The sequence below is a fragment of the Halobacteriovorax sp. genome (assembly GCF_048381875.1).
Lineage (GTDB): Bacteria > Bdellovibrionota > Bacteriovoracia > Bacteriovoracales > Bacteriovoracaceae > Halobacteriovorax_A > Halobacteriovorax_A vibrionivorans.
The window spans coordinates 56,570-287,255 of the sequence record NZ_JBLXBP010000002.1; the positions used below are offsets into that span (position 1 = coordinate 56,570).

230 protein-coding genes and 1 tRNA gene (2 of these 231 cut by a window edge) are annotated in these 230,686 nt (G+C 35.8%); 82 read left to right on the forward strand and 149 right to left on the reverse strand.

Annotation, left to right across the window (positions count from 1 at the left end; genetic code table 11):
* Positions 1 to 252, forward strand: the 3' portion of a protein-coding gene (locus ACN5L8_RS04450) for a hypothetical protein (RefSeq protein ID WP_114706436.1). It extends 39 nt beyond the left edge of the window; only the last 252 of its 291 coding nucleotides appear in the window; its start codon lies beyond the left edge, outside the window; its stop codon occupies positions 250 to 252.
* 54 nt (positions 253 to 306) lie between these two features.
* Here the strand turns inward: ACN5L8_RS04450 and ACN5L8_RS04455 are convergent, their stop codons facing one another.
* Complete coding sequence (locus ACN5L8_RS04455) at positions 307 to 432, reverse strand: hypothetical protein (RefSeq protein ID WP_255509261.1); 126 nt, start codon at positions 430 to 432, stop codon at positions 307 to 309.
* A 70-nt stretch (positions 433 to 502) separates the two neighbouring features.
* Here ACN5L8_RS04455 and ACN5L8_RS04460 point away from each other — a divergent pair, with 70 nt between their 5' ends.
* Both ACN5L8_RS04460 and ACN5L8_RS04465 read left to right on the forward strand, forming a co-directional pair.
* Positions 503 to 1,765, forward strand: coding sequence for a pilus assembly protein N-terminal domain-containing protein (locus ACN5L8_RS04460; protein ID WP_419172412.1), 1,263 nt, complete (start codon positions 503 to 505; stop codon positions 1,763 to 1,765).
* Positions 1,766 to 1,775: 10 nt separating this feature from the next.
* Positions 1,776 to 2,924 (forward strand): CpaF/VirB11 family protein, encoded by a 1,149-nt coding sequence (locus tag ACN5L8_RS04465; RefSeq protein ID WP_419172413.1) that lies wholly within the window; start codon positions 1,776 to 1,778, stop codon positions 2,922 to 2,924.
* Here the strand turns inward: ACN5L8_RS04465 and ACN5L8_RS04470 are convergent.
* The 3 genes from ACN5L8_RS04470 to ACN5L8_RS04480 all read right to left on the reverse strand — a co-directional run bounded on the left by ACN5L8_RS04470 (position 2,857) and on the right by ACN5L8_RS04480 (position 6,540).
* The gene (locus tag ACN5L8_RS04470) at positions 2,857 to 3,906 is read right to left on the reverse strand and encodes an aspartate kinase (RefSeq protein ID WP_419172414.1); all 1,050 of its coding nucleotides are present in this window, start codon (positions 3,904 to 3,906) and stop codon (positions 2,857 to 2,859) included. The genes ACN5L8_RS04465 and ACN5L8_RS04470 overlap by 68 nt on opposite strands.
* 4 nt (positions 3,907 to 3,910) lie before the next feature.
* Positions 3,911 to 5,596: an energy-dependent translational throttle protein EttA gene (gene ettA / locus ACN5L8_RS04475; RefSeq protein ID WP_114706440.1), complete on the reverse strand. Its 1,686-nt coding sequence runs from the start codon at positions 5,594 to 5,596 to the stop codon at positions 3,911 to 3,913.
* 83 nt (positions 5,597 to 5,679) lie between these two features.
* Complete coding sequence (locus tag ACN5L8_RS04480; protein WP_419172415.1) at positions 5,680 to 6,540, reverse strand: hypothetical protein; 861 nt, start codon at positions 6,538 to 6,540, stop codon at positions 5,680 to 5,682.
* Positions 6,541 to 6,594: 54 nt separating this feature from the next.
* Here ACN5L8_RS04480 and ACN5L8_RS04485 point away from each other — a divergent pair, with 54 nt between their 5' ends.
* The 4 genes from ACN5L8_RS04485 (at position 6,595) to ACN5L8_RS04500 (ending at position 9,370) form a co-directional block, all read left to right on the forward strand.
* On the forward strand, positions 6,595 to 6,885 hold the full coding sequence (locus tag ACN5L8_RS04485; protein WP_412474349.1) for a hypothetical protein: 291 nt from the start codon (positions 6,595 to 6,597) through the stop codon (positions 6,883 to 6,885).
* Between the two features lie 2 nt (positions 6,886 to 6,887).
* Entirely contained in the window at positions 6,888 to 8,117 is a 1,230-nt protein-coding gene (locus ACN5L8_RS04490; protein ID WP_114706443.1) for a class I SAM-dependent rRNA methyltransferase, read from the forward strand.
* A gap of 8 nt (positions 8,118 to 8,125) precedes the next feature.
* Positions 8,126 to 8,572, forward strand: a complete 447-nt coding sequence (locus ACN5L8_RS04495) for a DMT family transporter (RefSeq protein ID WP_114706444.1) — start codon at positions 8,126 to 8,128, stop codon at positions 8,570 to 8,572.
* 75 nt (positions 8,573 to 8,647) lie between these two features.
* Complete coding sequence (locus tag ACN5L8_RS04500; protein WP_114706445.1) at positions 8,648 to 9,370, forward strand: lysophospholipid acyltransferase family protein; 723 nt, start codon at positions 8,648 to 8,650, stop codon at positions 9,368 to 9,370.
* On the opposite strand, the gene ACN5L8_RS04505 is transcribed toward ACN5L8_RS04500, so the two are convergent.
* The 6 genes from ACN5L8_RS04505 to ACN5L8_RS04530 all read right to left on the reverse strand — a co-directional run bounded on the left by ACN5L8_RS04505 (position 9,367) and on the right by ACN5L8_RS04530 (position 14,140).
* Positions 9,367 to 9,888, reverse strand: a complete 522-nt coding sequence (locus ACN5L8_RS04505) for a hypothetical protein (RefSeq protein ID WP_120404525.1) — start codon at positions 9,886 to 9,888, stop codon at positions 9,367 to 9,369. The two genes, ACN5L8_RS04500 and ACN5L8_RS04505, sit on opposite strands and share 4 nt — an antisense overlap.
* A 354-nt stretch (positions 9,889 to 10,242) precedes the next feature.
* Positions 10,243 to 10,761, reverse strand: coding sequence for a 4Fe-4S binding protein (locus tag ACN5L8_RS04510; protein ID WP_114706448.1), 519 nt, complete (start codon positions 10,759 to 10,761; stop codon positions 10,243 to 10,245).
* Complete coding sequence (locus tag ACN5L8_RS04515; RefSeq protein WP_114706449.1) at positions 10,758 to 11,915, reverse strand: NADH-quinone oxidoreductase subunit D; 1,158 nt, start codon at positions 11,913 to 11,915, stop codon at positions 10,758 to 10,760. The genes ACN5L8_RS04510 and ACN5L8_RS04515 overlap by 4 nt, the downstream gene beginning before the upstream one ends.
* Positions 11,916 to 11,933: 18 nt before the next feature.
* A complete protein-coding gene (locus ACN5L8_RS04520; RefSeq protein WP_114706450.1) occupies positions 11,934 to 12,572 on the reverse strand; it encodes an NADH-quinone oxidoreductase subunit C in 639 nt (212 codons plus the stop codon).
* Complete coding sequence (locus ACN5L8_RS04525; protein ID WP_114706451.1) at positions 12,565 to 13,047, reverse strand: NADH-quinone oxidoreductase subunit B; 483 nt, start codon at positions 13,045 to 13,047, stop codon at positions 12,565 to 12,567. Before ACN5L8_RS04525 ends, ACN5L8_RS04520 begins: the two co-directional genes overlap by 8 nt.
* 172 nt (positions 13,048 to 13,219) lie before the next feature.
* Positions 13,220 to 14,140, reverse strand: a complete 921-nt coding sequence (locus tag ACN5L8_RS04530; protein ID WP_412474346.1) for a hypothetical protein — start codon at positions 14,138 to 14,140, stop codon at positions 13,220 to 13,222.
* Positions 14,141 to 14,347: 207 nt separating this feature from the next.
* Between ACN5L8_RS04530 and ACN5L8_RS04535 the strand changes: the two genes are divergently transcribed.
* Positions 14,348 to 14,926 carry a superoxide dismutase gene (locus ACN5L8_RS04535; RefSeq protein WP_114706453.1) on the forward strand — a complete coding sequence of 193 codons (579 nt, stop codon included), beginning with the start codon at positions 14,348 to 14,350 and terminating at the stop codon, positions 14,924 to 14,926.
* A 52-nt stretch (positions 14,927 to 14,978) separates the two neighbouring features.
* Here ACN5L8_RS04535 and ACN5L8_RS04540 read toward each other — a convergent pair whose 3' ends face one another.
* Positions 14,979 to 15,215, reverse strand: coding sequence for a hypothetical protein (locus ACN5L8_RS04540; RefSeq protein WP_114706454.1), 237 nt, complete (start codon positions 15,213 to 15,215; stop codon positions 14,979 to 14,981).
* 107 nt (positions 15,216 to 15,322) lie between these two features.
* Between ACN5L8_RS04540 and ACN5L8_RS04545 the strand changes: the two genes are divergently transcribed.
* On the forward strand, positions 15,323 to 15,685 hold the full coding sequence (locus ACN5L8_RS04545) for a hypothetical protein (protein WP_114706455.1): 363 nt from the start codon (positions 15,323 to 15,325) through the stop codon (positions 15,683 to 15,685).
* Position 15,686: 1 nt separating this feature from the next.
* On the opposite strand, the gene ACN5L8_RS04550 is transcribed toward ACN5L8_RS04545, so the two are convergent.
* From ACN5L8_RS04550 to ACN5L8_RS04565, 4 genes are read right to left on the reverse strand one after another with little or no spacing between them, the layout of a single operon-like run.
* Positions 15,687 to 16,226 (reverse strand): hypothetical protein, encoded by a 540-nt coding sequence (locus ACN5L8_RS04550; protein WP_114706456.1) that lies wholly within the window; start codon positions 16,224 to 16,226, stop codon positions 15,687 to 15,689.
* Positions 16,199 to 16,804, reverse strand: coding sequence for a pyridoxamine 5'-phosphate oxidase (gene pdxH, locus ACN5L8_RS04555; protein ID WP_114706457.1), 606 nt, complete (start codon positions 16,802 to 16,804; stop codon positions 16,199 to 16,201). Before pdxH ends, ACN5L8_RS04550 begins: the two co-directional genes overlap by 28 nt.
* Before the next feature lie 4 nt (positions 16,805 to 16,808).
* Positions 16,809 to 18,704 (reverse strand): hypothetical protein, encoded by a 1,896-nt coding sequence (locus tag ACN5L8_RS04560; protein ID WP_419172416.1) that lies wholly within the window; start codon positions 18,702 to 18,704, stop codon positions 16,809 to 16,811.
* A gap of 42 nt (positions 18,705 to 18,746) precedes the next feature.
* Entirely contained in the window at positions 18,747 to 19,652 is a 906-nt protein-coding gene (locus tag ACN5L8_RS04565) for a LysR family transcriptional regulator (protein ID WP_334679175.1), read from the reverse strand.
* A 100-nt stretch (positions 19,653 to 19,752) separates the two neighbouring features.
* On the opposite strand from ACN5L8_RS04565, the gene ACN5L8_RS04570 reads away from it, so the two are divergent.
* From ACN5L8_RS04570 to lipB, 4 genes are all read left to right on the forward strand, one after another.
* Positions 19,753 to 20,310, forward strand: a complete 558-nt coding sequence (locus ACN5L8_RS04570) for a pentapeptide repeat-containing protein (protein ID WP_114706460.1) — start codon at positions 19,753 to 19,755, stop codon at positions 20,308 to 20,310.
* A 183-nt stretch (positions 20,311 to 20,493) separates the two neighbouring features.
* A complete protein-coding gene (locus ACN5L8_RS04575) occupies positions 20,494 to 22,785 on the forward strand; it encodes an efflux RND transporter permease subunit (protein ID WP_419172417.1) in 2,292 nt (763 codons plus the stop codon).
* A gap of 95 nt (positions 22,786 to 22,880) precedes the next feature.
* On the forward strand, positions 22,881 to 23,879 hold the full coding sequence (gene lipA / locus ACN5L8_RS04580) for a lipoyl synthase (RefSeq protein WP_114706462.1): 999 nt from the start codon (positions 22,881 to 22,883) through the stop codon (positions 23,877 to 23,879).
* On the forward strand, positions 23,869 to 24,597 hold the full coding sequence (lipB, locus tag ACN5L8_RS04585) for a lipoyl(octanoyl) transferase LipB (protein WP_419172418.1): 729 nt from the start codon (positions 23,869 to 23,871) through the stop codon (positions 24,595 to 24,597). Before lipA ends, lipB begins: the two co-directional genes overlap by 11 nt.
* Before the next feature lie 25 nt (positions 24,598 to 24,622).
* On the opposite strand, the gene ACN5L8_RS04590 is transcribed toward lipB, so the two are convergent.
* Positions 24,623 to 25,159: a hypothetical protein gene (locus ACN5L8_RS04590; RefSeq protein ID WP_419172419.1), complete on the reverse strand. Its 537-nt coding sequence runs from the start codon at positions 25,157 to 25,159 to the stop codon at positions 24,623 to 24,625.
* A gap of 140 nt (positions 25,160 to 25,299) precedes the next feature.
* Between ACN5L8_RS04590 and ACN5L8_RS04595 the strand changes: the two genes are divergently transcribed.
* From ACN5L8_RS04595 to ACN5L8_RS04625, 7 genes are all read left to right on the forward strand, one after another.
* Complete coding sequence (locus ACN5L8_RS04595) at positions 25,300 to 25,884, forward strand: RNA polymerase sigma factor (RefSeq protein ID WP_162929559.1); 585 nt, start codon at positions 25,300 to 25,302, stop codon at positions 25,882 to 25,884.
* On the forward strand, positions 25,881 to 26,225 hold the full coding sequence (locus ACN5L8_RS04600) for a hypothetical protein (protein ID WP_419172420.1): 345 nt from the start codon (positions 25,881 to 25,883) through the stop codon (positions 26,223 to 26,225). Before ACN5L8_RS04595 ends, ACN5L8_RS04600 begins: the two co-directional genes overlap by 4 nt.
* Before the next feature lie 18 nt (positions 26,226 to 26,243).
* Positions 26,244 to 26,621 carry a DUF2237 family protein gene (locus tag ACN5L8_RS04605; RefSeq protein ID WP_114706467.1) on the forward strand — a complete coding sequence of 126 codons (378 nt, stop codon included), beginning with the start codon at positions 26,244 to 26,246 and terminating at the stop codon, positions 26,619 to 26,621.
* Positions 26,622 to 26,826: 205 nt separating this feature from the next.
* Positions 26,827 to 29,034, forward strand: a complete 2,208-nt coding sequence (locus ACN5L8_RS04610; RefSeq protein ID WP_419172421.1) for a hypothetical protein — start codon at positions 26,827 to 26,829, stop codon at positions 29,032 to 29,034.
* Positions 29,035 to 29,106: 72 nt separating this feature from the next.
* Positions 29,107 to 29,183, forward strand: a tRNA-Arg gene (locus ACN5L8_RS04615).
* A gap of 240 nt (positions 29,184 to 29,423) precedes the next feature.
* Positions 29,424 to 30,617 (forward strand): lytic murein transglycosylase, encoded by a 1,194-nt coding sequence (locus ACN5L8_RS04620; protein WP_419172422.1) that lies wholly within the window; start codon positions 29,424 to 29,426, stop codon positions 30,615 to 30,617.
* A gap of 83 nt (positions 30,618 to 30,700) precedes the next feature.
* On the forward strand, positions 30,701 to 31,468 hold the full coding sequence (locus ACN5L8_RS04625) for an STAS/SEC14 domain-containing protein (RefSeq protein ID WP_114706470.1): 768 nt from the start codon (positions 30,701 to 30,703) through the stop codon (positions 31,466 to 31,468).
* 38 nt (positions 31,469 to 31,506) lie between these two features.
* On the opposite strand, the gene ACN5L8_RS04630 is transcribed toward ACN5L8_RS04625, so the two are convergent.
* Positions 31,507 to 33,723: an NADP-dependent isocitrate dehydrogenase gene (locus tag ACN5L8_RS04630; RefSeq protein ID WP_120404511.1), complete on the reverse strand. Its 2,217-nt coding sequence runs from the start codon at positions 33,721 to 33,723 to the stop codon at positions 31,507 to 31,509.
* Positions 33,724 to 33,910: 187 nt separating this feature from the next.
* On the opposite strand from ACN5L8_RS04630, the gene ACN5L8_RS04635 reads away from it, so the two are divergent.
* Both ACN5L8_RS04635 and ACN5L8_RS04640 read left to right on the forward strand, forming a co-directional pair.
* Positions 33,911 to 34,816: a DUF6607 family protein gene (locus tag ACN5L8_RS04635; protein ID WP_419172423.1), complete on the forward strand. Its 906-nt coding sequence runs from the start codon at positions 33,911 to 33,913 to the stop codon at positions 34,814 to 34,816.
* Between the two features lie 115 nt (positions 34,817 to 34,931).
* Positions 34,932 to 35,777 (forward strand): hypothetical protein, encoded by an 846-nt coding sequence (locus tag ACN5L8_RS04640; RefSeq protein WP_419172424.1) that lies wholly within the window; start codon positions 34,932 to 34,934, stop codon positions 35,775 to 35,777.
* On the opposite strand, the gene ACN5L8_RS04645 is transcribed toward ACN5L8_RS04640, so the two are convergent.
* From ACN5L8_RS04645 to msrB, 4 genes are all read right to left on the reverse strand, one after another.
* Positions 35,765 to 37,003 (reverse strand): hypothetical protein, encoded by a 1,239-nt coding sequence (locus ACN5L8_RS04645; RefSeq protein ID WP_114706474.1) that lies wholly within the window; start codon positions 37,001 to 37,003, stop codon positions 35,765 to 35,767. The two genes, ACN5L8_RS04640 and ACN5L8_RS04645, sit on opposite strands and share 13 nt — an antisense overlap.
* Positions 36,996 to 37,361, reverse strand: a complete 366-nt coding sequence (locus ACN5L8_RS04650; protein WP_419172425.1) for a DUF333 domain-containing protein — start codon at positions 37,359 to 37,361, stop codon at positions 36,996 to 36,998. The genes ACN5L8_RS04645 and ACN5L8_RS04650 overlap by 8 nt, the downstream gene beginning before the upstream one ends.
* A gap of 4 nt (positions 37,362 to 37,365) precedes the next feature.
* Positions 37,366 to 38,886, reverse strand: coding sequence for a hypothetical protein (locus ACN5L8_RS04655; RefSeq protein WP_412474334.1), 1,521 nt, complete (start codon positions 38,884 to 38,886; stop codon positions 37,366 to 37,368).
* A 74-nt stretch (positions 38,887 to 38,960) separates the two neighbouring features.
* Positions 38,961 to 40,022 (reverse strand): peptide-methionine (R)-S-oxide reductase MsrB, encoded by a 1,062-nt coding sequence (msrB, locus tag ACN5L8_RS04660; protein ID WP_419172426.1) that lies wholly within the window; start codon positions 40,020 to 40,022, stop codon positions 38,961 to 38,963.
* A gap of 125 nt (positions 40,023 to 40,147) precedes the next feature.
* On the opposite strand from msrB, the gene ACN5L8_RS04665 reads away from it, so the two are divergent.
* From ACN5L8_RS04665 to ACN5L8_RS04680, 4 genes are all read left to right on the forward strand, one after another.
* Positions 40,148 to 43,261 carry an efflux RND transporter permease subunit gene (locus ACN5L8_RS04665; protein ID WP_419172427.1) on the forward strand — a complete coding sequence of 1,038 codons (3,114 nt, stop codon included), beginning with the start codon at positions 40,148 to 40,150 and terminating at the stop codon, positions 43,259 to 43,261.
* Positions 43,262 to 43,387: 126 nt separating this feature from the next.
* The gene (locus ACN5L8_RS04670; protein WP_419172428.1) at positions 43,388 to 45,664 is read left to right on the forward strand and encodes a BamA/OMP85 family outer membrane protein; all 2,277 of its coding nucleotides are present in this window, start codon (positions 43,388 to 43,390) and stop codon (positions 45,662 to 45,664) included.
* Between the two features lie 9 nt (positions 45,665 to 45,673).
* Positions 45,674 to 47,410, forward strand: a complete 1,737-nt coding sequence (locus ACN5L8_RS04675; RefSeq protein ID WP_419172429.1) for a phosphatase PAP2 family protein — start codon at positions 45,674 to 45,676, stop codon at positions 47,408 to 47,410.
* Between the two features lie 3 nt (positions 47,411 to 47,413).
* Complete coding sequence (locus tag ACN5L8_RS04680; RefSeq protein WP_419172430.1) at positions 47,414 to 49,213, forward strand: hypothetical protein; 1,800 nt, start codon at positions 47,414 to 47,416, stop codon at positions 49,211 to 49,213.
* On the opposite strand, the gene ACN5L8_RS04685 is transcribed toward ACN5L8_RS04680, so the two are convergent.
* Entirely contained in the window at positions 49,210 to 49,791 is a 582-nt protein-coding gene (locus ACN5L8_RS04685) for a DNA-3-methyladenine glycosylase I (RefSeq protein WP_419172431.1), read from the reverse strand. The two genes, ACN5L8_RS04680 and ACN5L8_RS04685, sit on opposite strands and share 4 nt — an antisense overlap.
* Positions 49,792 to 49,867: 76 nt before the next feature.
* Between ACN5L8_RS04685 and ACN5L8_RS04690 the strand changes: the two genes are divergently transcribed.
* A complete protein-coding gene (locus tag ACN5L8_RS04690; protein WP_114706483.1) occupies positions 49,868 to 51,142 on the forward strand; it encodes a dicarboxylate/amino acid:cation symporter in 1,275 nt (424 codons plus the stop codon).
* A 74-nt stretch (positions 51,143 to 51,216) separates the two neighbouring features.
* Here the strand turns inward: ACN5L8_RS04690 and ACN5L8_RS04695 are convergent, their stop codons facing one another.
* Positions 51,217 to 51,756: a YceI family protein gene (locus tag ACN5L8_RS04695; RefSeq protein ID WP_120404500.1), complete on the reverse strand. Its 540-nt coding sequence runs from the start codon at positions 51,754 to 51,756 to the stop codon at positions 51,217 to 51,219.
* Positions 51,757 to 51,868: 112 nt separating this feature from the next.
* Here ACN5L8_RS04695 and ACN5L8_RS04700 point away from each other — a divergent pair, with 112 nt between their 5' ends.
* The 4 genes from ACN5L8_RS04700 to ACN5L8_RS04715 all read left to right on the forward strand — a co-directional run bounded on the left by ACN5L8_RS04700 (position 51,869) and on the right by ACN5L8_RS04715 (position 54,379).
* A complete protein-coding gene (locus tag ACN5L8_RS04700; protein ID WP_419172432.1) occupies positions 51,869 to 52,735 on the forward strand; it encodes a LysR family transcriptional regulator in 867 nt (288 codons plus the stop codon).
* Between the two features lie 99 nt (positions 52,736 to 52,834).
* On the forward strand, positions 52,835 to 53,215 hold the full coding sequence (locus ACN5L8_RS04705; protein ID WP_419172433.1) for an RNA recognition motif domain-containing protein: 381 nt from the start codon (positions 52,835 to 52,837) through the stop codon (positions 53,213 to 53,215).
* Positions 53,216 to 53,223: 8 nt separating this feature from the next.
* Positions 53,224 to 53,586, forward strand: a complete 363-nt coding sequence (locus ACN5L8_RS04710) for a DUF1456 family protein (RefSeq protein WP_114706487.1) — start codon at positions 53,224 to 53,226, stop codon at positions 53,584 to 53,586.
* Positions 53,534 to 54,379 (forward strand): S1 RNA-binding domain-containing protein, encoded by an 846-nt coding sequence (locus ACN5L8_RS04715; RefSeq protein ID WP_419172434.1) that lies wholly within the window; start codon positions 53,534 to 53,536, stop codon positions 54,377 to 54,379. The genes ACN5L8_RS04710 and ACN5L8_RS04715 overlap by 53 nt, the downstream gene beginning before the upstream one ends.
* Before the next feature lie 58 nt (positions 54,380 to 54,437).
* Here the strand turns inward: ACN5L8_RS04715 and ACN5L8_RS04720 are convergent, their stop codons facing one another.
* The 4 genes from ACN5L8_RS04720 to ACN5L8_RS04735 all read right to left on the reverse strand — a co-directional run bounded on the left by ACN5L8_RS04720 (position 54,438) and on the right by ACN5L8_RS04735 (position 56,847).
* Positions 54,438 to 54,632 (reverse strand): cold-shock protein, encoded by a 195-nt coding sequence (locus ACN5L8_RS04720; RefSeq protein ID WP_115360793.1) that lies wholly within the window; start codon positions 54,630 to 54,632, stop codon positions 54,438 to 54,440.
* Between the two features lie 105 nt (positions 54,633 to 54,737).
* Complete coding sequence (locus ACN5L8_RS04725) at positions 54,738 to 55,139, reverse strand: HIT domain-containing protein (RefSeq protein WP_120404497.1); 402 nt, start codon at positions 55,137 to 55,139, stop codon at positions 54,738 to 54,740.
* Positions 55,132 to 56,349, reverse strand: a complete 1,218-nt coding sequence (locus ACN5L8_RS04730) for an NAD(P)/FAD-dependent oxidoreductase (RefSeq protein ID WP_419172435.1) — start codon at positions 56,347 to 56,349, stop codon at positions 55,132 to 55,134. The genes ACN5L8_RS04725 and ACN5L8_RS04730 overlap by 8 nt, the downstream gene beginning before the upstream one ends.
* Positions 56,350 to 56,385: 36 nt before the next feature.
* On the reverse strand, positions 56,386 to 56,847 hold the full coding sequence (locus ACN5L8_RS04735) for a BLUF domain-containing protein (protein WP_120404495.1): 462 nt from the start codon (positions 56,845 to 56,847) through the stop codon (positions 56,386 to 56,388).
* A 219-nt stretch (positions 56,848 to 57,066) separates the two neighbouring features.
* Between ACN5L8_RS04735 and ACN5L8_RS04740 the strand changes: the two genes are divergently transcribed.
* A complete protein-coding gene (locus tag ACN5L8_RS04740; RefSeq protein WP_120404493.1) occupies positions 57,067 to 58,665 on the forward strand; it encodes an ABC-F family ATP-binding cassette domain-containing protein in 1,599 nt (532 codons plus the stop codon).
* 215 nt (positions 58,666 to 58,880) lie between these two features.
* On the forward strand, positions 58,881 to 59,675 hold the full coding sequence (locus ACN5L8_RS04745) for a hypothetical protein (protein ID WP_412474323.1): 795 nt from the start codon (positions 58,881 to 58,883) through the stop codon (positions 59,673 to 59,675).
* A 43-nt stretch (positions 59,676 to 59,718) separates the two neighbouring features.
* On the opposite strand, the gene ACN5L8_RS04750 is transcribed toward ACN5L8_RS04745, so the two are convergent.
* From ACN5L8_RS04750 to ACN5L8_RS04760, 3 genes are read right to left on the reverse strand one after another with little or no spacing between them, the layout of a single operon-like run.
* The gene (locus ACN5L8_RS04750) at positions 59,719 to 62,208 is read right to left on the reverse strand and encodes an ABC transporter permease (protein ID WP_419172436.1); all 2,490 of its coding nucleotides are present in this window, start codon (positions 62,206 to 62,208) and stop codon (positions 59,719 to 59,721) included.
* Positions 62,198 to 62,875: an ABC transporter ATP-binding protein gene (locus tag ACN5L8_RS04755; protein WP_419172437.1), complete on the reverse strand. Its 678-nt coding sequence runs from the start codon at positions 62,873 to 62,875 to the stop codon at positions 62,198 to 62,200. The genes ACN5L8_RS04750 and ACN5L8_RS04755 overlap by 11 nt, the downstream gene beginning before the upstream one ends.
* Entirely contained in the window at positions 62,875 to 63,465 is a 591-nt protein-coding gene (locus ACN5L8_RS04760) for an arylesterase (protein WP_120404490.1), read from the reverse strand. The genes ACN5L8_RS04755 and ACN5L8_RS04760 overlap by 1 nt, the downstream gene beginning before the upstream one ends.
* Before the next feature lie 131 nt (positions 63,466 to 63,596).
* Here ACN5L8_RS04760 and recQ point away from each other — a divergent pair, with 131 nt between their 5' ends.
* Positions 63,597 to 65,480 (forward strand): DNA helicase RecQ, encoded by a 1,884-nt coding sequence (gene recQ, locus ACN5L8_RS04765; RefSeq protein WP_419172438.1) that lies wholly within the window; start codon positions 63,597 to 63,599, stop codon positions 65,478 to 65,480.
* A gap of 179 nt (positions 65,481 to 65,659) precedes the next feature.
* On the opposite strand, the gene ACN5L8_RS04770 is transcribed toward recQ, so the two are convergent.
* The 12 genes from ACN5L8_RS04770 to ACN5L8_RS04825 form a co-directional block, all read right to left on the reverse strand.
* Complete coding sequence (locus ACN5L8_RS04770) at positions 65,660 to 66,175, reverse strand: hypothetical protein (RefSeq protein WP_115360814.1); 516 nt, start codon at positions 66,173 to 66,175, stop codon at positions 65,660 to 65,662.
* A 33-nt stretch (positions 66,176 to 66,208) separates the two neighbouring features.
* Positions 66,209 to 67,318, reverse strand: a complete 1,110-nt coding sequence (locus ACN5L8_RS04775) for a hypothetical protein (protein ID WP_115360816.1) — start codon at positions 67,316 to 67,318, stop codon at positions 66,209 to 66,211.
* Positions 67,319 to 67,439: 121 nt separating this feature from the next.
* Positions 67,440 to 68,222, reverse strand: coding sequence for a hypothetical protein (locus ACN5L8_RS04780; protein ID WP_419172439.1), 783 nt, complete (start codon positions 68,220 to 68,222; stop codon positions 67,440 to 67,442).
* 164 nt (positions 68,223 to 68,386) lie between these two features.
* Complete coding sequence (locus ACN5L8_RS04785) at positions 68,387 to 71,506, reverse strand: efflux RND transporter permease subunit (RefSeq protein WP_419172440.1); 3,120 nt, start codon at positions 71,504 to 71,506, stop codon at positions 68,387 to 68,389.
* Between the two features lie 14 nt (positions 71,507 to 71,520).
* Positions 71,521 to 72,024 (reverse strand): hypothetical protein, encoded by a 504-nt coding sequence (locus ACN5L8_RS04790; RefSeq protein ID WP_419172441.1) that lies wholly within the window; start codon positions 72,022 to 72,024, stop codon positions 71,521 to 71,523.
* Positions 72,021 to 73,250: a TolC family protein gene (locus ACN5L8_RS04795; protein WP_419172442.1), complete on the reverse strand. Its 1,230-nt coding sequence runs from the start codon at positions 73,248 to 73,250 to the stop codon at positions 72,021 to 72,023. Before ACN5L8_RS04795 ends, ACN5L8_RS04790 begins: the two co-directional genes overlap by 4 nt.
* 47 nt (positions 73,251 to 73,297) lie before the next feature.
* A complete protein-coding gene (locus ACN5L8_RS04800; RefSeq protein WP_419172443.1) occupies positions 73,298 to 73,630 on the reverse strand; it encodes a hypothetical protein in 333 nt (110 codons plus the stop codon).
* A gap of 33 nt (positions 73,631 to 73,663) precedes the next feature.
* Positions 73,664 to 73,993 carry a hypothetical protein gene (locus tag ACN5L8_RS04805; RefSeq protein WP_419172444.1) on the reverse strand — a complete coding sequence of 110 codons (330 nt, stop codon included), beginning with the start codon at positions 73,991 to 73,993 and terminating at the stop codon, positions 73,664 to 73,666.
* A 45-nt stretch (positions 73,994 to 74,038) separates the two neighbouring features.
* Positions 74,039 to 74,599: a YceI family protein gene (locus ACN5L8_RS04810; protein ID WP_419172445.1), complete on the reverse strand. Its 561-nt coding sequence runs from the start codon at positions 74,597 to 74,599 to the stop codon at positions 74,039 to 74,041.
* Positions 74,600 to 74,611: 12 nt separating this feature from the next.
* A complete protein-coding gene (locus tag ACN5L8_RS04815; protein ID WP_419172446.1) occupies positions 74,612 to 75,766 on the reverse strand; it encodes an NAD(P)/FAD-dependent oxidoreductase in 1,155 nt (384 codons plus the stop codon).
* Positions 75,756 to 77,771, reverse strand: a complete 2,016-nt coding sequence (locus ACN5L8_RS04820; RefSeq protein WP_419172447.1) for a hypothetical protein — start codon at positions 77,769 to 77,771, stop codon at positions 75,756 to 75,758. The genes ACN5L8_RS04815 and ACN5L8_RS04820 overlap by 11 nt, the downstream gene beginning before the upstream one ends.
* A gap of 6 nt (positions 77,772 to 77,777) precedes the next feature.
* Positions 77,778 to 78,833, reverse strand: a complete 1,056-nt coding sequence (locus ACN5L8_RS04825; RefSeq protein ID WP_419172448.1) for a type III polyketide synthase — start codon at positions 78,831 to 78,833, stop codon at positions 77,778 to 77,780.
* A 128-nt stretch (positions 78,834 to 78,961) separates the two neighbouring features.
* On the opposite strand from ACN5L8_RS04825, the gene ACN5L8_RS04830 reads away from it, so the two are divergent.
* On the forward strand, positions 78,962 to 79,471 hold the full coding sequence (locus tag ACN5L8_RS04830) for a helix-turn-helix transcriptional regulator (RefSeq protein ID WP_115360837.1): 510 nt from the start codon (positions 78,962 to 78,964) through the stop codon (positions 79,469 to 79,471).
* On the opposite strand, the gene ACN5L8_RS04835 is transcribed toward ACN5L8_RS04830, so the two are convergent.
* Entirely contained in the window at positions 79,468 to 80,004 is a 537-nt protein-coding gene (locus ACN5L8_RS04835; protein WP_120404486.1) for a DUF924 family protein, read from the reverse strand. The genes ACN5L8_RS04830 and ACN5L8_RS04835 overlap by 4 nt on opposite strands.
* Positions 80,005 to 80,075: 71 nt before the next feature.
* On the opposite strand from ACN5L8_RS04835, the gene ACN5L8_RS04840 reads away from it, so the two are divergent.
* From ACN5L8_RS04840 to ACN5L8_RS04850, 3 genes are all read left to right on the forward strand, one after another.
* A complete protein-coding gene (locus ACN5L8_RS04840; RefSeq protein WP_334679143.1) occupies positions 80,076 to 80,834 on the forward strand; it encodes a hypothetical protein in 759 nt (252 codons plus the stop codon).
* A gap of 78 nt (positions 80,835 to 80,912) precedes the next feature.
* Positions 80,913 to 81,518: an FKBP-type peptidyl-prolyl cis-trans isomerase gene (locus tag ACN5L8_RS04845; protein ID WP_334679142.1), complete on the forward strand. Its 606-nt coding sequence runs from the start codon at positions 80,913 to 80,915 to the stop codon at positions 81,516 to 81,518.
* A gap of 119 nt (positions 81,519 to 81,637) precedes the next feature.
* Positions 81,638 to 82,786: a lipocalin family protein gene (locus ACN5L8_RS04850; RefSeq protein ID WP_419172449.1), complete on the forward strand. Its 1,149-nt coding sequence runs from the start codon at positions 81,638 to 81,640 to the stop codon at positions 82,784 to 82,786.
* A 44-nt stretch (positions 82,787 to 82,830) separates the two neighbouring features.
* Here ACN5L8_RS04850 and ACN5L8_RS04855 read toward each other — a convergent pair whose 3' ends face one another.
* The 6 genes from ACN5L8_RS04855 to ACN5L8_RS04880 all read right to left on the reverse strand — a co-directional run bounded on the left by ACN5L8_RS04855 (position 82,831) and on the right by ACN5L8_RS04880 (position 88,011).
* On the reverse strand, positions 82,831 to 83,007 hold the full coding sequence (locus ACN5L8_RS04855) for a hypothetical protein (protein ID WP_412474314.1): 177 nt from the start codon (positions 83,005 to 83,007) through the stop codon (positions 82,831 to 82,833).
* 33 nt (positions 83,008 to 83,040) lie between these two features.
* Complete coding sequence (locus ACN5L8_RS04860; protein WP_334679139.1) at positions 83,041 to 83,361, reverse strand: hypothetical protein; 321 nt, start codon at positions 83,359 to 83,361, stop codon at positions 83,041 to 83,043.
* Complete coding sequence (locus ACN5L8_RS04865; protein WP_419172450.1) at positions 83,351 to 83,902, reverse strand: hypothetical protein; 552 nt, start codon at positions 83,900 to 83,902, stop codon at positions 83,351 to 83,353. The genes ACN5L8_RS04860 and ACN5L8_RS04865 overlap by 11 nt, the downstream gene beginning before the upstream one ends.
* Before the next feature lie 15 nt (positions 83,903 to 83,917).
* Complete coding sequence (locus ACN5L8_RS04870) at positions 83,918 to 84,943, reverse strand: fatty acid desaturase family protein (RefSeq protein WP_419172451.1); 1,026 nt, start codon at positions 84,941 to 84,943, stop codon at positions 83,918 to 83,920.
* A gap of 65 nt (positions 84,944 to 85,008) precedes the next feature.
* Positions 85,009 to 86,916, reverse strand: coding sequence for an acetate--CoA ligase (gene acs, locus ACN5L8_RS04875; protein ID WP_419172452.1), 1,908 nt, complete (start codon positions 86,914 to 86,916; stop codon positions 85,009 to 85,011).
* Between the two features lie 63 nt (positions 86,917 to 86,979).
* Positions 86,980 to 88,011, reverse strand: a complete 1,032-nt coding sequence (locus ACN5L8_RS04880) for a serine/threonine protein kinase (RefSeq protein ID WP_412474310.1) — start codon at positions 88,009 to 88,011, stop codon at positions 86,980 to 86,982.
* An 80-nt stretch (positions 88,012 to 88,091) separates the two neighbouring features.
* Between ACN5L8_RS04880 and ACN5L8_RS04885 the strand changes: the two genes are divergently transcribed.
* Positions 88,092 to 88,532, forward strand: a complete 441-nt coding sequence (locus ACN5L8_RS04885) for a DUF4430 domain-containing protein (protein WP_412474309.1) — start codon at positions 88,092 to 88,094, stop codon at positions 88,530 to 88,532.
* Between the two features lie 8 nt (positions 88,533 to 88,540).
* Here the strand turns inward: ACN5L8_RS04885 and ACN5L8_RS04890 are convergent, their stop codons facing one another.
* Both ACN5L8_RS04890 and ACN5L8_RS04895 read right to left on the reverse strand, forming a co-directional pair.
* Positions 88,541 to 90,028, reverse strand: a complete 1,488-nt coding sequence (locus ACN5L8_RS04890; protein WP_419172453.1) for a protein adenylyltransferase SelO — start codon at positions 90,026 to 90,028, stop codon at positions 88,541 to 88,543.
* 9 nt (positions 90,029 to 90,037) lie between these two features.
* Positions 90,038 to 90,259, reverse strand: a complete 222-nt coding sequence (locus ACN5L8_RS04895; RefSeq protein WP_115360872.1) for a SlyX family protein — start codon at positions 90,257 to 90,259, stop codon at positions 90,038 to 90,040.
* A gap of 221 nt (positions 90,260 to 90,480) precedes the next feature.
* Between ACN5L8_RS04895 and ACN5L8_RS04900 the strand changes: the two genes are divergently transcribed.
* The 6 genes from ACN5L8_RS04900 (at position 90,481) to ACN5L8_RS04925 (ending at position 95,949) form a co-directional block, all read left to right on the forward strand.
* Positions 90,481 to 90,909: a TlpA family protein disulfide reductase gene (locus ACN5L8_RS04900; protein ID WP_412474306.1), complete on the forward strand. Its 429-nt coding sequence runs from the start codon at positions 90,481 to 90,483 to the stop codon at positions 90,907 to 90,909.
* Between the two features lie 41 nt (positions 90,910 to 90,950).
* Positions 90,951 to 91,403: a DUF5522 domain-containing protein gene (locus tag ACN5L8_RS04905; RefSeq protein ID WP_115360876.1), complete on the forward strand. Its 453-nt coding sequence runs from the start codon at positions 90,951 to 90,953 to the stop codon at positions 91,401 to 91,403.
* A gap of 97 nt (positions 91,404 to 91,500) precedes the next feature.
* Positions 91,501 to 92,988 carry a DUF4105 domain-containing protein gene (locus ACN5L8_RS04910; RefSeq protein ID WP_419172454.1) on the forward strand — a complete coding sequence of 496 codons (1,488 nt, stop codon included), beginning with the start codon at positions 91,501 to 91,503 and terminating at the stop codon, positions 92,986 to 92,988.
* Between the two features lie 14 nt (positions 92,989 to 93,002).
* Complete coding sequence (locus tag ACN5L8_RS04915) at positions 93,003 to 93,593, forward strand: hypothetical protein (RefSeq protein WP_115360880.1); 591 nt, start codon at positions 93,003 to 93,005, stop codon at positions 93,591 to 93,593.
* Between the two features lie 182 nt (positions 93,594 to 93,775).
* Positions 93,776 to 95,308: a hypothetical protein gene (locus ACN5L8_RS04920; protein ID WP_419172455.1), complete on the forward strand. Its 1,533-nt coding sequence runs from the start codon at positions 93,776 to 93,778 to the stop codon at positions 95,306 to 95,308.
* Between the two features lie 284 nt (positions 95,309 to 95,592).
* Positions 95,593 to 95,949, forward strand: coding sequence for a hypothetical protein (locus ACN5L8_RS04925; RefSeq protein ID WP_115360886.1), 357 nt, complete (start codon positions 95,593 to 95,595; stop codon positions 95,947 to 95,949).
* Here ACN5L8_RS04925 and ACN5L8_RS04930 read toward each other — a convergent pair.
* The 8 genes from ACN5L8_RS04930 to rlmN all read right to left on the reverse strand — a co-directional run bounded on the left by ACN5L8_RS04930 (position 95,933) and on the right by rlmN (position 102,830).
* Positions 95,933 to 96,724, reverse strand: a complete 792-nt coding sequence (locus tag ACN5L8_RS04930; protein ID WP_419172456.1) for a hypothetical protein — start codon at positions 96,722 to 96,724, stop codon at positions 95,933 to 95,935. The two genes, ACN5L8_RS04925 and ACN5L8_RS04930, sit on opposite strands and share 17 nt — an antisense overlap.
* A complete protein-coding gene (locus tag ACN5L8_RS04935) occupies positions 96,721 to 96,945 on the reverse strand; it encodes a hypothetical protein (RefSeq protein ID WP_115360890.1) in 225 nt (74 codons plus the stop codon). The genes ACN5L8_RS04930 and ACN5L8_RS04935 overlap by 4 nt, the downstream gene beginning before the upstream one ends.
* Entirely contained in the window at positions 96,945 to 97,883 is a 939-nt protein-coding gene (locus tag ACN5L8_RS04940) for a hypothetical protein (RefSeq protein WP_419172457.1), read from the reverse strand. Before ACN5L8_RS04940 ends, ACN5L8_RS04935 begins: the two co-directional genes overlap by 1 nt.
* Entirely contained in the window at positions 97,880 to 98,653 is a 774-nt protein-coding gene (locus ACN5L8_RS04945) for a phosphatase PAP2 family protein (RefSeq protein ID WP_419172458.1), read from the reverse strand. The genes ACN5L8_RS04940 and ACN5L8_RS04945 overlap by 4 nt, the downstream gene beginning before the upstream one ends.
* Positions 98,654 to 98,689: 36 nt before the next feature.
* A complete protein-coding gene (locus ACN5L8_RS04950; RefSeq protein ID WP_419172459.1) occupies positions 98,690 to 99,901 on the reverse strand; it encodes a multidrug effflux MFS transporter in 1,212 nt (403 codons plus the stop codon).
* Positions 99,901 to 100,767, reverse strand: a complete 867-nt coding sequence (locus ACN5L8_RS04955) for a pirin family protein (protein ID WP_419172460.1) — start codon at positions 100,765 to 100,767, stop codon at positions 99,901 to 99,903. Before ACN5L8_RS04955 ends, ACN5L8_RS04950 begins: the two co-directional genes overlap by 1 nt.
* Positions 100,768 to 100,775: 8 nt before the next feature.
* Positions 100,776 to 101,708: a glutathione S-transferase family protein gene (locus ACN5L8_RS04960; protein ID WP_419172461.1), complete on the reverse strand. Its 933-nt coding sequence runs from the start codon at positions 101,706 to 101,708 to the stop codon at positions 100,776 to 100,778.
* A gap of 87 nt (positions 101,709 to 101,795) precedes the next feature.
* Positions 101,796 to 102,830 carry a 23S rRNA (adenine(2503)-C(2))-methyltransferase RlmN gene (gene rlmN, locus ACN5L8_RS04965; RefSeq protein ID WP_419172462.1) on the reverse strand — a complete coding sequence of 345 codons (1,035 nt, stop codon included), beginning with the start codon at positions 102,828 to 102,830 and terminating at the stop codon, positions 101,796 to 101,798.
* A 61-nt stretch (positions 102,831 to 102,891) separates the two neighbouring features.
* On the opposite strand from rlmN, the gene ACN5L8_RS04970 reads away from it, so the two are divergent.
* The gene (locus tag ACN5L8_RS04970) at positions 102,892 to 103,461 is read left to right on the forward strand and encodes a peroxiredoxin family protein (protein ID WP_419172463.1); all 570 of its coding nucleotides are present in this window, start codon (positions 102,892 to 102,894) and stop codon (positions 103,459 to 103,461) included.
* Here the strand turns inward: ACN5L8_RS04970 and ACN5L8_RS04975 are convergent.
* Positions 103,454 to 104,908 carry a disulfide bond formation protein B gene (locus tag ACN5L8_RS04975; protein ID WP_419172464.1) on the reverse strand — a complete coding sequence of 485 codons (1,455 nt, stop codon included), beginning with the start codon at positions 104,906 to 104,908 and terminating at the stop codon, positions 103,454 to 103,456. The genes ACN5L8_RS04970 and ACN5L8_RS04975 overlap by 8 nt on opposite strands.
* Positions 104,908 to 105,075, reverse strand: coding sequence for a hypothetical protein (locus tag ACN5L8_RS04980; protein WP_162929554.1), 168 nt, complete (start codon positions 105,073 to 105,075; stop codon positions 104,908 to 104,910). Before ACN5L8_RS04980 ends, ACN5L8_RS04975 begins: the two co-directional genes overlap by 1 nt.
* 118 nt (positions 105,076 to 105,193) lie before the next feature.
* On the opposite strand from ACN5L8_RS04980, the gene ACN5L8_RS04985 reads away from it, so the two are divergent.
* Positions 105,194 to 105,601, forward strand: coding sequence for a hypothetical protein (locus ACN5L8_RS04985; RefSeq protein WP_120404467.1), 408 nt, complete (start codon positions 105,194 to 105,196; stop codon positions 105,599 to 105,601).
* Between the two features lie 55 nt (positions 105,602 to 105,656).
* Here ACN5L8_RS04985 and ACN5L8_RS04990 read toward each other — a convergent pair whose 3' ends face one another.
* From ACN5L8_RS04990 to proB, 14 genes are all read right to left on the reverse strand, one after another.
* A complete protein-coding gene (locus tag ACN5L8_RS04990; protein ID WP_120404466.1) occupies positions 105,657 to 105,875 on the reverse strand; it encodes a cold-shock protein in 219 nt (72 codons plus the stop codon).
* 95 nt (positions 105,876 to 105,970) lie between these two features.
* On the reverse strand, positions 105,971 to 106,420 hold the full coding sequence (locus ACN5L8_RS04995; protein ID WP_120404465.1) for a hypothetical protein: 450 nt from the start codon (positions 106,418 to 106,420) through the stop codon (positions 105,971 to 105,973).
* Between the two features lie 80 nt (positions 106,421 to 106,500).
* On the reverse strand, positions 106,501 to 107,304 hold the full coding sequence (locus ACN5L8_RS05000) for a metal ABC transporter permease (RefSeq protein WP_120404464.1): 804 nt from the start codon (positions 107,302 to 107,304) through the stop codon (positions 106,501 to 106,503).
* A gap of 2 nt (positions 107,305 to 107,306) precedes the next feature.
* Positions 107,307 to 108,194, reverse strand: a complete 888-nt coding sequence (locus ACN5L8_RS05005) for a metal ABC transporter substrate-binding protein (RefSeq protein ID WP_419172465.1) — start codon at positions 108,192 to 108,194, stop codon at positions 107,307 to 107,309.
* Between the two features lie 10 nt (positions 108,195 to 108,204).
* Positions 108,205 to 109,293: a hypothetical protein gene (locus tag ACN5L8_RS05010; protein ID WP_419172466.1), complete on the reverse strand. Its 1,089-nt coding sequence runs from the start codon at positions 109,291 to 109,293 to the stop codon at positions 108,205 to 108,207.
* Between the two features lie 54 nt (positions 109,294 to 109,347).
* Positions 109,348 to 109,641 carry a hypothetical protein gene (locus ACN5L8_RS05015; RefSeq protein WP_115360916.1) on the reverse strand — a complete coding sequence of 98 codons (294 nt, stop codon included), beginning with the start codon at positions 109,639 to 109,641 and terminating at the stop codon, positions 109,348 to 109,350.
* A gap of 62 nt (positions 109,642 to 109,703) precedes the next feature.
* A complete protein-coding gene (locus ACN5L8_RS05020) occupies positions 109,704 to 111,128 on the reverse strand; it encodes a lytic transglycosylase domain-containing protein (RefSeq protein ID WP_115360918.1) in 1,425 nt (474 codons plus the stop codon).
* A gap of 77 nt (positions 111,129 to 111,205) precedes the next feature.
* Positions 111,206 to 112,165 carry a LysR family transcriptional regulator gene (locus ACN5L8_RS05025; protein WP_158536829.1) on the reverse strand — a complete coding sequence of 320 codons (960 nt, stop codon included), beginning with the start codon at positions 112,163 to 112,165 and terminating at the stop codon, positions 111,206 to 111,208.
* Between the two features lie 222 nt (positions 112,166 to 112,387).
* Positions 112,388 to 113,269 (reverse strand): mechanosensitive ion channel family protein, encoded by an 882-nt coding sequence (locus ACN5L8_RS05030; RefSeq protein WP_334679123.1) that lies wholly within the window; start codon positions 113,267 to 113,269, stop codon positions 112,388 to 112,390.
* Positions 113,241 to 114,731, reverse strand: a complete 1,491-nt coding sequence (locus tag ACN5L8_RS05035; RefSeq protein WP_115360924.1) for a sodium/proline symporter — start codon at positions 114,729 to 114,731, stop codon at positions 113,241 to 113,243. The genes ACN5L8_RS05030 and ACN5L8_RS05035 overlap by 29 nt, the downstream gene beginning before the upstream one ends.
* A 138-nt stretch (positions 114,732 to 114,869) precedes the next feature.
* Positions 114,870 to 115,064, reverse strand: coding sequence for a hypothetical protein (locus tag ACN5L8_RS05040; RefSeq protein WP_115360925.1), 195 nt, complete (start codon positions 115,062 to 115,064; stop codon positions 114,870 to 114,872).
* 74 nt (positions 115,065 to 115,138) lie between these two features.
* Entirely contained in the window at positions 115,139 to 115,945 is an 807-nt protein-coding gene (locus tag ACN5L8_RS05045) for a pyrroline-5-carboxylate reductase family protein (protein ID WP_419172467.1), read from the reverse strand.
* A gap of 9 nt (positions 115,946 to 115,954) precedes the next feature.
* Positions 115,955 to 117,193: a glutamate-5-semialdehyde dehydrogenase gene (locus ACN5L8_RS05050; RefSeq protein WP_419172468.1), complete on the reverse strand. Its 1,239-nt coding sequence runs from the start codon at positions 117,191 to 117,193 to the stop codon at positions 115,955 to 115,957.
* Entirely contained in the window at positions 117,177 to 118,334 is a 1,158-nt protein-coding gene (gene proB / locus ACN5L8_RS05055) for a glutamate 5-kinase (protein WP_115360931.1), read from the reverse strand. Before proB ends, ACN5L8_RS05050 begins: the two co-directional genes overlap by 17 nt.
* 152 nt (positions 118,335 to 118,486) lie before the next feature.
* Between proB and ACN5L8_RS05060 the strand changes: the two genes are divergently transcribed.
* The 3 genes from ACN5L8_RS05060 to ACN5L8_RS05070 all read left to right on the forward strand — a co-directional run bounded on the left by ACN5L8_RS05060 (position 118,487) and on the right by ACN5L8_RS05070 (position 121,447).
* Entirely contained in the window at positions 118,487 to 118,762 is a 276-nt protein-coding gene (locus ACN5L8_RS05060; protein ID WP_162929553.1) for a PqqD family protein, read from the forward strand.
* A gap of 196 nt (positions 118,763 to 118,958) precedes the next feature.
* Positions 118,959 to 120,413, forward strand: coding sequence for a hypothetical protein (locus ACN5L8_RS05065; RefSeq protein WP_419172469.1), 1,455 nt, complete (start codon positions 118,959 to 118,961; stop codon positions 120,411 to 120,413).
* 8 nt (positions 120,414 to 120,421) lie between these two features.
* On the forward strand, positions 120,422 to 121,447 hold the full coding sequence (locus ACN5L8_RS05070; protein WP_334679120.1) for a succinylglutamate desuccinylase/aspartoacylase family protein: 1,026 nt from the start codon (positions 120,422 to 120,424) through the stop codon (positions 121,445 to 121,447).
* Positions 121,448 to 121,475: 28 nt separating this feature from the next.
* Here the strand turns inward: ACN5L8_RS05070 and ACN5L8_RS05075 are convergent, their stop codons facing one another.
* From ACN5L8_RS05075 to ACN5L8_RS05110, 8 genes are all read right to left on the reverse strand, one after another.
* Positions 121,476 to 122,417: a hypothetical protein gene (locus ACN5L8_RS05075; RefSeq protein WP_419172470.1), complete on the reverse strand. Its 942-nt coding sequence runs from the start codon at positions 122,415 to 122,417 to the stop codon at positions 121,476 to 121,478.
* A gap of 12 nt (positions 122,418 to 122,429) precedes the next feature.
* Positions 122,430 to 123,701, reverse strand: coding sequence for a lysine N(6)-hydroxylase/L-ornithine N(5)-oxygenase family protein (locus ACN5L8_RS05080; RefSeq protein ID WP_419172471.1), 1,272 nt, complete (start codon positions 123,699 to 123,701; stop codon positions 122,430 to 122,432).
* A gap of 9 nt (positions 123,702 to 123,710) precedes the next feature.
* Complete coding sequence (locus tag ACN5L8_RS05085; protein WP_419172472.1) at positions 123,711 to 125,432, reverse strand: IucA/IucC family protein; 1,722 nt, start codon at positions 125,430 to 125,432, stop codon at positions 123,711 to 123,713.
* On the reverse strand, positions 125,425 to 127,668 hold the full coding sequence (locus tag ACN5L8_RS05090) for a GNAT family N-acetyltransferase (RefSeq protein ID WP_419172473.1): 2,244 nt from the start codon (positions 127,666 to 127,668) through the stop codon (positions 125,425 to 125,427). Before ACN5L8_RS05090 ends, ACN5L8_RS05085 begins: the two co-directional genes overlap by 8 nt.
* The gene (locus tag ACN5L8_RS05095) at positions 127,661 to 128,872 is read right to left on the reverse strand and encodes a hypothetical protein (RefSeq protein ID WP_419172474.1); all 1,212 of its coding nucleotides are present in this window, start codon (positions 128,870 to 128,872) and stop codon (positions 127,661 to 127,663) included. The genes ACN5L8_RS05090 and ACN5L8_RS05095 overlap by 8 nt, the downstream gene beginning before the upstream one ends.
* The gene (locus tag ACN5L8_RS05100) at positions 128,869 to 130,149 is read right to left on the reverse strand and encodes a PepSY-associated TM helix domain-containing protein (RefSeq protein ID WP_419172475.1); all 1,281 of its coding nucleotides are present in this window, start codon (positions 130,147 to 130,149) and stop codon (positions 128,869 to 128,871) included. Before ACN5L8_RS05100 ends, ACN5L8_RS05095 begins: the two co-directional genes overlap by 4 nt.
* 65 nt (positions 130,150 to 130,214) lie before the next feature.
* A complete protein-coding gene (locus tag ACN5L8_RS05105; RefSeq protein ID WP_419172476.1) occupies positions 130,215 to 130,733 on the reverse strand; it encodes a hypothetical protein in 519 nt (172 codons plus the stop codon).
* A 258-nt stretch (positions 130,734 to 130,991) separates the two neighbouring features.
* The gene (locus ACN5L8_RS05110) at positions 130,992 to 131,441 is read right to left on the reverse strand and encodes an ankyrin repeat domain-containing protein (protein ID WP_334679113.1); all 450 of its coding nucleotides are present in this window, start codon (positions 131,439 to 131,441) and stop codon (positions 130,992 to 130,994) included.
* Between the two features lie 187 nt (positions 131,442 to 131,628).
* On the opposite strand from ACN5L8_RS05110, the gene ACN5L8_RS05115 reads away from it, so the two are divergent.
* Positions 131,629 to 132,513, forward strand: coding sequence for a hypothetical protein (locus ACN5L8_RS05115; protein ID WP_115360953.1), 885 nt, complete (start codon positions 131,629 to 131,631; stop codon positions 132,511 to 132,513).
* Between the two features lie 82 nt (positions 132,514 to 132,595).
* Positions 132,596 to 133,108 (forward strand): DUF2391 family protein, encoded by a 513-nt coding sequence (locus tag ACN5L8_RS05120; RefSeq protein ID WP_419172477.1) that lies wholly within the window; start codon positions 132,596 to 132,598, stop codon positions 133,106 to 133,108.
* Here the strand turns inward: ACN5L8_RS05120 and ACN5L8_RS05125 are convergent, their stop codons facing one another.
* The 12 genes from ACN5L8_RS05125 to ACN5L8_RS05180 all read right to left on the reverse strand — a co-directional run bounded on the left by ACN5L8_RS05125 (position 133,109) and on the right by ACN5L8_RS05180 (position 151,163).
* Positions 133,109 to 133,591, reverse strand: coding sequence for a hypothetical protein (locus tag ACN5L8_RS05125; protein WP_419172478.1), 483 nt, complete (start codon positions 133,589 to 133,591; stop codon positions 133,109 to 133,111).
* Complete coding sequence (locus ACN5L8_RS05130) at positions 133,584 to 136,712, reverse strand: efflux RND transporter permease subunit (RefSeq protein ID WP_419172479.1); 3,129 nt, start codon at positions 136,710 to 136,712, stop codon at positions 133,584 to 133,586. Before ACN5L8_RS05130 ends, ACN5L8_RS05125 begins: the two co-directional genes overlap by 8 nt.
* Positions 136,705 to 138,051 carry an efflux RND transporter periplasmic adaptor subunit gene (locus tag ACN5L8_RS05135; RefSeq protein ID WP_419172480.1) on the reverse strand — a complete coding sequence of 449 codons (1,347 nt, stop codon included), beginning with the start codon at positions 138,049 to 138,051 and terminating at the stop codon, positions 136,705 to 136,707. The genes ACN5L8_RS05130 and ACN5L8_RS05135 overlap by 8 nt, the downstream gene beginning before the upstream one ends.
* Positions 138,044 to 139,243, reverse strand: a complete 1,200-nt coding sequence (locus ACN5L8_RS05140) for a TolC family protein (RefSeq protein ID WP_419172481.1) — start codon at positions 139,241 to 139,243, stop codon at positions 138,044 to 138,046. The genes ACN5L8_RS05135 and ACN5L8_RS05140 overlap by 8 nt, the downstream gene beginning before the upstream one ends.
* Before the next feature lie 8 nt (positions 139,244 to 139,251).
* Positions 139,252 to 139,533 (reverse strand): metal-sensitive transcriptional regulator, encoded by a 282-nt coding sequence (locus ACN5L8_RS05145; RefSeq protein WP_419168693.1) that lies wholly within the window; start codon positions 139,531 to 139,533, stop codon positions 139,252 to 139,254.
* On the reverse strand, positions 139,530 to 141,740 hold the full coding sequence (locus ACN5L8_RS05150) for a heavy metal translocating P-type ATPase (RefSeq protein ID WP_419172482.1): 2,211 nt from the start codon (positions 141,738 to 141,740) through the stop codon (positions 139,530 to 139,532). The genes ACN5L8_RS05145 and ACN5L8_RS05150 overlap by 4 nt, the downstream gene beginning before the upstream one ends.
* Positions 141,741 to 141,749: 9 nt before the next feature.
* Positions 141,750 to 141,974, reverse strand: a complete 225-nt coding sequence (locus ACN5L8_RS05155) for a heavy-metal-associated domain-containing protein (protein WP_115360969.1) — start codon at positions 141,972 to 141,974, stop codon at positions 141,750 to 141,752.
* Between the two features lie 169 nt (positions 141,975 to 142,143).
* On the reverse strand, positions 142,144 to 142,608 hold the full coding sequence (locus ACN5L8_RS05160) for a hypothetical protein (protein ID WP_419172483.1): 465 nt from the start codon (positions 142,606 to 142,608) through the stop codon (positions 142,144 to 142,146).
* A 144-nt stretch (positions 142,609 to 142,752) separates the two neighbouring features.
* Positions 142,753 to 143,217 carry a tail fiber domain-containing protein gene (locus tag ACN5L8_RS05165; protein ID WP_419172484.1) on the reverse strand — a complete coding sequence of 155 codons (465 nt, stop codon included), beginning with the start codon at positions 143,215 to 143,217 and terminating at the stop codon, positions 142,753 to 142,755.
* A 166-nt stretch (positions 143,218 to 143,383) separates the two neighbouring features.
* A complete protein-coding gene (locus tag ACN5L8_RS05170; RefSeq protein WP_419172485.1) occupies positions 143,384 to 144,187 on the reverse strand; it encodes a hypothetical protein in 804 nt (267 codons plus the stop codon).
* A 74-nt stretch (positions 144,188 to 144,261) separates the two neighbouring features.
* Positions 144,262 to 149,562, reverse strand: coding sequence for a tail fiber domain-containing protein (locus tag ACN5L8_RS05175; RefSeq protein ID WP_419172486.1), 5,301 nt, complete (start codon positions 149,560 to 149,562; stop codon positions 144,262 to 144,264).
* 146 nt (positions 149,563 to 149,708) lie between these two features.
* The gene (locus ACN5L8_RS05180) at positions 149,709 to 151,163 is read right to left on the reverse strand and encodes a chitobiase/beta-hexosaminidase C-terminal domain-containing protein (RefSeq protein WP_419172487.1); all 1,455 of its coding nucleotides are present in this window, start codon (positions 151,161 to 151,163) and stop codon (positions 149,709 to 149,711) included.
* Between the two features lie 255 nt (positions 151,164 to 151,418).
* On the opposite strand from ACN5L8_RS05180, the gene ACN5L8_RS05185 reads away from it, so the two are divergent.
* The gene (locus ACN5L8_RS05185) at positions 151,419 to 151,877 is read left to right on the forward strand and encodes a hypothetical protein (RefSeq protein ID WP_419172488.1); all 459 of its coding nucleotides are present in this window, start codon (positions 151,419 to 151,421) and stop codon (positions 151,875 to 151,877) included.
* Between the two features lie 36 nt (positions 151,878 to 151,913).
* Positions 151,914 to 152,102, forward strand: a complete 189-nt coding sequence (locus ACN5L8_RS05190; protein ID WP_419172489.1) for a hypothetical protein — start codon at positions 151,914 to 151,916, stop codon at positions 152,100 to 152,102.
* Here the strand turns inward: ACN5L8_RS05190 and ACN5L8_RS05195 are convergent.
* Positions 152,083 to 154,038: a BCCT family transporter gene (locus ACN5L8_RS05195; RefSeq protein WP_419172818.1), complete on the reverse strand. Its 1,956-nt coding sequence runs from the start codon at positions 154,036 to 154,038 to the stop codon at positions 152,083 to 152,085. The two genes, ACN5L8_RS05190 and ACN5L8_RS05195, sit on opposite strands and share 20 nt — an antisense overlap.
* A gap of 232 nt (positions 154,039 to 154,270) precedes the next feature.
* On the opposite strand from ACN5L8_RS05195, the gene ACN5L8_RS05200 reads away from it, so the two are divergent.
* Together ACN5L8_RS05200 and ACN5L8_RS05205 are read left to right on the forward strand one after the other, a co-directional pair.
* The gene (locus tag ACN5L8_RS05200) at positions 154,271 to 155,374 is read left to right on the forward strand and encodes a hypothetical protein (protein ID WP_419172490.1); all 1,104 of its coding nucleotides are present in this window, start codon (positions 154,271 to 154,273) and stop codon (positions 155,372 to 155,374) included.
* 109 nt (positions 155,375 to 155,483) lie between these two features.
* A complete protein-coding gene (locus ACN5L8_RS05205; RefSeq protein WP_419172491.1) occupies positions 155,484 to 157,052 on the forward strand; it encodes a CocE/NonD family hydrolase in 1,569 nt (522 codons plus the stop codon).
* A gap of 27 nt (positions 157,053 to 157,079) precedes the next feature.
* Here ACN5L8_RS05205 and ACN5L8_RS05210 read toward each other — a convergent pair whose 3' ends face one another.
* Positions 157,080 to 157,529, reverse strand: coding sequence for a CBS domain-containing protein (locus tag ACN5L8_RS05210; protein ID WP_419172492.1), 450 nt, complete (start codon positions 157,527 to 157,529; stop codon positions 157,080 to 157,082).
* Between the two features lie 214 nt (positions 157,530 to 157,743).
* On the opposite strand from ACN5L8_RS05210, the gene ACN5L8_RS05215 reads away from it, so the two are divergent.
* A complete protein-coding gene (locus tag ACN5L8_RS05215) occupies positions 157,744 to 158,802 on the forward strand; it encodes a CNNM domain-containing protein (protein WP_334679102.1) in 1,059 nt (352 codons plus the stop codon).
* 27 nt (positions 158,803 to 158,829) lie between these two features.
* Here ACN5L8_RS05215 and ACN5L8_RS05220 read toward each other — a convergent pair whose 3' ends face one another.
* A complete protein-coding gene (locus ACN5L8_RS05220; RefSeq protein WP_419172493.1) occupies positions 158,830 to 159,696 on the reverse strand; it encodes an MBL fold metallo-hydrolase in 867 nt (288 codons plus the stop codon).
* Between the two features lie 106 nt (positions 159,697 to 159,802).
* Here ACN5L8_RS05220 and ACN5L8_RS05225 point away from each other — a divergent pair, with 106 nt between their 5' ends.
* Positions 159,803 to 160,540, forward strand: a complete 738-nt coding sequence (locus ACN5L8_RS05225; protein ID WP_419172494.1) for a sulfite exporter TauE/SafE family protein — start codon at positions 159,803 to 159,805, stop codon at positions 160,538 to 160,540.
* On the opposite strand, the gene ACN5L8_RS05230 is transcribed toward ACN5L8_RS05225, so the two are convergent.
* From ACN5L8_RS05230 to ACN5L8_RS05250, 5 genes are all read right to left on the reverse strand, one after another.
* Positions 160,493 to 161,029 (reverse strand): SRPBCC family protein, encoded by a 537-nt coding sequence (locus ACN5L8_RS05230; protein ID WP_419172495.1) that lies wholly within the window; start codon positions 161,027 to 161,029, stop codon positions 160,493 to 160,495. The genes ACN5L8_RS05225 and ACN5L8_RS05230 overlap by 48 nt on opposite strands.
* Positions 161,030 to 161,047: 18 nt before the next feature.
* On the reverse strand, positions 161,048 to 161,422 hold the full coding sequence (locus tag ACN5L8_RS05235) for a hypothetical protein (protein ID WP_419172496.1): 375 nt from the start codon (positions 161,420 to 161,422) through the stop codon (positions 161,048 to 161,050).
* The gene (locus tag ACN5L8_RS05240) at positions 161,419 to 161,775 is read right to left on the reverse strand and encodes a hypothetical protein (protein ID WP_419172497.1); all 357 of its coding nucleotides are present in this window, start codon (positions 161,773 to 161,775) and stop codon (positions 161,419 to 161,421) included. The genes ACN5L8_RS05235 and ACN5L8_RS05240 overlap by 4 nt, the downstream gene beginning before the upstream one ends.
* A gap of 25 nt (positions 161,776 to 161,800) precedes the next feature.
* Positions 161,801 to 162,766, reverse strand: coding sequence for a deoxyhypusine synthase family protein (locus ACN5L8_RS05245; RefSeq protein ID WP_115360999.1), 966 nt, complete (start codon positions 162,764 to 162,766; stop codon positions 161,801 to 161,803).
* Positions 162,767 to 162,838: 72 nt separating this feature from the next.
* The gene (locus ACN5L8_RS05250) at positions 162,839 to 164,023 is read right to left on the reverse strand and encodes a hypothetical protein (protein ID WP_419172498.1); all 1,185 of its coding nucleotides are present in this window, start codon (positions 164,021 to 164,023) and stop codon (positions 162,839 to 162,841) included.
* A gap of 150 nt (positions 164,024 to 164,173) precedes the next feature.
* Between ACN5L8_RS05250 and ACN5L8_RS05255 the strand changes: the two genes are divergently transcribed.
* Genes ACN5L8_RS05255 through ACN5L8_RS05265 form a run of 3 tightly spaced genes read left to right on the forward strand, consistent with a single transcriptional unit; the run spans position 164,174 to position 167,135 of the window.
* On the forward strand, positions 164,174 to 165,262 hold the full coding sequence (locus tag ACN5L8_RS05255) for an imelysin family protein (protein ID WP_419172499.1): 1,089 nt from the start codon (positions 164,174 to 164,176) through the stop codon (positions 165,260 to 165,262).
* Entirely contained in the window at positions 165,256 to 166,620 is a 1,365-nt protein-coding gene (locus tag ACN5L8_RS05260) for a di-heme oxidoredictase family protein (protein ID WP_419172500.1), read from the forward strand. Before ACN5L8_RS05255 ends, ACN5L8_RS05260 begins: the two co-directional genes overlap by 7 nt.
* A complete protein-coding gene (locus ACN5L8_RS05265; RefSeq protein ID WP_419172501.1) occupies positions 166,620 to 167,135 on the forward strand; it encodes a hypothetical protein in 516 nt (171 codons plus the stop codon). The genes ACN5L8_RS05260 and ACN5L8_RS05265 overlap by 1 nt, the downstream gene beginning before the upstream one ends.
* Positions 167,136 to 167,147: 12 nt before the next feature.
* Here the strand turns inward: ACN5L8_RS05265 and ACN5L8_RS05270 are convergent, their stop codons facing one another.
* Together ACN5L8_RS05270 and ACN5L8_RS05275 are read right to left on the reverse strand one after the other, a co-directional pair.
* The gene (locus ACN5L8_RS05270; protein ID WP_419172502.1) at positions 167,148 to 168,971 is read right to left on the reverse strand and encodes a sensor histidine kinase; all 1,824 of its coding nucleotides are present in this window, start codon (positions 168,969 to 168,971) and stop codon (positions 167,148 to 167,150) included.
* A gap of 156 nt (positions 168,972 to 169,127) precedes the next feature.
* On the reverse strand, positions 169,128 to 170,822 hold the full coding sequence (locus ACN5L8_RS05275; protein ID WP_419172503.1) for a sensor histidine kinase: 1,695 nt from the start codon (positions 170,820 to 170,822) through the stop codon (positions 169,128 to 169,130).
* Between the two features lie 298 nt (positions 170,823 to 171,120).
* Between ACN5L8_RS05275 and ACN5L8_RS05280 the strand changes: the two genes are divergently transcribed.
* Complete coding sequence (locus ACN5L8_RS05280; protein ID WP_419172504.1) at positions 171,121 to 171,735, forward strand: hypothetical protein; 615 nt, start codon at positions 171,121 to 171,123, stop codon at positions 171,733 to 171,735.
* Here the strand turns inward: ACN5L8_RS05280 and ACN5L8_RS05285 are convergent.
* The 3 genes from ACN5L8_RS05285 to ACN5L8_RS05295 all read right to left on the reverse strand — a co-directional run bounded on the left by ACN5L8_RS05285 (position 171,732) and on the right by ACN5L8_RS05295 (position 174,346).
* On the reverse strand, positions 171,732 to 172,229 hold the full coding sequence (locus tag ACN5L8_RS05285) for an Hsp20/alpha crystallin family protein (protein ID WP_115361015.1): 498 nt from the start codon (positions 172,227 to 172,229) through the stop codon (positions 171,732 to 171,734). The genes ACN5L8_RS05280 and ACN5L8_RS05285 overlap by 4 nt on opposite strands.
* Before the next feature lie 67 nt (positions 172,230 to 172,296).
* Positions 172,297 to 173,661: an NAD-dependent epimerase/dehydratase family protein gene (locus ACN5L8_RS05290; protein WP_419172505.1), complete on the reverse strand. Its 1,365-nt coding sequence runs from the start codon at positions 173,659 to 173,661 to the stop codon at positions 172,297 to 172,299.
* Between the two features lie 79 nt (positions 173,662 to 173,740).
* Positions 173,741 to 174,346, reverse strand: coding sequence for a 50S ribosomal protein L25 (locus ACN5L8_RS05295; protein ID WP_419172506.1), 606 nt, complete (start codon positions 174,344 to 174,346; stop codon positions 173,741 to 173,743).
* 121 nt (positions 174,347 to 174,467) lie between these two features.
* Between ACN5L8_RS05295 and ACN5L8_RS05300 the strand changes: the two genes are divergently transcribed.
* Positions 174,468 to 175,346, forward strand: coding sequence for a LysR family transcriptional regulator (locus ACN5L8_RS05300; protein WP_419172507.1), 879 nt, complete (start codon positions 174,468 to 174,470; stop codon positions 175,344 to 175,346).
* Here ACN5L8_RS05300 and ACN5L8_RS05305 read toward each other — a convergent pair.
* A complete protein-coding gene (locus tag ACN5L8_RS05305) occupies positions 175,343 to 176,641 on the reverse strand; it encodes a sensor histidine kinase (protein ID WP_419172508.1) in 1,299 nt (432 codons plus the stop codon). The genes ACN5L8_RS05300 and ACN5L8_RS05305 overlap by 4 nt on opposite strands.
* A 362-nt stretch (positions 176,642 to 177,003) precedes the next feature.
* Between ACN5L8_RS05305 and ACN5L8_RS05310 the strand changes: the two genes are divergently transcribed.
* The 3 genes from ACN5L8_RS05310 to ACN5L8_RS05320 all read left to right on the forward strand — a co-directional run bounded on the left by ACN5L8_RS05310 (position 177,004) and on the right by ACN5L8_RS05320 (position 179,909).
* A complete protein-coding gene (locus ACN5L8_RS05310; protein ID WP_133296912.1) occupies positions 177,004 to 178,035 on the forward strand; it encodes a hypothetical protein in 1,032 nt (343 codons plus the stop codon).
* Positions 178,036 to 178,379: 344 nt separating this feature from the next.
* A complete protein-coding gene (locus ACN5L8_RS05315; RefSeq protein WP_419172509.1) occupies positions 178,380 to 179,030 on the forward strand; it encodes a sensor histidine kinase in 651 nt (216 codons plus the stop codon).
* Between the two features lie 120 nt (positions 179,031 to 179,150).
* A complete protein-coding gene (locus ACN5L8_RS05320; protein ID WP_419172510.1) occupies positions 179,151 to 179,909 on the forward strand; it encodes a hypothetical protein in 759 nt (252 codons plus the stop codon).
* A gap of 1 nt (position 179,910) precedes the next feature.
* Here the strand turns inward: ACN5L8_RS05320 and ACN5L8_RS05325 are convergent, their stop codons facing one another.
* The gene (locus tag ACN5L8_RS05325; protein ID WP_162929545.1) at positions 179,911 to 180,951 is read right to left on the reverse strand and encodes a hypothetical protein; all 1,041 of its coding nucleotides are present in this window, start codon (positions 180,949 to 180,951) and stop codon (positions 179,911 to 179,913) included.
* A gap of 106 nt (positions 180,952 to 181,057) precedes the next feature.
* On the reverse strand, positions 181,058 to 181,501 hold the full coding sequence (locus ACN5L8_RS05330; protein WP_115361036.1) for an OsmC family protein: 444 nt from the start codon (positions 181,499 to 181,501) through the stop codon (positions 181,058 to 181,060).
* Between the two features lie 234 nt (positions 181,502 to 181,735).
* Between ACN5L8_RS05330 and hemN the strand changes: the two genes are divergently transcribed.
* The gene (gene hemN, locus ACN5L8_RS05335; RefSeq protein WP_419172511.1) at positions 181,736 to 183,070 is read left to right on the forward strand and encodes an oxygen-independent coproporphyrinogen III oxidase; all 1,335 of its coding nucleotides are present in this window, start codon (positions 181,736 to 181,738) and stop codon (positions 183,068 to 183,070) included.
* Here hemN and ACN5L8_RS05340 read toward each other — a convergent pair.
* Positions 183,065 to 183,841, reverse strand: a complete 777-nt coding sequence (locus ACN5L8_RS05340) for a ZIP family metal transporter (RefSeq protein WP_419172512.1) — start codon at positions 183,839 to 183,841, stop codon at positions 183,065 to 183,067. The genes hemN and ACN5L8_RS05340 overlap by 6 nt on opposite strands.
* A 189-nt stretch (positions 183,842 to 184,030) precedes the next feature.
* Here ACN5L8_RS05340 and ACN5L8_RS05345 point away from each other — a divergent pair, with 189 nt between their 5' ends.
* Complete coding sequence (locus tag ACN5L8_RS05345) at positions 184,031 to 184,216, forward strand: hypothetical protein (protein ID WP_115361040.1); 186 nt, start codon at positions 184,031 to 184,033, stop codon at positions 184,214 to 184,216.
* A gap of 85 nt (positions 184,217 to 184,301) precedes the next feature.
* Here ACN5L8_RS05345 and ahpF read toward each other — a convergent pair whose 3' ends face one another.
* The 10 genes from ahpF to rimK form a co-directional block, all read right to left on the reverse strand.
* Positions 184,302 to 185,852 (reverse strand): alkyl hydroperoxide reductase subunit F, encoded by a 1,551-nt coding sequence (ahpF, locus tag ACN5L8_RS05350; RefSeq protein ID WP_419172513.1) that lies wholly within the window; start codon positions 185,850 to 185,852, stop codon positions 184,302 to 184,304.
* A gap of 72 nt (positions 185,853 to 185,924) precedes the next feature.
* The gene (gene ahpC, locus ACN5L8_RS05355) at positions 185,925 to 186,491 is read right to left on the reverse strand and encodes an alkyl hydroperoxide reductase subunit C (protein ID WP_115361044.1); all 567 of its coding nucleotides are present in this window, start codon (positions 186,489 to 186,491) and stop codon (positions 185,925 to 185,927) included.
* A 196-nt stretch (positions 186,492 to 186,687) separates the two neighbouring features.
* The gene (locus ACN5L8_RS05360; protein ID WP_115361046.1) at positions 186,688 to 187,314 is read right to left on the reverse strand and encodes a carbonic anhydrase; all 627 of its coding nucleotides are present in this window, start codon (positions 187,312 to 187,314) and stop codon (positions 186,688 to 186,690) included.
* 70 nt (positions 187,315 to 187,384) lie between these two features.
* Positions 187,385 to 187,954, reverse strand: coding sequence for a manganese efflux pump MntP family protein (locus tag ACN5L8_RS05365; protein WP_419172514.1), 570 nt, complete (start codon positions 187,952 to 187,954; stop codon positions 187,385 to 187,387).
* A gap of 355 nt (positions 187,955 to 188,309) precedes the next feature.
* Positions 188,310 to 189,728, reverse strand: coding sequence for a PQQ-binding-like beta-propeller repeat protein (locus ACN5L8_RS05370; protein WP_419172515.1), 1,419 nt, complete (start codon positions 189,726 to 189,728; stop codon positions 188,310 to 188,312).
* Complete coding sequence (locus ACN5L8_RS05375) at positions 189,682 to 191,973, reverse strand: PEP/pyruvate-binding domain-containing protein (RefSeq protein ID WP_419172516.1); 2,292 nt, start codon at positions 191,971 to 191,973, stop codon at positions 189,682 to 189,684. The genes ACN5L8_RS05370 and ACN5L8_RS05375 overlap by 47 nt, the downstream gene beginning before the upstream one ends.
* Positions 191,974 to 192,065: 92 nt before the next feature.
* Complete coding sequence (gene mtnP, locus ACN5L8_RS05380; protein ID WP_115361054.1) at positions 192,066 to 192,902, reverse strand: S-methyl-5'-thioadenosine phosphorylase; 837 nt, start codon at positions 192,900 to 192,902, stop codon at positions 192,066 to 192,068.
* Positions 192,903 to 192,907: 5 nt separating this feature from the next.
* Positions 192,908 to 193,501, reverse strand: coding sequence for a class I SAM-dependent DNA methyltransferase (locus ACN5L8_RS05385; protein ID WP_419172517.1), 594 nt, complete (start codon positions 193,499 to 193,501; stop codon positions 192,908 to 192,910).
* A gap of 18 nt (positions 193,502 to 193,519) precedes the next feature.
* Positions 193,520 to 194,536, reverse strand: coding sequence for a succinylglutamate desuccinylase/aspartoacylase family protein (locus ACN5L8_RS05390; protein WP_419172518.1), 1,017 nt, complete (start codon positions 194,534 to 194,536; stop codon positions 193,520 to 193,522).
* Positions 194,537 to 195,430, reverse strand: coding sequence for a 30S ribosomal protein S6--L-glutamate ligase (rimK, locus tag ACN5L8_RS05395; RefSeq protein WP_115361060.1), 894 nt, complete (start codon positions 195,428 to 195,430; stop codon positions 194,537 to 194,539). It lies immediately after the preceding gene.
* 525 nt (positions 195,431 to 195,955) lie between these two features.
* Here rimK and ACN5L8_RS05400 point away from each other — a divergent pair.
* A complete protein-coding gene (locus ACN5L8_RS05400; protein ID WP_419172519.1) occupies positions 195,956 to 196,840 on the forward strand; it encodes a hypothetical protein in 885 nt (294 codons plus the stop codon).
* Between the two features lie 9 nt (positions 196,841 to 196,849).
* Here ACN5L8_RS05400 and ACN5L8_RS05405 read toward each other — a convergent pair whose 3' ends face one another.
* The 7 genes from ACN5L8_RS05405 to ACN5L8_RS05435 are packed head-to-tail and all read right to left on the reverse strand — an operon-like array spanning position 196,850 to position 203,639.
* Entirely contained in the window at positions 196,850 to 197,317 is a 468-nt protein-coding gene (locus tag ACN5L8_RS05405) for a chalcone isomerase family protein (RefSeq protein ID WP_419172520.1), read from the reverse strand.
* Positions 197,310 to 198,002, reverse strand: a complete 693-nt coding sequence (locus tag ACN5L8_RS05410; protein ID WP_419172521.1) for a fatty acid desaturase — start codon at positions 198,000 to 198,002, stop codon at positions 197,310 to 197,312. The genes ACN5L8_RS05405 and ACN5L8_RS05410 overlap by 8 nt, the downstream gene beginning before the upstream one ends.
* Positions 198,003 to 198,014: 12 nt before the next feature.
* Positions 198,015 to 199,052, reverse strand: a complete 1,038-nt coding sequence (locus ACN5L8_RS05415; protein WP_115361067.1) for an SAM-dependent methyltransferase — start codon at positions 199,050 to 199,052, stop codon at positions 198,015 to 198,017.
* 9 nt (positions 199,053 to 199,061) lie between these two features.
* On the reverse strand, positions 199,062 to 200,318 hold the full coding sequence (locus ACN5L8_RS05420; protein ID WP_115361069.1) for an SAM-dependent methyltransferase: 1,257 nt from the start codon (positions 200,316 to 200,318) through the stop codon (positions 199,062 to 199,064).
* Positions 200,315 to 201,106, reverse strand: a complete 792-nt coding sequence (locus ACN5L8_RS05425; RefSeq protein ID WP_419172522.1) for a DUF1365 domain-containing protein — start codon at positions 201,104 to 201,106, stop codon at positions 200,315 to 200,317. The genes ACN5L8_RS05420 and ACN5L8_RS05425 overlap by 4 nt, the downstream gene beginning before the upstream one ends.
* The gene (locus ACN5L8_RS05430) at positions 201,103 to 202,341 is read right to left on the reverse strand and encodes an NAD(P)/FAD-dependent oxidoreductase (RefSeq protein WP_412474258.1); all 1,239 of its coding nucleotides are present in this window, start codon (positions 202,339 to 202,341) and stop codon (positions 201,103 to 201,105) included. The genes ACN5L8_RS05425 and ACN5L8_RS05430 overlap by 4 nt, the downstream gene beginning before the upstream one ends.
* Positions 202,341 to 203,639 carry a DUF1295 domain-containing protein gene (locus tag ACN5L8_RS05435; RefSeq protein ID WP_419172523.1) on the reverse strand — a complete coding sequence of 433 codons (1,299 nt, stop codon included), beginning with the start codon at positions 203,637 to 203,639 and terminating at the stop codon, positions 202,341 to 202,343. Before ACN5L8_RS05435 ends, ACN5L8_RS05430 begins: the two co-directional genes overlap by 1 nt.
* A 280-nt stretch (positions 203,640 to 203,919) precedes the next feature.
* Between ACN5L8_RS05435 and ACN5L8_RS05440 the strand changes: the two genes are divergently transcribed.
* Both ACN5L8_RS05440 and ACN5L8_RS05445 read left to right on the forward strand, forming a co-directional pair.
* The gene (locus tag ACN5L8_RS05440; RefSeq protein ID WP_419172524.1) at positions 203,920 to 204,480 is read left to right on the forward strand and encodes a sigma-70 family RNA polymerase sigma factor; all 561 of its coding nucleotides are present in this window, start codon (positions 203,920 to 203,922) and stop codon (positions 204,478 to 204,480) included.
* Entirely contained in the window at positions 204,477 to 205,169 is a 693-nt protein-coding gene (locus tag ACN5L8_RS05445) for a cupin domain-containing protein (RefSeq protein WP_419172525.1), read from the forward strand. Before ACN5L8_RS05440 ends, ACN5L8_RS05445 begins: the two co-directional genes overlap by 4 nt.
* Positions 205,170 to 205,176: 7 nt before the next feature.
* Here the strand turns inward: ACN5L8_RS05445 and ACN5L8_RS05450 are convergent, their stop codons facing one another.
* Positions 205,177 to 206,070 (reverse strand): cation diffusion facilitator family transporter, encoded by an 894-nt coding sequence (locus ACN5L8_RS05450; RefSeq protein ID WP_419172526.1) that lies wholly within the window; start codon positions 206,068 to 206,070, stop codon positions 205,177 to 205,179.
* A gap of 88 nt (positions 206,071 to 206,158) precedes the next feature.
* Between ACN5L8_RS05450 and ACN5L8_RS05455 the strand changes: the two genes are divergently transcribed.
* Both ACN5L8_RS05455 and ACN5L8_RS05460 read left to right on the forward strand, forming a co-directional pair.
* On the forward strand, positions 206,159 to 206,878 hold the full coding sequence (locus tag ACN5L8_RS05455; protein WP_419172527.1) for a DUF3750 domain-containing protein: 720 nt from the start codon (positions 206,159 to 206,161) through the stop codon (positions 206,876 to 206,878).
* A gap of 46 nt (positions 206,879 to 206,924) precedes the next feature.
* Positions 206,925 to 207,272, forward strand: coding sequence for a zinc ribbon domain-containing protein YjdM (locus tag ACN5L8_RS05460; protein ID WP_115361084.1), 348 nt, complete (start codon positions 206,925 to 206,927; stop codon positions 207,270 to 207,272).
* On the opposite strand, the gene egtD is transcribed toward ACN5L8_RS05460, so the two are convergent.
* Positions 207,269 to 208,255, reverse strand: a complete 987-nt coding sequence (gene egtD / locus ACN5L8_RS05465; RefSeq protein ID WP_419172528.1) for an L-histidine N(alpha)-methyltransferase — start codon at positions 208,253 to 208,255, stop codon at positions 207,269 to 207,271. The genes ACN5L8_RS05460 and egtD overlap by 4 nt on opposite strands.
* A complete protein-coding gene (gene egtB / locus ACN5L8_RS05470) occupies positions 208,255 to 209,490 on the reverse strand; it encodes an ergothioneine biosynthesis protein EgtB (RefSeq protein WP_419172529.1) in 1,236 nt (411 codons plus the stop codon). The genes egtD and egtB overlap by 1 nt, the downstream gene beginning before the upstream one ends.
* 146 nt (positions 209,491 to 209,636) lie before the next feature.
* Between egtB and ACN5L8_RS05475 the strand changes: the two genes are divergently transcribed.
* Together ACN5L8_RS05475 and ACN5L8_RS05480 are read left to right on the forward strand one after the other, a co-directional pair.
* The gene (locus ACN5L8_RS05475) at positions 209,637 to 209,846 is read left to right on the forward strand and encodes a hypothetical protein (protein WP_419172530.1); all 210 of its coding nucleotides are present in this window, start codon (positions 209,637 to 209,639) and stop codon (positions 209,844 to 209,846) included.
* A 68-nt stretch (positions 209,847 to 209,914) separates the two neighbouring features.
* A complete protein-coding gene (locus ACN5L8_RS05480; RefSeq protein WP_419172531.1) occupies positions 209,915 to 210,100 on the forward strand; it encodes a hypothetical protein in 186 nt (61 codons plus the stop codon).
* A gap of 19 nt (positions 210,101 to 210,119) precedes the next feature.
* On the opposite strand, the gene yghU is transcribed toward ACN5L8_RS05480, so the two are convergent.
* Entirely contained in the window at positions 210,120 to 210,974 is an 855-nt protein-coding gene (yghU, locus tag ACN5L8_RS05485; protein ID WP_334679063.1) for a glutathione-dependent disulfide-bond oxidoreductase, read from the reverse strand.
* 170 nt (positions 210,975 to 211,144) lie between these two features.
* Between yghU and ACN5L8_RS05490 the strand changes: the two genes are divergently transcribed.
* On the forward strand, positions 211,145 to 211,654 hold the full coding sequence (locus tag ACN5L8_RS05490) for a Tll0287-like domain-containing protein (protein ID WP_115361091.1): 510 nt from the start codon (positions 211,145 to 211,147) through the stop codon (positions 211,652 to 211,654).
* 12 nt (positions 211,655 to 211,666) lie between these two features.
* A complete protein-coding gene (locus ACN5L8_RS05495) occupies positions 211,667 to 212,848 on the forward strand; it encodes an FAD-dependent oxidoreductase (RefSeq protein ID WP_419172532.1) in 1,182 nt (393 codons plus the stop codon).
* 1 nt (position 212,849) lies between these two features.
* Here the strand turns inward: ACN5L8_RS05495 and ACN5L8_RS05500 are convergent, their stop codons facing one another.
* From ACN5L8_RS05500 to ACN5L8_RS05530, 7 genes are all read right to left on the reverse strand, one after another.
* On the reverse strand, positions 212,850 to 213,284 hold the full coding sequence (locus tag ACN5L8_RS05500) for an OsmC family protein (RefSeq protein WP_419172533.1): 435 nt from the start codon (positions 213,282 to 213,284) through the stop codon (positions 212,850 to 212,852).
* A 9-nt stretch (positions 213,285 to 213,293) separates the two neighbouring features.
* Complete coding sequence (locus ACN5L8_RS05505; protein ID WP_412474254.1) at positions 213,294 to 214,361, reverse strand: AI-2E family transporter; 1,068 nt, start codon at positions 214,359 to 214,361, stop codon at positions 213,294 to 213,296.
* A 99-nt stretch (positions 214,362 to 214,460) separates the two neighbouring features.
* A complete protein-coding gene (locus tag ACN5L8_RS05510) occupies positions 214,461 to 214,970 on the reverse strand; it encodes a hypothetical protein (protein WP_115361099.1) in 510 nt (169 codons plus the stop codon).
* An 86-nt stretch (positions 214,971 to 215,056) separates the two neighbouring features.
* Positions 215,057 to 216,256 carry a hypothetical protein gene (locus tag ACN5L8_RS05515; protein ID WP_419172534.1) on the reverse strand — a complete coding sequence of 400 codons (1,200 nt, stop codon included), beginning with the start codon at positions 216,254 to 216,256 and terminating at the stop codon, positions 215,057 to 215,059.
* Positions 216,237 to 217,430: a hypothetical protein gene (locus tag ACN5L8_RS05520; RefSeq protein ID WP_419172535.1), complete on the reverse strand. Its 1,194-nt coding sequence runs from the start codon at positions 217,428 to 217,430 to the stop codon at positions 216,237 to 216,239. The genes ACN5L8_RS05515 and ACN5L8_RS05520 overlap by 20 nt, the downstream gene beginning before the upstream one ends.
* Before the next feature lie 132 nt (positions 217,431 to 217,562).
* Positions 217,563 to 217,826, reverse strand: coding sequence for a hypothetical protein (locus tag ACN5L8_RS05525; RefSeq protein WP_419172536.1), 264 nt, complete (start codon positions 217,824 to 217,826; stop codon positions 217,563 to 217,565).
* Positions 217,827 to 217,967: 141 nt separating this feature from the next.
* Positions 217,968 to 218,960 carry an NAD(P)-binding domain-containing protein gene (locus tag ACN5L8_RS05530; RefSeq protein WP_419172537.1) on the reverse strand — a complete coding sequence of 331 codons (993 nt, stop codon included), beginning with the start codon at positions 218,958 to 218,960 and terminating at the stop codon, positions 217,968 to 217,970.
* A gap of 234 nt (positions 218,961 to 219,194) precedes the next feature.
* Here ACN5L8_RS05530 and ACN5L8_RS05535 point away from each other — a divergent pair, with 234 nt between their 5' ends.
* Complete coding sequence (locus ACN5L8_RS05535; protein ID WP_419172538.1) at positions 219,195 to 220,403, forward strand: hypothetical protein; 1,209 nt, start codon at positions 219,195 to 219,197, stop codon at positions 220,401 to 220,403.
* Between the two features lie 56 nt (positions 220,404 to 220,459).
* Positions 220,460 to 221,335 (forward strand): LysR family transcriptional regulator, encoded by an 876-nt coding sequence (locus ACN5L8_RS05540; RefSeq protein ID WP_419172539.1) that lies wholly within the window; start codon positions 220,460 to 220,462, stop codon positions 221,333 to 221,335.
* Here ACN5L8_RS05540 and ACN5L8_RS05545 read toward each other — a convergent pair.
* Positions 221,322 to 222,647, reverse strand: coding sequence for a hypothetical protein (locus tag ACN5L8_RS05545; RefSeq protein ID WP_419172540.1), 1,326 nt, complete (start codon positions 222,645 to 222,647; stop codon positions 221,322 to 221,324). The two genes, ACN5L8_RS05540 and ACN5L8_RS05545, sit on opposite strands and share 14 nt — an antisense overlap.
* A 46-nt stretch (positions 222,648 to 222,693) precedes the next feature.
* On the opposite strand from ACN5L8_RS05545, the gene ACN5L8_RS05550 reads away from it, so the two are divergent.
* Positions 222,694 to 223,284, forward strand: a complete 591-nt coding sequence (locus ACN5L8_RS05550) for a hypothetical protein (RefSeq protein ID WP_419172541.1) — start codon at positions 222,694 to 222,696, stop codon at positions 223,282 to 223,284.
* On the opposite strand, the gene ACN5L8_RS05555 is transcribed toward ACN5L8_RS05550, so the two are convergent.
* The 4 genes from ACN5L8_RS05555 to ACN5L8_RS05570 all read right to left on the reverse strand — a co-directional run bounded on the left by ACN5L8_RS05555 (position 223,264) and on the right by ACN5L8_RS05570 (position 226,568).
* Positions 223,264 to 224,913 carry an AMP-binding protein gene (locus ACN5L8_RS05555; RefSeq protein ID WP_120404404.1) on the reverse strand — a complete coding sequence of 550 codons (1,650 nt, stop codon included), beginning with the start codon at positions 224,911 to 224,913 and terminating at the stop codon, positions 223,264 to 223,266. The two genes, ACN5L8_RS05550 and ACN5L8_RS05555, sit on opposite strands and share 21 nt — an antisense overlap.
* A gap of 18 nt (positions 224,914 to 224,931) precedes the next feature.
* Positions 224,932 to 225,516 (reverse strand): TetR/AcrR family transcriptional regulator, encoded by a 585-nt coding sequence (locus tag ACN5L8_RS05560; protein ID WP_158536840.1) that lies wholly within the window; start codon positions 225,514 to 225,516, stop codon positions 224,932 to 224,934.
* A gap of 114 nt (positions 225,517 to 225,630) precedes the next feature.
* The gene (locus ACN5L8_RS05565) at positions 225,631 to 226,230 is read right to left on the reverse strand and encodes an HAD family hydrolase (RefSeq protein ID WP_419172542.1); all 600 of its coding nucleotides are present in this window, start codon (positions 226,228 to 226,230) and stop codon (positions 225,631 to 225,633) included.
* Between the two features lie 56 nt (positions 226,231 to 226,286).
* The gene (locus ACN5L8_RS05570; RefSeq protein WP_419172543.1) at positions 226,287 to 226,568 is read right to left on the reverse strand and encodes a hypothetical protein; all 282 of its coding nucleotides are present in this window, start codon (positions 226,566 to 226,568) and stop codon (positions 226,287 to 226,289) included.
* A 76-nt stretch (positions 226,569 to 226,644) separates the two neighbouring features.
* On the opposite strand from ACN5L8_RS05570, the gene ACN5L8_RS05575 reads away from it, so the two are divergent.
* Positions 226,645 to 227,655, forward strand: a complete 1,011-nt coding sequence (locus ACN5L8_RS05575; RefSeq protein WP_419172544.1) for an SAM-dependent methyltransferase — start codon at positions 226,645 to 226,647, stop codon at positions 227,653 to 227,655.
* A 67-nt stretch (positions 227,656 to 227,722) separates the two neighbouring features.
* On the opposite strand, the gene ACN5L8_RS05580 is transcribed toward ACN5L8_RS05575, so the two are convergent.
* The 3 genes from ACN5L8_RS05580 to ACN5L8_RS05590 all read right to left on the reverse strand — a co-directional run bounded on the left by ACN5L8_RS05580 (position 227,723) and on the right by ACN5L8_RS05590 (position 229,300).
* Positions 227,723 to 228,175, reverse strand: a complete 453-nt coding sequence (locus tag ACN5L8_RS05580; RefSeq protein ID WP_120404399.1) for a ferritin-like domain-containing protein — start codon at positions 228,173 to 228,175, stop codon at positions 227,723 to 227,725.
* 95 nt (positions 228,176 to 228,270) lie between these two features.
* The gene (locus ACN5L8_RS05585) at positions 228,271 to 228,471 is read right to left on the reverse strand and encodes a hypothetical protein (protein ID WP_115361129.1); all 201 of its coding nucleotides are present in this window, start codon (positions 228,469 to 228,471) and stop codon (positions 228,271 to 228,273) included.
* A 4-nt stretch (positions 228,472 to 228,475) separates the two neighbouring features.
* Complete coding sequence (locus ACN5L8_RS05590; RefSeq protein ID WP_419168723.1) at positions 228,476 to 229,300, reverse strand: endonuclease; 825 nt, start codon at positions 229,298 to 229,300, stop codon at positions 228,476 to 228,478.
* 239 nt (positions 229,301 to 229,539) lie between these two features.
* Between ACN5L8_RS05590 and ACN5L8_RS05595 the strand changes: the two genes are divergently transcribed.
* Positions 229,540 to 230,514, forward strand: a complete 975-nt coding sequence (locus ACN5L8_RS05595; RefSeq protein WP_419172545.1) for a hypothetical protein — start codon at positions 229,540 to 229,542, stop codon at positions 230,512 to 230,514.
* Here ACN5L8_RS05595 and ACN5L8_RS05600 read toward each other — a convergent pair.
* Positions 230,511 to 230,686 carry the 3' portion of an ArsR/SmtB family transcription factor gene (locus ACN5L8_RS05600; RefSeq protein WP_419172546.1) on the reverse strand. The gene runs 133 nt beyond the window's last position, so the window shows 176 of its 309 coding nt (coding positions 134–309); the start codon falls outside the window, past its right edge; its stop codon occupies positions 230,511 to 230,513. The genes ACN5L8_RS05595 and ACN5L8_RS05600 overlap by 4 nt on opposite strands.

Here is a 230,686-nt window from a genome sequence, read left to right on the forward strand (position 1 = left end):
CTAAACACTAATGCACGAAATGTCGTTGTCTATACTTATGATATTAAGGACGTCATGTTTGAAAAAGTCATGAAACTTGTTTTAGATGAAAATGCTGTAAAGAGTGAAGATATTAAGTTTATTCAAAAGAGTAATCCATGTGAAGACATCTACAAAGATGCTCTTCTTCATATTTGTATTAGTGAGAAAAATGAAGAATTTAAAGTTGTTCGCCAGAACAGAGTCGCTTTAAATAATACTTTTAACAAATAGCAAAAAGGACCCTGAAGAGGGCCCTTTTCTTATATCTAAAAATTAATTTATTTATTAATCTAGATGAATTTTAAACTTAGGAGTTGTTCCCTTGTTTCTGTTTTGCGCTTTTCTTCTAGCACCCATTTTTGTTTTTTTAGCATTACGCTTATTTCTTGTAACACGAGTTCTTGATACCATGATAAATCTCCTCAATATATTTAAAACTAATCTGAAAACAGTTTTCGAGTATAGCTTTATACTAACTTTCATGCCGTTTGTCAAAGTCATTTGCTTAATGTTCTTAGTAAATTTAAACGTTTACGCACAAGTTCACAAGCAAATAACACTCAGTATCGGTCAAGTATCTGAAATTTCATTAAAAGATGCTGAGAACTTCAGTGTTTCCAATAAAGAGATCCTCTCTTCCAAGGTCATAAAAGCCAAACAAAAATTGTATATAAAAGGCAAAATGAAGGGACAGTCACTAGTTACAGTCTGGAAAAGCAATGGAAAAAAAGTCGTCCATACAGTCTATGTATTGTCTAAAAGTGGCCAATTTAAAATCCTTGAGACCTTATCAAATTTAAAAAACTTTGGCATCAGAGGAACAATAAAAGGAGATAAGCTTCTCATCTATAGTGATATTAAAACTATTGATCAATATCGAATAATCAAAGAACTTTTAAAAAGTAATGAGGACATAATCTATAAAGGAGAGCTACAAAATAAAGTGGCCAAGAAGATTATATCTGAAGTTCACCATCGTTTCTTCCAAAACTTTTATGATGATATTCGATGTCAAAAACAAGAACTTGATATTATATGCTTAACAACTGAAGAGATCCTTTCAGATGAAGGTTTTCTCTCACCTATCAAGGATAAATTCAAAGTTAAGTTTAGAACATCTCAACGGTTTAATAACTTGAGAAATCACAAATTAGAGATGCGAATTATCCAAATTGAGCGTCTTGATGGTAAGGAAATTAACTTTGGACTTGATCAAATTGATGTAGGCTTAACTGATCTTCTCGACAATGGAGCAATAGCACTTACTCGTAATCAGAATATAGTGTTAAGAGATACTGAATATAATGTTTCAACACTAGCAACGCAAAAGATTCTTCTGCGTACAAAGCAAAAGTCGACGGTACAGATTGGATCAGAGATCCCATTTACAACGACAACGGCCAACAATGGAAATAATACTCAATGGCGCTTTGCTGGTTTAAAGATCTCAATGACACTTGAGAGAATTAACAATCGATTTAAGATTGAATATCAAACAAAACTAACCAGACCCATGGCCCAAAACAATGGCGACACTTATATAAATGGAAGCGCTCAGAGCTCAAGTTTTCTAATTCAAAAAGATTCACCTATTCAAATGTTTGAAATTGATCTCACAACAGATGATCAAAGCGGCAGATCAATTCCATTATTTGGAAAGATTCCAGTTTTAGGAAAGCTCTTTTCTTCTTCGGCAAAATTTAAAACTTATAAACGAATCATTGCAATTGCAAAGCTTAAGTAAGGATATAAAGATGGAAGATTTAAATCAGTTTTTCTTTAATGAATTTAGAGCTTTATTAATTGATAAGTCAAAGAAATCAAATCTCTTAAGCTTCGATTTAATCGTAGAGGAGGCTCTATCAATTAATAATCTTAGGCTATCTGACTTAGATAATATCGATCAAATAAAGATTTGGTTTGAGCATGTATACAATCAAAGCTATATCGATGATCTTCTTAAAATGTATGATGCAAGAGAGTTCATTATTCACTCTCCGAGCGATATCGAGGTTCACGCAATAACAAATGAAAAGCTTAAAGTAGAATTCCTATCTAACGAAGACTTTCAATTAAGTCTGACTTTCTTAACAAGAAAGTTAAATATTGAATGGAGCTTTAGTTCACCATTTGCATCATTCAAAGTCTCAAGAATAATTACAGAAAAACCAATTGATATGAGAATAAGTTTAACACATCCTTGCCTTTCCCCAGTTAAGCAAGCGAAAGCTTTTATTCGAGTTCATAGTAAAGAAGTTTTTAATTTAGATAATTTCACACAAGACAATCAAGTTAAGTCACATATATATAAATTAGTTAATGAATATAAGAATATCGTAATTGCTGGCTCGACTGGAAGTGGAAAAACGAGTTTTCTAAAGGTTTGCAAAGATATGGCAAACTCAAATGAACATCATGTCATTATTGAGGATGTCGCTGAAATAGATGGAGATATTTCAAATACCACTCACCTCCTTTCGCACTCGAGCTCAGGAAAGAGCTTAAATGATTATTGTACCTATGCTCTTAGGATGTCGCCAAAGAGAATATTCTTAGGAGAAATTCGTTCTGAAGAGATTGTTCCCTTTTTACTAGCGATGAATACGGGACATAAAGGAATGATGACAACAATCCATGCAAATAATGCCAAAGACACTCTACTAAGGCTTAGTACTCTATTTTCTATATTCTCATCGAGTAAGAATGGTATTGAATTTAATCAAGTCTTAAAGTTAATCTGCCAATGCGTGGATAATGTTGTCTTTGTTGAAAACAAAGAAGTCACTGAGATTATAGAAGTCTATGGAAGTGAAGGAGACAATCCTATTTACTCTACTATTTATGAGAAGAAAAAAGATGATCACCAAAAAGGTTTATCAACGCCGCCAAATCTTGCTGTCTAACTTCCAAGCTAAAATAGTCATCATTATTCTCATCAAGTTCATAAGGATGCTCATTTGTAACCAAGGACTGATCATAATCGAGTCCAAAAACAGTTAATAAAGCTTTTGCCCCATCGATCTCTTGAGTTGAGATTGCCTTAAGTTTTGCAACCTCACCTTCACTAATACAACTTCCAGACTCATCAGGAAAAAAGACACTCTTAACAATTAGGGGCAGATTCTTTTCTATCAATGGATTCATTGTACGGTGAAAAAGAATCTTTGCTCCTTTATTTGTTAGAAGTTTAGTCTGACGATAGCTAAGATTTGGTATGAGTGGCGCAGAGTCTAATAACTTTGGATCATGGCCGTAAATCCCTTTTACATCCTTCCAAATCACAAGTTCTCGAACATCATCTAAGGCCCAAGCAAAAATAGCAGCAGAATAATCAGATCCTTCTCGACCTAGCGTAGAAGTTTCCCCGCTAAGTGTTTTTGCAATAAATCCCTGAGTAATGATCAGTTCTTTCTCATTTAATGGGTGGCACTTATCTTTTGTATTTTTAAAGAGAACCTTAGCTTCATTAAAATTACGATTAGTCGTAATATAGTCTCTAGCATCTGCAAGATGATTATGAACTTCCCTCTTTTGAAGATAATCTGAGAGAATCCTCGTTGAGACTCTCTCCCCAATACTATAAACACTATCTAAAACAGACTTAGTCTTTTCATTTTTAAGATAAGACTCAAGTTCACTTTGGAAATCAGATAGATCAGTGGATGTCTCTAATTCATCAATAATAACTTGATGCTTATTAAAAAAAGCTTTAACGAGATCAAGATTAGAAGTTTCAAAGATCTCTTCTAGCTCGTTTGTGGAATTATAAGTTGCAGACAAAACCACCAAGCAATTATTTGGGCACTTTATAATAAGGTCTGCTATTTGTTTTATAGTGGCAGCACATTTTATCGAGCTGCCACCAAATTTATAAATACTACGCAAAAAATTAGTCTCTTGTTAATTTCTTATAAGTGTAACGTTTTGGATTAAGAGCGGCATCACCTAGACGCTTTCTCTTATCTTCTTCGTACTCATCAAAGTTACCTTCAAACCAAACAACTTTTCCTTCTCCTTCAAAAGCAAGAATATGAGTTGCAAGACGATCTAAGAAGAAACGGTCGTGGGAAATAATTACAGCACAACCAGCGTAGTCTACGAGGGCCTTTTCAAGGGCCTGAAGCGTATTTACATCAAGGTCATTTGTAGGCTCATCCAGTAATAGAACGTTTCCACCTTCTTTTAAGACTTTTGCAAGGTGAACTCGATTTCTTTCCCCACCAGAAAGTTCAGAAACTTTCTTCTTTTGGTCTTCACCAGAGAAATTGAATTTTGCAATATAGGCACGAGAATTAACTTCAGTACCTGCAACGTTAATGAACTCTGTCCCATCAGCAACAACATCATAAATTGTTTTTTCTGGATCTAAGTCACGTCCTTGATCAACATAAGCAAGCTTAACTGTTTCACCTACATCAAAAGTTCCTGATGTCGGCTCTTCTTGTCCGGTAATCATCTTAAATAATGTAGTTTTACCAGCACCGTTAGGGCCAATAATACCAACGATCCCACCTGGAGGAAGAGAGAATTCAAGGTTTTCATAAAGAAGCTTATCGCCAAATGCTTTTGAGACACCTTTTGCTTCGATTACTTTATCGCCAAGGCGAGGACCTGCAGGAATGAAAAGGTCATTTGTTTCATTTCTCTTTTCATTAGATAACTTTGCTCTTTCTTCATAGTTTTTAATACGAGCTTTTGACTTAGCTTGACGAGCTTTAGGGTTTGAGCGAATCCACTCAAGTTCTTCCTTCATGGCCTTTTGTCTTTTAGACTCAGACTTCTCTTCTTGAGCAAGACGTTTTGCTTTTGTCTCTAGCCAACCAGTGTAATTTCCTTCAAAAGGAATCCCTTGTCCACGGTCAAGCTCTAGAATCCAGCCAGCGACATTATCTAAGAAATAACGATCGTGTGTTACGGCGATTACTGTTCCTTTATATTGCTGAAGATGTCTTTCAAGCCACCATACTGTTTCAGCATCAAGGTGGTTTGTCGGCTCATCTAAAAGTAAAATATCTGGTTTTTGAAGAAGTAGACGACATAGCGCAACCCTTCTCTTTTCCCCACCTGATAAGTTTCCACACTTTGCTTCTGAAGGAGGGCAATTTAGAGCTTCCATTGCAAGATCAAGCTGGCTATCAAGAGACCATGCATCAACTGCATCAAGTTTATCTTGAATTTTGGCCTGCTTATCAAGAAGATCGTTCATCTCATCGTCACTCATCGGCTCTGCAAACTTTGCAGAGATCTCATCAAACTTAGCGAGAAGGTCAACTGTCTCCTGGCAACCTTGCTGAACAACCTCTCTAACAGTTAACTCAGGATCAAGCTTTGGCTCCTGTTCCAGATAACCAACAGAATAGTTCTTTGCTAAATGTGTCTCACCTAAGTGATCTTCATCTAGGCCGGCCATAATCTTAAGTAACGTTGATTTCCCTGATCCGTTAAGACCAAGTACACCAATTTTGGCACCATAGAAATATGAGAGAGAGATATCTTTTAGAACGTGCTTTTGCTTATAAACTTTTCCAACACGGTTCATTGAATAAATAATTTGCTTATCGTTTTGATAGGCCATCGAGTAACTCCATTTGGTTAAATACTTACACAAATAAAGTACCTACAAAAGTATGGAATATCAATCACTCAGCGCGTTCCAATCTAAAGATTTAAATGACTTATCAAACGAAAGAAGTTTCCCACATAAGGAATGAAAAAGAAGACAACCAGCCAGATAAACTTACATATTTTAATTCTTGATAGTAGTTGTTCGTTTTGTGACTTGTATTCATCCCATAGTCCTATTTCAATTGACTCAAGGTCATCCCCAATATCTAGTCCTTGTGCCTGCTTCATCTCAACGAGGGCCGTTAGACGACGAAATAACTCCTTTGCATAGGACAACTGTATATCTGCTAAGGAATTGATTCTTGAACGACTTATTAACTGATTAAGAGGTGTTCCAACATCATACATAAGCTTGAAAATTAAAAAACTGTGAAGCACATGGCCAATTGGGACAATTTGCTTCTGTGCTAATTTCTTAATTAAATAATGAAAAGTTATAATTCCTATTAGATTGTAAGCAAGGGCACAACTAATAAATAGTGTATCGATTTCAAAATCGAGAATCTTCGTCGAGAAAATATTTAGGAATAAGGTTAAGCAAGCAGCAAGAATAAATTGGAAATAGCTTTCATTCATTACACCAGAGCTCTTCTTCTCGATCTGTAAGTCTGTAGACAATGAGTGCCTAAGCTTTGAAAGTGTTTTACTTGTTGCAGCTCCAAACTCCTTAGCAACTTGTGAAATTTCACAAATTAACTCATCAAAGAACTTATAATGAGAGAGGTGCGTCAAATCCCCCATTAGGTTTAGTTGCGACAAGTCAATTAGCAGATCCTTTCCTCTGCGATATTGACTACGATAACGATATGATAAGTTACTGGTTTTACGAATGAGCTTCTCTGCAGGAAGTAAGAAGACTAAGATTGAGATAGAAAGGAATGATATTATTGCCAAAGTGAACCTCCAATATCTTGACGTAACGCTATGTATCTGAAATAACAATTAATAATGGATAATAAAGAAGAGTTATTTCACATTCGAAATGAAAACAGACAACTTCATGCTGAAAGCGAGAAAGTTTCTCATCCAGACTTCTATCTAAATGATGAGACACTTGAAGAGCTTCAGAAGTTCTGCCAAGACTTTGACCCTTACCGAGACCTAGATCTTGAGACAAAATTTCGTCTACAAGAATTTGGAATAATTGATCTTTCTAACCCATTTGATATCACAAATAAATTACTACTCTTATTAGAGAACAACCTTCAGTATCGTATAAAGTTACAAGAGAACAAATAGTCATGAATAAAAAGACGTCAGCATCCTCTGGAAAATCCAAGGGGAAATCAACAGGGCGCTCACGCATCCGTACACCACGAGTCGAGTTACACCCTGCAAGTATCAAATATCTTTATAAAGGCCATCCTTGGATTACAAAGGATCGCTTCTCAATGAAGTTTCCTCAGGGATCTCCATTTGTAACGGCAAAACTAGAAGAAGGTAAATTTGCCATTTTATTAAATGACCCTACTCACGATAGTGTGCTAGCTCGCTTATGGAGAATTGGAGAAGGCTCACACCTTGGCCCAAAAGATTTCTACTTTGAATTAAGACAAAGAATGCAAGATAGCTTTGAGGCCCGCCGAGGAATAACAGACCGTGAGAACTACTATCTGGCGTTTGGTGAAACTGACTTCTTGCCAGGTCTTTTCATAATCAGACTTAAAGATCGTATTCTTGTTCAATTCTACTCTAACTTTTGGAATCACTTTGAAAAAGATATTCTAAAGATTATCAAAGACTTTTATCCGAATGATAAAGTTTGGGTACAAAAGAGAAACTTGAAACGTAAAAAAGAATTTTACTGTGCAAGTAATAAATCGATTCAAGAAGATGAGTTCACTGTAAATGAGTTTGGAGTTGATTATATAATCCGCCTCAATCAATTTTACGATATTGGTCTCTACACTGATATGGCAGCGATAAGAAATAGAGTAAAGGATGACTTTGAAGATAAGTCAGTTCTAAACTTATATAGCTATACAGGTGCATACACTCTCTTTGCGCTAAAGCAAGGAGCAAAGGATGTTACAAGTGTTGATCTTTCACAAAAATACCTGGACTGGCTTGAGGAGAACTTAGAATTAAATAAGATGGAAGGAAATACTTCTCTTTGTATGCCTACAATCAAGGCATTAGAAAAGTTTAAAGAAGAAGGTCGAAAATTTGATCTTATTATCTGTGACCCTCCTAGTGCTTCAAGTGATGGAAAGAAAGTATCAAAGGCAATTGATGCATATAAGGATATGATTCCTTTATTTGATATGATTTTAAATAAAGGTGGAAAAGCACATATCTTTTTAAATACTCACTCAATTACAAGAAAGAAGTTTGAAACAAAAGTAAAAGAGTATATTGGAAAAAGAAAGATAAGCATCACAGGAGCTTTAAGACTGACAGGCGACTGCCCTTCTCTAAAAGGCTTTATTGAAGGTGATTATCTAAAAGGTTTAACGCTTTTAAAGAAATAGGAAAATAAATGACAACAAATATATATGTACTAGTACCTGTACTAATTGGTTTTATTGGTATCCTTCAAGGAGCACTAAATCGTGTAATGACCCAAGATATAGGCCTTACTTGGATGGCACTTCTTGGAAACTTTGTGACTTTAGTAGTTTGTATAGGATTCTATTTCTTTGCAAAGGCCAACCCAGAATTCTTTCCTGATTTTGTTCGTCTAAAAGAATTTCAATTTAAATGGTGGTATGTCATTCCTGGTATCTTTGGATTTCTCTTTGTAGTCGGGCTTCCAATTGGTATTTATCAAATTGGAGCTGTTAAGACGACAGTTGGACTTATTGCCGCCCAAATGGTGACGAGTGTTATGTGGGATTTATTCATAGAGAATATACCAATGACTGTCCCAAAAGGACTTGGTGTTCTTATGGCGATAGCTTCAGTTCTTCTTATTACGCTATTTTAACATTTTTAAAAGATTGCGTTAAAATAGAATAAATTTAACGTAAGCACCGCTAAAATATTATGCTATAAGAAACTTATGGTTTTAGCTTATTTAAGATTACTCTTAGTTGGTATATTTCTCGTTCTTGGAACCCTTGTGTGGATTCCTATATGCATGCTACGTCCTGCAAATCGCGGAAATACATTCTTTATTGCCCGTTACTATTCATGGCTGACGAGAATATTTCTCAATATTAAAATCGAAACACGCCTACCAGCAGGTTACAAGAGTACTCGCAATGCTGTTTTTATCTCAAATCATCAATCAAACCTAGATATATTCTTTGTAGGCCCGGCCCTTCCAAGACGAACTGTTTCACTTGGAAAGCAGTCTCTTGTTTGGATACCAGTATTTGGTCAAATGTACTGGCTTGCAGGAAATATCCTGATCAATCGAACTAATAAGAGAAAAGCCTGGTCTGTTATGGAAAAGGTTGCTCAGACAATAAAAGAAGATAATTGCAATGTTTGGATCATGCCTGAAGGTACGAGATCAAAAGGCCAAGGACTTCTTCCTTTTAAAAAAGGCCCATTTATTGTTGCAATAAAAGGGCAAATGCCAATTTACCCAGTAGTTTTTTCTAAATATGAGGATTCATTTGATCTTGGAAAGATAGTACCTGGTAAAGTTATTATCGAAGCTTTGGAGCCTATCTCAACACAAGGGTTAACTGTTGACGATATTGATGAGCTAATGAATAAAACTCGTAATCTTATGGCCGCAAAGCTCGATGACTTATCTAAAGAGCTTGCAAATTAAAAGATATTTACGCGAGTCATATAATCAACATCTCTAGCACTTGTTCTTCTTAAAGGGCCCTTTGTTCCAGGTGTAGTTGTTCTTCTTCCATCATTAACAGCAACACTACTTGTTGGACAATCCATTCCTAACCCACAAAGGTCCTTATTATTTAAATATAAAGCTGCCTCAAGAAAACTATACTTCTTACCTTTATACATTAGTCTTAGATCTTCAATCTTTCCTGAGCTATTTGGAAGAACAACAAAGTCCCCCTTCTCTAAAATATCAAGCATGAATTCTTTATATGGTTGGTACTCTTCTGTGATTTTAAAAAGGACGTCATTATATTGTCTACCATTCCTATTTTTAGAATATGCACTGACAGTATCTCCATAAACTCTAATTGAAAGGATCTCTTGGTCACCATAATAAGGTCCTCTTATTTTCAGGTCACCTGTTGTTGCAAAGATTTGATCATAAGAAAATGCGTTTAAAGTGATAAAAAGTGCAATTGTAAGCTTAAGAATAGTTTTCATATTTTTCCCCTTGTGACTTATATTTATGCACTTTGTATGCCAAGTATTTCACGTATTATTGGGGAGATAGAGTGTTTAAAAGATGAGCAGTGTAAACAAAATAACTACTCTACCTTTTGAGTTGGGTTGAGCTAGGTTGGGTTGGGTTGGGTTGGGTTGGGTTGGGTTGGGTTGGGTTGCTAACTTTCACTTCGTGAAAGTGTCGCTTTTTCTTTGCGACTACTTTCCCATTGCTCCTGAAACAACAAAGCCGGGCTTGAACCCGGCTTGTTGAATAAAATTTTCTAGCTAAAGTGTTGGGGAGCTAGCACCGCAAACAATAGACTGGCTTTGGCCAGTCAATTTTGCGGGTGCTTAACCTACAATACGTTCACGCCATTTTCTAATATCTGGCGCTAGGTAGTCGTACTTCATCTCATCAAGAGTATATTGAGAGAATTCATAGTCTGTCGTGTGAGTTAGACACTCTGTTGGACAAACAGTTGTACAAAGACCACAGTAACAGCAAAGTGCTGTATCAATTGTGAATTGCATAAGATCAAGCTTAATAGGAGTACCATTTTTCGCTTTAATCGTTGGTGCATCTTTTTCTCTTCTAGTTGCTGTAATATAAATACAGTCAACTGGACAAGCCGTTGCACACTGGTAACAAGAAATACAGTTTTCAACATCGTTGAAAAGACGAGAGCGAGAGTTTTTAGGAAGCTCTTCTCTTACTTCTGGATACTCAATTGTTACAGGCTTTACACCATATACATATTTAAAAGTAATACCTAGACCTTTTGTTACAGTTCTAACTGCTGTCCAAATATTCTTAAACCATTTTCCTAATGTTAATTGCTCACCTGCTTGGTAAGTTGCTTGTGTACTCATCGGTCAACCTCTCCTAGTACAATATCAATACTTCCGATTGTAGCAACGAAGTCCGCAATCATCTGACCTTTTCCAAGCTCAGGAAGCATTGAAGTGTGTGTAAAACATGAAGACTTAACTTTAACTCTGTAAGGAGTTTTACCACCATCTGAAACGATGTGATAACCGAGCTCTCCACGTGGACACTCTGTTTTTGTATAGATTTCACCTTTAGGTAACTTGATGATCTTTGGAACTTTCCCCATAATTGGACCTTCCTCAATTCCATCAAGTGCTTGGCGTAGAATCTTAATTGATTCAAAGATTTCGAAAACACGTACATAATAACGGTCCCAACAGTCACCAACAGTTCCCATTTCACCTTTACCTGTAACTACATCAAAATCAAATTTCTCGTAGTAACCGTATGGCTTCTTCTTACGAAGATCCCACTCAACACCTGAACCACGAAGAACAGCACCTGTTGCTCCGTATTGGTAGGCCATTTCTGGAGTTACAACACCAACATTTGCAGTTCTGTCACGGAAGATAGCATTCATACCAACAAGATCGTGGTACTTCTTCATATTCTCTTCCATCTTAGTACAAAAAGTATCGATACGACGAAGTTGATCATCAGTGATGTCGTTCCATACACCACCTACCCAAATATAATTATAAAGAAGACGTGCACCAGAAAGCTCTTCAAAGAGTCTTAGGATTTCTTCTCTATCTTGGAATGCATATAAGAAAGGAGTGAAAGCACCAAGGTCGATTGCATAAGTACCAAAGTACATTAAGTGTGATGCAATTCTTTGTAGCTCTGCTACGATAATTCTGATGTATTCAGCTCTTTCTGGAATTTCTGTCCCAAGCATTTTCTCAACACCGTGAACATATCCCCACTCCATTCCCATAGCACCCAAGTAATCCATACGGTCAGTGAAAGGAATAATTCCGCGGTAGTCTAAGTTCTCGCTGTGCTTTTCCATACAACGGTGTAAGTAACCAAGGTATGGAGTTGCTTGAACAACAATTTCTGAGTCTGTTTTAATCTCAACACGTAAAACCCCGTGAGTCGCCGGGTGTTGAGGACCCATGTTAACAGTTAGAAGATCTGTATGAAGAGCCTCTTGCTGTTTAACATCTTGTGTTTTATTTAATGTATCTTCCATTAAAAATATCCTTAAAAATTAATTATTTGCTTCATCCATTTTCTTATTTAGAGCGGCCTCTAAATCAGCAGAAATCTTTCCATCCCATGAACCAGATACTTTCTTTGGTTCAGCAGCATCAACTCTCGCTTTAGCGAAGAATTCATGGTCAGCATTATTGATTTTATGTTCAGGATTAATCTCAAGACCATGCCAAGCTTTTTGAACTTCATAATCTTTACGAAGTGGAAAACCTTCCCAGTCTTCAGGGCATAGGATTCTTCTTAAGTCAGGGTGTCCAACAAATTCAACACCGTTCATGTCATAGACTTCTCTTTCAAGAAAGTTTGCAGACTTCCAAACGTCACATACTGAATCAACCTTAGGAACATCATCCTTGTTAGCTTTTGGAAGCTTAACTTTAATGATGACGTCATCAGAGTTAGTAATAAATGAAGCTAGCATATAATTAACTTCAATTTCACTATCGTAGTCAACGCCTGAAACAACTTGAAGAACATTGAATTGATATTCAGAGCTATCTCTAAGAACAAAACAAACGTCTTTGATTTTAGAAGCATCAACTAAGATTGGCTTATCACCTGCTTCATTTTCAATTAAAGATGCGTTTGCGCCACTAACTTTATCATTAATAAAACTTACTAATTCATTAAGCATGCTTCACCCACTTATCTTTAAGAAGTCTCTCATTTGCTACTTTCTTTTGAAGTGTCATAAGACCCTCAATAAGAGCTTCTGGTCTAGGTGGGCAACCTGGAACGTAAACGTCAACTGGAATGATTTCATCAACACCCTTAAGGACGTGATAACCATGTTGCCAGTAAGGGCCACCTTTGTTGGCACATGAGCCCATTGAAATAACATATTTCGGCTCGGCCATTTGTTCATAAAGAGTTTTAATTCTTGGTGCCATCTTAAGTGTTACTGTCCCTGCAACAATCATTAAGTCCGCACGTCTTGGAGTCGCCATGAAAGCACCACAACCAAAGCGTTCTAAGTCATACTTAGCACCACCAGTTGCCATCATTTCAATAGCACAACAAGCTAGACCAAATGTCATTGGCCATAGAGAATTCTTTCTTCCCCAGTTAAGGAAGTCATCGAGTTTTAATAAAACAACACTATCTTGCATTGTCAGCAATCCTTTTTAGATATGTAAAATTATGAAATTCTTAGCTTATAAATTACCAATGCTTAGGTTTCTAGTCAATTAAAGGCACACAAAAAACGCATGTTTTTTGATAGCGCATAGGGACAATCCCTAAACAGCTATATATCAAACAAATCAATGGACTAAATAAAATTCAATCTAAATATGCTCGACATCGAGCATTAAAGTTGGCACGTGCCTTTGTAACCTTCTCATTAGCACTAGCAATTGAACGAGTTTTTGACTCCGAAAGATAGGTCATTCGTTTAAGGTCATTGTGACAGACCTTTGTCATGATTTCTTGAAACTCTTCTACGATGGCCACCGGATACGGGCTGGACCAGGCAGATGAGATCAAGCTCGACTGTTCAGGTGAAATATGTGTAATCACTTCTTGTTTAATTCCGTGCTCATCAGCAGACTTTTTAAACTTATCATAGTGTTCACCTAGTTTATAAAATTCCTTTATAGCGAGACTTCTTGAGAACTCTTCCCCATCTAAGATATTAAGACATTGTGCAGATATGGACTTTAGTCCGTAAATATCACGTCCCACCTTACATTCAACGATAAATGCATCAACTTCCCCTCCTATACCTTGAATAGTATCTTCAAGAAAAGAGGATAGAGAAAACTCTCCAACATAAGGATTGAACGGCTTCTTATAAATATAGTGTGTAAGCTCGTGAATTAAATCTAAAACAGCGTTCTTTGTATTATGTGACTTATCGATATAAACTTTTGAGCGAGTTTCAAAGCGTACACTTTCTGGAGAATTTGGACTGAACTTTCTTACAAGTGTCGTATCTGTAACAGAGACTTCACCACTTTCAATAACCTCTTCAAGCCTTTTGTGATCCTTAGCAGCTCTTAGCCTGGCCTTATCAATTAAATTCACACCAAGTTTAGAGGTGTTAATTATATTAATTAATTGCTCAATACTCTTTTCTTCAGTTGAAGCAAGTCGTCTCCAATTCCCACTGTACTTCTTAGTACCAGAGTAAATTGTTCCGCCTCTTTCTCCCCAACTTTGTGCAAAAGTATTGCCCATGCTGCAAAGCAAGTAAGTCATCATTATAAATATCGTAGAATTAGACAATATCGACATTAATTTAAGTATCGACATTTGATGGTAATTCTTGAGTTATAATTAGCAGTTTTAACGAAAGTGCAAAATACTTCCTTTAACTTAATGCGTTTTGCACTTAAGAGGCAAAGCCATTAGAATAAGCATGTTCAAAAAAGAAAGAATATTAAGAATCTATGAATCAAGGAGAAAACAATGGAACATAAACTTCCAGAACTACCATGGGCAAAGGATGCTTTAGCACCTCATATTTCAGCTGAAACAATCGAGTATCACTACGGAAAGCATCACAATGCATACGTAACAAAGCTTAACGCAGCGATTCCAGGAACTGAATTTGAAAACATGACTCTTGAAGAGATCATCATGAAGTCAAAGGGTGGATTATTCAATAATGCTGCTCAAGTATGGAACCATACATTTTACTGGAACTGTCTTGCTCCAAACGCAGGTGGAGAAGCAACTGGTGCAGTAGCTGACGCTATTAATGCAAAATGGGGATCATTTGATAAGTTCAAAGAAGAATTCTCTAATTCTGCAGCAACTAACTTTGGTTCAGGTTGGACTTGGCTTGTTAAGAACAAGGCTGGAGAGCTTGAAATCGTTAACACTGACGATGCCCAAACTCCAATGACAGATGGTCACACTGCTCTTATGACAATCGACGTATGGGAACATGCTTACTACGTTGATTACAGAAATGCTCGTCCTTCATATATCGACGCTTTCTGGAAACTAGTTAACTGGGACTTCGTAAACAAGAACCTTGCTTAATTAGCGACAAACAAATCAAAAAAGAAGGGCCTCTATTTTAGAGGCCCTTTTATTATCCAACAAATTTTAAAACTTTTACTTCTAGTCCAAAATTATCCTCTTTTCGAAGAAGCTGAAATCGAGTCTTATCCTTAGTAGGATGAAGGTGCTTTACCTTTCCTAACTCTTCCTGAAGGTGTTTAGCGGACTCAATCGACTGACATTCAATCTTGTACTGATCACCCTTCTTTTGTTCAACAGGCAATAGATAGAACTCATCTTCAAATAAGTTTACATCAATTAAAAACATAAATAATTCCCCTATCTCTCTAAGTACCTATTTTTTCGGAAGGAATTAAAAAATATTAATGATTTTTTTCAGAATGTCGATATGTTTAATAAGTATTGGAGCAAATTATGAAAAGAATTATCGCAGCAAATTTAGTTATTTTAATTGCACTTACAGTTAAGGCAACTCAGGACTTTAAAAATAAAGATGAGTCTGTTTTCAATAAACACATTAATGCTCAAGCAAAGACTGCTGTTGAACTTTCTAATTTAAAAGATCAAGCGGATTTTGCTACGCGAACAGCGGCAACATATAAAGAGAAGTATGAAAAAGTACTTCAAGAAAAAGAAGTCCTATTATCTGAATACAAGGCCTATAAAATAAGAAGTGAAAAGCTTGTTGAAGTTCTCGATGAGAAAGGTCTTATTACACCAGAGATTGCAAAATATACTCAAAGATACGATGGTCGCCTACCGGCCAGTGACGAGTAATCTAAAAGCTAATTACATTATACGTAACAGAAATATCAAATTGGAGAAGAGAGTAAATCTCTTTTCCAATATAATAATTGAAATCCGTCCTCACTCTTAGAGCTTCTGTTATCGGAAAATTAAAACCCATTCCAAAAACCACTGAAGAGAACGTTTGATCTAAGAGACCTGATAACTTTGTACCATTATATACTGAAGAACTTCCTTCAACTGCTGTTGAATGATAGCCAAGGTTGAGATCAACTATATCTTCGAGCGTGAAACGAAACATAAAACCAAATTGTAAGGTTTCTAGGTCGATCTTATAACCCTGATGATCATTCTTTAAAGTTCCTGGCCTAAAGAATCCTTCAAGAGAAATTGTGTCATATCGAATTCCAACATTTGCAGAAGGAATAATTGCAGTAGCGCCATTATAATAATCGCTCTCAGAGATGACTCCAGAAAATGTAGTTCCACCTCCAACATAGAAGTCCAAGGCCTTTACATTAATAGATATGAAAATAGCAATTACTATGGATAAAGTCTTAAAGAATCCCACTTATTACCTTTTTTAACAAATTGAAAACGATCGTTAAGTCTGTGCTCTCCGTAAATGAAAAAAGTTATCTCATTAACTTCAACATAATACCCTCCCCAATTCTCTGGATAAGGAACACTTTCATTATTATAACGTATTAGGTTTTCATGGTATTCAGTTTCTAAATTTTTCCTACTAGGTACAGATTCTGATTGTTTTGAAGTAAGGCTTGCAACTTGGCTTTCCTTAGCTCGTGATTGGAAATAGCTTCTTGAAATATCTCTTTCACACTTACTAATTTTCCCACGTATACGGACTTGCTTACCTAGACGGTGCCAATAAAAAGTCATTGCAACATTATTATTACCATCTATCTCTTTTGCTTTTACAGAATTATAATTAGTAAAAAAGAGAGGCTTTCCTTTGTGAACTTCTTTTAGCAAGAGAGTCCTTGCATTTGGAGCACCGTGTTCATCCACTGTTGATAAGATAAATGCTGGAGCATTTTCTTCTTTATCTTGTGCATCTTGGAACCATTTTTCAAATATTTCAACAGGTGATTCTTTAAAGTCTCCAATAAAGTCTTTGTAATCGCTCAAATTATTACTCCATAATTATTTGAAAATCTCGCTTCGAATCGTGAAAGTCACGGTTGATGTCGAGAATTTCATAGTAAATACTTGGGAATTCATGCTCTCCGTACTGAAAATGAACAGGGGCACTTCTGTTTCCAAGAATATCAAGTTTAAAGTACATCAAGTTTGGTAGGTCATTAATTGGTACCAAACTCTGCACAACTCGATAAAAGTACTTCCTAAAATTATTCTTGTCGATGTTATCGATCACCTTTTCTAATTTTAAATACACATTATCTGGATGAGATTTAAGAACTTTTAAAATTTGCTTGGCCACATGCCTTGTATGGGCCCTTTGCCAGAAGAAAACTCGACTTATAAAGTACTTACCATTTTTTCTCGTTCCAATAATACGATAGCCACGATCTTTCTTTATCTTATTAACTTCATGAATAATATCATCAAGAGTAATGTCGCCAATATAATCAAAGATCTCTTTTCTAAGTATCAAGCGATAGCGTACTTCTGTGGTAATATTCGTCTTAAGTCCTGGTACTTCTCCAAAGTCAATTTTTCTAAAAATAAAAGAAGGAACGAGTGCTCTTAACTTACGATAAGTTTTTTTCCACTCTCCTTTAGTGAAGTAGCGATCTTTTCGAAGATAATTTGTCCCAAAGTCTAATGCTGAGTTTAGGACCTTATTTTTAGGTATAAATGAAAAGAAGGACTCTTCCATCTTATCTTTTCGTCGATGAATTAGAATATTAAATTCTTCGCTATATCGGTAGACTTTATTAGGAAAGAAATAATCTCCTTGGTCTTCTCCATTTAGAATTGAAATATTATTCTTATAATAAGTCATATTGTAGTCGATCTCAGAAATAAATACTCCAAACTTCAACCCACTTCTTTCGTACTTATATTCGTTAAATCCTTGAAATAGTAATTCCACCCCAGCATTAAAAGCGGCCAACTCATTTGCTAAGCTAAAGTCTGAGATTAACTTCTCTTCAATATATTGACGTCCCGTATACTGGCCGAACATTTTATCAAAGTTTAGCTTAAACTTTGGCTTTAAAATTAAATCGAAAGCTTCGCGTGCCTTTGGTTTACTTAAATCAAACACGTAATCTAAAATATATTGTTCACCGATTCCTCGACCATAATTGAACTCAAAGACTTCAAGCTCAAAGCGTTTTGATACAAAATCAGGAGCTTTAACTGCTTTTACTAAAGTTACAAAAAAATCACTCTCAACTTTTGCTCCAGCTCTGGCCTCTGTAGCTGTACGAGTAACTATTTTGAGTCTTACCTTAGACTCATCCATACGGTAAATATTTATAATATAATTACCACTAGTGATAACATTTGCGTTTACTTTAGCCCCAATAATATCGGCATAATCATAACCGTAACTAGCTCCAATATTTAAATTCATGCTCGCAGGCATAGAAACAAAGTCTCCAACATTTAAACGCTCTAATGTACTTTCAGCATCAAATGGAATCTTATGGAATGAATAAGGAAGTGCGAGTATCGCTTTTTTCTGACTTTCAAAATGTCTAATAAAAGTAACTCGATCATCTTTTGAAAATGTAAGGCTTATTGGAGTAATGGCATCGATATAAGAGCCAGGGTTTACAGATCGATTAAATCTCCACTCATCTACTCTTGCAAACTTCCCCTTCAGATACGAAGGAGTCATTTCATAATTATACTTTAAACCGAGTCCGACACCTTTAATTTTATCGTAATTAAAAATATCAACAGAAGTTGAAAGGTTTAAATTTGCAACCTCTCTAATAATAATGTCTTTTAGTTTTCCATCTTTAAGAAAACTATTATCTTCACTATTGGCAAATGAAGACAAATTAAACACTGATAAGAGTGCAATAATAAAGTGAATTGGTCTGATTTTATTCATCGCTAGATGCTAACGATTTTTGAACTAGTCGGCAAATACAATTTAATGAAGATTTATAAGGCCTCTGGCAGTATTATCCTCGTTTTCAACATGTAGAAGATCCTTTAGCTTACGTGCATAAAGAAGATTTTCGTTATGGCGTTTTAATATAGCATATGTTGGAACTGCAATCTCATTATCTGGGCCAAGGCAATATAGATTCTGAAAGATTGTTTCATTACCTATTGCAGCAAGAATGATCTCACCTCTCAATGCCAAGGTTTCAAGATATTCAAGGTGCTCGCTAAAAAAGCTCTCTTTCAAATAAATTCCCTGCTCTTTTAATAATTGCGTAGCATTAAGAATTAAAGACTCATCTGATGATAAGAATCCAACTGGCAATTTTTTAACAACTTGCTCCATAGGCAAATCTCTAAACTTAGCGGCCATGGAAGTACTTATATAGAAGCGAAGCTGATTATTTGCGACCAAGAAGTTCTTATACATGTCATTACTTATCGGATTGTCACTAATAGCAATATCAACAGTATCGTTTTCTAAGAAGTACATTGTCTGTGAAAAATTTTTGGATCTCTTTGTTTTTGTATGGCCAAAGTCTCGATATAATTGAAAGTAATCTCCCAAGAAAGCTGAGACGGCCTGTGATTCTAAATGTGACTCTATAGAAAAAGAAACATCATACCCGCCATCATCTTCAAAAGTTAGGCTATCAATAAGGCGCATACCATTATCAAAGATATTCTTTGCATAGGAATAAACGTCTTCGCCTTTTTGCGTTAGAACAATCTCACGGACCTTACGCTCAAACAATTGAACATCGTAATGCTGCTCAAGCTTCTTCACCTGTTCACTCACTGTAGATGGAGCTAGCCCCATTTTTAATGCGGCCTTCTTTACAGATTTATGCTTTGCAGCTTCATAAAAACAATAGAGATGATTCCAATTCATAGAAGTAACATAAATCGGAAATTCCGAATTTACAAACAATTGACTTAATATAGCTAAATAAAATCGCTACTATCTTAACAGTTTTAAAAGAGGAAGACTTATGACTACGCAAAACACGATGTTTACTGCTATTAAAAAGCAAAATGAAAACCGTATAAACCTTCGAAATATGGAGAATATACGACTGATCAGTGCTTCAAGACTAGAGAATAGTTCATTCGATAACTCAATGCTAGATAAAATCAATATTAGACACTCAGACCTTAATGAAAGTGATCTTCGAAAGTGTAATATGAAGTACGCAAAGCACAATAATTCAAATTATGAAGGTGTTGACTTTACTTGGTCAAACCTAACAAGAAATAAATTCAAAAGAATCAATCTTAAAGACGTTACCCTTGAGTGTACCAACCTTGAAGATAGCTCTTTTGATGAATGTGAACTAGCTGCAACAAGCTTTCGCTGGGCAAACCTAAATGGTGTAACTTTTAAAAGCTGTAACCTAGCAGGTTGTGACTTCTCAAATGTAGACCTTACAAATACAGTCTTCATTAATTGTAACCTTAAAGGTGCCATTTTTAACATCAATACAAGAATGCCATTTCAAAAAGATAATGCAATTAACAAACTTGGCATGGACTTCGTTGGAATCCAATAGCCAATTAAGACGCGCTCCAGAAGATTTTACTCATTCAGTAGTAAATTGCTTAAACATTTCACTGCTTAAGTTTCTGGAGCGTCTACATATTCTATCTCATCCATTTCTTAATAATATTTCCATAGATTATCTTAGAAGAACTTTATATATTTATAGAGTAATTTTAAAAAGGATTAAATCGTAATGAAACGTGCTCACTCCATCGCAGAAAGCGTTGCTAAGTATATTGTTGATCATACTAAAACATGCCTCTTTCTTTCATTCTTATTACTTGCTATTGCCGGAAGTGGAATCGTAAAAATTAAAGCCAATTACTCAGTAAAAGGTTGGCTAATGGATGATGACCAACGCCTTGTTGATCTTAAGGCCCACGAAGGAACATTTGGAAGTTCAGATACAATCGATATCATGCTTTATAAGGAAGATGGTATTTTCGATGAAAAGACGGTTAAGACGATTCAAGATATCACAAGAGATCTATGGCAGATTAAGCATATTGTTCGAGTTGAGAGTTTAACAAATTATAATTCAATTGAATCAGAAGAAGATGACATTTTTATCACTCCATTTTTAGATGAAGAAGTTGAACTATCAGCTGAAAACCTAGCAAAGAAAAAAGAAAGAGCAATTAATGATAATCAACTTATCAATTCATCTCTTTCAAAGTCTGGACGATTCACTTACATAAGGGCGTTTCTTGATACATTTGAAACGACTCCTCCTTATGATCAAGTTGTTGTTGATACCGAAGAATTGTTAGAGAAGTACAAAAAAGAAGATAATAATATCCAGTTTTTTCTCGGTGGGATTTCATTTATTAACGAATCCCTACAAAGAGCATCTGATCGAGATATGGCCGTTGTTTTCCCTATTGTTGTGACGGTTCTTTCGATAATTCTTCTATGGTTTTTTAAAAGCTTTCTTGGCGTTGTTCTCCCCTTCTCACTTGTTGGTCTTGCGATTTTAACAACTTTTGGTATTGAGGGACATTTAGGAATCGAGCTATCAAGTATTATTGCTGCACTTCCGGCCATTCTAATAGCGATTGGTATTGCAGACTCGATCCATATCCTCATTGGCTATCGTCACTTTGCTTTATTTGAAGGAATGAATAATCACGATGCTGCAATTGCATCTTTAAAAAAGAACTTCATTCCAACCCTTCTTACAACATTAACAACTTCAATCGGTTTCTTCTCTCTAACAACGACAGAGATTAAACCAATTTATAATCTTGGTATTCTCTCTGGTATTGGAACATCAGTTGCTTGGTTTTTCACTTACTTCTTCTTAGGAGCACTACTTACTAAAATCTCATTTAAAAGAAAGGAAAATGAGGATGAAACAAAATTTAGTGCCTTTGATGGTATCTTCCAATTTGCAGAAGATCATAAAGTCTCTATAAATATCATCACACCAATTATTGCAATTGCCGCCATTTACCTAGGAATGCAAAATTATATCAATGCTGATCCTATTGAGTACTTTGATAAAGGTACTCCTGTAAAACAGGCCTTTGATAAAACAAGATCTGAATTTGGTGGATCACGTGTCATCGAATTAGTTTTTGACTCAGGTGAACCTGAAGGAGTAAAGAATCCAGTTTTTATGAAGAAAGCTGAAGAGCTAGTTCAATGGATGCTAGAGGATGAGAAGATTATTCGAGTAAGCTCAATTCTTGATATCATCAAGAAAATGAATAAGACGCTCCACTCAGACAATGAAGAATATTATGCAATTCCAGATACAAGAAGGGCCATTGCGGATCAACTCTTCTTATACACTCTAGGACTTCCTCAGGGACTTGATCTAAAGAATCAATTATCTCTTGATAATCAGAAGTTTCGCGTACTCGTTATGTGGGATATCAATGACTCAACTGCTGCCATTGAAAAAACTGATAAGATAATGGAAAAGGCAAAGGAAATTGGAATCGATATTTACGAAGCGGGACAATCCCCTATCTACAATCGAGTTAATGACCTTGTTGTAAACACTCTACTAACATCAATGAGTATTTCACTTCCAATTATTTTCTTAATTATTCTCTTTGTTTTCAAAGATCTCTCACTTGCACTACTTTCATTAATTCCAAATATCTTACCATTAAGTGTTGCTGCTGGAATTATGTACTTAGTTGGTGATGAATTAAATATTGGAAACGTAATCGTCTTTGCTGTTTGTCTCGGTATTGCGGTGGATGACACTATCCACTTTGTCTCAAATTACAAATTAAAGATGATGGCCGGTATGAGCGGGCACGACGCTTTAGCATCGACAATGCACCAAACAGGAAAAGCACTGACCTTAACAACGTTAATGCTTACGATCGCCTTTGGCCTCTTCTACTTAGGAGACTTTGTGCCTAATCAAAAATTTGGCGTTTACTGTTCAATTATTCTAACCTTAGCGCTTATTGCAGACCTAATTGTCCTACCTGCTGCGTTATTAAGTCTAAAGAGTTCAAGAGAATAGACTCTAAGGTATAGAAATTACATATCAACCCATCATATGTCTTAACTTACAGCTTACAAACTGTTATAAGCTAAGACATATTTTGAGGTATTTTAATGACGAATCAAACAGATCAAAACACACAAGAGTACACTGATCAATACGAGGCCCAACGCCAGAAAATTCAACAAAAGAAGGCCCGCTTAAATATCGGAAAAGAGAAAGAGGCCAGAAACCTGGAAAGAAAACCAGAGTGGCTTCGAGTTGGTCTACCAACGGGTGATAACTTTAAAGAAGTAAGAAAAGAATTACGCGAAAAGAAGCTTTTCACAGTATGTGAAGAAGCAAGTTGTCCAAATATGTCGGAATGTTGGTCCGCAAAAACTGCAACAATGATGATTCTAGGAGGAACGTGTACAAGAGCATGTAAGTTCTGTCATGTTGATACAGGAAATCCTAAAGGTGTCGTTGATTTTAATGAAATAGAAAATGCCGCAAAAATGGTTGAGACTATGTCACTAAAATACCTTGTTGTAACAAGCGTTGACCGTGATGATCTTCCAGACTTTGGTGCTGGCCATTTTGCTAATGTCGTTAAACGAATTAATAAAGACTATCCAGATACTCTAGTAGAAGTTCTAATCCCTGATTTTAATGGTGAGTCCCAGCATATGGACACTCTTGCAAAGAGTAATCCATTTGTCATTGCTCAAAATATTGAAACAGTAAAAAGACTTACTCACGATGTACGCGACAGACGTGCGGGATATGAACAAACTCTTAATTGCTTAAAATATTACAAAGAAAACTATCCTCATATAGCAACGAAATCTTCTATCATGCTTGGACTAGGAGAAACTCATGAAGAAATTCTTGAGACGATGCAAGATCTAAAAAATGTAGGATGTGATATCGTTACTCTAGGTCAATACATGCGCCCTACAATGAGACACCTAAAAGTTGAGCGCTACTATAAACCACAAGAGTTTGAACACTATAAGAAAGTCGCCTATGAAATGGGATTTGAATTCGTAGCCTCAGGACCGTTAGTACGTTCAAGCTATAAAGCAGCAGATTATCTTGATCACCTAAGAGCGAAAGGCCATGACATTTAACGAATTGCTTAAAGAATTAAATATCAATGACTTTGACCTTGAGACTCAAGTCCAAACTCATATTTTTCATAAAGATAATTGGGACTATGAAGAAGCTCTTACCTTTCAAGAAAAGGTTAATGAGTTTATTTATGATAACCCTGAACAAATGGTCTATATCATCACTTCCCATCCAGAAGTCTTTACGATGGGACGAGGATTACAACGTAATCAAATCGAGCAACATGGACTTGTTGATTTTGACCAGGCCATTATTAATAAAATTGATGTTCCTGTAGTTAATATAAAAAGAGGTGGCGGGTTAACCTTTCATCATCCAGGTCAAGTGATAGTCTATCCAATCGTCCATATTGGTAGGCAGAAACTAAAGACAATTGAGTTAATTAATAACCTATTCAAAAGTACAGTTAGGGCCATTGAAAATAATGACAAAACAATTTCTAATCTAGACTTTGATAGGCCATTGCTTGGATTATGGCATGGAGAAAAGAAGTTAGCATCAATGGGTGTCCAACTTAAGCGCTTTGTTTCTATGCATGGGATGGCATTAAACGTCTATCCATCACAGAAGATGAATCGTGCACTACAATTAACTTTTCCATGTGGCCTGCCTGGAGATATTTACAATACCCTCGTGAATGTATCAGAAGATGTCATTGATAAAGAAAATTATCGCTCAAATTTTATAAAATGTTTAAAAGAACAATTACTTAATTAGAAAAGGCCTCATTTGAGGCCTTTTCTTATTTTCGATATGATTTAATCTTCTCTCTAAATTTTTTGCGCTCGGCCTTCATTTGGGCCTTAAATTCTTTCTTGAGTTTCTTTATCTCATCTCGTTGAGTTGTATGCCTAAGTTCTTTCATTTTTTTCCTAAACTCAGAGCTTTTCTCTTTCAATTCTTTGCGAATGCTTTTATTTGCATCTTTATTACCAAATTTAATTTTAGACTTTATAGCATTCATCTCTTTTATATGCTTTAAAACCATACTACGGTTCTGTTCCAAAAACTTTTCTCTTAAATCAAAGATTTGATTTTCTAACTTCAATCTTTTATTCATTTGTTCTTTTTGAAATTTATTAAATTCACCTTCAAGCTTAGCAATATCTTCTTTAGAAAGTTTTGCAATATCTTTTGAAAAGTCCTCTACTTTTTCATGACGATCTCGATGACCTCGTCGTCCCTCTCCGTCACGATACTTTCCGCGTCCTCCACCTCTTTCAGCAAGAGCAGAAAAAGTTAATAAAAAAGTTAAGATAAGAATATTAAATTTCTTCACGACTCACTCCTTAGGTTGGTCTTTAACTATTATACTCAAGCGATATCAAAAAGTTTCACACAAGCATAAACTGCTGATATTAAAGGCATTTTTTATCTAGTGAAACTTAATACTCAATTAACAGTATAATATAGATGCGTATGATGAAGACAATATTTGGTGCAAATTCAAAACTTACAAGGGCCTCAGACAAAGAGCTGATGCTTCTTGTTACCAAAGATAATAATCATCATGCTTTTAGAAAACTATATGAGCGCTTAAGTGAGAAGCTTTATCGCTTTATCTATTATATTGTCCTTGATGAGAGTGTTGCCCAAGAAATCACTCATGAAGCTTTCCTGACCCTCTATGATAAGAGGAAGATGTATCGAAGTGATTACCAAGTTTCAACATGGCTTTGGACTATAGGTAGAAACAAAGCATACGACTATAAAAAGAAGAAAAAAGAGATCAGTATAGATGATGAAATATTAATTTCATTACCAAATGATGATATCTCAACACTTCAAAAACTTGCACAAGAAGCAAGCTCTGAAACAATAAAAGAAGCATTAAAGCTTCTTCCAGATTCCCAAAGAGATGCCATCCTCTTATGGATGGATGACTATAACACAAAAGAGATGGCAGAGATTATGGAAAAATCGGAACAGGCCATTAAAAATCTTATAAACCGAGCAAAAATGAAACTTAAGGAAGTACTTGAAGGAAGAATGGAGTCGATATGAAAAAAGACTTATTAAAAGACATTCTAAATGAGAAAACTCAAATTCAGGTTCCAAGAAACTTGGAACAAGATTTCTTACAAAAGTTTGATAATCATATTGAAATGAAAAGAACCAAGAAGAGAATTTTCTTTGGTATTAAGAATATTACTCTCACTATCGCCTCTGTATGTATTTTTACAATAGCTTTTATTAACTATACAGCTCCATCATCTAATAAAACGACTACAGTTTCTGATTATCTAAGCTTTGTTGAAAGTAATTTTAAAAACGACGACATTATTAACGAGAATATTGATGAAATAGATGGACTTGCATATACTAACTTCTATGATGATTACTAAACCATAATAGGAGTTTAAATGACACAAGAAAGAAATGACCACTTAAATGTTTTAGGTACTCCTTTACAAATGTGTGGCTGTACTCCAATGACAGGTTTTTATCGAGACGGTTTTTGTCGAACAGATATGCAAGACAGAGGAATGCATACAGTTTGTTGTGTTGTAACAGAAGAGTTTTTAGAGTTTTCAAAAGCTGACGGTAATGATCTCTCAACCCCTATGCCTCAATTTCAATTCTCAGGATTAAAACCAGGAGACAAGTGGTGTCTTTGTGCTGGCCGCTGGCTAAATGCATATAAGGCAGGGAAAGCTTGTCCTGTTATTCTTGAATCTTGCCATGAGGAAACCCTAGCAGTAATCCCTCTTAGCGCACTTAAAGAATTTTCACTTAGATAAGATAATTGCCTTATTCCTTTAGATAATTTTTTATTAAGATGACTTTAGTCATACTTTGAGAGCAACTTTAAAATTATAAGCTGTATACCTGAATCAAAAGTATACGGACCCTAAAAAAAAGTTAAAATTAAAGTTACTTTTTAAAATATTCGTATATATAGATTCTTAAAAAAATTTTACTTCAGATTATTATGAGGAATAAAAGTTGAGAAAGCATCTTATCATCATCTTGTTTTTTTTATTTTCACAAGCTGGCCAAGCAGCTAAGAACAAAGACAATAGTCAATCTCCAAACAATCAAAATACTTCAAGTAGTAAGAATACTGGAAGTTCGAATAATAATGGCAACAAGGGCAATGGAAATAATGGCAACGGCGTAGGCGGTTCTGAGGGCAATCAAGGAAACGGCAATAGCGGAGATAACGGAAACGCTGGTGGAAGTCATTCTGGTGGCCAAGGGAATTCTGGAAATAGCGGAGACAACGGAAACCACGGTAACGGAAATAATGGCAACGGTAATGGCGGTTCTGAGGGTAACCAAGGAAGCGGCAATAGCGGTGACAATGGAAATGGCGGTGGCCATGATGGCGACAATGGCGACAATGGCGACAATGGCGACAATGGTGACAATGGCGACAATGGTGACAATGGCGACAATGGTGACAACGGCGACAACGGCGACAACGGCGACAACGGCGACAACGGCGACAACGGCGACAACGGCGACAATGGCGACGATGGCCAAAAAGAAGACCAAGATGATGAGTCACAAGATAATACAGATAATGATGAAACACCAAAAGATACAGCAAAGAAGACAGATGAACTTAAGATGGAGTTTGCAGGGATAAAGCCAATTGTATTTGGTAATATTTACTCAACTTCTAGAATTGAAGCTACAGGTGAAGGCTTTGATGCTCCATCAGAAATTCAGTATACAGATAATGCTGGTGGATACCTTGTAACAACAAAGAGAAAATATGATTTAGGTCTTGGAGCTGCTGGTGTTTGGAATTTCCCGTACGCAGGTGAAGAATATCCAGAGCTAGTAAACTCATCTTTTGTTATTGGCCTAACAGCACTACAAAATTCAAGTGTTATCTATAAGAAGTCTTACCCTACTCTTGCACAAGCAAAGGCAAATTCACTTAGTGGGAAACTTCCATTTAAGGCCAGCGAACTTGAAATTTGGAACAATGGGGATAGTGTAAATTATTTGGCAGAAGGAGGAGTTCTCCTTTCATTCACTGCTGTCTACAACTCTATTCCAGTTACGTTAGGTGGTATTTTTAAAGGTACTTATGATTACTATATTGAAAAACTAGAGGATAAAAGAGTCTATGTTGAAATAACGAGAACAGACTTAAAATCTGCGCTACTTTCAACAGGTATTTACTATGCGAATGCTTCTCTTTCAAAAGTTGAGAAAGAGGGTCAAAAGCTATCATATATTTTTGATCTATCAGATGAATATACAGCAAAGGTATATGAAGATGTTCTTAAAGGTAAATTCTTAGAAGCTCAAGAGATGGGAGAAACATATCCAGATCTAAGAGTGACTAAAGTTGAAACAACTGATTTTAAAATGAAAGGAAAAGAATTTAATATTGGATTCAAGACTCCTTTTGTGCAAATTCTTTCTTGGAACTTTAACAAGAGTCTTTTTGTTGGAGTCTCAGACACTGAGATTCATAGTAACGGAGTTATCACTCATCGTGATTATGGAGTATATAAGAGCGGAGTATCTTCAAACTTCGGGCCATTAGAGAGAACTTCACTTAAAGCATTTTATGGTGCGACAGCGAAAGCGACAGTAGAAGGAAAAGACATTAATAATACTAGTGGAACATTTGTATGGTTATATGAATCCAACAATGGAACTTATAAGAAGTTAAGAAGAGCACTGTCGAAAGTTAAAGATTTCACTAACCTAACGGACTTTCTAAATGTTAAAATTGGAAAGAAGAAAGAGAAGCTTAATTACACAAAGCTTGAACTAAGTCTTGAGTATTCTGAAGCATTTACAAAATATTTAATGAATTCGGACTTAAGCTACAATACACTAAAATATGATCTTGTTGGCGATATCAATACTGCATGTACACAAAGACATTACAATTATGATCGCCGCACTGAATGTATTGATAATGAGTCAAGAAAAGCAAGGTCTGCACTATCTTCTATCAAGAAGTATCTAGCTAAAATGAAAGTAAGCTTTAAGAAAGATAATAAAGACTTCGTTAGTAATTATGCAAAAGTTGGAAAGAAGATATTATCAAGTAAGTACGTCTTCCAGGAAATTTTTGAGAGAGGTACTAAATGTGGAATGAAATTAAAACTTCATATGACAGGAGAGAAGTTTATTGCATTTGAAAAAGAATTAAATTATCCGAATACACCTGAATGTAAATAAAGAGAAGGCCAGCTTAGCTGGCCTTTTTTATTCTTTACCTTATCTCACTCTCCTTTTACAATTTAACTACATGCAGCCGTAGTTCAGTTGGATAGAACGTCAGACTTCGGATCTGAATGTCGGGGGTTCGAGTCCTCCCGGCTGCGCCACATCGTGCGGCAAAAGTGCCCCACAGGGCAGTTTTGAAGCACAGATGGATGTCATTTACTGAATACGACCTAGTATTCAGGCAAGACGAGCGAAGCGATGTCGCGGCTTTCGGTTACACTAAATCCCAACTCTAACATCTTCTAACTATAGAGCTTTGTAAGCAACTAACTTCGCGTAATTTCGTAGACTACGTCACAACGCGTCTTCAAATACAATTGCCTAACGTGTAATGTCACTGCATGAAAAAATTAATCGCAATAACACTACTGGCAATCAACACATTTGCCACACCCACTACAACTGAATTCAACAACTGGCTAGAAAGTCTAAAGACAGAATTAAACGAGAAAAATGGCTTTTCGTACTCACTACTAGATGAAGCATTTGACGGAGTAACATTTAATACTGATGTTATAAAATACGACCGCAGACAACCTGAGCATGTCATGAGTATGGGCCGTTATTTAAATATCGTCATTAGTAGTGAACGAGTTGAGAAGGGACAAAAATACCAAAGACAACTTGATGATATCTTCACTCAAATAAGACAAGACTATAACTTTCAAAGCCGCTTCCTTCTTTCATTCTGGGCACTAGAAACAAATTTTTCAAGTATTACTGGAAAGCTTGATATTATACGATCATTAACAACACTAACTTATGATGGAAGAAGATCTGCATTTTTCAAGAAAGAACTTATTAATGCACTAACAATGCTTGATAAAGGAATCTACTCTTACCCTACTGAGCGCATGCAAGGGTCTTGGGCCGGCGCGATGGGATCAACGCAATTTATGCCATCTACAATGTTGGCCTATGCAATTGACTATGATCAAGATGGCTACATTAATATGTGGGAAAATCGTCATGACTTCCTTGGTTCTTCTGCAAACTTCCTATCACAAGTAGGTTGGCGTGGAGATGAGAGTTGGGGCCATGAAATAGAGCTTCCACAAGACTTTGATTACTTTCATAGTGGACTAAAGTATAAAGAAGATCTTCAATATTGGATCGATCGCGATATCACTCTAAAAGGAGGAACTCAACTTCCTCACACAGATGGAAAGACTGCAATTTACCTTCCTCAAGGAGCAAAAGGGCCTGCATTTATTGTATATCCAAACTTCTTCACTATTTTTAAATGGAATAATTCTGAAAAATACGCCCTAGGAATTGGTGTCTTGTCTGACTTAATTAATAATCGTGCGGATTATTTTTCAAAGTTTAATTTAAATGAAAAGTCATTCATGTCATTTGAAATGGCAAAACAAATTCAAGCTAGGTTAAATGAACTTGGCCATGATGCAGGTCCAGTTGATGGAATCCCTGGAAAACAAACAACAGCAGCAATTCAACGCTACCAGGTCTCTATTGGACAAATACCTGACGGCTACCTAACTAAAGAGTTGGCCGAAGAGATTCTCTCAAAATAAACTATTCTTAACTTTAATACACAACCTCCTTCCCGATGAGAAGTTTACTAACTAAGTAATTAACTCATTGGAAAGGAGATTATATGCTTAAAATTATGCAAGGATTGCCTGATAGCATTGTAGGAATTGAAGGTTCAGGAAAGATCACAAAGAATGATTATATTGATGTTCTCGAACCCATTCTAGAAGAGGCCCTTGAAAAGGAAGAAAAAGTTTCATTGCTTTTCTACCTAAATGAAAACTATGAAGGATATACTCCAGGAGCAGTATTTGAAGATACAGCAATGGGAGTAAAGTATTTCAATGTGATGAAAAGATGTGCCGTTGTAACAGATAGCCCACTTATTACAGGTGCTGTTAATCTCTTTGCTCCAATTATTCCCATTGATTTTAAGTCATTCAAAATTTCAGAATTATCAAAGGCAAAAATGTGGCTTGGAGAAACACCTGAAACAGATATTGAATTTCACTTTGATTCAAATGACAATATTTTAACAGTTACTCCTACTGAAGCATTAAACATATCAGATTTTGAGACTTTGCAAACACTATTAAACCAAGTTTATAAAGAGACAGATATTATTTCGGGAGTAATCCTTAACACTCAAAACTTCCCAGGATGGGAGGATTTAAGAAGTATGTTAAGGCATTTTGAATTTTTAAAAGATAATCGATACCACTTTGAAAAAGTTGCGATATGTACTGATAATCGTTTTATTCAAAAAGCATTACCGACAGTTATTAAACATCTTGAAGATATCGATGCTCAAATTTTCAAGTATGGTGCCATCGACGAGGCAAGGAATTGGCTTCGAAATGTGGAGACACTAGATCAGATGCGTGCCGTATAAAAGAAGGCCCTCTTCATTAAGAGGGCCTTTTTATTTTTTTAAAGTGAATCAATCACAGAGTTAAGTGTTTGAGATGGTCTCATTGCTTTAGCAACAAGTTCAAAATTAGGATGATAGTATCCACCCATATCAACGGCAACACCTTGTGCACTATTTAATTCTTCAACGATCTTAGCTTCATTTTCAACTAGGTTTGAAGCAATTGGAGTAAAGATCTCTTTAAGCTCAGCATCGTCATTTTGATCAGCAAGTGCCTTTGCCCAGTACTGAGCTAAATAGTAATGAGAACCACGGTTATCGAGTTCACCAACTTTTCTTGATGGAGACTTATCATTCTTAAGGAATGCACTATTTGCTTCATCAAGAGTTTTAGCAAGAACCTTAGCTTTTGAGTTACCAGTTTTAATTGCAAGATCTTCAAGAGAAACACCAAGTGCTAAGAACTCCCCTAGAGAGTCCCATCTTAGGTGATTTTCAGCTGTGAATTGTTGAACATGCTTTGGAGCTGATCCACCAGCACCAGTTTCAAATAATCCACCACCAGCAAGAAGAGGAACAATTGAAAGCATCTTTGCAGAAGTTCCAAGCTCTAAAATTGGGAAAAGATCTGTTAGGTAATCACGTAATACGTTACCTGTTACAGAAATTGTATCTTCACCCTTAATGATTCTCTCCATTGAGTAACGAATTGCTTTAACTGGATCAAGAATCTTAATTTCAAGCCCATCTGTATCGTGATCTTTTAAGTACTCATTAACTTTCTTGATTAAGTTAGCATCATGGCCACGGTTTTCATCAAGCCAGAATACGGCCGGAGTATTTGTTAGACGAGCACGTGTAACACCAAGTTTAACCCAGTCACGAACTGCAACGTCTTTAGTTTGACACATTCTCCAAATATCACCTTCTTCTACTGTGTGAGTAAAGATAGTGTTCCCTTCAGAGTCAGTAACAACGACTTCTCCTGCTGCAGGGATTTTGAAAGTTTTATCATGTGATCCATATTCTTCAGCTTTCTTTGCCATAAGACCAACGTTAGGAACTGTTCCCATTGTCTTTGGATCAAAGGCACCATTTTCTTTACAGAAAGTAATAACTTCTTGGTACATCTGAGCATAGCTTCTATCTGGGATACAGAATTTAGTATCTTCAGTTTTATTATCTTTATTCCACATTTGTCCTGAAGTTCTAATTGCTGCAGGCATAGATGCATCGATAATAACATCAGATGGTACGTGAAGGTTTGTGATACCTTTATCTGAGTCAACCATAGCTAGACGAGGCCCATTTGCAATAGCTGCGTCTAATGCACCTTCGATCTCTGCTTTCTTTTCAGCTGGAAGGCCAGCAAGTTTTGCATAAACTGAACCTAGTCCGTTTGCCGAATTAACACCAAGTTCTTTAAACTCAGCTGCATATTTTTCGAAAACATCTTTGAAATATACTTCTACACAGTGACCAAACATAATAGGATCACTAACTTTCATCATTGTTGCTTTTAAGTGAACAGAGAAAAGAATGTCTTTCTCTTTTGCATCTTGAATATTCTTTGCAAAGTATTCTCTAAGTGCTTTTGCACTCATTACACCTGCATCAATGATTTCATCTTTAAGAAGTGAAACTTTTTCTTTTAAAACAACCTCTGAACCATCATTTTGCTTAAGTGTGATTTTTACATCAGTAGCATTTGGCATAATTGCTGACTTTTCAGAACCATAAAAGTCATTTGCTTCCATATGTGCAACATGTGACTTTGAATCACTCTTCCACTCACCCATTCTATGTGGATTAGCTTTTGCATATTCCTTTACAGGACCAGCAACACGACGATCAGAATTTCCTTCACGTAAAACAGGGTTAACGGCAGAACCAAGAACTTTTGCATAACGAGCTTGAATATCTTTTTCTTCATCAGTTGAAGGTGAATCTGGGTAATTAGGAACTTTAAAACCGTGATCTTGAAGCTCTTTAATTGCAGCAGATAATTGTGGAATAGATGCTGAGATATTTGGAAGCTTAATAATATTAGCTTCGGCCTTCTTTGCTAACTCACCTAAGTAAGCAAGGTCATCTGATTGCTTTTGCTCATCTGTTAAAAACTCTGGAAAATGAGCTAAGATTCTTCCAGCAAGAGAGATATCACGAGTCGTAACATCGATACCTGCATGCTTTGTAAAAGCTTTTACAATTGGAAGAAGTGACTGCGTAGCAAGAGCTGGCGCTTCATCAGTAATAGTGTAAATAATTTGTGACATTTTACATCCCGTGTTATTTGTTATGAAGTGATTATAAAACGCCTTATCCTATAATAAAACCAGCTACTTCGTCCACGATCTATGCGTCACACCCATAAAACTAGACTTGTTTACCTTATTTTAGTTTGACACTTCAAACATTATTTCTAACAATCAACCTAATGAAAATTACTAAGGGAGATAAATAATGAAAGTATTTTTACTTCTCGCACTTGCACTTCCAGCATTTGCAGGAATTACTATCGATAAAAATAAAGACATCCAAGAAATTAAGAAAATGACAGGCTGTTACGAGATTAAGTTTCAGTCGGCCGAGACTTTTGCTTACAACAGCGACTATGACTTTTATGATCGCTACGCTTCTGGAGCTCTTGAGTGGATCTTTGTTGATTCTGAAGATAAAGACTCAGTTAATATTCAACACATTCTTGTCACTCCACACGCCATTGTAAAGCATTGGCGACAGCAATGGGATTGGGAAGCTTCAAATGCACTAGATTATAGAGGCTTTTCAAACTGGAATAACCGTACAGTAAAGAACCCACAAGGTAATTGGGTACAAAGAGTATATCAAGTGGATGACTCTCCAAGATATGAGTGCTCTGCACCTTGGATTCATACTGATAAGAAATCATTTTGGGAATGTACGGCCAACGCACCTCTACCAAGAAGAGAATTCTCTATTCGTTCAGATTACAATGTACTTAGGAGAACAAATCGTCACGAGCAAACTTCATACGGGCACGTTCATGATCAAGATAATGTAAAAGTTAATATGCTTGAAAATGGAATGGAACTGAAACTTGCTATGGAAAAGAGCTACAATACTTATGTAAAAGTTGATGATAAGAGATGTCAGCCAGCACGTGATTGGTGGAAAGAGCATAAACTATTTTGGCGTGACGTAGTCAAAGTATGGGATGCTACACTTTACTCTCGCCCATCAATTCGTTTTGACTTCAAAAAAACAGGGGCACCAATGTGGTCAAGACTTTTCGCCCTTGATGATAAGTTCTCTACAATGCCTGGTTATAATTCAGAACTTGCGACTCAAGAAATCAAGGACTTAATTGAGTCTCATATCGTAGAATAATTTAATTACAATATTATCGAATAAAAAAGGGCCTGTTTTTCACAGGCCTTTTTATTTACTCTGCCCGTGGTATAATTAGTTTATCTTATTAATCACCGATACTTTACGGGAAAATATGCTTAAAAACGTTTATCTTTTAGTCTTTTTAACTTCATCAATTGCCCATGCTTCTACATACCAAGCTTCAAATGGGATTGAATTTGAAATTGATCAATGTTTAAAAGACTCAGATTGTAAGCAGCAACTTATAAAAGAGTCTCCCGTAAAAATTGCAAAAATTTTGAATGATTCAAAAAATCAGGGACAAACGAAGTTAGTATTAACTTCATTATTAGATGAAGAAAACTTAGCTAAATTTGATTCTCTTTATCGTTTAAGAACAGTAAATGATCAAAACCTTTTAAATAAACGAGACGCTAAGAAAGTCGAAATAAGTCTAAATAGGATGTCAGACACATATAAGTTTAACTATGCGACAGACTATATCCGCAATAACCATGACCAATTTAAAAACAATTCATATATTAATATCTTAATTAATAATGTAATTAGAGATGAAATTAAGAATTCATCACCCCTATCAGATCAGAAAAAAGAAAAATTAAATCAACTTCATAAAGAAGGCCTAATAAACCTTTCTCATTACTCTCAAGATATCGATTTAGAAGATAATAAATCAGATGAATGTTACGACTGTAGTGTACAAACAGCTTCAACAAGTGAGTATATGTCAGTTACAAATCTTGTAAAGGTTGCACAGCAAATGATAAAAGTTACAAGTACATGGTCTTCTGAATGTAATCTCGATGCAAAGAAAATAGAAGATGATGTCTTCTTCTATAATAAAACACGTAGGGCCAAAAGAGACTTACAACGTTACAAGAATACAACTTATATTAATCAAGAAACGTTTGAAGATGGTTGTACTAAAAAGATTGAGGCAAAAACTTATCGTAAGTAACAACGATGTCCTGCTCGTTGCATTTTATTTGCCCAAACATTATCACCGGCACCCCTAACACCATCACAATAGTATATTCCTGACCTTGAGAAATCACTTCTTTCTATTTTCTTAGGTTCGCTTTCTACATAAGTGACAAGTTGATTGCTGAAGTCTTTATAGGCATCAAAAAGAGGGCCTTCTTCTACCCAACCATTATCATTGAATACATTAAAATGAGTCCCCCAACTATTGTGGACTTTATATTGATTACGACATTCACCATTGCTATCACAGATAGTTCTAAATCCGCTTAAAAGATAGGCATGACCACCACACGAACGCTTTCTCTTCTCTTGAGGACACATTGACATATCACTAATATCATCCTCTCCTTCACAATAGCGTTGCCAAGTACAGCTTGATATCGCAGCTGATTGATCATTCTCAAATAACTCAATCATTTTCTTTCTAAATTTATCTTTATCAGAAATATGTTCTTGATGAAACTTTACTCCTGGTATCTTAACCTTCTCTTTTTCATCTCGACATTTTTTAGGTATCAGTACTTCATTTAAGAACTCTTCAAAAGCGTTGATTGAAGCGATTTTAGTAGCTGCCCTCGATAAGTTTTCAATCATATCCGTACTAAATGGATAGTACTTCTTAAAAAACTCTTCATTACAAGGCCTACAAAACCCATCACTCTCAGTTTCTTTTTTTACCTGATAATAAATATCATTCATGGCCTTTAATTGGGGATGCTCTTCGATATCAAAGTCCCCATTTGCTTGGCCATTGTAGTTTTCAATTTGTTGATAAGGTGCACATTCTTCAGTTGAAAATGATAAATCAACTTTTTTACCATTTGTTAATGATCTAGTAACTTGAGGAATATTTCCACCATTTAGTCCTAAGAATTCTTTAGAATTACCATTTTGTAATTGAGTCTTCCCAAGTACATCTAGAACGGAAATTTGTTTATCCTCATCACAAGCTCCACTTTTAATACAAGCTTGATCTAATAAAGAAGTGGTAGCAAATAAGTAACATGAACCAAATCCATCTTGATCACGAATGATTGGCTTACTCTTCACCTCTAGCTGACTTGTCACTCTTTCACTCCCCATAGGAGGAAGTTGTTGATAAGCAGCATGATTATATTCATTCCACTTCATTTCTTCAGTAATTTCAAGCTTTGCAAAGGTTGTTAATGAAAGAATAGAAAAGATAAATATTTTAATCACGTAGCAAACTCCACGCACTAATCATACTTCCATCTGAGAAGCGGCAAAAGCCGATTTGATTACCATTTTCCATTTTTAAAATTTTATATTCAGAATTACCTATTGCTTTACATGCTTTTGAGCCAGGGTGGCCCGCTAGTCCACGAGTTTTCTTTTGCTTTATCCTTCGCTTAAGACAGTCTTTTGATTTCTTACAAGTATCATTCATAAATACGGTATTTTTACCGCTGCCTTCTTTATAGATTTTTACTTCTTTGAATTTATCTTTTTCATAAATTTTCATAATTTGAAAATCTTTTGCAAAGAGATCAAAGGTAAAGAAAATTGTAAATGTAGATAGTATTATCATCTTAAACATCGACCTATCCTTTGGCCTTGAAAAATTGTTTGATACGATAAAAGAACTTCTCTACCCAATTACCCTGTACAGATGAAGGATCACGAGTAGTATCACTTGTTTCTTGTGCAATAACTTCAGCTACTTCTTCTAATGTTTTATCCATTTCATCGCCGTGCTCGATTTCTACAATAACTTCTTCAACCTCAACACTTCCATCATCATTTGATTCGATAACTTCACCATCTTCATTTACTTCTTCAACAGTTGCCCTTTCTTCAAGCTTTGATCTTTGATAGAGGTAAATAGGTGTTGAAGCTGGTATAAATTGTACAAGCTGTCCAATTACAGAACGACGATGAGTGATACTAATATCACCACGTGCATATGCCTTCTCTTCAGCGGCCAGCATTCTCTCATAAAATTTAGGATCATTTTCTTTTGCATACTGCTTGAGAAGCTTATACTTCTTCACAGCAAGTGCATCAACCATTCGAGCAAATGTCACGAGAAGTTCATCTTTAGGAATTGTCGTATTTACTGTTTTTAAATTTGAATAACTCTTTACTAAGTCATTACTGAAACTTTTTACAATATTATTTATCTTTGGAAAGTGTAGTCTTCTTGCTCTAGCATTATAGAAAGCTTGGAATAAGCGTACTGCACGATACTTACCGATATGTTTTGACTTATAAATAAGGCCCATAAAGGTATCAACTATTTCTGGTTGTAATAATAGTGAATATAGCCAATTGACAACTTCAGAGTTTCTTTCCTTCTTTAGTTTTGTAATTAAGGCCATTGGATTTTCGTGAACAATTCGAGTTATATCATCTAACTCTGGACGACTCTCTCCTTTGAAAAATATTGGAAGAGTACTTTTTTCTCTATCACTTGCAACACCAAGATTTGCCATAAGTTTTTTAAGCTCGACTTGGCATTCTTTATTACATAGATCACTATTTTCAAGGTCTCTAATATGCTCACGAACTAAGCGGTATTCATAGTAATCATTACCAATATTAATAATATTTCTTTCTGCTTCCTTATCAACTTCAATCTTAAATAAGTCGGCATTCGGTGAATTATCAAACTTTGATAAAATAAACTCATTGAATTCATCCGAGTACTCTTTTTCTTTCAAATATTTTTTAAGCTTAGTTTTTGTGACATCAGTAGATGAAAGAAAGTCAGATATATCTTTCATACGTTTAAAAGAGATAAAGTTTACTTCAAAATCCCTAAAGAATACTCTCCAGTCTCTTACATTCACTGAATAATGCTTAGTAAATAAGTTATTATCGAGTTTCTCAATCTTCTTCCATACAGAAAGAGACATTGCTGGCTCTTTGTGTTCACTAGTATTACGAAGACGACGATTTAAGGTCTCTAGTTTGTTAATCTTCTCCTTTAATTCAAATTCAGGAGTGTCATAGAACGAGTTTTTCTTTATACCAAGAAACGATTTAAATGCTCCTCCACAAGAAGCATAAATCTGAAAGTGAATAATTGAAGATAGAATTATTAAAGTATTTAGTCTTTTCATAGGCCCTCGTCCTCATATCGGATACTTGGGCCTAATCTTTAGAGTGTTTAGCTAAAGAATATATGTAATTTTAGCTATTTAAACAGTTTTTGATACTCACCATAACCTTCTTTCTCTAAATCTTGTTTAGGAATAAAGCGCAAAGATGCTGAGTTGATACAATAACGCTTCCCTTCAGGGCCTGGGCCATCGTCAAAAACGTGACCGAGGTGGGCATCTCCAGACTTCGATCGTACCTCGATTCGAGTCATAAAGAGTTTATTATCCTCTTTCGTTTTAACTAAGTCTTTATCTATTGGTTTAGTAAAGGCTGGCCATCCTGAACCAGAATCATATTTATCAAGAGAACTAAAAAGTGGCTCACCTGTTGTTATATCAACATAGATTCCTTCTTCTTTATGATCCCAATACTTATTAGCAAATGGACGCTCAGTCCCTTCTTTTTGAGTTACTTCATATTCTAATGAAGATAGCTTTTCCTTTAATTCTTTTTCACTTGGTTTCTTATACACTTTATTATCCTTTTTTGTTTCTTCGCATTTCAAAGGTTTTGAAGAATTGTTTCGAATAAATTGTCCTCGGCCAGATAGCTCTTTATAAGTCTTATATCTAATTGGGTTTTTCTTGTAATAATCTTGATGATACTCTTCAGCTGGATAGAAAGTCGATCCCTTTTCTATTGCCGTAACTATTGGTGAATCATACTTCTTACAAGCTTCAAGATTATTCTTCGAGTTTTGCGCTATATTCTTTTGTTTTTCATTTTCATAGAAAATCACAGTACGATATTGATTTCCCCTATCTGCAAATTGTCCTCCTTCATCAGTTGGATTTATATTATTCCAATAGATATCTAAGATTTGTTCGAGTTGAACTTTGTTATCATCATAAACAATTTGGACAACTTCAACATACTCGCTTTTACCTGATGATACGATTTGGTATGTAGGCTTAACTAAATCTTTAGTATTATCAGGGGCCATGTAACCAGAGGTAACACTTTTCACTCCCTTAATTTTTTCAAATGGAGCTTCCATACACCAGAAACAGCCACCACCGAGAGTAATCTTGGCAGCATTAACATTAATAGCGAAAAGAAGGCCGATAAATAGGTATACAGCTGTAATAATCTTCATTTATACCTCCATGAAACTATTATAACAGGTTCTCGTATAAGTATTCGTAGCTGATAGCCTAATTGTTACATAATATTATTAATGAAAGGTTTGACCTCCTGATTACGGCCACTTAAAATTGTCTTATGAAAAAACTCATTCAATACTTTATCGATAACCTACTTATCTCAAACGTTCTTTTCTTCAGTGTATTTGTTATTGCCATTTTTGCTTGGACAAAAATTCCAAAAGAAGAAATGCCAGAGTTTGAGTCACCTTATGTTCGCGTTTCCACAATTTACCCTGGAGCAAGTGCTGAGGATATTGAATTCTTTATTACAAAACCCATTGAAGAAGAATTAAAAAATGTAGCAGGCCTAGATGAAGTGCGATCAGTTTCCTCAACTGGCTCAAGTTCAATTACAGTTGTTATGCTTGAGAACTACCCTAATCCAAGAGAAGTCTACCTCGACATTCAAGATGCCGTACTTAGGGCCGATCTACCTAGTGAAGCAGAGATTCCAACATTTAGACAATTTAAATCATCTGAAAAAGCCTACATCGATGTTGGGTTTTACCTAGAGGGAAAGAGAGACTTAACAGTTGAAGACCGAGCAAGACTGCAGCAGCTTGTTAGAAACTTTGAAACACAAGTTAAAGCGCTACCTGCAGTATCGTCTGTTACTCGAAGTGGTTACCTTGATCCAGAAAATCATGTCCTTCTTGACCCATATAAAATCAAGCAAAACAGAATCTCAATTCACAACGTTGTAAGAAGTTTAAGAGAAAGTCATATTCGAGCACCGATTGGTGTATTAGAAGATACACAACAATCAAAGGTTACCTCTATTAATGAATTAGTTGATGAATCAGACTTTAAAGACTTGATGGTAACAGGTAATTACGAAGGTGATGGTGTCAGCCTCGATCAAATCGCAAGTTTTAAAAAGTCTTTTGAAAAAACGAATTCAATTTATAAAATCAATGGCCACGAAGGGATAATGCTCAACCTTAAAAAGAGTCATAATGTTGATATTCTAGCGGCCAATAAAGCAACACTTGCCTTTATTGAAAAGTATAAGAAGGGTCAACTTGATGATTTAAGGATTGTGACTCTCGATGATGAATCATATGATGTAAAAAACCGCCTATCAATTGTAGCAAGTAATGGGCTTCTAGGGTTTGGTCTTATTGTTCTCGTTCTCTTCCTATTCCTTGATTTTAAATCGGGGATTTGGGTAAGTATGGGAATTCCTTTTACTCTATGCTTTACCCTAATTTGTATGCTCATCTTTGATTTCACAATCAATAATATGACTCTGGCCGCTATTATTATTGTAATGGGAATCGTTGTTGATGATGCAATTATTGTTGCAGAAAATGTTGGCCGAATTACAGAAGATCATAAAGGCACATTAAAAGAATTAATGGATAAGGTTACAACAGAAGTAACTAAGTTACTAATGCCAATTACTAGTGCCATCGCCACAACATGCGTTGCCTTTGTTCCCCTTCTTTTCTTCGGTGGATGGTTTGGAAAGTTCGTGGCCGTACTTCCATTTATTATTACAATGATGTTAGTGGCTTCACTTATAGAGTCATTCTCTGTTTTACCGGCCCACGTTTATCAAAGAAAACCAAAGAAGAAACATGAAGTAAGTTGGTTTAGAAAATACGAACAAGTCTATGCAAACTTCTTAGAGAAGGCACTAAACTTTAGATTTTTAATAATCTTATTCTTTATATGTTCAACCGTTTTATCAGGATATCTTTTTACGACAAAATTAAAATTTGTCATGTTTCCACGAGAAGAAAGTAAAGAACTTAGCCTAAGTGTATATACAGAGAAAGGTACATCTAAAGCTGAAATCAATGAGTACCTAAAACCTCTAGAAGATATCTTACTTGAAGAATCACAACGACTAAGTATTGTTGGTTTTCGCTCTAACGTAGGTCAATCTCGTCGTGGAGGAGCTGTAAACTATAATCGAGCAAGTATAACTGTTGAGATTTTACCTGCCGATGAAAGAGAATTATCAGCAAATGATATCGTTGATATCTTAAAAGAGAGAACTAAAGACCTTCCAAATATAAAAGAAATTCGCTTCTTTAAATCACGCTGGGGAAGTGGCTCAGGTTCGACAATTGAGGCGCAAATTCAAGATAATGATGACGAAGTTAGAGAGAAAATTGCCAATCTTATTGCCGATCATCAAAAGAATAATAAGAAATTAAAAAATGTTGAAATTGAAAGACCAATAAATACAAAAGAATTCAACTTTAAAATTAACCAAAATGAGATCCTACGCTTTGGCCTTACTCCTAGTGATGTAACCACTTCTCTACGTACATTTGTCCAAGGTACTATTCTTTATACTCTTAAGAGTACTGATGAAGAGGTTGAGGTAAGACTAACTGTCGCAAAGAATTACAAAGTTGATATTGAAAAGCTAAAACAGTTAAGAATTGATAATGGAAAAGGTGGTTACGTACCAATTTCACGCTTTATTACTATTGAAGAAGTTGTAAAACCTTCAAATATAGAAAGAGTTGATTTTAAACGAACGACAATGGTTTATTCTGATATCGAAGAAGGAGCAAATACAACTCCTTTAGAAGTTGCAGAGTACTATGAAAATGAAGTCTTTCCTGAAATTTTAAAGAAGTATCCTTCTGCTATTATTAACTTTGTTGGTGAAATTGAAGAGACCAGAGAGTCAACTGGTGACTTTAAGATGGCAGGATTTCTGGTTATAGCACTTATTTATATGATTTTAACAATTCAATTTAAATCATTGTCTGCACCTCTAATTATTATGACAATTATACCTATTGGGATTTCAGGAGTTATCTATATTCTCATGGCCCACGGCATGGAGATCTTCGGCTTCTTCGCAGTTATTGGGGCCCTTGGAATGGTTGGGGTTGTTGTAAACGACTCGATTGTCCTCATTGATAAACTTATTAGAGAGACAAAGTATACAACGCACAAGACTCAACTTTATAAGCAGATCGCTCAAATCTCTTCCACAAGACTTAGAGCAATTATTTTAACTACATTAACGACTGTTATTGGAGTACTTCCTACGGCCTATGGGTTTGCTGGTTATGATTCAATGTTAGCAGAAATGATGCTTACAATGGGATGGGGTCTGGCCATTTCCACAATCATTACACTCTTTCTAACACCATCAATCTTCTCTCTTTTATCAAGATTTCTTGTGACGAAAGAAGAGCAACAAGAAGAAGCATTCTTATAATATTGCCCCTTGGAAACAAATACTTTCAAGGGGTTACATATTGAATTAACTTGTTCAAATTTTATACATATGGCCATAATTTTCAAAATAGACTTAACAGTTAATAAATAATGTTAGTTTTGTCTTATGACAAAGCTCTCTTTGAAAACAGGTATATTCACTATACTCCTCACCTACTTGTACCTAAGTATGGCACAGGTCTATGCTCAAGATTCCATGGAAATGGACTTAGTAATCAATGACATTACAATCGAAAATGATTTGGGTGAAGATATTGGAAATAATCTCTTGTTCGGAATTGAAGAGCTTGAAAGTAAGACAGGTGAAACTCTTGATATCGTCAAAGTAACAAATGATCTTGAAAATTTAAAAAAGAATAATGATGAAACATATGAAAATGTTGAACTTGAAGTACTGCCAATAGATTCAAGTAGCATTTCAATCAAATTTGAAATGCAAAAGAAAAGAATTATCAAAAGAATTTTAATAAGTATTGAAAGTATAGAAAAAGATAAGAATGACATTGATAATGACTTAAGAAAGGAACTTAAATTAAGACGAGGAGGAATCTTTAAGTCCAAGGATATGATGCTTGATATCTCCTCTATTGAAAACTTCTATAAGAAAAAAGGATATCCTCTTGTTAAAGTTAAAAAGAAACTAGAGCTAAATAGTGAGTCCGAAATTATCATCGACTTTAAAGTTCTCCTAAATACAGCTGAAGTTAAAGTTGATGACATTAAAATTTCTGGTAATAATTATTTCACTGATAAAGAATTAAATAAAATTATCAAATCTAAAGAGTCTTCTTTCTTCTCAAAGAATCTCTTTATTGAAGAAGAATACTTGAATGATATCGAAATCATTAAACGTCATTATATGGAAAGTGGTTTCATCAACATTGAAGTAGAAGCAGATTATAAAGTAAAAAAAGATGAAGCAGATATCAGCTTTAAAATTAATGAAAACAAGCAATTAAAATTAAACAAATTATCAATTGAAGGTAACTCTTTTTTAGAAACTCAAGAAATTCTTAATGTTTTAAACACAAAGTTACCCACGGCCTTTTCAATAAAGAAGCAAAGAGAGGCCATTCAAAGAGTGCGAGAACTATACGGAAATAATGGTTACATTTTCACACAAATAACGATGAATTATGACGATAAGAGTGAGAGCGCAACACTAGTTATCAACGAAGGTAAACCGCAAAAGATTATTAAAATTGAAATAATTGGTAATACAAAAACAGTACCAGAAGTTATTTATAAAAAGTTAAGTTTTAACATCGGAGAAATGGCAAATACAAGTAAGATTAATGAGTCTATATTGAACCTTTATAAAACTGGTTTCTTTAAAGATGTAAAAATTGACTTCTTCCCAATGACAACAAGTGCTGGGAAAGTAGTCATTCAGCTTCAAGAAAATAGCACTCAAACAATCCAATTCTCACTTGGTTCAGCCTATGGTGGAGCAGGTTTTGGAGTTTCTTTAAGTGACAATAATCTCTTTGGTACAGGAACATCACTTGCCCTATCAACAATGATCTCAAAAGAAATAAACCGTGTTGGGCTTGTTTATAATAATGAGAATATTTTTGGATCTGAAATTGATCTTAATATCAGTGGCAATCATGATTTTGAGAGAAGTTACCATTATAAAGAAAAGAAAACAGCTCTTAGAATAATGTTTGAAAAACAAATAAATAAGAACATAAGTCTAGGGCTAGGAACTCGCCTCGAGTTTGTTTCCATTGATAGCTTATCACAACAGTACTCAGATAATATCGACTTATCTGACACAAAAGATGTTGTAAGTGGCCTCATTGGTTCTTTCGCATATCGAATTCAAGATAAAGAAGAAAAAACTAATGGTGTAATATCTGTACATCTTCTACCTTCATTTCATAATCAAGAATTATTCTTTAAAGGTGTCGTTAATGCTCAAGTAACAAGAGATATTTATGAAAATGATGAAGGTGGTAAACATCAAATTTCAGGAAGAGTAACCCTAGGATATGCATCTCAAAGTACTCCTTTTTATGAAAGACTACAAGGTGGAGGAAATGGAACTATTCGTGGGTTTGAGTATGGATCAATAAATAAGGATGGCCAACTCGGATCTAACTCAATGATCTCAGCGAACATTACATATAGTCTTCCAATATATAAGGATATCTTTAGCGGTGTACTCTTTTTAGATGCATTTGCTCCAGGTAGTAGTGACTTCGCATTTGATGACTTTAGAGTAGTTGGTGGTCTTGGGCTACGCGCTCACATGAACGCAGGCCTTGTACAAGAAACATTTGAAGCAGGTGTCACTATCCCACTCATAAGCAGACAAAATGATATAACAAAACCTTTTTATTTTATAATTGGAGATTATGATCCAGCTTACAACTTATAGGAGATTGTAATGAAGAAGAGTCAATTACCTCAGCTAATAATGGCCCTTACCATTATTAGTGGAGTTAGTGTCCAGGCACAAAACTTAAAAGTATGTGACAGATTAAAGAAAGACTTTGATATTAAAGATGTTTCATTTGAAGAGTCACTTGATAAGGCTGAGCGCTATGCTAATTCAGATAAGCATTGTAAAGCGGCTCGAAGCTTTCAATTAGCAATGGTTAAGGATCAATCTAAAGCTCTTGAGCAAGGGCTAGATATCAAATTACTAAATGAGCTTTATGAAGGGAACTTCCTTAATGATTATGTAAACTTCTCATTATCTCTAAAAAAACTAATAAAGGATCATCCACAGTCAGAGCTAATGCATTTTCAAATGGCAAACCTCTATAATCAGAACCTACCTAAAGACATTAAAAATATGCCAATTGGTAATTTTGTAAAAGCAGATGGTAGTGCTAATAATATCGTTAATGAGTCAATTCTTGTTAACCAAGACTTCTTAAACAATTATCCAAATTCAAGATTTTCAAGAGAAGTTGAAGAAAATCTAGCTAATTCAAAAACGGTAGCTCTAAAAAAAGGGTTGGCCGACTTTAAAAATGAAGTTTGGCTTAATAGAAAGTCTGAAGATAAAGATATTTACGAATATCAAGCTGCAATTCTAATGAATCAGATAGTTGAAGCAAATGACGGACGCACAAAATCTCAAGCTCTATTAGAACTATTTGAGCTATTTGCAGACAATCAAAATCTAAAAGATGCAAAAGAGAGAATGTCAAATTTAGCATCATTAATTGAAACAAGTGAAGATGTAAAAAGATCAGAGCTAAGAAAAGTAAGTAAGGAGCTTAAAAAAATAGGAGAAGTCCCTCAAACAACGAGTCTTTTGGATTTAAATATTAAAATACAAGAAGCTAGTGAACTTCAACAATCAATGCTTAGCAATGATGACTTAAAAGAATTAATCAAAAGTAAAAAAGGTAATGATCGTTCAATCTTTATGCCTATTGAATTCTCTGATTCTGAAAAATCAATGATGCTAAAAACACTTGGTGTTGTTGGTGTAATGATGGCCTTTGATAAGCCTTTAATGGATTTTGTACAAGATAATAAGAACGATACAATGACAACAATTACTGATTTTACTAACCTCTTTGGAGAAAAAGCAGGACTGCTTCCTGTAGTTGGTGCTTCAATGGCAATCGGACTTGTTTTTAAGAATGATCAATTTAAAAGAGCTGCCGTTAGAAGTGTCGGAGCCGTTCTAATTGGACAATTAGCAACTCAATTACTTAAGTCTTTGAGCTCACGTGCAAGACCTCGTGAAGGAAAAGGTCCATATCACTTTGATGGTGTAAACTTTGGACGAAATAACACTTCTTTCTCTTCTGGTCACTCTGCTGGAGCATGGTCAGTTATGACTGTATTTGCAACAGAGTTTAAAGACACAAAAATTGTACCGATTGCAGCCTATTCTCTTGCTGCTTTAACGAGTTTTGCAAGAGTCTACAAGAATGCTCACTGGTTCTCTGACGTTACTCTAGGCGCCCTAATTGGATGGGTATCAGGTAAAATTATGTATCGTTTATTTGATAAAAAAGAAGACGGCCCAGTAAGTTTTACGCCAGTAACTGGAGATCTAAACGGTGCTGCTGTAACTTATAAGGTAGATGGGCAAAAAGACCTTAGAGCTTGGCCTATCGATTATTATCAACTAGTTTTTAATAATAAAGAGTCTGAGTAATACTTGAAAACTGCACTGGTTATCATATTCACTTTAATACTATCAATTGGCGTAAGTTCAAGTACTTATGCCATTGATTATAGTGTTTCTGATAATCAGGATGTTTTATTAGATATTAATAAAACTATAAATAAGCGTTGGCGTGACCTAAAAGAATTACAAGAGAACTCTGACTGGGTTGATACTCAGCTTAAACTCCAATATTTTGGAACAATTTATCAAAAAGGCTGGTTTGGGCCAAAAGTTCAACGTCAAATTATGCCATCTTTAGATGGAAAATACATTGTTGTTGATTCTATCTCTGTGGGTGTACCAATTCTTAAGCAAATGGCCTATTTAGGAACAAACTTTTTAATTAGATCTTCTTTACCATTCATTCAAGGTACTCCAACTGAAGAAAGACATTTCTCTAAGGCAACAGCTGTAGATAGTTATGAAGAAGCTATTGAGCTAAAGCATATGGAAGTAATAGACTTACCGACTTCACGTGAGAGATTCAATTCGTTGAGAGTGGGTCAACAAGTAAATACTGTCCTAACATCTGGTTTTGCTTCAAGAGTAAACCTTCTTTGGCTTGATTTTCTAAATGTTGTGATTCCAGAAGTTACGACTTTTGCACCAAAAGCAAAATTGAAAATTTCAAAATCATTAGATGTAACAATTGAGAAAGAACAAAATGACATTGCAATAATAACAATAAAGCACCTCGATGATATGTCTAAAGGTGCAGGACTAGGCTTAAGTTTAATTGTCGATGAGATTATTGATCTTCCAATTTCAATCGGCATTAATGAATCACAGGGCTACTCACCTATTGTCTTTAATCTAAAAAAGAGCAAACAAGAAATAAATCAACTAATCTACCGCCTTGATTTGAGTACACCAGAAGGACTTAAAGCTTACCTGAGTTTTCTTGATCAAGACTTTTCAGAGATTCAAGATCTAGAAGAAAGTGGAAATGATAGTGTCGAACTTTTTATGAAAAAAGAAGGCCAAAGAAATAATTCTGAATTTAACTGGGGTTTAAACTTTGTTCTATGGAAGACAGGTGCCCGCTATATAAGTGAAAACGGAAAATATGAAACTAGGTTTAAAGATGGTGAAAACCTAAAGTACGAAGAAATTATTTATTCAAAGGTCAGTGATCATAAAGGATTCTCAGGCAAGGAGAAAAGAAACTATAACTTAAAGGCCGTTGTACCTACAAATGATAATGCGACAAAGTCTTTTAGCCTAACTATCAATTACTCTTATTCTGATGATGACAGTTCAGGAAGAGAGTTAAACCAAGAGGCAGACTTTTTATATGAGCGCTACCTTGATAATGGGATGAGAATTGATTTCGATAAAAACCAAGACTATGGAAAAGTCCAAATTTATTCATCACTTATCTTTTCAACAAAGGCAATTGAGGAGCTTATAGAAGTCGATGACTTCACCCTTTGGGAGTCCATTGCATTAGCATTTGAATATACAGATTCTCTAATATGGATAAGTGAAGAAGATCGCAACGACTTTAGAAGAGATAATTATGTGTACGAACATTCTGTCCGTAAGAGAAATCATCTTTCAGCTAATCAAAAGAAGAAACTTAAACAACTTGAAAACTTAAAATTAGCACAAAGAGTATATAAGCTATTTGATAAATTACGTTCAAATATCTCGGTAAAAGAAAAGGCCAAGCTTCTTGTTCATGGACTAAAGTCATCAAAGCTAGCACCAGTCGTGCAAAAAGCAATGGTCAATATAATTGGGATTAACGATTTAATGGGACAAGGATATATAAAGGGAAATCTCTACTAATCTTTTAATCGCCTTAACTTCTTTCCATGTAAATAACAATTAGTACTATGATCTTGAACGATGCCACATGCCTGAAGAAATGCATAAACAATAGTACTTCCGACAAAACGAAAACCTCTTCTTTTCAAATCTTTTGATATTTGATCACTTAATTGTGTTTTAGAGGGATATTCTTTTAGATTTTTAAATGAGTTATATATAGTTTTTCCCTCTGTAAAAGACCAGATATACTTATCAAAGCTACCAAACTCTTTTTGAATCTTTATAAAAGCCTTTGCGTTTGAAATAGTTGACTCGATTTTAAGGCGATTTCTAATAATTCCTGGATTATTCATAAGTTTTTCAACTTTAGCAGGAGTAATCTTTGAGACCTTCTTTATATCAAATTGGTGAAAGGCCTTACGATAATTATCACGCTTCTTGAGAACTGTTTCCCAGCTAAGCCCGGCCTGGGCACCCTCTAAAATGAGGAATTCAAATAATACTTGATCATCATGCACAGGTCTTCCCCATTCACGGTCATGGTACTTCACATATTGATCGTTAGATAATTTAAGCCACGGGCATCTTTCTTTCATAGAAAAAATTATATCTCTTTTTTTAATTACGGTTAAGTATTAAAATATAAGCTAGTGCTTTAAAGAAGGAAAATAAATGAAAAAAGTCGTTAAAAATCTTAGCTTCTGGGTCCTTATCGCTGGGATTCTAGGGTATATATTTGGGTCAATTTTTGGTGACCCATCTTGGGCAACAATGAAGACGCCACCAAACTTCTATCAAATAATCGTTATGATTAAGTCAGTATTTATTAGTGCTCTTAAGATGATGATTGCACCAATGATTTTCTTCTCTCTTATTGGAGGGATTATCAATATTGGTGAGATCACAAAGCTTAAATCAATGGGACTAGTAACTATCACTTACTATGTCTCAACGACGATTATCGCAATTATGATTGGCCTTACTGCTGTTTTCTTTATTCATCCATGGAAGAATTCAGGTGTTACCATAAAGACCAAGGATACAATTACTCAACAAAAGCCTGCTCAGTTTATTGAAGAAGGCTCAAACTCGATTCCTGTAGTTATTAAGAAAGTATTTGAGACAGCTCTTGTTAACCCATTTCACGCTCTTGCAAATAATAATATTTTAGGAATTGTAACTGCGGCACTTCTACTTGGGATGTCATTATTAATTGTTCATCATACTTCAAATCCACTATATCAAATCGTAAAGGACCTCAATATTGTCATAAATAAGGTACTTCATTGGATTATAAACCTCAGTCCAATTGGAATCTTTGCCATCGTCTTTGATTTTAAGGTGAAGGTTTCTGGAGATATCTTTAGTGAACTGCTTTCATTTGCCCTACTAGTCTTTGGGGCCACCATGGTTCACGGCCTTTTGGTTTTACCATCAATAGCTTGGTTCTTTGGAAAGCTTAATCCAATTGATCTATTTAAAAAGACGGCCCGCCCCCTTCTTCTTGCCCTGTCAACAGCATCAAGTTCAGCAACTCTTCCTGTTACAATGCAAACTTGTGAAGAAGAGTTAGGAGTTACAAAAGGAGTCAGTGGTTTTGTTTTTCCTCTCGGTGCTACAATGAATATGGATGGTACAGCATTATTTGAAGGTATTGCGGCCATCTTTTTGGCAAATCTCTACGGGATTGAATTATCTGGTGTTGCCATGTTCTCAATATTCTTTATGGCAATGCTCTCATCTGTTGGAGCTCCAGGAATGCCATCAGGTTCAATGTCGGGCATGCAAATGGTATTATTAGCGGCCGGGATTCCTCTTGAAGCAATTGGTATCCTCCTTGTGATTGAAAGGCCTCTAGACACATTTAGAACGGCCGTGAATGTGGAAGGAGATATCATTGGTGCTGTCGTCACTCAAAGATACTTAGATAAAAGAGAAGCAACTTAATAGGTACGTCGATACTTTTGGAATGACCAAAAGTATCGACGTACCTAAAACTATTTGAGAGAGTCTTAACCTAACTACTTAAGAACAACATTAAATGCTAGGCTAACTTTATTATCAATTGCCTTATCACCTAAACTTTTGAAGAAGCTTTTAGATCCGTACTTAATTCCAAAATCTGTTCTATCAAACTCAAGTGTTCCAACAAATTTCTTTCCATTATTAGCAGCAAGGAAAGTTACTTCCTTTGTTTTACCCATAATTGTCATATCCGCTTTTACTGTAAAACCTTTTACTTCTTTAATTTTTAATGTAGCAGTTGGGTATTTCTTTACATTGAAGAAGTCTTCATTTTTAAGGTGACCATTTAATTTATCTAGCCACTCACCTTCAAGATCTGTTGCTGTAAAAGAATTCATATCAACGACAACTGTTCCTGATACAAGCTGACCTTTTTCAACTTTAACATCTCCAGATTTAATTTTAACTGTACCAAAGTGGCGACCTGTTACTTTTGTTCCCTGCCAGTAGATCGTTGACTTAGCAGTGTCGATTGTCGCTGCATTTGTTGTAAAAACCGTTAGCGCAGCAAAAGCAAAAACTAATAACTTCTTCATAATATTTTCCTCCATTTGATTATTGAATTATGAAATTTCTTAAAAATATAATAGCAAAACATAGTGGAAAATAAAGATCATTATTGGCGACAAGTTGTGCTATAATTAGTCCATGATTTGGATAACGATAGAACAGATTAAATGCCTTCAGGCCCTTGATGAGGCCGGAAGTTTCACTAAGGCCGCAACAGCACTAGCAAAGGCGAAGTCTGCGGTAATTTACTCAATTAACAATCTCGAAGAGCAAGTAGGATTCCCTCTTGTGGATCGAACGAGCTACCGGCCTCAAATTACTAATAAGGGTAGAGACTTTCTCAATGAAGCGGCCAAGCTAACAGCTCAATATGATCATCTTATTGAAAAAACCAAGCAAATTTCATCTAATGTAGAGACTCGTGTTTCCATTTCAGTATCAGGAATCTACGAACAAGAAAAGCTTTATCCAATTATCAAAAAGGCCATGTCGCTTTACCCTTCCACAGAAATTATTCTTGAAAAAGAAATACTAAGTGGAGAGAAAATGCTCATGGAAGGTCGAGTTGATTTAGCAATATTTGAAGATCTTTCTCGTACGAAAAATTTTGAGTTCAAGCCTGTTGGTGAAGTTGATATGTACCTAGTTATTGCAAAAGATCATCCTTTTCTTGATTTACCTAAGAAAGAACAGAGTTTCGCTAGTCTTGTGCAATATCCACAAATCATCCAAAGAAGTACCATTCCGGATGAAACAATAAAACTTGGTGTAATGGATGAAGCTCTAAAGTGGCGAGTAACCGATACTCCTTCAAAGAAAGAGATAATTCTTAATGGTTTTGGCTGGGGACGTCTGCCCTCAACGATGATTAAAGATGAGCTTAAGAAAGGTAGCTTGATTCATCTTAAGTCCCTAGAGAAGAAATCACTTGTAAAATTCTGTCTTGGACACAAAAAAGGCCATCAACTAGGAGAAGTGGCCCGATTTATCTGGGATTCTTTCTAGATACCTAAAAGAATTACCTATTTTCAAAGGTTTTCTCCCTTTTTTCAGTGATAAGTGTTAGGTTGGGCCATTATTATTGATTTTAACCACAAGGTCCAAATGGAAACTATTTATATTGGAAATCTCAATTACAAGACTTCTGCACAAAACCTTAAGGGAATTTTTTCTCGCTACGGTAAAGTAAGTGATGTGAATCTTCTTAAAATTCCAGGAACTGAAAAAAGTAAAGGTATTGCTTTTGTAAAAATGCAAAAGAAAGACCAGGCACAAAAGGCCATAGATAGTCTAAATGCCACTCAACTTGATGGTAGAACTGTTAAGGTCTCATTTGCAATTGATAATCACGAAGTAAAAAAGCAGCGTGAAGTGGAAGATAAGAAAAAAGTAGCTAAAGAAATAAGCGAAGAAAAAATTATTATCGCTAAGAAACGTCGCCGTCGTCGTGGCCTACAAGAATTATTTGATAACGTTAGAAAGTAGGCACTGAAATGACGAATAATGATATTTTAAAAAAGCTGCGAATTGCTCTTTCTCTAAAAGATTTTGAAATCATCGAAATCTTAAAACTTGTCGAATTTGAAATGACTAAAACTGAACTTTCAGCTCTATTTCGAAAAGATGATCACCCTAATTATAAGGAATGTGGCGATCAAGTACTAAGAAAGTTTCTAAATGGTTTAATCATTAAAAACCGTGGAACGAGAGAAGAAAGGGCCGAAAAAGCTGCGGCCAATGCAAAGAAGCCTACAGCAAATAAAGCGGCTCCAAAAACAAAGAAACACTCAAAGGTAAAATCAAATGGTTCATATAGGAAAAATAAACCTTCTAAAGGTCCTAAAAAAACTTCATAACGGTTATCGTCTAATTGACCTAGAAGGAACTCAGGAAGTCTTTCTTCCAGAGGACTTCGCACCTTTAAAAATCACGATAGGTGGTGACTTAAAGGTCTTCATCTATCCAGATACTCAGGGAGAGCTAGTGGCCACAACAGAGATGCCATTTGCATGTGTTGGTGAGTATGCTCTATTAAAAGTTGTTGAAGTTCAAGAGTTTGGTGCTTTCTTTGACTTTGGTATTAGTAAAGATCTGCTTGTTCCTGGAAATGAACAAAAAATAAAAGTTCGTCCATATGAGTCTCACCTTGTGCGAGTTTGTAAAGAGGACGGTACAGGAAGAATCTTTGGTACAACAAAACTTGGTCAATATATTCAAGGCTCAGACTTTGATATAAGTGAAGGAGATCAAGTTGATATTCAAATTGCTTCTCAAACTGAGCTTGGTCATCGTGTAATTGTAAATCGTAAATTTATTGGAATGATCTATAAGAATGAAACATTCCAACGAGTTTTAGTTGGTAACACATATCAAGCATTCGTAAAAAAGATCCGTGAAGACGGACTTGTGGATGTGGCCTTGCAAGAACAAGGAATTAAAAACTTAGTTGATTCAAAAGATGTTATTTTAGACTTTTTAAAACGCAATGGCGGCTCAAGTATCTTACATGACAAAAGTTCACCAGAAGATATTAAGAACTTTCTAGGAATGAGTAAGAAAACATTTAAGAAATCGATTGGTATGCTTTATAAAGACAAGCTTATCGAAATAAATGATAATGGAATAAAATTAGTAGAAGATAATAGATAAAGAAAAGCCTCGCAATAGCGAGGCTTTTTTAATAAGTGAATTTGCAATATTATATATATTAATTAGTTACTTTAACATTAATAGCGCATGGACCTTTTGGACCTTCACCTAATTCGTATTCTACTTTGTCACCATCATTAGGTTCTCCACCTTGAACTGATGAAATGTGAAAGAAAAGATCTCCACCATCATCTTTTGTGATGAAACCGAAACCCTTTGTTGAATTGTAGAACTTAACTGTACCTGTACTCATTTTAATAAACCTCTTAAAAAAATTGTTTTTGTTAAGATAATTTTACCCTACAAGTAGCCAAATACCTACGAAAAAAGGAAAAAAAATTTATTTTGCTGTCCATTGTCAGTTTCGTGAAAAAGCCTCTTTAAGTTTCACTTCTAACTCTTTGATTTTAAAAGATTCTTTTTTTGACTTTGTGCCCCAAATAGCTCCGGGCCACGCTCTATCACTAGAGTAACGAGCGATAATATGAACATGTAATTGCGCAACCATATTCCCTAGAGCGCCAATATTTATCTTTTCAGGCCCAAAATTCTTATCAAAAAATAATGAAACTTCGTTAATTTCATCCATCAATTGTATTTGATCCTGACGTGATAATTCATGCACTTCTCTTATGTCTTCAAGACGTGGAATTAAAACGGCCCATGGGTTTTCAGTATCGGGAAGGAGCATGAGCTTACAAAGTTTTAAGTCACAAATCTCTACTAAGTCTTTCTTTAAAGTTGGGTGTAAACTAAACATTGAGTTTTCCTTTTATCGATTTCGCAACTTGAAAAGCTGTCGAAAAACATCCTTGTAAGAGATATCCTCCAGTAGGTGCTTCAAAGTCTAACATCTCACCTATAAAGTAATATCGATCATTAATTTTCATACTTAGGTCTTCGTTTAATGAAGAAAAACAAACTCCACCAGATGTTGAGATGGCCTCATCCATTGGACGAGTTCTTCGAGCAGTAATTAAACAGTCCTTAATAACATGTGCAAGATATTCCTTATCAACTTGTGCCTTCTTGCGATCAAGAACTTCATACAAAAGAGCAAGTGCCACTTTATCTAAACCTAATCCTTTCCTTAATCGATTTGTAAGAGAGTCTTTTCCCCTCTTAGCAACTTTCTCAAGGACTTCTTTAAAAGTGAGATCAGGCTTGAGGTCAATACTAATGACTCCTTCACCTACTTCATCAATTTCATCACGAACAAAGTTAGAGATAGCATAGATAGCGCCACCTTCTAGGCCATATGGAGTTAGCATAATCTCACCTCGAGCAGACTCTCCTCGACTAGTCACAATGACATTCTTTACAAAGCCTCGGTCAACTTTTTCTAAAAAGTGCGATGACCATTCAACTTCAAAGCCACAATTCATGGCCTTTAGCTTACGAGTTTCAACTCCAAGTTTTTCGATATAATCGATCCACTTACCATCACTACCTGTCTTTTTCCAACTTCCGCCTCCAAGAGCGAAAATATAATAATCAGCTCTAACTATTTTTTGGGCATGCTCATGACGAAAGACAAGATCGCCATCATCAAGAATATATTCTAATTCGTGTTTTAAATGGAGATGAAAATTAGGAAGATCTTTTAGTGCCTTCATCCATTGATAGAGAATATCAGCGGCCTTCATTTTCTTTGGAAAAATACGTCCGCTTGAACCAATAAACGTTTCTGTACCAAGCTCTTTTGCCCAATTAACAAGATCCATCGGAGTAAAGTCTTCAATATACTTTTTAAATCGCGCTTCATTAATACCATATCGCTTAACAAAGCTTGATAACTCTTCACCGTGGGTAAGATTTAAGCCGCTATTTCCAGCAACTAAGAACTTCTTTCCAACTCCACCTGTTTTTTCATAGAGGTGAACTTCAATATTATTTTTTAACAGCTCATATGCGCAGAAGAGGCCGGCCGGGCCTCCTCCAACGATGGCAACCTTTACTTGTTTTGACATGTTCAAATTTTAACATGCTAGCAAGTGACAGGAAAGTTATGCAGCTTTTGAGGAAATAGTATCCATATCAATTTTATATCTCAAAGCCTCGATTAATCGATCAATCTTATCTTCAGAGATGGGCTCATGTTTACGAGAATCATTAATTAGGTCATTCCAAGCAACCACATGGTCAATGACATCCAGATCAACATCACTTAATTTAATAAGTGCCATTGGCCAATTCTCAAAACTTCTGTGCTCAATCTCACGATCTGATAAGAGATTAACATTTTGATGTCTAGGATCGAGAATAATCTTATTATAGGTATAGATAACGTCTTCTTTTTTTCCTTCAATCACTTGAAAGAAGAAACCGCCGTTGTACATGAGAACACCGGTGACATCACGGGCATTATTATTTCGAAAGGATGCAGAAGTAATTTTATTCAAGTCGCGATCTGCCTCAAATTCACTAGTCTTCTCACTAATGTAGATAATTTGATATTCATTACTCATTATGAACCACCTTGCTCGTCTATTTCTTCCATTATAGATGTCCAAATAGATTCTTTTGAAGACAAGAATACTTAAATTGCTTCTTAAAAATGAATTGATTCAATGCCATAGACCCCAAAATAATTTTGCTTTAAGAATTCCCTAAATTCGTAGACTAAACGCATTAAATATATTAAGCTAGGCCACATTACGCATCAAAATTAAAATGAAGGACAATTTATGATTTCAACTTCCAATGTTGGTTTAAGCTTTGGTGGAAAGAAGCTATTTGAAGACGTTAATATTAAATTTACTCCAGGTAATTGCTACGGGCTAATTGGTGCCAATGGTGCTGGAAAATCAACGTTTATAAAAATTCTTTCAGGAGAAATTGAACCTAATAATGGTACAGTTAATATCACTCCAGGTGAGCGCCTCTCAATTCTTAAGCAAGATCACTTTGCATATGAAGAAGAACAAGTTCTTCAAGCTGTTCTTATGGGTAACGAAAAGCTTTACTCAATTATGAAAGAAAAAGATGCCATCTACATGAAAGAAGACTTTAGTGATGAAGATGGAATGAAGGCAGCAGAGCTTGAAAGTGAATTTGCCGAAATGAATGGTTACGAAGCAGAATCTGAAGCAGGTATCCTTCTTTCTGGTCTAGGGATCGGAACTGAATACCATTATAAGACGATGAAAGAACTTACTGGTCCAGAAAAAGTAAAGGTCTTACTTGCTCAAGCATTATTTGGATCTCCAGATATTCTTCTTCTGGATGAGCCGACAAACAACCTTGATATCAAGGCCATTCAGTGGCTTGAGAACTTCCTATTAAATTATGAAAAGACTGTGATCGTTGTATCCCACGATCGTCACTTCTTAAATAAAGTCTGTACACACATTGCAGATATCGACTTTGGTAAAATCACAACTTACGCTGGAAACTATGACTTCTGGAGAAAGTCTTCAGAGATTGCAGCAAAGCTTCGTGCCGATCAGAATAAGAAAGCAGAAGAGAAGGCAAAAGAGCTTAAGGCCTTCATTCAACGATTCTCTGCCAATGCTTCTAAGTCTTCTCAGGCGACTTCTCGTCAAAAGCAATTAGAAAGACTAGAGCTAAACGATCTTCCAAAATCAACTCGTAAGTATCCATTTGTTCATTTTGAACCAAAGCGTGAAGCTGGAAAAGAGATCCTACGAGTTAATAATATTTCTAAGACAATTGATGGTGTTAAGCTACTTGATAATATTTCATTTATGCTCAATAAAGATGACAAGATTGTTCTTCTTGGTGAGAACGATGTTGCAAAGTCGACTCTCATGAAAATCCTTATGGGTGAAATGGAGCCGGATTCAGGTGACGTTGAATGGGGTGTGACAATAACGAAGTCATACTTCCCAAAAGATAACTCAAGCTACTTCATGGATGGAAAGAATGATCTTGTGAACTGGCTTAGACAATACTCAGAAGATAAGGACGAGACATTTATTCGCGGCTTCCTTGGTAAGATGCTTTTCTCAGGAGAGGAAGCTCTTAAAAAGACGAATGTTCTTTCAGGGGGAGAAAAAGTTCGTTGTATGATGTCTAAGCTTATGCTCTCAGGGGCAAATGTTCTTCTAGTCGATGGACCAACAGATCACCTAGACCTAGAAAGTATCACATCAGTTAACGAAGGTTTCACTAGATTTAAAGGTAATCTAATCTTTACTTCTCATGACCACGAGTTCATTCAGACGGTTGCAAACCGTATTATCGACCTAGATCATAAAACTGGGAAAATGATCGAAGATAAGTACATCAGCTACGATGACTACCTAAAAACAAAAATTAAATAATTTGAAATACCAAGGCCTCTTAACTGAGGCCTTTTTGCTACTTAGTTCTCACTTATGACTTTGTGCAATGTAAGAAATCCTTCCAAATACCTATAATATCGTAACAATAAATGTAAGAAAGTTAATTTAATCGGCCAAATAAAATTTTTATTTCAAATCTCCTTTTTCCCAAGCTAGAAGAAAGAATATTTTAATAAACTCTAGGGAGATTCTTCATGAGAAAATTAGTTCTTTTTGCTGTTCTAGCAGCACTTACGGCCACAACTTTTGCAGCTGGTAGACGTGATGACCGCGATCGTCGATCACGTGGAAATAGTGGAAAATACGACAATAGCCGTACACGTGGTAATAACCAATCAGATAGAAGTCGTTCAAGAAATACAAGAGATGACAGACGTTATGATAACTCAAGAACTCGTAATGATCGTCGCTATGATGACTCTCGTACGAGAAGAACAGATGATAGAAGATACGACAATTCTCGCACAAGAAGAACTGACGATAGAAGATACGACGATTCTCGCACAAGAAGAACTGACGATAGAAGATACGATGATTCTCGCACAAGAAGAACGACTGATAGAAGATACGATGATTCTCGTACAAGAAGACCAGATCCAACAAGAGCATATCGTCGATATCGCCACACACCATATCGCGATCATGTAAGACACAATCGTCGTTGGTACACGACTCGTGACTACCACAGAACAATTAGACCAATTTACGTATATAACAACCGTTGGCTAAGAGTAAGAGTTTCATATAGTGATGGTTATTGGTATGGATCAGATTACCCATACTTCATTTATAATGGTTACCGTCACCGTTACAGTTCATATGATACATGTAATTACGAGTTAGTTGATAGCTATACTGATCACGTTGAGCAAACATTTTACTCATATACTTGTTCTGTTGGTTATGACATCTGTGCTGACCTTAGAGATGATCTAAATTACTACCAAAACGATTACCGTTATTTCTGTGCCGAAAGATATAACTGGTAAATTTCAATACTTACTCCAAGGCGGCCTTTATACCGGGCCGCCTTTACTTTCTAATAAAGCGATTAAAAGAAGCAAAAGAAATGATAATTGAAAGAACAATTATCAGCATACCAAAGCCAATAATTTCAACTCCACTAAAGATATAGCGCAGATCAAATTGTAATTCAGCAATTGCAAAAGTTACCAGTTGACCAAGGACAATACCCACTAAAACAGAGCTTATGGCCATCAATGCCATCTCTTTCATAACAGACTTTCTGATCTCACTAAATCGAATTCCAATTATATTTAAAAGAGAGATATCCTCTCTTCGTGACTCTAATTGATGTGAGATTAGAGAATAGATCACTAAGAGCCCAACTAAGAAAACAATGAAGCTCATAGTGACTAGAATCTTTGTGATACTCTCCATTATTGTTGCGATCCTCTTTAGAGAACTTTGAATATCGATAAGTGATACGTTTTGAAATTTAGCGGCGAAATTTGATTGTAGCTCATCATTTACAACGCCCTCACCTTTACCAACTGCTGCGATAAAAGTTTTTGGTGCATCCTCAAGAACACCAGGGCCAAAAGAGATAAAGAAGTTTGGAAGAAAGCTTGTCCAACGAATTGATCTAAGAGCAACAACCTTAGCTAGTATTGGCATTCCCAAAACATTGAATTCTAACTCATCACCTAAATCAACTCCAAGTCGATTTGCATATCGATACTCTAGGCCGACTTCTGCAACTTCATCAGTTTCAAAGTCGAACTTCTTAGGCAGGCGTCCTTCTATAATCTCCTCACCGCGTACGAGGTGATCACGATAACTTAGATTCGTGGAGCGGTTACGACTCCTTCTCTCTCTTTGTTCTTCCCTTGTAAGATCTTCTCCTTCACTAGGTTTATAACCTTCACCATTAATTTTAACAAGTCGTCCTCGAACGATTGGAGAGATATTTAAGAGCTCTAATTTATTTTCTTTAATAAAAGACTTTAAATCATCGACTTGTTCGGGTTGGATATCAAAAAGAAAATACACAGGTCTTTCTTCTGCGGGAAGCGAAAGCTCTGCACTTAGAATGTTTTTCACCGATGGGATGAGAGTCATAAGTGAAGTCGATATAAATAGGCACAGAAAAATAAATAAAGTGGAAATCTTATGTCGAGTTACATACTTATAGGCCATACTCGATGAAAGATTAAGATTTAATCTAAGTTTACCAAGCCTATCTAAGATAAAGCTTCCCAACGGAAAGAATATACCGACAATAACAAGGAAGACGGCGATAAATGCACTTCCAACTTTTATACTTTCACTTAAGTAAATGGCCATTACCCAGTAAAAAAGAATAATTGGAATATATAATAAATAATCATAAATATTACGTGAAAGCGTTGTATCGTGATCAAATAGTGCCTTCTGGTCTAGTCTTAAATAAGGAATAATTAAAGCTGGAGCTAAGACAATTGTTGAAGCAACACCAACGGCCATTGTGACGAAGAATGTTGTTAATTCAAATTGCAATTTAATATCAATACCTAGGTTCTTACTAACCATAGTCTGAATAACAGGACTAAAGGCCGAACCAATTGTAATACCAAATAGAGAACCAATAAGACCTAGAAAGAAAAGCTTTAATGTATAGATTTTAAAGATATCTTTCTTACGCATTCCTATGAAACTTAGGATAGCAAGGTCTTTTCTACGTTTTAATAAGAAGCCTCTAAAAAGGTAGATTAGGCCAAGTCCTGCTAGAAAAAGACCACAAAGAGATACTAGGCCAAGAAAGTCTCCCAGATAATCCATCGATCGACCGACTCTTTGGGAATTAGACTGTGGTGATCTCACTCGAATGGATGAGTCCACAATTTTACTTTCTAAATTCTTTTCGACTTCTCTTAAATTCTTATCTGAGAGTTCACCTGCAATTTTAAAATGAACACTTCTCCAAATTGTACTTCCAGGCTTAATAAGCTGGGTTGAATTTAAAACTTCATTTTTAAGATATAATCTCGGGGCAAGCTGCCCCATCGAAAATCCGGCCGCGCCATCCTCTTCTACAATTCCTGCGACAACAAAGGACTTCTCCCCTATTTTGACATTATCACCAACTTCTAAACCTAGTTGCCCAACAAGCTCTGGATAAATAAAAACTTCATTATCTTTTATATCTTTAAAGTGTTTTCCACTTTTTGCAATGATATCTCCATAAAATGGAAAGCCTGCACCAAGTCCTCTAACATTAACTAAACGAGACTTATCACCGTTAAAGAGCATGGAATAAAGAGAGCGATTCTTAGTCATCTCAGTATAATCGAGATTTTCCTTGGCCGTATCAAGACTGTCTTTTGTGATGGCAATTCTTGAACTAATAGAAATATCAGAACCAAGAAGAGTTTTAGACTTTGCACTTAAAGCATTATCAAAAGAAGATTTAAATACTTCAATTGTTGAAAGCCCAACCATTCCAATTGATAAATTTAAAATAAAAATAAGAAAGAATACAGGAGAGCTTCTTAGCTCTCGCATTACCATTTTAATCTTCAAGACTAAGAACTCCATTCTCAAGATGATATATTTTTTCACATCTCTTAGCTAAGTCCTTATCGTGAGTCACAAGAACAAGACTCATCCTTTCACCGCGAACGATATCAAATATAAGATCCATAACTTCACCACCTGTATTCTCATCAAGAGAGCCACTTGGCTCATCTGCCAATAAAACACCAGGATGAGTAACGAGAGCTCGGGCAATAGCAATCCTTTGCTTTTCTCCGCCACTTAGTTGGTTTGGAAAGTGACTTTTTCGATGAGACATTCCGACTTTTTCTAAGAAGTAGTCCACTCGCTCACTTTTATCACTATTACCATTGACCTCTAAAGGTAGCAGAACATTTTCATATGCGTTTAGATGTTCTAATAGGTGAAATTGTTGAAATACAACACCAATATGTTTTGCTCGAAGATCAGTTATCTCTTCACTATTTAAGTTCTTGAGAGAATTAGAACGATAAGAAATATTGCCGGAAGTTGCATCATCAATTCCACACAGTAGTGAAAGCAGAGTTGATTTACCACTTCCTGACTTACCTAGAATGGCAATGGTTTCCCCTTCACTAACATTTAGGTCAACGCCCTTTAGAACGTTTAATACTTCTTCCCCTTGAGAAAAGTCTTTTTTTACTTCATCTAAAGTTAAAACAATTTCAGTCATTAAAGTGCTCCCTTAATAAATGGGGCAACAGTTTTTGCAATGATCTTATGCCCTTCTTCATTTGGATGAATTCCATCATCTAAATTTAGTTTTCTTTGTCCTGCTACGTCTTTTAAGAGAAAAGGAAGTAAGGTTACTCCTTCTTCTTTTTTTAAATCAGGAAACATTTTCTTAAACTCTTTTGTATACTCAGGCCCATAATTTGGTGGGATCTGCATTCCTGCAAGAATCACTTTTACACCTTTTGATTTTGCTAACTTAATGGCCTTTTTAAGATTATCTTTTGTCGAGTGAAGTTTAATTCCTCTTAGACCGTCATTTGCACCAAGAGCTAATAACATCACATCTGGCTTACCTCGTAGTGACCACTTTAGACGGGAAACAGCTGAAGCTGAAGTTGAGCCACTGATACTAGCATTCATAACAGTGATCTCAATCCCTTCTTTCTTTAGAATATCTCTAACGAGATTCGGATAGGCTTTTTCCGGGTCAATTCCATAACCAGCAGTCAGAGAATCTCCTAGAAATAAAACTTTATTTGATGCAAGTGCACTAAAGCTGATTAATAGAACTAATAATAATTTATTCATATAAAACCCCATTTTAAATATTCTATGGCATCACAGCAAAAATAGCGAAGTTCATTTCGCTTTTTTACAAAGATTTAACATTACAGCTTTTAAAGCTTTGCCGACCCTTTATGATCAGTTAAACTATAGTAGTGAGTCAGGGAATTGAAATACTTCAAAATATATTCAAATATGATGCGTTTCGCGGCAAACAGGAGCAAATTATGGAAAGCGTTATCGCTGGAAACAACGCACTGGTCCTAATGCCAACAGGTGGCGGTAAGTCATTATGCTATCAGATTCCTGCCCTGGCCCGCTTTGGGACGGCCATTGTTATCTCTCCTCTCATTGCACTTATGAAAGACCAAGTCGATGCACTTATTGAAAAAGGTGTTGAGGCCGCTTATCTTAATTCATCAATCTCTCATAGTGAACAAGATGATATTGTTGGAAACCTTCTCAATGGAAATATTAAAATTCTCTACGTCTCACCTGAGCGTATGATGAATGAATACTTTCAACGCATCCTAGAGCGAATTGAAATTTCACTCTTTGCCATTGATGAGGCCCACTGTGTTTCCCAGTGGGGCCATGACTTTAGGCCTGAATATATGCAACTTGGAATGATCACTAAGAAATTCCCAGATGTTCCAAGAATGGCCTTAACCGCAACTGCTGGAGAGGCAACTCGCGGAGAAATTATTCGCTGTCTGAACCTTCATGGTGCAGGTATATTTATTAGCTCATTTGATCGTCCTAATATTACTTACGCCGTCAGTAAGAAAACCACAAAAGAAAAAGACTTTTTTAAGCTTGAAGAATTCATTCGTGAAAACCTCGATGGCCAATCTGGTATCGTTTACTGCCTCTCTCGCCGTGGTGTTGAAGAGTGCGCCAATAAACTTGTTAAGGCGGGCTTTAAAGCCTATGCCTATCATGCCGGGATGAGTGCTCCTTACCGAGAAAAAGTACAAGAAAAGTTTATTAACGATAGTAACGTTATCGTTGTAGCAACCATTGCATTTGGAATGGGAATTGATAAAGCAGACGTTCGTTTTGTTGCCCATATGGATATGCCAAAATGTCTTGAATCATACTACCAAGAAACAGGACGAGCTGGTCGTGATGGTCTGCCTTCAAAAGTTCTCATGTTCTATGGACTAAGAGATCTTGTTCTTCTTAAACGAATTGCCACTAAAGGTGTAAGCTCTGCTGCCAGAAGAAGAGTAACGGAAGAAAAACTTGATGCCATTCTAGGCTTTAGTGAAGCAACCACTTGTCGCCGAGAGGTTCTTCTTAATTACTTTAATGATCCATATGTTGGCCCATGTGGAAATTGTGATATTTGCTTAAACGATCAGACGAAACATAAGCGTATCAATGCAACACAACTGGCCAAGGCAGTTTTAACTTGTGTTTATGAAACAGATCAACGCTACAACGTTCATTATATTGTGGATGTTCTTAAAGGTAATATCTCGGGTGTTATTCAAAAGAATGGCCACCACCATATAACAAGCTTTGGTTATGCAAGTAGCGAGGACGAAGGCTTTCTCTATTCACTTTGTCGCCAACTGATTGCTCAAGGGCATCTCAAAATGATTATGGACGGAACGTCGCAAATCAAGCTCACTCAATCGGCCATTGAAGTGATCGAAGATCGCAAAGAAGTCTTTATTCGCGCAGACTTTAAAAAAGGGGCACCAGCTGCAAAAGTAAAAGCAGCAAAGAAAGCAGCTAAGGCAACAAAGAAAAAAACGACGAAAAAGAAAACGACTCGCAAGAAGCCAGTAGCAACTTATAAGCCTAACGATGGAACCGATAAGACACTTTATGAAAACCTAAGAGTCCTGCGCTCCAAGCTTGCCAAGCAAAAGCGGACTCAGGCCTTTAAGATCTTTCCAGATAAGACTCTTATGGAGATGGCCGCGCAACGTCCACAAACCCTCGCCGACCTAGAAGATATCTATGGTGTTGGGCCAAAGAAGCTAAAAAGGTTTGGGAAGATCTTTTTGGAGGTGGTTAATGACATTTAGTTTGCTAATTTTGGCTTCGCCAAAATGTCGCTTTTCTTTTGCGCAAGCTTTCCCATTGCTCCTGAGACGAACCGTCGTGCATAAATGCACTCCTCTCGCTCCTATTTTATAGCTAAAGTGATGGGGAGCTAGCGCCGCAAACAATAGCCCGCCTTTGGGCGGCCAATTTTGCGGAGCGCTTAATAGCGATTCTTAAATCTTACAATTAGAGACGGCTTTATATGGAGATTTCCGCGACGGTAATCAATGAATTTTGCACGCATAAGATTTTTAATGGCGTGAGAAAAGTCTTGATCACCAAGAGCAAACTCCTTGTACTGTGGCTGAGTCCAAAGACTTTTAAGTTCATCATGGAGATCTTTTTCTCTCTTTCTAAACTTTCCAAGATCCCTTAAGTGATAAATAATGAAAAGCTCTTCATCATCTAATTCAAAGCCTAACTCGTCAGTAATAGCACGAAGAACATGAGTTCCTGCAAGATACTTCTTATCTTTACCAAATTCATTTTGAAAATTAGGCATTCCTTTAAAGAATTCATCGAGTTTAAAAACCATATTATTGTACATTGCGTACGTACTCTTAGACGAATCGTTAGAGACGTGGATAAGCTTAGGTAAGAATTCAGCAAATTGCTGATGCTTCTTAAACTCAATTTTTTCTAAGATATTTTCAAATGCTTCTGATAATTCATCCATAGCGTCATTTTTAGCACAAAAGATCTGAAGATTCTATTGTGAAATACCTCGTACTTTATAATCTTTTCTAGGTTTTGAGCGCCAGTTGAATTCTTTTTCACCTGAAGATCGCGAATTATTATAGACATCTTGAGCTGAATAAGAGTTATTAAGCATACATGCATTTAATTGAGCAACACGATCACAGCTTGCTTTAACTTTACTATCGTACTTCTGCTTCACTGTTGTGGCCATATTTGCTCGGCGATAACTATCACCTTCTGCATATTGAGTAATAAGATGCTTTTTGCCTGGAAAGATTTCATCTTTATAAATATCAAAGACTAGAGACTCACATGTTACATCTTTTAACTCTCTTTCAATTTGAGGAAAGTAATTCTTGAGATTGGCAGCTGAAGTCATTCTAAAACCGCCCTCATCATCACGACCTTCAAAATATGAAATATTACTGTAGACGTCTTCAATTCCAGCAGACTCATTTTCACATGCGACTATTTTTTCATCTACTTTTGAAAGTAGTTTTTCAAAGTTTTTCTTAGTGACTTCCTTATTTTCATCTGAGCAGGATACACACCACTCTCTCTCAGCAAAGTCAGAGTTTAAGTATAGTAGTGTTGCTAACATCGCATTTTCTAACCCTGTATTTGCATCTGCAAATGCAGGACTCACAATAAGGTCTAGGATTGTTACCCTCTTTTGTGTATTAACCTTATCCTTAAGCTTATTAAATGCTTGATTAAAGCTTAATTTCTCAAACTCATAGGCCCTACCATTGACAAGGATTTCATTTTTAACAAGTGTTGCAATCGAATATTGAATCTTATGTTCACCGACTTGAATTGTTGCAATACCTTCTTCAATTTTTGCCTCTGGTAATTTCTTTATACCAACTTTCTTGGCCCAACGATAAAACTTATGTTGTTCTTTAACGTCTTTGAAAGAAGTTGCAAATGTCTCAGGATCGAGACGATTATCATTATATGTATCAGTAATATCAAGGAAGCGTTGATAGAAGTTTTCAAGAGCATACTCTTTGATAATGGCCTGAGCATTATATTCTTCTTTTTCAACAATCATTTTTGATTGAGCGGGTATTGAAACTAATGAAATTAGTGTAAATGTCGCAATAAATGATTTCCTCATATAATTCTCCCATTACACTTAACGGAGTAATTATATCAGAAATTAAATATTTATCTTATATTTATAATGATATCAAAGACTTGACCAACTTAATAAGTTAAGTTGGTCAAATTAGTGCCAATTAGAATTGGACAGACATTTTAAAAATAAATGCGCTGGAGCATTTAAAAACACCTTTTAGATCTTTTCCACAATCCATGGCCGACACTTCATAATCCATGGCAAAACTTAAATCCTGAGTATTCATATTAAGGCTTTTGGCCAAAGAGATTCCTTGTTCGTCAAGGACAGGCTTTAAAAAGGCTTCTAAGTCTTTAGAAAGTACAGAAAATGATTTTATCTCACCTTTTTCATCCTTAGTGATAATTGCATTTACATTGGCATCCAGATCATTTTCTTTGCTACTAATATTAATCTTCTTATCGGAAAGAACTTTAATTATGAATGAATTGCTTCCCACATCAGTTGGGATACCTTGAGAAATTTCATTTCGCTTACCATTAACACTAACCATCATGTCGAAGTCACCATCAATGATAGAATTAGTACCCGTGTAAGTCGTCCCATTGACGACATACTCATCAATACCTTTTAAAAGTATTGTTGCTTCGATTCCGTTATCAAATAACTTCTTAGAAGTATCAACGTTATTGATAATATCTTCGTATTTATAACCTTCTTTTAGTGCCATAGTCATAGCAGTCGAACACGAATCGACTTGAGCAAGATCAGCAGTGCTAATTCGGGCCGCTGCAACAACAGAGCCATTAAGTGCCTTTGCAAAATTTCGTGCTTCATACTTACTTGAGAAGCGACAACTTGATAGTCCCTCTATATTAGAAAGGCTGGCCGAAGTTGATAGATTCAAAAGTGCAAGTAATGCAATAATTGAAATTTTCCTCATTTTCTCCCCTATTAAATATTTGAGAATAAATTATCATTTATTGAATAAAATATTCTAAAATTGAAAAATTTAAAGCTAGTGAACTAAGATTAAACACCATATTGTGACAGAATAAAGAAAGCCTTAAAACTTAAGATTTCTCTTAAATTTTAAGGCTTTATAGATTATTGCGGACGCATTTTATGAATAAAGAGTCGATAGAGAGATGGTAAGACAATTAATGTTAAAATTGTTGCCGACAATATTCCCCCAACAACAACTGTTGCAAGAGGGCGCTGAACTTCGCCACCAAGTCCCGTTGAAAAAACCATTGGTAAAAAACCAAAAATATCAGTTAGTGCAGTCATTAGAACAGGCCTTAGTCTAATCATCGTCCCTTCTCGAACGACATCATCTGGAGACTTACCATCTTTTAGAAGACGATTAAAATACGTTACTAAAACCACACCATTTAAAATACTAATACCACAAAGAGCAATAAAGCCGACTCCAGCTGAAATACTAAATGGTAGGCCAAGTAATTTAAGTGAAAGAACTCCACCAATTAAGGCCATTGGTGCGCATAAGAAAATAAGAAACACTTGTGCATAATTTCTAAAAGCACCATAGAGCATAACGAGAATTAGTAAAAGAGCTAGAGGAACAAGAATACTTAAGCGCTTCTTAGCAGAAATGAGATTCCTAAAGCTTCCACCCCATTCAACATAGTAGCCATCGGGAAGGTTAAGCTTCTCAACTTCCTTAGATGCATTCTTTACAAAGTTTTCAATATCACGAGTTTTTGGATTGATAAGAATAGCAAGTCTTCGAACAGAGTTTTCACGATTGACAGAAGAATAGGTTTCAGAAAAATCAATATGGGCAACGTCACTTATTTTTACAGTATACCCATCTGAAATTCCAACCGGTAGATTGGAGATCGTTTCAACATCACGCCTTTCTTCACCAGAGAGTCTTGTGACAATTGGATACTTCTTAACACCATCATAAATGCTACCAACTTGAGCGCCACCAATGGCCGTTGAAATGACATCTAATACTGGTTTACTACTAACACCAAGTTTTGCAAGTTCATCAAGTTTAGGAGTGTATTGAATCATTGGAGACATTCCCTTTGATTCGACTTCTACTTCTCCTGCACCATCGACTTTCTTAATTGCGGCCGCAACCTTATTTGCAACATCAGTTATGACGGCCAGATCTTCACCGTAGACCTTAGCTGAAACTTCAGATCGAGTCCCTTCAAGAATCTCATTAAAACGAAGTTCAACTGGTTGAGAAAACATCATCACTTGGGCCGGAATATTAATGGCCAGGGCCTTGCGAATCTCCTCCATCAAATCCTTCTTCGTTTTAATATCCCCTTTAGGCCACATACTTTTTGGATTTAGCATGACATAAGTGTCTGAGATATTAACCCCCATAGGATCGGTACTTATTTCACCAGCACCAGTACGGCCAAAAGCATTTTTAACCTGAGGGAATTCTTTAATGACATCTTCACTTAAGCGTTGAAGTTTGATTGAATTTTCAATACTAATATTTGCTGGACGAATAAATTGGACAGCAAAGTCTCCTTCATCAAGTTGAGGAATGAATTCAGAACCAAGGGAAGAAAAGAGTAAGACACCAAGAGCGATACTTGCCAATCCAAAACCAAGAACAACTTTTTTAAACCTTAATGCTAGATCTAGAATAGGAGCAAATGATCGCTTTGCCATTGTCATTAGTCTTGGCTCAACATCTTTTGTGTTAGAACTTAAAAATGTTGCAGCTAAGGCCGGAACAAGAGTGAATGAAAGAACAAGAGCACTTGCAAGGGCCATAATAAATGTCATGGCCATTGGACCAAACATCTTCCCTTCAATTCCTGTTAAAGCAAAAAGAGGAATAAAGACCACAATAACAATGAGCTCACCAAAACCTGCCGCTGATCGAATCTCTATCGCACTTTGAATAACAAGGTTTTTAATTTCATCTCTTGTTAAAGATCGACCAAGCTCCTTTGTTTTCTTTTGTATGCGGTGGACGCAATTTTCAATCACAATAACAGCACCATCTACGATGATTCCAAAGTCGAGGGCCCCTAAACTCATAAGGTTTCCTGAGACATTTTGCCAGCGCATTAGAATAAATGTGATTAAAAGAGAAATTGGAATCGTTGCTGCGACAATTATAGCTGCTCTAAAATTTCCAACAAGAAGCATGAGAAAGGCCATGACAAGACCCGCTCCAACAATTAAGTTATGCTCTACTGTACTTAAAGTTGCATTAACCATTTCAGAACGATTATAGACAACTTCTAATTCAACCCAGTCTGGTAAATTCTTTTTAATTTCATCAATTTTATCTTTTAAACGAATTGAAACAGCACGAGAGTTTTCCCCTAAGAGCATAAAGGCCGTTCCAAGAACAGCCTCTTGGCCATTATGAGTTGCTGCACCTGTGCGAATCTCTTTATCAAACTTAACTTGGGCCACATCTTTGACACGAATAATATCAAGAGAGCCAAGACGCTTAATAACAATATTTTCAATATCAGAAATAGACTTTAATAGTCCTACACCTCGAACAAGTAATTGTTCTCCAGTTTGTGGGATATAGCCACCACCCACATTAATATTTGTACTGCGAATTGCTTCTTCAATATCATCAAAGTGAATTCCGAAGCGGGCCATTTTATCAATATCTGGTTGAATGAAATATTGCTTCTCATAACCGCCAGTTGTATTGACTTCGGTTACCCCTTTTACAGTTAAAAGACGTGGCTTGATAAACCAATCTTGAATTGAGCGAAGCTCCATTAAAGAGAGAAGTTTCTCCTCTTCGTTAACATATTCTTTCTTAGACTTTAGAGAGTAGTGAAAAATCTCCCCTAATCCTGTGGATATAGGTCCCATCTCAGGTTTTATTCCTTGAGGGAGCTCCAAATTAACAAGTTTCTCTGACGTTAACTGACGAGCCTTGTAAATATCTGTCTCTTCACTAAAGATTACTGTAACTTGTGAAATTCCATACTTTGAAACTGAGCGTGTTTGTTCCACACCAGGCATACCTGTTAAGGCCGACTCAATTGGGAAAGTCACCATTCGCTCAACTTCTTCGGGTGTTAGACCTTTAACTCCGGTATTAACTTGTACTTGAGTATTTGTTATATCTGGAACAGCATCAATTGCTAGTCGATCAAATGAATAGATCCCACCAATAATGAGAATAACCGTTGCGATAAAGACAAAGAGTCGATTATGAACACTAAATTCAATAAGCTTATTAATTAAATTCATCTTATCCCCCAATCCTAATGTGCGTGGCCATATTCTGACTTATCAGTTGAGAAGATATCGCTTATTCTAAGAAGCTCTATTCCTTCAATAACAATCTCATCTGAGGGTTTAAATGCAGTGGAAAAATCATGCTCATCAATGAGCTTATAAAAACCATCTCTCTTGCGATAAAGAGCGCGTTCTTTTCCGATGATCACATATGATGACTTATTTAGATCATTGAAATTATCAGAAAATGGAATTGTTTTAATCTTTAAGCGTGCGGTTGCTTGAGCTGAAAGTTTTAAACCTAAGTGCTCATCAATTTCAGTGATGGCCTTATCTTTACCAGATCTCTCATTTCCATGTCCATGGCCATGATGATCGTCATGATGATCGTCATGATGTTCTCCATGCTCACCTTTGTGTTCACCATTGTGTTCTTCATGGTGGTCCTCGTGGTGATTATCGTGATGATCGTCTCCACTAGCAAAAATGCTTAGAGAGAAGACTAAGACTATTAATTTAATATATTTCATATTCTTTCCTTTAAAATTGATCCGCGTAACAGATAGATATTCCATAAAGCTTCAACGGCTCCAAGTTCATAATCGTTACGACGATTAGTGAAATCAACGAGTTGCCTATGGGCCTCAATAACAAGCCCAGTAGAAATGACTCCTCGTTGAAAGAGAGTTTCAATACGCTTATGTTTCTTCTCAAGTGAACTTCTTGAAACCATACGCTGATAAACTGACTTATACCTTTTGTACTTTGCTAACCAATTATTTAAGTCCATCTTCAAGTCAATCTCTTGGTAGCGCATATCAAATTCGGCTCTCTTAACTTGCGCTAGAGCTTTCGCCTTTGGCCCATCATTGGTATTAAAAACAGGTATATCGAAAGAGAGACTTAATCCAAAAGCATGATCCTTTTGGTTATCGGTCTTTGCAAACTCATACATCGGCCCAATTTTTAAATCACTATAGGCATTAGATTTTGCCAGATCATAATTAGACTTTGCAGCCAAAAGTTTTGCCTTATTCTTTTGAAACTCAGTACTTTCTTCTAAGTTAAGCTCTTGCATAGAAATATTCTTAAAACGAAATTCTCTTGGTAAAGAAGTTAGCTTAACAACACACCCTCCTCCTGCATTTAATTTCAAATGAGTTAAGAGAGTCGCTCTCTTGGCCGTCAGCTCAGAGAGTTTTAGGTAGTAATCGTCAATGGCAAGTGAAAGAGTTTCATATTCAACCTCCTGAGAAGGAGAAAGAGATTTCTTGATACGGCCCTTCTTCTTTAAAAGACTTTGTAGGGACTCATATGCTTCTTTATAAATTGGTATCAATTCATTGATTTGTCTTAAGCGGTAAAGACTCAAAACATTTTCTAAAATAACATTCTCTTTGTTATTCTTTATCTCTAATTCACCCAGTGCCATTTGATTTTTCGCAAGACTTTCACGGGCCCCACGTTTTCCACCGAGCTCAAATGTTTGAGCAATCTTAATCATGGAGTTTAGTTCTCCACTGCCACCAGAAACTATCTCAGATTCAAGTTCTGGATTATAAATAGCATTTGCAGACTCTATTTCTCCTGCTAGTGATTCTCTTGTTGATTCTGCCAAGAGATTGACTTGATGATTTTCTTTAATGAGCTTTAAGAACTCATTAGCGTCTTTAATCTGACACGTACTATTTGTAGCACTAGCAAACGCTACTTGTGAGAGTACAAGCGTTAAGAAGCAAGTATATAAGCATTTCATGTAACTATCCTTCTAATATTCTTTGATAAAAGTCGTGTTAATTTAACTTAAGAATGTGAAGGAGGTTTTATTGCAGGATCTAAGAATGGAGATTTAAAGAAACTATCTCTGGAAATTAATGATTGAGATTCAATTTTAACTGGCACATCTAACTGGTGTACTTGGTGTATATCGGCCACGAAATGAAGTCCTGTACAATGAATATGACAGTGGTCTGGGTTACTATCATGGCCATCGCAGTGATTAGCAGGAGTAATATCGTGTGAGGAATTAATTTTCTCTACTTTAACTTGTAGTTCAGTCATAACTTCGTGGGCCTCGTGAGAGAAGCTCACAAAAATCATGGCAATTGTGAATAGAGAAAGAAGAATTCTTAACATGATAAAAATATTAGCACGCAAATATTTGATAGTCTAGCCTCCAGTCTGCTTCCACTTCAAATTCTTTTTATCGAGTAGCGCCTTCACTTCTTCAAGTTTTTCACCATGAACTTCGATATAATCATTCTTATAAGCACCGCCTACACCTAGGGACTTCTTGCATTCTTTTGCTAGTTTTTGGCACCATTTCTTATTATTTGGAAGGCTTGAGATCTCCACAATAGCACGGCCCTTACCTGAGGTAAGTCGTCTAATACTTAGAACAAGTTCAGATTCGTTAACTTCTTCGTTGGCATTTTTATTTGAATTCTTTTTGCGTAAATCACCGGCCTCGTCAGACCATACTAATTTTGCATCTTTCAAAATTTATCCTTTTCAAATTTTTGTATTGCAATGCATGTTAACAAATTAAAGGACAAATGTGAATTTTATCTCAACGAGATCTCTGACAGAGGCAATCCAAATTGATGGATCTGGTATCTTTAACGCCTTAATTGATACATTTGAATGCCCTGAAATCAAGGTTTGTTTTTCATTATGACTTTCCCTCATAAAGATTTTAATTGGATACTCTTGCCCTCTAATTTTAATGATAGCAATATTTTCTTGATTAAATTTGATAGGACCATTTAGAGAAACAATGATTTCAGGATACTTCTTAACAGCTAATGTCTCCTCATACATTTTTTCATTTCTTGCATCGTTATCAGTATCCAAGCTCATTGCCTTTATCCTAATAACAACATCTCGATATTGCCCTTTTTCTTCTTTATATACAATACTTCCTTCTTTAACAACACCATCAAAACTGGTTGTAATAAGCCCCGCCTTAGTGGACTCCATATGAAAGATGATTTTCTTATCTCCACTATGTGCACTGTCATAATCGTTATAATTTAAGCTCAGCTCCTTTGCATAAAGAGACTGAAAAAATAGAATTGTCATGAATCCAATAAGTATATTCTTCATATTAACCTCGATTTAAAAAATCATTTTCATTACACCACGAAATGGTGTGTAGATATTTCCAATAATGCCGATGAAGGCATCTCTTTTTTTCTGACTTAAATTAATAAAGGCCGCAACGATCTCAACGAGGATTTTAGAACGAATGAGCCATTGAAATCCCTTATTAAGTCTTGTCTTTTCTTTAAAGTAGAGTTCTTTTTTTTGTTTATAATTCAGAAGGCCCTGCTCAAAGCTCACAAGAGATGGGTAATCCTCTAAAGACTGCACTAACATATGGGCAGTTTTGATGGCATTGAAGATCCCTTCACCTGTAATAGGATCAACGAATCCAGCGGCATCACCTATTAAGGCGACATTTGTTTTTATGATATCGCTTACAGAGTGCTCGATAGGAAAACTGGTATGAACCTTTATCTCTTTTGTGATAGAGACTCCTATTTGATCTTTTATTTTATTAAGATAGAATTCAAACGTATCATTTGCCGAGCCGTATTTCTTTATATGCTTCGCCTGACACACAAGAGAGATATTTACTTCTTTGTCATTTATTGGATCAACACCAATATAGCAACCTTCATCAAAAATAAACATTTGTCCTTTTCGAGGAAGTTTTCTTTCACAAGGAAGCCAAGCATGTAGAGCAATATTCTTCTTTTCGTTTTCAAGCTTTAGATTAAGACTTTTAGCAACAAAAGAGTTTCTACCATCTGCACCGATTAGAAGACGGCAATAAAACTCTCCTCCATCAGAAGTTTTAATCTGCCAGAAAGAGCTATTAAATTTAATCTCGACAACTGTTGTTCCCATTTTTACTTGTGCCCCACTCTTCATTGCTTGAGAGAGGAGACGGTTATCAAAGACTTCACGATTAACACTGACTCCATAATTAGAGTGGCCATAACTAGCAGGGAAATTAGTATCGAGAACTCTTCCCTTTGGAGAATGGATAATCATTCCATTTAGATGTTTAAAGCCAGATAAGACATGATTTAAATCTAATTCTCTAAGGGATTTAACTCCTTCAGGACAAAGATATTCTCCACAAACCTTCCTCTTTATTTCTGATTGTCTTTCCAAAATTAAAATCTTATTACCTTGTTTTGCCATAAGGTGTGAAAAGATGCACCCAGCTGGGCCGGCTCCAATAACAATTGCATCATAAATCATGACTTCCCCCAGTGTTAAAATCTGATCGTCCTAAGTAAAGAGTTGGTAGAACAAAGAGATCAAATATCATCCCACAAAGTAAAATGAATGAAAGATTGAGCCCAAATTCCTTTATTGGTAGAAAATCGTAGGCGCCAAATAAGAGGAATGCGACAATCAATGTAATTGAACTTGTTAAGACGGGTTTAACAATTGTCTCGAGGTATTCTTCCATGGAAAACTTATGACTACCTAGATAATGAAGAATATGGAATGTGCTATCCACCACAATTCCAAGACCTACACTATAGGTCATAACAGTTGCAATATTAAGGGACATATCGCTGAGATTTAGAAAACCAAGAGAAAGCCCTAGAGGCAGTGTATTAACGAGAATAAAAATAATAAATAACTTAAGCTCCTTAAGTGTTATCACTGCTATCAATGCCATAATGATAAGACTAATGAGAAAGCTTTTGGATAGAGTATGAACCATCTCTTTTTGAGAAATCATTAAATTATAATAAAGGCCATCAATTGTATAATCTTGCCCCTTGAGTACCTGACGCACTTTATTCACGAGAATTTCATACTTATCTACATTTAAAGGAGGCCCCAGTAAGGTGATCTTATATTCGCCATCAATAGAATAGGCTTCTCTTAAGGCCTCTGGTGCTTTTGAATATAACGTAGCATAGGCAAAACTATTTTCAGGTATTGAGGGGTTTCCACTATAGTCTTTATTAATTCTTTGAATCATCTGATTTCGTGAAAAGACCTTAAGACCTGATACTTCTTTCAATTCATTTTCTAATTTAAGAATATTTTTTAGAGACTCATAGTCCTTTGTGTTAATACCAATTTCAACGATGGGCACTCCACCTGCAAGCTTCGTTACTTCTTCAAAGCTTGCATGTATATCACTTTCTTTAGGAAAGTACTTTGTGGCATCAGTGATAACCTTCACATTATTTCCACCCCACATCCCTGCGAGGAGAGCAATTACAACAAGAGAAATAATCCAAAAAAAAGAAAGGCTTTTTTTAGGATAGAGTCTTAACTTATATTCTCGATCTCTACGGTAGTGAAGGAGCCCTTCAACAGACATTAGCCATATAATTGCTAAGATCGATGAAATAAGAATAAGAAAGCTACTGAGTAGACCAAAGCTTCTAATGACAAAAATTTCACTGATATATAAAGACAAAAAGCCAATAAAGGTTGTTAGAAGCATTAAGACAATAGGCTTTAATTTTACTTTCAAGGCAAGCTTTAGGGATCCCATATCCCTTGCAGTAAAATAAAGATGTTGCCCAAGAGATAAAGTAATCACAAAAGTCATCAAGGGTACTATTGAATTCACCATATTCATATGATGAAAGAAATACTTAATGACACTAAGTGAGAGTATAGAAGAAAGGACGCATGGAAAGAATAAGAGAATCGAATCAATAATATTTCTAATAAAGACAAAGAGTAGAAATAAAGAGAAGGCAAAAAGAAATGGAAAGATCTTTTCTTGCACGACCTCAGAAGACTTGTCTAATTGGTAATTTGTATAGTCATGACCAGCACAGTGAAAGCGAACTTGTTTCTCAACTTCTCTAACAATATTTTTTAACTGCCCCTTCTCCCCTTTATTAAAGACGATAAAGCCGACACTTTCTGAAGATGTTAACTCAAGACTTTTGAAGTCTCTTTCCTTTAATCTGTCTAAGTAGTCCTGGCGTTTCCTAACTAATTCATGTGGATAGAGAAAGTAACATTCATCATCACATGACTCCTCTAGTTTCCTTCCAAATGCCTCAAGATCTTCGTAGGTATTAACTGTAGGCATACCATGAGAGTAGATCACTAATGACTCGACTTCTGGAAAATCCTCTTGGAATTTTTCAAACTTTGCCATTCCTTCATCAGTTAGAAAGATAGATTCTGGATTCTTCTGGGACAGTTCTCTTGTATATGAGAACATGGCACCAAAGGCTGCAAGAAAGATTAGAATGAGGGCGGCGCGATTGAAGTTCAAGGTGACCTACCTCCACTCAAGTAAGACACTTTGTGCCATAAACCCTGGGCCAAAAGCGAGCATATAACCACGTTCGCCTTTTTTAATTGAGCGCTCATTCGTAACCTTATGAAGAATATGCATAATAGTAGCACTAGACATATTCCCGTGATTTTCTAAGACCCAACGAGACTCTGAGATATCCTTTTGGTAGTCTGAAATATAATTTTCCACCATTTGAATAATCTTCTTTCCTCCTGGGTGAAACATATAATTTTCAATATCTTCAATCTCAAGTCCATTGCGTTTTAAAAAAGGCAGGAATATATCTTCAAAATTTCCTTCAATTGCGGAAGGTACATCTTTATCAAGCACTATCTTTAAACCTGAGTTAACAAGCTCAAAGCCCATGAGATACTCACCGTGACTAAAGTGGTACATATCACTATCAATGATATGGGCGCCCTTTCCTTCCCCGCCTTTTAAGACAGCACAAGCAAAGCCGTCTGAAAAGATTGCCGTTGATACCAGGTTGGCCCCATCAAGATCATCCTTTTGAAATGTGATACTTGGTATCTCCATTGTTAAGACAAGGGCCGTTTTATCAGGGTTTGATTTTAAAAAGTTATCAGCATAAATAAGGGCCGAGGTTCCACCAGCACAACCCATTTCAGTAACAGGTAGCCTAACCACACCCGGCTTCATTCCAAACTCATTTACCAAGTAGGCATCCACAGATGGGATCATAAAACCAGTGCAACTTGTGGTTATGATATAATCCACCTCCGATGGATCCACATCACTATTTTCAAATGTTTGCTTTAATAACCTCTTTCCGTACTCAATCATTTTCTCTTTGTAGATATTATTCTTCTCTTCAAAGCTTAAGTCTGAGAAAACTGTCTCTAAATCCACCACAATACTTCTTTGGTCAATATTTGCACCCTCAAGAATCTTTAGGGCCTTTCTTCTTGTTAACTTATCTACATCTTTCAACCACATACGATCAGCAGTATCCATAATCTCCTGTGTTGAATAAGTGTAGTCTGGTCTAAGCGTTTCCATATGAACAATACGAGTCATTTGTTCCTCCTTCGTGCATATAGATTCGCTCCAAAAGTAAATTTTTGTAACTGGACTTACGTCCTATTTCCAAATAAAATATGTAAAAACAAGACGTTACAAATATATAAGACCAAGGTCCTAATCCAATGTTAAATAAACGTGAACGCCTTATAACAGGGCTTCTTTTCCTAACCATTTCAATTTTTCTTATCTTTGACATTTACGAGGACCTCCATGAAGGGGCAAGTTTTGAACATGTCTTTGAAGAGGCCATCATCATGATCATTGGCTTCATCGGAGCTGCATATTTGTGGTTTAAGTTATTATTTATTAAGAAAGAGAATATTAGGATAAGTGCAAACGTATCAAAGTTGAAAACTGACTTACAAAACTTTAAAGAACAAACAAAGAATCTCTCAGAAGGAATTTCTGACAAAATCAATGAACAATTGGATGACTGGAATCTGACCAAGTCAGAAAAAGATATCGCCCTACTTTTGTTAAAAGGCTTAAGTATCAAGGAGATCGCAGATATTCGCTCCACAGCAGAAAAAACAATCAAGCAACATTGTACAAAAATCTATCAAAAGTCGAATCTCAGTGGACGAAGTGAACTATCGGCATTCTTCCTTGAAGATATTTTGGTTATACGTTAAAAACTTGAGCCAGGTGTTTTTAAAAACTTCTTTTCTTCATCTGTTGAGCGTCGACCTAAGACCTTATTTCGATGTGGGTAGCGACCAAAGCGTTCGATAATGGCCATATGCTGATGCATATAATTAAGGGCCTGCTCACTTCCTAGTTCCTCAAAATACTTCAGTCCTTCTTTTTGAACCACTAAGGATTCACTGTGCATAAAGGGCATATAGAGAAAGTGTTTCTTTCTTTGCGTGAAGCCTTCATGGGTTTTCTGGGCCACGGCCTCCTGGGCCAATACTAAGGCCATGTCATCACTGGCAAATGCGCGAGGATCGTCGCGGTAAATATTACGAGAAAATTGATCTAAGAGAATGATTTCAGCAAGACGCCCTAAGTGCTCATGGCGCCACTCAAAGAGCTCCCCTTTAGCGGCCATAGTGTGAAGACGACCAAAGCGCTTCTCTATTTCATGATCAACTTTAGGATCTTTGACCCATTTTTGTTCATCACTTAATTCATCGAACCAAAAATCAAGTACTTCGTGATACATCACTCCTCCTAATACTCTACTTTTTTACCATCTCACTTGCTCTAATTCTTAGATCTTAGTACATAGCATATATGAAAAATTTCATTCTCTTAGTGGCCATAATCTTTTTAGCAAGCTCATCTTTTGCAAGTGTGACAAGAGATGAATTTCTACAAGTAAAAGAGGCCCTCTACCAAGCATATAGCGAATTGGCCCCCTCGCAAAATGAAGTTTTAAAAATTAACTTACCAATCCCAGGTATCCCCAATGCTGACACCTATTGGTGGGATATCGACATGGTTCACGCTTCATATGTAAAAGTTGAAAGTGATCAGAATCAAATAGAGCATCGCATTTACTTAATGGGTGGTTTTGCTCGTCTCTCAGGCATGACTCCTGATGGACTTGCCCTTACTGGCTGTCATGAAATCGGACACGGTATTGGAGGAGAACCCTTTAAGAGCTCAGGTAGTACAACAGAGGGACAATCTGACTACTTTGCCACAAAGGTGTGTTTACCAATAGTTTTTAAGTATTTAAATGAGTTACGTGAGATCAATAGTAATCCAACGTATGAAGCAATTTGCTCAAATCAGATTATGCACAACTCAAATACATGCCTTAGATTATTAACGGCCATGGAAGCCGATCAGGCATTTTTTAAGACCACAGGAGATGAAGTCGACTTCGATCAATTCTCTAATAAAGTTGCAACTGAGCTTAATACCGATGCATCCTATTACCCAGATTCACAATGCCGTTTTGACACAATGATCCATGGGGTTCTAAATATTGAGCGACCAATTTGTTGGTATCCTGGTGGTGCTGCAAACGGAACAATGCGACAATAGCTCAAATTTTCGACACATCCTCCATTAAGTGCTATGGTGCTTTTTCAATACTGTCAATTAAACAAACAAAGGGTGTTTATGGAAACTCATATGGAAAAAGTAAGCTACATTATCGGTCGTCAAATTGGATCTGATTTTGTTGCTCAAGGAATAGAAATCAATTCTGAAATCTTCGCAAATGCTGTTACGTCAGCAATGAAAGGTGAAGAAAGCCAACTTTCAGCAGAAGAAACACAAAAAACAATGAATGAATTTCAAGAGCATATGGCAAGACAACTTGCTGAAGCTGCAAATAAGCTAGCGGAAGAAGGTCGTGCTTACCTTGAAAAGAATAAGAGTGAAGAAGGTGTAACAACAACGGCATCAGGTCTTCAATACAAAGTTCTAGAAAGCGGAAGCGGTGCAACTCCAAGTGCAGACTCAACTGTAGAAGTTCACTATGAAGGTAAATTAATTGATGGAACTGTTTTTGATTCATCAATCCAAAGAGGTCAAACAATCCAATTCCCAGTAGGTGGAGTTATTAAGGGTTGGACTGAAGCACTTCAACTAATGAAAGAAGGTGACACTTGGGAATTAACAATTCCATCAGAGCTTGCTTACGGTGAGCACGGTGCAGGAGCGAAAATTCCTCCACACTCAACTTTAGTCTTTAAAGTTCAACTAATTAAAGCAAACGTATAGAGTAAATAAGGGGCCAGCTTCGGCCCCTTAACTTTTACTAACCTTTCTTAACCAATCTTAAACATCAAAAGTATTAATAAAAAGCTACATTTCCTTTCATTAACTTATGGGAGGATTCAATGAAAAAACTCGTACTACTATTAACAGTACTACCTTTCTTTTTTAACTCGGCCACTGCTAAGCAAACAAAAAGAAATTCAAACACGACATTATCAAAAACAGAAACAATGACTGCAATGAAGCACACGAGACGTTTTAGAAACTTCATCAGTGCAGCTCAATTAGCAGGTCTAGATGATCTTGTTAATGCAGACGAAGATATCACAATCTTTGCACCTAACGACCAGGCCTTTGCAAAGCTTCCACCTGATACAGTAGAGTACCTACTTGCCAATCCACTAGAGCTAAGAAAAGTTCTAATGTATCACGTTGGCTATGGGCGCTTAACAAAGAAGGATCTAAGAGCTGATAAGCAAGTAAAGACTTATAATGGCCGTGTCATTCTTGTGGATCAAGATAGCGAAGAATTTATTCTTAATAATCTTGCCATTCGTCTTAGTACTCTAAAGGGATTTGATAAGAATATTATTGTTCACGAAATTAATGAAGTTTTAGTTCCATCAGAAGAGCTTCCTCTTAATAATTTTCAAACAGTAGAATATGTTAATCTTGAGCAATATTTAGGAACTTGGTACCAACAAGGTGCATACGATGCTTTCTTTAACTTAAGATGTAAGGGAACTAAAGCACAATACAAGTTTAAGCATAACCGCGTTAGAGTAAAGAACTCTTGCCAGCTAGCAAATGGTGAAGAGAAAGTTGACAAGGCCTATGCAAAAGTCGCTGATAAGATTTCAAATGCGAAACTTAAGGTTAGCTTTGTTCCTCTTCTTGGATACTTTGGAGTTGGAGCTGGAGACTATCAGATCATTCATCTTGATGAGAATTATACAGAAGCTATCGTAGGAGATAGAGATCGTAATACTCTTTTCATCTTAACTCGCGACAGAGAAATTGATGAAACAAAGTATGAAGAGCTAGTTCAAATTGCAGTTGAGAATGGGTTTAGACCTGAATATATCAACAGAACACCAGTATATGAGATCGAAGAACCAACTGAGCCAACGGAACCATCTGAGCCAACTGAGCCGACAGATCCAACTGACGATCAGGACCAAACTGATCAGGATCAAACTGATCAAGATGATGAGCTCATCATGGATCCAAATAAGGATCAAGATGAAGATGCAATTCTTATTTTCAAATAATAAAAAAGGGCCATTAACTGGCCCTTTCTTTTTATCTATCTTTTCTATCCATACATTTGAAAAAAGATCACTGCAAAGAAGACGACAATAAAGAGAGTAAGAATTAGATATAGTCCTATATCACTTCCCCCTTCATTAATATACTCCTTCCCTTCAGGAATTTTACCTTCATAATCAAATCTCTTTACTTCCGAAGAAGTGCTATTTGTCGTATTTTCCATACGTCCTCCAAAAACAATAAATAATAAAAAAACTTATGAATTTGGATTATTTGGCGGGCTTAGTCCTGAGTGACCACCAAGATGTTCTTGGCTAAAATAGGTTTGAGAAAAATCAATTCTATACGTGGCAGGCTTCTTAGATAATTTGAAGCAATATGAAGAAATGAATAAAGAATGGTCAAAGTCGAAATCTTCTTCTACTAACTCAGCTTGCTCACTGACCTGATCAAAAGTAATTGAAAAAGGAGATTGGCCATAGTGGCCGTGGCCTTTATAAAGATCACCATCATGGTCAGCGTAAAGACTACCAAATAGAAATAAAGATAATAGAAGATAGAGAAAATTAATTTTCAAAACGCCACAGTCCTCTTACGTTATTGACTCCTGCAACACGCCACTTATCTTTCTTTCTTAAAGTAAAAGTAATTTCCACTGGCTTTAGAGTATACTCTCCATCATTTATATTTTTTAAAATAGTTGCATTGGCCTGAGCTCTCTTAGAAATAAGAGGTGGCCTTGTTAAGCTTAAAAGAGCTATTTGCATATCAAATTTATTATCAAACTCTGGTACGATTACAATGGCCTTTACTGTAGCTGTTCTGGCCTCTTCTTTTATCTCAACAATTTTAAATGAAAGTAGGCCTTGGATTGCTTCTAAGACTTCTTTCTTTGTCTTCTTAATATTCTTTTCCCAAATGACCACATCTTTGACGAAGCCACGATAATCAGCGATTTGCTGACTTGAGCTGAATCCGGGATCATAGTGATTAAATGTCTCTTCAAAATTTACTAAGAAAGTCTCACGAATTACTGTTTCCACAGTCTCTTTTGGTGTTGGCTTTGAGCATCCAAAGAGAAGTAATCCGAAAACTAGAAGAATAAAAGTCTTTTTCATGACTCATATTATACACTAAACAAGCTCAGTCTGAATGATTTCTTTTTTACTACGCTCAATAGAAGTTGAAGTCGCTAAAACGTCAAAAATACTAGAGAAAGTATTATGTTTATAGATGTGATCATCGGGAAGTTTTTGCATTAGCTCACGATGGGCCTTGGCCAAATTAGTATAAGGTAGCTCTGGAAAAAGATGATGAATTGCATGGTAATTAAGGCCATTAACAAAGATAAAAAATGAACTCGGCCCTGATTCTATTGTCACAGTATCAAGAAGATGATCTTCCCAACCCATTGGAGTCAGGCTTTCATTTGTATAGAGGTGATTAAATAGCGCTCGATACATATTAAGAGTTGATGAGATGACTACAACACTATACCAAACCCAAATTATCTCAAATGGAAGAATACTAAGATAGATAGCGCACCCAATGACAAATTTATAAAGCATACACATGAGATCATTTCTAATCATTCGACTAATCTCCTCTTCCTTCCTATATGGCCTTTTGTAATCCATAGAAAAAGCGAGAGTTGAGATATTCTGATAAGTCCAAATTCTTTGTTCTTTATTAAGAAATAGATATGAAAGTGGATAGATGCCGAACCTAATAATTTGAATGAATGGCAAAAGTAGAGATGAAAAAAATGGCCTAAGAAGAGTCAAAAAATCAAAACTTGAAATATACTTATACTCCGGATCGCGAGTGGTTCCATAGGTCCTCTTTCCGTGATGAAAGAGGTGGGCATCACCGAGATATACGGGATAGGCATTTGGCCATCCAAATAATAAATTAAAAGCTAAGCGATAGCCTTTAATCTTTTTAGCAATATGTGAAACCTCATGAACAAGGAGTGTTCCACGATAGATAAAAAATATAGCAAGTAAGAAAGAGATGATATTAAAGTGAAAGCAAGTATAAAAGAATGCACTCCAACCAATAACTGCATTAATAATAAGATCAAACCATACCCTAGACTTATTAAGGGTGTGATGCTTTTTAAGAATGTCACGCATTAGCTCAAGGCCTTCCTCTCTCATGCACTATTTCTAGCACATAAGAGAGGAATCAATAATACTTATGTAAAATGTTTACTTAATTTAACTTACTTAACACCGTTTTTTATTTCTTCAACAACCTCTGGATCTAGAAGAGTCGAAGTATCACCGAAGTTATTAAAATCATGGGCAGCAATCTTTCTAAGAATTCTTCTCATAATCTTTCCACTTCGAGTTTTTGGAAGACCTGAAACGATTTGAATCTTATCAGGACGAGCAACGGCACCAATTTCTTTAATAATTGTGTCGTTGATATGTTTTGTAACTTCTGCCTCATCTTTTAAATCAGTCACAACATAAGCATAGATCCCCTCACCTTTTACATCGTGCGGGTAACCAACAACGGCACTTTCAGCGATGGCCGTATTCTTACCGATAGCATTTTCAATCTCGGCCGTTCCAAAACGGTGACCAGACACATTGATAACATCATCCACGCGTCCTGTAATTCGCATATAACCTTCGATATCGCGTTTGGCACCATCACCAGAGAAATAATAACCCTTATACGTTCTAAGATAGGCATTCATGAAACGCTCATGATTCTTATAAACAGTTCTAAGCATTCCTGGCCATGGGTGCTTAATACATAGCTTTCCTTCGGCCATTGTTTCACCAATCTCACGGCCATCATCATCAACTAGAACAGGAATAATTCCAGGAAGAGGAAGTGTTGCTTTACAAGGCTTTGTCTTTGTCAGCCCAGCCAGTGGAGAAATAAGAATTCCACCTGTTTCAGTTTGCCACCAAGTATCGACAATTGGACACTTCTTCTTTCCAATATGCTCATTATACCAATGCCAAGCTTCAGCATTAATAGGCTCACCAACAGAGCCTAGAACCTTTAAAGTTGAAAGATCATACTTTGCAGGAACATCGTCTCCACACGCCATTAATGCACGAACTGCAGTTGGCGCAGTATAAAAATGAGTCACCTTATTCTTTTCAACGATATCCCAAAAGCGTCCCGCATCTGGATAAGTTGGTACACCTTCAAACATCATTGTTGTGGCACCATTTAAAAGTGGCCCATAAGTAATATAAGTGTGTCCAGTGATCCAACCAATATCTGCTGTACACCAGTACATATCTTTACTCGATTCTCCTGGGTCTACTTGAAAGACATTGGCAAAAGTATAAGCGGCCCAAACCATATAACCAGCTTGTGTATGAACAACACCCTTAGGCGTTCCAGTTGACCCCGAAGTATAGAGTATAAATAATGGATCTTCTGCATCTAGTTGAGGAGCTGTGTGCTTATCGGAAGCTTTATCAAAGAGATCGTGCCACCAAAGATCACGCCCTTCTTGCATCGTTACTTCATTATTTGCACGCTTGTGTACAATTACATTCTTAACACAAGAGCAGTCTTTTTCTTCTAGGGCCTCATCTACAATAGACTTCAGTTCAGTGACCTTAGTTCCGCGAAGTCCTCCATCATTTGTGACAAGAACACTACACTCTGCATCTACAATTCTTCCGGCCAGGGCCTGAGCTGAGAAGCCACCAAAAACAACAGAGTGAATTGCACCAATTCTGGCACAAGCAAGAACTGTAAACATCAGCTCTGGGACCATAGACATATAGATACAAACACGGTCACCTTTTTTAACACCAAGCTCTTCTAACATATTTGCCGTTTTACAAACTTGAGCGTGAAGTTCTTTATAAGTGAATTCTTGATTTTTCTCACTAGGATCATTAGCAACATAGACCAGTGCTTTCTTATCACCTCTTGTTTCAAGATGACGATCGAGACAATTTTCAGTGATATTTAATTTGGCACCATTAAACCAACGAATTTCCCCATCAGTAAAATCACCTAACGTAACATCTTGCCATTTTTTAGAAAATTGAAAATTCTCTGCGATCTTTCCCCAGTATTCACTCGGGTTATTCTTTGCCTGCTCATAAGCGACTTCATATTCTTCGAAAGTTTTAAGACGAATATCCATATTCTTTACCTCATAAAATTTTAGTGATTAGAACTAAATTTTCTCGCAAAGATATGAATTCGTCTAGTAAACGTATGGATTCTTAACTTCTATAATCTTACTTAGTAAGGCCCTTAAATCATTCATTTGGCCGTACCAATAATTAGGCGACTCAAAGTAGCCAAAAGTATATTTAAATGACGGATCGTCCCATCGCTTCGCAATCCATGCACTAAAGTGAATGAGGCGTAGTGCACGAAGAGAAGGAATTAATTTTAGCTGCTCATAAGGAAATGAGCGAATGCTATCATATGCCTCTAGAAATATATTTCGATCGATAATGGATTGTTGATCATCTCCTGGACAAATTGGCCATACATCCTGAACAACTGGGCCCATTACCATATCATCAAAGTCAACAAAGTATGAATCATCACCTCTTAAAATGATATTTCCTTTATGAAAGTCACCATGAACTCTTTGAAAGTTCATATTCTCAAAGAGAGGCTTTGATTCACGAATGATCTGATCACAAATTGTAATGAAGCTTTCTCTGATATCTGCAGGAATATAGTCCGTAGACTTTAAGTAGTTAAGATTAGCTTCTCCGTAAGATTCAGGAGTGAGCTTTATTCGATGTTTGGCCGCCTTAAGAGCACCAACACTATGAATACGAGCAAGTGAGCGCCCCATTATTTCAAGTTGCTCTTCATTCATTTCTTCAGGGTTTCTTCCCCCTCTCTTTTCATAAAGGCAATACAAAATCTTATGATCAGGCATTTCAAATAGAGTTTCACCATCGATATTTAGTGGTGGAATCACTGGAACTTCTGCTTCCACAAGGTCATTTAAAAAGTCGTGTTCATCTCGTATTTGTTCCTTTGTCCAACGTCCAGGACGATAGAATTTGGCCACGATAAAATTATCACTTGGTGAGTTGATCTCACTTTCAGGTCGATCAACTTCAATTTCATAAACACGATTTTCGATACTATTTAAAGGTAAACAACGGCCAGTGGTTTTAAAGCCCACAGCGTCAATAGCATCCAAGATGGCCTCTGGATTTAATTTGAAGAAGTATTGGGTCTCTTCACTACCCCAAACATATTTAGACATGTAAAAAATCATACGCTTGCGCACGGCGCCATGGCAATGAAAACATCGAATGCTACAAAGCCATATATTTAGGAGAGATTATGTATAAATTTGCACTTTTAGCACTTATTTCAACTTTTAGCCTTGCTGCAACTTTTGAATTTGTTGGCCCATGTGAAAGAGCCGCACTATTTGAAACCCAAATGCAGCTAGATAATGGTGCAACAGTTGGAAGTGCAACAATTAAGCTTCTAAATACTTATCAAATCCCTCATAAGGGTACACAACGAGGAATGAATTCCATCTTTGATACTCCAACAGGAATTGATGCCATGGAGGTCTTAAGTGATACTCAAATGAATGCTCATGGATGGTGTTACTCAGTAAATGGCCTAAGTCCAGAGGTTTATCCAAACGAAGTTGAGCTTAAAGACAACGATCACGTTATGTGGTGGTTTGGATACGCTCACTATGATAGCGGAAAATGGATCACACAATGTGAGCCGACTTGGAAGCGAGCTCCTGCACAATTTTGCAACTAGGCCCTAAATTAGCTTGAACAACTTAGAGTTGAGCATCCTGGTCGTGAAGTCGACCACTCAGGAGCTTTTTTATAAAAAGGTCTCGTGAACTCATTTAATTCATATGGATTCAAAATCGCCTGCTCTAAATTACGTAGACTTGTTTCATCACCATTTTCTAGGTCATCAAGAACAAGTTGAACGATATAATTTCTTGGAATAAAGACAGGGTTTGATTCGTTCATAACTCCATAGGCAATCATAGGATCTACTCTTTGAAGCTTTTGCTCCCTTTGCCATTTCTTTAACCACATATCCAGACGATTTCTATCATCATTCGTTAAGTCTTTATAGAAGATGCTTTGCCAGTCAACTTCTTTGCCCTCCATCACATCCATTAAGCTGCGATAAAAGAGGGTCATATCTGCTTGAAGATCATATTGAAGATCAAAGAGTTCATCTATAAATTGACGCTCACAGGTTTTAAGTCCAACTTTCTTTGCTTGAATATCTTGATAGAAGTGATGGAACTTATCAGGAAAGCTATCCAGTTGTTCATCGAGGTTATCAAGACAAACAGTCTGAAGCGCCTCTTTTAATTGAGCAAGGTTCCAATATGCAATATTGACTTGATTAATAAATCGGTAACGTTTTTCTCTAAAGTCAGTTGTATTTGGTGTCCAATTAGGATCGAATCGATCAAGCCAACCATAAGGCCCATAGTCGATAGTAAGTCCTAGCATTGATAAGTTGTCAGTATTCATAACTCCATGAACAAAGCCAACACGCATCCATTCACTCATAAGATAGGCCGTTCGGCGTACAACCTCACCAAACATTTCCTTAATGGACATGCCAGGAAAATAATTATCTATCGTATAATCGATAAGTTCTTTTAATTCTTCGAGTTCATGGTTGGCCGCATGTATTTGATAATTCCCAAACCTCAAGAAACTAGGTGCAATTCTAGTACAAATAGCTCCTTTCTCGTAAGCAGCATTTCCATCATAGAACATATCCCTAAGGACATCCTCTCCGGTCTCAACAAGGCTTAATGCCCTTGTGGTTGGAACTCCTAAATGGAACATTGCTTCAGAGCAAATATATTCTCTAAGTGATGAGCGTAGTACGGCCTTACCGTCTGCTCCCCTTGAATAAGGAGTTAGACCTGCACCTTTAAGTTGAATTTCCATCCCATTTAATTGACCAAGACTCATGGCCCTGCCATCACCAAGCTGTCCGGCCCAATGTCCAAATTGATGGCCACCGTAGCGAGCAGCAATCGGAGTTGGAATATAATTATCTTGATTACCACTTAAAAGTTTAATCCAAAGTTCTTTATCTGAATCTTTAATTCCCATGGCAGAAGCTAGGCCATTACTCCAACAAAGTAATTTGGGATTAGGTGCTTTCTCAGGTGTAACTTTAGAAAAGTGTGCACCTGGAGTTTGTTGAGGACGACCTGTTAGCTGTTTAAACTCTCGCAGCCCCTGATAAATTTCTTCGAGTTTAATCATTTTTTGCCTCTAGTAATGTGGTGGCTTAAAGTCTTTAAGATTCTCAAGTGTCATCTGCTCAGCAGGACCGTCGCTCTGGGCGGCCACGAGATTCTTAACATGTGCAACTAATTCATCAATGATAAACTCTTGCTTTGTTACAACTTCATTTAGTTGGCCTAATAAATGATCCTGATGACAAAATTTTTCTTCAAGATCGACTAATCTCTTTTCAAGTTCTTCTTTATTCATGTTTATTAAATACTACATTCCTTAAGTAGCGTCTATTTATTAGTCGTAGCTTACTGTACTTCTAGTAACTTAGAGAGGTGTCAAAAATTAGGATTTAATTAATCACTTCTATTTAAGATCATGCTAAAATATTTGCCATGAAAAAGAAGTGGAATTTTGCCACCAATTTTATCAGTCTCATACTGCTTGGATTTATAATTTACAAGCAGGCGCCTGCTGTCATGAATAACTTTAAGAAAGAGGGCTCTAATCTCAATCCAAAAGAATATCTTGATATCAGAACAAATGAGAAGATCAACTTTCCGTCTCAAAACGAGAAGGATCACTCTGTTGCGATCTTTTGGGCAACGTGGTGTGGGCCATGTAAAGTTGAAATGCAAAGGCTCCATGACTCAGTATTGGAAGGAAAAATCAATCCACAATCAATCTACGCTATTAACGCATTTGAAACAGGAGTGAAAGTACGTCGCTTTATTAATCAAAGTCCATATAAGTTTCGTTTCATAAATTCTCCTTATGCAACGAGAAAGCTCCAAGTAAAGTCCACACCTACAACAATCTTTTTAAAGGGTAATAATGTCACTTCCATGAGTTCTGGTTTGAGCTTAATTGGTATTTGGCGAGCAGAAAAGCATCTGGCCACAAAGTAAGAACTCTCGACAAGAGTTTCTTTAAAGGCTAATATCGATTTATGGATTCAAATCAAAAACTTACATATACTAATGATGAAGGCCTAGAGGTTAAGACATCACAATTTTTAAGAAACCGAGGTTCTTGCTGTCGAACAAGCTGTCTTCACTGCCCATATGGATTCACTCTTAAGAATAACGATATCACTTTTAGAGATGTTGAGGCACAAGAGATAAAACTGGCACAAACAATTATGGATGAAAGTGCTGGTAAACAAGAAGAAACCTCTTCCATTGCGGCTTCACTCATGGGATCTGCATTTGGTGCACCTAAGAAAAAAGTTAATTCAATACAAATTAATGATGAAAATTATCACAATTATGCTTTTGCTACTTTAAAAGAAGTTGTCTTTGGGCTAATTGAAAAAGGACCCAATCAAGCAAGAAAGCTCTACTTAAGAGAGCACTTTAAAGAGCAAGGCCTGGATATCGACTTCATAAATTCAACGATTTAAACCTGTTCATTAAATTTACACCCCTAAAAACTTTTACAATCATACTCATTTGAATCTCTAAATAACCTATATTAACAGGGAATATTTGGAGAATTAGATGAAGAGAACCGCACTACTTTTAGTAGTACTAACTACATTAATTTCAAGCTTACAGGCCCAGGCCAGACACAGCGACTCAGACTTTCGTGAAAGACAACGTGAAAGGATGAAAGAGCGTCGCAAAGAAAAAGAGCGCAAGAAGAAAATTAATCGAATCAACTGGTCTGCAAATTATCAGGACTTATTAAATGAGAATGGTCGCTTCTTTCAACGCCTATTTAGGCGTCATGATGCCGGTCGAATTATAGGCTTAGAGCTTATTATTGCATCAAGCTCTTGGTCAAATATTGAAAGTGGCTTTGGTCACACGATGCTTCGTTTTGTTGATGATATTGGAACTGAATCTGATGATGTTGTTCTAAGCTTTGTAGCAAATGTCGATAGTGTAAAGCTCAACTATGTAAAAGGTATTTTTGGTGGATACCCAGTATTTCCTCAAGTCAAAAGTCTTCGTCTTTTTATGGATGAATACAATAACAGACAAAAAAGAGATCTTGATCGATACATTATTATCTCAAATGAAGAGATCAGAAATAACGTAATTAACGAGTTAAAAGAACAATGGCGACAGATCGCTAAACACCGCATTGAAACACATAAAGGTGTAATGCAAGAAACTGTTGAAAAACTTAAAAACTACTCAAGTGAAAAATATGGCCAGGGACAATATGGAATCCTGCCACTGAGGTCGCAAACAGGGTCAATCTATGCCCTATCAGCAATTCCAAAGAAAACTGAAGGACAAGTAAAGACAACAGTAGAAGAAATCTTTCCTCTTCTTTATGACCTTCCACAAAGTAGTGATTTGGGAGATTATACTTTCTTTGCAAATAATTGTGCTGGAGCACTTGTAAACTTCTTTAAACAAGTAGGACTTCCATATCATAAGAGCCTTGGTATAAAAGGAAGAATCCCACTAGCTCTACCAAAGTACTTAAAAAGAGCATTAGTTAATCCTTATCCAATTATTAAGATTAAATCACTAAGAGAATTAAAAGAAAAAGTTGTTGAGATACTTGATCTTAAAGATATTGATCAACTTCGATACGACATAAAACCAGAACAAGTTAAAGTGCTAATTAATAAGCTAAGTCTTAATGAAATTAGAAAACTAAATGAGATTGTATCATTTGACCTAGCTGCCTTTAATGAATACAAGGCCTTTATCAAAAAAACAGACCGTATTGGATTTGATGAATTACATGGCCTAGAAAAGGTTCCAGCTAACCTCTATGAAATTTGTAATAACTCAAAATGCGAGTCTGAAATCAAGACAAGCTTAGAGTCATTTTATGGAAAAGGTACTTTAGCAAAGATTCAAGAAGAAGGACAAAAGCTTTCTAAAAGAGAAATTATTAAGTGGAAACGCGATCATCGAACAAAAAGAAGAGTTCGTGTCTACACTGAACCATACGAAGGACTATTAGTTAATAAAGAAATACTAGATCATCAAAAACGATTCTATCTTTTACATGAGAGATGGTAATTTTAGGAGGAACAATGAAAAAATCACTTTTAGCACTTGGGCTACTATGCTCTATTGCAACAACAGCAGCACAAGCAAATTGTCTTGAGCTTTACAAAGAAAGAAATGATGCACCTACTGATAAAGCAATTGGTACGGCTGCAGCACTTAGTACAACAGGTGTAGCACTTGCCTGGGGTGGAACTGAGCTTGCATCATCAACAATTGCAGCAGGAACAGCTGTTTTAGCAGATTCAGATAATGTTATCATTGATCTTATCGCTCTAGATATTATTCATGATGGTATAACTTCAGCAACTGAAGCAGTTTACTACGGTTCATCAAGTACGCTTGCTGCCTCTGGTGTTCTAGACTCAAGTAGAAGAAACTTCAGCGGGCAAATTAAGCTTATCGAAGATGCACAACTTGCACCAAAAGTAACAGGGACAACTCTTGCAGAGTTTACTGAAGACTTAAATGACAAGCGCTCTGAAGATGCTAAAGTTTCAACAGCAGACGTTGCTAACGAAATCCGCATCGCTAACGATCGTCTTGAATTCTGTATTGATCCAGATGATATGATGTCTATGTCTGAGATTAGAGATTTCATCAACAAGCAACTATAAGACTTGTCTATATCGTGGGCCAAATTCCTTGGCCCACTGTTTATTTCCTAAACACTTTTCAATAACTAAACATTCAATTATTTGCTAACACCCTATAATCACGATATGAAATTGGCATATCTATTGCACTTATATATGAAATAGAAAAATCCAATCGTAAATCACAATTAGGGAGAAAGACGATGAAGAATATCTGTTGCCTAGCTTTAATGACATTAGTCGTTTTCAGTACAAATACACAAGCTGAAAGCTACCGTGGAAAGTTATTTAAGAAAGATGGTGTTGTGAAAGCAAAAATCCATATTGATGGCCAAGTCGACAACTTCAAAGTTACACAATTAAAATTCCCTAAACGCTACAATAAGTATCTCGATAAAGTCCTAGTCAACTCTCCTAATTATGTCTTTGAGTTTGATGGTGAGATCTCTGAGAATAATCTTATTATTGATAAGATGCCAAGAGTTGTTGCCGACTTAGAAGATCGAGTTGGAGTTCTTACAAAAAGTGCCGATGGTTCATTCTATCTTAATGATCAAAAGGCTGAGTTTGGAAGAACAAAGAAGATTTACGGAACAAAATTTGATAAAAAATCACGTGACTATTTTGTTGGAAAGAAAGTCCACACTCAAGGTCACATGGAAGACAATACTTATATTATTAATGCAATTATTCCTGCAAACCTTTTCACTGTTGGTGATAATCCATATCCAGCAAATAAGAAATTCGAAAAGAATCCTTTAAAATACATTCTTAAAGAAATGCCAAAGAATAAAAATTCTCAATCACTTGAGCCATTTAGAGGAACTATTCGTCATCGTGATAATTATCAGGCCACTCCAGGAGATCACGTTTTTGTTGTCACTTTAAGTGGACGACAAGGAGATATTCCAGGCTCAGCAGCAGGACACTTTGCTATTGGAATGGGAGAAGTTCAAAAAGACTTATCAATAAAAGGTGAAACATTTAATTTTTACTTTAAAGGTGAAAAAGAGGTTCTTGCTAGTAATACAGACCTAGTAAGTTACTTTGGTCACCTAATTCAAGGACAGGTTAATTACCGTCCAACCTATACACTAATTGGCTATGCGCGCTCTAAAGAAGATATGATGAAAGTTCGTGATATCTTTGAAGAACAACTACATCGAGTACGTACAGAAGAGGGTCTAGAAATTACTCCATTTTATAATTGTACAACGACTTCTAATGATACAATGAGAGAAATTGGCATCAAGGGAGCACATGAGTTTGCTATTAGTAATATCCTTGACTACCAATTTTATCTACCACTTAGCCAAAAAGCGCCAAAAGATGGAACTGATGCATCGAAATTATCTCAATTACGTTATATTCTAAAAAGAGACTCTGAGCATTACGTACCAAGAAAAGCATTTGAGTCTTTTGCTAAAGCAATGGTTTATCAAAGTAAGCGATTAAAGCTAAAAAGAACTGATTATATATTCTTACCTCAGACACCATCAGAGAGAAAGATGGGTGGTATCTCTTATGATGAAGTACTTGCTGAAGGAAATAAGATTGTTAACTTCAGCAAGGCCAGAGATGAGAGGATTGCAAAAGAAAAAGAAGCAAGAAAAGTACTGGCAGACGAAAGCTCTACACAAGAAGAGATTAACGCTGCAAAAGAAGTACTAGCAAAAGCTCCTTCTAAAGAGGAAGATGAAAAGCAAATTGATGAGCTTCTCTATAGTATCGATTAATAAAATTTAAATACAAAATTAAGTTTCTCCTAAACTATGACTGGCGATTTAGTGATAATAAAAAGCATATTATGGCATTTTCCTGGTATCAGTATCATCGTAGTGGAAGAAAAGTACTTGCTGAAGATATAAAATATTAGGATAAAGATGGTAATGAGCAAACAATCCCAACTGGAACACTCATCGACTCAGTATTTAACTTTGATATCATAAGACTCTTCTATGCTTACTCATTCTTTCTTGATGATCGAATTAATCTCTCAGGTGGTGATGGATTCTATGTTATGCCTTTTGAAGTAGGTGTTGGTGAATCAGGACAAGCAAAGACCAAGAATAGCTTTGTCGCACCATTACCAACATTTAAACTCAAAGCTGAGATTAACTTAACTCAAAAATGGATTTTAAATAGTGAGTTAAATCTCTTCTATATTAAGATAGGTAGCTTTTCTGGAAAGGTCTTTTCTAATAATCTCTATGCTGACTATCGATTTGATAACGGTTTTTTCCTAGGACTAGGTATCGAAGCATTTAAAATCGATATAAAACTAGATGAAGATAACACAATTTTTGAATCTGAGCTTGATGGACGAGTAATTCTGGCCAATCAGTCACTACTAATGCGTCTTAGGTATGATTTATAGGAGTCTTATATATTTTTAAATATAGATCAATCCAGGCCAGAACCTCTTGTTTCTTCTTATTAAATTTTTCGACTTGTTTACTTGTTAAGGATTTTTGAAATTCATCAAAGAATTTAAAGAAGTATTCATTGTCTTTTAAAACTTGCTTTAAATCCTCTACATCACTAAAGTTTCTTTTCAATGCTTCTTGGTAAGCTATTTGATCATCTATCTTTAACGTCTCGACAAATTTCTTTCTCCAAGCACTTGAAGCCTTAAGATTATCCTTCTTCTTTAAGTAATCCACAACAAGCTTTTCCACTAATATATCTTGCTTGGGTGTTAATTCACCAAACAATCTTGAAAGCCTATCGACTCCTCGCTTTTTATAGCTTTTAAGATCAGTTTCTCTTTTTTCATTTGCTTTTTTCTGTTTTTCAACAAGCTCCTTTCTTTGCTTACTATCAAGCTTAGAGAGCACTTCAATAGAAATAGCATTTACATCTTTTAGAACACGAGAATACGGAGGATATCCTTTCACGACTTGCTTTCTTAGGGAGTCTTTCGTTATATCATAATCAGCTAAGATTTTTCTTAAGATGATTACTTCTTTATGATGCTCAAAAAATGAAGATGTTACCTGAGAGCGAAGTTCTTCTTCCTGCGCCTCATCTAATTCTAAATAGTCTTCAATTTTGTCACTGAGGAAGTCAGGTGCCTTACGTAGAATAGTTTCACGATAACTACAGCTCGATAAAAAAACAAATAGAAATAAGAAATATAGGACTTGTTTCATTTTGGGCACTCCACTTGTCGCCACTTCTTATCATTTACATAGCGAAGAGTGCGTGCATCCTTAACACCTGCTTCTTTTAACCAAATATCCCAACCCCACTGTCTCATGACAATATAGGTCTTTGGAAACTTATCACTTGTCACACAAGTATTTGCTTCTCTTTGAATTACAGTTTCGCCACCACAGCTTATAAAAAAAGCAAAGGCCAATAAAAGACTCATTAGAACCACTTTTCAACTTTAAATATAAAATCTAAAAAAGTATTATCTGCAACATAGAGATCATTGTTATTTATAAGTAAATTATAACGATCAATACGTTGATTAACTTTAAAGCTTATAATACCTAAACTATTTTGAAACTTAAGATAGTCAAATTCTATGTAATAATTTTGTTGAGTTGATTGATCAACATTAACTCTCTCTGTCGCACCAGTGAGGTCAAAAGCGTCGGCCGAAAGGAAGTTGAAGCCGACAGTCGCTCTTATATTCTTTGTCACTTTAGCTTGTCCCAGAAAGCCCAACAGAACCTGAGAACTGTCTTGTGCCTTTAATCGTTCATTATTAAACTCTGACTGATTAACACCACCATTGTAGAAGTTAGCACCAATAATACCCATAAATGAAAAAGTATTAAAATCAATACCAGTATACGCAGCAATCTTATAGTATTCTTGTCCATCAAAAGGACTTACTGTTCTATTTAAAGGAGTTTTAGAAGAATTAGTAGCACCCCATACAATAGAGGCTTCAATATCAAAGAAGACTTCATTTTCTTGAATTAATCGATAACGTAAATCAATGCTTGGATCATAAAAAGCAAAAGGACTCTTCTCAGGTGTTTCACTATCATTTTCATCTTCTAGATGAGTATCAAAATCAGCTACTTCAGCATGAGTACTAAAAGCAATAAGAAAACGATCCGATATTGAATACCTATAGTTAATCCCAGCAACTAGAACAGAGCGATCAACTTCAAAGAATTCTTCAACGCCACCAGAGCGATCATCAAATTCCATTTCATCCAATGACCAATAGATAGAATATTCTAATACACTCCCACCCTTTTCTGGAAAGCGATATAAGTAGTCTAGACTCTTAAGTTGGGCCATTGATGAAAAAGAGAAGAAGATCAATAGAATAGAAATTAAATAATTCATAGAGAAACCCCAATGCTTAGACCGTAACGGTTACGAATAGGATCAACAGTTGGAGTTAGAATTGCTCCACTCTTATTATTAAATCGATACTTTCCATTTTCATCAAAGTGAAACTCGTACATGAAATAACTTGTCAGAGATCCTATAAGGGCCCCAGTAGCGACATCTTTGAAGCTATGTTTATTTGCATCAATACGAGTCCAGCCAATATATGAAGCGTAAATAAGTGGTAGAGATGCAATGTAAATATTTTCATGAAACTTCTCGCTTCGATAAATATCCATACTCATCCACATCCCAACAGTAAAAGCATGAGTTGTATGACCACTTGGGAACGAAAGATAATTAGATTCATCTGGGCGCTGTTTATTTACAGCATACTTTGTACCAAATGTTATCCCCTGAGAAATGAACATAGACTCAGTAAAAACAAATGCTTTTTCAAAAGCGTATTCATCATTTCCAAATAAATAGTATCCATACATTCCAGCTGTTAAAACTTCAGGCCCATGATTACCTAGTTGGTATGCCCATACAGGAACTTCAATATCATCTTCGTCAAAATCGTAATCACTACTATCGATTTCTTGTTTTACAAATTCAGGGGAAATTATGGAATATGTCACTAATTCGATAGCAAAGAAAGTAGCTAAGAATTTGATTTGGATTGGAGAAACATCCCAACGACTCTTACGGATATGCTCAGAAGGAGGTGAAAACGCAAAAGTGTGAATGGTCACAAATAAGAATAAGATACATGCTTTTAACATATATAAATGAGACCAAATTTTACTTTAATCGTCTATCTATTTTACTTTTTTTACGATGAAAAGAGATAGCATGCTACACACTAAGAAGCCTATTGCGATAGGCGTTACCGTTTCATTATACAATTGCCCAATAGTGGAACCAATAAGAGCTGAAATAAGAATCTGGACAGAGCTTATAACAGAGTTTGCTGTTCCGGCAATATGCCCCATAGGCTCGAGGGCCAAAGCACTGAAGTTCCCAAAAAGTAGACCGAAGTTGAATAAACAAAGAAGCAAAAAACCATAGAATAAATAAAACGATGGATTTCCATTTGTGAAGTAAACAATAATATTAAATATAATTGCGACAATAGTAAGAACTGTAAGAGCTGTTTCACAAAGCTTTCTCATCCCCATTTCTTCAACAAGTTTTGAATTTAAAAATGAAGATAGTCCAATGGCCAATGCTAAAACACCAAAAGCAATTGGAAATTTATCACCGAGTCCATATTTTAATTGTAAAATTTGTTGGGATGAATTTAAGTAGCCTATAAATGCACCAAATATTAAACCAGCTGCTAGAGTGTAACAAACAGTAGCAGGGTGCTTAACGGTTTCTAGAGTTGCTTCTTTAATCTTAGAAAAAGAAAGAGGTCTGCGATACTCTTCAATTAATGTTTCTTCTTGTCTCGTACTGAACCAAGCGAAATTAATGATCGCCAAGAAGATCATAAAGAGAAATATATCTCGCCATCCTCCAAAGCTTAGAATTAATTGGCCTAGAGTTGGCGCAAGCGCTGGAACGAGGACAAATATGATCATAATTAAAGACATCGTCTTTGCCATGACATTTCCAGAGAAACGATCTCTTACCATCGCTGTTGAAATAATCTTAGCTGATGCTGCCCCTAAACCTTGTATAAGTCTTCCTAACAACATTAGATTAAATGTTGTTGCACTATAAGATATTATACAACCAAAGAAGAAAGTTCCTATACCAATATACATTGAAGGCTTTCTACCGATGGCATCAGAGATTGGCCCAAATAATAATTGCCCAATTCCCATCCCGATAAATATAAATGAAATGACCATTTGGTTATCATTGGGATTAACGACACCTAAGCTTTCTCCAATTAAGTTTAGGGCCGGTAACATCGAATCAATAGCCAAGGCCGCAAATGACATCAGTGCGGCCATTAATGCAATAAATTCTTTCTGACTTATTTTCTTTTGAGTTGCTTCAATATCTTGAGAAGGAAAATCCATTAACTGAGGTGTCCCATTTTGCCTGATTGGTAATCTTCAAAAGCTTGAATAATTTCTTCTTTTGTACTCATAACAAAAGGGCCGTGTGAAAAGACAGGCTCATCAATTGGAACGGCATTCATTATTAAAAGCTCTGCCCCCACTTTACTCGATACCTCAACCTCTTGGCCATCCCTATGAAAAATTGCTAATTGATGTTCGTTAACTTCATTACCATTTAAAGAAACACTTCCCTTCCTAACGAGAACAAGTAAGTTTGTTTTATCTTCTAAAGAAAGCGAGAAGTTAGAACCTTCTTCCATATCTGTTTGAATAAGATTTATTGGAGAAAACGTTTTACAAGGACCCACTTCTCCTAAATAATTTCCTGAAACTAATTTTAGTTCAACTCCTTGAGCATGATGAATCCTTGGAAAAGTTTCTCCTTTTACGCCTTGATATCTTGGCGACGTCATTTTGTACTCGCTTGGAAGATTTACCCATAGCTGTACCATTTCAAAAACGCCACCCTCTTCACTAAACTTCTGAGAATGAAATTCTTCATGTACAACACCACTTGCAGCAGTCATCCACTGGACATCACCTTTTCCAATGACTCCTCCGCCACCACTTGAGTCTCTGTGCTCGACTTCTCCACCAAAAGCAAACGTAACGGTCTCAAATCCTCGATGGGGATGTTCACCGACTCCACGTTTTGCTTTTGTTGGAGCAAATTTCTTAGGAGCAGCAAAGTCCATCATAAGAAATGGTGTCGTATATTTATAAAGATTATGTCCAGGATGAAACATTGTGTGGACATGAAAGCCGTTACCAACCCAGTGTTTAGGAGGTGGATCAATAATATATGCTAATTCTTTTTTGCTCATAATATCACCTATATAATTTCCAAAGGGCCAAGAGCGACAATTCGATATGGATTAATATCCTCATGGCTATAAAAATAATGTCTTTTAATATGTTCAAAATTCGTTGTTTCACTTATCGCCTTCATCTCATAAAGTTCCTTGAGATAACGAGATAAATTTTTGTAATCTTTTATTCGTTTAAGATTACATTTGAAGTGGGTCACATAAACGCAATCAAAACGAAGAAGAGTTGGAACCAAACGAAGGTCTGCTTCGGTTAACCTTTCTCCTAAGAGAAAACGATTTCCTTCTAACTTCTCTTCAACTTTATCTAAAGCATCAAACAAACTAGTAACAGCGGATTCATAAGCTTCTTGCTTCTTTGCAAAGCCACTACGATAAACTCCGTTATTTATATTTGGATAAATAAAATCATTTAGCTCATCGATTTCACTAGCTAGCTCTTTAGGATAGTAATCATCAGTATTACCTGTTAGCTCATTAAATTCTTTATTAAAAATACGAATAATCTCAGATGATTCATTATTTACGATTCTCTGTGTCTTCTTATCCCATAAGACTGGAACAGTAACACTAGTGCTCACTTCTGGATCAGCTTTAGTATAAATCTCTTGCAGGTAATTTAGGCCATATAGGTCATCTCCAGTGGCCCCTGAAATATTAGTTTCAAAAGTCCATCCCATATCTAACATATCTGGAGAGACAACACTTACACTGATATGCTCTTCAAGCCCCTTGAGCTTTCGATAAATTAAAGTTCGATGGGCCCAAGGACAAGCGTAGCTTACATAGAGATGATAGCGGCCAGACTCAGGCTTAAAAGTGTCGTGATCTTTTGAAATCGTATCTCTAAATGATCGAGGAATACGATCGTAAGCACCATCATCATCACTTGTTATGATTGAGGTTTTTATCCATTTTCCATCTACTAAACGTCCCATTTCGACTCCTTTTATTTACTAAAAGAATAGTGGGAATTCCGTCCTATTAAAAGTACATATATTTTAAGATTTTGTACTAAAATTAGATCATTTGGTATTGAGCTGACCACATGCGGCCAAGACATCATCACCTTTGGTTGTACGAACAAGAGTTGGAATAGAGTAAGTATCGAGGATTTCTTTGAAATTAAGAATATTATCTTCTTTCGGACGCTTGTATTGTGTTCCAGGAAATTCATTGAACGGAATCAGGTTAATAAGGGCCCTTCTATTTTGAAGCAAGTTCCCTAGCGCTCTTGCATCCCCTTCTCCATCATTTAAGTCCTTTATTAATAAATATTCATAAGTAACAAATTGCTTATATCTTAATGGGATATTATCAATGTACTTGAGAACTTCTTCTAATGGATAGCGCTGATTTATTGGGATAAGTTCATTTCGAATCTCATCAAATGCAGAATGTAGAGATAAGGCCAGATTAACTCCAGGTATTTCATCCTTCCACCTTTTTAAACCTGGTATATATCCACTTGTTGATATGGTAATTTTTTGATGGCCAATTGAAGTTCCATATTGTGAAGTAAAAATATCACATGCTTTTTTCACTTCATCAAAATTATGTAGAGGCTCACCTTGTCCCATGAAGACAATATTTAAGATGCGCTCTTCTCCAGGGCGATTCTCTTTAAGCCAATGCCATGCCGCTAGAAACTGACCTATAATCTCATAGGCCTTTAGGTTTCTTTTTAGGCCCTGCTTACCAGTAAAGCAAAAAGAGCATTTCATCGCACAGCCAACCTGAGAAGACAGACAGATCGAATACTTCTTATGAAATGGGATAAGAACACTTTCAACTTTATTACCATCTTCTAATTCAAAGAGAAATTTAACGGTACGATCGTTGGCCTCTTGAACCATTGCGACCTTAGGCAAAGAAAAACTTAAGTTTTCATTGATAAAACTTAAAGTTGATTTCGCAATATCTTGGATTTCTTTGCTATATGCGTTTTTCTTCTTATAGTACCAATTGTAAAGAAGGTTTGCGCCAGACGAATTTAAGCCTTTAGAACTCAATAACTCTTGTAGCTCAAGGAATGTGAATTGAAAGAATGATTTTTTCACAGGGCAACAATATAGAATTTCCCTTTGTCCGTCTAGCTCAAGGGAAGAAAATGGAGAAAAAATGAAATATATAATCATTTTATTACTGTCTTTAAGTTGTTTTGCATCTGAAATAGGTCTAAAGGCCGGTGAGAAGGTCCCAAATTTAGCTCTAAAATCTATCACAGGAAAAGAATATCAATTAGATAATTTAGATAAAAAGACCGCTCTGATTTTCTATCGTGGTTCATGGTGCCCGTACTGCATAAAGCAATTAAAGAGTGTGCAATCAGAAGTTATGAGTAAAACCGACAAGAACTCTCAAATCTTAGTTATAAGTGTCGATCGAGCTGCAGTTGCAAAGAAAATGAAAGATAAAAATAAATTCACTTTCGATGTTATTAGTGATCCTAAAGCACAAAGTTTATTGGCCTTTAATATTGTGAATAAAATTGATGATGAACTCGTAAAGAAATACAAACAATCATATCAAATTGATGTAGAAGCAGACTCTGGAGAAACACATCATATGGTGGCCCATCCTGCAGTATTTGTTATAGATGGAGATAAGATTACTTATAGTGATATCCATATTAATTACAAAGATCGTACAAAAAATGAAGAGATCATAAAAGCACTTAGTTCTAATTAATAAAGTAGCTTGCGATATTGCCATCAATAATAATGAATTGATCTTTTTCAAAGATAACCACTCCCCTGTAGTCACCATTAACAGGCAAGAGAATGGATCCAGTAAAAGAAGAGAAATTATTATCTGAAATAATGATTTCTCTATTATCAGGAGCAAGCCCATAGGCAATGGAATCATAGATTTTCAAACTCGTCACATGAGGCTGAAATTCACTTTCATTAGTAAAGACTTCCTTTTCACTACTAAGCATATAGTCTATAGAAGAAAATCTTGTCGCAATGATCTTATTGAATTTCTTATTAGGAACACTTAAGGTCACAAATTCATTTGTTTCGCGATCAAAGGTTAAACTTTGAATATATGCATATTTAGAGCGTACTGTTGAAAACCGTCCTCGTCTGGTTTCTAAAATTCCATCAGTACCATCTTTAAAAGTCGCATATTGATTCTTTAACTTAGCCTCTTTATCCAATTTTAAAATGACATAACTCTTATTAATTCCCGTAACCATCAATCGATTACGATCAATAAAGGAAACTGCTGTGAGAGTCTTTATTTCGATACTAAAGAGATTATCCAGGTGGACGTAAGCTTTTATATCACTTAATTTATCATCGAGGATATAAATGTAGAATTGATCTGTAACAAGAGCAAATAATTTCGATTTTGGATGATAATCAATGTCTGTAATATTACCAATGATCGTTTCAGGAAGTTTTACTTCCTTAACTTTAATTAACTCATCACCACTTTCAAACATAGCAATATCTCTTTTGGCCTGAGTCTTAACAACAGGTTTTTCAACATGATACTTACCACGTAAACTCATAGGACGCATAAGATTTGCCCACGACTGTGTCGACCATTTCCAATCTTTTGGAGTCCATGAGAAACGTATTGGATCACTTTGTCCAATAAATGGCGGTGGCCCAACTTGTGTAATCGCTTGTATGGAGTTAATTCCAAGAACGATGAAAAAGATAACAAAAGCACTTCCCTGCAGCTTAGTAAGGTATCGTACTTCTCCGTCCTCGTTATCAACAAGGTTACCTCCAAAGAAGCCAAGAATGATGGCCAAGCATATAAAAATCATCCAATAAATAAAAATACCCCAACTGTATGTATGGAATCCTAGAATCTCAAGTGCAAAGCCCTGTCCAATATCTCTTAAAAAATGACCGCCAGTATGGCGTAAGGACATAAAGATTCCAATTGCACAGTAGAAAATAAGTAAGGCCAAGTACTTTGGTCTTAGGCCGTAGCGCAAAATAAAGAGTGTCGTCAAACTGATAAACATCATAACAGCTCTTTCTTGCCAACAAAGAATACAAGGATTATCGCCAAATCCGAAACCTAGAACAATACTTGCGATACCAATAGGAAGAACAACCAGAGCAATCGTTGCAAGAGAGACAATATTGTAAAAGCGCTCAGTTTTGCCTGACATTAGTAATTTCCTGGAGGAAGGATCATATGCTTAGTCGCTACAAACCAAACAAAGAACATAATAAAAGTAGCTCCAATTAAAAGATTTTCTGCCCTTTTTTGAAATTGAGGCCTACGCCAAATATAATAGGCCGACATAATCAGTAAAATAAGCTCTAAGAATTCCATAAATACCTCCTCAATGAAATACTTTGTTAGAAAATCGGAAGAAATATTTTCTTAGATAAGTTAATTTCACTTAAATTCGAATTGCCCTTAAAATTAAAGCTACCCCAAAGGAGAATTTATGAAATCGATAATCTTAAGCGCACTTATTTTTGTATCACTAAATACATTGGCAGGTCTTACACCTAAAAGAAAAGAGCTATACCATTGCGTAAATTATGACATGAGCTCGAAAGTTACTGATGCAATAATTTATGAGTCGCGATTTGGTCGAAATACTCCGTTTCACGAAGTTGAAGTATTCGTCGATGATCTAAATCAAAATAATGAGTATTCTTTTATAAAGAAGGTAAATTATATTCCTAAATACAACAAGAAAGTAGAATCGTTTACGACAGGAAACTTTCGTTTTCGCCTAGATCATGTTGCCCCAGGGATTAATGGTAATATTTGGACATTTGCTAGAGTTCCAGAACATGGAGTTCACTCTTTTGATTGGTCTTGTAAAGATATTAAAGAAAATAAATAAAAAAAAGGGGCCAATGCCCCTCTTTTCTCACATCAAGTTTAATTGAAAAAGAAAGTTAAGCCTTCTTAACTTTCATTGCACATGGGCCTCTTCTTCCTTCTCCAATCATATATGTCACTTTGTCATCATTAGCTAGTTTGTTACCTGATTCGACAGCAGAAATATGAACAAATAAGTCCCCGTCTCCTGTATCTGGCTTAATAAATCCAAAACCTTTTGCTTCATTAAAAAATTTAACCTTTCCCGTTTTTAATTCATTTTGTAATGCTTCCATAATCATCCTTGTTTTCCCTTTCTCAGTGAGATGTAATTTATATTTGATAAAGAAAGTTATCTCTCTAATAAAACAATATGAGAATTTAAGATAGGTTAATTTTTCACACAAATATAATCATGACATCCACATGCAACGGCTACTCCACCTTTTTCCTGACATCGCTCAGCGAATGCCTCATCTTCAGTAAAAATTTCTGTACAAGATGCTCCTTCCTTCATAGGGCGACAAGATCTTTTCATTCCCTGGCGATCAACACCAACAACTGTCTCTGTTTCATATTCAACGCAAACAAAATTGTGGCATCCACATTGAACGGCCTTAAATCCTCTTGAACGACAGTCTAGTCCATGCAAATCACCTACTTGAATTTCCATCGAACAATAAAGAGGCTGTACCATACGCAAACAACTTGACTCATTACCATTAACATCAATACCTGTGACAATACTGTCTAGCCCTTCGTTTTTTACAGCAAGGGCATCATTTGGAATAAAGAAATTTAAAAGAAATACAACTAAAAAAAATAAATATGATATTTTCATAAGGCCTCCTAAAAGCATTATTAGAAGGCTCTTCGACATGAGTTTAAAGTCTCGAAACTAAATTATGTTAAAGATTCAAATTAAGTAGCGATCTTTTTTCGTAATATAAACGGTAGTACAAAGATTGGAAGAACTGTAAATACCACAACGATGATTGCTCCAGCAGGAAGATCAAGAACATAACTCAAGGTCATACCAATAAAGCTAAGTATCGTTCCTATGATCCAACCTAAAAGAAGTTGTCCTTTTAGAGAGCTTACAAGATTGCTGCTTAAAAGAGCTGGTACCACAAGAAATGAGAAGACAAGTAAAATACCTGCAATCCCAACTGAGGATGTTATCACAACACCAAATAGAGAGAAGAACACAAAGTCCCAGAAGCTAGATGAGTCTGACTTTTCCATACTAGCTGCTATTATTTGTTTTCTAAAAATATAATGAATTAAAGCAACAATTGAATAGATCCCCCCTGTCTTTAGAACATCCATCCATGTTACCCAAAGGATTTTTCCAACAAGGATTTCTTTTATATGTTCAGCTCCATGGGCCATCATATTAACAACTAAAAGAACAGCAGATGAAGCAAAAGCATATACAAGGGCAATTAGAACTTCTTGCGAAATATACTTTTCATACTTCTTTGCCCATGCAAAATATCCTGCTGCTACAAACGTGAAGCCAAGGGATATAAAGTAATTAAGTGAACTATGGTGATCTAAATGAAAAAGTAATGCGACAGTTGATCCAAGACTCGCAACTTGAGCTAATGAAAGATCAACAAAAATCACCCCGCGCTTAAGCACATGTAATCCTAAATAGCAGTGAATCCCCACCAGGATTAAACACATAACAAAAGGAGCTGCTAAGAACGAGATGATTTCCATATTTATTCCTTTAAAGCTTTAGCTAATTCATCATATAGAGAGAAAATATCTTTTGCCTTATCATTTCCATTTACGGCTACTGGAACGATATTAATTTTAACATCTTTAATGCTCGTTTTAATTCGTTTTGCCACACTAGAATCGAAGTAATTTTCAACGACAATAGTTCTAATCCCTTCTTCTTTCATCTCTTTTATCACTTTAATGATATGAGAAGCTGTTGGAGGAATTCCAGGTTTAGGCTCAAGAACATTTTTAATATGAATACCAAACTCATCTAAATAGTAAGTTAAAGTTCTGTGATAAGTGATAATATGAGTCCCACTCTTAATTACACTTTTTAGCTCTTTGATCTTGCTCTTCATTTGATTCTCAAAGCGCTTGAAATTTTCTTCATAGCGAGATGTATTTTTTGAATCAATAAGAGAAAGCTTATCCTTAATCGCCTTTGCAACCTCAAGGGCCTTAGTTGGAGAAAGCATAAAGTGAGGATTTCCTTCAGGGTGAACATCACCTTGAGCTCGACTAATCTCTCCCTTATGCTCTTGCTTTAATGAGACAATATCTGCTGCTTCAAGACGTCCTCTTTGGCCATCTCTAATACTAGGGTTTCGACTTCCTCTAATAATTAAAGGAAGCCATCCACTTTCAAGACCTGCACCAATATTAACGAGAAGATCAGCTTTTGCTAATTTAAAAGTATAGCTAGGCTTAGCTTCTAAGAAATGTGGATCTTGAGTCCCTTTAGCAAGAGAGAGTACCGAAACACTCTCTCCACCTATTTTTTCTACAACATCAGCTAAATTAGTCGTTGTCGTCACTACTCGTACTTGAGCGAGACTTGCTATTGAGAATAAACTCAACACCAAATAAATCAATAATCTCTTCATCTTCTATCCCCTAGTATACATGGGCCGGATGGGCACCAATACTAAAGCTTAGCTGGAGAGAGACTCTTTTTTCAGGGCGATCTTCACCATCATGAATATCATCGTATTGTACTCTTAGAGACGAGAATTCAGTAGGAACAAAAGCAATTAGACCAGTATAAACATTTGTATCTGTTAGGCTCTCATCAGCAAATAGACCTAGGAATTCATACTGAGCTTGTGCATACCAACGTTGTGCTAAGTGATAGCGGAAGAATGTTGAAACACCACCGTTCTTTAACTCATTTTCACCTTGAATATCCTTGTGAATGAATTCTGTCGACCAAACAAATGAAGAGTACTTTCCTTTCTTAACTGGTTTCCACTTAAAAGTAAGGTCTGAACCAAGAACAGTCGTACGGTTTCTTAATTCAGTTGGTAAGCTTCTGTGATTATAGTATAGACCAGAAAGCCCCCACTCTAATGTTAGAGACTCAGATAAGTCCCAAAGGTTTTTCAAGTTTGCAACTGTTGCAATTGAGTGTGGATCCTCATGAAATAATTCTTCATTTGATGGTTGAATGAACTGAACTGTAAGGTCACTAAACCATGGAAGTGGAAGCATTGTTGAAACGCCAACTCCAACTTCATTTAGACCTTCTTCACCAAACATATACTCTTGAACGACACCACGATAAATAAATGGCTGTGCGTGCGTATGAACCATATTGTACTTACCAAATTGAGTATAGAACTTACCAATTTTAACCGTCACATCAGGAATTGAAATCGTTTCAGCAAAGATCTCTTCTGGTTCAAAAGCATACCCATGGCCTTCATGTCCAGCTTCTTCCTCTTCTTCATGTTCAGGGTGAATTGCAAAAGTTGCTTCTGCTCTAAAGTATGCATCAACATCTGCACTAAATTGAATTTCTGCTTCTTGTAACTGGAAGCCGTCATGATCATTATCACGAGCAGAGTTCTTATAAAGAGTTAGTGCATTTAGGCCAATTGATGGATTAAAGCCGTTTCCTCTGGATGTGTCTGATAATGATGTTGATTGAGCTGATGCACTAAGAGCACCAAGTGTTAAAAGTGATGTAATAATATAATTCTTCAAAGTAACCTCTTTGTTATTTCATAAATAATAAATAAAAATTTAAATTAAATGGGATTATGAAATAAGACTAGGGGGACCGCGAAGAGTGATAGAAGTTAAATCTAAATAGAAAAGTGGTTCATCAGATGTGATAAATGGACCAGCAACTTCAACATCAGTCGCACTTACAATTAAAGTTGATTCAAGATCAGGAGAATCAAGACAGCTGATTCTTTTTCCATGAAGACACACGCTACAACTATCATGGATATTTGATATTTCATGAGAGTCATCGTGGGTATGAATCGTTGCAGCTAAGAAGCTTGCAAAGAATGCAATTAGTAATGTAAGTCTGGCGTAACGTAACATCAGACAAATCTTATCAGGAAGCTTTAAAAAATGTCTCGTTTTTTTTCAACAATAGCAAATATTTAGATGCGCAACATCTGACCTATAAAGAGGTTATTTGAAGATAATGAGTTACGTCTTCTAATTTCCCTCGCCGTCGTGTTATATAGTCTTGCAATGCGAGAGAGGCTATCTCCTCTTTTAACGCGATAACGAAATGTACGGACACCTTTTGTTACATCAAGTTTTTGCCCTATATAAATTCGGTTAGAGTATAAACCATTTAAGCGTCTAAGATAGGACACAGATAATCCATGACGTCTTGCAATCTTTCCTAAGAAGTCATTCTTCTTAACAAAGTATACTTTCTTCCCAACGACACCCTTGTACTCATCTAAGCGTAGAGTTAGTTTTTGTCCCGGATAAATGCGACTTCCTTTAATTCCATTTATTCTTTTTAATCTTTTTAAAGAGATCTTATACTTTCTAGCAATACGAATTAGAGAGTCCCCTCTTCTAACTTTGTAGCGAGTTGGAAATGAGTTTAATTTTCCCCACTGACGATTTGAAGAAAGCTTCTTTTGAATTTCTTCTACGTTTGTATAGTCATTTCGAGGAAGCCAAACAGCATAACTTCTAATCCAATTAGGTGTTCGTTTATATTTTAAAGCAGGATTAATTCTTTCTAACTCTTTACGATCAACTTCAAAGTGCTTGGCTACTTCAGCTAGCCTTACACCGCCAGGTACTTCAATAAGCTTTAAGTCAGGATATTTTTCGACTTCAGCAATTGCATTTGTATCAAAGCCAAACTCTTCCAAGTTTTCTCCAACATAGGCAGCGGCCAAAAACTTTGGAACATAATTTCTCGTCTCTCTTGGAAGAAGTTTACGATCAACGAGCTCCCAAAAATTTCTTGTCCTTCCTTTCATAATGGCACGAAGAACTCTAATTTCACCGCAATTATAAGCTGCAATTGCAAGCTCCCAAGAATTGAAGACATTATATAAATCTTTTAAATACTTTGTGGCCGCTTCAGTACTATGAATTGGATCATGTCTTTCATCAACTACGCGATTGACTGCTAAACCATAGCGACGGCCAGTTCCCTTAATAAATTGCCAAGGTCCAACCGCCCCAGCATGTGACAATGCTCTTTGATTAAATCCACTTTCAATTAGAGGAAGATAATATAGCTGATAAGGTAGCTCCTCTTCTTCAAGAACTGTTTGAATTACTTCTTTATAATACATCCCTCTTTCAATGAAGCGCTGAAACCTTTCGCGGTCTTTGGAGGCAAAATAAGTGATCCATTTTTTTACATGCTTATTCTGATATAACTCCATCTCATGGCGAATATCATCGTCGTATTCATAAGAAATAGTATTACTACCATTATTGATATCATTACTTTCAACGCGCTTTGGAGACTGTCCACAGCTAATGATGATTGATAGTGTTGATAAGATTATTAAAGTATTAATTGATTTTGACATTTTAGTTTTCATAGAGAAATTCTACGATGAAATAAATGACAAAAGGAATGCAGTATTGGCCTAATTAGACAAAACCAAAACCCTCAAGTTTACTTCAGTAGCTCATCTGAGACGTCTGAGACTTCAATCTGAAGATCAACATCTTCATAACGCTCAGGAACATTAGAAAGCTTCGCCTGAATTAACTCTTCAAGTTTTCTAATTGAGATAAGTCCTTCATCAGACTTCTTCCAAATCGCATATAAAGACATTCTAATTGGCTCACCTACGCGAAATGTCTTAATACCTTCATAATCCTCTAGTGGATTCTTTGGTAAGAACATAACACAACGGCCACGGGCACATAGCTTATGAACAAAGTCCAAATGATCGCTATAGACCTTTTCCTTTGGAACAATTCCATTCTTTCTAAGATGCTGATAAATAACTTTATTAAGAGTCTTATCCCAATTACTTTCGGCAAATGGAATATTAACTAGTAGGTCCTTGTGATCACGGAACTTTCCATAGAGATCTTTTGAACAGCAGAATACAAGCTCGAATGAGCCAATTTCAGCAACTTCTAAGCTTTTTCTTTTCGGCTTTCTTAGAGAAATTCCCCAGTCAATATAACCTTGTAACAGGTTATCAACGAGAATATCATGTCCAACTTGGCGAAGTGTATTAACGGTACCGTATTGAGTGTAGAGGTCCCAATATTGAGAAGCGAACTCTGTCGCTAAGTCGTGAGAAATTGTTTCTTCTATTCCGATAGAAACAGGGTAACCACCAACAACATCTTCCGAGAAATGTTCAAGAAGTTTACTTCCCTCTTCAAAGATCCCCTTAGTGCGCTCAAATAATTGCATCCCTTCTTGAGTAAGAGTTAGGCCTTTTGAGCTACGATTAAAGAGCTTCATATTGAATTTATTTTCGAGGCGTTTAAGTTGTTCACTTAGTGTTGGAGACGAGGTTCCAATAATTTGTGCGCCTTTTTTTAAAGACTGGACCTTTGCTACTTCATAGAAGCAATATAGGTGGTTCCAATTAATGTCCTTGAGTTTCTCCAAGCTTATACCCCTAATCATTAAATTCGTCTCCTAGCTTAACAAGTTGAACATAAATTAGCAAAAACCTAAGACTAGGTCCTAACTAACTAAAAATAATCAATTCTTTTGATTTTTTAAGCTTCTAAGAATTAGAAGAAATTGGGAAAACTTGGTTTAGAACGAATAAGACAATTTTTGTCGTGCGTTCAATAAAGTTTTGAAATAATTTTTTAAACATAATAACTACCTTTCTTGCTTACTAATATTAAACTTGTGGAAATCGATACCTTCTCTTTGAAACTCTGCATAAAGCATTGTTCTCATATCGTTTCTAAGCTCCCATGCTTCTGATGGGTTTTCCGCCCAAGCGGCCAACCAACATTCAACAGCATCTTTTTCTAAATTCATCACCCACATTGTTGGGTCCTCAACATCGCAATAATACGATGATTTCTTTGCTGCCATTGTCCCTATCTCTTTCACCCTTTCAAGGTCCGTTCCAGGAGCAATGAAAAATGAAATATGGGTCCAAACAAAGCTGTCATTAATCGTGTAATTCAAAATTTCTTTTTGTAGAAGTTTTGAATTTGGAATAACAACACGAATCCAATTCCATTTTTTTACAACTGAATAAGTTAGTCCGATCTCTTCTATAATCCCGTAGTTATCATCTATCGTTACTGTATCTCCAATCTTAATAGACTTGAAGAAAGATATAATAACTCCAGCAAAGAGGTTCTCTAAAAATGGTCTTAGAGAAAAACCGGCAATAACTGAAACAATTGCTGCAATCAATGAGACATAGACTGTTGGAATCTTTCCAAGATAAGGAATTGAAACAAAAATCGACCAAAGAATAAAAATTAGTATTGGAAGTGCTCTTGTCATAAACGAGAAGCGGCCTTCAATACCTTCAGCTCCCTGTGACTTTAATTCCTTCTCCTGATCATCAACCGGAGAATCTGTCTCAACGGCATCAATGATATCTCTTCTCTTGATGCCTCTTAATTTCTTTCTCTCTACTCTTTTAATATTTAAAAGAACAAAGAAATACCCTCCTAAAAATAGGAGGGTAACTGTAATAGGATATAAATAACTAACTACTAAATTCTTGAGATCCATCATTTCCAAATTCTGCCGCTTGCTGAGTTCTGGCGTCTTTCACCTTGTTAGATGAAATTATATCATTGAACTTCGTCTGTGACAGAACTAGGTAAGTTATTAGACCCATAACAATTCCTGGTGCAACTTCATAAATGATTCCACCAAGGCCTTGTACCATCCAAATAACTGTCGTAGCACCACCAATTACCATCATGGCAATTCCTGTAAACTCTGAAACCTGCTTCTTCATTGCATAAACAAAGAGTAGAGGTCCAAAACAAGCTGCTAGAATCGACCAAGAAAGAAGAACTAATTCAAATACGTTCTTACTTCCATATAGCGCAACAACTAATGCAATAATTGTTGTTAATGCTGTCGCTAATTTTGTTAAATAAACATTATCTGATTTCTTTGGCATTAAATCTCTCGTAAATGCCGCTGAACAACTTAGTACCTGAGAGTCAGCTGTCGACATTGTTGCTGCAAAAATACCAGCTAGAACAACACCAATTAAAATCTCAGGAAGAAGCATTTGACTCATCATTGGAAGAGCAAGTTCAGCATCAAAGTTAGCTGAATTTGGCAGAAGTAATCTAGCTGTAAGCCCTGCTCCAATAGTCATAACAGTAAATGCGATGAACCATGCATAGTAATACATTCTTGTTTTATTCATGTGTTTCGTATCATCAATAGTCATGAAACGAATCATAATATGTGGCTGGCCAATTACACCAAATCCTGCAAATACCCATCCAAGGATAAAGAGGAAGACACCAGAGGCGCCGCCAACTTCAAGGCCAGTAGGCATGAAACTTAAATAACCAGGTGAAACTGCATTTAGCTTATCAACGTATTGTCCATAACCACCAACTTCGTTAACACCTACTACAAAGAGCATCCCCATAGCGACAATCATAACGAAAGACTGAGCAGCATCGGTCCAAATTGAGGCCCTAATACCACCTGATAGACAGTAAGCGAAAACAATAATGGCACCAATAATTGCACCAGTACTATAGTCCCATCCAAAAAGAACATGTAGTGCTTTTGAACCGGCCTTAAATTGGGCAGCAGCATAAACACCTAAGAAAATAAACGTGATTAGACCCGCAATGAATCTAAGTTTTTTAAAGCTTGTTCCTCGTTGCCATCTTGATAATACCCCACCGAAACTTAATAAATCTTCGGCTTCTGTTACTTCTCTTAGCTTCTTATGAACAAACATACTCATGATGTAGTCACCAACAATCCAACCAATCATAATCCATGAAGACTGAATCCCGCTGGTGTAAGTATAACCAATTAAACCAATGAACATGTAACCACTGTTGTTTGTGGCAACCGCTGAAAGAGCGGCCATCCAAGGAGGAGTGTTATGTCCTGCTAGGAGATAATCTGAGTTGTTTTTCTTACTTTTAAAACTTGAAGAAACTCCAATCAATGTGAACAGGAGTAAAAAAAAGAGGAAACTGTAAACAATCATTTAGCAATCCTTTCTTTTTGAGCCCTTTTCTTTTTCGACTTGTACTTAGTCTATAAAACCCACAATCACAGTTATTGCGGGCAAGAAAAGAACTCTTGTTTATTAATAAAAATTATCAATTTAAAAATATTTACTTTTTTAAAGGACTGAGAGGCAATTATCCTCATCTTCAATTAGGCTTCTACGAACGAAACCTAAAGGCCTGAGCGCCTTCCCGTGTCCTTCGTCATTACCAGTTTTTCTTTTTGGTGCGCGGTGTGCAGGTTTTTGATCCTGTTCAAGTGCACCATAACTAACTAATTGTACTAACTTTTCTGTTTTTTTATTATTCATATACCTACCTTAACACTGTCTGGATTTATTAAGAATTGCTTACCCCACTAATTAGGTTATACCTAATATATTGGTTATAGCGATTTCTTAATTTCGAATGAGCGATTAGCTGCTTGCTCTAAACCTGCCTGAATTCCACTACTTAACTCATCTCGACGAAATCTGTCGATTGCCTCAATCGTCACACCTTTCTTCGATGTCACCTGGCCAATCATATCTTCCAGATCCATATCAGACTTTTGAAGTGCACTCTTGGCACTTCCTCTAAATAGTTGAGCAACTAGAGCTCTTTGATCTTCTTTTTTGACGCCCCACTCTCCTAGGGTTTTCTCCATTGCGGCCATGAAATAATAAATATATGCAGGGCCAGATGCAGAGACGACTGTTACCTGATCAAAAGCATCTTCATTTTCAAGTTCAAATAACATTGAGTTCTTCTTTAGAATTGTACTAAGAAAGTCTTTTTCACTATCTTCAACAGCTGGAGAATAGTGAAGAAGACAAATTCCTTCTCCGTGTTCCATAGGTAAACTCGGCATTAAGCGTATAACCTTAGGTGCGCTTAGAAGTTCACTTACTTTCAATTGACCGATTCCGGCCATAATCGAAATAATCACCTTCTCACTTAAATCAACACCTTCTAGCATTTTGGCCAACTCAGAAAACTGCTGTGGTTTACAACCAACCATAATGTAGTCAGCTTTTGCTACATCTTCTAAGTTTTCTAATACGCTTCCCCCAACTTCCTTAGCAAGTTCTATTGCTCTTGTTTTGCTTGGAGTAAATGTTAGAAACTCAATTCCTTCTTTATTACTATCATTCATTGCGCGTACTACCGCGCCGGCCATGTTTCCACAGCCAATTACTGCAATCTTCTTCATTGAAATCTCCTAGCTTCTAATCTGACCATCACCTACGATTACATAACGAGATGTTGTCATCTGCTCAACACCCATTGGCCCGTAAGCGTGTAGTTTAGTCGTTGAAATACCAAGTTCAGCACCTAGTCCAAGCTGTCCACCGTCATTAAATCTAGTAGAAGCATTTACCATCACACAACTTGCATCAACACTACGTAAGAACGTTTCACAATTTTCTTGGTTATTTGAAACAATACACTCAGAGTGGTTACTACCAAACTCATCAATATGTGAAATCGCTTCATCTAAACTATCAACTGTTTTGATTGAAAGAATATTATCTAAATATTCTGTCGACCAATCTTCATCTTTAGCTGCAACAAAATCTCCCTTTGTTGCTTGAGAAAACTTTTCGTCAACTCTAAGCTCAGTTCCTTTTGCAAGTAAACGCTTAGCAATTTGATCATTAACTTTTGGTAAAATATCTTTATGGATTAGTAATGTTTCAATCGCATTACAAACACCAGTTCTTTGTGTCTTTGCATTCTCAACAAGATTTACGGCCTTTTCAATATCAGCATCGCTATCAATATACATATGACATAGCCCTTGATAGTGAGCAATAACAGGCATCTTAGCATTTTCAAAAATATGATTAATCAGTCCATGACCACCACGTGGTACAACTACATCAATTTCTTCTTTAAGAGAAAGAAGACCGTTTAATTGTTCACGACTATCTGATGCTAATACTGAGACTACATTCTTATCAACATACTTTGAAATTGAATCCTGAATAATTTGACCAAGAATCTCATTTGAATGTTTCGCTTCTTTACCACCTTTTAAAATAATGGCATTTGAAGACTTAAGAGCAAGAGCAGCACAATCGACAACGACGTTTGGTCTACTTTCAAAAATCATAAGAATTACACCAATTGGTACTCTTTGTTTCTTTACTCTAAGTCCTAAGTCATTTGTAAATTCATCATAGAAGCTACCGACAATTTCAGGTTGATCCTTGATTGTCTTTACACCTTTGATAATGTCATCAATTCTCTCATCAGATAACTTAAGACGATCAACCATTGCTTTATTTAAATCGTTCTTAAAAGCTTCATCAAGATCGAGCTGATTCTTTTCAAGAATAAGTTTACGATTTGAGTCTAGTCCTTTAATTAGGTCATCAAAGATTAAATCTTTTGTTTCTTTATTAAGCTTTAATAGTTGCTTTGAAGCTTTTCTAACTGTTTTAGCTAATTCTTTCATTTTTATTTTCCTTTATTATATCGTGTTCTAAAATTAAATTAATCGTATGAATGACTTCAATAGATGTTCTAAATCCAATTAAGTCTTCAATCTCATCACTATGGCGTCCTTTAATCTGTTCAACTTCAGTATTTCCATATTCACAAACACCTGAAGCGAATACTTCTCCATCACAGATAATATCCACGCAGTCTCCCTTATAGAATTCTCCGTAAACATCAATAATACCTTTAGGAAGAAGTGACTTACTCTTCTTAAGGGCCTTATAAGCACCGCGATCAACTTCGATGTAGCAATTTGGCTTCTTCATCGATAATAGCCACGCCTTTCTCTCTTCAGGATCATAAGCATTCTTAGGAGCAAAATATGTCCCAAGATCCTTAGTCAGTGGATCAAGAATAATGCGATCAGCATCAAGAGAGCTGATAATTGCCTTAATCCCAAGTGGTGTAATCTTTGTTACAGCATGAACTTTTGACTCCATCCCACCTTTACCGACAGCTGTTTTACCTTGAAAGTTAACCGAATCGAGAACGTCACTTCCAAATGGAACTTCTGCAATTCTCTTAGCATCAGGATAACCTGGGTCTTTGTCATAAAGACCATTAGTTGATGTAATCATTAATAATGCATCAGCGTTAATCATTTGCGCGGTCTGAGCAGCGAGATGATCATTGTCACCCAGAGCAATCTCAGTAAAAGAGATTGAATCATTCTCATTCAAGATTGGTGTAATATTGTTTTTAAGAAGAACATTAATATTCTGCTTAGCATGTAGATTTCTCTTACGATTTCTAAAGTCATCGTGAGTCAATAAAATCTGTGAACAAAGCTTTTCGTTCTCTTCAAATAATCTTGAGTAAGTATTAATTAATTTTGGCTGGCCAATGGCACTTGCTGAATGTTGAAGATCAATCTGCCCCTTTCGTGGTAGATGTTTCTTCAAAAATGACTTTCCAACACTAACGGCACCTGAACTTACCAGAACAACCTCAATACCTGAGTCAATTAATTCAGAAATATCCTCAACTAATTTTCTCAATCTTCTCGTATCTAAGTTACCGTTTTTCTTTGTTATTACGTTACTTCCGACCTTCACAACGATGCGCTTGACACCCTGCAGCTCTTTACGGAGTCTCATTAATTCCCCTTATCTTGGTTTAATAAGAAGATGCCACAAATTAAGGATAACCTAAAGTCAGTAAGTTGCGTATTAGGTTTTACCAAACATGACATAGGGGCATTTGAATAAAAATATATGTGACGTATGATGTAGAAAACATGGAGGTATTAATGTTTATAAAAAGAGGAAGTATACAGCGACAGAGCAACGATACAACACCTATTCTGATTAATCCACAAGGTAAGCGCTATGAAGTGAGTTTTTTAGCTGCTTTCATTTGGGATCACCTCGATGGAAGAAGTCCGCTTCAAGAAGTTGTGACAGAAGTACAAAAAGCGGCCCGTATTGAAAAGCCAGGGCTATACAAAGTCGCTGAAAATATTGTTTCAGACCTTAAAAAGGTCGATTTAATAACAGAGACAACTAGTGAAATGAGTCAGCGTTAGTTCGCTAAAACTTACTCGTGATTTATATCGATTAAGGCCACACATTGTTGTGGCCTTTTTTATTTGCCAAGTATTTCCCTCAACATTTACACATCAGGTTAAATTAATTTTTATGAAATATAAAAATAGGTTTTCGCTGTCTTTCAATTTAAGACTATAATGATGTCACATAATTTATTTTTGAATTGGAGTAATTTTGACTACAAAAACAGTAACACTAAGAAAGGTTGAACGTATTAGACCTGATAACTTTGAACAAGAAGATCACTTTTATCCGAAAGCACTAAACTCACAACTACATCCACTAGTGAGTAATTTTTTAAATTTAGATCATGAAAGGATTATTAAAAGGTATAGTCACCTAAATCCTCAAATATGTACTGATACATTAAGAGATATACTTTCATACGAAACTCAGCATTTCTTTTGGGGAGGTTCAGACCTCTTCTATGTTACGACAGAAGCAGGTAACCGCCGTATGGTAATCCTTGAAACAAACTCATGTCCTTCAGGACAAAAGTCAATGCCACCTCGTACTGATGCTGATGAACACCGTGGCTATAAGTTTTTAATTGAAAATTCATTTATCCCAGCATTAAAGAAAAGAAAGAAGCGACTTCCAAAAGGCTCTCTTGCAGTTATTTACGATAAGAACTATATGGAAACTTCTGGTTATGCATCGACAATCGCTGACTTAACTGGAGAAGATGTTTATCTAATTCCCCACTTTCATGGTGAAGAGCAATTCATTACTTTTGAAGATGGTGTAATGCAACTTAAGCTTGAAACTGGTGAGATCATTCCAATTAGAGCAGCATTTCGCTATGTTACCCAGAAGCCATGGAATAGAATTCCTGCAACGACTAAAACATTTATTTATAACTCAACTCGAGTATGCTTAGCTGGTGGACGTAATAAACTCTTAGCAAATAAAGCGTATGAACTTTATAATTCGGAGCTTGCCGAGTCAGGTCTTCGAATCAATATGCCTGAGACAATCAAAGATGTTAACAAGCTTGCCGTTCCACTATGGGTACAGAAGTTTGGAGGTAAGGCCGTTATTAAAATTCCTTATTCAAATGCCGGACAAGGAGTTTTTACTGTAACAAATCAAGATGAATTAGATGCTTTTATGCAAATGGATTATCCATATGATCAATTCATTGTACAAAGCTTAATTGGCCACTATGAATGGAGTTCGACGAGTGAGCATGGTAAGTTCTTTCACATTGGAACTGTTCCTAATAAAAAAGGAAATATCTATATTGCTGACTTAAGGCTTATGGTCTACAACTCACCTTCAAAAGGTTTCATGCCTTGTGCAGTTTATGCGCGTCGAGCGAGAAAGCCGCTAGAAGCAGAGTACCCAAAAAATAGTTGGGATGTTTTAGGGACAAACCTTTCTGTTAAAACAGGTGAAAACCAATGGGATTCTGATACATCTAGACTAATGCTTATGGATAGAAAGGATTTTAACTCACTTGGTATTGGTACAGATGACCTAATTGAAGCTTATATTCAAACAGTACTAACAATCGTCGCTATTGATAAAATGGCACAGCATCTATCAAACAAGAAAGGCGGATTTAAGAAGAAGTTATTTAAAACACTTGATAATGATGAGTCATTATTTAATGAAATTATGTTCTAGGAAAAAAAATGAACGATATACGAATTATAAAGGCAACTGAAGAAATTGATATTAATAGCTATGAGCTGGGAGAAGTTCACAGACTTCAAATTCTTCTTTCAGACAACTCCATGGGCGTACCGTGGAGAATTCCAATCGTTATCATCAGAGGAGTTGAAGACGGGCCGGTATTTGGAATTACTGCGGCCGTACATGGTAATGAATTAAATGGTATCTCCACAATTTTTAAATTAATTGAAGAATTAGATCCAAAAAAAGTTAAGGGAACATTAATCATGGTTCCTATAAGTAACGTTCCAGGCTACTTAAATAATCAACGCGCTTTTATTGACGGTGTTGACCTAAATCGAATCATGCCAGGAAAATTAGGTGGTAATACAAGTAATATCTATGCTCATTATTTTACGAGTAAGATTATTTCAAAGTTTGACTACTTATTAGATCTTCACACTGCAAGTCATGGCCGTGTAAACAGTCTCTATATTAGAGCTGATCTTGAAAATGAAGAAACTAGAACATTGGCCTTCCTACAAAATCCACAAATTATTGTTCAAAAATACGATGAAAGTGGAACACTTCGAGCTTGGGCAAATGACCAAGGTATTCCAGCTATTACAGTTGAAATTGGAAATCCAAATGCATTTCAACATACGTTAATTGATGAAACCCTTGAAGGTATCAGAAACACACTCCGTTATTATAATATGATCGAAGGTGAAGTTCACGATATGGTAACAGATGCAACGATTTGCGATCATTCATACTGGATATATTCTACGAAAGGTGGAATTGTTGATGTACTACCAAAATTAACTGATCGTATTAAAAAAGGACAAGTCATCGCTAAGGTATATGATGTCTTTGGACAAGTTAAAGAAGTTATCTGCGCTAATAAGAATGGAATTGTCATTGGTAAGAATGTAAGGCCTAACTGCGAAGCAGGAACAAGGATCTTACACTTGGGTGTTGATTTTGTGGCCCCAGACCCAGAAGATATTCCAGGTCATGATGATTACGAAATTACAGAAAAATAAAAAAAGGGCCATTCATGTGGCCCTTTTCTTATAAATTCATATTTAATGTCAAACCTACATTCGTTCGATCAGCTCGAATATCCTCTGCGATAAAACGAATATTTGGCGCTATAGAAATATCACGATTAAAGAAATAAGTTCCTGCGATAGTCTGTTGTAATACTCGTTTTTCCATTTCACTCTCTCTTCTCATTTGATAACGAGAATAAATGTCAGAGATAAGTCGAATTGAAATATTTCTTCTCAGGTACATTTCTGTCGATAAACTGAGCTGGTAAGTTCTCTCTGTTTGATATGGTAGTAATGACATATCAAAACCCATATACTTTGTTTTTGATTTATTAAAAAAGTATTGTGTAAAAGTTGCTGATGCAGCGATATAGGCAAATTTAGCTATTCGATAGGCCATGGCCTGAGAAAAAGCAGCAGCACCTTGATACCCATAATCTTTTTCAGTACCACGAGTTACATGTTGGTATTTAACAAATGATACATTTTGTAATTCACCAAGATTATAAGTTTTAAAGTATGAGAGTACAGGATTATCAATATCTAATTCTTGTGAATTATCATCAAATTCTTTTTGAATAGTTGAAGTTGAGGCCGTGTGATTGGAATGAAATGGAGTTGCCATATACATACCGGCCTGCAGAGAAATATTGTCAGATTTAGTTAATCGATACTTTGCTCCAAATACACCAGAGATATTTGAAAGAGACGGTGTCCCTTGCGCATTTTTAATATTTGGTCTTTCAGCACTTGTTAGATCATTTATCGCTCCGCCTTTATAAGCGAATGTTGAATAAAATGACCACCTTTTTAAAGAGCCCGATAAAGTCTTAAGCGTTGGGTTTTCAATAACCTCTTCTTTTGTATCAAAAGATGATGCCTTTTTTACTTCTTTTTTTGAATTCGCTACTGATGCAGCAAAAGTCATACTTGATACTAATATCAATGTTAAAATTTTCATTTTATACTCCATTTATTTAAAAAAGCTTAAAAAGCTTTCTCCTGTATTTTGTGTATTATATGTTGTCTCATTCGTTAAATCGTTAGCGATCATTGCAGATCTCCAAGACATCAAGCTTGTTTGAGGATCAGCTATACCGTGGCCATGGCGACTAAAATTCATTGTATAAATCTTTCCAGAATTAATATTTGTTAAAAGGCTATAGTCTTGATTAACAATCACTCTTCCTTGATGATCTTTTTGAATAACATCGGTTAATGAATCTAAGAATTTTGGTAGAACGCTTTTAAAGCCTGTTGCTAAAATAACAATATCTGCTTTAAATAACTCCTCACTTTCTGACATTAAATTATCAACTAGTAATGAGTAATTACTTCCATTATTCTCTATACCTTTAAGCCAGCGCATTGGTGCAATTTTATATTCAGGTAACTTCTTTAAGTAAAACTTATCTAAATAAAGTTCATTATACATCTCTTGTAAATATTGGGGAGTATTGCCATCACTGGCCAGAAGCTGTGCTTGTGTATAGCTATCTTTTTGTTCCTGAGGTAAGGAATGAAATTTTAAAACAAATTCAGGTGTGAAAATTTCATTTGTAAATGGTGTCTCATCTAATGGCTGCAGATTTTGTCTCCCACTTAATAAAGTTACACTCTCAACTCTGCCCCACATACCATTTAAAGAGTTTCTAAATGTCTCAACTCCAGTTTGTCCTCCACCAATAATAACAACTCTCTTACCTTCAAGATTTAAGTTTTTCATGTACTTTGACTTAGCATGAAATACCTTGTCAGAAAGATGTGACTGAGCACACTCTGGAATATTCTTAGTTGGCCCAGAGGCAACACAAATATTCTTTGAAAAATAAGAGCCATCTTCTTTTATTACTTCAAATTTTTCACCATCATGTTTAATGTCAATCACATTAGAATTAAAGTCGATATCTTGGGCAAGTTTTTTTGAAACCCATTTACAATAGTCTTGAAATTCATAACGGTTAATGGCCTTACGATCTGTATTTAGGAAATGATAGAATTGTCCATTTTTCGTTAAATAATTTAAAAAGCTAAACTCACTTCTTGGATCCACAGGGGTAACTAAATCCTTGAGAAAAGATGTTTGCATCATAGCATCACCAAACATTAATTCCGGATGCCAGCTAAACTCAGACTTATTATCTAGAAACTTTTTACTAACATTATTAAGGGGATTTAATAATGCTGCTAAACTAAGATTAAAGGGACCTAAGCCTATACCTACAATATCATATGTCGTCTTCATCACTTACCTCTACTTATCCGACAAAAGGGGATTTTTTATATTATTACCAAGCATTGGCTTTAAACGTTGCGCTGTTTCACTGTAACCAGCAACAAATCGCACAGAATTAACCAATACTTTTTCAAATTCTACTTTTAATAAATTTATATTCTCACCAATATTCTTATCATCTTGATAATTTGAGATCACTCTACCGAGTAAGTGATAGAAGTCTCTTTCTTTATAATCTAGGTTTTCTTCAACAACTCTTGAGAAGTAACGAAGAACCGTTACAAAATGACCTGTAATAAGATCATGAATTAAATACTCAGGGGCAAGCGTATCAAGAGAGACTCCAAAGTCCTCATTTATATGCTTAGAATTTGAGGCCATTCTAAAGTCGCCATGAAAGTCTTTTATAATTAACTTCTGAGGAGCTCCATTTTTTAAGATAACAATAGTATTCTGCCCATGAGCGACTAGTCCTAGTCCATGTTCGGCCTGAAGATGATAAAGAGGAATAACCACTGATTTAAAGTATTGTTTTAACCATTCTTCACACGTAAGTCTTGATTGCTTAATGTACTCAGCTACAAGGGAGCCCTTATCATTTGAAAATAATAAGGCGGCCGTTGGTATAGCAATTTCATTATCCCCTAACTTTGACTCAACACTTTCGCGCCAAACACATCCTAATAATTCTTTATAACGATAAGATCCGCCAGAAATCCGATCAAACTCTGGCATTGGACAACTAATCGCTGCGACTTCCTTTAGAACTATTACCTTATCTTTGAGAACATTATCGCTTGCGATGATCCTTTCAATTTTTTCAGATAGACGATGGCCATCCTTAATATATTTTTGAGGAATCCCTCTTACACACGAAGTATTAAGGATGGAAATCGCTAGTTTTAGATCATACTGACTCCCCTCAGTATCTGAAGACAAAGTACGAATAGATACTTGAGGGGTATAAGTTGACCCTAACTCTCCAAGAGAGATAATTATATTTTTATAGATAAGCGGCGCAAATTGAATACTGATATACTTATTCCATTGCCATGGATGAACTGGAACGAGTAAGTAATCATCAAAATTGAGATCATAACTTGCAATCTTTTCTTTGATTTCTTTAAGCTCACTCTCATCAAATGAATCTGAATACAATGTAGAAAAAGCTAATTGTGTCTCATCTAGGCCCCAGATAAGATTGTTCTTTGCGATTGCGCACCAATGAACTTGATAACTATTACGTGACTCAGGAGCATATTTTTCTAATTCGCTCTTTCCCCATCCTAGACGTCCTTTATTCATAATGATTTTTGGATGCCCAGATAGGATCTGATCAACAGATTTAAAGTTATATTTTGCAATTTCTTCAATATCTATATTTTTCAATGTCTCATTTAAAATGAGATCACCATAGATTGTCTGGTTCCCTTCCTCAATAAATTGAGCAAGAGTATCATCAGACATTTTACAAATATCTTGAACTTCATAAAAGAAATCTGCCAATGTATACTCTTTTACGACTTTACCATTACTATATTTTCTAAAGGATTCTTCTTCTATTTGGAGGTTATCCCAAACACTTATACGTCCAAGAAACGTATAATAAATTTCTTCAGATATCTTTAAATAGAAATGACTATGATTATATTCAATATCAAATAACTCTTCATACTGAAGTTCTTCAATGGCCTTTATAATAAGCTTCTTATGAAGATTAAAGAATTCATGACTATTCATTTGTACTCTCCATATTAAAAAGCTCTCGACTAGCTTTTAAGAGATTAGATCTTTTATGAGGAAAGTCGAAAACACCTTCATGAGACCAGCCAGGAAGTAGTTCAGCTAATTTTAAAACCTTTTTATTATCTTCACGTGGCTCTCCCCAAATACTTTGGGTGCGCTTATCATCTTCAAAGATAAACTTTGTTAAATGAAAAATAGATTCATAAACTGCTTTTGTTCTTAAGTACTTCTCTTCACCAATTAAAATATGGATTCCACGATCATAGATATTGGCATCACAATATGGGGCGATACGATCATCAAATGCCCAATAAACTTCAAAATATCCTGCTTGTTGGCCATTGATATCGACAATTATTGGTAATTGAAATGGTGAAGACTTAAGGCCTTGAATATATTTTGCCAATTCATCTTTTGAGAAATTCATTTCCCAAAACTCATAGATATACTCTTTATTATGCCACTCATGGAATTTATCAATATCTTTATCTAAATCAAATGCACGAAGAGATATCGTTTGGCCAGAGTGAGTCTTGCACTCATAAAGAGTCCCTTGATATTGACGAGGTCGTCTTAGAAGAGAAACTATTGGGTTTTCGATTTGGTTATAAATATCCCAAGGGTTAGCTATTGTATTTTCATTAATATTAGTAATACTGCATCTAAAGTTTCCTTTTTGAAAAAGAGTTTCTGATTCAAGGAGAAATTTAAGAAAGGATGACTCTTTATATCCCTTAAAAATAAAATTTCTAAATTGATTTAAATGGAAGATCTCTGCTTTCTTATCTCCATTAGCGAGAGATATGATTGTATTAAAAACTGAATTTATTATTAAATAATAAGTATAAACCTTATTTACATCATCTGGATTTAAAATATTCCCCTTAGTCTTGCTAATAAAATCATATTTTTTGCCAAACTTCTCAACACTCTTAGAAGTGAAGCCAGTCCCCTGACAATCACGATAGACTGCACCAATAGGCAGGCCATCTTTCATTCTTAAGATAATATTTTGCATGTGAGCGCCTAGAAGTACTCCATGCTCCTCTGAGAGCTTAATAAACTCTCCAACTACATTTTCAAGAAAAGCTGAAAACCAATTCTTACGAGCTAAAAAGAAATTACCAGTTTCAAGTTTTAGTTTTTTAGCATTTTCTTCTACTAACGTGGCTAAGTGAGACTTTCCTGTATATGGATTCTCTTCGGCCAGCGTTGCTAAGAGTAGACAATTATCACTTGCAAAATTCTCTCGTAATTGAATCGTTGATTCTATTATTGCACTTCCATCATTATTTTTAAGTGCAACATAAAATGGCTCATACAGGACTTCAAATTTCTGGCTAAATTCATCGACCTTTTCATTTTTAAAAACAGTCTCCATTTGCATACCGCGAATGGCCTCTTCAGGCTGAAGATGACGAATTGAATTTGTGAGCTTTACATCCATTGAATACTTAACCAAGTACGGAGCATCTTTTGAATATAGTGATCGAAGAGATGAAAGGGCACACCATTTTCTTCTCCCCTGTGAAATTTTTGTGATAAGTTTACTTTGTAAGAGGGCCTCGACTTCATTCATTTTGGCTAAACGACTCCATTGCCATGGATGCATAGGTATATAAATATAGTCCTCTTCGAGTTCTTCAAGGTCAAAATTAGCCAATTCATTCATGGCCTTATGAACATTTAAAATGTCACCATTTGTATAAATGACAGAAGAATGGCACTTAAGCCAAATTAAATTAAACTCATTTTTAAATTCTGGTGAATATAACCTCATATCCTCTTCGTTCATTCCATTTTTACATTTTGGGTATGGATGAAACGGATGGCCTAAGAGCATCAATTGTTCACTTGAAAGATAGTCATCAATTACAATGTCTCTATTTTCATATTCTCTTAAAATAAGTTCCATATTATTTCGAGAGTTCAAAACATTATCAATAAATGATGTATCTACTTCATTAAACCTTTCACATAGAATGGGTAGCATTTCATCAAAAGAGACTTCCTCATTGTTAAACAAGATCTTACCTGAATAGCGGTGACCACCTAGCGGAGAATATGCAGCTAATTCAAAGGTTAAACAATTCAGTTCATTGACTTCAACGATAAGAGCATCATTTGAAAACTTAATAAAGTTCTCTTGTGAATAATCACGTGCCAAAGAATTAATAAGAGAGCGGATACTGTACTTATTTGCTAATATTCTTGGATGAGAGCTAATCATTACTTACTCCAACATAGGCTTTACTCAACTTTAGGTGAGAGTTTTTTACAATCATGTAAACAGAGAAAAATGTTAAAATTGAAAATATGAACATTATATAAACATCTAAATTAAGCCTAATTACTGTCCCTGCAGTTATGGCCCCACAAGCATTACCTAATGTTTGATAAAAACTTATCTTACTTGCCACAAAACTTTTTTGATCTGTGACATATTGTCCATAAATAAATCCCATGTAATAAACTGGGATGATTGCCGCTGCGATTGCAAATAATAAAATGAAAGCAACTAGAGTTGTGATACTAGTAATTAGTGAAAATGCGTAAAGGCTAGCAATGAGTGAGACAACACCAAAAGTTATGAAAATGCATGATTCAAGAAGTTTATATTTTTTTATTATAAATTGAATAAGGACAAGACAAAGTGTAGCTAAGGTTAAAGACCAATAAATAGTGGCCGACTGTTTTGTTGCCTCTTCAAAAATAGAACTTACAGCTTTTGTAATTCCTGTATTATAGAATGATGATATAAGAGTAAAAAATAAAGGAATTAAAAACAAAGGCTTAAACCTTACTTTCTTATCTTTTATTTCATCACTTTCTTCTTTGTAGTCTTCTTCACAAAGAAGAATTCCTTTTCCTGCTCGCTCCCATCCATTTAAAGATACTGCAATAATGAATACCATTAAGATCACTAAACTCATATTTAAGTTAAATGCGAATACACCACCTAAAATTAATCCAAAAAGACGGCCAATATTTAAGAACATTGTTGTATTAAGAACACCATCGCTAGATTTAGTGTGAAATCGTATATTAATTAATTGTGAGAATGGAACAATGCTACTTGCAGTTGAGGCATGGATAATTCTAGAGATGATAAATAGCCCAAATGTAGCGATAGGACTACTCACAAGAAATGCTAGTAAGAGAAACCCATAAGAGAAGAAAATCCCAAAGAGTCCCACTCGATATACCGTAACCGGACTTAAACTATTAAATAAATTCCCCCAAACTCTTGTCATCAAAAGAAAGTGAAAAATTGAAAGTCCATAGAAGATAATAATTGTCGTAATATTTAAATTTGTTGCTTCAGATATCATTGGAAGAAGTCCCAACAATATCATTTGTGAAGCGCCAAAGATGAAGCATAATAAGGAGATGGCCTTAACAAATTTATTATTAATTTGAACTTGTGAACTCATGAGGCTTCTTTCCTTACTACTTTATCTTTTAGACGAAGAGTAAAACTAAGAATATCCTTCCATGAAATTCCTAAGTAAATAAGAAAGAGTCCACTTAGTGGCCAATTATAATCAGAGGAAACAATGAAAATAATAAAAATAAATGCGCTTGGTAAAACGATCTCATTTAAAGAGATATTCACATCATTTAAAGTCGAGCCATCATACATTTTTGATGAAGAACTAAGTAATCGTTTTCTAAATAAGAAAATATAAATTCCACTGATTGGAATAAATGAAATGACTAATCCAAAAATACTCCAAATGACTTTTAAAATCACCCCACCATAATCACCAAAGTGTAGTGGTTCAGATAGAATAAGTAATTCTAGATACCAAGGTAGTGAGACAGTTCTAATTAAACTTCCTGTGATAGCATCAACATAAGCAATTTCATGATGATGCTCTTCATTTTCCATAAGAATCACAAAGTGATTTGGAACCGAAAACTCATTATCTGGAAATGAGATAAAGTCATATTCAAGATGTGGCAGCTTTTCTTTTAGCTCATCATAAATATCTAAAACTGAAACATAAGTGGCATTTTCAATAACTCTTGCATTTTCTTGTTGGGCACGAACATTATCTCTTAAGAAGAGCCCTATCAGTGTACTATTGAAAGCAAGAATTGTTCCTGTAAATGTCACGATCAATAGCCAAGCACATGTCTTAACTCCAATTATCTTATGGAAGCGACCTAAGAGAATTCGAGAATTCATATTCCTTATATTTCGGTAGAATTTATTAGAAATAAGAGCACCACTAATAAGTGCAATTAAAAAGAAAAGACCCATTAGTCCAATTAAGATCTTCCCCTTACCTCCTAGGAGAAGTTCACGGTGAAGCTTTAGAATGAAATCGATAACTTTATTAGAAGTTTGTGATTTAACAACTTCCTTATCGATTGCATTACCTGCCATATCAAATTTAAGACGTGTGGCACCTTTAAACTTTTCGATACCTGGCTCGGTTACTCTGGCATTAATATCACCATCATCACCTTTAAAAATAGAAAGAACTTTCTTACCTTCATACTTAGTGGAAATGAAATTTTCAATTTTTGAAAGAGATGATTTTTCTGAAATAAATGACGTTCTTTGTTCAACAGCTTGTACAGGTGCGAGCTCGTGTCTCCATACCAACACAACACCAGTAAGTCCTAAAATTAAGAAATTCACGGCCAAAACAAGGCCAAGGATTCTATGTATTTTTAAAAGTTTTCTAATTAATGAGCTCATATCTAAAATAAAAACAGGGCCGATCAAATTTCTTTGAAGGGCCCTGCTTCATATCAAGGATTTTTTTATAGTTTTTTATAAACCATAAAATCGATTCCAATATGTGTTGCACCAGCTCCACAAACTTCAGCAGCTCCAGCAGCTGGAACCATTAGTGTTGCGTGGTGAGGGTGTCCCCAGTATAGGTAGTCATTGTACTCAAGCTGAGAATCAAGGATTGCCTTACCCTCTGAACAGTCAGCAGTCGCATCAACTTTTGAGAAAGCTCTTGATTCAAGAAGTTCGATTGTTGATGCATCGTTATCAGCAAAAAGAAGTGAAGAGTAAGAACATTCAACACCATTTGCATTTTCAAAAGTTGCTTTAATTAAAATATTATCAAGTGTGTAATCAGTTGAAAGATCACCCCATACAACATTCATATTTGCATGTGATGATGGTGCATTTGTGTAATCTGTAAAAGCTCCACAAACATAACCTTTGTTAGCTGCAAGCCATCTCTCACCTTCAAGAACTAAGTCAGTTTGAGCAAAAGTTGTAATTGAAAGTAATGAAACAAGTGCAATAAGTGATTTTTTAAACATGTTATTCTCCTTAAATTTAATACTTTTGTTAGTATGGAGAATAATTATCGCCCGATGTTTGATATGTCAAACAAATATCGACAACACTAAACAAATGATTACATACTCAAAATAAAAAAAGGAGGCTAAAACCTCCTTCTTTCAATAAAATCTTATAGTTATAATCTTCTCTAGCTTAATATAATTGTTGTAAATAATGTATGAACTCGCATATGGTCCTCCTTTTTTATGTGACCAGTATATGAGTTGATACAATTACTAGCGAATAATTTCTTGGAAGAGCTGTTTGAAGGCACCGAAATAAGCTTTGAGTTCCGACTTTTTAGAATGCCCATATGAAGACAAGTAATATATTATGTTGCGGCGATGAAAAGCGTGCGCCCAGTCATAGGCCGTCATCTTATTTGAATTTTCAATTTCAATATTAGATCCATTTTGAATCAGTAATTTAAAAAGGCTCAAATCCCCTTTTTGTGCGGCCTTCATAAGAGGTGTATTTCCAAGATGATCAAGACAATTCGGATTTGCGCCGGAGTTTAACAATGTGTGTGCAAATGAACGATGCCCATTTTCAACAGCGACGTGAAGCGGTGTTTGGCCTTTTTGGTTTCTTACCTCTAAATTAATCTCTGATACAGAAAGTAATAAGATGCTCAGCTCCTGAACATTTCCTCTCTGGGCCCATTTAAAGATTCGCCTATCACTCATTAACATCTCCCTAAAATAAAATTTTAATCACCTGTATAGGAAGAAGAAACTTAATTATGTTAAATTTAGCGCGGAACGCATCATCGTATTTTATTGAATATCAAGGATTTGTTAAGAAATTATTTGATCTTTTACGTCGTTCTTTAGACAATAGTACCCTAATTAAAAACATACACATGGAGTGAAAATGAGAAATTTAGTTAAAAGCTCAAAGCTACTTATGCTTCTTCTAGCAGTGGCAATGGCAGCACCTGCTCAAGCGCAAGAAGAATCAAACAAGGAAGACATTGATAGTGAAATTACAAACGCAAGACTTAGAGCACAGTCTGGTTCAAAGTCTGACTACTCTTTATCTCTATCAATGGGATACAACGGTGGTACACTAGATGATATCTTTGGTGAAGAGAGACCAGATATCTATGGTGATCCAGAAACAGAAACAAAAACATCTTTTGGTGGTTCATTCTCAGGAAGATACCGTTTCAACAAAAATGACAGTATGACTGTTGGTGCAGGTTTTTCTGTACTAAACCCATGGGGACATTCAGAAGGTAACGTTGATAATCCATATATCGGTTATTCAAGAATTTACAAAATTGGTGACTTCCAAACTTCAACTTCTGCAGACGTAACTTTTGGTACAGCTGAATCTTACAAGAATGTAGACCTAAGACAAGTTGTAAGTGCTTCACACAACATGATGAAGAACTTTGAAGGAACTAACCTTACTATCGGTGCTTCAGTTTCATTAAGTGCATACTTCTATGGAAATGAGCCAGAAACAGTAGTTCCAAAAGATGCTCTTACTGAACTAGCAGTAGGTTTCTACCCACAACTAGAGTACAGATTCAATGATATGTTCTCATTCAGAACAGTATTTGGTTACTTCAACTACCAAAAATCAAGAGGTGAAGATTCAAACTTCTTAAGAGCATATGAATACCAATCAGTTGGTGTAGGAATTTCTGTAACAAGAGATATCTACGTATATCCAAATATTCAGTTCCTTGCTGATGATCTTGACTCAGACAAGACAAACTTTGCAATCTCTGCAGATATCAATATTCTTTAATCAAGTTAAAGTTTATACTTAGGCCCGCTTAGCGGGCCTTTTTTTTTTTGCCTAAATTCTATCTTAACCCTATAATTTAAATATGAATGTATTTAAGGGATTAAAAAATACCCACACAGAAATAAAGCGTATCAACGGCTATCTAAGAGAAGTAGTTACTTTCTTAGACGACTCAGGAAAGCCAATGGGCCATGTTATCAACCCACTGATGGTTGAATTGCGCTTACGTGATATCACTCAAATTTTTGTAGGGGCCTTTCTTGTTGCCTCTCCTCTGTGCTTTACAGAAGAGGTTTGGACACTTAGTGAGACTCTCCCCTTTCAAAATATTTACTATTTATTTGCCGCATCTATTACGACAGTAACGTTCTTTGTGTATTTTAACTTTTATCGTTTTAAGCTTAAGGGAAATGTCATTGAGTTCTTAAAGCGTATTTTTGCCATCTACTTTATTACGACTTTAAGTGTTGTTATGATTTTATTTTTGATTAATAAATTTCCAGTAAAGACAGACCATATACTTGCATTTAAACGTACTGTAATTATCGCCTTTCCAAGTATATTTGGTGCTGCCGTTACTGATTATTTAAAATAATTAGAAGCTTGTATCTTTACTACCACAATGAGGCATATTAGCAGCGTATGGGTTGTGTACTTTTTCTTGCTTAGAAGAATTCTGTACCCACTTCTTCTTAACCATAGGACATGAATAAGCGTTATACTCGCTTCCTACATCATAAGTATTAAGAATATAGATAAGTGCCATTGAGATCGTATGATAATTTTGTCCATTCTCATCTTTTGTCTTACTAGCTTTTATTTCATCAAGCTTAGACATTGAAAACTTCAATAACTTCTTTATCTTTTCATGTGAGACCTTATTCATTGCATTCTTAAGCTCTTGGGCCGAGTCAGCAACACTCTTAGCATCATACTTAAAGAAGCTTGCGTGCAGCTTCTCATTGGCCTTTAAAACATTCACAACTTCTTCTTTCTGTGCCGATGTTAAGCTTTCTCTTACATCTGCAAATGCTAGAAAATTAAAAAATACTGAAAATAATGTAATTAGTTTAAACATTTTCTTCTCCATGAGTGATTTCTTTTATACGTCTTTCTTCAAAGTACGAGTATGTAATTGGAACAATGAATAGAGTAATTAATTCAACTAACATTCCACCTAATGTTGGAATGGCCATAGGCTTCATGACTTCAGAACCTGTACTCGTTGACCACATAATTGGAAGTAAGGCCACAATAGTTGTAGTTGTTGTCATAATAAGAGGTCTAATACGTCGTGAGCCTGCATTACTTATGACCTCTTTTAATTCTTCCCAGTTTTTAGGATTAATTTTTCGATTCTCTTCTTGAAGATACGTCATAAGAACAACACCATCATCTACAGCAATTCCAAAAAGAGCAATAAAGCCAACCCAAACTGCAACAGAAGTATTAAATCCACCAATCCATAGAAGAATTAGGCCACCAGCAAATGCAATCGGTATTGCACTAAAGATGATACCTGCATTTCTTAAGTTCTTAATTCCCATATAGATGATGAGAAGATTGATAAGTAAGGCCAACGGAATTAAAAGCAAAAGCCTCTGATTTGAGCGAACTTGATTTTCATATTGTCCGGCCCATGAAAGAGAGTACCCTTTTGGAAGCTCGACCTCTTTAGCAATTTTCTCTTTTGCCTCTTCCACAAAGCCTATGAGATCCCTATCTTGAACATTTAATAATACCAATGACTTTAGCATTCCATCTTCTGATTGAATCATAGCAGGACCAGTCACAATCTCAATTTTTGCCAACTGCTCAAGTGGTATATGTTGACCTAGAGGACTTGGAACTAAAACTTTTTTAAGTTCATCAATTCGATCCCTTAGCTCTTTTTTATAGCGCACACGAATAGGAAATCTTTTTCTTCCATCGTAGAATTGACCGATAGTCATTCCGCCAATTGCAGTTTGTAGTATTCGATTAATCGTTCCAGTATTTATACCAAAACGACTTGCAGCGATTCGATCAATATCAAATTCAATATAAGGTTTACCTGTGATCTGTTGGGCGTAAACACCACTTGCACCTCTAACCTCTTCTAATTTTCGTCCAATTTTATTACCAAGTTTTTCAAGAGTCTCGAGGTCATCACCAAATATTTTCACGCCAATTTGTGTTTTGATTCCTGTGGAAATCATTGAAATACGGTTTTCTATTGGAAATAACCAAGCATTCACAAGTCCTGGAACCTGAATCTTTTGATCGAGATCATTCATAATATCATAAATGGAAGTACCACTAGGCCATTCATCTTCAGGAATAAGCTTAACAACTGTTTCAAACATAGCGACAGGCGCTGGGTCAAGCGCAGTTTCAGCTCGCCCTAACTTCCCATAAGCATCTTTTACAAGAGGGTGCTTCTTTAATTCACGATCAGTATAAGCAAGTAATTCACGGGCCTTTGTCATACCAACATCAGCTGTCGTTACTGGCATATAGAGGATCTCTCCCTCATTTAAAGAAGGCATAAATTCTTTTCCTAATTGAGTCAGAGCAAAGCCACCTAGGATTAGAATGATGACGGGAAAAATAAAAAATATTTTACGATTATCGAGAAACCAATCAAGTACCGGTTTATATGTTGAGACTATTTTCTTACTTACTGGATTTTTCTCAATTGGCCTTAAATCACCTTTTAGAAAGTAAACACTTAATGCTGGTACGAGAATAATAGCAACAATGACAGATCCAAACATTGCTAGAGTTTTTGCCCATGCAAGTGGACCAAAGAGCTTCCCTTCACTACCTTCTAATCCGAAAACCGGTAAGAATGTAATTATTGTTGTTGCCACAGCAGTTAAGATAGCAGGCCCAACTTCTCTAGCAGAACTTACAACAATCTCAATTCTTTCATTTTTTGTGAGCTTATTTCCTTTTTCAGCAAGTGAAGAGTAAATACTTTCAGTCATGATAATTCCCATATCCACCATTGAACCAATGGCAATAACGAGACCTGAAAGACTCATAACATTTGAATCAATCCCTAATAACTTCATTAAAATAAAGCTAATTCCAACACCAAAAGGAAGTGTTAGAGAAACGAGAATAGACGATTTAAAGTGAAGTAAGAAAAGAAGAATCACTACGACTGTAATAACAATTTCTTGAGCAAGTGCACTGTAGACAGTACCAATTGTTCTCTCAATTACCTCAGTACGGTCATAAAATGATTTAAGCTCAACTCCCTTAGGTAAGCCTTGCCTTACTTCTTTGAGTTTTTCTTTTACATTATCAATTACTTCTTTAGGATTTTCCCCAAAGCGCATCGTTACAATGCCACCAACAGCTTCTTGACCGTTTTTGTCTAAAGCACCACGTCTGAATGCTGGTCCCATTCCGACTCGGGCCATGTCTTTAATTCTTATGGGAGTATCTTTTTTTACATCAACTACAACATTTTCAATGTCTGAAATTGATTTAAAAAATCCCTTACCTCGAACAACAAACTCTCTAGCTCCATCTTCGATGACTTCGGCCCCAACATCAATATTACTATTCTCAATAGCTGAAATGATTTTAGTAAGATGAATATCATATGCAATGAGCTTATTTGGATCCACATCAATTTGATACTCTTTAACAAAGCCACCAATACTTGCAACTTCACTTACACCATTTACACTTTGAAGGAGATAGCGAACATAGAAGTCCTGTAGTGTACGAAGTTCTTCTAACGATAATGGTTTTGAGTTTTCAGGAGTATTTTCCAATGTATACATATACACTTGGCCAAGTCCTGTTGCATCTGGTCCCATTGCAGGAGACACACCAGTTGGAAGCTCATTCTTTGCAGACGTAAGTTTTTCAAGAACACGTGACCTCGACCAATAAAAGTCAATTTCATCATCAAAGATTACGTATATCGTAGAAAAACCAAATGCAGAGGTTCCACGAATATTTTTAACTCCTGGAATACCTTGTAACATAATACTTAATGGATAAGTGATTTGTTCTTCAATATCTTTCGGAGATCTACCAGGCCATTCAGAAAAAACGATCTGCTGATTTTCTCCAATATCAGGAATAGCATCAACTCTTGCTGTATTGAGACTAAAAATAGACAGAAGTCCAATTAAGATAAATATAAGGACAACAGCTACACGATTACGAATGGATAATTCAATAATTCTCTTAATCATTCATATCCTCATAGCCACCAAATAATTGTGCTTGTGCATCTAGTAGGAAGTTGCCCTCAATAACAACTTCATCACCTTCTTTCAGTCCTGATACAACTTCAACATAACCTTCTGACTCATGACCTGTATTAATAATTATCGATTTAAAACTTCTATCAGATTCTTTAACCCATGCAACTTTTCTCTTTCCAGTATCAATAACTGCCGAGCGTGGAATAACAAGAGGCATCCCTTCTAAGTTGAGACTAATTTGAGCGTCGGCAACCATCCCAGGCTTTAATTTTCCATTCTTATTTTCAATTGTTGCCCTAACTTTAAGTGTTCGAGATGTTGAATCAAGAACAGGACTAACAAAATCGATTTCACCAGTAGTAGTCTCACCAGGAAGGGCAATAAAATTTAATTCTACTTTTTGGCCAATTTCCACTAGTGCAGAGTCTTGCTCATAAACATCAAACTCAACCCAAACATCACTTAGGTTTGATAATTTAAAAAAGTCCTGCCCCTCTTTGAAATACTTCCCAACTGTTGCATTTCTAGTTTGAACAACACCTGTAGCAGGAGAATAGATCGTTATGTTCTTAGGAACTTTTCCATTCTTTGCCCATTGCTCATATTGTTTCTTTTTAATACCCCATAGCTCAAGACGTTCACGACTTTGATGGTAGAGGTCACGAAATTCACGACTTCTATTCTTTAGATATGTACTCCTAGCAAGAATATACTCTTCACCACCCGTAATTAATTTAGGACTATAGATATCAACAACAGGGTCACCGGCCTTAACAAAACTACCAGTCGACTTCACATATACCTTTTCAACTCGGCCATCAATTCTTGCAGGAATATTACTTTCCTTTTCTTCTGACTCTAAAACTTGCCCAAGAAGTCTAATCTTCTTTGTCATCTTCATTGTCGTTACAGGAAAAAAAGATGGAGTGAAGTGATCGAGTTGAGATTTTCTAAGCTTAACCTTACCAACAACAGTCGCAGCTTCTTGCTTATTCAAGTCCACCTTTACCATCGGTGTACCATCTAAAGGACAAACCTCTTCCTTCTCACTTGTAACTTCAGGAAAGTTCTCACATGCCCATAATTCTTTCTTTTCAAGCTTGGCCTCTTTATCAGTGGCGTGAACGTGTTCCACCTCTACTTTTGTTAAGTTCATATGGCAAATTGGACATTTACCTGGCTTATCCTCTTTAATTTGAGGGTGCATTGAACAAGTATAGTAAGTTTCAACTTTTTGTGACTTACTTGTTTCAACCTCATTCTTACTCTGACAAGAACTAAGAAAAGAGATAAATCCTAAGAAGACAATAATTAAGACCTTATTCATATAAAGATTCTCCAAGAGTATACTTTAAGTCCACCTTTCTCATTGAAAGCTTTGACTCTAAAGCGACCTTCTTTAATAATATTTTTTGTAATCTAATTTCACTTTGTAATAACTCAACGTAAGTACTATTACCTAACCCATATGACTTCGATGTAATTGAGCGGGAATTTTGAGCAAAGTTTACGGACTTTTTTGATATAATACTTAATTCTGCATTCAGTTTTGAGATATCGTCTTTGATAACTTCAATGTCACGACTTTTTTTCAACTTGTAATCATCTAATTGTTTAAAGGCCACATATCGATTGGCAACAGCTTCCCCTTTTGCACCAGATTTATCGTCTGATACAGGAATTGGAAATGTAATTTGTGCACCAATAAAGTCTCCATTATTATCGACCTCATCAGATCTGATCGTATACCCAACAGATACGGTAATATCAGGGATATAAGCAAGCTTGGATTGCTCTAGCGAGTATTCCTTCGCTTTTAAGTTTTCTTTTAAAGAACTTAATCGATAATCCTTACTTTCGTTCTTATTATTATCAAGAAGCTTCCATGGAATTGATTTATAGTTGAAACTTAGTGCCTTATTACCTACCAGATACTTAAGTTGTGATTTATTTTGCTTTATTTCAAAGTTTTTATTACTGATCTCACTTTCAACTTCAGACTTTCTTATTTGAATATCTAAAAGGGCCTGCTGTGTAATGCGGCCATTGGAGTAGAGTTTCTTACTCACTTTTAACATTTTAGAAATCCAAGATAAGTTTTCTTTTAAAATATCTAATTCGTTATTAATCCTTTTATATTCAATAAGATTTGCCCAAAGATTTTTTGTTAAGGCTTGCTCAAGATCCATTGCACTATAGTTAATTGATTTAGCTTGTGCACTTTGACTTTCACCGGCCTTTCCATATTTATTAGATAAGGCTATTTTTTGACCGATTCCAAACTCGAGTCCAGACATTGGCGTTTGATCAAACTTAAGAGAATCCACAGGAAGATTTTTTGCAGCGATCTTAAACATTGGATCACCCCATGAAGCTTGCTTCTGAGACTTTTCAAGTAAAGATTTTGCACTTCCTTTCATGGCCTGAAGGCTATTGTGATTCTTTAGTTCTTCTACTGCTTCATTGAAAGTAAAAGCAAAAGTTGAGCAACTCAATAATATGATCAAATACTTAAACATTGAAACTCCTAAGACTTGGCAGATCTTTTAAGTAATTCCATGATTTCATCTATCTTTTCTTCTGATTCTTTAGAAGATCCAGATTTGAGAGCATTTATCACACAACTATTAAGGTGAGACTCTAAAATGACTAACTCTAGTCCCTTTAAAGCACTACGAATTGATTTAATTTGTGTAAGAATATCAATACAGTATTTTCCATCCTCGATCATATTCTTAATGCCTCTAACCTGACCTTCAATACGATTTACTCGAGTCAGTGTTGCCTTATGGTCTGGGTGTTTACTCATATCAACTTCCTAATTCTTAAACTATTTGTAACTACTGAAATACTACTAAGTCCCATTGCAATACTTGCAAGCACTGGTGGCATGGCAGGGCCTCCAAATGGAACGAGAATACCTGCAGCGACTGGTATTAATAATGTATTATAAATCATCGATAGGAAGAGGTTTTGCTTAATGATTTTCATTGTACCATTAGCAAGTTCAATAAACTCAACCGCTTTAACTATATCGCCTTTAACAATTGTAACATCGGAAGCACTAATTGCAACGTCTGTTCCTGTCCCCATGGCCATGGATAAGTCTGCTTTTGCTAAGGCAGGAGCATCATTAATACCATCACCAATCATTGCAACTTTTCGCCCTTTATCTTGTAATTTTTCAACTTGATTGGCCTTTGCAATTGGTAGTGCTTTCGAAATATAGTGATCGATCCCGATCTCTTCACTCACACTCTTTGCAACTTGTTCATTGTCACCAGTAATCATCCAAGTCTCAACACCTAGGTCTTTAAAGTGCCTAATCGCATCCTTTGCACTTGGTTTAATTTCATCACCTACAATTAAAGTTGCGATGTGAGTTTTATTCTTAGCAACAAAAACAAAACTTCCGACTTTATTTGAAACAAGGTCAGAGTCCCTTTTAATTCTCGCATCATCAAATAATGCTTCATTACCAATATGGTATTCAATATCATCGATTTCAGCGATTAGCCCCTTTCCTTTGATAACTTCGAAGCTATCTGGTTCAAAAAGCTCGATATCACTTTCTTTAGCAAAGTTAACAACTGCCTTAGCTAGTGGATGTTCCGAAAATTGCTCAATTGAAGCTAAATGAGTAAGTAATTCTTTTCTATTACTCTTATCTAAGTAGACCTCATCAATAACACTAGGCTTTCCAAAAGTTATTGTTCCTGTTTTATCAAAGATAATTGTATCAATTTTTACGGCCTTCTCTATTACTTCTCCACCACCAATTAAAAGTCCTTTTAAAGATGCGCGACCAGTTGAAACAACAACGGCCGTTGGAGTTGCTAGTCCAAGAGCACAAGGGCATGCAATAACAAGAACAGCAATAAAGTTAGAAATTGAATTACCCCATTTAGGTTCTCCACCAAAGAAGTACCAACTAATAAATGTGATAATTGAAATAAGTATAACTGCAGGAGTAAAAATACTGCTTATGCGGTCTGCATATTTTTGTATCTCTGGCTTTGACGACTGAGCATCTTCTACAAAACTAATAATCTGAGAAAGAAAAGTGTCATTACCTACTTTACTTGCCTTGTACTCAACGACATTGTCATCGTTTATTGTTCCAGCAAAAACATCATCATCAATAGTCTTACTAACAGGAATTGGCTCTCCTGAAATCATTGATTCATCAATTGAGCTACTACCTTTCGTAATAACCCCATCGACAGCAAATTTCTCACCAGGACGAACTCTTATGATATCTCCAACGACAACTTCACTAATATCAATTTCTTTAAACGTATCATCTCTTAAAACATTTGCCTTCTTTGCAGATAACTTAAATAAGTCATTTAAGGCCTCTTTAGTTTTCTTCTTTGCTCTTTCCTCAAAATATTGACCTAAGTAGACAAAAGAAGTGATAAACCCTACTGCTTCAAAATAAACTCTTACAGTCAATCCCATCTCTCTTGCATAGCCAGTAAAGACAGTAATAAAAACACTGTAGAGAAATGCCGCACTAGTACCTAAACCAATAAGCGTATTCATATTAGAGCGACCACTCGTTAAGAATTGAAAAAGTGATCGTTGAAATTTCAGACCAATCCACGCCCATACAGGTAGAGTCAAAAGAAGCTGGATATACCAATTTGCTTTTTGATTAGGCCAAGACTTGAACGGCCCCATTTCAAAGAGGAAAACAGAGATTGCCAGAATAATCCCAAATAAGAACTTATAGAAATTATCTTTTTCAATCGTCTGTTTAGAATCCTCTTGTTGCTCACCTTCAACATCAGATTGTATTGAATAACCTAAATCGACGATTTTATCTTCAATCTTTTTCAAGGTCTCCTGATTATCAAATTCAAAGTGTCCACTTTCAACAGCGTAGTTAACACTACTAGACTTTACGCCATCAATCTTTGCAACTTCTTTCTCAATTGAAGAGGCACAACTAGCACAATGCATGCCTGAGATTTTAATATTTATATCCTGTTGATTCACATTTTCACTTTGCATTTGTCTCTCCTAGGCTTGAAGTTTTTTAATACTTGAAACAGGGAAACCGATACCAGAAAGAGTGGTCTTGATTTGCATATTTGAAAAGTTACTCTCACCACTTACAAGCACTTCCTGATTTTCAACATCAACATCGACACTTGAAATACCTGAAATATCTTTAAGTCCGCCTTCAACTTTACTTACACAACCACCACATTTAATACCACTTACAATAAACTTAACTTTTTTCACTTGTACCTCTCTTTAAACCATATACCCCCATAGGGTATCTTTTCTAATCATATTATTCATCGAGGTCTAAAGCAAGAGAAGTTAAGTTAAGTTGACAAAGAAATGACAATGAGCTGGAGGCTTATTATCTAAGCTACTGTAAATTCGTTATAAGAGATAGCAAGGATTTCTATTGAGAGTTCTTTATATAATCGGGAATTTTAGGGCCAACAAATCGATCGTCGTTATAGACATTATTCACACTAGATATATTGCGACAATTTGCTTTTGATGTTGGACTTTTGTGTTTAACAACTTTTTGCCCTAAAAGACTTATGATAACTTGATCTGGTAGCATTTCATTAAAAATATGGCCAACCACACTCTCCCTTAAACTCGTACTCTTCTCACAACACACGAGTTCACGAATGGTAGGCCTAGTTGTATCCACAAATTGCGCTTCATTCAAAGACTCATCAATTTGAGGTCCAACAAACTCTTGTCCATACTCTTGTACTTCTAAGCATCTTGTTTTTTGAACTTCATGACATTTTAATGTGGCCACTAACTCTTTATCAGAGATCTTCCCCTGTGCTAGAGCGACAGTTGAATAGAGAAGAGCAATTGAAAGAATGGCCAATTTTAAAAGGATCACAATTCCCTCCACAGAGACTTGAAAATACGTATATATACATATGATCAATAGATCTATTTTACTGCTCAATCAATTTTGATGTTGAATATCACCTAGGTACCTAGAATCACGATCGCAAACAGAGTTCTTTACAATAATATTTGGCTAGTTTTTCGGGCAAAGAGGCATATCAGGGTCTTTTTCACAGAGGTAGGCCTTAAGAATTTCATTTTCCTCTTTTAGGGCATCCACTTGCTCTTCAAGAGAAGAAATACGACGTGAGTTGCCTTCTTGCATGAGCTTTTGCATACGCTTATTTTCTTCAATTTGCTCCTGCTGCTCTTTTGTTGCATTAATTAATGCCAAGAAGATTGGGTCATTATCAACAGTTAAGAAGTCATCAGTTGTCTTTCTAACTGCTTCAGGAATTACTTTTTGAACATCTTGAGCAATAAAACCAGAGTGCTCTCTTTCATTTAAAATTCCAAGGGCATTATTGTCTTTATAGCGATACTTAACAGTGTTTAAATTCATAATCTCATCTAATCCGTGACTATACTCACCAGTAAGATCCTTCAGTCTCTCATCTGAATATGTCGCCCAAGAACCTCTACCGGGTTTTTGCAGCAACTGAAGCGGCCCCTGTTGTTACAGTGGCTTATCGTCATCATAGCGTCGTTTAATTAACAAACAAATATCAATGAGTTAACAAGGTTAACTTTGCCTAAAAGACAAAAATTGTGCCTTCTAAATGTGCGATTTTACATTAATAAAATGGAACAATAACTGCTGTTTACTAGTAGCCATTTGGCATATTATAGCCAACATCATCTGCACTCATATCAAAGTAAAAGACTTGGCCATTCTTCTTAAATGAAAAGCATCCATTCTTAGTGGCATTAAAAGAAATTCCAGATCCCCAATAACGGTATTCATCTGGACGATAAGTTGATGTCGCCTGTCCTGAAGCATCAAGATTGAAGAGAATTTTTCCGTTTCTTGATCCATCATTCTTGGCCACGAAGTTTCGAGTATAGAATCTTTTTTGAATATAGCGATCGGCCAGAGGAAATTCATCTCCTCTTTTTTCAAAGAACTTCATTTGTTCTGCGGTATGATAAAGAGATAGAACACTTTTCTCACTCATTAGAGTTTCAAAGAATTTTGCCTTCTCTTTTGCATATGAATATTTCGATAATTCACCATCATAGAATTCATTTGGAATAAAGAAATGGCTATGGCCCATATCTGAGAAATTGATAAAGTCCACATAGTCATTATCTAGTGCGTATTCAATTTGTGAAACTAAGCTCTTGATAAAGACCTCTGGAACACGAGCATATTGGGTTTTTCCACCACTTGCCTTAAATGGCATAAGAAACTTATCATCCTCAAAAAAGACGCGATTATCCATACGCTTACCAGAATTATAAATGGCCCAAGAATTCTCTTCCATTTCAGCTCTTGTTTGATTCCAAGGAAACATATCCATATAGAGAATTTCTTCATTATCTGAAAGATAACAACTTGGACGAACTTCAATTGAAGCAAAAGATTTAAAGGAAATAATTAAAGCAAGTACGGGGATAAATTTCTTCATACTGAATACTTAACATATCCAAATAATGAGAATGAGTAGAATGTAATATTTTTATAGATAGTGAGTAAGAAATTTTACTGGCAAAATGGAGCTTGCGGATCTTTTGAACAAAGATAGTCTTTAAGCATCTGATTTTCTTCTTTCAGAGAAGAAATTTCACGATGATTATCCTCTATTTCAGTATTTAGATCTTGAATTGCATTAATAATATATGGAGTAAAGGCTCCTTGATCTAAACTTAAGAAAGTCCCTTCTTCCCTTTCATCTTCTGTTACCGCATGAGGAATTACTTCCTGCACTTCCTGAGCAATAAATCCATAGTTAAGAACTTTTTTATCATCAGCACGCCATACATATGTTCGTGGACGAAGCTTCATAATAGCTTCAATACCATCATTGAAATCTTCAATATCGTGCTTAAGCCTTCTATCTGAAGAACAAGAGAATGTTGCAGACCCTCCTGCCTTACTACAAGCAGAACCTGAACCAGCATAAGTCCTGATTCTTCCATCGGCGTAATTAATTACATATGCATCACTTGAACATGAGCCTTCACAACCTGCTCCAACCCATCCTGTGGCACCGATATTTCCAGTGACATGTAGTTTATTTGAAGGTGCTTTATTTCCGATACCGACGTATCCAGATCCTGTTCCAGCAAGAGAAATATGTTGTCCACCTTGTTCATTCGTAACTGAAAGTACATCTGTCCCAGAAGTACCATAACCAATCCAACCAGAGCGAGTCGTCGGATTATCTCCATCTGCATACAATTGTAAATAAACATGGTCACTTGTAGGTGTTGCCTCAAGTTTCATAATACCTGCTCCACCTTTAACATGTAGAGGTGCACTTGGAGATGTTGTTCCAATTCCAACTTCTCCTGCTTCATCGATAACCATTCGGCCAGTCTGATCATTTGTACCAAACTGGATTTTTCCACTCGGTAGGCGATTTAATAAATATATATCATCTGTTCCAATTGAACCAAATCCAACATAACCCATATTAGTATTAAACCCTTTAAACTCCAGATAAGGATTTGAATCTGTAAGTGATATTGCACCAGTGTCCTCTATGATAGCAGCTCTTCCTCCTGTATTTTTTGCAATATGAAGAGTAGATCCTGGACTTGTCGTTCCTATACCAACATTACCTGACGTATCAAGAAATAGTGATTTGGTATCATCATCATCTGAAGCAAGAATCAAGCTATTTCCAGCAGTAGACTTTAGCTTTAAACCTGTGTAAGGTCCGCTTGTTTGTAAGCCTAAATAACCATATTCAGTTCCAGTAAATTCTAATCCTAAAGACCCTGCAACAGAGAGTTTTCGAGTAGGCGTGCTAGTTCCAATACCAACATTACCAGATCCATCAATTCGCATTCTTTCAGAATTTAATGAAGCAACAGTATTTCCACTTGTTCTAAAGATTAATGAAGCCTGTCCGTAATCCGCATTTGAACCAGTGGTCTCCTGAAGACTTGCAATAGAAGAATTAATAACAGTAGATGAACCAGTATAATTTGATGAAAAAACAATATTATTTTCTACCCCTACTCCTGTTGTTGGATTATGTATTTGTAGTGTTCCGGGAAAGTCTCTATCAGCGGCAAAGTTTAAATTTTGATCAGTAGACGAGATAGTTAATCGTCCATCAGGGTTTGTTATTCCTAATCCAACATTACCAGTATTATAGTAAATATCACTTCCAGTTGTCGTCCACTGAGACTGATTAACTCCACCAATTTCAGTTGTTACATAGTTTTTCATTGCACTTACCGAGGCAGCTTGTGTGGTTTCACTTCCTGCTGTTGAATTAACAACCGAAGCTGTCTGCGCTCTAGTATCTGTAAAGTATAGATTTGTCCCTTCACTGACCTGAGTGGTACTCATGCCTGTTAATTGAGAAGCATCCATAGCAGGAATTCTTCCAGAACCATCAAGCCTAACTAATTCATTAGCTCCATTTGAAGTTACAATCTCACTTTCATTTGCAAGAACACTTGAAAGACAATTTCCACCATCAATACAAATATCATTATCAATGGTAACGGCTCCATCAATTGCAATTGACAGGCCTGTTCCCCCACCATTTCCAACTAATTTATTTGTTGCTAAATCCAGATTTTTTGAAGCGATGTGATTCCCCATATTATCGGCACCACCAAGCTTTATAATTCTTAATGTCCCGTTAGTAACAGATCCTGTACTTAATGAGTAACGTCCTTCAATATAGTCAGTAGAACCATTCATGGAAACAATAGCAGATGCGTTTTTATCTGCATTACTTGAACTGGTTGATCTTGTCCAAGAGCCTATTACTCCACTTCCATTTTTTGTAATTGAAGCATAATGGTGCCCCCCAGTTGTCATTCCATTTGCAACAGTGTGAATAATAACTAAGTAATTTCCAGCTTGTTTTGGGGTAAATCGATCAGTGCTTAGATCAAATTCTCCATTTACATCAATACTTTCATTCGTATAGTTAATAACTCCACTTCCACTTTGAGTACCACTTGAAAATGAAACTTCTACATAACTTTCCGCATCTCCAGTCCCAGTTACACTATCACCGACGGCCCTCCATGCTCCACCTTTATAGACATAGATCTCTTGAATATCAGTATCATAAACCACAAGACCTTCTGCAGGTGATGCAATAGCGTTTCTCTGAACTGAAGTCATACGCGGAGGCAAGAAACCTTTTGAAGTTGAGCTCACATCAAGAACTGCTGATGCATCAGGAGTTGTTCCAATACCAAAACTTGTATAAAAGTTATTAGCTAAATCGAGTGGATCATAACAATAGAAACTTCCTAGTCCATTTGTTCTTAGGACCTCACCATTAGCACAACTTGTTGCTAGGCCGGCCAGTTGAGTATCTGTAATGGCCTGGGCCCCAATAGAGAATTCTGTTCCAGAAAGTGTTAAACCACTACCAGCTGTATATGTTGTGTTAGTGTCTGTATCTGTATCGATATCAGTGACACAAGAAAAACTTGATCCATCTGAAGATAAGACTTGTCCTGCACCACAAGTTGGAAGAGTTGTTTTTGCAAAATTTTCAACACTTGGATCTGTCTCAACTGAAGTTGGAAGGCGTCCACTTCCATCAAGTTGTGGAATTTGTCCTGCACCTGTACCAGCATCAACAGCAACTGTACCGGATGTTGTAATTGTTCCTCCAGTTAAACCAGTCCCTGCTGTAATTGATGTAACAGTTCCAGATCCTGCCCCTACAGTTGAGAGACAATTTCCACCATCAATACAAATATCGTTTCCAGTTGTAACATTTATATTTCCATCAACAGATAGTCTTTGGCTTGGAGAGATTGTTCCTATTCCCAAGTTTCCTGATTGATCAAGAACCATTTTTGTTGAACCAACAAGAGCATCGTCAGCTGTATTAAATCTTAAAAGCCCAGAGTTCACTCCTATCGCGAAGTTTTCATTGGGGTTTCCATCTGTTTCTTTTATATTCAAAAACGATGCCGTACTCTCAAGTAAAGCCGCTCCAATAATATGTAACTCTTTCTGCGCAGAAGCAGTTCCAATTCCTACATTTCCAGAATTATAATAAATATCACTTCCAGTCGTCGTCCACTGGGACTCATTAATTGCACCGACCTGTGCAGTAACGTAAGTTTTCATTGAAGATACAGAAGGTGCTTTATCAGTTTCACTACCAGCTGTTGAGTTAACAACTAATGCGGAGTTTGCAGTAATTGATGTTGCATGAGCATTAAGCTGTGCCTGAACTTTCCCAAAGGCCTGAAGAACAGTATCTGTTGCAAGGGCGGCCGAGGCGGTTGAAGTATCAAGACCCGTTAAGGCCACATCAAGTGCCGGGTTATAATTAATAATTGAGTCTGCAAGTTTATCACCTGCACCAACTTGAGCAATCTTGCCATTTGTTATTCCCACATCAACTGCAAGTGTTCCTGATGATGTAATTGTTCCACCAGTTAATCCAGTTCCTCCTGTTACTGATGTCACAGTCCCAGCATTTCCAGTTGGCCATGCTCCACGGCAATCGGTACCAATACATAATTCAGTCCCCTTTACCTTTCCTGCAACTTCAAGTTTTTCAGTTGGAGTTGAAGTGCCAATACCAATATTCCCACCAGGAAGAATGGCCATTCGATGAGTTAATCCCTGCTCAGATATTCTAAATGATCCATCGGAAACGCGATGACCTAGTTCCCATCCATTATTGGCAACACTATTTACGTTATTGATATGAATAGATGATTCAGTAGCATGATCACCCTCAAAGTAAGCGATAATCCAATTAGAATCACTTACATGAAAAGCTGTGCTTGGAGCAATAACTCCAATCCCTACTCTTCCACTATTGTAATAAATATCACTTCCTGTTGTTATCCATTGAGAAGAAGTTATGGCCCCAGTCTGTGCCGTTACATAATTTTTTACAGAATTAACTGATGGTGCAATCATTGTTTGCGTTCCAGTCATATCATCAATTACTTTTGCATCCGCAATTGTTTGCGCTGTCGTATTAACATAACTTTTTACAGCAAGCTCACTTGGAACCTGTGTTGCACTATCAAGAGTCCCCGAGTTATCAAGGTCTGATGCTGGGATTTGAGCAACGTTTAAAACATTAGGCAGCCCTACATAAGTCTTATCAATTGTTGGAGCATTAATTTTTGACCATGAGATATTGGCCGCTGAATTAATATCGGCATCCACAATTGAATCATCTGTTATCTCACTTGAGCCAACACTTGGTGCCGGATTAGATCCACTTGTTACGCGCCCGTAAGCATCAACTGTAACCGAAGTATAAGTTCCGGCCGTACCGACTGTTGCTTGCTCAAGCGTTCCTGCATTATTAATAATTGTTGAACCATCGACAGAGATTGCTGCTGATTGGTTAATACAGTCAAATTGAGATCCATTTTTAATTAGGATCTGATTGTCAGCACAGCTTCCAACAAAGTCTAAACTTTGTGGTGTAATGGCCGCATCAGCAATAGACTCTGCGGTCACAGCGTAACTTGCAAGAGGTGTTGCTAGAATATTTTGATAATCAAATGTGATCGTATTTGTTGTATCGCGAACTTGTATTACAAGAGTTTCACTCACAGGTGTATTTGCAATAAGGGTTGCAAGACTTGGAAAGTCTAACTCAACAGTGTAGATTCCATTTGAAAGAGGTACTGAATTAAGTGTTTGGGTTGCAAGTGAAGTTGTAAGATCGTTCGAGTAATAGAGATCAAATTGAAGATTAGGTGTTCCTGAAATTGGAGTTCCATCTGCTTGAACGAGTCGACCAGAGTAACCAATTTTTGTCGCAAGAGTGTTTGAGCTAAATACTAAGCTTAAACATAGTGCTAGAAAAAATGTCAATTTTCGACTTACGTGCAACATAATCCCCTGTTGTTACAGTGGCTTATCGACATCTTAACGCTCTTTAATTAGCAAACAAATATCAATGAGTTAACAAGGTTAACTTTTCCGATTCTCAAGAATACTGCCTTCTAAATGTGCGATTTTTAGTGAGTTAAAGTGTAGAGACCTTGCTTACTTGAAGTTGTCCCTTGGGTATTTGAAAGTTGACCAGAAGTAGCGGAATTAGGTACTGCCTGAAAATGTCCAAAGCCAACAAAACTTCCAAGTGTTCTTCGAACACCTGTTGTCACAGGAGTTGCTCCAGTGCCAGTAAAGTCAGCGATAGCGAAATCTTTGACCACTACGTTTTGTACCTGACAGCTTACCACCCCAAGAACACGATCTTCTAAAACTGTCACAATATGATTATCTCCAATAACAAGATTTGGCATATCAACAGTTTGTATAATTTGATCTGTCACAGCAAGACCTGAAGTTGAAAAATTCGTTTGAATAACTTGAGGTGACGGTGTTGCCGTCGCATAATCATTTAAAACCTCATTACATGTCCAAGGAGTCGCTGTAGTAAGTGGATCAAAGCTTTTAAAGTTTATCTGATGATAGTAATATTCAGGCATTCCAAAGTCCGTTGATGCAGTCGTATTCTGTAATGGAACTTGAGTCGTTTGAGCATAAATCACATCATGAGACACACTTAGATCAGGACTTGTTGTATCAATTCGATAAAGTAAATCATCGACATCTGTTGTACTTGCTGATCCTTGTGCATAGTATGAGATTCCATAATCACCATCTGTTGGTAGATTAATTGGAGCTGTATATTGAATTGAAGGCGTACAAGAACTTCCTCCAGTATCTAAGCAATACCAAATCTTTGCGGACTCACTACAACTAATTGTCACACTAATAGGTGTAGCATAACTTCCCTCGGCCATATCATGCGAACATGTCACTTCTGTCACTGCAGTATCATTACTACTTCCACTCCCAGAATTTGTGAATGTACCTCCATTATCATTTGTCTCTTCGTCAGCGCTATTACTAGGTTTTGAAGTTACACAAAATGAACATTCATTTCCGCCAGACTCTTTGAATACACCAGAGCCTGATCCCGATCCCCCACTGCTACTTCCAGAAGAGTCTGAAGTGGTAGTTGGAGAAGGAGCACTATTACCAGTTAGTGAATTTGCAGGGCCAAGTGAAAATGATCCGCTACTATTTGAAGGGCGATAATTGCTGCTCCCCTCTATCTCACGAGCGTTATAAGCAGGATCTCTTGCTTCTCTTGAAACCTCACGGGCTGGCCTTGAAGTATTGGCCCCAACACTAGTTCTTGATCGATCCTTTCGATTATCTCTCTTCGTTTGTATTTCATCTGAGAAATTTGCCAGACCACGATTTCCACGCCCTGATGAGTTGGACATATCATTTTCGTTATTTTGGTCTTCAAGATTTTTAACTTGTTGTTCTTCAATTTGAGAAAAATTATCTTTGTTCTCATCTGAAGAAGGAGCAATGAAAGTAAGATAAGAAAATAGGCTGGCCAGAGTAACTCCACCAACAACATTTCTTAATAAGGACTTAAATTCATTTGTCATAATTCAAAACACTCCAAAACCGCAATATCACACTATTCCTATCGGTTAATTGTAATATTACTTTAAATGGAGAAATTAAATCTCCCTAAGATACTAGAATTACTTATACAACAAAGCTTTCATTCTCTATTTTGGTAATAAAACTGCCTACCAATGTTGACGGTTTTAAGTAAATTTCATAAAGAGATTTCACAAAGATTCAGCAAGATAGATTACCTCTTTCATATACAGCTCAAAATGATAGAATATTTATTTATGAGCCATAAAGAATTTAATAAGAAATTTTTAATCTCTATCTTTGCATTCCTTTCTCCAGTACTAGTTTATATTGGAGTTTTTTTTACATTTGGCCCAAATACTTTAAGAAGAATTTTAATTCATGAACCATTTGGCCTATATGAATTAATCATTATTCCTTTTAGCTTTTTAACAATCTACTTTATTTTAAAAAATAAGAATATAAATCGTAGCCTTTTCGGTATTAGCTCAATAGTAGTTGTGCTCTTTTACATGTTAGAAGAAATCTCTTATGGACAACACTTCATTTCAAATTTCTTTATTTCTGATTCAATGATTAGCATTCATAATAATCAAAACGAGATTAATATTCACAATCTTCAATTTGGTAGTATTGAGGTAGAAAATATTATTCACAATATATTTTTCTTTGTTTGCCTCTACATCATAATTTTTTTAAAAGAAAAATTTAATTAATTAATAATCTTTTTAATTCTAATTATTGAAAGAGTCATGAGTTTTTTAATTCTTGAGAATATTTCAAATTTAATTATTTTCGATATTAATGAAGCGCTAGAAGCAACTCTATCTCTTTTAATCTTAATAAACTTTTATTACCTTTATAAGAAATCATTAATAAAAGAAAATAAAGGGCCACAAGAGAATGTGGCCCAAAGAATATCTAAACTAATTCTGAGTTAGTTAAGTGTAGAAATTGATAATGCTTCTCGTATTGGTTTACTGCATCGGCAACAATTTGCTCTTTTGAGTAACCAAAGACATCATATTCCTGCCCTCCACTTAATAGGAAGACTTCTGCACGGTAATACTTTTCTTGATCACCTGGTGCATATTCTGGAACTTGGAATGTTCTCAGATAAACTTCGTATTTGAAATCATCAAAGCCTTCTTTTTCTATTACTAAAGAAATTGAGTCATCTTCACCATGGCGAATTTTTGCATCCAGGCCATTTTTAACAAACTCTTCTTGTAATTCAATGAGTCCTGGCTCGACTACTTCTGATAAGAATTTATCGGCTTCCTTAAATTTTGGATGCCTAAAGAGTGCATTAAGTCGCTCGCGCCACGTCATACTCGCCTGTTCATATTGAATCGAGCTATTATGATTCCTTACTTGATTTCTAAGCATATAATCATCTTGTAGGGATCGTACTAGACAATAGACGGCCAAGAGAATTAAGAAGATCATAGGAAAGGCCGAAGCAATCGTCATCGTCTGTAGTGCCTCTAGACCACCAGAATGTAAAAGTACGGCAGCAACCACACCTTCAGTCACGGCCCAAAAGATTCTTTGCCACACAGGAGGATGCTGACTTCCACCAGAAGCAAGGGTGTCAATAACAAGAGATCCCGAGTCAGATGAACTAACAAAGAATGTAATAACAAGAATTACACCAAGTACTGAAAGAGCTGCTGACATTGGAAAGTATTCAAAAAATCTAAAAAGTGCAACTGGTACATTTGAACTTACTGCTTGAACAAACTCTCCAGACTTATCTTTTAGAGCAATACTAATTGCAGAGTTTCCAAAGACAGTCATCCAAAGAAATGTAAACCCAGAAGGAACAAAGAGAACACCAATTAAGAATTCGCGAATCGTTCTCCCTCTTGAAATACGAGCGATAAACATCCCGACAAACGGTGACCACGAAATCCACCAACCCCAATATAGAAGTGTCCATCCACCGATCCACTCTTCTTTTTTATCATAAGCGTAGAGATTAAAAGTTTTATAGATAATATCAGAAAGGTAGGCTCCACTATTTTGAACGTATTGTTGAAAAAGGTGTACCGTATCTCCTAAGAGCATTACTGAGACTAAGAGAATGGCCGCTACAGCTAAGTTGATATTTGATAACTTCTTAATTCCACCATCAAGCCCTAAAACAACCGAAATTGTTGCAAAGCCAGTAATAATAGCAATTAGAATAACCTGAATTGTTTCTGATTGAGGAATTCCTGTCAGATAACTAAGACCTGCATTTACTTGTGCAACCCCAAAACCTAATGAAGTAGCAACACCAAACATCGTTCCAATAACTGCAAACGTATCTACCATATCCCCTAAAGGGCCATGAATCTTATCTCCTAAGATTGGAAAGAATGCAGACCTTGGAAGTAGCGGAAGACCTTTTCGATAGCAAAAATAAGCGAGACAAACTGCTAACATTGCATACATTGCCCAAGCATGAAGTCCCCAGTGAAAGAAGGTAATCTTCATGGCCTCTCTGGCGCTCTCTATAGACTGTGGATCACCAACCGGTGGAGATGAAAAGTGCATAATCGGCTCAGCAACTCCAAAGAAGAGAAGACCAATCCCCATCCCAGCAGAAAAGAGCATGGCAAACCACGAGATATTAGTATAAGACGGTTCTGAATGGTCAGGACCTAATTTAATATCTCCTAGCCTACTTACCATTAGCCAGATTGCTGTAAATAACATTGCCCCCATTGCAAGTACATATACCCAACTAGTCTTGGCAATCAGCCAGCCCTGAATTCCCTTAAAGAATTCACTTAACTGTGTAGGCCATATTGAGCCAATCGCAGTAATGACAAGGATAAAAAATGCGGAGGAAAAAAACACATTTTTGTTAATAGTAGATTCTTTATTGATAACAAACTCCCTTTTAATCAGACCCGTTTCGGGACCGACACAAATTAACATATAAAAACCAATGCCAACTTATCGGATGTTTGCTCTTAAATTTTAGGTACTTATATATTATTTACCCCTAAAAGTCTTAGAATTCACTCCTTTGGCCAATAGCAAGCAGTTAGAGTGTATAAAAACTTCTTCTGCGTTCATTTTCATTGAGAAAAATTCTGCGATCTGACATAAAGAAGCTATGTTTAAAAAGATCTTCCCCACTCTAATGTTTACGCTATTAACATTTAATTCTTATGCTCTACAAGAATATGCCGCTCCTTTTAGTAGCGTTAATTCTGCTAAATGTTTACAAGAGATGCCAACCCTCCTTGAGATATCAAAATTTTCAAATAAGTTTCTTCATCGAGGAAATAAACAAGTAGCGATTAATGGCTTTAACTTTAGAAATGAATCAGAGACTTCATCTCGCCTTTTTCGATCTTTAACAAGAAGCTATGTCTTAAAAAAACTAGATAAACATAAAGACTTTTCTCATTTAATTAAAGCAGCAAAGAATTGCGACAGTATACGTTGTGCCTTAAATGAATTATTCAAGGGACAAGAAATGGTTTATAAAACCATTTATCTCTCTGAAAAGTATGGCCTTAATACTTCACCATATCGAAATAACGATGCAGCACTTTTAAACCTGAAACAAATGAATGCTATCTTAAAAGGCATAAACTTAATTCCATCTCACTTTCCAAGATTATGGAAGAGTAAAAGACTTGTTCGTCACATAAAAGAAGACATCGGCTATGGCCATGTTGGGATGATATTTGCAAACGCTTCCATCGAACTATACACCCCTTGGGATCGCGAACTCGATAAAGATGGAAAGGCATATACTCTATTTCACGAAATTGGCCATAACTTAGCCTACTTCTACAATCTTAATTATTCTTCATTTTGGTGGGATATGTCTGGTTGGATCGATCACCCTATGGGATGGCGCTATAATCGTGACGAGATGGTTTCAACATATGGCCAAACAAATCCAGGAGAAGATGCAGCAGAAAGTATTGCGGCCTACCGTCTAAATCCAACAAATCTCAAAAAAGTATCACCAAAGAAGTATGCTTTTATAAGAGACTATATTTACCTAGGACAAGAATATCTAAGCAGTAGCTCATGTGGCCATACTCCAGTAAAGGACTACCTTAACAAGGTGATAAATAAAGCATGGAAGAATTGTAGCGAGACGAGCTGCGTAATAAAAAATATCAGACAATCAATAAAAAAAGACAATCGTTTTCCACTCTTTAATAAGGCCAAAGACGACTTTTTTGAGGTATTTCTCTAGTGATAGGAATTGTAAGATATTTTCCTCACTTAAAAGCTGCCAGAAACTTTAATAATGGTTCACTAAGAATATATAATTACTCAATTGTATTAAATCTTAGGGAAACATTATGAGAAAGTATATTTTAATTACTTTTCTTCTACAATTATCTGCGTTTGCAAATATTTGTTTTAGTTTAAATTTACCAGAATCAAAAGAATACACTTATGAACCAGATGTCGTCATTTCAACTTTTGATAATATAGAACTTCACGGAAATCTCTTAACACCAAAGAATAAGCAAGGTCCATTTCCAACAATTATTTTTCCAAATAGTTGGACGATAGAAGAACATGAGTACATGGCCCAGGCAATCCGCCTTGCCAAAGAAGGCTTTCAAGTCTTTAGTTATAGTACACGTGGCTGGGGATGCTCTGGTGGATATATCAATGTGGCCGGAGAAAATGATTTAAAAGATCTAAAGACTATTATCGATTGGCTTGAAGACGAAACTCCAGCTCAAAGAAGTAATTTTGGTATGGCCGGAATTTCTTATGGCGGTGGACTCTCTTTAATGGGCCTAGCTAGAGAATATCGTATCAAGACGGCCTTTGCCATGAGCTCATGGACTGACTTAAAGGAGTCACTTTACGCTCAAAATACACCGCGTCTCTTTTGGACAAAGTTCTTAGTAAACTCAGGAAAGCTACTTGGAAATCTCGATCCAAGAATTCCAGAATTATTAGATGAAGTTTTAGAGGGAAATGAAGAAGGGTTTAAAAAGTGGGTTCAAAATCGAAGCCTCAATGACAACCTTGGTATGATTAATCTTTTAAGAAAACCTGTCTACTTCGCTAATAACTTTGGTGATAATCTTTTTCAACCAAATGCCCTTATTAAAACATTTCACAAACTAAGAGGGCCTAAGGTCTTAGACCTAAGCCAAGGCTCACATGCAACGGCAGAGCTGCCAGGCCTCTTTGGATTACAAAATTATGTCTTTGATAAAATGAGTTCATGGTTTAAGTATTGGTTACAAAATGACAAGACTGCAAAAGACTTTGAGTTAGGAAAGATTGTTGTTCAACCAAGTGTCTATAAAGAAAGAGAGATTCAATCTTATTATCAGGTACCAAAGAGATTTTATCTTCATCCAAGAAGAATTACTCGAGGTGGCCTCTCGCCTTTTCCATATCTCTTACCTGCTCAAAGCGATAGCTTTATGGCAGGACTTGACACAGGAGCCAGCACAGGAGTTCCATTCCTTTCGGCCATATTAGACGCTCATTTTGAAGTGCCTACGATAAAGTATCCAAAATTAAATAATTTAATAAATAGTATAAGATATCAAACTGATCGCTTCGAGGATGGCCTAAAGTTAAGAGGAATCCCGCGCTTAAAATTAAATGTAGAAGTTAGTTCTACTCCTTATCAACTCATCGCCTATATTTACGATGTATCACCGACAGGAATAGCAAAGCTAATAACTCATGGTGCATATACTGGTAAATCACCACAGGAGAGAATTAATATCGAATTAGTTGCTACGGCCTATGATATTGAAGCTGGTCATCGCCTGGCCATTATCATCGACACTCAGGATCCTCTTTATGAAGAACCTAATAATAAGCTTTATAAAGTTAATTTAAACTTTGATTTTAAATCACAATCTTATTTAGAAATAAAAGGTTGGAAATAAGAAAGGCTCCCTACGGAGCCTTTTATTTTAGCTTAATTTTTCAAATGCTTTTAAGATATCTTTTCTTGTAATAATTCCTACTAATTTTCCATCATCAACAACGGGAAGTCTTTTTAGATGTTTTTTCATCATAAGCTCAACAACACCATTAAGTGTATTTTCAGAACTTACAGTTACAAGATTTGTACTCATGACATCTGAAAGTTTCTTAGATTTAGATTTCTTATAAACATCTTCAACATCAGTCAAATTAAAATCTTGACCAAAAAGCCTTTTAATCGATACCAGTGCATGTGGGATTTCAACTTCCTTACTGATAAAGTCTGACTGAGTTACGATTCCAGTCAGAGTCCCTTCATCATTTACGACAGGCATAACACTTATACCTAGTTCAATCATTTTTTTAGCAGCGTCACCAACTGTCTGTGATTCAGTACAAGTTGTTACATCTTTAGTCATAAAATCTAAAACTTTCATATTCACCTCATTTGAGTTTTAATGCACCCCTATTTTAACTCAAACTCTTGCTTTATTCCACATTTATGAACACAGGCACCAAAGTAGCATTTTTTCCTGACAAATATCTTACAATTACCTGACCAAATAACACTACATTTAAATTGACACGGATACCGACTGACTTTAAGCTATTCTAATACGTCGAGAATTATGCCAAGGAGTTAACTAGCTAATGCTAATTGTATATATCGTAATCTCAATTGGGGTTTCATTTCTGTGTTCCATCATGGAGGCCGTTCTTCTCTCAATTACTCCAAATTTTATTCTCGCTTCAGTTCGTCAAAATAAGGGATTTGCTAATTCTCTAAAGAAATATGCATCAAATAAAGACGAAGCGATTTCAGCAATCTTAACTTTAAATACTTTTGCTCACACACTCGGTGCTGCAGGAGTTGGTTCTGAATCCATTCAACTTTTCAAAGAAATGGGAATTACTGGGGCAAACCTAGAGTTTTATCTTTCTGCTGTATCTGTTGTCTTAACACTGGCCATTCTATACTTATCAGAAATTATTCCCAAGTCGCTTGGTCACCAACATTGGAAAAGTCTAACTCCATTCTTACTAAGAGTGCTACCTCCACTTATTTTCATTCTAAAGCCTGTTCTTGTTATTTCAATGGGCCTGATGAAGTTCTTTAAAAATGAGCCCTCTCATACGATGAGTCGAGAAGAAGTTGAGTCGATGATTGAGTTAGGCGTACAGACAAAAGCACTTGCAAAGGATGAGGGAGAATTCTTACGTGAGTCTCTGTTGGCATCACGTAAAACAATCGATGAAGTCATGACACCGGCCAGAAAGGTCTTTATGGTTAAAACGACTTCAACTATTAAAGAAGTATATGACCTAAAAGCACCAGTAACTCGTATTCCATGCTTTGGTGAAACAGTGAACGATATTTGTGGCTATATTCACAAAGAAGATATCGCAAAGAATGTCATTGAAGAAAATTGTGATAAGCAATTATTTGAAGTGGATATTATGCGACCGATTTCGATAGAAAATTGTCGCACACCTCTTCGAAGTCTATTTAAGAAATTTATTCGCGGAAAAGAACATATTGCCATGGTTTCAGATGAGTATGGGACAATTCTTGGTGTCATCACTCTTGAAGATATTGTGGAAACATTCTTTGGTATTGAGATTATGGATGAGTTTGATGAAGTTGAAGATCTCCAAGAGCAGGCAAAAGAAGAAATAAAGGCCGAAGTGAAAAAAAAGGAGCACAGTTAAGTGCTCCTCCTAAGGAAGAAAGAGAGTTTATTCCTTAAAACTGAGAGGCATTTTGAGGTAACTTACCCCATTGGCCTGTGGACGAGGCATATGCCCGCCACGAATATTTACTTGAATACTTGGTAATAACAGCTTTGGTGCACTTAGAGTCTTATCACGACTTGTTCTAAAGTTTACGTACTCTTCACGTGTAGTATCTTCTTTTAAATGAATATTACTCTTCTTATTCTCACCAATAGTACTCTTATACTTAAGCTCACGGCCACCTGGCTGATAATCATGTCCCGTATATACATTAGTATCATCTGGTAATGCATATAGCTTATTCTTTACAGAATCATAGAGTTCATTTGCATCTCCACCTGGGAAGTCACAACGGCCAGTACCATAATCTGGCATAAATAGGGCATCTCCAGTAAAGACATTATTGCCAATGACAAATGAAGAACACGCTGGAGTATGGCCGGGAGTAAAGATCGTACTAATCTCAATAGAGCCTGCATGGATAGGTTTATCTTCATGCAAGAACTCATCAAAATCCTCTAGCTTTAGCTCCTCTAGCATATTGAAATGTTTTCCAAAAACATCTTGTACAATTTTTATATTTTCATTTATTGCAACTTTAACGTTTGGAAAAAAGTCTTTTAACTTTAAAGCTCCAGTTAAGTGATCTGCATGAGCATGAGTTTCAAGAACATAATGTAACTTAAGCCCTGTATCTTTAATAAAGTTCGTAACTTTTTCAACTGACTCAAAGCTAATTGAAGATGATGCCTGATCATAATCAAGAACTGGATCAATTATAACTGCATCCTTCGTTTCTTTATCGTAGACGACATAAGTAAGGGTATAAGTTAGTTCATCAAAAAATGTTTCAATTTTTAAATTATCCATAAGTTCCTCCTACACTAGAATAAATAAATTTCTAGTAAAAGACATTGATTCCCATCAATGTTTAAGAAAATTTTATCTACTATACTAATTAAAGGAGGAATAATTCATGGCCTATCTACTCGCACTTATAGCTGGAACAACTTTAGGACTTCTCGGAGGAGGAGGATCAATTCTAGTGGTTCCCATTCTGGTCTACATTGTAAAAGTTGACCCTAAAATTGCAATTACAATGTCTCTTGCTATTGTCGGTTTGACTGGATTTATGGGAACTTTTCGTCATTATAAGAATGGAAATGTACTTGTGAAGTTGGCCTTTCAATTTGGTGCCATGACCATGCTTTCAACATATCTTGGAACCTACTTAGCAAAGTTTCTAACTGGTCAGATGCAATTATTCATCTTTGCAGGAATTATGCTTCTTGCTTCAATTTCAATGCTTAAAAATGGTAAAGAAGTTAAAATTAAAAATACATCTAATTTAACTATATTCTTAGCGGCCAGTGTCGTAGGAATTGTCACAGGTTTAATTGGTGTTGGAGGTGGTTTTCTTATTGTACCGGCCCTAGTGAACTTCTTTCATGTAGACATGAAAAAAGCAGTGGGTACTTCCCTTCTCATTATTGCAATAAACTCATTGATTGGGTTTGTAGGAAATATTATTAACTCCCCTGGCCTAGAAATTGATTATCAATTTATTGCGATTTTCACAGCTCTTGCTATTGTTGGATCTCAAATAGGATCAACACTTACTCATAAATTGCCACAAGAGAAGCTAAAAAAGATTTTTGGCTACTTCTTAATTGTAATGGGTGCTTTTATGATTATTCGCGAAACTCTTCTTTAACTTATAAAGATACTTTTTCATAAGAAGAGAATAGAGTTTTACCACAACTTCAGGTTTAGCATTAAAGCCAAAAGTTTCTTTAATCATACGTTTATCAAAATCAACAACATAAGAAAAAGTTGTTCCATTTAGTGTTTCCTCAAATAAGCGGTTACTTCTTAAAAAGTATGGATTTGATTTTACAGTCTCAAATAGTGCCTGATGAGGATAGTCTAGCTTAATTAGCTCAGTTGTCGTTATAAAATGCTTTCTTATTCCAATCCAAGCATCTTCCCTAAAAATACTTCCTTCTTTAAGATGACGAGTATTCGTTGTCATCTCATTTACTTCACTTCTCCAAATATGATCATTCATAGGGTCTGCAACAAATTCAAAAACCTCTTCAATAGGTGCATCGATTTCAATACTTCCTACAACTTGAACAGTCTCAATTGCAAATGTAAATGTTGATATTAATAAGGCCACTAAAATATAGTTAAGATTTTTCATGTTAAAATGATGGCAGGCTTAGCGAGATGTGGCAAGTTTCCCAGACAAATGTAAGAATAATTGAATAATGGCCACACTTAAGAAAGCACTTAGTCCTAGCGCCCCTCCATACCCCTTTAACAGAGGGACTAAATAATGAAAGAAAATTGCAAATATGATTGAACTAATCGTTACTGTAATATTATGCATTCGACTAGAACAACTCATCCCCACAAAAGAGGCGCCAAAGAAGACAATGGATAATAATTCATAATTTGGTGTTAGCAAATAAAGAATACCATATGCAATAAGACTTAAAAGAGCTGATGATCTTATTATTCCAAACGCTTTAAGTTGTGAAAGTTGAAATGTTGAAATTCCTGCAATAATAGAAATAATTATTGAAGAGATCATATAATACTCCCCTTAATTAAATAAAAGAGAGCAACACTCACAAAAGCGATAGTACCGAGTTTTCCACCAAAGCCTTGAAAAAGTTTGAGTGAGTAGAGATAGATTACAGCTCCAATTAATGAAATCCCAAATATCTCCCAATAATTAGAAACTAATTCACTAGAACACATCCCTGCAAAGCTTCCACTATACATGGCCGCACGCATATTTGAATTCACAGGAAGAAAACTTCCAATAAGTCCCACAGAAGCAGATGCTAAAACGGGAGACCAACCGGCCTTTGAATGGAGGATAAAACAAAAAAGGCATCCTAAAAAGAATGCCCCTAGCTTATATTGAAATCGTATTCTCATGCCCTTCTATCTTAGAGCAATGATCTTAGTTTTCCAACACGTAATGAAAAACTAGTGGTGCAACGATTGTCGCATCAGATTCGATAATGAATCTTGGAGTCTTAGAAGATAGTTTACCCCAAGTAATTTTCTCGTTTGGTACAGCTCCAGAATAAGAACCATAACTTGTTGTTGAATCAGAGATTTGGCAAAAGTATGACCAAAGAGGAACATCATCTTCCATATCTTGATTAAGCATTGGTACAACACAAATTGGGAAGTCACCTGCAATTCCACCACCGATTTGGAAGAAGCCAATGCCGCTATCTCCACAATTTTCTGGATACCACTTAGCAAGGAACATCATATATTCAATTCCATTTTTAACGAGTGACGGCTCAAGCTCTCCTGTTAGACAGTAAGAAGCAAAGATATTTGCTGTTGTTGAATCTTCCCAACCAGGAACGATAATTGGTAGGTTCTTTTCACAAGCTGCCATCATCCAAGAATTCTTAGCATCTGTTTCAAATTCTTTGGCAAAATCTTCTCGGCGAAGGATGCGATATAAGAACTCGTGTGGAAAAAGCCTCTCACCTGCTTTTGCAGCATTTGACCACTCTTCAAAAAGATATTTTTGTAACTTTCTAAAAGCTGTTTCCTCAGGAATACAAGTATCTGTTACACGGTTAAAGCCTTGTGCAAGTAGCTCCTCTTCTTCCTCTGGACTTAGGTCTCTATAATTTGGAATACGCTTATAGTGATTATATGCGATTAAGTTCATGATATCTTCTTCAAGGTTTGCACCAGTACAAGAGATTATTTGAACTTTATCTTGGCGGATCATTTCAGCAAGACTGACGCCTAACTCTGCTGTACTCATAGCACCAGCAAGGGTGATCATCATCTTCTTCCCACTCTTTAAATGATCTACATATGCCTTTGATGCATCAACAAGTGAAGCGGCATTAAAGTGACGATAATTGTTACTAAAAAATTGGGCCATTGTGCTCATAATAATTCTCCAGAGAAAGCCTAAATAGAACGAGACTTATTACACCATATTATGGATTCAAGTCTACATAAATTAATCAAAAATATTATAATTTGAAGAATACATTAAACCAAAGACTTTACTGCCTGAATTAGAAGTACTCTTTTCATCTTCATAATAGATTCCAAAGATTGGACTTGTCTTTCGATTGGCCAATTTAAACCCAAACGAGAATTGATAAGTGCGTCCTGTATTTACCTCATCTATTGACTCATTAACGGTATCAATTTGTCGATACTGGAGTCCAAAAAGATATGAATAAGTCGATCCTTTAAAAACTCTGTTGGTAGGTAGCTTAAATTCAGGTGAGCGCAGGCCAAATTTTATCAAAACATCATCAGAGAAGTTGGCCCTATTTCGGTCTTCATTTCTTGAAATATTAATATCAATATTTTTCAGATCATAAAATAGATCAACAGAGGGGGCCCAGCTAGCACTTAAATAACTATAGCCTAAATTTAGACTTGTATTACTTTCATAATCTGGCTCATTTTCACTTTTCAAGCGAACAACATCACCACTACCATCTTCAAGTAGGAATGTTTCGGTTCTTGAGGAAGAGGAATACCTAATACCAGGAAAGTCCAAACCTGCACTAAAGAAATGCCTCTCTTCTTTATAAGATACACTTATAATCGAATTAATAATGATAAACTTTGTAATATTATTAGTTGTTTGAAGAAAAGTGTTACCACCACTTACCCCTTCGAAGGTTGAAAAGGTTTTACTACCTTGTATCTCGAGGCTGAAGCTTGCCCCCAGTGAGAACCTTTCATACTTTTTAGCAACAGAAATCCCAAGAACTGTTTCTTCAAATTGAACATTGGCCTTACCGCCGCCACTAATACTTGGAATATTCAAGTCAAATTGCCCGTTATTTGTACCAGAATAAGTTACAAAATTTGTAAATGTTAAACCAAAGAGCTCTCCAGCAAACCCGGTGAAGTATGGAATGAACTGACTCTCAAAACTACTTCCTGTCCCTTCAAGTTCGCTATCTCCAATTGAGCCAATCTCTTGACGCGTATAAATTAGACCAAAGTAAATCTTTATATCGTCATATTTAGTAAAGGCCGTGGCAGATGGAAAAACGAGTGCGGCCCCAATATCTCCCGGACGTGATGTCGTATTTCCAAGAAATCCAGACTCGTGACCAATTGGAAGCCCCAAGCAAGAAAAGCAAATAAACGTAAGTATTACTAACTTATGAGAATTCATAGACAAAATTAAAACACTCACTGCAAACAAAGTCTATTTACTGTAAAAATTAAACTTTACTGTTGAAGTAACACACTGTTTGAGGTATCAAACCAATGTTTCAAAATATAACCTTTTGTACAAGCAATATAACAAACAAAGGATCTTACAATGATTAAAAAGTCTATCTTATCGATTTCACTAGGTTTTGGCTTAAGTATTTCTGCAGCTACGACAACACAAACTGTAATTAATAATTATGCTGATCTCGTTTATAACACTTATTCTGACTCACTTGATAGAGCAGTTGTTCTTCAGGAAGACGTTGAATTCTTTATTTCAAACCCAGGGGTTATGACTCTAGAGATGGCCAGAGAATCATGGAAGCAAGCAAGAGCTCCATATGGCCAATCTGAAGTTTTTAGATTCTACAATGGGCCAATTGATAGTGATCAAGGCCCAGAAGGACTTTTAAATGCATGGCCTCTAGATGAAGCATATATCGATTACGTTGAAGGTGCTCCAAATACAGGTATCGTAAATAATGTAGCTGACTATCCTGTAATTACGAAAGACCTACTTTCTTCTTTAAATGAATTAAATGGAGAGAAGAATATCTCAACAGGATATCATGCAATTGAATTCCTACTTTGGGGACAAGACCTTTCTGCAACTGGTCCAGGTAATCGCTCATATACTGACTATGTAATTGGCCTTGGGCAAAATGCTCAAAGACGTGCAACTTACCTATCTGTAGCAACTGATCTACTTATTGACCATCTTCAAACTCTTGTTGATGCATGGGAGCCTAATAAGAATAATTATAGAGCTGAATTTGTAGCTAAGAATCAAAAAGAAGCTCTTAATAATATCCTAGCAGGAATGATCTATATGTCAGGTGATGAATTATCTGGTGAAAGAATGTTCGTAGCTTGGGAGACAATGGGACAAGAAGATGAGCACTCATGTTTCTCAGATATGACTCACATGGATATTCAGTGGAACTTCTGGGGTGTCGCAAATATCCTAAGAGCAACAGGAATTCTAGGCCTAACTGAAAACACAGTATTATCAGATGCAATTAATACTCGAGTTGCAAAGATCAACAAAATGCTAGCTGGTCTTCCCGTACCATTTGATCAAGCAATCCTTGATGAGAATGCGAGAGTTGATATCTTAGCTTCTATTGAAGAAATGGAAGAGCTTGCCATTGAACTTGTTGAACTATCTGAAGAATTAGAGACTCCAGTACAGTGGTAAGAAGTTTAATCTTAACATTTTTCTTTGTATTATCTTTTAATACATACTCCAGTGAAAAGTTCCCGGCCGGTGCCGGGACTACACTGGATCTTTCAGTTAATGCCTTCTCTCATCCAATGGCAGGAACCAGAGGAATGCTTCGTCGCTACTTTCAAACTGGAAATAGCTTCTTTAAAGGAGCATGGGTTACGGCCCCTTCATCAACTCCCCTACGAGACGGACTAGGCCCAGTCTTTAATGCGACATCTTGTACTGCATGCCACTTTCTCGATGGCCGTGGTCGAGGACTACCAGAGACTTACGGGCCGACAGATATTTCTCTTCTCTTTCGTCTTAGACAGATAAAAGAAAATGGAGAAGTCATTGAACATGAAAAATACGGTGGCCAATTTCAGCCACATAGTATCGAAGGCGTCAAAGGCGAAGGTGAAGTCTTTGTTAAATTTGAAACAATCATTGGAAGTTTTGCAGATGGCGAAACTTTTGAATTAAAGAAACCAAATTATATCTTTAGAAAATTATCTCAAGGTAAATTTGGTGATAATACCATAATTTCTCCACGTGTTGGGCCACAAATGATAGGCCTAGGCTTATTAGAAAATATTAAGGAAGAAGATATCCTTGAAAAAGCTGATCCTGAAGATAGAGATGGTGATGGTATTTCAGGTCGAGTAAATCGCGTCTTCTCGATTGTCGAACAAAGAGAAGTGCTAGGACGCTTTGGGTGGAAAGCAGGAAAGCCTAGTCTTCTTGAGCAAAACGCAGCGGCCTTTGTTGATGATATAGGAATTACGAGTTATCTTTTTCCAAAAGAAGAATGTACTTACGTACAACTTGATTGTGAAGAAAAGAAAACTAAAAGTGATATTTCAAAGCACCTTTTAAATCGCGTAACAGAATACACTCAACTTCTATCAGTTCCAGTTAGAAGAAACTTTGATGACCCAAGAGTAAAAAGCGGTCAAAAGGTTTTTAATCAAATCAGTTGCCAAGCTTGCCACACTCCAAGTTATACAACTGGAAATCAGTCAAAGTTTAAAGTCTTAAATAATCAAAAGATATATCCTTATACTGATATGCTTCTACACGATATGGGCGATGCCCTTGCAGATGATATCAGAGAGTATAAGAATGAAGCTCAAGCAACAACAAGAGAATGGAGAACTCCTCCTCTTTGGGGTCTTGGCCTAATAAAGAAGATAAATGGGCACACTCGTTTTCTTCATGATGGAAGAGCAAGAAATCTAAAAGAAGCAATTCTTTGGCACGGTGGCGAGGCACAAAAGGCCAAAGAAAAATTTTTAAAATTAAAAAAGTCGGATCGAGAAGATCTAATTAAATTCCTAAGGAGCCTATAATGAAGAGAATCATTCTATTAGCAACAATTCTAACTAGTAGCGTTTTTGCACAAATATGGCCTCTACCAGCAGGTACAACATATATAGTAAAAGGTACGGGCTTTGATTGTGGAAAATTCATTCGTCGTTATAAGGTTGAATATACTCAAACACCAAAAGTCTTTTTAGAAAGAGGCATTAATTTTAATCTACTTACTGCAGATAAAGACCTAAATACTTTTTCAATTGAAACAAGCTGGTCAACAAATAACGGACAAGTCTGTCAACTTGGACTTTTCTTTAACCGAGCAAGAGAAACCAGAACCCTTGATCTCGATTATACGATGTCACAAACTGATGGTGATTCTAAGTCTTGTTTAGAAAATGAAGAGCTTTTAAAGAGTAAACTTCAATCTGCTACTTATACAGCATCAAAACGCGGTATTCGATATATAGCAGTGGATATCTTAAATGAAGAAAACAACGTATGTGACGAAAATCGAGTTAGACTTATTTTTGACCGTAGAGCTCAATAATCAAGAAACGGCCTACTGGTCATTTAAGTCTGGCAGGCGCATGACAAAGCGAGTATTCTCACATTCTGCATCATAGAAGAACTCTCCCCCATAATTAGAAATAATATTAGAACAGAGAGTAAGACCTAGACCGGCCCCCCTCTTATCTGCTTTTGTCGTAAAGAAAGGCTCCATCAGCCTTGATTGATCCTCTTTCTTTATTCCATTACCGGAATCAGTAATTGAAATCTCAACATAACTCTTATTATCTCTTAGATAAACCCTTTCAGCTTTAAGTGTAATCCATCGATTATCTTTTTTTGATATTAGCTCATCAAAAGAATTATTAAGCAGGTTTAAGAGCATCTGCCCAATTTGAACAAGTGAGCCATAAACCTTAAGCTCTGGATCAACCTCCACATTGAAAGTGATATCATATTCCTTAAACCTTTCTTGGCAAAGAGAGTTAACATCTTCAATCGATTCCATTAATAAGAAGTTTTCTTTCTTAGACTTTTCACCGTCTTTAGATAAGTGTTTTAAGCCTTTTATAATTTTAGATATACGAGATACAGTTGTATTTATTCTATTGATTTGCTTGAAGTTACTTTCAACCTTGGTTCTTTGTTTTACTCGACCAGCAGTTAAGTCAATAATTGCTAGAGGGTTATTAATCTCGTGTGCGATTCCACTTGCCATCTCACCCATTGTAGCTAGCCTAGCGGAGTTAACAAGCTTAGACTGCTGATCAATTAATTGTTTTGTTCTCTCTTGTACTTTTTCTTCAAGGATATTATTGAGAGTAATTAAGCTTTCTTTAAATTCTTTTTGCTTAATAGAAAAATAATAGAGCACGCCACTACTTATAAGAAGAACGATAAATGACAATAGAGTCAACCAAAATTCTTTCTTATAACTAGTGTATAAATTATAAAGCTTCCCGTGATGGTAAATGACCCTTGCATTTGATGGGATCCTTTTAAAGTCAATATTATATTTCTTTAAAAGTTTAGAATCGAGAATCAAAGGGTTTTGTGGGTTTTTAATAATAGGAATATCTTCGACTTTTTTTCCACTTAGATAATCATTGGCCATTTTTGCCATAGACTTACCTTGCTCAAAGCCACTTACAACATGGCCACCAGCAAGGCCATAATTTAGATAAAAATCAGTAAAGCCATAGACAGGAAGAGTTGAGTTACGACTTATATTACTTATGACATCGCGAAATCGAGCATGTTGATTAAGGCGATCACGTGAATACCCTCCATAGAATACAACGGCATCATCTTTAAAATTTCGACATCTCTTATAAAGTTCTTCAAAACTTAAGTCTTCAATAAATTCTACTTCATATTGCGAAAGAAAAGGTTTAACACCATCTTCAAATTGCCCTTTGAAATATCTCCCTGATGGGGTGTGCTTTGTATTGATAAAGATTATCTTCTTGGCATTTGGCTGTAGTCTTAAAGCAAGTTCGATATTCTTTTTAACATCTAGAATTGAGAGAATCCCTGTAAAGCTTTTATCTCTCTTATAAAGCTCACGCTTTCTCTTATCAAAACCATTGATACCACTAAAAATAATTGGAGCGTTATTAAAAATCTCTTTTCGATACTTTAAAGCGAAATCAAGAGCATAATCATCAGTAGTCGCAATCAAATCAACACTAAGAGTTTTAAACTTATTAGAATATAAGTTCTTTAATGACTGATCAAAATCATCTCCATAAAAGCGCTTACTATCGATATACTCGGTAAAAAAATCAACCATGCCATGCTTTGATGAATCAATATTACTCTTAAAGCCCTTGGCAATTTTTTCTGTCCAATCATTTTCTTGGTTATAAGAATGCAAAACGACAATATTCAGATCCCCTCTGACTTGAGCATGCAAAGAGCTTGAAATAAAAATAAAAAGGAATGTGAGCAAAGTCTTTAAATAAAGCACCTATAAATAATAACACTTTATCCTATAAATGAAATGCTTAAGTGTTAAAAATCTAGTGTCAATCTAGGAGATAGAAGGTATTTGAATCACAAATCTCGTATTAGAGGATGATGTATCAACAAATAGACGCCCACGGTGATGCTCGATAATATTTTTACAAATACTTAAGCCTAGGCCAGTCCCCTTCTTATCAACTTTCGTTGTAAAAAACGGCTCCATTATACGCTCACGTATCTCTTGAGGAATTCCATCACCGGAGTCAGTGACAGAGATTTCCACCATGTCATTATCTCTTTTCCCTTCTAATTTAATCCAACGCTTTCCTTCACTTTCTACTAATTCATCAAAGGCATTATTTAAAAGGTTTAGAATTACTTGAGATATCTGAACAGCACCGCCAGTAACCTTAAGATCATTTGCGATATTTACCTTGAAATCAATTTCATTCTCTTTAAACCTTGCCTGACAGATTGAGATAACATCATCAATGGCCTCACGTATATTTACGAGCTCAGGAGAAAGCGAATCATCTTCTTTTGCTAATTGCTTTAGTCCTTGAATTATCTTTGTAATTCTCTGAACTGTATCTTTAATTTTCTGGGCCGACTTTTCAACTAATTCGTTATCCGCATTCTGTTTCAAACGGTGGGCCGATAGATCAATAATAGTAAGAGGGTTATTGATCTCATGAGCTATTCCACTTGCCATTTCACCAATAGAAGCTAGTTTTGCAGAGTTAATAAGTTTGGACTGTTGTTCAATAAGCTGCTTTGTTCTATCCTCAACTCTTTTTTCTAATTCTTCATTAATACGCAGAACTGCTTTCTTATGATTTTTTTGCTGATTAAAATAATATGAAAGGATAAAAACACTTGAGATTAAACTTACAAATGAAAAGAGAATAATCCAAAATTCAATAGTATATTCTTGGTAAAAGTTTTGAAGTTTATTCTTCTGGTTAATAATTTGTGCATTCTCAGGAAGCTTAGAAATATCAATATTGTATTTAACAATCTTTTGATAATCAAAGAGGATTGGTGCTGGTGCCTTTAAAACGACTGGTAATTCATCGACATTGCGTCCCCCTATAATATGATTGGCCAAAATGGCAGCCTGCTCTCCATAAACCTCGCTACTTACAAAGTAGCCTCCAGTTAATCCATGAGGTAAATAGTATTTCAAAAAACCATAAATTGGAATCCCAGCATAACCACTCATCCTTTCTAAGCTTTTTTCAAAGTTTAGAAAAGTACCATTCTTATCTCGTGAGAATGCTCCAAACAAAATAAAAGAATTTTCATCTAGTTCACCAAGCTTCTTATATAAGTCTTGTATTGCATAATCTTCAAGATAAACGATTTCCTGTGAAGGCTTAAACTCTTCAAAAGCTTTTTTAAATTCTTGTTTTAAATAGAGACCTGAATTTTCATGTATTGAGTTTAAAATATAGATCTTTTTAGCTTTAGGATGAATCCTTAAGCCTGTTTTTACCATCTTTATAATCTCAAATGATTCGACAAGACCAGTGTAGCCACCTACTTTCTCATATTCATCAAATCTCTTATCATTAATTCCATTTAGGCCGGTAAATACGACAGGTGCATTTCTAAATATTGAGCTTCGATTCTTCATTGCAAAATGAAATGCATTATCATCAGTAGTAATAATTAAATTAATCTTAGTCTTTTGATATTTTTGTTTATAAAAATCTTCCAAGCTTTTTAGGTAGTCCTGTGAAGAGCGCCTTTTTGTATCCATATACTCGGAGTAAGTAATTATTCTATAGTTTTCACTATCTATATTCTTACGAATGGAGTGATCTAATTGTGAAGTCCAAGAACTATCAGGAGAATACGAATGAAGTATTAAAATATGAAAGGAGTCGGCCGCCTTGGAAAACACCTGACTAGAGAAAGCAAAGAACAAAAATATTGAATATAAAGTTACTTTTAAATTAACCACTCTTACTTTTATCATTTTAAACAACTTTTGTACCCATAAATCGCCATCCGCATGGCGTCAATACAAGTTAAACTGGACGTCACATAATGGACCTATGACTTATGATGAATTCTTATTAAAGATTAAAGAGTGCGACACACTGCAAATAATTGGCCCTATGCTGAGCGATACTTCAATTTTAAATAGTGAGCTAGCTTCTATTTATGTTGATGGTGGCCTAAACCACTACCGGCCATCTAAATTAGCCTCTCTTTCTATTGGTGATAATGATTCAAATATAAGTGATTTTAATATTGATATAAGACTTAATCCTGAAAAAGACTTATCTGACTTAGATGCCGCCCTAGAACTTATCCCCAATAATATTACAAATTTGTACTTCTTTGGCTTTAGCGGCGGAAGAGCAGATCACCAACTCTTTAATTTAGGCTCTATTCATCATTTTTTAAAAGATAGTAAAAATCGACGTATTTGTTATATTGATAGGAACATTCAAGTTATATCAGCTGGACATCAGATTATAAAACATAATGGTCCCTTTTCAATCATTAGCCTAGAAAAGCAAAAAATTAAAATCTATGGTGAGTGTAAATATAAATTACAAGATTGGACCAGTGTTGAAGCGCTAAGTAGCCTTACTCTTTCAAATATTGGAAATGGAGAAGTCCACTTAGAAAGTGAACTTCCCCTTTTCATCTACCTTGATTAGTGTGAAGACTTATCACTGCTATCGGCAAATAACTTCACGAAGCTTTCATTAGCATCCGATACATTTATTCGCTTCGACTTATTCTCAGCGCTTTTTGGTAAAGCTAAATACAAGATTCCATCTTGCATTTGAGCTTGAACCTCATCACGATTTATTGTCTGAGGAACAGTGATGCTTCGAGAGATTCTTCTTGTTTCTCCCCCACCATTTTCAAATAATGTTTTACGAGTTGCTTCAATTGTAACGAGTCCATTATCAACCTGAATATTCAAGTCTTCCTTTTTTACTCCAGGCATATCAACACTTAGTAAATAAGCATTATCCGTTTCTTTCATTTCACCAAAGCCTGCACTTTCACTTGAAAGACCACGTCCCTGCCAAATATCCTCTAAACCATTGATCATCTCTCTGAAGTCGCTATCAATTGAATCTCCAGAAAAAAAGCTCGATGCGAGATTGGAATTTCTACGTGGAATAATTGAACGTCTCATCATATTCGCCTCCTAGTTTTAAATTAATAAGACGATTGAGATTTTAGCACTGTGAAAAAAGGAGCTAAACTTAAGAGATTTTTAAATGATTCAAATAATTATTAAATGACCTCATGACCCATAAATGAACAACAGCTTGTGTATAGCGATAAAGATACCAAGGTAAATATGGCCTAAATTCATTAACCGATACTATTGTGTAGCGTCCTTGGGCAACAGCGCGAAACTCGAGCCAGCCAGTATTCTTTGAGCCAGACAATAGACCTCCTACAATATGAAATTTAACTCGATTAAGGTTTGAGGTATTTGAGATTTTCTTAAGAGCAAGTAGAGACTTTTTTAACCCTATCAATTTGAATTTAACAATCTCATCATCTTGCTCCACATAAACAATCGAGTGAATATAGCGTGGGAGCCAATCCATATACTCTTGGGCCACTCTTTGCATATCTAAATGAGACGGATTGTCTAAGCGCTGAATTGATCGGACATTCTTATGTTCAAATCGACGCTTTTTATAACGTTTTGATTTTTCAAACTTATTAGTTGAGATCTTCTCTAGCATAGACTTATATGTTGGATAATTTATACAGTCCTTAATATCCTCATTCACCTCAACTACTGGTAAATGACATTTAAGGCTATCCACAAGAGGAGCAACTAATTCAAAAGGGGCCTCACCAAAAGTACTTACCCACCATTTTGAAAGGCTTAAATAATTAATTGGAACAGGTATCATTAGACACTTCTTTCCAATATGAGTGGCCGTCTCTCTTATTAATTGTTCATAAGTGACCTTTTCGCCATTAACAATATTAAGGCACTTATTATAGAACTTTGGGTTGCCTACTACTTTTTTGAAAATATCTGTTAAGTCATCTATATAAACAAGCTGAGTACGACTCTTCGTCCAAGATGGCAGAATCATTGCAGGAAGGTTTAGAACAAGATTTTTTAAAATTTCAAAAGAAGATCCACCATTTCCAACAATCATTCCCGCTCTTAAAATTGTCGTAGGGATTTTACAAGTCTGGAAAACTTCTTCAACTTCTAAACGACTTTTTAAGTGGGTACTTGTTTCTCCATCCGGAACTAGTCCACCAAGATAAACGATCTGCTTTACATTATTTTTTACACAGGCCTTAGCAAAGTTATCTGCTAATACTAAATCTGTATCTTGAAAACTTCCTTGAAATAATTTTGATGATGGCAGCATTGAATGGACAAGATATACTGCGACATCAGTATCTTCTAGAGAGTCTTTAATACTCTGGTAAGAGAAAAGATCACATGACCTCCACTCAAAACTCGCCTCATTCAAACGATTAGAGGAACTACGTGAGCGGCCAAGGCCTCTAACATCATGAATCCCATTAAGTTTTTGAATAAGATGATGACCTATAAAGCCAGAAGCACCAGCGATAGTAATTTTCATTATTAAAAGATATCATAAAAAAAGCCTAGGCAATACCTAGGCTTAGTTAATTTATGTCGAATGAATAGATTTTAAGAAATTACGACTCTAGCATCATCTCATCAGTGCTCTCTTCTTCTGTCGCTTCTTCTTTAGCAGGTGGACGACATATAGCAATAACTTCTTCCATGTCCATCATTGCCTCAACTTTTTTAGGTAACTTCATATCAGCGACAGTTAGATTCTCCGCAATATCAAGTCCTGAAACATCAATTTCAACTTTTGCAGGCATATCCTTTGGAGTACCGCTAAGAGTGATATTATCGTGCATTAAAACAAGCACACCACCTTTCTTGCGTCCAGCTGGTTCCCCCATTGCAATAATAGGTACTTCAACCTCATTTGTTTCACCTTTAGGTAATTCAACAAGAGAGAAGTGAACAAGTTCCTTTGAAACAGGGTCTCTTTGTATTTCTTCAAACTTAACAAAGATAGTACGTTTCTTTGACTTAACTTCATAGACCTCACCTGTTTTACTGATGGCCTTTTTAAGGTCTAATTCAGATGCTCTAACAGGAGTATTCTCAACATTCGGTCCATACATTGTCCCTGGGATTAATCCCATATCACGTAATTCGTGAGTCTTTGTATGTAGATCACGATCTTCTATTTTTAGTTGAGTTAATTTATTAGTCATTTTGCTCATAACCATCCTTTTTTTTGTTGAACGATTTCTATTTGTTAGTAATAACCTAACGCAATTAGACTTATAAATTAAATGCATATAAGATTATGGATATATAATGTTAAATCTATATAGGTGCTTCATGTATAAGATCAATTTCAATCATCTCAAGTACTTCCTGACAATTGCAGAAGAAGGCTCAATTGTTAAAGCTTCTAAGAAGCTTAATATTACTCAACCAGCACTGAGTCATCAATTGCGTTTACTAGAAGAAGATCTTGAAAAGAAATTATTTGACCGCTTGGGCAAGAAGCTAGTTTTAAACGACAATGGAATTGTCGTTATGGAATATGCGAGAAAAATCTTTCGACACTCAGAGGAAATGATTCAATATCTCAAGTCTAATAATGATGATTTTATAACAATCATAAAAGTTGGAACAGTGCCATGGGTACCTAATGATGTTATCTATGACTTTCTAAAACCACTTATCATCAATCCACATTTAAAAATACAAATCTATCAAAAAGACCTCGACTCCCTTTATAAAGATATAGCAAATAACAAACTAGACTTAATTCTCTCGGACACAGAGTATACAGGCCGTTCAAAGAAGCTCATTGCTCACAAATTAAAGGCAGAACCATTAGTTTGTGTTGCAGCTTCTAAAAATAGCTTTAAGGGAAAATTTCCAAATTGCTTAAGTAATAAGAAAGTAATCAATTATCCAGAGATCTGTGTACTTGGACGCAATATTGAAGACTATTTTGAAATTAATAATCTTTCGGTAAAGATTGTTAGTGAATTTACAGACTCATCTTTAATAAAGTCTGCTGTGGAGCACGGTGGAGTTGCCGCATTTCTACCTAGAAGTGTTGTAAAGCAAAGCTTGAAAGAGAAGAGGTTGATAAAGCTTGGACAAGATAAGAATCTAGTCTTTAACTTATGGGCCATCACAAGTGGAGATATTTCAAAAGAAAATGCTCTTGCTCAAAGAATTGTAAAATATAGAGGCAGTTAAGCAAGAGGTAGGTTTAGAGTTACTCGAGACCCACAATCTGGTAAGTTTTCAATTAATAATTTTGCGTTATGTTTTTCCAAGAATGAATGAACTAATTTTAAGCCAATACCAGTTCCCTTCTCACCTTTCGTTCCTTGCTTAACATGGAATGTGTTACCACTTGCAAGTCCATTGATGACAACATCAGGAACGCCTTCTCCTTGATCAACAACTTCAATCTGATATCCATTTTCATCATGTTGACCTTTGACATTGATCTTTCCACCTTCAGGAGTGAATTTGATTGCGTTGGAAATAATATTTCTAATACAAGTCTCAATCATAACGCTATCGTGATTTAGAACATAATCTTCAAGGTCGACATCAATATCAAGTTCTTTTGTCTGGGCCAATTCAGTTGCAAATTCAATGGCCTTCTCAATTGTTGGCTTTATATTTGTATCTTTTGGATCATAGCCTAAACTTTCATTACTTGTTATGGCCCAAGACAAGAGGTCTCTTAAGAGATTATCGGTTTTACGAGCTGCTTTTAAAATTCTATTTTGATAGCTTTGAATTCTTTCCGTACTTAGTTCTCGATTTGAGCGTGTTACAGCTTGAGCTGAAGACATAATGACTTGAAGAGGACTCTTTAGATCATGTGCAATTGTTGAGATGACATCATCTTTAGTCTTATTCATTTCAGCAAGTCGTCTATTTGAAATATGAAAAAGTCGCCAAGCGCGATTAAACATGGAACGAAAAGCAAAGAGAACAATATTTAAAGAAACGAGAATAAAGACGCGATAGCCATGATTTGCTAAGTCTGCTTCAGGATGTAAAAGAGGAACTGTTAAAAATACTAAAAATAAGAGAACACAATTCCAAATGATGCATTTTAGTCGCCCAGGAAGCATGACATAGAATGAAGTCGTCATAATCATAACACCAGCAAGAAGTGTTGAACTTCTTCCTTGAACCATAAATGTTAGAGCAGCAACGATAATGACTGATAGAAGTTTAATATAAAAAAGATGGACCTCAACTTTTTCACTATATCCCTTATTTCTCCACGAATAAACAAAGTAGAGTCCATATGCTACAAGCCCCACTCTTAGAGCTGTAAGTATGTTGGGAGAACCATAAAAGAATGTCCTTTGGTAATCAGCGAAAAGGCCAGCAAAAAGCATCAAAATACAACAAGTGAGATAAGAGTAACGAGTATAGAAAGAGTCCTTATTCCATGCATTTTCTAAATACTCTCTCTCTTCTTCAGAGTTATTAAACTCTCCAAAGACATTTATAAATTGATCCAAAATTAAGTCCCACTGAAAAATATTTAAACTTAGTTACAATAAATTTTAATTAATGGCGACAGAAAAAATCATATCTAAGAATATTATACAGTCAGGCCTAGAGGTCTCAAAGTTCTTTAATATTAGATACTTAGAATAGTTTAGGATATGAATTATTTTGTAAAACTCACATACATGTACACGTTCATTATCAAGATTATAAGTAGTTACAAAACCATTCCCAAGACAGCCTAAATATCTAAAGACAATACTCTTTATTTACAAGATTAGAGAAGGGGACAATTTTTCCGTTTTAAATTTAGACGGCCTAGAAAATTGTTTCAAAATCCCCTAATCAAATAAGTAAAATGTTAGTTTTCCTTATGAATAATTTTCTAGCAACTCTACTATTGTCCACAGCTCTATTGAACCTAAACTCTTTTGCCAAAGAAGATCATCAAAGCTTTTTAAAAATCTCAATGGAGGTTCAACAAGAACTGCAATGTGAAAGAGAGTTTCAAATTATTAACAAAGCCTTTAAAGTTCGTTCTAAGGATTTTGTGGATTGCGAAGATGCCTTTTGGGCCGATAGGGCCATGAGTAAAGTTAAACAAATTTCAAATATATCACCTAAGGTTAATCTTGAATTACTTGCAAGAGACAGTGGTGCCTCATTTGATATAGGAAGCACTATTCGCCTTCCCTTAAGACTTACCTTTTCAAATCGATGGGGACAAGTATATGACTCTCTTAGCCTAGGAACGGATGCCATCCTCTACCATGAGTATTCACATGCAATTTTTGGCGAGGTCATTGGAAAGAAGTTTTATCCACAGTTTAAGGCCATGGCAGAAACCTTATCACGATACAAAATAGCTCTTCAAAACGCCTATGCCACAGGAAACTATGGCAACGCTGTTAAGTACTACGAAAACCAGATAAAGAGACTACAAGAGAAAATGAAAACTCATCATGAAATTGAGTATTATCATTTATCATCATCGTATAATGAATTCTTTGCTGACCTTGTTGCGGTCTTAGTAACAAATAACGCTAATAGTATATTCAATGCTCTCTACTATGATGAGATGAGTGATCAGAGCTATCAAATGATTAAGCTTAGGTCTTTTGAAGATCAGTCAACAAACTACGATAATCGACTACTAAATGAGATCCATGGGGAACTGGCCCTAGCAAGACAATTTATTGGTAAAACAGTACTAAATGAGATTTTTTCAATTAGAGATGAAAAGTTAGCGAATCAGAGAAAGAAAGCACTTCTTGATAATGTTCTTAAGGCAATTGATAACCAAATGACGAAGAGAATTGAGCTTAATGACTTTGGAATTTCACCAAAGAAAAACAATGAAAAGTTAATTAAAGAGCTAAAAGAAGTTCTAAAGCTAGAAGTATAATAAGCTAAGCAAAGCTCTCGCCCATTAACGCACACCCTAATAAGAGGTTTAACTTAAAATCTTTACAAGATTAAATTGACGCTCTATGCCCCTAACATTTATTATTTTCCACAGGAATCGTTTAGGAGCATTTCATTAGCATCGACTTATTTAAATACTTTTATCCAGCTTCTGCATATGACCAAGAAGATGAGTTAGCGGCTATCCAAAAGAGATATCAGGCGCGCCTTATCACTTTTTCAACAATCACACTTCTAATACACTTTATAACAATAATTTTAATTATTTTCTCTCAAATTCAATTTACGACGAATTTTATATACACTGAAGCATTAGTGATTCCATTGTGTCTATTCTCCTTATACACATATAAGAAATACGACAATCTTCTCACATATCGAGTTCTTTTATACATTACAACATTTGTACTCTTAAATTATCGTATCTATGTCATGCAGTCCCACTCGACAGAATTACTGACATGGACTCTCGCTTTCTTCATCGTCATGGTTTACACGACAAGCTTAAAAGTTGCCATTACTATATTGATAAGTAATTTATCGCTAATAGTTTATAATACACAATATGGTGAAGCCTATGTGTGGCTACTACCACTAAAATATCAATTAATAATTCATAAGATCTACCCCACCCTAATTATTGCCTTTATCCTTCTCTATAAAAAATTGTCAGAAGTTGCCAAGACAAACGAACTAGAGCGTTTTAATAAAAGAGACGTGATATCAAAAATGATAATCACTTTATCTCATGAAATTAATAATCCATTGGCAATCGCAAAACTCACTGTAAATAAACTTAAAAGAAAAAGTGAAAATGAAATTATGAATAAGATGGATGAAAACCTAGATCAGATTTCTAAAATCACACATCTTATAAAAGACATAAGCGACTTGAAAGAAGTGGAGCATGGTGACAGAAGAATCTTCGATCTCTATAGTACTATCAGTACAAAAGATAAGTCGGCAAAGACTTAGGAGAATTTTATAAAAAAGGACCTGTTAAATTACTTTTATCCAAAGTCTGCATTTGATCGTGAAAATGAACTTGCTGCAATTGAAAAGAGATACCAAGCGAGGTTAATTTCTTTTACGGTTATGACCTTAGTAATTAACTTTGCATTAATTCTCTTAATTTTCTTCTTTCAAATTGAAACGAATTCATTCTTCATTCTAGGCTCATCACTCGTTATCCCGGCCGGGATATGCACTCTCTATTTCTACAAGAAATATGATAGTACCTTTTTATTTCGCTTATATATATTCTTTATTACTTTTGTCCTTTTAAACTACAGAGCCTATGAACTACAATCACATTCAAGTGCATTACTTCCATGGTTTATTGCTTTCTTTGTTATTAGTGTTCAGACAGTAGATTATAAGTCTTCATTTCTCATACTTGTGAGTAATCTCCTTGTAATGAGTTATGGCTACTTCTATGGGACTGTCTTCGAAGGTTTCCTCGCGCTGAAATATCAGATAATCGTCAACCAGATATATCCAACACTTCTTATCGTTATCTTTTTGCTTTATAAGAAATTAATAGAAAGATTAAAGGAAAAAGAAGTTGAACTGTTCCAAAAGAAAGACGTTATATCTAAAATGATTATTACCCTATCTCGAGAAATTAACTCACCTCTTACAGTTGCAAAGCTTACTGTTAATAAGCTTAGAAGAGAATGTGATGATGAATCAGTGGATCGAATTGAAGAGAGTCTAAATCGAATCACAAAAGTCACTCATCTAATCGAGGATATTAACGAGCTAAAAGAAGTGGAATATGGTGAAGGAAAAATGTATGACCTTTATAACTCTGTCAGAAATAAAGGTCGTTCAAAAAAAGATATTCTATCTTAACTTAGCGATCAAGCAGAACTGACAAGTATAAGAGATCATAATAAGTTGCCAAAAAGAGGTCTGGATCCCTTTGAGAAAGGTCTCGATAATACCTCTTTGCTTCCTCACTTCCGTCTTTAAATGACTTATTAAGCGCCTGGAAACTGCGACTATTAATTGCATGATGCTCAACAACTTCTTTCGATAATGCCAAGGTTTGCTCTAAATTGAAGTCCATGACACCTTTTTTATAGTTTTCCAACTCTCTTTGAGCGGCAATGATAGCAGGAGTTAAAAAATAAACACTTCCTCCTTTTTTAACAATCGGTCCAGCAAATGTACTGACTTTATCACTTGCAAGGTAAGGTCCCATATACTGACTATATGTCTTTCGAAGTAAGCTTCTCTTTGCACCAAGATTTCTCATCCCCTTCTTTTGGGCCAGTAGGAAAAGAGCATTTACTTCAGCAAATGACTCTGCTTCATGTACTCCATGTGCAGATGGTGAAGAAGAGTAATTCTTAAGCATGAAGTTTTGATCAAGACAGTGTGATAATTCATGATAAAGTGAATAAAGATATAACTCTTCAAGCGTAAAGAGATTTTCAAATCTTGAAAAATCAAAGTTCTCATAAACATCAACTTCTTTTGAGTCACCTAAAACTCTTCTGACTTCTGCTGATAGATCATTCATAATTCCATTTGGTAAAACGGCGCAGAATTTTAATTCTTTCCCCCATCCTCTTTCAAAAAAAGGTATCGCTGAAGCGGCACCATTTAATGACGTAAAGTACGGAACGAGATTAACGGCCTCATTATGTGAAAGTTCGATGTCATGAACATCTAGAGTATAATTTTTAACAATTTCAATTTGATCAGTCTCTTCTAGACCAACAAGTTTTGGCGCTATTTCATTCTTATCGAAAATGATAATAGGATACTCATAAGTATTACGATATTCCTCATTCAACTTTTCAACTTCACTACTGAGATCAAAAGCAAAACCAAGGCCATGAGTTAACATTAATAAGATAGGGACAATTAAACGGGGTAAATTCTTCATGTTAACGTTAAACCATATATAAGAAGTGAAAACATTAACTCCAGAAGAATTACATGGAGTGAATAAAAAATATACAATAAAAAAGGGGCCTAAGCCCCCAATATTATTATGCTACCTTTATTTTTGGATTTAATTTTAAAGAGCAATTAACAGTATTTGTTACTAAACACTTATCCTTAGTTTCTTCTAGTAACTTCATATACTTATCGACATCCTTTTTATTTTTGACTACTAACTCAGGCTTAATCTCTACCGAAGTAAAGGCCATACGTCCGTCTTTACGATCTAAAGTTGCATCCGCTTTAACGTCAATTTTATCCCAGTCTAATTTTCGGGCCTTTGCCAATTCTTTAAAGCTTAATAGATAACAACTCGAAATACTTGCTGAGAATAGGTCCTCAGGTGACCACTGATTTTGATCTCCTTGAAAGTCAGGACCTTGAAACTCTCGTGGAGCTGTTGAACGAATTTTACCTTCAATTCCAGAAGCTGAAATTTCCATGTTGTCATTTTTACTTTCACCATGTGAACTCGTTGTGTAAACACTCATATTTGTCTCCAATGTTTAGTTAATAATTGGATATTAAATGAAAAACGAACTCAAATGTTTTAAATAAAACCTCATTTTTATTTAAAAAGTAAACATGTCACTGATCTTCAAGTGTTTTAATTCTTTATAATCATGTTCAAATTAGATGACTTAAATTAAATTGAATTTTCCTAATCTAGGTCATCTTTTTTCTAAGGAATTTCTTCTATGATTAATCTCAATTAGGAGAAAGATATGAAATCTCATGATCTTGAAAGAAAGTACAACATCCCAGTTCCTCGCTATACAAGCTATCCTGCCGTCCCCCATTGGAATGGGGCCCCATGTGAAGGTATTTGGCTGGGACACCTTAAGGATCAATATGATCCAGCTCAGGGAGTGGAATTATACATACATGTTCCTTTCTGTGAGAAGCTTTGTTACTACTGTGGCTGTCACAGAGTTATATCAAAGAATAAAGATCGTGGCCTTGAATATGTGAACTACCTAATAAAGGAATGGAAGCTATATAAGAAGAAGCTAGGAGATATCAAAATCGCCTCGATTCATCTAGGAGGAGGAACTCCAAACTTCTTAACAGTAGAGGCCTTTACAAATTTATTTAATGAGTTATCTCCAAGCTTCAAAGAGGAAGAATTTAAAGGATCAATAGAAATTGACCCACGTACATGCACTAAAGAACAACTCGATATGTATAAGAGCTTTGGAATTGAACGACTCTCAATGGGAATCCAAGACTTTGATGAAAAGGTGCAACTAGCAATAGGAAGAGTTCAGCCTTATGAGAAAGTAAAAGAACTTGTTGATTATGCTAGAGAAATTGGAATTGCTGATATAAATTTTGATTTAATCTACGGTCTTCCTTTTCAATCAACAAATACAATCACAAAAACGATAGAAAAAGTATTAACTCTGAACCCATTACAAATCGCTTTTTATAGTTATGCTCACCTTCCATCAAGAATTAAGAATCAAAGACTCATTCCAGAAGAGGGCCTACTACACGGTATGGAAAAGAGAGCACTTTATGAAAAAGGAAAAGAGCTTCTTGCCATTAATCATTACGAAGAAATTGGACTAGATCATTTTGCAAAAGATGATAGCAGCTTGGCCAAGGCCAAAAAAGAAGGTCGTTTAAGACGTAATTTTATGGGACATACACATAAGACATCGTCCATGATCATAGGTCTCGGTTGCTCATCAATCTCTTCATCAATTAAAAGTTTTGCTCAAAATGAGAAGGAAGTTAAAGAATATTATAATAAGATTGATAGTGGCCTTCTTGCCATTAGATCTGGTCATATACAATCATCCCAAGATCTTGAAGTAGAAGAAATCATGCAAGACTTCTTTGCAACTAATAGCATTGATAAGAAATCATGGAAAAAACTTAATCATGCAAGCATCATTAAACAAAAACTAGATGAGCTGCAAGAAGATGGCCTTATCGAAGAAGGTGATCGTTTTCTCGTAACAGAAAAAGGGAGACCTTTTATGAGAAATATTGCCAGCATCTTCGATCATCATTTAATGAGATCAAAGGAAAGGAGCGGCTCTAAATCTTTATAGATAGAAATCAAGGGCAAGCATCGTTATAACACCAATGATCACACCAAGAGTTGCGTTACGCTCATGTCCCTGTCTGAAAAGCTCAGGGAGCATTTCTTGGCAAATAACAAATAACATTGTCCCAGCAGCAAAACCTAGTGCCGCAGGAAGGGTTTGCGCCGAGATACTTGTGGTTAAATAACCCACTCCAGCTGCAATAGGTTCAACAAGGCCAGAAAGTAATGCCATCATAAAAGCACGATTACGACTTGCTCCTTCATTTAAAATACCAAATGCGACAACAAGACCTTCCGGAATATTTTGAAGTGCTATTGCTAAAGCCAGGACCATCCCACCAGCGTGATTTCCTCCTCCGAAACCAACTCCAACAGCAAGGCCCTCAGGAAGGTTATGGAGAGCAATGGCCAGAGTAATTAACGTAACCCGACTAAGTTTTTTCTTGCTCTGACCTAGCTCCATATCGTTATTCTTATTTATATGCTTATGAGGGATAAAATCATGAACAAAGATAATAAAGATATAACCTAGAAATAAACTAAGAAGAAATATAGGCATGGCCATAGTGGCAGAGTATAATTTCCCCGCTTCTTCAATTCCAGGCATGATGAGTGAAATAAATGAAGCAACTAACATGATCCCTGCGCTAAAGCCCATCGCAATATCTAGCGCCTCTTTTGAGTAATTCTTCTTAAAAAAGATAGGAATTGCTCCAATTCCTGTAGCAAAGCCTGCGATTAATACTCCTGAAATGGCCATCATATTTGCTGTCATGCTATTTCCTTTCCCCTTATAAAGATGGTGATAGAATAATTTTATCAATTTTCGAAAAAGATAGAATTCAATTAGTTAAATCTCCTAATAGAAAATAACTATTGAATACAAACTCCTGATAAGTTGCTTATTTTCCCTAAATAATAGATAATTTAATTCACACAACACACATATCTATAGGGAGAATTAATGAGTCAATTATCGCCACAAATGAAAGAAGAATTACTTGCTGAAATCAAATCTCTTGAGTCACAACTGACTGGAAATATGATGGATGACATGGATATTCGTGGGCGTATCCACAACATAAAAATGAAACTTGAAGGTGTAAAACCTGTTGATAGTTTTGTTGATTGCATTGGATGTGGTTCTTAAAATAATCAAATAAATTACAGTATAAAAAAAGGCCTCAACTAAGAGGCCTTCCTTATGACAAAAAACGCGAGAGAGAGATGCGTTTTTATGACAGCATTAAATCTTCAAATGCAGTAAGTCCGGCCTTGGCCCCCTCACCCATTGAAATAATAATTTGCTTATACGGAACAGTTGTAACATCACCTGCCGCATAAATTCTTTCTTGATTCGTGCGACATTTATCAGTCACAATAATTTCACCAAATTTATTTTTTTCCACAAGATCACCTAAGAAAGCGGTATTTGGAACGAGCCCAATTTGGACAAAAACTCCATCGAGATCAATCTTTTTAATATCTCCAGAATCACGGTCCTCATACTCAAGGGCCACAACCTTTTCACCGTCTCCAATAACTTTATCTGTTCGAGCATTTTTAATAATTGTTACATTCTTTAGTGACTCTAACTTATCAATTAAAACTTGGTCGGCCTTTAACTCAGGAGCAAACTCCACAACCGTTACAGACTTAACAATTCCAGCAAGATCGATCGCTGCTTCAACTCCAGAGTTTCCGCCACCGATTACACTTACATCCTTGCCTTTATAATAAGGTCCATCACAGTGAGGGCAATAAGCAACACCACGTCCTAGATAGTCTTTTTCTCCTTCAACTCCTAGCTCGCGCCACTTAGCACCCGTTGCAATAATAAGAGACTTTGTTTTAACCACTTCACCACTATTTAAAAATAAAGTCTTAAGCTCTCCATTTTCAATATTATCAACACGACGATGTTCTAGTAGCTTAATATCGTATTCTGAAACATGTTTTCCAAGTGCAGCTGAAAGCTCAGGGCCTTCAGTATATGGAACAGAAATAAAATTTTCGATTCCCTTAGTATCTTGCATCTGACCACCAACACGATCAGTGATAATGGCAGTCTTTAGGCCTTTTCTTGCTGTATAAACAGCAGAAGACGCACCAGCAGGTCCACCACCAATAACAATGACATCATACTCTCCAAGATCCTTAGTTTCATTTGAAGTTGAGCTCTCATCTTTGCCAAAGCGCTCTTCTAATTTCTCAAGGAGATCAACAAGTGATGACTTACCAGAATGTACAAGGTCTTTATCGTGAATAACACTTGGTACACCTTGAATTTTCAACTCCTTAATTTCGTCTTGGACGAATTCACCATCAATCATTTCATGAGTAAAATCTTCCTTATAAATGGCCATTAAGTTTAAGGCCTGAACAATATCAGGACAGTTTTCACATGAAAGAGAAATATATGTCTTAAGATCTATTGATCCTTTAAGAGCTTTTATTCGATTAATGATCATATCATCAGGGAGCTTCCCTTTTAGATCACTATTTAAAATGGCCAGGATTAAAGAGGTAAACTCATGTCCTCCAGGGATCCCTGAAAATTTAATTCCATTTGCCTTCCCATTAACTTCGATTTCAAAATGTGGGTAATCATAAGTCTCCCCACTCGACTTTGTACTTATTTTAGGAGAAGTACCTGCGATGCTCTCTAGCATCTCTACAAGCTCTTGTTGCTTTGAATTGCTAGATTCACTGTACACAAGTCCAATCTCACTTTCTAAATTAGCATAGACTGATTTTAATTGTTCAATGATTGCGTTATCTAACATTTTGTTCTCCTTCTTCAAAAAAGGGGGCACGAAGCCCCCCTATATATCTAGTATTCTGTATAAGAATAATTCCTAGATTTTACCTACAAGGTCTAGACCTGGCTTAAGTGTTTCCGAACCTGGCTTCCACTTAGCTGGACAAACTTCATCTGGGTGCTCAGCAATAAATTGAGCAGCTTGAACTTTTCTCATTAGTTCATCAGCGTTACGTCCAATTCCGTTGTCTTGAACTTCAGCAAGCTTAATTTCACCAGCTGGGTTGATTAGGAAAGTCCCTCTATAAGCAAGACCTTCTTCTTCAATATGAACACCAAATGCTCTAGTTAATTGACCAGTTGGGTCTGCAAGCATTGGGTACTTGATCTTCTTGATTGTTTCAGAAGCATCATGCCATGCTTTGTGAGTGAAGTGAGTATCTGTTGATACAGAGTAAACTTCTACACCCATTTTTTGGAATTCTTCGTACTTATCTGCCATGTCACCTAGTTCAGTTGGACATACGAAAGTAAAGTCAGCAGGATAGAAGAAAAGGATCGACCATTTTCCTTCTAGGTCTTTTGCTGTAACTGTTTTAAAGTCATCGTTTACGTAAGCTTGTACAGAAAAATCTTGTACTTTTGTGTTGATTAAAGTTTGCACTTGCATCTCCTTTATAAAAGTTTTCAGTGTTTAATTCTTGTTTAGAATTATGGCAATAAATCAAGAAATTCTCTAATATTAATTGTCTAATATGTGATAGATTTCACCTATCAAGAACGATAACTACAATAGATCTTGCTTATGTGTCGCATCAAAAAATAAGTCGGCCATATTGCTCTAAATAAGTGAGACGCGGTTAGTCGAGATGATATATCTCCATGATTTCACTAAGAATCTTATCAAAGTCAATGTTCAGATCCTTGAGCTCACCTGAATGAACATCAAAAACCCAACCATAGACCTTAAGCCCTCTTTCACGGTTTGCTTTTTGAACAGCAGCAGTCTTTATGGCATTGATACATTGTTCCTGAACATTTAGCTCAACAAGGCGCTCATATCGCTTATCCTCGTCTTTAATATTATTGAGTTCAGTTTTGTGAGTGCGATATACATCTCTGATATTTCTAAGCCATGGATTAAGAATACCAAGGTCTTGGCTTTCCATTGCTGCCTTTACTCCACCACATCCGTAATGCCCGCAAACGATGATATGGTCAACTTTAAGATGTTCAACAGCGTAGTTTAGAACACTCATGACGTTTAGATCAATACTTATAACCATATTGGCAATATTACGATGAACAAAAACCTCTCCAGGGCCGGCCCCCATAACTTCTTCAGCAGTTACTCGACTATCTGAGCATCCGATATAAAGATAATTCGGATTTTGCCCCGCACCTAACTTTTCAAAGAATTTCTCATCCTCGTTAAGCTTTGCCTTCACCCACTCTTTATTATTTTTGAAGATATTTTTGATATCCATTAATTCACCTATTTGATTATATTCGATAAATAATATGTGAATCTAATGAATTTGCCAATTACGCTTTTAGTTATAACCCCTCTAGAAGGAACTTAACCGCCAGACTTTGAAGAATAATTGCTGCAATAATGCTAAAAATAGGCCCAAGCTTATCTGAAGCACGTTTTGCAATGCTCATTCCAACAATTGTTGAACAAAATGCCCATCCACCGATGGAGATAATATATGGAGTTAGCACCTTTCCTGATGCACCAATTGTCACACCAACAGCAAAGGCGTCAAGACTTGTAGCAAATGAAACGAGTATTACTTTAAAAATACTGTGGAATTCCTTTGGTTTTTCTTCCTCATGTTCGTGCTTACCACTCAATTCTTCATAACCTTCATAGGCCATATGAATGGCAACAGCAGTTAAGAGTCCAAACGATATCCAATGATCAATATAATCAAATTGTGCAATAACTTTCGCACCAGCAATGGCACCTAAGAATGCAACTAGCGCTTCCGCACCACCGGAAGAAAAAGCAAACTTTATCGAATCACTAAACTTATGAGGACGAGCTCCCATTGCGACAGCAGCAGAGAAAGAATCCGCACAAAGGACAAGCCCAATAACTACAACTTCAAAATAATTAATCATAAGTACTTATAATACTGTTTGATAAGCTAGACAATGATTATTCTTTTTTTCACGCTACTGTCCTAAATGGTATTTCTTTAATATTGTCATATCAATGAAATACTTAATCCTCATACTCTCATTTAGTACTTTTGCATCCTTTGAAAGCGTTGACTCTTACTTTAATGATGACGAGTTAAGTTACGCAAACAAAGAAGTTCACTCACCCAAATAATACTGAATCAGGGAAGTTAAAAGAGTCGAATAGGAGATGTGTCAGCCCACACTTCTATGCAGGCTGGTCTTATAACCACTTTGGGCCTCTTCAAAACTCAACGGGTGATAACCTAAGAAAGCTTATGTCCTGTATTTATCACTAATTTTTAAAATATTTAATACTTCCCTTCATCCCAAAGACAATATGTCCCTTATCTAAAATTAGAGTATCCGCAAAGATATTCTCAGGCTTCTCACCTTCAGAAAAGAGGCGGGATTTGATAAGGCTTCCATCATTAAGATCTAAGTAAGATATCTTTCCAAGGCGATCAATAAAGATCAGCTTCTCTCCGTCGTATTTCATTGATGAGTAGTTATAACCGAGCTTCTTCTTGCGACTCTCATATTTCCATTTAAGTTCGGAAGTTACGCTATTCCAAGCATAGACACGTCCATCAAAATCATTAAAGACAACAATATCATCAAAGACTAAAGGCTTTCCAATTACTGGTGAATCAATTTCAACAGAACTAATTCTGCCCCCTAATGAATTAAAGCATACAAGTCCACCAAGCTCTGACTTCACATGAAGTTCACCTTGAATAAAGCAAATATTCTCACGTGTTGCAACAGGTCCATACCAACTTGAAAGAGATAGCTCTTCACGCCAAATTTGCTTTCCGCTCTTGGCATCAATTTTATAAGCAAAAGGTCTGGCCTTCCCAAGATCTTCTTCAGGAACACCACTTGCAACATAAACGGCATTATCTTTTAAAAGAACAAAGGCATCCATATGGCCACCTTCAAAATGCCAGATTTCTTTCATTGTTTCAGGATCAATTGCATAGAGGCCATCCCCACCAGCTGTTTGAAAAAGATAGTCCTTTCCTTCAATTGTGTGAATGACAGGAAGAATCTCTGTATGTCCCTTAGTTTTAAAAGAGCCTACAACCTTCTTTGTCTTAGGATTAAATTTATAAACCCTCATATGATGAGAAGCATGAAGCCCTTCGCCAAAATATAAGAAGCCTTTAAAATAGACAGGAGTTGGCGACAGAAACTTACCAAAGAAAATCTTATTCTTTATGGCCCCAGTTTCTATATCCAAAACAAAGAGATTACCTTCATTAGATCCAACAAAAAGCTCTCCATCGACAACAGTACCGGAAGCAAAGATTCCTTCAGGTACAACTTGTTGCCAAATAAAATTTTCAGGATCAACATTTATTGGGTCTTTCTTATAAGTGATATCACTATTAAAAGTATCTTGAATAAATAGAGGTACCGGCCCATGCTTTATATATTGATAGGCTTCCATTCCACCGTAGATAAGAAGATTAAAAATCATTGCAGAGATTAACACCTTAGGCTTTAGTAAAACCTCAAGAAGCTTTTTTGGCCCTTCGGCCTTAAGCTTTACCCCAAAGAGCCCTGCAATAAATGTTGCAACAACAGTAATTCCTGTACTTAGAAAAGCTAAGGGTAACAATACCGTTGGAACAATAGAGTAACTATAGTCACTACAAAAGTTGTTATTGCATGAGTTTAATACTTCCAGAATTTCCATCAACGAAAACATCCTCTCCACCTTTAAATTTAATATGACATTGTTTAATTCCACTTACAGCAGGAATTCCCATTTCTCTGGCAACAATTGCACAATGTGACAGAACACCACCACGCTCAACAATGATCCCACTTGCTTTAGTGAAAACTGGTGTCCATCCTGGATCAGTTGATTGAGCGACGACAATTGCATTTTCAGGCCATTCAATCTCTTTCCAATTTGAAGGATTATTGATGACAACAACCTTGCCCCTAACCATTCCTGAAGATAGTCCTTCTCCGACCAGATTGTTTGAAGAAGCTTCTTCATTACCATCAATAACAGACTTTATTTCTCTTAAAGAAGTAACTGTTGAAAAATTGAAGTTTCGAAACATTTCAATCTTATGCTTTCTTTCTATGATAAGGCTTAAGTAACTACTTTTAAAATTCTTTATCTCATGGATATGAAGATAAAAGATATCATTTAAGTCATCTAATTTATATCGACGTGCGATTTCTAAACAAAGATATCGAATATGGGCATAAGGTTTTAAAATCGCCATTTTCCACTTCTCTCTTAGCTCTAAGAGATCCTTTAAAATCTTCCACTCTTCTAAGATTAAAGTCTTTTTAAATGACTTCATTGCCATAATTTCGGCTTCAACATCATCTAATGTATGATTATTTTTTTCTTTTACATACTTCTCTAAGGGATAATCATAGAATGCATCATCACCAATCTCTGCCCATCTCTTAGCACTGAGATCGAGCTCTCCCGGACCACGATGACCATAGCGAGCAAGAAAGTTATGACGAGCATTGGGCTTTGCACATGCTTTTTTAAAGTAGAGTCCCATTTTAAATGTTTCTGAATTTATTCCTGCTCCAGACCATCTCTTAATTAAGTGATCTGCCTCTTGAGGAGTATAGATACTTTTTAAAAGAGATATTAAGGTTTGAATTGTTGTCTCTGTTAATGAGATCAAGATATAAGGCCATACCAAAGTTCTCTCACTAAAAAGTGATGACTCTTTTGAGAAGCGACTTAATAGATCTTCCAATGTCCAATCTTGATAGATCTTACTATCATATGGCCTTTTATTAATAACAGAAATATCCACTAATGCCTTCGTTGCATCATTAATAACTTCTTTTCTATGTGTATTGATTGAGAGGCCAACCTTCAACATTCTCCACATTGTCTGAGGTGTCTTCATAAGAATGTGTGGAGTAACTTTTGAAAAATGAAATTTTAAATGCGGCCTAGGAATTGGCTCTATTGTATAAGGGATTGGACCAAAATACATTTGCCCAAGCTTTGAAAGGTTAATATAACTTCGTCCAAAGACCTCATCCATTAAACACTCATCTTTACTGAAGCCGACATAACCAAGCTCTTGCAAGGCCTTATCGAATGCCTGATCCTTCTTAAATGAATTTGCCCAAATCTCAGTTGTTAATGTTGTTGGCGCTGTTGTCCATTCTGCAAATGTCTGTCCATCCCAGACTGTCTCTTGAGGATAAATTGACTCTAATCTTTCAAGCTCCTCATGGCCAATTCTCTTAAGATTTGAAATTGAAGCTTTTGCTGTAATTGGCCTTGCTTGAAGAAGATAGACAATCCCCTTTTTATCAATGGCCCATTCAATATCAAAATCATCCTGATACTTATCTTCCACAAGTTTTGCACAACGAATAATTTCATCAATTTGTTCAGAAGTTATATCTGGGCTTACTCTTTGAGACTCACTCAAGATTGTGGGAGTTCTTTTCCCAGAAACAAGATCTTCGCCGACTCCATCAATATATTCAAGCATCCAAGACTCAAACTTCCCTCTTGGGTCTTTTGAAAAATAAACTCCTGAAAAAGATGGGTCAATCATACGCTGAATAACAACGTTCATTGGGACTTCTTTAGAGCTTCCTAAGAAATGTTGGCGATAGGCTTTTGAAGATTCTTTATTAATTGAGTTAAAGCAGTCAGTAATCGCTCTTTTTAAATCAATATCATTATCGACATAGAGGAATGTGGAATTCTGGCCAGCAAAACTATTCTCTTTCGAGTCTTCCCCTGTAGCAGAACTTCTAACTGCCAAAGAGTATTCTCCATCTTTAGCAAATTGATAAACTTCCTCTAATTCTCTATCTGATGGCATTGCATCCAAGATAATTCCATTAGGAACAGGAATATTCATCTGTGCCATCATGGCAAGCATATAGGCTTTTCCACCTACTTGTGTTTTGTCTTCAGGTAAATTTTCAAAATAATATAACATCGGTCCATCCTCTCAATAAACTTATATCGTTTAAGAGTCAAAGAAGACATGATGTATATCATGAAAAACAATAATAACAGAACAGAAAGAAATTAATTTAAGAGAATATCTAAGATTTCCTGTTGCTCTTTTGTTCTTAAGCTCTTGTCAGTTACCACTGCGTTAAGATTGGCCTTTTCAGAGCTTTTCTTATCCTGATAAATCTTAGGTATTAAGTGCTTTAATAGCTCTTTTACATTAGACACATTCTTATTAATGACTGCTGTGATCTCTTCTAGTGAGCAAGCTTCATCTTTCCAACAATCGTAATCAGTTACAAGTGCTACTGTCGCATAAGCAATCCCTGCCTCTACTGAGAGATAGCTTTCAGGAACATTAGTCATTCCAATGACACTGGCACCAAAGCTACGATAGAGTTCACTTTCGGCACGACTTGAGTATTGAGGTCCTTCGATACAAATATAGCTGCCACCAAAGTGAAAGTTTGTATCAACTTTGTTTTGAACAGATTTGATCGATTCGACAAGCTCTAGCGAGATTGGTTGTGCAACAGAGACATGTCCCACAATCCCATCTTCAAAGAAGCTTCTTTTGCGTAGTCCTTTGGTCCAATCAATAAATTGATCTGGCATAAAAAAGTCACCTGGAGCGACTTCTTCTTTTAATGACCCTACAGCTGAGATTGAGATTATATGAGTCACTCCTAACTTCTTAAGAGCAAAAATATTGGCACGATAATTTATATCAGAAGGAGAAATATGGTGTCCTACACCATGTCTTGTGACAAAGAAGAATTCGTAATCAGAAACCTTGAGTTTTTTTATCTTACTACTAGGTTCCCCAAATGGAGTCTGTATTTCTAGAGATTCAACTTCCTCTAAAATATCGAGGTCATAAACCCCACTTCCACCAATAATTCCTAATTTCATATATCCTACTTATAAAATACTGCTAAGAATTGATTATACTTCTTTAAATTCTTAGTTCGTGTATTAATAGTTGTAATCTCAACATTTAAACCAGCAGCATCGGCCCATCCAACAATTTCTTCATTTGAAAAGCCGAAGTGCTTTACACCCATTGCTTTAGGGTCGGGATGGAAACTACCGTCTTCAGTCTCAAGATCCACAATGGCCATCTTCCCCCCATCTCTTAACATTGAAGCAAGTTTAAGAGTCATTTTATCTGGAGAATCAAGGTGATGAAAAGTCATTGAACTTATAATGAGGTCAAACTTTTCATCTAAGTCATCTTTTTCTAAATCAATATTTATCGAACGAATATGATCTTGGTCACTTGTCTTCTTGTTAAAGACTTCAAGCATACCGTGTGAAGTATCAACCCCTGTTATACTTTTTGCGATATTTATGAATTCAAGGCCAAAAAGTCCAGTACCACATCCAAAGTCTAGGATATCCACTTCTTTTGAAATATTTAAAACCTGAAGAGTTTTTTGCGCTAACTCTCCCATTAACTTAATTTTATCTTCTGAATCCCATGTATTTGCAGCATGATTAAAATGAGACATATTAAACTCCAATTGATTTTATGATTCAAAGTCAAAGTAATCAGATAACTCCCCTTCATCATCTGCAAGATCATCAGGGTTATAATCATCTAGAAAACCGATATGATAAAGAGCGTCTCCGGCCATGACAAGAGAAGAAGTACTCATTCCTAGAATAACTCCATCGTGTTCCATTCGAATCTTAGTAATAAGGTCCCCAGACATTTGCCTAAGCTCACCAACGACTTCACCCTCTTTTACAATCTTTCCATACTTTGCTTTATTTAAAAGAAGCCCTCCTCGTGAAGCACGCATCCATCTTCTTTTTTTAATTATAAACTTTTCACCAATAAACTCTTTCTTGGCCTTAATCATCCCATATTGGTGAAGAACACTTTTTATAAGATTTAGACCGTATTTGGCTATAGTTTCATCAATCCTAAGGCCTTCCCCTCCTTCAAAAACGATACATGGTTTACCTAATTCGCTGATTGCTTCTCTAAGTGAGCCATCACGTAAAGCACTATTTACAACAAGTGGTATACTCACATTTTCGACGAGTTCGTGCATTCCAGGAGTACTCAAATCACAACGGATTTGAGGTATATTAAAGCGGCCAGCACCGCCAGAATGTAGATCAATAAAAACATCACCATAGCGAGTAACATTCCTAAAGATAAAGTCAGCAAAGCGAGATCCAAAGTTCCCTTTATTCTTACCAGGAAAGCAGCGATTAATATCTTTTCGATCCGGAAGGTAACGGTGCTTATTTAAGAAACCATAGATATTGACAGTAGGAAGAACAATTAAAGTCCCCTTTAAGAGCTTCATCTTTTTCTTCATAAGAAGCTGGGCCGTACGAAGTCCATTAATTTCATCTCCATGCATACAGGCGGTGACAACCACACAAGGAGAAACTTCTTTAGTCGCCCGATAAACGTAGACTGGAGCCTTAACTTTTTGAAGTCCATAAAATGATGGAAAATCCACAAAGTCCAGACGTGGATAGCCGATTTCGTAATCTTCAATATCTAAATCAAATAAAGAACTCTTCAATCAAATATCCTTTTTTACACTTTCAAAATTCTTCTCAATATATTCAATTATTTTAACGGCAATATTCTTCTCATTAGTTCCCTCAATTCCTTCAAGACCTGGAGATGAGTTAACCTCTAATATCTTTGGTCCACTGCCTGAGCGTATAATATCAACTCCGGCCATATTTAACTTCATGGCCTTTGCTGCCGCCACTGCAACTTTTCTTTCTTCGGGAGTAATTTTAACTTTTATCCCAACACCACCACGGTGAATATTAGAACGAAACTCTCCTTCTTTTGCCTGTCTCATCATGGTAGCGATAACCTTATCCCCTACAACAAAACAGCGAATATCTGCACCTTTTGCATCTTTAACAAATTCTTGAACAAGGAAGTTTGCATGTAACACTCTAAAGGCATCTATTAAGCTTTCTGAAGCTTTATGAGTTTCTCCAAGAAGAACACCTCGCCCCTGAGAGCCTTCAAGAAGTTTAACAACAAGAGGCGCCCCACCAACTAACTCAATTAACTTATCTGTTTGTTGAGTTGTTTTTGCAAAACTTGTTTTAGGAAGTGGTAATTCCTTATGTGAAAGGATCTGCATTGAGCGTAGCTTATCTCTTGAGCGTCCGATAGCATTTGAAGAGTTCAAACAATAAACTCCCATCATTTCAAATTGACGAACAATGGCCATTCCATAGGCACTAATACTAGCACCAATACGTGGAATTACAGCATCAACATTACTTAGCTTTCTCTTCTTATAATGAACCATTGGTGAGCCAGAGGTTACATCAACAAAGCAATCACTTGGATGAACAACTTCAATCTTATGACCTTTTTTCTTTGCTTCCTCTACCAGTCTCTTAGTTGAGTAGAGGTTCTTATTTGAAGATAAAATAACAATATTCATAATTTCTCCATAAATGATTACATTCAATTTTACAGTGATTTTACTCTGAAAATTCTCTTTTAAGTAAATAGAAAAGTTAAAAAAATTTAACTAGACTCAACAAGCTCCATATTCAAAAACCACATCTCTAAATATATATACCATAGATTAGATAAGATGACTTAACGCCACAGGACAAGAAAATTAAGATTTTCTTAACTTTACGTTTATATCTTACGATTATTAAATCAGAAAAAATAATCTTGCGGGTTTCACCTCACTAAAGCATGATCTTAATCATAGCAAGGATTAAAATTTACATACAAAACCACTAATTTCTTATGAATAACAAACCTCTCTCTCTCCTCCTCATTTTTAGACACTTTTATTAGATAAAATCTTTTTACTTTTTTCATGGTCAAATATTCACCTGAAAATAAAATAAAAATTTTTATTCATTTTACAATTTTGGTTTACAAAACTTCCCTTTTCATACAAATAGGACTGCGAAATCTTAAAACTCTAAAGGTATTGGTAGGTATTTGTATGGCGATCAATCTTATTATTAGCATGGACTGGGAAGGTATTTCTTTAGAGCATAAGAACCTTTCGGCCATTAGTCAGTTCAAACAAAAATGGAATGCACCAATTGTTCATTACAAGAATGCCGCTTATTACACCAATAAACGTCTTGAAAATATGGATATCAACAAAACAATGAAGTCTGTTATCTCTCAAGACGATGAAATTGGTCTACATCTCCATACTCCTCGCCACTTTGTGCAAGCGGCAGGTGTTATGCCAAGAATGGCGCCATGCTTTAGCAAATACGGTGATTATAATGCTGGCGACATGAATGGTCAGGAAGTAATGCTTGTTGCCTATAACAAAGATGAAGTAAAGGCCATGATCCAATATTCACTAGAGAAATTAAAGAGTAACGGATTTGATGCTATTCATTCTTTTAGAGCTGGCGGATGGATGTCTGATGAAAGAGTCTGGGAAGCACTTGTTGAAACAGGTATACCAATTGAAAGTTCTGCAACAAATTACAACCTACTGAATGGAAGCTCTTGGGAAGGAGACAATCTCCAACGCTATATTTCCCTCATTTGGGGAGAATTGAATGTTCTATCTCGTCCATATTATCTTCAAAACTTCTGCGGAAGTCTTTTTGAAATTCCTAATAACCTAGGGGCCATTGATTATTGGAAAGAGCAGACTATTGATGATCACCTTGCAGCAATAACTGATCACTATAATGCCAATGAAGATATGTATTTAGTTATTAATTCTCACCAGGAAACTGCCCAAGAGAACTTTCACAAACTAGATAATTTTCTGAGTCGCTTAACTGATGATTATGGTGATGATATAAACTTTACAACAAATAAAGATATTTATTTTAACGAATTAAAGAAGAATAGTTAAAAGGGAAGACTAGTTCCCTTTTATCAACTTCTCTTTTAAATCCTCATCAACACTTTGTGGGCCAATCCATGGAGAATGCACAATTGAGAATAACTTCTTATCATCTTTCTTAGAAGAAATGGTTTCTCCATTCTTTTGAATAATAACATCTGAACCGTTTAGTTTATAAATCGCCAATACATCGCCTTCTTTAACATCAACAGCATTATTCTTTAACCATTCCAGCTGTTTCTCAACGCCTTTAAGTTTACCTAGTGATTCATCCCAACCAGCTTGAGAATGTTTACGCTCTACATCTCTTAAGTAAGTAATCTTAATTAATTCATCATCTGAGACAATACTTTTAAAATAACTAACTTTATAAACATCCCAGAAGTAATATGAAAGAACACCTTCTCCAACGAGCTTAAAGTCCTTATCCATTTTGGCCATTACAAGCATAGGAAATAATAAAACTAATATTAATAACTTATTCATATTGAATGACTCCTATTTTCCTCAATGGAATTAAAGTGAGATAAGTAAAGTCTAGCTCAAATGAATTAGTCGCAAAGTTTATACTATTTTCTTTAGCATGATGATTATTTTGATATAACTCACCCATCATAAGGAAATCTATAATTAAAGTATTCTTTGAATGATCATCGAGATCATGGTTTCGATAACCGTACTTATGGCCACACCAATTCACAATGGCCCCGTGTATTGGACCAAGTAAACTATGGATAGGAACAAGAAGTAAAAACCAAAGAGAATCTGTAAAAAGTAAGTACATGAGTGTGTAAAACACAACAAAGAGAGATCTGACGGGAATAGAGTCAGCAATAGCAACAATTTTGGGAAAAGTTTCACGTTGCGTTTTTACACTCATGTACTTACGGTATGTATGTAACATCATATCGACAATATTCTTACTAACAACAGGAGAATGAGGGTCTCCCTCTAGATCCGAATGAATATGATGCTGCATATGTAAAGTTTTGTAATGTTGAGGGCGAAGAAAGCTTGGACCTTGCGATAAGATCGTGAGTATCAAAAAGAATCGATCCCAACCACGCGACATCTTACATTGATCGTGAGAAATATAGCGATGCAAGTAAAATGACTGGCAAAATAACGATAAATACCAATGAATAAATAGAAATCCTATCGCAAAATACATACTAGCTCCGTTTTACTCTGAGGCCCTAACTAATTTCTTATTGAATAAGAAGTGGCCAACAAACCACTCATCTCCATTATTATGACCAAAAAGTTCAGCACAAGAGGCAAAGAAGATTTTCCATCTTTCAAACCATAATTTTGCATCTTCTGCTCCATAAGTATCAGCAAGAACATTCATGAGAGCTTTTTCATGTTTATCCATATTTTTAAACCAAGCTTCTGAAGTTTCTTGATAATGCTTACCATTTACTTTCCACTTCTCTTCTAAAGAAAGTGAATCTTGCACTCTTTCAAAAAGGTCAAAACTTGGCATGACGCCACCAGTGAAGAAATACTTCCCCATCCAGTTATCATCGCCCTCAGTTTCAAAAAAGTATGAAGCACTCTTATGACAGAAGATATGAATGAAGACCTTACCATCATCCTTTAGCCAACTAGCAACCTTTTCAAAAAGAACATTATAATTTCTCATATGCTCAAACATTTCAATTGAAACAATACGATCAAATTGCTTATCGATACTAAAAGTATTCATATCTTGCGTTAATATCTTTAAATTACTAAGCCCACGACTCTTTGCTTTCGATTCAATAAATTCACGTTGAGACGATGAATTTGAAATGGCCGTAACTTTTGAATTCGGATACTTTTTTGCTAGATATAGAGTTAAAGAACCCCATCCACAGCCAAGTTCAAGAATATCCATTCCATCTTCAAGCTGCGCTCTTTTACAATAAAGTTCAAGCATCGCTTCTTCTGCTTCATCAAGAGTCTTTACTCCTCTTTCAAAAAGAGAACTTGAATACTTTAAATTCTTACCAAGAACTAACTCAAAGAAACCAGCTGGTAACTCATAATGTTGCTCATTGGCCTTGTCTGTATCTTGAGCGATAACAGATGAATTAAGCTCACCTAAGATGCCATCTCGATGAAAACTGAAGTTCTCATAAATTTCGTCTTGTCTTTGCTTAATTAGCTTTCTAATTCCGACACGAATTAACGGATCAGGAATATAACCTCTTTCAGCAGCATTCATTAAAAATGACATATATTCTCCTTAGTTACGATATAGTGGTTTTCCAAAAGTTAAATGAGAAACACCAATGGCCCTTTCGTGGAATCCACCGATGCAATATGAGAAGTAAAAGTTCCATAATCTTATAAATTCCTCATCTTCTCCAAGTTTTGGGATTTCATGAGTATTTGTATTAAAACGTTTTTTCCATTCCTCAAGAGTTCTTGCATAATGTGATGTAAAGTCCACTTGATTATATAAACGCATATCTGAAGTAGACTTAAATGATGAAAGAACAGCATGAATTGAAGGAATAAAGCTTCCAGGGAAAATAAACTTTTTAATGAAGTCTAATTCCTTTACGGCACGGTCATATTCTTGATCGTTAATTGTAATAATCTGAAGTAGGGCCAGCCCATCCTCAACCAAGAGATCAGATATCTTTTGCGTATAACTATCTAAAAACTGCTCACCTACTGCTTCAATCATTTCTATTGATACAACACGATCATACTCACCTTTTAGAAGACGATAATCATCTTTCAATAAAGTGATCTTATCTTCTAGACCTTCTTTAGCAATTCTCTCTTTTGTTACACGATACTGATTATCTGATATTGTTGTCGTCGTAACGTGGCAGTCATAATTCTTTGCAAGATAGATCGCCAATGCACCCCAACCAGAACCAATCTCAAGAATACGATTTTCAGCTCGTATATCGAGGCGCTCAGCGATTAGCTTAAGCTTTGCTTGCTGTGCCTCCTCTAGTGTTGATTCTTCGTTTTCAAAAAATGCAGATGAGTACATCATAGATTCATCTAAAAAGTGTTCAAAAAGCTCATCTGGAAGATCATAGTGCGCTTTAATATTCTTCTTTGAACCATCAATAGTATTCCTGTCTTGCCAATACTCAATTAGCCTTGCAGGCTTTAGAAGATTAACAAGGCCTGAGTCCACTTGACTGAGTGTAGACTTATTTAAAGCAAATAGTCTCATAACATTATCAAGATCATCAGTGTCCCATTTCTTAAGAATATAAGACTCTGCTGCACCTATTGATCCTTTAGTGAAAACATCAACAAAGAAAGAAGGATCATTGACCTTGATTTCAGCATTAACAAGGATATCACCTTTACCAACCTCAGTAGTGATATCTTGTTCAATAATCTTAAGACGTCCATATTGAAGATCATCTAATGATTTAAGTATTAGCTTTCTAATGGATCTTGTTAAAAAACCATAGTTTGATAGCGCTTGTACTTCAGGGTATTTCTGAAGAGTTTTATAGTCTGGTTTCATAATACACCTTCCTTATTTTTATCTGAGATTATTGATCTACGACTGTCTGGGTTTGGATGATCAAAGAATGGAATTCTTTTCATCCATAGTCTTAATGCTTGAAAATATATTCCAAATATCATTTTAAAAGTCATTAGCGGATGTTTAAAAAGCATTCGATTTAAAGAACGAGATGAAATATTAACCCGTTTTAACTGAAGTCCTGCAAAGAAGACTGCACTGCCTTTATCTAAGCTTGTCATATGAATTCTAAGAGAATTCGATGGCACAAAGAATTCCCAAATATACTTAATATCCATTGGGAAAAATGGTGAGATATGAAATTTCTTATCGAGCTTAATTTTTAATGATTTGTCATTTACATCCTCCCCATCAAAGACATAACAATAACGCTCACCCCAAGGAGTATTTTCGATTTCTGCCATTAAGGCATCAAGCGTCTCTCCATCCTCTTTATAACAATAGTAAAAACTCACTGAGTTAAAACAATAACCAAAGAAGCGTAAATTTGTTAAAATTCTTACTGGCCCATTTGGTCTTCTACCAATCTTGTCTTCAACAGTGTTAAAAACTTCTTCTTTCAGTGGTTTTGACTTATCGCCATGGTAATCACTTCTTCGAAAAGAAATAAAGTTCAACTTTTCAAGAGACCAAAACTTTGATTTAGAGAAGACTTCATCAAGTTCATCTAAATCAATATAGCTTAGAAATAACTTGTACTTGAAGTTATGCTCCTTGGGTGAATAACGGTTGTGAAGGACTTCTCCTTCGTAGAGGCAGCTTTTCATATCTTCTCCAGTTCCTCTACAACACGAAGAGCACTGAAAACACCATCTTCGTGAAAGCCATTACGCCAATATGCTCCACAATAGTGAGTACGATTCTTTCCACTTATATCTTTCCAACTTTCTTGTGCCTTCATCCCCTCGAGAGAGAATAATGGATGCATATAATCCATTTTTTTAATTATTTTCTTCTCATCTATTTTTCGGTATGGGTTTAGAGTGACATTGAACAAATTCTTACTCTTTAACTCTTGTAAGATATTCATATTGTATGTCACTGTGGCCCCTACTTTTCTTTCAATAGGAAGTTGATAATTCCATGCTGCCCAAGCAAGCTTCTTCTTTGGAAGAAAACTTCGATCTAAGTGTAAGTATGTTGGATTAGCAATATAAGGAATTGAAGAAAGAACCTCGCTCTCTTTTTGTGTTGGAGCATCTAAAATCTTTAATGAAATATCACTATGTGTTGCAAAAATAACATGATCAAATTTTTCGCTCCCATTCTTTGTTTCCACAACAATGTGATCATCATGACGAATAACTTTTTGAACGGGAGTATTTAATCTAACACTATCCTTAAAATGTGGAAGCATTTTATCAATATAAGAATTTGATCCTCCATCAATTACATACCACTGCGGACGATCATCAACCTCTAGGAAGCCGTGATTTTCAAAAAATCTTAGTACGAATTTAGCAGGAAATTGCCATACATCTCTTGGGTCAGTCGACCATACCGCGGCCATCATAGGAACAATATAATATTCAATTACACTATCTTTAACTTTTCGTGATTCAAAAAATGCTTGAAGAGAGATATCTCCATTATCATTAGAGAGAAAATCCTTGGCCTTCTTATTAAAGTCAATTATTCCCTTTAGCATTGAATAGAATTTCGGTCTTAAAAAGTTTAATCGCTGAGCAAATAGAGTATTAAATGAGGTTCCATTGTACTCAAGACCAGTTTTATCACAGCTGACACTAAAGCTCATGGATGTCGGTTTATAAGCAACTTCTAATTCTTCAAGAAGTTTTAAAAAGTTTGGATAAGTCTTTTTATTAAAGACGATAAACCCAGTATCAACACGATGTTTTTCACCATCTAGCTCAATATCATGTGTATGAGTGTGCCCACCAAGGTAATCATTGGCCTCAAAAAGAGTAATGTCGTGCTTACTTGAAAGTTTGTATGCACATGTTAAACCAGAAATACCAGAACCAATGATTGCTATTTTCACTACTCCCCCTTCAGCCTTTTCTTAATGTACTTTGTGACTGATCCGAGAACAGGAATATGTTCATATATAAATTCACCCATATCAAAATAGTCGCGGTGATAGCTTACAAGTCCATTTTCATTAAACTTTATGACTGAGTTTCCATGAAGGATAACTGGTTTTCCTGAGTTTAGATTTGGAGTTCTCAAAATCATTTTCCATACTCCCACATGATTAGAACCATTTGAGATAATATCCGAAAACTCAAATTTGATATCAGTTACACCTTCATAAATACCTTTGTAATATCCCTTAACTTCATCGATTCCCTTATGGCGTCCAATAGGGTCAATAAATAGAGCATTAGGAGCATAGAAGTTATCAAGAATATCGACGTTATCAGCTCTTAATTCATTAAAGACCTTCTCTATTCGTTGGGCCTGAGATTTCGTTTGTGCATTATCATCTTGCGCGTATGCCATATCCACATTGCCTCCTATTAGTAATAAACTTGTCATTAAAATAATTATTGTGTTCACCTTTGGAAACCAAAGTAAAAAGCGGTTCGTTCTTTCTTGGTATTTACGGTAAAGATCACCCTTAGACTTTAATGAAGACTCCTCTGCCGGAGGTACTCCTGTTACTGAAGTAATAAGATAAAGCATGATCAAATACGGTATTAAACCGATAAATGAAATAGGTGCTGAACTAAGTCCATATACCCCAAAGCCGGCCCAAATTAATGTTTCAAAAAAATAATTTGGATGTCTTGAGTATTTCCAAAGACCGATATCACAGACTTTTCCACGATTTTCTTTATTGGAAACAAACCTTTTAAGCTGAGAATCAGCGATTAGCTCTCCAATAATTGCAATGGTAAAAATTAAAATTCCAAAGTAATTTGATAAATCAAAAGTTGGATTCATTATCGCTAGGTAGAGAGGGATAGCTAAGACAACATTTAATAAGGCTTCACCAACAAATAGCCCATAGAGATAGACTCCATACATGACTTTCCACTTTTTCTTTAACTCTATGTAGCGTTTATCTTCTCCCGTTTGTCTTATTCGAGTGAAGAGATGTGTGCTTAAGCGTGCAGACCAGATTCCGTAGAGACAAAAAAGCACAATAGCATTTAAGTTTTCAAAGAAGTTTTGGCCCTCTGGGTAGTTAAAATATAAAACTCCCATAATTAGAAAGAAGCTTGAGCACCAATAAAAGTCTAAGTAGGCAAATACCTTAACTCGAAAAGAGATGTACCAGCCAATCGTAAAATAGACTAGAAGCAGTGCTGTGATAATCAGTATACTTTCAAACACGTTTGATCCTTTTTAAGTCAGTTATCCTTATGCCTATTAGTACGCATAAGGCTTAGAAATAGATCAGTTAAATAAGAAAAAAAGCACAAAACAATGTAATTTCAACAGCTTACACCCAGTCTTTTATATTAAATAAGAAAAAATCAACTTTAATGTGATCCATTTTTTGATTCATCTCGTAATGAGTAATATGAGAGTAATAAATATGCAGGATCAAGTTTTAGCGAATTTAGGACTCAGATGTGATAGACTAATTCCTATTATTAGGAGACATCACAAAGTGCAATTGGGCCTAACTGAATTAGAAAACTTGATTCGAGAAATCGCTCAGGAAAAATCAAGACATGCTTTTAAGAAGCTATTTGATTTTTATTACCCAAAGGCGATGAACTACCTCCTTAAGGCTGGATTATCAAAGGAAGTTTGCGCAGAGCTTTCTCAAGAGGCCATGCTAAAGGTTTGGAAGAAGTCTTCCTCATACTCTCCAGAATTGGCCAATGTTAATACTTGGCTATTTACAATAATAAGAAATACAAAATATGACTATTTAAGAAAACAAAGCCGTGATCCTTTAGCAATCATAAGTGCTGATGATGTTTTTGATGAAAATATTCACACACTTGATTCTACGCATGAAATTGAAGAGATTTATCAAAGAGCGCAAACTCAAGAAATGATAACTAAACTCTCTCAAGATCAGCAGGATGTTCTCTACGGTATATACCGAGAAGGACTAACTCATTCGGAATTTGCTCACATGCGTGACATCCCCCTGGGGACAGTAAAATCACGGGTAAGACTAGCTATTAAAAACTTAAAATTACTAATGGAGGAAAAGTGAATAAGCTTTATCATCCTGACACAAATTTAATAAGAGACTATGTTAACGCTAAGTTACCAGCGGGAGCTTCTCTTCTAATATCAACTCACTTAAGTGAATGTGAGGACTGCCAACAACATATGGCCACACTTACAAACGAGGAAGCTCAAGTCTTCTTTAGTGATGATAGTGAGATCAAAAAAGATGAAGTGGACGATGCGTTTGAAAGCCTCTTTAATCGTATAGAAGATGAAGAAAGAGAAACGATTGTAAATATTAAAGCCAAGCAAAATACTGCAACGATTAACTTCGGAGACAAGGTATTTGAATTACCTGAAAAGTTGGCCTTTGCGGCAGAGAAAAACCTTAATTGGAAAGAGTTCGGTAATGATTGCGGTGTGGCACAAATTACAGAAGGTGCCGGTGGTGGTCTTTTCTTTATCTACATGGGACCAGGAGAAACTGTTCCAGAGCACGGCCACAGTGGACGTGAATATAGCTATGTTGTTGATGGTTATTATTACAGTGAAGGAACTCGTTTAAGTAATGGTGACTTTTCTGTATTTGATGAAAAAGATACTCATGCACCAGCAACTGCAAGTGATGAAGGATGCTTAGTGGTTTCATTTGTTGAAAACCGCCTTAACTTCTTTCAAGGATTATTGGCACCATTAAATCGTCTACTCTGGTGGTACCTTAAGAGGTCTTAGAAAGTTATTACTCGCAGCAATCAGTTGAAGATTCAAACTCTATTGTGGAATAGACAACATGATGACTAGATAAAACCTCTTTAATACTTTGCTTTAAAATGTCTAAGTCCCTTGCCTTTGTTTCCGGCGCAACAAGAATATGAAATCTTAAATAGAATGATTCATTATCTAATGACCAACCTTTAATAGCATGCATATCTTTTACAAGCTCTAAGGCCTCAACCTCTTCTTTTATTGTATTCATCTCAATTTCATCAGGAAAATGCTGAAGGAATATTAGTCCAACTTTTTTAAGATTATGATAAACACCTCTTAGAATAATAAATGAGATCAAGATCGAAAGAATCGAGTCTAAAATATACCAAGGCTTAAAATGAAGTATTACACTGACAATAAGAACGGCCACCCACCCCATTAAATCTTCTAATAGATGGTACATTACCATTTTTTGATTTAGGCCACTCGTCTTAGACATGCGATAAGCAGCAACCCCATTCACCACAATTCCCAATAAGGCCAGCCATAGCATTCCCATTGCCTGAACAGGCTCAGGTGCCATTATTCTTTGAACTGCTTCATAAATGACAAAAATACTACCAGAGAAAAGAATTAGGCCATTTATAAGTGCCGATAGAATCGAAAAACGGCGGTAACCGAAAGTAAATTGATTATCCGCTTCTTTCTTACTTAATTTTTCTGCGAAGTATGAAAATAAGAGAGCAAGGCTATCTCCGATATCATGGAGAGCATCTGAATAGATGGCCACACTATTTGTTAAGTAGCCGCCAATTAATTCAATCACAGCAAAACTAGCGTTGAGGAAAAATGCGATTAAGATATTCTTGCTATTCATATCACCATGATGATGGTGGTGATGATGATGGTGATGTCCTCCAGACATAAGGGCTCCTCAGATTCTGTGTAATTATTCATATTATTAATGATTAAACCGTAGAATTCAAGAGGGATACGATGTTATAATCTCTAGTATGAAGTTGATTAATACACTTATTCTTTTATTTCTAATTTTATCTTGTTCATCAAAGTCGTGGAAAGAGACATCACGTGAAAGTGCAGGAATTGCGCCTAAGGCCCATGAGCTAAAGGAAGATATTGTACAAGTCTACTACGCACGAGCTTTTTCCTGGCGAGGCAACTTTGCCGTCCATCCATGGATTGCTTGGAAGAAAGTTGATGAAGAACAATACACTGTAGCGCAAGTTACTTCATGGAATATCAGAAGAGAAGGTAGCGCCATTAGAATTGAAAAGGACCTTCCTGATCGTTTATGGTTTGATAATATGCCAACCCTCGCCTTTGAGGCACGAGGAAAAAAAGCTGCTACTATCATTGAAAAGCTAAAGCCTTTAATTGAAAATTATCCGTATAAAGATCTTTATCGTATTTGGCCTGGACCAAACTCAAATACATTTGTTTCCTATCTAAATCGCAATATAGAAGAATTGGATATTGAACTTCCACCTCATGCCATTGGTAAGGATTACCTAGGCACTAATAAATTTATTGCCCCGACAGCATCAAATACTGGCTACACCCTATCGGCCTTTGGGCTCTTAGGTGTAACATTTGGTAGAGCAGAGGGAATTGAATTCAACCTTCTTGGGTTAAACTTTGGTGTCGACTTTGCTGATCCAGCACTTAAGCTGCCTTTTGCTGGACGCGTTGGCTATCCAGACCGCTCACTATGATATTTATTATATTTACAAGCGATGGCGTTAGGATTAATCTAATTTCATGACTGAAGAAAATCAAAAATGCCCAAAATGTGAGTCTCCATATGCTTACTCAGATGGACAATTGTGGAATTGCCCTGAATGTTTTCATGAATGGAGTCTAGACGCTAACAATGAAGAAACTGAACAAGAGCATCAATTCCTTGATGTTAATGGGGCCCCTCTACAAAATGGCGACTCTGTTACAGTGATTAGAGACCTTAAAGCCGGTAAGTCCACAATCAAGTCAGGAACGAAAGTAAAAAATATTCGCTTACTTGATGATCCAGTTAACGGACACGATATCTCATGTAAAGTTGATGGCCACGGATCAATGTACTTAAAGTGCTCGGTAGTTAAAAAAGCTTAGGCTTTTACAACTCTCCATAATGAGTCAATAAAGTATTCATTCTTATCAGTAAAATGTTTTGCGACTTGAAAACCACTATCAAAGCACATTGTTTCAATGTCACCTTTTGTATATTTGAAAGAATATTCTAGGTGTAGTGGTTCGAAAGCTTCAAAGTGAAACGCTTTCTTCAATGACTTTATATAAACTGATTGATCCTTCTTTGGAAGCAAGTAGCTTTCCATAGCTCCTATTTTTGGATTAAAGATTCCTACATGCTGAAAGTTCTCTGGTTCAAAATTACCACCTAGCTCTTTATTTATACGCTCTAAAAGATTTAGGTTAAATTCTTTTGTGTACCCACTAGAATCATTATAAGCGGCCGTGAGTTTCTCAACATCTTTTTTAAGGTCAAAACCAATAAGGGCCATATCATTTGCCTCTAGTCCATTCCACATATGCTGTAAGAAGTAGTGACTTTGATGACGATTAAAGTTTCCAATATTTGATCCCAAAAATAAAACAAGCTTACGGTTTCTAGACTTTTCATTAATATAGCGAAGTCCTTCAAAGTATTCTGCGACAACACCATGTACTTGAAGATTTTCGTTAGGAGTAATGACTTCTTCAAGTTGCTTCATTGCCTCTGCTGATATATCGACAGGATAATAATTTACTGTTTTCCCGCTTTCTAGTAATCCTTCAATAATTAATTTACTTTTATGGCCATCTCCAGCACCAAGTTCAACAATATCCACTTCATCTTCTGAAATGATATTAGCAATTTCTTTATTAGCTTGCTTTAAAATTTCGTACTCAGTACGAGTTAGGTAATAGTCTTCATGTTTAGTTATTTTTTGAAATAACTCACTTCCCTTATCATCATAGAAGTATTTAGTTGATAGCATTTTTTCGTCACGACTTAGCCCATTAAGCACATCGAGAGCAAATTGTTCTTTGTCGTTAATATGATTTTCATAATTTACTAAATTAGATATTTCCATTACTTATCCTTGGCAATTCTTATTCCTGAAAACATCCAACGTTGATGTGGACGATAAAAGTTACGATATGTTTTTCGATAATGATTACTTGGAGTACCAAAGCAGCCGCCTCTTAAAACAAATTGATTACACATAAATTTCTCATTGTACTCTTCGAGGCTTCCTAGAAATGATTCATAACCTGGGTATGGAGAATAATGAGAAGATGTCCAATTCCACAATTCATGAGGTCCTTCATCAAGGCCTAATTCGCATTCAAATTCACTAGGTAAACGATAGCCGGCCCATTTTGAAAAGGCATAAGCCTCATAGTAACTAACATGGCAAACACTTGCATTTGGATCAACTAAGCCTAATCCTCCAAGAGTATACTCAAACCACTCTCCATCATTTAAAGACCAATACAGTGGTGCTTTTATTTTGTTTTCTTTAACCCAGTCATGTCCATCACTTGGCCACAGTCGAAAATCTTCATAACCACCATCATTAATGAACTCTAAATATTCACTATTAGTAATCAATTGTTGCCTGACAGAGTACGAAAGAATCACTCTTTCATGATTTGGTTTTTCATTATCATATGAAAAATCCTGTCCATTAAAGCCTACTTGATAAATTCCACCTTCAACATTTTTCCACTGATTCCTTGAGCGAAAAACTTTTAATGGCCAGTACTGATAATAAGCAGGATTACAAGGATTCATGGCAAATATATATTTGATATCCATTAGTAATAATTCTTGGTGCTGTTGCTCGTGATTTAGGCCGACCTCAAGTAAGAATTCAATTTCTGAAACAGGATCCATATTAGTTAAAACTTCACACATATAGAAATCGACATACTTACGATATTCATAAATCTCGTTTACTGTAGGACGAGATAGATGTCCCCTCTGTCCTTGCGACCAGTGATTCCCAACGGATTTATAATATGAGTTAAATAAATATGAATAGCCCTTATTGTATCGCTGATAATCATCGAGATACTTAGCTAAAATAAATTCTTCAAAAAACCATGTGGTATGGGCAAGATGCCACTTAGGTGGACTTACTTCTGCACAAGGCTGAACAACATAATCCTCAATCTCTAAAGGCTTACATATATCTTCCGTTTCCTTTCTTATATTAAGATAGATAGAAGTTATATCATTTTGGATTACGTGAAATCCAATCTCCCCCTTGGCCTTATTTATTTTGAATAGATTTTCTGAATTAAAGTTTATAGCTCCCCCCACATTAATTCTCGATGCAATAAAACGCTACCGTGGAAGGGTGATGATAGAAAGTTAAGAATATTAAAATTTCTTAAAGAATTAATAAAGTTTGAATCAAGCTTCACCCTACTTATAATTTTAAAAAGATCAAAATGGAGACTTTCAACATGAAATTTAAAGATAAGTATTCAATTACATTACTATTCCTTTTCTCTTCTCTCATCTTTGCACAAGATAAAAATGAAGTTCAGGACATGTCTGACCCTTTAGCAGTCTATACGCAGGCAGGTATAGGTACGACTTTGGAAAAAATGTTGTTGAAGATGATTCAAGTATTGATAGTGGGTTCTCTATCTATGGAGTTAATGCACTTATAGGAATGTATGGAAAGTTTACGATAACAGAGAAAATATGGCTAAATTATAATCCCTTTTGGCTAACTGCTGTGAGTGGCTCTAACATCTATGAAGATAGTGCATATGCTCCAGGAAAAGATAATATTCTCTTACATGAATTTGCAGCAAGCTATCAATTCACACCACGCTTTAACTTACGTTACTTTGCAAATTGGAGTAATTTAGTAGATATAACAGATGGAGATCACCGCATTGAAGCAAATTATCAATTTTAATGACCTCCAAATTTATATTTTAATATTCTAACTTAATTTTTTCAAAATCAGCTGAGCTGTGACGTTCATGAAGTTGCTGATCTTCATCTCCCCACGCTCGATTAACGACACGGCCTCGCAGTACAGCAGGTCTTTTAATTAATTCATCTGCCCAGCGGATGACATTCTTATACTCATGTACAGATAGAAACTCCGCTGCATCATATAGTTTCCCTTTAACAAGTGCCCCATACCAAGGGAAGATGGCCATATCAGCGATAGTATATTCATCTCCTGCAATATACTTATTATTCGCTAATTGTTTGTCTAATACATCTAATTGTCTCTTTGTTTCCATAGCAAAACGATCAATAGGATATTCAAATTTTTCAGGGGCATATGCATAGAAATGCCCAAAGCCTCCACCTAAGTAAGGCGCACTTCCCATTTGCCAAAATAACCAATTAAAAGTTTGAGCTCTTTTTATTGGATCTTTAGGAAGGAACTTGCCAAATTTCTCAGCTAAGTAGACAAGGATTGATCCTGATTCAAATACTCTAATTTCTTCACCATGATTCTTGTCTAAAAGTGCAGGGATTTTAGAGTTTGGATTAATATCGACAAATCCCGAACCAAATTGATCTCCTTCTCCAATATTTATTAGATATGCATCGTATTCGGCTTCTTTAATGCCAAGTTCAAGTAACTCCTCGAACATAATTGTGACTTTAACTCCATTAGGAGTCCCTAGTGAATATAATTGAAATTGATGCTCACCTTGTGGGAGCTTCTTTTCTTCTCTCGAACCAGCTGTAGGTCGATTAATATTTGCAAACTCACCTCCGTTACCTTCTGAAAAAGTCCAAACCTTAGGTGGTGTATATTTATCACTCATATATTCTCCTTTAGATAAATGAAATTTTAATCATTATAACATCAATCAATGAGATTGAATGTGAAGCCTCTGTAAAAATCCATACCTAAGAATGTTAAAAATATGATTAAAAGAAGACAAATATTGATACGCATCAAATTATAAATATATTTTTATGCTATTCTAGATTTATGAAAAAAATAATCTTTCTAGTACTACTTTCGTTTTCAACTCTAGCTGGGCAAAAAGAGGCCCTTGAAGCAATTCAAAAAACAGCTATGGCACTAAAAAAAGAGCTTCAATCAGCAATGAAGGTCTCACCAGTTAATGCCATTGAGGTTTGTAATACAAAGGCCATGCCCATCACTAAAAAATACCATTCAAAAGGTATTGAGGTCGGACGTGTTAGTCTAAAAAATAGAAATCCAAATAATACAGTAAAAGACTGGATGAAAGAAACAATTGATGCTTACGAATCAGGATCTAACAAGAAAGGCTATAGCGTTGTTCGAATTAGTAATAATCAATCCGGAATTATAAAACCAATAAAGACAATGCCACTTTGTTTAAACTGCCACGGTTCAAATATAAAACCTGAAGTGTCAGCTAGAATTAATAAGCTATATCCTGCAGATAAGGCCACTGGCTATAAAACAGGTGATACTCGAGGATATTTTTGGGCAACTTTTAAAACAAAATAATAGGGATAAAAAATGAATATAGTTATCGTTGGCGGAGGTACAGCTGGTATTACAACAGCAGCTAGGTTGAGAAACTCTCTTGATAAATCTTTTAAAATTTCCGTTATCGAGCCTTCTAAGTATCATTACTACCAACCTTACTGGACCCTAAACGGTGCTGGAATTGGAACAAAAGAAGAAACTAGAAAGTTAACCAAAGAGGTTATGCCCCACCAAGTTAGCTGGATTCAAGATCGTTGTATTAAAATAAATCCTGATAAAAATGAAGTTGAGTGTGCAAAAGAAGGCATTATAAAATACGATATTCTTGTTGTTGCTCCAGGAATTCAAATAAACTGGGATCAAATAGAAGGACTGAAAGAGGCAATGGGTAAAGACGGCGTTTGCTCTAACTACAGCTATGAATATGTTGATTATACTTGGAAATTCCTACAAGAGCTTGATCATGGTAGTGCATTATTTACTTTTCCTAACTCTCCTTTAAAGTGTGGTGGTGCCCCACAAAAAATTATGTATCTAGTTGAAGACTATTTAAGAAAGCATGGAAAGCGAAATAATGTAGAGATAGAATTTACAAGCCCTGGCCAAGCTATCTTTGGGGTTGAGAAATATAAAAAGTCACTTGAGAAGATTATAAAAGAAAGAGATATTAAAACTCATTTCCAAATAAACCTAGAGCGAATTGACGGAATTAATAAAAAAGCCTTCTTTAGAGATCTTCAAACAAATCAACTCATTGAAAAAGAATATTCGTTTATTCATGTTGTTCCACCAATGTCAGCACCAGATTTTTTGATAAATAGTAAGCTCTTAGACGAGACTGGTTGGATTGATGTAGACAAGCATACTTTCCAACATCAAAAATATGAGAATGTATTCTCTTTGGGTGATGTTTCTAATGCACCAACAGCGAAAACTGGTGCAGCAATTAGAAAACAAGCACCTGTGGTAGCAGAGAATATAGTCAAATTTATTAATAAGAGATCTGACTTTAATAGAGAATATAATGGCTACACGTCATGTCCAATAGTTACAGGATATGGGCAGTTGATTCTTGCAGAGTTTGATTACGATGGAAAGCCTTGCGAAACTTTTCCTTTTGATCAGTCTAAGCCTCGCTGGAGTATGTACTTTCTAAAGGCCCATATTCTTCCACTTGTGTATTGGCATGGAATGTTGAAAGGCAGAATGTAATTTATTTCTTTGCTGTATTCTTAATCTTTGGGTGTAGGTTAAATTCACAATTCATAGATTTAGTAACCAGACAATTATCTTTGGCCTTATAGAGTAGCTCTAAATATGGATCGACATTTCCTTCGCAACAAATTTCAAGGTTTACATAGATATCCACTTTTGTGAAAGCAAAACCTTTTTCAATTTTTTCAAGATGTGCATCGGCCTTAACTTCAATATTGGTCCACGCAAGCTTTTGAAATTGTGCAAATGACTTGAAAGTAAGTATATAGCAACTTGAAATACTCGCACTAAAAAGATCTTCAGGACTCCACTTATCTTCAACGCCTTGAAACTGAGGAGGAGGAGTAACTGTGAGAGATTCTTTCTTCTCGGCCGTAAGATTTAATTCAATATTATCGGCTCTACCTGTAGTAACTGTCGTGTAAGTTGCCAATATTAACTCCTATTCAACAACAAAATTATATTGATCATGATATATTTCAACTACTGTGAGAAATAAAATTCCTATAATTGGACCATAGAAGATTCCTCCCATACCAAATACTCCCATACCGCCTATAATCGTTAGAAGAACAAAGGTAGAGTTGATCTTAATTCGGTCGCCAATAAACTTGGGTTTAAACCAATTTTCAACAATAAGTCCAACAAGAGAAGTAAAGATAAAGAGCCCTACTCCTGCCCCTGTATCACCCGTTAGTACAAGATATAAACTGGCAGGAATCGTTACGATTGATATTCCCACTAATGGAACAAAGGCCAAAAACACCATAACAACTGTCCATAAGACGATGGATTCAAACCCCGTAAACCAAAGAGCAATACCTGCAAGTACACCTTGAATAACTCCTCCAACACCATTACATACCAAAGTTACATAATTCATTTGATTAAATTTTTCTAAAATCTTCTGTTCTTGGTCTGAAGGCAGTGGTGATAGGTCAAATATATAGTTTTTTAAATGCTTTCCTTCAATGAATATACCAAAGACGACAATCATCATAATGGCCAAATCAAATATAAAAGTAATGATATTACCCATAATCGAATTGATACTTGAAATCACTGTTCCTGAAGCTCCTTTAAGGGCATTTAAAACAGCAGTCTTTACTTGCTCCATATCAATATCCATACCAGACATTTGAGAAAAGCTTCTTATTAAATCAGCGACGGCCCCTTGTCCAAATAAGAAGTTATCAACTTCGTGATGTGCTAAAGCACTGACAATTCTTTGATATAATGAAACTGCTTCCTTACTAAGAGCTAGAGCTAAGAATATTAGTGGGATTAGTACAAGTAATGTAATAATCAAAGTCGTAAGGATGGAGCTGGTATAATTTGTAACTTTCCACTTGCTAATAATTTTATTTTTTAGTGGATTAAAGACACCGGCTAAAACAAGGCCAAAAATAATTGGTCCAATCATCTGCCTGGCCATCATCCAAACCAAATATCCAATTAATAGAAAAAGAAAACCAAAGAATACATAAGTTACATTATATTTATTTTGCATATAAATATTGTATGTTTGAATGCCTTAGTGTGCAAATAAAGAATAAAAAAAGCCTCCTAAAAAGGAGGCCTCTTTTAACATAATTTTTACGGTTTGATTTTAGTAGCAGTAGTAATAACCCCATCTATCATAGTAACAATCATAGTATGTGTAGCTATAAGCATACCAGTAGTAATAAAATACTACTCCACCAAAGAATAGGTAGTAGAATCCATAGTCATAACCATAACGACCGTGGTAATTTGCTCCAGTATTTTTCATACCATCTACATAATCTTGAATTAGTGATTTTGATTCTTCAAGAGTCATTGTTTCAAGATCAATTGAAGCGACAAGACTAGAAAGTTCATTGGCAACTTTTTGATCTTTGATATTAGACTTTAGGTAGTTTAAAACGTCAGCAGGTTTTACACCTTCTGCTCTTAACTCACCTAATTGAGTCTCAAAGTTTCTAACAGTTTCATTGTAGAACTCTTGATCTTTTTGATCCCACTCTACAGATAATTTAAACTCAACCTCTTCAAAGATTGGAGCAATTTTCGCATCAACATTAGCTAGTGTTGAAAACGAGAAGCATACAAGTGCTACAGCAGCTAATTTCTTAAACATGAACATCTCCCTAAATAATTAGTTAAAATATATGGGTTAATACCCAACAAAATATATTACGTCAATTCTTTATCGAATCTATGTATTTATAAACCCATCTCATGATAGGCGTTTAGAAGCTTTATTCTGCCACTAAGCGGAGATTTACAAGAGCGTCGACATTCCTTAAGAATGGACTTCACTAAATCACCTCTAATGTTTGAGCTACTCGTTAAATTATTTCTAATATTATATATATACGAGTGACTCTTCTGTTCATCTAGCTCCCTAACTTGCCAAAGTACTCCTAAGACAAAGTCAATATTTGCATATGCATTAGACTCAAAGCCTGATTGATAAGTCTGCTCTCTAAATGCATCTTTTTCACGTACTCTTTTTGCATAGTCCTTTACCTTATCAGCAAGTGTTGAACTATTGGCAATTGAAGCGGCAAAGAAATCGGCCATGCCTTCATTAACAGGTGAAGAATGACTTAATGTTAACTTGTCACTAAGAGCGATATGAGCGAACTCATGATAAACAATTTCAGGAATAAACGATGTATCTAATAAATAACTCTTTCCCTGAAGAAGTCCATATATATGCTTCATCGCTATAAACGAAGCTTCAATAATTGCCGTGGAACCTAAGATACTAAGTCCAGAATCCACAAGCTCATCACCGCTTAATAAAAATAGATCAGCAACAAATCGTTGAAAGTTAGCAAATCGAGATTGAGTACGAAACTCACTAAATAGTGCCGCTGTTTGTTCGAAGTCGTTCTTTAATCCTTCACTAGGTAAATCAACTTCTTTTGCTGGCCTAAACCAGATCTCATGTTGCCAAGGATCAATACCAAATCTTGCTCTTCCTTCCCCAGGAGGGATTGAAAGAGCATTATTATATTCAGGAGCTAGATTATCATGAGCAAAGTGACCAATAGAATTAAATTGATTAGTAATTCCAAGTCTAATTGTGATTTGCCCTAACTCACTTACATACTTAGAATTAACAACATCAAGAAAATACTTCTTCGCTTTTTTTAGATGAAAGTAAACACTTGCTGCTCTCATCTTTTCTAAGTCATCATTTAGTTCAGATAAAATAATCGGTTTTTCAGACTTTGCTTTAACTATTTTAAAACTCTTATCTTCTAACTTTCCAAGGTTGTCGATGTCTGTGAATACGACCTCTTTTTTTACAAGATCCATTTCTTTATTACGAGTTAAAACTGTTGTTTTAAAAGCAGCAAAGCTAAACTGTGCAATAAGAAGAAGCACCAAGAGCTTAGAACATTGAATGATCACGAGCTGGCTCCTTTTTAATATCAGTTAACATTTCGATTCCAACGAGAGCAAAAACCTTCACAAAATAAACAGAAGCAGGAATTGCAGCAACAAAAATCGTTCCATATCTTTTTATAAAACGCTTTCGTTTTTCACCTTTTGTGAGTTTAGGATTCCAAACGTACTCAACTGTCTCAAGAGTACTTAGATCCTCCCCATTTACTAAACCTGTTTCAAAAGAAGCGGCCAAGATATCCTCAAACGATACATTCGTTGATGAGAATAAATTTGTATTTTGTAAATCCCCTAATTCCTTACGAATCATCTTTGCAGCAAAACGATACTGCTCTAATGGGTCGAGAATTATTTCTTCCACAACTTCATCGTCTAAAACAACATTAATCGATACAAAGTCTGCATTAATGCGATTTAAGAGTCTTTCCATCATGCTTCTAAGATAAATAATCTGAAATGGATTATATTTTGAAAGTAGAACTTCACGACGAGATGCTTTTCGCTTTTCACTTCTTTTTGAAATATAGTCTACGCCCTCAATCTCAAGACGTTCAGGAAATTGATTTGTTAAAAAGTTTTGATTTTTACGATATTCAGATAATGTATTTGCTTCTTTATGATAATCTTCTTGTACCAGTCTTTTAAGCTGCCAATACATTCTCTTTGAAATTAGACCTTTGTGATAAGCAACCTTAAAACTCTTTATTGGTTTTTCAACTTTTAATGCACCTATTAGGTTCTTAAAAGCGATATTCAAACAAAGGCCACCTTCGATCTGCTTTGCAAAATCATGAAATGCATTTTTATTAAAATCTTCTACCTTAGATTTAAATGGTGAAAGGTATTTATCTTTCTTTGATTTTAAAAATGATTTGATTGTTCGATTTAAAAGACGGTATTCAGTATCATCAATAGTCTTATTAGACCTTAAATAAATGAGTGAGTCTTTTAAGCTTAAATCCTTATCTAATTGATAAACATCTTCTAAGATCTCGTACTCACATTGAGAGTCGCTTAATGACAAATTATCTAATTCAAAAAGCTGCTGTGAGGATAATCTTGAAGTTACTTCTTCAAGGTCTTTTTGGTCGAAATAAGCACTTGTTCCCGCAATATTTATAGCGAAAGTATTTCCACAGATTAGCTGTGCCAATAAAATAGCGAGGAGTGTTTTATTCATTCAATCTTAGTACAATAAGACAGGACAAATAGGAATATACGCTGAAATATATACAGCAATTATTTATATTGGGCCTCACTTACCTAAAGCAAAGCATAACTACCTGAAATAATATAAGAATTAGTAAAAGAATTAATCTTCTCTATCACTGAAAGATGAAGGAATGATATCAATACCTAAACGTTGTCCTAGTTTTACGACAAAAGGAAGAGTCAGAGGTGCAAACGGCAGAACTAAAAGAACCCCTACTCCAAGCCCCTTTAGGATTTCTACAAATTGCTTATTGGCCAAGACCATCTCTTCCTTAGTTGCCAAGCCTTTTGTATAGCGGCCATAGATAGAAAACATCTCTCGCGTCTCAACTCCTTCTTGCTCAAGCCCTCTTTTGAGTCTCAATAAAGACTTCTTAAGACGCGCCTTTATTCCTCTTCTTTTCGAAGATAAATAAATAAGCAAATCGAGATATTTCTCCTGAAATTTATTAGTTTCCTTCATCACAACATTTTACAGTTGCCCATGACTTGAAACAAGTACTAATTATTTAGGACAATCGAGATACATATCACAAATCTCTTGCATGGCCTTGTGAGAGTTATTAAATGCAAGATTAATACTTCCTCCTCCTCGGCCGGCAGAAAGATCTCCTAATAGAAAGATTCCTTCTTGCTTAGACTCAAAGAAGTCATTAACTTCTGGACCTTCTTTAGACATTTTTATACCGATAGTCTCTAGAAAGTTCTTTGGTGTTGAACCACCTAGTGCATAAAAAATATGATCAAACTTTTCTTGCTTTCCATCTTTAAAGTTGACTTGAATTCTTCCATCAGATTCTTCAACTGAATCAATATCAGTTCCTAGCCTAACATCACATAATCCTTCTTTTCCAAGTTCAAGAAGTGTCTTGTGATTAATGTCATTCATACGACTAATTGATTCTCTACGATAACTGAAAGTGACATCATTCTTATTTTGAACAAGATATTGGGCGTACTCACTTGCTGAGTCCCCACCACCAACAACTAAGACTTTCTCATTTTTAACGAGATTACTAGTTAAATCAAAGTGGATCTTACTTGTTATTTCATTTGGAATTTTATAACTAGGACGATTTGGACGTCCCATAACACCAATTGCAATTGCAACTGTTTTTGTTACAAAACATTCTTCACCAGAGCAAACAACATATTGACCATTTGCTAATTTCTTAATTTCATCAACACTCTTCTCATAAACGACATTAAGCTTATAGTCTGCGATTGCCTTATCGAGATAACTCAATGTTTCTTTCTTTGTCGAATCCATTAAACATAAATGTCCAGTACATGAAACATCATTACCCTTATAATTGGCCGTTACCATCTTCTCTTCTGGATAGAATTTTCTGATGGCCCAAGAATGTTCCTTGGCCTTTTCAAGAACGAGAATATTATTTGGAGAAATTCCTTTCTCACATGCCTCTGTTGCTAAACTAATCCCAGCAGGCCCAGCACCGATAATGACAACTTCATATAAACTCAATTCTTCGTACATTATTTACCTCGTTAACTAAACTAATTTACATTGTTAACCAACCTAAGATGACAATCATCATAGCAAGATTTTTTATTTAAATTATCAATACATTGTTAACACAGCGTAAAGATTCCTTAAACCCCTCTCAAGGAAATTAATTCAGTGAGAACAATCATCTTTTTTTACCGACGTAATATCAATAATATAAATTACGAGAGGATAAATGAATTTAATTACAACTAGGGAGAGAGAGTGACAGAAGGAGAAAGTAGCTTCGGCTATGATGAATTATTTTTTTCAAGAACCAATAAAAAGGGAATTATCGAATCAGGTAATTCTGTATTTCAACGAGTAAGCCAATATGAGTGGGATGAAATGCTGGGTAAGCCACATAAGGTTGTCAGGCATCCAACAATGCCACGAGGAGTTTTTTCACTTCTTTGGGATACCATTGGCCGCAATGAAATGATCGGTGCATATGTTAACAATCAAGCTAAAGACGGAAGTAATTACTGGGTATTTGCGCTAGTCTCACCAATTGATGATGGCTACTTATCAGTAAGACTTAAACCAAGCAGTAAATACTTTGCAATCATTCAAGAGAAGTATGAAGAGTTATATCATCTTGAAAAGAAGAAGAGACTCTCACCAAAAGAGTCTCAAGATATTCTAATTTCAGTTGTAAAAGATCTTGGTTTTCAGGACTACAGACAATTTATGATTGAAGCACTAATGGCAGAACTTAACGCAAGACAAATAGAGCTTGGAGAAAGGCCTATAAACGCATTACAGTTACTAGAAGAAGCGTTGAACTCAGGGGCAACTCTTGAGAATAAGTCAGAATTAATTTTTGAGGAATATCAGAAAACTTCACTTGTACCAATGAATCTAGAAGTCCAGTCTGCACGAATTGGTGAAGAAGCCGCTTCCCTTGCAACGATCTCTTCTCAGTACGATAATCTAGCCAAAGAAATACACACTGAAATAAATAAATTTGTGGAATCAGGAAAGATAGTGCAGCAAAAGGTAAAAGAATGCCAATTCTATGTTTGTAATTCCATTCTTCAGCAAGAGATACATAATTTCTTTGAGAATGAAACAAAGCCAACACCAATTCAAAAATCTAATGAAATGGAAATTTTAAATACATTGCGAATTGAACAAATAAAACGTGCAAAAGATAGCCTTCAAGAAATTCAAAAAGAGTTTCGAACTTTTGAGCGTGTTTGTAATGATGTAAAGAAGTTATCAATTGGTTTAGAGATGGTAAGCATAAGTGGAAAGATTGAAGCTGCAAAATTATCAACATCTTCAGGTGAACTTCATGGACTCCTACGCGACCTGGGTAATTTCAAAGACAGTTTAAAGCAAACATTAAGAGAAATTAATGATGCCGGGAAGAAGTTAATTTCACAAACACTACAGATGAATGAGTCACTAAATATGAGTAATGTTGCATAATTCATAAGAATACCCGTAGAATGTTCTTATAAGTGAACACTCTACGGGGCAATATAATGGACTTTAATTTACTTAAGATTTTTGAAAAAGTTGCAGAACTAGGAAGTTTAACAAAAGCAGCAAAGGCACTAGGTCATCCAAAGTCTAAAATTAGTCGTGACTTAGTTAAGCTCGAAAGTTTAATCGAATCAAACTTACTCATACGTGGCCCAAGGGGAATATCACTTACACAACAGGGAGTGCACCTACTCCAATCAATTAGACAGCCAATAGAAGCCCTAGAAAATTCTGTCAGAGAACTCCAAACAAATAATGATGAGATGAAAGGAGCCATTAAACTAACAGCTCCAGAAGACCTCTCGCAAGAGATTTTAATGGAACTAATAAATGAGTTCATGGGAATATACCCATCTATAAGGATTCAGCTTTATTCAACGAATGATATTCTTGATTTTAAGGAGCACCAGCTCAATCTTGCATTAAGAATTGGGAAACTAAAAGACTCGAACTTAATTCAAAAGAAAGTATGCGATATTGAAGTTGCCCTTTTTGCTTCAAATCAATATCTAAATACTAATGAACGAATTTTAAAAGAAGATGATTTAAAACATCACTCTATTGGATTATTAAAAGATGTTTATGGGACGCCATTAACAAAGAAGAAATTAAATGATCTACAAAGTCATTTTTCAACAAACTCTTTTCCACTATTAAAGCAATATGTGAGTAACTCACAAGGCATTGCAACCCTTCCAACCTTTTATTGCAAGAAAGAAATTGCGACAAATATATTTACAAAAGTTTTGCCAGAATTTACCTATTTCAAACGTTCTCTATTCGTTCTATCTCCACCTTCTAAACATATCCCAAAGCATGTTAAGGTTTTTAAAGATTACATTTTTGAAAAGCTTCAAATTGCTATTTTAAGCTAACAGGAGAAGAGAGAAAGTCTTTGGATTGTTTAAATAGATTATCAAATGGATTAGTATCCTGAATCTTAATCTCAGGGTTTCCAAAGGACATAAATAGCAGATCTTTTTCTATTTCTTCATAAATCGAAGAGTATTGATTGTTTGTAAAGTACTTACGCTCTTGCTTTAATTTTCTAATAAACTTAGCTGATTGGACATAATTACCTTTTGCATACTCCTTAACGATTTCAGCTAGTAATTCATACTTTGTAACGGGCCCTTTATTTGATAAAAGTGCTTTCGCTAACGGCCCGTTATTATCTGCTTCAACAAAGATCTCCACAGCAAAGTCATCGCCAGGACGCTCTTTCATATAGCTTTTTAAAACTGGTAGAAGAAATGAGGTCTGTCCGCCGAGAATACTAAATTTAGCATAATCTCTTAAGTAGTTCTTATCTGTAATCCCTTCATAAGTAGAACGACATATTTTACAAGCAACTTCTTTTTGCTCGACTGCACTTTGAGCAGGGCTCATCATTGCATTAGGATTATCGATTTCACTAAAGCAACATGTCTGGCAAGTATAAGACTTCTCTATAGTCTTAGTATGAATACATCCTGTATTGTGAATGAACTCATGAAAAAGTGTACCACGGAAACTATAAGCATTATCTTGCCAACGCCACTGTTGTCCTAAAGAGATAAACGGATGCTTCATTTCATTACTACTAAATTCATCTGAAGCGCTGGCATAGGCTTTAGCATCAGTCCAATTAATTCCTTTGGACTTAATATCTGCATTTGTTTCTGAACAAAAGATCTTTGGTTTATTATCAGGGTCACTAAAGAGATTATTCATTTTAAGAAGTAATTCTTTCGAGCCTTCACCATCAAGTTCTTGTAAACAACTAAGGCCATCTTTATATGACTTTAAAATATTTGACTCGATATATTTACGATTGGATTTTTCAAGGCATGACTTTTCAACTAAGACACCATACTGCGTTTGAAAAAAACGATCATTAAATTCAACAAACTTTGAAAAGTCCTCTAGTTGAGTCTCACTCATTGTTGCGCTTTTAATTATAGGCTCTAGGCAATTAAGATCTTCTTCTTGATATTTATTAATTACACTTGCACCACTAACCTTTAGCTTTTTAGTCTTTAAATCAAAGACACCAAATTTTACAACAATATATCGACCAAAGCTCTCAGATTCCCTCTTTACGATCTCATTTCGTGATTTATAAGTGCTAATATTCACACTTATAGCGAGTACATTTATATTCAAAAGGAGAAAGAGAAGAGCTCTTAGCTTACATTTATTTTTCACCTTCTAATTTTAGCATAATTTCTTCTATTTATGATACCCTAGGTATATGGCTACACATCAAGATGAAATTCCTCTATTTATCCCAAAGGGAGAAACCAATTTAATTATTCTAGGAACTATGGGCTCTATTAATGCTCGTACTGTAAATGGTGAAAAACCCGATGGTGAATTCTTTTATTACAATAATAATCGCAATCACTTTTGGAAAGTTTTACAATTCTTGTTTGAACCAGAAAAAGAAGCTCGAAAACTTACTATTGAAGAAAAGTATGCCTTCTTAGAAAAGTGGGGCATTGCTATGAGCAATATAGTAAATATTGCCAAGGTTCCAAATAAAGATAAAGACGATCCTTCTGATACTGTTTTATTTGCGGCCCATAAGAAAAATAACGTGGACTTTAAACATGCCTCACCAAAGTTTAAAAAGTTATTGAAAACAAAGCCTATGTTCTTTACTTGTCGTAGAAAAAAAGGAATTGAAAACTTACTTGAAGGCTTCTTCGAACAAAATGGACTTAGTACAGACCTTATTGATCATATCTGGTATTGGCCAACGCCAACAAGATGTAATCCAAAGGCCCGCAGTCTTATTTGGAAAGATGAAATGAAAGAGTTTCTAGCGAAGTTCCCTTCTTAGAACTTTTCCAACATTATTCTTTGGTAACTCATCTCTAAACTCAATCTCTTTTGGTACTTTATAACCAGCAAGATTCTTCTTAGAAAAGTTCTTAATATCATCTTTTGTAATTTCTTTATTCTTTACGATAAAGACTTTTACAACCTCTCCTGACTTTTCATTATCGACTCCAATTGCCGCAACATCCTGAACACCGTCAAGTTCAAGAAGAACTTCTTCCACTTCATTTGGATAAACGTTAAAGCCAGATACGACTATCATATCTTTTTTACGATCAAGAATTTTAACAAAGCCTTTTTCATCAATACAAGCAAAGTCACCTGTTTTAAGCCATCCATCTTTAGTAAATGTCTTAGCTGTCTCTTCTTCTTGTTTCCAATAACCTTGCATAACTTGGGGACCTTTCACACACAACTCCCCTTCTTCGTTAAGGCCCAGCTCATTTTCTTGCTCATCAACGATCTTGATATCTGTCGAAGGAAGTGGAATACCAATCGATCCAGCGATATCTCTTCCATCAACTGGGTTACATGTTACAACAGGAGAAGCTTCAGTTAGGCCATAACCTTCGACGACACTTGACTTAGTTATCTCTTCCCATTTTTTCTTAACTGCTACTTTCAGTGCCATACCACCAGCAACACTCAATTTCATATAACTTAGATCCAGCTTTTGAAATTCTTGATGATTAAGCAATGCCTGCAATAAAGTATTCACAATTGTTGCGACTTCAGGCCTATGTTTTTTTATATCTTTTACAACAGAATCGAGATCACGTGGATTAGTAATTAATAAATTAGTTGTTCCCATATAGAAGAAACCAAGAATATTAACAGAGAATGTAAAGACATGATAAATTGGTAGAGGGGCCAGAACTTTATACTCTCCCTCCCCTAGACCAGACTTAATCCAAACGGCCATTTGAAGCATATTAGCAATAATATTTCGGTGAGTAAGTACAGCGGCCTTTGTTTTCCCAGTCGTTCCACCAGTGTATTGAAGAAGTGCAATGTCAGTATTTAAAAGCTTTGGATATGATGCTTTTAGCTTACTTCCTCTATCAATAGCGGTATTTAAAGACGTGTATGTTCCTTTATAAGATGGAACCATCTTCTTAATATATTTGATGGCAAAATTAACGAGGTTTCTTTTTAAGAAAGGAAAAAAGTCTCCAATATCAGTTGTAATTACATGCTCAATCTTACTATCGGCCATAGCCGCTTCAAGTTTTGAGACAAAGTTACTACAAATAACAATTGCCTTTGCTCCAGAGTCTTTTAAAACTTTTTTAACCTCTCTTTCAGTGTATAGAGGATTCGTATTAACAACAATTAGACCGGCTTTAAAGGCCCCGTAAAGGGCAACAGGATATTGTAGAAGGTTTGGCATCTGTATCATGATGACATCACCTTTTTTCAGTTTTAGCTCTTCGATTAAGTAATTAGCAAAGGCATCCGATTTTTGAGCAACTTCACCATAAGTCATCTCAACATCCATATTTATAAATGCTGAGCGGTCCTGATACTTACTACAAGTTTCATCTATTACTTCGACAATACTATTGTAGCTATCTGGGTTAATCTCAAATGATGCATTTTTAGAGTAGCTATCTAGCCAAATCTTATCCATATTTTCCTCGTATATCCCTTAATTCTTATCAATACATGCACGGTGTAGTGCATCGATAAATTCAACTCGCATTTTTTCAAATTCTTCTTCTCTTCGCCCTCGCCCTATCCAAGAATGGATAAGCTCTCTTGCAGCTCCGTAAAGAAAGGCATCTAAAATATTTGGAGAAATGACTTTTACACCTTCAGACTCTCCTTGCTCACATAAGACTTCATAGATCTTAGTAGATAGGGAGCGATACTCTTTTTGAATAAGGTGGCGAATCTCAGAGAAGCCAGATTCAGACACTCTCCAAAAAAAACTACTCTCTCTTAAATTGTTCTTATGCCAATTGAAATATGTTGTAACCAACGCGTCTAGTGTCTCATCAATTGTTTTGGCCGATATAGCAGCTTGATAAACTTCATTTCTAATTCTTGAGGTTAATTTAACGAATAATGATTTAAAGATATCTTCAATACCATTTGGAAAATGATAATAAAAAGTTCCTGTTGATAGACCAGTATGCTTCTTTAGCTTTGAAACACTTAAATCTAAAATGGGAACTTCATCTAATAAATTAAGAACGCCTTCATAAATGGCCTCTTTCGAATCCTGCTTCACTTTCACTTCCTATAGACAAGTTGTCTAGACGATTACTCTACAATATGCCATAAGAAAAGCCTCGACTCAAGAGGCTTATTCTAGGTAACGACAAATACGTAATATATTTAGACTTTAGAGATGACTATTTTGATCGATATAGTCCACGATTTCACTGAGTTCAATATAAAGAGTTGACTCAACTTTCTCCTGCCCTACACCAGCGGCGAAGTGGAATCCAGCAAAACCAAGTTGCTTTGCTGCTTCAACTTCATCAAAAGCTTCAGAAATATAAAGGCTTGGATGGCGACCAGTTTCGTCTAGCGCCTTATTAAATATGTATGGCGCGGGCTTTAGCTCATCATTACTCATTGGAATGTAAACCTTATGAAAGATAGTAAGGTCAAATTGGTCTTGATCATTCCAATGGGCCTTTACATATTGATTGAGTGACTTAATTTTCTGATCGTAGGTTTCACCAAATGACTCAGGAATATTAGAAATAATAGCAACCTTAATACCCATTTCTTTTAAGGAGCGTATATACTCCAAAGCACCAGGATAATAGTGATAATTCCCACTTTCTTTTGTATTAACTATCGTATCCCCAAGGTCGAAGAAAACCCATCTTTCAGTTGTGGTGGTTTCTTGTGAATCAGAGGCAAAGTAGCCAATGGCCGCACATGAGATAATTGTAAAAAGAGAAAATAGAGTGATTTTTAGATTCTTTTTCATAATTAATTTTATCAAATCTACTTAATCTGTTCATGATATAGATCAGTAATATAAATTTAAATAAGAAATTCTAATAAAGAGTTTAATTCAATAAGAGTCGCATCAGAATCAAGACTCCAATTTTCTTTACTCTTTTCCATACGATCTTTTAATTCTTGGGCCTTTTTCTTAATTTTAAAAGTTTCGCCCTCTGATACAGAGTCCACCATACGCCATTTAAGCTCATCAAGAATATAATAGTAAGTCATTGGGCCTTCATCTCTGTCTAACTCCTGGTCAATAACAGTCATAAAGTCCCACCAATCATTCTTGCGATATCTTCTTGAGCTTGAATACATATTTATCCTTCTATTAATCTAGAAAATTTTACATTTTCCCTCTACGGAACTTAATTTTCTCGCTAGGTTCTCATTTATGCACCTACTAATGCCAAAAGATAATACCTGGAAAAAGTTCCTCAAAGATGAGGTCATGGATGAATTTTCCATCAAGAAGTCTCAAATCACAAGTCCTGATGGGCTACCGATTTTAGAAATTGATGAAAAAACACCATTAAGAAAGAGCTATCTTGGTCTTGCTCTGGACATTTTACCAGAAACCCAAACTATTCCAGCTGGAAGCATTGGAGAACAGAGCTCTTTGATAGTTAATCTTTTAAAGAAGAGTAATATTTCACAAACAGCCTATCAAGTCTTTAGTATTTCTAATAAGTACGGAGTCGTAACCAGTGGCCGCAGTGAATTATTATCTCAAAAACTTGCTAAGAATTTAAGAAAAGAAGGAATAAAGAGAGGAAAGTTTCATTTCAAAGACTGCCCACTTATTAAGGCCTGCATTTATCCTGATCGAAGCATAAAGGTTTCAGTTCTCGATAAAGTAAAAAGGCAAGAATATGATCATCTTCTTAGTCCATTCCCAGGTGGCTACACAACGATTACCGATGATAAGCAGGCACCATCAAGAGCATTTAAAAAACTTGTGGAAGCGCAACTCGTACTTGGAAAAGAGATAAAAGAAGATGAAACATTAGTAGATCTTGGAGCATGTCCAGGGGGATGGAGTTACGTTGCGCTCAATCAGGGAGCACAAGTCACATCAATTGATCGCTCTCCCCTAAGAGAAGACCTTATGCCAAAAGTGAACTTCAGCGCTGAAGATGCTTTCAAGTTTATGACTGAGGATGTTTTTGATTGGGTGGTTTCAGATATAATTTGTACTCCAGATAGAATTCTTGAATTAATAGAAACTTGGGCCACACCTCAAAAATGCAAAAACTTTGTCTTTACCATTAAGTTTAAAGGAAGTGACAGCTACGATATTCTCCAAAGCTTTAAAAAGAAATTACATAGCCTTGATTACGACTGTATTTTGAGACAGCTAAATGTAAATAAGAATGAAGTTATGGTTATGGGAACTCGGATCTAGACTCCCTTGATTTCGTGAGAGGGTGAAATCAAGGGAGCTAGGATGTCAACGAACACAATATGCTGAATCATTCAGCACACCTTTGAAAAGCTGGTAAATGACGATTTTGACTAACCCACTGTAAATTTTCAAATACTGCAATCAGATCAGGGTCATCGGCCAATTCAAAAATCTTATTATATAATTCAACATTGGCCATCTCTCCTATAATTGCGGCTTCACAGGCTTGTTGAATTGAATCATACCCAGGAACTCTCCCGTAGTATGAATCGTCTGGCACATCGACTCCATATTTTGCAAAGAAAGGAATTAGTGCATCAATATGTCTTTGTTCTGAATAAATAATTTTTGAAAATGGGCGAACTCTACCGAAGTCATCCAACACTCTAGAATAAATTGCACGTGCCTTATACTCGTCATCGAGTGCCATCATTAATGCCCTAACGTTATCAGCTTGGGCAAGGGAGAAGGAAGCAAAAAGCAAACTGAATATAAATACGAAAACATTCAACTTTTTCATGATCGAAACCTCCAAAAGGTATCCTCTTCCTCACTATTAAGATGATAGCAGTTTGATGAATGTCAATGGTGTGAAATTTGTAAAACTAAACTTTATTATCGTAAGAGTTTACATTTTACTGAGTATTTAATCTTTTCAAAACCTTCAGCACCAAACCATTCTACATATTGGCAGTAAATCGTTTCATGCAGTTTTGTGTCTTGATAATTCAAATACAATTCTTCTCCAATTGGTGTGGAGAAGAAAGGTACAAGAAATATAAATGTTATAATAAGAGTTAAGATGATTTTTAGCATTGGCCTATTGAACTTCCCAAATTGCTAAGGCCCACTCAGGATGATCAATGAATGGGTTTCTGTTTTTCTGATAACGACATGCTTGATCATTTCGATATCTTTCATGCTCACTAACAGGGTCTTGCTTATGCCACTTTAAAAGTGTTTTCAAAAACCATGTGCTATAAGTCTGATCTCTTGAACCATCTGTCATGTCATTATAACGAAAGCTTGGAATTCGACTTTCATAGCGAACAGCAAAGTAAAGCATTGCTCTAGCGATATCACCTTTGAACTCATCAATTGGCTCAAACACTGTACGGCGATATGCTGGATCTTTACTTCTTCCAAGTTTGGATCCATTTTCTGAAATCCATCTTGCTTCCCCGACTTCACCAAATGGGTACGAGCTTCTCATTCCATTCACTTTTCCATCTGATGGATAAACATGGAAAATATCTGTTTTCATTGGTCTTCTCTTACCAAATAGACCTTGTGGAAATAAATGTTCACGATTGTAACAGTCACCTTCGTTTCTGTATTGGCCACACTTCTTTTGACCGGCCCTAAATTTATAAGGGTCTCTTCCATTAGGATTTTCAGAATACATATCTAAAATTGTATTATCACCATCATATGTCTTATCACGATCAGATCTCGTATAAGCCTGGTGAAGATCATCATAAGAAAGACTACGATGTGTCCTTGTTAGAAGATTAGATAGTTTTGATTTGAACTCATAACCTGAAAGATGGGTTGGAAGTCCTGAGTAGAATTTACTTTGATCACAAGTTGCAAAAGTCATTCCTGAAATCAAAATCATTAAAGCCGCGATGTGTGTTTTTTTCATGGGAAAATGGTATCGGTCTTAAAACGTTAAAACAATGCAAAATATGAAAAAAATCTAATTAATAGTATTAGAATGGCCTTATGGCCCTCTATTAAACAGTCTTTAATTCCAATAACTTACATGCGCCTCGCGCAATTGTTTCGTTTATGAACTATACACTAAATAAAAATAATACAATCTGGCCATGATCCAGGCCTTTTTCCCTTATATTTAAGAAAACAATAACGAGAGAGAAAACCATGAAGCTTACTAAGCTTGCCTTAGCATTTTCACTATGTGCAATCAGTACACAGGCCTTTGCAGAAGTGACCAATATTGAAAAAGAGCTATATGCAGATCGCTCCCATGTGAAAACAAAAATTCAAATGGATAACGATAATCCTTTTTTAAACCTAATGCCTTCACTCTTCTACGTTGATGATGACCATGGCTACACACATGGGCTTGGCGCTGAAGTTGAAATATCACCAAGTGCTGACAATGCAATCATTAAAGAAAATGAAACATGGAAGATCGCTCTTTCATCTAAAATATACACAAAAGATTTCACACCAGAAGGTCAAGACCTCTTTCCAAATGATCCACAAGTATTTAATGAAGTAACAAAGCTTGATATTACTTGGGATGATATTCTCGATGCACAGATGTATGATAATAAGAGCTATATCCTAGTTGGTGCAGGGATTGGGAAATTCAATAATAGTGACGATGGTGGCTGGGGTGCTATCGGTCAGCAAAGAAGATGGCATGTTTATAAGCACAACAACTTAACGCCAGAAACAACTTCCATGTACGATAATCAATTAGGTGACACAAATGATGTCTTTGTCACGGCCAAAGCAGCAATTGGAAAGGTCGTTAAACTCGATACGAACCAATATGATTGTAAGTGTGAACTTGATCGAATTACATTAGAAACAGGTGTTGAACTTGTCAGTATCAGAAAAGGATCGCGTGTCTACTTCTTACTAGAGGCTAATAAAGTTTTAATTGAACGAGGAAGTCATCGTTTTGGAATGGAGTTATCTTTAGAAGGAAATGCTCATGGTGATGGAAACTTTGGAGGCGACGCTTACGGTGGAATTTACTATGACTATAGAGGCTTTAGGATTAAGACTGGATTCTCTCAAGGATATGGAGAAGAAAATGAAGAATTCTTCGAATATACTGACGATGATCCAATCTGGATGCTTAGTATTGAAAAAAGATTTTAATCACAAGACAAACAGCTATTTTTCACAGTCTCAATTAGGCCCGGATATTTCTTTTTAATATCTGGGTTTAAAAAGAGGTACTTCTTAACCCCTTCAGTTCGCTCACAAATAATCCCAGCTTCAATAAGCTTTTTAACATGATGTGAAAAAGTGGCCTTATTAACACAGTAAT

What these genes read in the sequence shown, in the direction of transcription:
- ACN5L8_RS04810 (WP_419172445.1), bottom strand. Translation starts at nt 74,599, where the DNA reads ATGAAGAATATACTTATTGGATTCATGACAATTCTATTTTTTCAGTCT.
- ACN5L8_RS04980 (WP_162929554.1), bottom strand. Translation starts at nt 105,075, where the DNA reads ATGGAATTCTTAGAGCTTATTTTACTGATTATGTCGGCCTATTATATT.
- ACN5L8_RS05205 (WP_419172491.1), top strand. Translation starts at nt 155,484, where the DNA reads ATGAGAAAGTATATTTTAATTACTTTTCTTCTACAATTATCTGCGTTT.
- ACN5L8_RS05190 (WP_419172489.1), top strand. Translation starts at nt 151,914, where the DNA reads ATGAGTTTTTTAATTCTTGAGAATATTTCAAATTTAATTATTTTCGAT.
- ACN5L8_RS04825 (WP_419172448.1), bottom strand. Translation starts at nt 78,833, where the DNA reads ATGACTCGTATTGTTCATATGGAAACGCTTAGACCAGACTACACTTAT.
- ACN5L8_RS04900 (WP_412474306.1), top strand. Translation starts at nt 90,481, where the DNA reads ATGAATAACTTTAAGAAAGAGGGCTCTAATCTCAATCCAAAAGAATAT.
- ACN5L8_RS05115 (WP_115360953.1), top strand. Translation starts at nt 131,629, where the DNA reads ATGAGAAATTTAGTTAAAAGCTCAAAGCTACTTATGCTTCTTCTAGCA.
- ACN5L8_RS04465 (WP_419172413.1), top strand. Translation starts at nt 1,776, where the DNA reads ATGGAAGATTTAAATCAGTTTTTCTTTAATGAATTTAGAGCTTTATTA.
- ACN5L8_RS05410 (WP_419172521.1), bottom strand. Translation starts at nt 198,002, where the DNA reads ATGTATTTTGCGATAGGATTTCTATTTATTCATTGGTATTTATCGTTA.
- ACN5L8_RS04815 (WP_419172446.1), bottom strand. Translation starts at nt 75,766, where the DNA reads ATGATTTATGATGCAATTGTTATTGGAGCCGGCCCAGCTGGGTGCATC.
- ACN5L8_RS05040 (WP_115360925.1), bottom strand. Translation starts at nt 115,064, where the DNA reads ATGAATAATAAAAAAACAGAAAAGTTAGTACAATTAGTTAGTTATGGT.
- ACN5L8_RS04595 (WP_162929559.1), top strand. Translation starts at nt 25,300, where the DNA reads ATGATGAAGACAATATTTGGTGCAAATTCAAAACTTACAAGGGCCTCA.
- ACN5L8_RS04560 (WP_419172416.1), bottom strand. Translation starts at nt 18,704, where the DNA reads ATGAATAAAATCAGACCAATTCACTTTATTATTGCACTCTTATCAGTG.
- ACN5L8_RS05300 (WP_419172507.1), top strand. Translation starts at nt 174,468, where the DNA reads ATGTATAAGATCAATTTCAATCATCTCAAGTACTTCCTGACAATTGCA.
- ACN5L8_RS05255 (WP_419172499.1), top strand. Translation starts at nt 164,174, where the DNA reads ATGATTAAAAAGTCTATCTTATCGATTTCACTAGGTTTTGGCTTAAGT.
- ACN5L8_RS04890 (WP_419172453.1), bottom strand. Translation starts at nt 90,028, where the DNA reads ATGATTAAACTCGAAGAAATTTATCAGGGGCTGCGAGAGTTTAAACAG.
- ACN5L8_RS05220 (WP_419172493.1), bottom strand. Translation starts at nt 159,696, where the DNA reads ATGGATAATTTAAAAATTGAAACATTTTTTGATGAACTAACTTATACC.
- ACN5L8_RS05420 (WP_115361069.1), bottom strand. Translation starts at nt 200,318, where the DNA reads ATGAAACCAGACTATAAAACTCTTCAGAAATACCCTGAAGTACAAGCG.
- ACN5L8_RS05225 (WP_419172494.1), top strand. Translation starts at nt 159,803, where the DNA reads ATGGCCTATCTACTCGCACTTATAGCTGGAACAACTTTAGGACTTCTC.
- ACN5L8_RS04935 (WP_115360890.1), bottom strand. Translation starts at nt 96,945, where the DNA reads ATGAGTCTTTTATTGGCCTTTGCTTTTTTTATAAGCTGTGGTGGCGAA.
- ACN5L8_RS04780 (WP_419172439.1), bottom strand. Translation starts at nt 68,222, where the DNA reads ATGAGGAAAATTTCAATTATTGCATTACTTGCACTTTTGAATCTATCA.
- ACN5L8_RS05520 (WP_419172535.1), bottom strand. Translation starts at nt 217,430, where the DNA reads ATGAATAAAACACTCCTCGCTATTTTATTGGCACAGCTAATCTGTGGA.
- ACN5L8_RS05375 (WP_419172516.1), bottom strand. Translation starts at nt 191,973, where the DNA reads ATGTTATATTATTTTGAAAATTTACCTGAAGACAAAACACAAGTAGGT.
- ACN5L8_RS05005 (WP_419172465.1), bottom strand. Translation starts at nt 108,194, where the DNA reads ATGAAGAGATTATTGATTTATTTGGTGTTGAGTTTATTCTCAATAGCA.
- ACN5L8_RS05450 (WP_419172526.1), bottom strand. Translation starts at nt 206,070, where the DNA reads ATGTCTGGAGGACATCACCATCATCATCACCACCATCATCATGGTGAT.
- ACN5L8_RS04785 (WP_419172440.1), bottom strand. Translation starts at nt 71,506, where the DNA reads ATGAATTTAATTAATAAGCTTATTGAATTTAGTGTTCATAATCGACTC.
- ACN5L8_RS04925 (WP_115360886.1), top strand. Translation starts at nt 95,593, where the DNA reads ATGCCTTTTGAAGTAGGTGTTGGTGAATCAGGACAAGCAAAGACCAAG.
- ACN5L8_RS05070 (WP_334679120.1), top strand. Translation starts at nt 120,422, where the DNA reads ATGAACGATATACGAATTATAAAGGCAACTGAAGAAATTGATATTAAT.
- lipB (WP_419172418.1), top strand. Translation starts at nt 23,869, where the DNA reads ATGACATTTAACGAATTGCTTAAAGAATTAAATATCAATGACTTTGAC.
- ACN5L8_RS04830 (WP_115360837.1), top strand. Translation starts at nt 78,962, where the DNA reads ATGTTAAATAAACGTGAACGCCTTATAACAGGGCTTCTTTTCCTAACC.
- mtnP (WP_115361054.1), bottom strand. Translation starts at nt 192,902, where the DNA reads ATGAAATTAGGAATTATTGGTGGAAGTGGGGTTTATGACCTCGATATT.
- ACN5L8_RS04745 (WP_412474323.1), top strand. Translation starts at nt 58,881, where the DNA reads ATGAGAAAATTAGTTCTTTTTGCTGTTCTAGCAGCACTTACGGCCACA.
- ACN5L8_RS04520 (WP_114706450.1), bottom strand. Translation starts at nt 12,572, where the DNA reads ATGCTTAATGAATTAGTAAGTTTTATTAATGATAAAGTTAGTGGCGCA.
- ACN5L8_RS04790 (WP_419172441.1), bottom strand. Translation starts at nt 72,024, where the DNA reads ATGAAATATATTAAATTAATAGTCTTAGTCTTCTCTCTAAGCATTTTT.
- ACN5L8_RS04960 (WP_419172461.1), bottom strand. Translation starts at nt 101,708, where the DNA reads ATGGGACGTTTAGTAGATGGAAAATGGATAAAAACCTCAATCATAACA.
- ACN5L8_RS04515 (WP_114706449.1), bottom strand. Translation starts at nt 11,915, where the DNA reads ATGGAAGATACATTAAATAAAACACAAGATGTTAAACAGCAAGAGGCT.
- ACN5L8_RS05250 (WP_419172498.1), bottom strand. Translation starts at nt 164,023, where the DNA reads ATGAATTCTCATAAGTTAGTAATACTTACGTTTATTTGCTTTTCTTGC.
- ACN5L8_RS04605 (WP_114706467.1), top strand. Translation starts at nt 26,244, where the DNA reads ATGACACAAGAAAGAAATGACCACTTAAATGTTTTAGGTACTCCTTTA.
- ACN5L8_RS04995 (WP_120404465.1), bottom strand. Translation starts at nt 106,420, where the DNA reads ATGAAAATATCATATTTATTTTTTTTAGTTGTATTTCTTTTAAATTTC.
- ACN5L8_RS04990 (WP_120404466.1), bottom strand. Translation starts at nt 105,875, where the DNA reads ATGGAAGCATTACAAAATGAATTAAAAACGGGAAAGGTTAAATTTTTT.
- ACN5L8_RS05570 (WP_419172543.1), bottom strand. Translation starts at nt 226,568, where the DNA reads ATGTATTCAAGCTCAAGAAGATATCGCAAGAATGATTGGTGGGACTTT.
- ACN5L8_RS05370 (WP_419172515.1), bottom strand. Translation starts at nt 189,728, where the DNA reads ATGTTTTCGTTGATGGAAATTCTGGAAGTATTAAACTCATGCAATAAC.
- ACN5L8_RS05180 (WP_419172487.1), bottom strand. Translation starts at nt 151,163, where the DNA reads ATGACAAATGAATTTAAGTCCTTATTAAGAAATGTTGTTGGTGGAGTT.
- ACN5L8_RS05265 (WP_419172501.1), top strand. Translation starts at nt 166,620, where the DNA reads ATGAAGAGAATCATTCTATTAGCAACAATTCTAACTAGTAGCGTTTTT.
- ACN5L8_RS05235 (WP_419172496.1), bottom strand. Translation starts at nt 161,422, where the DNA reads ATGATCTCTTCAATAATTATTTCTATTATTGCAGGAATTTCAACATTT.
- ACN5L8_RS04640 (WP_419172424.1), top strand. Translation starts at nt 34,932, where the DNA reads ATGCTTAAAAACGTTTATCTTTTAGTCTTTTTAACTTCATCAATTGCC.
- ACN5L8_RS04510 (WP_114706448.1), bottom strand. Translation starts at nt 10,761, where the DNA reads ATGAGTACACAAGCAACTTACCAAGCAGGTGAGCAATTAACATTAGGA.
- ACN5L8_RS04495 (WP_114706444.1), top strand. Translation starts at nt 8,126, where the DNA reads ATGACAACAAATATATATGTACTAGTACCTGTACTAATTGGTTTTATT.
- ACN5L8_RS05415 (WP_115361067.1), bottom strand. Translation starts at nt 199,052, where the DNA reads ATGTCATTTTTAATGAATGCTGCTGAAAGAGGTTATATTCCTGATCCG.
- ACN5L8_RS04930 (WP_419172456.1), bottom strand. Translation starts at nt 96,724, where the DNA reads ATGAAACAAGTCCTATATTTCTTATTTCTATTTGTTTTTTTATCGAGC.
- ACN5L8_RS05490 (WP_115361091.1), top strand. Translation starts at nt 211,145, where the DNA reads ATGAAAAAAATAATCTTTCTAGTACTACTTTCGTTTTCAACTCTAGCT.
- ACN5L8_RS04525 (WP_114706451.1), bottom strand. Translation starts at nt 13,047, where the DNA reads ATGCAAGATAGTGTTGTTTTATTAAAACTCGATGACTTCCTTAACTGG.
- ACN5L8_RS05275 (WP_419172503.1), bottom strand. Translation starts at nt 170,822, where the DNA reads ATGGATACAAAAAGGCGCTCTTCACAGGACTACCTAAAAAGCTTGGAA.
- ACN5L8_RS04920 (WP_419172455.1), top strand. Translation starts at nt 93,776, where the DNA reads ATGAAGAATATCTGTTGCCTAGCTTTAATGACATTAGTCGTTTTCAGT.
- ACN5L8_RS04720 (WP_115360793.1), bottom strand. Translation starts at nt 54,632, where the DNA reads ATGAGTACAGGTACAGTTAAGTTCTACAATTCAACAAAGGGTTTCGGT.
- ACN5L8_RS04505 (WP_120404525.1), bottom strand. Translation starts at nt 9,888, where the DNA reads ATGAAAACTATTCTTAAGCTTACAATTGCACTTTTTATCACTTTAAAC.
- ACN5L8_RS05100 (WP_419172475.1), bottom strand. Translation starts at nt 130,149, where the DNA reads ATGAGCTCATTAATTAGAAAACTTTTAAAAATACATAGAATCCTTGGC.
- acs (WP_419172452.1), bottom strand. Translation starts at nt 86,916, where the DNA reads ATGGATATTCGTCTTAAAACTTTCGAAGAATATGAAGTCGCTTATGAG.
- ACN5L8_RS05460 (WP_115361084.1), top strand. Translation starts at nt 206,925, where the DNA reads ATGACTGAAGAAAATCAAAAATGCCCAAAATGTGAGTCTCCATATGCT.
- ACN5L8_RS05090 (WP_419172473.1), bottom strand. Translation starts at nt 127,668, where the DNA reads ATGATTAGCTCTCATCCAAGAATATTAGCAAATAAGTACAGTATCCGC.
- ACN5L8_RS05050 (WP_419172468.1), bottom strand. Translation starts at nt 117,193, where the DNA reads ATGAAAGAATTAGCTAAAACAGTTAGAAAAGCTTCAAAGCAACTATTA.
- ACN5L8_RS04620 (WP_419172422.1), top strand. Translation starts at nt 29,424, where the DNA reads ATGAAAAAATTAATCGCAATAACACTACTGGCAATCAACACATTTGCC.
- ACN5L8_RS05505 (WP_412474254.1), bottom strand. Translation starts at nt 214,361, where the DNA reads ATGCAAAATAAATATAATGTAACTTATGTATTCTTTGGTTTTCTTTTT.
- ACN5L8_RS04915 (WP_115360880.1), top strand. Translation starts at nt 93,003, where the DNA reads ATGAAAAAATCACTTTTAGCACTTGGGCTACTATGCTCTATTGCAACA.
- ACN5L8_RS04730 (WP_419172435.1), bottom strand. Translation starts at nt 56,349, where the DNA reads ATGTCAAAACAAGTAAAGGTTGCCATCGTTGGAGGAGGCCCGGCCGGC.
- ACN5L8_RS05200 (WP_419172490.1), top strand. Translation starts at nt 154,271, where the DNA reads ATGTTTAAAAAGATCTTCCCCACTCTAATGTTTACGCTATTAACATTT.
- ACN5L8_RS04655 (WP_412474334.1), bottom strand. Translation starts at nt 38,886, where the DNA reads ATGAAAAGACTAAATACTTTAATAATTCTATCTTCAATTATTCACTTT.
- yghU (WP_334679063.1), bottom strand. Translation starts at nt 210,974, where the DNA reads ATGAGTGATAAATATACACCACCTAAGGTTTGGACTTTTTCAGAAGGT.
- ACN5L8_RS04700 (WP_419172432.1), top strand. Translation starts at nt 51,869, where the DNA reads ATGATTTGGATAACGATAGAACAGATTAAATGCCTTCAGGCCCTTGAT.
- ACN5L8_RS05385 (WP_419172517.1), bottom strand. Translation starts at nt 193,501, where the DNA reads ATGTCTCATTTTAATCATGCTGCAAATACATGGGATTCAGAAGATAAA.
- ACN5L8_RS04670 (WP_419172428.1), top strand. Translation starts at nt 43,388, where the DNA reads ATGACAAAGCTCTCTTTGAAAACAGGTATATTCACTATACTCCTCACC.
- ACN5L8_RS04490 (WP_114706443.1), top strand. Translation starts at nt 6,888, where the DNA reads ATGAATAAAAAGACGTCAGCATCCTCTGGAAAATCCAAGGGGAAATCA.
- proB (WP_115360931.1), bottom strand. Translation starts at nt 118,334, where the DNA reads ATGAGACTCCGTAAAGAGCTGCAGGGTGTCAAGCGCATCGTTGTGAAG.
- ACN5L8_RS04735 (WP_120404495.1), bottom strand. Translation starts at nt 56,847, where the DNA reads ATGAGTAATGAATATCAAATTATCTACATTAGTGAGAAGACTAGTGAA.
- ACN5L8_RS05185 (WP_419172488.1), top strand. Translation starts at nt 151,419, where the DNA reads ATGAGCCATAAAGAATTTAATAAGAAATTTTTAATCTCTATCTTTGCA.
- ACN5L8_RS05555 (WP_120404404.1), bottom strand. Translation starts at nt 224,913, where the DNA reads ATGGATAAGATTTGGCTAGATAGCTACTCTAAAAATGCATCATTTGAG.
- ACN5L8_RS04800 (WP_419172443.1), bottom strand. Translation starts at nt 73,630, where the DNA reads ATGTTAAGAATTCTTCTTTCTCTATTCACAATTGCCATGATTTTTGTG.
- ACN5L8_RS05085 (WP_419172472.1), bottom strand. Translation starts at nt 125,432, where the DNA reads ATGAATAGTCATGAATTCTTTAATCTTCATAAGAAGCTTATTATAAAG.
- ACN5L8_RS05075 (WP_419172470.1), bottom strand. Translation starts at nt 122,417, where the DNA reads ATGAAAATTTTAACATTGATATTAGTATCAAGTATGACTTTTGCTGCA.
- ACN5L8_RS05325 (WP_162929545.1), bottom strand. Translation starts at nt 180,951, where the DNA reads ATGAAGAATTTACCCCGTTTAATTGTCCCTATCTTATTAATGTTAACT.
- ACN5L8_RS04945 (WP_419172458.1), bottom strand. Translation starts at nt 98,653, where the DNA reads ATGTTAAAAGCATGTATCTTATTCTTATTTGTGACCATTCACACTTTT.
- ACN5L8_RS05580 (WP_120404399.1), bottom strand. Translation starts at nt 228,175, where the DNA reads ATGAAAAAGTTGAATGTTTTCGTATTTATATTCAGTTTGCTTTTTGCT.
- ACN5L8_RS05080 (WP_419172471.1), bottom strand. Translation starts at nt 123,701, where the DNA reads ATGAAGACGACATATGATATTGTAGGTATAGGCTTAGGTCCCTTTAAT.
- ACN5L8_RS04885 (WP_412474309.1), top strand. Translation starts at nt 88,092, where the DNA reads ATGTATAAATTTGCACTTTTAGCACTTATTTCAACTTTTAGCCTTGCT.
- ACN5L8_RS05035 (WP_115360924.1), bottom strand. Translation starts at nt 114,731, where the DNA reads ATGATTGTTTACAGTTTCCTCTTTTTTTTACTCCTGTTCACATTGATT.
- ACN5L8_RS04845 (WP_334679142.1), top strand. Translation starts at nt 80,913, where the DNA reads ATGGAAACTCATATGGAAAAAGTAAGCTACATTATCGGTCGTCAAATT.
- ACN5L8_RS04840 (WP_334679143.1), top strand. Translation starts at nt 80,076, where the DNA reads ATGAAAAATTTCATTCTCTTAGTGGCCATAATCTTTTTAGCAAGCTCA.
- ACN5L8_RS04600 (WP_419172420.1), top strand. Translation starts at nt 25,881, where the DNA reads ATGAAAAAAGACTTATTAAAAGACATTCTAAATGAGAAAACTCAAATT.
- ACN5L8_RS05330 (WP_115361036.1), bottom strand. Translation starts at nt 181,501, where the DNA reads ATGAGTGTTTACACAACGAGTTCACATGGTGAAAGTAAAAATGACAAC.
- ACN5L8_RS05020 (WP_115360918.1), bottom strand. Translation starts at nt 111,128, where the DNA reads ATGAAAACTAAAATGTCAAAATCAATTAATACTTTAATAATCTTATCA.
- ACN5L8_RS05340 (WP_419172512.1), bottom strand. Translation starts at nt 183,841, where the DNA reads ATGACAGCAAATATGATGGCCATTTCAGGAGTATTAATCGCAGGCTTT.
- ACN5L8_RS05210 (WP_419172492.1), bottom strand. Translation starts at nt 157,529, where the DNA reads ATGAAAGTTTTAGATTTTATGACTAAAGATGTAACAACTTGTACTGAA.
- ACN5L8_RS05045 (WP_419172467.1), bottom strand. Translation starts at nt 115,945, where the DNA reads ATGAAGAAGATTGCAGTAATTGGCTGTGGAAACATGGCCGGCGCGGTA.
- ACN5L8_RS04690 (WP_114706483.1), top strand. Translation starts at nt 49,868, where the DNA reads ATGAAAAAAGTCGTTAAAAATCTTAGCTTCTGGGTCCTTATCGCTGGG.
- ACN5L8_RS04870 (WP_419172451.1), bottom strand. Translation starts at nt 84,943, where the DNA reads ATGAGAGAGGAAGGCCTTGAGCTAATGCGTGACATTCTTAAAAAGCAT.
- ACN5L8_RS04500 (WP_114706445.1), top strand. Translation starts at nt 8,648, where the DNA reads ATGGTTTTAGCTTATTTAAGATTACTCTTAGTTGGTATATTTCTCGTT.
- ACN5L8_RS05150 (WP_419172482.1), bottom strand. Translation starts at nt 141,740, where the DNA reads ATGCAAAGTGAAAATGTGAATCAACAGGATATAAATATTAAAATCTCA.
- ACN5L8_RS04625 (WP_114706470.1), top strand. Translation starts at nt 30,701, where the DNA reads ATGCTTAAAATTATGCAAGGATTGCCTGATAGCATTGTAGGAATTGAA.
- ACN5L8_RS05345 (WP_115361040.1), top strand. Translation starts at nt 184,031, where the DNA reads ATGAGTCAATTATCGCCACAAATGAAAGAAGAATTACTTGCTGAAATC.
- ACN5L8_RS04940 (WP_419172457.1), bottom strand. Translation starts at nt 97,883, where the DNA reads ATGAATTATTTAATTTCTATTCTATTGATCTTCTTCTCTTTTTCATCA.
- ACN5L8_RS05000 (WP_120404464.1), bottom strand. Translation starts at nt 107,304, where the DNA reads ATGGAAATCATCTCGTTCTTAGCAGCTCCTTTTGTTATGTGTTTAATC.
- ettA (WP_114706440.1), bottom strand. Translation starts at nt 5,596, where the DNA reads ATGGCCTATCAAAACGATAAGCAAATTATTTATTCAATGAACCGTGTT.
- egtD (WP_419172528.1), bottom strand. Translation starts at nt 208,255, where the DNA reads ATGGAAATATCTAATTTAGTAAATTATGAAAATCATATTAACGACAAA.
- ACN5L8_RS05495 (WP_419172532.1), top strand. Translation starts at nt 211,667, where the DNA reads ATGAATATAGTTATCGTTGGCGGAGGTACAGCTGGTATTACAACAGCA.
- ACN5L8_RS04895 (WP_115360872.1), bottom strand. Translation starts at nt 90,259, where the DNA reads ATGAATAAAGAAGAACTTGAAAAGAGATTAGTCGATCTTGAAGAAAAA.
- ACN5L8_RS05105 (WP_419172476.1), bottom strand. Translation starts at nt 130,733, where the DNA reads ATGTTTAAAAAATCACTTATTGCACTTGTTTCATTACTTTCAATTACA.
- ACN5L8_RS05310 (WP_133296912.1), top strand. Translation starts at nt 177,004, where the DNA reads ATGAATAATTTTCTAGCAACTCTACTATTGTCCACAGCTCTATTGAAC.
- ACN5L8_RS05060 (WP_162929553.1), top strand. Translation starts at nt 118,487, where the DNA reads ATGTTTATAAAAAGAGGAAGTATACAGCGACAGAGCAACGATACAACA.
- ACN5L8_RS05145 (WP_419168693.1), bottom strand. Translation starts at nt 139,533, where the DNA reads ATGAGTAAACACCCAGACCATAAGGCAACACTGACTCGAGTAAATCGT.
- ACN5L8_RS05475 (WP_419172530.1), top strand. Translation starts at nt 209,637, where the DNA reads ATGAAATTTAAAGATAAGTATTCAATTACATTACTATTCCTTTTCTCT.
- ACN5L8_RS04740 (WP_120404493.1), top strand. Translation starts at nt 57,067, where the DNA reads ATGATTTCAACTTCCAATGTTGGTTTAAGCTTTGGTGGAAAGAAGCTA.
- ACN5L8_RS04485 (WP_412474349.1), top strand. Translation starts at nt 6,595, where the DNA reads ATGGATAATAAAGAAGAGTTATTTCACATTCGAAATGAAAACAGACAA.
- ACN5L8_RS04545 (WP_114706455.1), top strand. Translation starts at nt 15,323, where the DNA reads ATGAAAAGAATTATCGCAGCAAATTTAGTTATTTTAATTGCACTTACA.
- ACN5L8_RS04570 (WP_114706460.1), top strand. Translation starts at nt 19,753, where the DNA reads ATGACTACGCAAAACACGATGTTTACTGCTATTAAAAAGCAAAATGAA.
- ACN5L8_RS04950 (WP_419172459.1), bottom strand. Translation starts at nt 99,901, where the DNA reads ATGGATTTTCCTTCTCAAGATATTGAAGCAACTCAAAAGAAAATAAGT.
- ACN5L8_RS04665 (WP_419172427.1), top strand. Translation starts at nt 40,148, where the DNA reads ATGAAAAAACTCATTCAATACTTTATCGATAACCTACTTATCTCAAAC.
- ACN5L8_RS04880 (WP_412474310.1), bottom strand. Translation starts at nt 88,011, where the DNA reads ATGTCTAAATATGTTTGGGGTAGTGAAGAGACCCAATACTTCTTCAAA.
- rimK (WP_115361060.1), bottom strand. Translation starts at nt 195,430, where the DNA reads ATGAATATTGTTATTTTATCTTCAAATAAGAACCTCTACTCAACTAAG.
- ACN5L8_RS04565 (WP_334679175.1), bottom strand. Translation starts at nt 19,652, where the DNA reads ATGAATTGGAATCATCTCTATTGTTTTTATGAAGCTGCAAAGCATAAA.
- ACN5L8_RS05290 (WP_419172505.1), bottom strand. Translation starts at nt 173,661, where the DNA reads ATGAAAATTACTATCGCTGGTGCTTCTGGCTTTATAGGTCATCATCTT.
- ACN5L8_RS05540 (WP_419172539.1), top strand. Translation starts at nt 220,460, where the DNA reads ATGGACTTTAATTTACTTAAGATTTTTGAAAAAGTTGCAGAACTAGGA.
- ACN5L8_RS04705 (WP_419172433.1), top strand. Translation starts at nt 52,835, where the DNA reads ATGGAAACTATTTATATTGGAAATCTCAATTACAAGACTTCTGCACAA.
- ACN5L8_RS04575 (WP_419172417.1), top strand. Translation starts at nt 20,494, where the DNA reads ATGAAACGTGCTCACTCCATCGCAGAAAGCGTTGCTAAGTATATTGTT.
- ACN5L8_RS04760 (WP_120404490.1), bottom strand. Translation starts at nt 63,465, where the DNA reads ATGAATAAATTATTATTAGTTCTATTAATCAGCTTTAGTGCACTTGCA.
- ACN5L8_RS04530 (WP_412474346.1), bottom strand. Translation starts at nt 14,140, where the DNA reads ATGATGACTTACTTGCTTTGCAGCATGGGCAATACTTTTGCACAAAGT.
- ACN5L8_RS04770 (WP_115360814.1), bottom strand. Translation starts at nt 66,175, where the DNA reads ATGGATGAATTATCAGAAGCATTTGAAAATATCTTAGAAAAAATTGAG.
- ACN5L8_RS05130 (WP_419172479.1), bottom strand. Translation starts at nt 136,712, where the DNA reads ATGATTAAGAGAATTATTGAATTATCCATTCGTAATCGTGTAGCTGTT.
- ACN5L8_RS05125 (WP_419172478.1), bottom strand. Translation starts at nt 133,591, where the DNA reads ATGTTTAAACTAATTACATTATTTTCAGTATTTTTTAATTTTCTAGCA.
- msrB (WP_419172426.1), bottom strand. Translation starts at nt 40,022, where the DNA reads ATGAAGATTATTACAGCTGTATACCTATTTATCGGCCTTCTTTTCGCT.
- ACN5L8_RS04970 (WP_419172463.1), top strand. Translation starts at nt 102,892, where the DNA reads ATGAAATATATAATCATTTTATTACTGTCTTTAAGTTGTTTTGCATCT.
- ACN5L8_RS05110 (WP_334679113.1), bottom strand. Translation starts at nt 131,441, where the DNA reads ATGAGTGATAGGCGAATCTTTAAATGGGCCCAGAGAGGAAATGTTCAG.
- ACN5L8_RS05585 (WP_115361129.1), bottom strand. Translation starts at nt 228,471, where the DNA reads ATGCTAAAAATCATCTTAACTCTTATTATAACATTTATATTTCTTGTA.
- lipA (WP_114706462.1), top strand. Translation starts at nt 22,881, where the DNA reads ATGACGAATCAAACAGATCAAAACACACAAGAGTACACTGATCAATAC.
- ACN5L8_RS04755 (WP_419172437.1), bottom strand. Translation starts at nt 62,875, where the DNA reads ATGACTGAAATTGTTTTAACTTTAGATGAAGTAAAAAAAGACTTTTCT.
- ACN5L8_RS04650 (WP_419172425.1), bottom strand. Translation starts at nt 37,361, where the DNA reads ATGTTTAAGATGATAATACTATCTACATTTACAATTTTCTTTACCTTT.
- ACN5L8_RS05575 (WP_419172544.1), top strand. Translation starts at nt 226,645, where the DNA reads ATGCACCTACTAATGCCAAAAGATAATACCTGGAAAAAGTTCCTCAAA.
- ACN5L8_RS05245 (WP_115360999.1), bottom strand. Translation starts at nt 162,766, where the DNA reads ATGAGCACAATGGCCCAATTTTTTAGTAACAATTATCGTCACTTTAAT.
- ACN5L8_RS05400 (WP_419172519.1), top strand. Translation starts at nt 195,956, where the DNA reads ATGGCGATCAATCTTATTATTAGCATGGACTGGGAAGGTATTTCTTTA.
- ACN5L8_RS04865 (WP_419172450.1), bottom strand. Translation starts at nt 83,902, where the DNA reads ATGAAAAAGACTTTTATTCTTCTAGTTTTCGGATTACTTCTCTTTGGA.
- ACN5L8_RS04775 (WP_115360816.1), bottom strand. Translation starts at nt 67,318, where the DNA reads ATGAGGAAATCATTTATTGCGACATTTACACTAATTTCATTAGTTTCA.
- ACN5L8_RS04855 (WP_412474314.1), bottom strand. Translation starts at nt 83,007, where the DNA reads ATGGAAAATACGACAAATAGCACTTCTTCGGAAGTAAAGAGATTTGAT.
- ACN5L8_RS05140 (WP_419172481.1), bottom strand. Translation starts at nt 139,243, where the DNA reads ATGTTTAAGTATTTGATCATATTATTGAGTTGCTCAACTTTTGCTTTT.
- ACN5L8_RS05550 (WP_419172541.1), top strand. Translation starts at nt 222,694, where the DNA reads ATGGCTACACATCAAGATGAAATTCCTCTATTTATCCCAAAGGGAGAA.
- ACN5L8_RS05030 (WP_334679123.1), bottom strand. Translation starts at nt 113,269, where the DNA reads ATGATGGATCTCAAGAATTTAGTAGTTAGTTATTTATATCCTATTACA.
- ACN5L8_RS05320 (WP_419172510.1), top strand. Translation starts at nt 179,151, where the DNA reads ATGACCTTAGTAATTAACTTTGCATTAATTCTCTTAATTTTCTTCTTT.
- ACN5L8_RS04955 (WP_419172460.1), bottom strand. Translation starts at nt 100,767, where the DNA reads ATGAGCAAAAAAGAATTAGCATATATTATTGATCCACCTCCTAAACAC.
- ACN5L8_RS04710 (WP_114706487.1), top strand. Translation starts at nt 53,224, where the DNA reads ATGACGAATAATGATATTTTAAAAAAGCTGCGAATTGCTCTTTCTCTA.
- ACN5L8_RS04675 (WP_419172429.1), top strand. Translation starts at nt 45,674, where the DNA reads ATGAAGAAGAGTCAATTACCTCAGCTAATAATGGCCCTTACCATTATT.
- ACN5L8_RS04695 (WP_120404500.1), bottom strand. Translation starts at nt 51,756, where the DNA reads ATGAAGAAGTTATTAGTTTTTGCTTTTGCTGCGCTAACGGTTTTTACA.
- ACN5L8_RS04635 (WP_419172423.1), top strand. Translation starts at nt 33,911, where the DNA reads ATGAAAGTATTTTTACTTCTCGCACTTGCACTTCCAGCATTTGCAGGA.
- ACN5L8_RS04460 (WP_419172412.1), top strand. Translation starts at nt 503, where the DNA reads ATGCCGTTTGTCAAAGTCATTTGCTTAATGTTCTTAGTAAATTTAAAC.
- ACN5L8_RS05135 (WP_419172480.1), bottom strand. Translation starts at nt 138,051, where the DNA reads ATGAATAAGGTCTTAATTATTGTCTTCTTAGGATTTATCTCTTTTCTT.
- ACN5L8_RS04985 (WP_120404467.1), top strand. Translation starts at nt 105,194, where the DNA reads ATGAAATCGATAATCTTAAGCGCACTTATTTTTGTATCACTAAATACA.
- ACN5L8_RS05405 (WP_419172520.1), bottom strand. Translation starts at nt 197,317, where the DNA reads ATGAATAAGTTATTAATATTAGTTTTATTATTTCCTATGCTTGTAATG.
- ACN5L8_RS05285 (WP_115361015.1), bottom strand. Translation starts at nt 172,229, where the DNA reads ATGATGAGACGTTCAATTATTCCACGTAGAAATTCCAATCTCGCATCG.
- ACN5L8_RS04715 (WP_419172434.1), top strand. Translation starts at nt 53,534, where the DNA reads ATGGTTCATATAGGAAAAATAAACCTTCTAAAGGTCCTAAAAAAACTT.
- ACN5L8_RS04835 (WP_120404486.1), bottom strand. Translation starts at nt 80,004, where the DNA reads ATGTATCACGAAGTACTTGATTTTTGGTTCGATGAATTAAGTGATGAA.
- ACN5L8_RS05215 (WP_334679102.1), top strand. Translation starts at nt 157,744, where the DNA reads ATGCTAATTGTATATATCGTAATCTCAATTGGGGTTTCATTTCTGTGT.
- ACN5L8_RS04725 (WP_120404497.1), bottom strand. Translation starts at nt 55,139, where the DNA reads ATGTTTAGTTTACACCCAACTTTAAAGAAAGACTTAGTAGAGATTTGT.
- ACN5L8_RS04535 (WP_114706453.1), top strand. Translation starts at nt 14,348, where the DNA reads ATGGAACATAAACTTCCAGAACTACCATGGGCAAAGGATGCTTTAGCA.
- ACN5L8_RS05120 (WP_419172477.1), top strand. Translation starts at nt 132,596, where the DNA reads ATGAATGTATTTAAGGGATTAAAAAATACCCACACAGAAATAAAGCGT.
- ACN5L8_RS05230 (WP_419172495.1), bottom strand. Translation starts at nt 161,029, where the DNA reads ATGAAAAATCTTAACTATATTTTAGTGGCCTTATTAATATCAACATTT.
- hemN (WP_419172511.1), top strand. Translation starts at nt 181,736, where the DNA reads ATGAAATCTCATGATCTTGAAAGAAAGTACAACATCCCAGTTCCTCGC.
- ACN5L8_RS05365 (WP_419172514.1), bottom strand. Translation starts at nt 187,954, where the DNA reads ATGATTAATTATTTTGAAGTTGTAGTTATTGGGCTTGTCCTTTGTGCG.
- ACN5L8_RS04905 (WP_115360876.1), top strand. Translation starts at nt 90,951, where the DNA reads ATGGATTCAAATCAAAAACTTACATATACTAATGATGAAGGCCTAGAG.
- ACN5L8_RS05530 (WP_419172537.1), bottom strand. Translation starts at nt 218,960, where the DNA reads ATGTACGAAGAATTGAGTTTATATGAAGTTGTCATTATCGGTGCTGGG.
- ACN5L8_RS04685 (WP_419172431.1), bottom strand. Translation starts at nt 49,791, where the DNA reads ATGAAAGAAAGATGCCCGTGGCTTAAATTATCTAACGATCAATATGTG.
- ACN5L8_RS05565 (WP_419172542.1), bottom strand. Translation starts at nt 226,230, where the DNA reads ATGAAAAAGAATCTAAAAATCACTCTATTTTCTCTTTTTACAATTATC.
- ACN5L8_RS04630 (WP_120404511.1), bottom strand. Translation starts at nt 33,723, where the DNA reads ATGTCACAAATTATTTACACTATTACTGATGAAGCGCCAGCTCTTGCT.
- ACN5L8_RS05015 (WP_115360916.1), bottom strand. Translation starts at nt 109,641, where the DNA reads ATGTTACGTTACGCCAGACTTACATTACTAATTGCATTCTTTGCAAGC.
- ACN5L8_RS04540 (WP_114706454.1), bottom strand. Translation starts at nt 15,215, where the DNA reads ATGTTTTTAATTGATGTAAACTTATTTGAAGATGAGTTCTATCTATTG.
- ACN5L8_RS05295 (WP_419172506.1), bottom strand. Translation starts at nt 174,346, where the DNA reads ATGAGCAAAATGACTAATAAATTAACTCAACTAAAAATAGAAGATCGT.
- ACN5L8_RS05510 (WP_115361099.1), bottom strand. Translation starts at nt 214,970, where the DNA reads ATGTTTAAGAAATTAGCTGCTGTAGCACTTGTATGCTTCTCGTTTTCA.
- ACN5L8_RS05590 (WP_419168723.1), bottom strand. Translation starts at nt 229,300, where the DNA reads ATGAAAAAAACACACATCGCGGCTTTAATGATTTTGATTTCAGGAATG.
- ACN5L8_RS05595 (WP_419172545.1), top strand. Translation starts at nt 229,540, where the DNA reads ATGAAGCTTACTAAGCTTGCCTTAGCATTTTCACTATGTGCAATCAGT.
- ACN5L8_RS04975 (WP_419172464.1), bottom strand. Translation starts at nt 104,908, where the DNA reads ATGTCAGGCAAAACTGAGCGCTTTTACAATATTGTCTCTCTTGCAACG.
- ACN5L8_RS04910 (WP_419172454.1), top strand. Translation starts at nt 91,501, where the DNA reads ATGAAGAGAACCGCACTACTTTTAGTAGTACTAACTACATTAATTTCA.
- ACN5L8_RS05280 (WP_419172504.1), top strand. Translation starts at nt 171,121, where the DNA reads ATGACTTATGATGAATTCTTATTAAAGATTAAAGAGTGCGACACACTG.
- ACN5L8_RS05095 (WP_419172474.1), bottom strand. Translation starts at nt 128,872, where the DNA reads ATGAGTTCACAAGTTCAAATTAATAATAAATTTGTTAAGGCCATCTCC.
- ACN5L8_RS05360 (WP_115361046.1), bottom strand. Translation starts at nt 187,314, where the DNA reads ATGGATATCAAAAATATCTTCAAAAATAATAAAGAGTGGGTGAAGGCA.
- ACN5L8_RS05240 (WP_419172497.1), bottom strand. Translation starts at nt 161,775, where the DNA reads ATGAGAATACGATTTCAATATAAGCTAGGGGCATTCTTTTTAGGATGC.
- ACN5L8_RS04455 (WP_255509261.1), bottom strand. Translation starts at nt 432, where the DNA reads ATGGTATCAAGAACTCGTGTTACAAGAAATAAGCGTAATGCTAAAAAA.
- ACN5L8_RS04850 (WP_419172449.1), top strand. Translation starts at nt 81,638, where the DNA reads ATGAAAAAACTCGTACTACTATTAACAGTACTACCTTTCTTTTTTAAC.
- ACN5L8_RS04795 (WP_419172442.1), bottom strand. Translation starts at nt 73,250, where the DNA reads ATGAAATGCTTATATACTTGCTTCTTAACGCTTGTACTCTCACAAGTA.
- ahpF (WP_419172513.1), bottom strand. Translation starts at nt 185,852, where the DNA reads ATGTTAGATAACGCAATCATTGAACAATTAAAATCAGTCTATGCTAAT.
- ACN5L8_RS05425 (WP_419172522.1), bottom strand. Translation starts at nt 201,106, where the DNA reads ATGAAAAGCTGCCTCTACGAAGGAGAAGTCCTTCACAACCGTTATTCA.
- ACN5L8_RS05455 (WP_419172527.1), top strand. Translation starts at nt 206,159, where the DNA reads ATGAAGTTGATTAATACACTTATTCTTTTATTTCTAATTTTATCTTGT.
- ACN5L8_RS05170 (WP_419172485.1), bottom strand. Translation starts at nt 144,187, where the DNA reads ATGAAGAAATTTATCCCCGTACTTGCTTTAATTATTTCCTTTAAATCT.